General features: G+C 38.9%; 249 protein-coding genes, 5 tRNA genes and 1 riboswitch (2 of these 255 running past the window's edge). Of the genes, 218 read left to right on the top strand and 36 right to left on the bottom strand.

Annotation, left to right across the window (positions count from 1 at the left end; genetic code table 11):
- Positions 1–1055 carry the 5' portion of a replication-associated recombination protein A gene (locus ACH0CI_RS01405; protein ID WP_028411685.1) on the bottom strand. It extends 223 nt beyond the left edge of the window, so the window shows 1055 of its 1278 coding nt (coding positions 1–1055); its start codon is at positions 1053–1055; its stop codon lies off the left edge, out of view.
- Positions 1056–1281: 226 nt separating this feature from the next.
- Between ACH0CI_RS01405 and cymR the strand changes: the two genes are divergently transcribed.
- The 22 genes from cymR (at position 1282) to ACH0CI_RS01515 (ending at position 22438) form a co-directional block, all read left to right on the top strand.
- Positions 1282–1698 (top strand): cysteine metabolism transcriptional regulator CymR, encoded by a 417-nt coding sequence (cymR, locus tag ACH0CI_RS01410; RefSeq protein ID WP_013059297.1) that lies wholly within the window; start codon positions 1282–1284, stop codon positions 1696–1698.
- 23 nt (positions 1699–1721) lie between these two features.
- Entirely contained in the window at positions 1722–2864 is a 1143-nt protein-coding gene (locus tag ACH0CI_RS01415) for a cysteine desulfurase family protein (protein ID WP_028411684.1), read from the top strand.
- 106 nt (positions 2865–2970) lie between these two features.
- Positions 2971–4083, top strand: coding sequence for a tRNA 2-thiouridine(34) synthase MnmA (gene mnmA / locus ACH0CI_RS01420; protein WP_028411683.1), 1113 nt, complete (start codon positions 2971–2973; stop codon positions 4081–4083).
- Positions 4084–4240: 157 nt separating this feature from the next.
- Positions 4241–4900: a tetratricopeptide repeat protein gene (locus ACH0CI_RS01425; protein ID WP_013085089.1), complete on the top strand. Its 660-nt coding sequence runs from the start codon at positions 4241–4243 to the stop codon at positions 4898–4900.
- A 24-nt stretch (positions 4901–4924) separates the two neighbouring features.
- Entirely contained in the window at positions 4925–7282 is a 2358-nt protein-coding gene (recD2, locus tag ACH0CI_RS01430; RefSeq protein ID WP_406900800.1) for an SF1B family DNA helicase RecD2, read from the top strand.
- 141 nt (positions 7283–7423) lie between these two features.
- Positions 7424–7615, top strand: coding sequence for a hypothetical protein (locus ACH0CI_RS01435; RefSeq protein WP_013059292.1), 192 nt, complete (start codon positions 7424–7426; stop codon positions 7613–7615).
- Between the two features lie 25 nt (positions 7616–7640).
- A complete protein-coding gene (locus ACH0CI_RS01440; RefSeq protein ID WP_013059291.1) occupies positions 7641–7775 on the top strand; it encodes a YrzQ family protein in 135 nt (44 codons plus the stop codon).
- A 113-nt stretch (positions 7776–7888) separates the two neighbouring features.
- On the top strand, positions 7889–8950 hold the full coding sequence (locus ACH0CI_RS01445; RefSeq protein ID WP_048019728.1) for an AI-2E family transporter: 1062 nt from the start codon (positions 7889–7891) through the stop codon (positions 8948–8950).
- 63 nt (positions 8951–9013) lie between these two features.
- Positions 9014–9148 carry a hypothetical protein gene (locus tag ACH0CI_RS01450; RefSeq protein ID WP_255219740.1) on the top strand — a complete coding sequence of 45 codons (135 nt, stop codon included), beginning with the start codon at positions 9014–9016 and terminating at the stop codon, positions 9146–9148.
- 190 nt (positions 9149–9338) lie between these two features.
- Positions 9339–11972 (top strand): alanine--tRNA ligase, encoded by a 2634-nt coding sequence (alaS, locus tag ACH0CI_RS01455; RefSeq protein ID WP_033579667.1) that lies wholly within the window; start codon positions 9339–9341, stop codon positions 11970–11972.
- A gap of 84 nt (positions 11973–12056) precedes the next feature.
- Positions 12057–12326 (top strand): IreB family regulatory phosphoprotein, encoded by a 270-nt coding sequence (locus tag ACH0CI_RS01460; RefSeq protein ID WP_013059287.1) that lies wholly within the window; start codon positions 12057–12059, stop codon positions 12324–12326.
- Positions 12327–12743: a Holliday junction resolvase RuvX gene (ruvX, locus tag ACH0CI_RS01465; RefSeq protein ID WP_013059286.1), complete on the top strand. Its 417-nt coding sequence runs from the start codon at positions 12327–12329 to the stop codon at positions 12741–12743.
- Between the two features lie 154 nt (positions 12744–12897).
- A complete protein-coding gene (locus ACH0CI_RS01470) occupies positions 12898–13182 on the top strand; it encodes a DUF1292 domain-containing protein (protein ID WP_013059285.1) in 285 nt (94 codons plus the stop codon).
- Positions 13183–13594: 412 nt separating this feature from the next.
- Positions 13595–14698 carry an endolytic transglycosylase MltG gene (gene mltG, locus ACH0CI_RS01475; protein WP_335707215.1) on the top strand — a complete coding sequence of 368 codons (1104 nt, stop codon included), beginning with the start codon at positions 13595–13597 and terminating at the stop codon, positions 14696–14698.
- 181 nt (positions 14699–14879) lie between these two features.
- Positions 14880–15536: an O-methyltransferase gene (locus ACH0CI_RS01480; protein ID WP_099331302.1), complete on the top strand. Its 657-nt coding sequence runs from the start codon at positions 14880–14882 to the stop codon at positions 15534–15536.
- On the top strand, positions 15533–16462 hold the full coding sequence (locus ACH0CI_RS01485) for a peptidase U32 family protein (RefSeq protein ID WP_028411677.1): 930 nt from the start codon (positions 15533–15535) through the stop codon (positions 16460–16462). The genes ACH0CI_RS01480 and ACH0CI_RS01485 overlap by 4 nt, the downstream gene beginning before the upstream one ends.
- A 39-nt stretch (positions 16463–16501) precedes the next feature.
- Positions 16502–17764: a peptidase U32 family protein gene (locus tag ACH0CI_RS01490; RefSeq protein WP_028411676.1), complete on the top strand. Its 1263-nt coding sequence runs from the start codon at positions 16502–16504 to the stop codon at positions 17762–17764.
- Between the two features lie 7 nt (positions 17765–17771).
- Positions 17772–18407: a uridine kinase gene (gene udk / locus ACH0CI_RS01495; RefSeq protein WP_071270532.1), complete on the top strand. Its 636-nt coding sequence runs from the start codon at positions 17772–17774 to the stop codon at positions 18405–18407.
- A gap of 218 nt (positions 18408–18625) precedes the next feature.
- Positions 18626–19102, top strand: coding sequence for a transcription elongation factor GreA (gene greA / locus ACH0CI_RS01500; protein ID WP_013059279.1), 477 nt, complete (start codon positions 18626–18628; stop codon positions 19100–19102).
- Between the two features lie 124 nt (positions 19103–19226).
- Positions 19227–19787, top strand: coding sequence for an isochorismatase family protein (locus tag ACH0CI_RS01505; protein WP_372456109.1), 561 nt, complete (start codon positions 19227–19229; stop codon positions 19785–19787).
- 119 nt (positions 19788–19906) lie between these two features.
- Positions 19907–21673, top strand: a complete 1767-nt coding sequence (locus ACH0CI_RS01510) for a peptidoglycan D,D-transpeptidase FtsI family protein (RefSeq protein WP_028411673.1) — start codon at positions 19907–19909, stop codon at positions 21671–21673.
- A 117-nt stretch (positions 21674–21790) separates the two neighbouring features.
- Positions 21791–22438 carry a YrrS family protein gene (locus tag ACH0CI_RS01515; RefSeq protein WP_328170663.1) on the top strand — a complete coding sequence of 216 codons (648 nt, stop codon included), beginning with the start codon at positions 21791–21793 and terminating at the stop codon, positions 22436–22438.
- A 13-nt stretch (positions 22439–22451) separates the two neighbouring features.
- Here the strand turns inward: ACH0CI_RS01515 and ACH0CI_RS01520 are convergent, their stop codons facing one another.
- The gene (locus tag ACH0CI_RS01520; protein ID WP_033579671.1) at positions 22452–22667 is read right to left on the bottom strand and encodes a YrzA family protein; all 216 of its coding nucleotides are present in this window, start codon (positions 22665–22667) and stop codon (positions 22452–22454) included.
- Between the two features lie 138 nt (positions 22668–22805).
- On the opposite strand from ACH0CI_RS01520, the gene ACH0CI_RS01525 reads away from it, so the two are divergent.
- From ACH0CI_RS01525 to ACH0CI_RS01550, 6 genes are all read left to right on the top strand, one after another.
- Complete coding sequence (locus ACH0CI_RS01525) at positions 22806–23447, top strand: class I SAM-dependent methyltransferase (protein WP_013059274.1); 642 nt, start codon at positions 22806–22808, stop codon at positions 23445–23447.
- 17 nt (positions 23448–23464) lie between these two features.
- A complete protein-coding gene (mtnN, locus tag ACH0CI_RS01530; protein ID WP_028411671.1) occupies positions 23465–24160 on the top strand; it encodes a 5'-methylthioadenosine/S-adenosylhomocysteine nucleosidase in 696 nt (231 codons plus the stop codon).
- 143 nt (positions 24161–24303) lie between these two features.
- Complete coding sequence (locus tag ACH0CI_RS01535; protein WP_406900801.1) at positions 24304–25227, top strand: PLP-dependent cysteine synthase family protein; 924 nt, start codon at positions 24304–24306, stop codon at positions 25225–25227.
- Position 25228: 1 nt separating this feature from the next.
- Complete coding sequence (locus ACH0CI_RS01540; RefSeq protein WP_406900802.1) at positions 25229–26362, top strand: bifunctional cystathionine gamma-lyase/homocysteine desulfhydrase; 1134 nt, start codon at positions 25229–25231, stop codon at positions 26360–26362.
- Positions 26363–26443: 81 nt separating this feature from the next.
- Positions 26444–26674, top strand: a complete 231-nt coding sequence (locus tag ACH0CI_RS01545) for a YrhC family protein (RefSeq protein ID WP_028411668.1) — start codon at positions 26444–26446, stop codon at positions 26672–26674.
- Positions 26675–27062: 388 nt separating this feature from the next.
- Positions 27063–27203 (top strand): YrzI family small protein, encoded by a 141-nt coding sequence (locus ACH0CI_RS01550; protein WP_014458165.1) that lies wholly within the window; start codon positions 27063–27065, stop codon positions 27201–27203.
- Between the two features lie 170 nt (positions 27204–27373).
- Here the strand turns inward: ACH0CI_RS01550 and sigK are convergent, their stop codons facing one another.
- A complete protein-coding gene (gene sigK / locus ACH0CI_RS01555) occupies positions 27374–28102 on the bottom strand; it encodes an RNA polymerase sporulation sigma factor SigK (protein ID WP_013059268.1) in 729 nt (242 codons plus the stop codon).
- 216 nt (positions 28103–28318) lie between these two features.
- Between sigK and ACH0CI_RS01560 the strand changes: the two genes are divergently transcribed.
- Positions 28319–28468, top strand: coding sequence for a hypothetical protein (locus ACH0CI_RS01560; RefSeq protein ID WP_014458166.1), 150 nt, complete (start codon positions 28319–28321; stop codon positions 28466–28468).
- Positions 28469–28643: 175 nt separating this feature from the next.
- On the opposite strand, the gene pssA is transcribed toward ACH0CI_RS01560, so the two are convergent.
- The gene (gene pssA / locus ACH0CI_RS01565; protein ID WP_013059266.1) at positions 28644–29183 is read right to left on the bottom strand and encodes a CDP-diacylglycerol--serine O-phosphatidyltransferase; all 540 of its coding nucleotides are present in this window, start codon (positions 29181–29183) and stop codon (positions 28644–28646) included.
- Positions 29184–29297: 114 nt separating this feature from the next.
- On the opposite strand from pssA, the gene ACH0CI_RS01570 reads away from it, so the two are divergent.
- The gene (locus ACH0CI_RS01570; protein ID WP_335707212.1) at positions 29298–30080 is read left to right on the top strand and encodes a phosphatidylserine decarboxylase; all 783 of its coding nucleotides are present in this window, start codon (positions 29298–29300) and stop codon (positions 30078–30080) included.
- A 73-nt stretch (positions 30081–30153) separates the two neighbouring features.
- On the opposite strand, the gene ACH0CI_RS01575 is transcribed toward ACH0CI_RS01570, so the two are convergent.
- On the bottom strand, positions 30154–30294 hold the full coding sequence (locus tag ACH0CI_RS01575; RefSeq protein WP_013059264.1) for a sporulation histidine kinase inhibitor Sda: 141 nt from the start codon (positions 30292–30294) through the stop codon (positions 30154–30156).
- A 549-nt stretch (positions 30295–30843) separates the two neighbouring features.
- Between ACH0CI_RS01575 and ACH0CI_RS01580 the strand changes: the two genes are divergently transcribed.
- The 8 genes from ACH0CI_RS01580 to ACH0CI_RS01615 are packed head-to-tail and all read left to right on the top strand — an operon-like array spanning position 30844 to position 35936.
- Positions 30844–31356 carry a YqeG family HAD IIIA-type phosphatase gene (locus ACH0CI_RS01580; RefSeq protein ID WP_013059263.1) on the top strand — a complete coding sequence of 171 codons (513 nt, stop codon included), beginning with the start codon at positions 30844–30846 and terminating at the stop codon, positions 31354–31356.
- Positions 31357–31359: 3 nt separating this feature from the next.
- On the top strand, positions 31360–32466 hold the full coding sequence (gene yqeH, locus ACH0CI_RS01585) for a ribosome biogenesis GTPase YqeH (protein WP_028411666.1): 1107 nt from the start codon (positions 31360–31362) through the stop codon (positions 32464–32466).
- Between the two features lie 19 nt (positions 32467–32485).
- Positions 32486–33325 (top strand): shikimate dehydrogenase, encoded by an 840-nt coding sequence (gene aroE / locus ACH0CI_RS01590; protein ID WP_099000501.1) that lies wholly within the window; start codon positions 32486–32488, stop codon positions 33323–33325.
- A gap of 18 nt (positions 33326–33343) precedes the next feature.
- Positions 33344–33643, top strand: a complete 300-nt coding sequence (yhbY, locus tag ACH0CI_RS01595) for a ribosome assembly RNA-binding protein YhbY (protein ID WP_013059260.1) — start codon at positions 33344–33346, stop codon at positions 33641–33643.
- Positions 33644–33703: 60 nt separating this feature from the next.
- Positions 33704–34276, top strand: a complete 573-nt coding sequence (locus ACH0CI_RS01600; RefSeq protein ID WP_335707211.1) for a nicotinate-nucleotide adenylyltransferase — start codon at positions 33704–33706, stop codon at positions 34274–34276.
- Entirely contained in the window at positions 34263–34835 is a 573-nt protein-coding gene (gene yqeK / locus ACH0CI_RS01605) for a bis(5'-nucleosyl)-tetraphosphatase (symmetrical) YqeK (RefSeq protein WP_028411664.1), read from the top strand. Before ACH0CI_RS01600 ends, yqeK begins: the two co-directional genes overlap by 14 nt.
- Positions 34828–35181: a ribosome silencing factor gene (gene rsfS, locus ACH0CI_RS01610; protein WP_013085071.1), complete on the top strand. Its 354-nt coding sequence runs from the start codon at positions 34828–34830 to the stop codon at positions 35179–35181. Before yqeK ends, rsfS begins: the two co-directional genes overlap by 8 nt.
- Positions 35178–35936, top strand: coding sequence for a class I SAM-dependent DNA methyltransferase (locus tag ACH0CI_RS01615; RefSeq protein ID WP_028411663.1), 759 nt, complete (start codon positions 35178–35180; stop codon positions 35934–35936). Before rsfS ends, ACH0CI_RS01615 begins: the two co-directional genes overlap by 4 nt.
- Before the next feature lie 40 nt (positions 35937–35976).
- On the opposite strand, the gene comER is transcribed toward ACH0CI_RS01615, so the two are convergent.
- Positions 35977–36807 carry a late competence protein ComER gene (comER, locus tag ACH0CI_RS01620; protein WP_154973095.1) on the bottom strand — a complete coding sequence of 277 codons (831 nt, stop codon included), beginning with the start codon at positions 36805–36807 and terminating at the stop codon, positions 35977–35979.
- Positions 36808–36903: 96 nt separating this feature from the next.
- Here comER and ACH0CI_RS01625 point away from each other — a divergent pair, with 96 nt between their 5' ends.
- The 3 genes from ACH0CI_RS01625 to ACH0CI_RS01635 all read left to right on the top strand — a co-directional run bounded on the left by ACH0CI_RS01625 (position 36904) and on the right by ACH0CI_RS01635 (position 40557).
- A complete protein-coding gene (locus ACH0CI_RS01625) occupies positions 36904–37539 on the top strand; it encodes a helix-hairpin-helix domain-containing protein (protein WP_406900803.1) in 636 nt (211 codons plus the stop codon).
- 90 nt (positions 37540–37629) lie between these two features.
- A complete protein-coding gene (locus ACH0CI_RS01630; RefSeq protein WP_335707209.1) occupies positions 37630–38196 on the top strand; it encodes a ComE operon protein 2 in 567 nt (188 codons plus the stop codon).
- 69 nt (positions 38197–38265) lie between these two features.
- Positions 38266–40557, top strand: coding sequence for a DNA internalization-related competence protein ComEC/Rec2 (locus ACH0CI_RS01635; protein ID WP_406900804.1), 2292 nt, complete (start codon positions 38266–38268; stop codon positions 40555–40557).
- A gap of 57 nt (positions 40558–40614) precedes the next feature.
- On the opposite strand, the gene ACH0CI_RS01640 is transcribed toward ACH0CI_RS01635, so the two are convergent.
- Positions 40615–40749, bottom strand: a complete 135-nt coding sequence (locus ACH0CI_RS01640; RefSeq protein WP_013059251.1) for a YqzM family protein — start codon at positions 40747–40749, stop codon at positions 40615–40617.
- Positions 40750–41076: 327 nt separating this feature from the next.
- Here ACH0CI_RS01640 and holA point away from each other — a divergent pair, with 327 nt between their 5' ends.
- Positions 41077–42093: a DNA polymerase III subunit delta gene (gene holA, locus ACH0CI_RS01645; RefSeq protein WP_099331296.1), complete on the top strand. Its 1017-nt coding sequence runs from the start codon at positions 41077–41079 to the stop codon at positions 42091–42093.
- Between the two features lie 34 nt (positions 42094–42127).
- Here the strand turns inward: holA and rpsT are convergent, their stop codons facing one another.
- Positions 42128–42394, bottom strand: coding sequence for a 30S ribosomal protein S20 (gene rpsT, locus ACH0CI_RS01650; RefSeq protein ID WP_013085065.1), 267 nt, complete (start codon positions 42392–42394; stop codon positions 42128–42130).
- Between the two features lie 256 nt (positions 42395–42650).
- Between rpsT and gpr the strand changes: the two genes are divergently transcribed.
- The 35 genes from gpr (at position 42651) to ACH0CI_RS01825 (ending at position 77059) form a co-directional block, all read left to right on the top strand.
- A complete protein-coding gene (gene gpr / locus ACH0CI_RS01655) occupies positions 42651–43763 on the top strand; it encodes a GPR endopeptidase (protein ID WP_028411658.1) in 1113 nt (370 codons plus the stop codon).
- An 84-nt stretch (positions 43764–43847) separates the two neighbouring features.
- Positions 43848–44183 carry a YqxA family protein gene (locus ACH0CI_RS01660; protein WP_028411657.1) on the top strand — a complete coding sequence of 112 codons (336 nt, stop codon included), beginning with the start codon at positions 43848–43850 and terminating at the stop codon, positions 44181–44183.
- A 128-nt stretch (positions 44184–44311) separates the two neighbouring features.
- Positions 44312–46135 carry a translation elongation factor 4 gene (gene lepA / locus ACH0CI_RS01665; RefSeq protein ID WP_013059246.1) on the top strand — a complete coding sequence of 608 codons (1824 nt, stop codon included), beginning with the start codon at positions 44312–44314 and terminating at the stop codon, positions 46133–46135.
- Positions 46136–46310: 175 nt separating this feature from the next.
- On the top strand, positions 46311–47450 hold the full coding sequence (gene hemW / locus ACH0CI_RS01670) for a radical SAM family heme chaperone HemW (RefSeq protein WP_047749825.1): 1140 nt from the start codon (positions 46311–46313) through the stop codon (positions 47448–47450).
- 91 nt (positions 47451–47541) lie between these two features.
- A complete protein-coding gene (gene hrcA / locus ACH0CI_RS01675; RefSeq protein ID WP_013059244.1) occupies positions 47542–48570 on the top strand; it encodes a heat-inducible transcriptional repressor HrcA in 1029 nt (342 codons plus the stop codon).
- A 105-nt stretch (positions 48571–48675) separates the two neighbouring features.
- Positions 48676–49236, top strand: a complete 561-nt coding sequence (grpE, locus tag ACH0CI_RS01680; protein WP_028411655.1) for a nucleotide exchange factor GrpE — start codon at positions 48676–48678, stop codon at positions 49234–49236.
- A gap of 30 nt (positions 49237–49266) precedes the next feature.
- Entirely contained in the window at positions 49267–51084 is a 1818-nt protein-coding gene (gene dnaK, locus ACH0CI_RS01685) for a molecular chaperone DnaK (RefSeq protein ID WP_014458181.1), read from the top strand.
- Positions 51085–51319: 235 nt separating this feature from the next.
- A complete protein-coding gene (gene dnaJ / locus ACH0CI_RS01690) occupies positions 51320–52450 on the top strand; it encodes a molecular chaperone DnaJ (RefSeq protein ID WP_406900805.1) in 1131 nt (376 codons plus the stop codon).
- A gap of 117 nt (positions 52451–52567) precedes the next feature.
- Complete coding sequence (prmA, locus tag ACH0CI_RS01695; protein ID WP_028411654.1) at positions 52568–53509, top strand: 50S ribosomal protein L11 methyltransferase; 942 nt, start codon at positions 52568–52570, stop codon at positions 53507–53509.
- A 19-nt stretch (positions 53510–53528) separates the two neighbouring features.
- Positions 53529–54281 carry a 16S rRNA (uracil(1498)-N(3))-methyltransferase gene (locus ACH0CI_RS01700; protein ID WP_033579675.1) on the top strand — a complete coding sequence of 251 codons (753 nt, stop codon included), beginning with the start codon at positions 53529–53531 and terminating at the stop codon, positions 54279–54281.
- 5 nt (positions 54282–54286) lie between these two features.
- The gene (mtaB, locus tag ACH0CI_RS01705) at positions 54287–55645 is read left to right on the top strand and encodes a tRNA (N(6)-L-threonylcarbamoyladenosine(37)-C(2))-methylthiotransferase MtaB (RefSeq protein ID WP_049166213.1); all 1359 of its coding nucleotides are present in this window, start codon (positions 54287–54289) and stop codon (positions 55643–55645) included.
- 226 nt (positions 55646–55871) lie between these two features.
- Complete coding sequence (gene rpsU, locus ACH0CI_RS01710; RefSeq protein WP_013059237.1) at positions 55872–56045, top strand: 30S ribosomal protein S21; 174 nt, start codon at positions 55872–55874, stop codon at positions 56043–56045.
- A gap of 15 nt (positions 56046–56060) precedes the next feature.
- Positions 56061–56504 (top strand): GatB/YqeY domain-containing protein, encoded by a 444-nt coding sequence (locus tag ACH0CI_RS01715; protein WP_013059236.1) that lies wholly within the window; start codon positions 56061–56063, stop codon positions 56502–56504.
- 178 nt (positions 56505–56682) lie between these two features.
- Positions 56683–58014, top strand: coding sequence for an NfeD family protein (locus ACH0CI_RS01720; protein WP_406900806.1), 1332 nt, complete (start codon positions 56683–56685; stop codon positions 58012–58014).
- Entirely contained in the window at positions 58014–58997 is a 984-nt protein-coding gene (gene floA, locus ACH0CI_RS01725) for a flotillin-like protein FloA (RefSeq protein ID WP_028411651.1), read from the top strand. The genes ACH0CI_RS01720 and floA overlap by 1 nt, the downstream gene beginning before the upstream one ends.
- A gap of 31 nt (positions 58998–59028) precedes the next feature.
- A complete protein-coding gene (locus tag ACH0CI_RS01730; protein WP_335387944.1) occupies positions 59029–59490 on the top strand; it encodes a hypothetical protein in 462 nt (153 codons plus the stop codon).
- Between the two features lie 59 nt (positions 59491–59549).
- Positions 59550–59834 carry a sporulation protein YqfC gene (yqfC, locus tag ACH0CI_RS01735; protein ID WP_013059232.1) on the top strand — a complete coding sequence of 95 codons (285 nt, stop codon included), beginning with the start codon at positions 59550–59552 and terminating at the stop codon, positions 59832–59834.
- Positions 59835–59850: 16 nt separating this feature from the next.
- Entirely contained in the window at positions 59851–61038 is a 1188-nt protein-coding gene (gene yqfD / locus ACH0CI_RS01740; protein ID WP_028411649.1) for a sporulation protein YqfD, read from the top strand.
- A gap of 3 nt (positions 61039–61041) precedes the next feature.
- The gene (locus ACH0CI_RS01745; protein ID WP_406900807.1) at positions 61042–62016 is read left to right on the top strand and encodes a PhoH family protein; all 975 of its coding nucleotides are present in this window, start codon (positions 61042–61044) and stop codon (positions 62014–62016) included.
- A gap of 62 nt (positions 62017–62078) precedes the next feature.
- On the top strand, positions 62079–64187 hold the full coding sequence (locus ACH0CI_RS01750) for an HD family phosphohydrolase (RefSeq protein WP_186808524.1): 2109 nt from the start codon (positions 62079–62081) through the stop codon (positions 64185–64187).
- The gene (ybeY, locus tag ACH0CI_RS01755) at positions 64184–64654 is read left to right on the top strand and encodes an rRNA maturation RNase YbeY (RefSeq protein WP_028411646.1); all 471 of its coding nucleotides are present in this window, start codon (positions 64184–64186) and stop codon (positions 64652–64654) included. Before ACH0CI_RS01750 ends, ybeY begins: the two co-directional genes overlap by 4 nt.
- The gene (locus tag ACH0CI_RS01760; protein ID WP_016765589.1) at positions 64638–65009 is read left to right on the top strand and encodes a diacylglycerol kinase family protein; all 372 of its coding nucleotides are present in this window, start codon (positions 64638–64640) and stop codon (positions 65007–65009) included. Before ybeY ends, ACH0CI_RS01760 begins: the two co-directional genes overlap by 17 nt.
- A gap of 91 nt (positions 65010–65100) precedes the next feature.
- The gene (locus ACH0CI_RS01765; RefSeq protein WP_028411644.1) at positions 65101–65499 is read left to right on the top strand and encodes a cytidine deaminase; all 399 of its coding nucleotides are present in this window, start codon (positions 65101–65103) and stop codon (positions 65497–65499) included.
- Positions 65492–66397 carry a GTPase Era gene (gene era, locus ACH0CI_RS01770; protein ID WP_013059225.1) on the top strand — a complete coding sequence of 302 codons (906 nt, stop codon included), beginning with the start codon at positions 65492–65494 and terminating at the stop codon, positions 66395–66397. The genes ACH0CI_RS01765 and era overlap by 8 nt, the downstream gene beginning before the upstream one ends.
- A gap of 155 nt (positions 66398–66552) precedes the next feature.
- Positions 66553–66696, top strand: coding sequence for a YqzL family protein (locus ACH0CI_RS01775; RefSeq protein WP_014458193.1), 144 nt, complete (start codon positions 66553–66555; stop codon positions 66694–66696).
- 27 nt (positions 66697–66723) lie between these two features.
- Entirely contained in the window at positions 66724–67488 is a 765-nt protein-coding gene (recO, locus tag ACH0CI_RS01780) for a DNA repair protein RecO (protein WP_406900808.1), read from the top strand.
- Positions 67489–67746: 258 nt separating this feature from the next.
- Positions 67747–68385: a transcriptional regulator CcpN gene (ccpN, locus tag ACH0CI_RS01785; protein ID WP_025750542.1), complete on the top strand. Its 639-nt coding sequence runs from the start codon at positions 67747–67749 to the stop codon at positions 68383–68385.
- A gap of 33 nt (positions 68386–68418) precedes the next feature.
- Complete coding sequence (locus ACH0CI_RS01790; RefSeq protein WP_014458195.1) at positions 68419–69222, top strand: pyruvate, water dikinase regulatory protein; 804 nt, start codon at positions 68419–68421, stop codon at positions 69220–69222.
- A 311-nt stretch (positions 69223–69533) separates the two neighbouring features.
- Positions 69534–70004 (top strand): YaiI/YqxD family protein, encoded by a 471-nt coding sequence (locus ACH0CI_RS01795; protein WP_028411643.1) that lies wholly within the window; start codon positions 69534–69536, stop codon positions 70002–70004.
- 41 nt (positions 70005–70045) lie between these two features.
- Positions 70046–71854 (top strand): DNA primase, encoded by a 1809-nt coding sequence (dnaG, locus tag ACH0CI_RS01800; RefSeq protein WP_016765586.1) that lies wholly within the window; start codon positions 70046–70048, stop codon positions 71852–71854.
- Between the two features lie 65 nt (positions 71855–71919).
- Entirely contained in the window at positions 71920–73053 is a 1134-nt protein-coding gene (gene rpoD / locus ACH0CI_RS01805) for an RNA polymerase sigma factor RpoD (RefSeq protein ID WP_013059219.1), read from the top strand.
- Positions 73054–73436: 383 nt separating this feature from the next.
- On the top strand, positions 73437–74576 hold the full coding sequence (locus ACH0CI_RS01810; RefSeq protein WP_028411642.1) for an acyl-CoA dehydrogenase family protein: 1140 nt from the start codon (positions 73437–73439) through the stop codon (positions 74574–74576).
- Between the two features lie 131 nt (positions 74577–74707).
- Positions 74708–75067 (top strand): cytochrome c550, encoded by a 360-nt coding sequence (gene cccA, locus ACH0CI_RS01815; protein ID WP_048019742.1) that lies wholly within the window; start codon positions 74708–74710, stop codon positions 75065–75067.
- 169 nt (positions 75068–75236) lie between these two features.
- Complete coding sequence (locus tag ACH0CI_RS01820; RefSeq protein ID WP_028411640.1) at positions 75237–75941, top strand: tRNA (adenine(22)-N(1))-methyltransferase; 705 nt, start codon at positions 75237–75239, stop codon at positions 75939–75941.
- The gene (locus ACH0CI_RS01825; protein WP_406900809.1) at positions 75938–77059 is read left to right on the top strand and encodes a Nif3-like dinuclear metal center hexameric protein; all 1122 of its coding nucleotides are present in this window, start codon (positions 75938–75940) and stop codon (positions 77057–77059) included. The genes ACH0CI_RS01820 and ACH0CI_RS01825 overlap by 4 nt, the downstream gene beginning before the upstream one ends.
- 43 nt (positions 77060–77102) lie before the next feature.
- On the opposite strand, the gene ACH0CI_RS01830 is transcribed toward ACH0CI_RS01825, so the two are convergent.
- Positions 77103–78053 (bottom strand): 4-hydroxy-3-methylbut-2-enyl diphosphate reductase, encoded by a 951-nt coding sequence (locus ACH0CI_RS01830; RefSeq protein ID WP_028411638.1) that lies wholly within the window; start codon positions 78051–78053, stop codon positions 77103–77105.
- A gap of 128 nt (positions 78054–78181) precedes the next feature.
- Positions 78182–78886: a YqfQ family protein gene (locus ACH0CI_RS01835; RefSeq protein WP_028411637.1), complete on the bottom strand. Its 705-nt coding sequence runs from the start codon at positions 78884–78886 to the stop codon at positions 78182–78184.
- Positions 78887–79071: 185 nt separating this feature from the next.
- Here ACH0CI_RS01835 and ACH0CI_RS01840 point away from each other — a divergent pair, with 185 nt between their 5' ends.
- Together ACH0CI_RS01840 and ACH0CI_RS01845 are read left to right on the top strand one after the other, a co-directional pair.
- Positions 79072–80391 carry a DEAD/DEAH box helicase gene (locus tag ACH0CI_RS01840; protein ID WP_013059212.1) on the top strand — a complete coding sequence of 440 codons (1320 nt, stop codon included), beginning with the start codon at positions 79072–79074 and terminating at the stop codon, positions 80389–80391.
- Between the two features lie 28 nt (positions 80392–80419).
- Positions 80420–81307 (top strand): deoxyribonuclease IV, encoded by an 888-nt coding sequence (locus ACH0CI_RS01845; protein WP_028411635.1) that lies wholly within the window; start codon positions 80420–80422, stop codon positions 81305–81307.
- Between the two features lie 49 nt (positions 81308–81356).
- Here the strand turns inward: ACH0CI_RS01845 and ACH0CI_RS01850 are convergent, their stop codons facing one another.
- A complete protein-coding gene (locus ACH0CI_RS01850) occupies positions 81357–81608 on the bottom strand; it encodes a DUF2624 domain-containing protein (RefSeq protein ID WP_013059210.1) in 252 nt (83 codons plus the stop codon).
- 273 nt (positions 81609–81881) lie between these two features.
- Here ACH0CI_RS01850 and ACH0CI_RS01855 point away from each other — a divergent pair, with 273 nt between their 5' ends.
- The 3 genes from ACH0CI_RS01855 to ACH0CI_RS01865 are packed head-to-tail and all read left to right on the top strand — an operon-like array spanning position 81882 to position 83910.
- Positions 81882–82661, top strand: a complete 780-nt coding sequence (locus ACH0CI_RS01855; protein WP_406900810.1) for a metal ABC transporter ATP-binding protein — start codon at positions 81882–81884, stop codon at positions 82659–82661.
- On the top strand, positions 82658–83500 hold the full coding sequence (locus ACH0CI_RS01860; RefSeq protein WP_028411633.1) for a metal ABC transporter permease: 843 nt from the start codon (positions 82658–82660) through the stop codon (positions 83498–83500). The genes ACH0CI_RS01855 and ACH0CI_RS01860 overlap by 4 nt, the downstream gene beginning before the upstream one ends.
- On the top strand, positions 83497–83910 hold the full coding sequence (locus tag ACH0CI_RS01865; protein ID WP_013059207.1) for a Fur family transcriptional regulator: 414 nt from the start codon (positions 83497–83499) through the stop codon (positions 83908–83910). Before ACH0CI_RS01860 ends, ACH0CI_RS01865 begins: the two co-directional genes overlap by 4 nt.
- Before the next feature lie 30 nt (positions 83911–83940).
- Here the strand turns inward: ACH0CI_RS01865 and ACH0CI_RS01870 are convergent, their stop codons facing one another.
- Positions 83941–84516, bottom strand: coding sequence for a 5' nucleotidase, NT5C type (locus ACH0CI_RS01870; RefSeq protein ID WP_034271152.1), 576 nt, complete (start codon positions 84514–84516; stop codon positions 83941–83943).
- A 259-nt stretch (positions 84517–84775) separates the two neighbouring features.
- Here ACH0CI_RS01870 and ACH0CI_RS01875 point away from each other — a divergent pair, with 259 nt between their 5' ends.
- Positions 84776–85141 carry a DUF4190 domain-containing protein gene (locus ACH0CI_RS01875; protein ID WP_406900811.1) on the top strand — a complete coding sequence of 122 codons (366 nt, stop codon included), beginning with the start codon at positions 84776–84778 and terminating at the stop codon, positions 85139–85141.
- A gap of 36 nt (positions 85142–85177) precedes the next feature.
- Here ACH0CI_RS01875 and ispG read toward each other — a convergent pair whose 3' ends face one another.
- Together ispG and ACH0CI_RS01885 are read right to left on the bottom strand one after the other, a co-directional pair.
- Positions 85178–86281, bottom strand: coding sequence for a flavodoxin-dependent (E)-4-hydroxy-3-methylbut-2-enyl-diphosphate synthase (ispG, locus tag ACH0CI_RS01880; RefSeq protein ID WP_201763664.1), 1104 nt, complete (start codon positions 86279–86281; stop codon positions 85178–85180).
- 151 nt (positions 86282–86432) lie between these two features.
- Entirely contained in the window at positions 86433–86765 is a 333-nt protein-coding gene (locus ACH0CI_RS01885) for a hypothetical protein (protein ID WP_028411630.1), read from the bottom strand.
- A 76-nt stretch (positions 86766–86841) separates the two neighbouring features.
- Here ACH0CI_RS01885 and ACH0CI_RS01890 point away from each other — a divergent pair, with 76 nt between their 5' ends.
- Positions 86842–88053 carry an MFS transporter gene (locus tag ACH0CI_RS01890; RefSeq protein WP_335387940.1) on the top strand — a complete coding sequence of 404 codons (1212 nt, stop codon included), beginning with the start codon at positions 86842–86844 and terminating at the stop codon, positions 88051–88053.
- A gap of 151 nt (positions 88054–88204) precedes the next feature.
- Here the strand turns inward: ACH0CI_RS01890 and ACH0CI_RS01895 are convergent, their stop codons facing one another.
- Positions 88205–88987, bottom strand: a complete 783-nt coding sequence (locus ACH0CI_RS01895) for a DUF1189 domain-containing protein (RefSeq protein WP_406900812.1) — start codon at positions 88985–88987, stop codon at positions 88205–88207.
- A gap of 343 nt (positions 88988–89330) precedes the next feature.
- On the opposite strand from ACH0CI_RS01895, the gene ACH0CI_RS01900 reads away from it, so the two are divergent.
- The 22 genes from ACH0CI_RS01900 (at position 89331) to ACH0CI_RS02005 (ending at position 108526) form a co-directional block, all read left to right on the top strand.
- On the top strand, positions 89331–89816 hold the full coding sequence (locus tag ACH0CI_RS01900; protein ID WP_028411626.1) for a DUF456 domain-containing protein: 486 nt from the start codon (positions 89331–89333) through the stop codon (positions 89814–89816).
- Between the two features lie 62 nt (positions 89817–89878).
- Positions 89879–89953 (top strand) — tRNA-Asn (locus tag ACH0CI_RS01905).
- A 1-nt stretch (position 89954) separates the two neighbouring features.
- A tRNA-Met gene (locus tag ACH0CI_RS01910) sits at positions 89955–90028 on the top strand.
- A 40-nt stretch (positions 90029–90068) separates the two neighbouring features.
- A tRNA-Asn gene (locus tag ACH0CI_RS01915) sits at positions 90069–90143 on the top strand.
- A 3-nt stretch (positions 90144–90146) separates the two neighbouring features.
- Positions 90147–90223: transfer RNA gene (locus tag ACH0CI_RS01920), tRNA-Ile, on the top strand.
- 11 nt (positions 90224–90234) lie between these two features.
- A tRNA-Ser gene (locus tag ACH0CI_RS01925) sits at positions 90235–90327 on the top strand.
- Between the two features lie 197 nt (positions 90328–90524).
- A complete protein-coding gene (sodA, locus tag ACH0CI_RS01930) occupies positions 90525–91133 on the top strand; it encodes a superoxide dismutase SodA (protein ID WP_335387934.1) in 609 nt (202 codons plus the stop codon).
- Positions 91134–91262: 129 nt separating this feature from the next.
- Positions 91263–92540, top strand: a complete 1278-nt coding sequence (locus ACH0CI_RS01935) for an MFS transporter (RefSeq protein WP_335387932.1) — start codon at positions 91263–91265, stop codon at positions 92538–92540.
- Between the two features lie 161 nt (positions 92541–92701).
- The gene (locus ACH0CI_RS01940) at positions 92702–94879 is read left to right on the top strand and encodes a peptidoglycan D,D-transpeptidase FtsI family protein (protein ID WP_406900813.1); all 2178 of its coding nucleotides are present in this window, start codon (positions 92702–92704) and stop codon (positions 94877–94879) included.
- A 644-nt stretch (positions 94880–95523) separates the two neighbouring features.
- Positions 95524–96321, top strand: coding sequence for a phosphate ABC transporter ATP-binding protein PstB (gene pstB, locus ACH0CI_RS01945; RefSeq protein WP_370506071.1), 798 nt, complete (start codon positions 95524–95526; stop codon positions 96319–96321).
- A gap of 22 nt (positions 96322–96343) precedes the next feature.
- A complete protein-coding gene (gene phoU, locus ACH0CI_RS01950; RefSeq protein ID WP_013059193.1) occupies positions 96344–97003 on the top strand; it encodes a phosphate signaling complex protein PhoU in 660 nt (219 codons plus the stop codon).
- A 394-nt stretch (positions 97004–97397) separates the two neighbouring features.
- A complete protein-coding gene (locus tag ACH0CI_RS01955; protein ID WP_406900814.1) occupies positions 97398–97892 on the top strand; it encodes a DUF4912 domain-containing protein in 495 nt (164 codons plus the stop codon).
- Positions 97885–100203: a glycosyltransferase gene (locus ACH0CI_RS01960; protein ID WP_406900815.1), complete on the top strand. Its 2319-nt coding sequence runs from the start codon at positions 97885–97887 to the stop codon at positions 100201–100203. The genes ACH0CI_RS01955 and ACH0CI_RS01960 overlap by 8 nt, the downstream gene beginning before the upstream one ends.
- Positions 100200–102479 carry a sugar phosphate nucleotidyltransferase gene (locus ACH0CI_RS01965; RefSeq protein WP_406900816.1) on the top strand — a complete coding sequence of 760 codons (2280 nt, stop codon included), beginning with the start codon at positions 100200–100202 and terminating at the stop codon, positions 102477–102479. The genes ACH0CI_RS01960 and ACH0CI_RS01965 overlap by 4 nt, the downstream gene beginning before the upstream one ends.
- A gap of 242 nt (positions 102480–102721) precedes the next feature.
- Positions 102722–102871 carry a 50S ribosomal protein L33 gene (gene rpmG, locus ACH0CI_RS01970; protein ID WP_013059189.1) on the top strand — a complete coding sequence of 50 codons (150 nt, stop codon included), beginning with the start codon at positions 102722–102724 and terminating at the stop codon, positions 102869–102871.
- 48 nt (positions 102872–102919) lie between these two features.
- Positions 102920–103486, top strand: coding sequence for a 5-formyltetrahydrofolate cyclo-ligase (locus ACH0CI_RS01975; protein ID WP_406900817.1), 567 nt, complete (start codon positions 102920–102922; stop codon positions 103484–103486).
- Positions 103473–104270: a DUF92 domain-containing protein gene (locus tag ACH0CI_RS01980; RefSeq protein ID WP_047749836.1), complete on the top strand. Its 798-nt coding sequence runs from the start codon at positions 103473–103475 to the stop codon at positions 104268–104270. Before ACH0CI_RS01975 ends, ACH0CI_RS01980 begins: the two co-directional genes overlap by 14 nt.
- A 51-nt stretch (positions 104271–104321) precedes the next feature.
- Positions 104322–104498 (top strand): hypothetical protein, encoded by a 177-nt coding sequence (locus ACH0CI_RS01985; protein WP_013059186.1) that lies wholly within the window; start codon positions 104322–104324, stop codon positions 104496–104498.
- Between the two features lie 134 nt (positions 104499–104632).
- On the top strand, positions 104633–106153 hold the full coding sequence (locus tag ACH0CI_RS01990) for a rhomboid family protein (protein WP_028411618.1): 1521 nt from the start codon (positions 104633–104635) through the stop codon (positions 106151–106153).
- Between the two features lie 181 nt (positions 106154–106334).
- Positions 106335–106541, top strand: a complete 207-nt coding sequence (locus tag ACH0CI_RS01995; protein WP_028411617.1) for a YqgQ family protein — start codon at positions 106335–106337, stop codon at positions 106539–106541.
- A gap of 2 nt (positions 106542–106543) precedes the next feature.
- On the top strand, positions 106544–107512 hold the full coding sequence (locus ACH0CI_RS02000) for an ROK family glucokinase (protein WP_013059183.1): 969 nt from the start codon (positions 106544–106546) through the stop codon (positions 107510–107512).
- A 111-nt stretch (positions 107513–107623) separates the two neighbouring features.
- Positions 107624–108526, top strand: coding sequence for a M14 family metallopeptidase (locus ACH0CI_RS02005; protein ID WP_406900818.1), 903 nt, complete (start codon positions 107624–107626; stop codon positions 108524–108526).
- 35 nt (positions 108527–108561) lie between these two features.
- Here the strand turns inward: ACH0CI_RS02005 and ACH0CI_RS02010 are convergent, their stop codons facing one another.
- The gene (locus ACH0CI_RS02010; protein WP_028411614.1) at positions 108562–108738 is read right to left on the bottom strand and encodes a DUF2759 domain-containing protein; all 177 of its coding nucleotides are present in this window, start codon (positions 108736–108738) and stop codon (positions 108562–108564) included.
- Positions 108739–108947: 209 nt separating this feature from the next.
- Here ACH0CI_RS02010 and ACH0CI_RS02015 point away from each other — a divergent pair, with 209 nt between their 5' ends.
- On the top strand, positions 108948–109580 hold the full coding sequence (locus ACH0CI_RS02015; RefSeq protein ID WP_028411613.1) for an MBL fold metallo-hydrolase: 633 nt from the start codon (positions 108948–108950) through the stop codon (positions 109578–109580).
- A gap of 37 nt (positions 109581–109617) precedes the next feature.
- Here ACH0CI_RS02015 and ACH0CI_RS02020 read toward each other — a convergent pair whose 3' ends face one another.
- The gene (locus tag ACH0CI_RS02020; protein WP_013059179.1) at positions 109618–109854 is read right to left on the bottom strand and encodes a DUF2626 domain-containing protein; all 237 of its coding nucleotides are present in this window, start codon (positions 109852–109854) and stop codon (positions 109618–109620) included.
- Between the two features lie 261 nt (positions 109855–110115).
- Here ACH0CI_RS02020 and ACH0CI_RS02025 point away from each other — a divergent pair, with 261 nt between their 5' ends.
- From ACH0CI_RS02025 to ACH0CI_RS02065, 9 genes are all read left to right on the top strand, one after another.
- The gene (locus ACH0CI_RS02025) at positions 110116–110499 is read left to right on the top strand and encodes a Spx/MgsR family RNA polymerase-binding regulatory protein (RefSeq protein WP_028411612.1); all 384 of its coding nucleotides are present in this window, start codon (positions 110116–110118) and stop codon (positions 110497–110499) included.
- Positions 110500–110768: 269 nt separating this feature from the next.
- Complete coding sequence (comGA, locus tag ACH0CI_RS02030; protein ID WP_406900819.1) at positions 110769–111821, top strand: competence type IV pilus ATPase ComGA; 1053 nt, start codon at positions 110769–110771, stop codon at positions 111819–111821.
- A complete protein-coding gene (gene comGB, locus ACH0CI_RS02035; protein ID WP_335387921.1) occupies positions 111812–112858 on the top strand; it encodes a competence type IV pilus assembly protein ComGB in 1047 nt (348 codons plus the stop codon). Before comGA ends, comGB begins: the two co-directional genes overlap by 10 nt.
- Before the next feature lie 14 nt (positions 112859–112872).
- Entirely contained in the window at positions 112873–113184 is a 312-nt protein-coding gene (gene comGC / locus ACH0CI_RS02040; RefSeq protein ID WP_016765560.1) for a competence type IV pilus major pilin ComGC, read from the top strand.
- A complete protein-coding gene (gene comGD / locus ACH0CI_RS02045; protein ID WP_016765559.1) occupies positions 113171–113608 on the top strand; it encodes a competence type IV pilus minor pilin ComGD in 438 nt (145 codons plus the stop codon). Before comGC ends, comGD begins: the two co-directional genes overlap by 14 nt.
- The gene (locus ACH0CI_RS02050) at positions 113592–113930 is read left to right on the top strand and encodes a prepilin-type N-terminal cleavage/methylation domain-containing protein (protein WP_335387919.1); all 339 of its coding nucleotides are present in this window, start codon (positions 113592–113594) and stop codon (positions 113928–113930) included. The genes comGD and ACH0CI_RS02050 overlap by 17 nt, the downstream gene beginning before the upstream one ends.
- Entirely contained in the window at positions 113927–114364 is a 438-nt protein-coding gene (gene comGF / locus ACH0CI_RS02055; protein ID WP_335387918.1) for a competence type IV pilus minor pilin ComGF, read from the top strand. Before ACH0CI_RS02050 ends, comGF begins: the two co-directional genes overlap by 4 nt.
- The gene (gene comGG, locus ACH0CI_RS02060; RefSeq protein WP_335387916.1) at positions 114354–114728 is read left to right on the top strand and encodes a competence type IV pilus minor pilin ComGG; all 375 of its coding nucleotides are present in this window, start codon (positions 114354–114356) and stop codon (positions 114726–114728) included. Before comGF ends, comGG begins: the two co-directional genes overlap by 11 nt.
- A gap of 43 nt (positions 114729–114771) precedes the next feature.
- The gene (locus tag ACH0CI_RS02065; protein ID WP_013059170.1) at positions 114772–114957 is read left to right on the top strand and encodes a YqzE family protein; all 186 of its coding nucleotides are present in this window, start codon (positions 114772–114774) and stop codon (positions 114955–114957) included.
- A 23-nt stretch (positions 114958–114980) separates the two neighbouring features.
- On the opposite strand, the gene ACH0CI_RS02070 is transcribed toward ACH0CI_RS02065, so the two are convergent.
- A complete protein-coding gene (locus ACH0CI_RS02070; RefSeq protein ID WP_406900820.1) occupies positions 114981–115805 on the bottom strand; it encodes a YqhG family protein in 825 nt (274 codons plus the stop codon).
- Positions 115792–117465 carry a DEAD/DEAH box helicase gene (locus ACH0CI_RS02075; RefSeq protein ID WP_033579702.1) on the bottom strand — a complete coding sequence of 558 codons (1674 nt, stop codon included), beginning with the start codon at positions 117463–117465 and terminating at the stop codon, positions 115792–115794. The genes ACH0CI_RS02070 and ACH0CI_RS02075 overlap by 14 nt, the downstream gene beginning before the upstream one ends.
- A 180-nt stretch (positions 117466–117645) precedes the next feature.
- Positions 117646–117738, top strand: a riboswitch (glycine riboswitch).
- 212 nt (positions 117739–117950) lie between these two features.
- Here ACH0CI_RS02075 and gcvT point away from each other — a divergent pair.
- Genes gcvT through gcvPB form a run of 3 tightly spaced genes read left to right on the top strand, consistent with a single transcriptional unit; the run spans position 117951 to position 121889 of the window.
- Positions 117951–119051, top strand: a complete 1101-nt coding sequence (gcvT, locus tag ACH0CI_RS02080) for a glycine cleavage system aminomethyltransferase GcvT (RefSeq protein WP_098112942.1) — start codon at positions 117951–117953, stop codon at positions 119049–119051.
- Positions 119052–119071: 20 nt separating this feature from the next.
- Positions 119072–120418, top strand: a complete 1347-nt coding sequence (gene gcvPA, locus ACH0CI_RS02085) for an aminomethyl-transferring glycine dehydrogenase subunit GcvPA (protein WP_335387912.1) — start codon at positions 119072–119074, stop codon at positions 120416–120418.
- Positions 120411–121889 carry an aminomethyl-transferring glycine dehydrogenase subunit GcvPB gene (gcvPB, locus tag ACH0CI_RS02090; protein ID WP_335387910.1) on the top strand — a complete coding sequence of 493 codons (1479 nt, stop codon included), beginning with the start codon at positions 120411–120413 and terminating at the stop codon, positions 121887–121889. The genes gcvPA and gcvPB overlap by 8 nt, the downstream gene beginning before the upstream one ends.
- A 45-nt stretch (positions 121890–121934) precedes the next feature.
- On the opposite strand, the gene ACH0CI_RS02095 is transcribed toward gcvPB, so the two are convergent.
- Positions 121935–122318: a rhodanese-like domain-containing protein gene (locus tag ACH0CI_RS02095; protein ID WP_098112941.1), complete on the bottom strand. Its 384-nt coding sequence runs from the start codon at positions 122316–122318 to the stop codon at positions 121935–121937.
- 230 nt (positions 122319–122548) lie between these two features.
- Between ACH0CI_RS02095 and ACH0CI_RS02100 the strand changes: the two genes are divergently transcribed.
- From ACH0CI_RS02100 to ACH0CI_RS02115, 4 genes are all read left to right on the top strand, one after another.
- Positions 122549–123382 (top strand): lipoate--protein ligase family protein, encoded by an 834-nt coding sequence (locus ACH0CI_RS02100; protein WP_013085005.1) that lies wholly within the window; start codon positions 122549–122551, stop codon positions 123380–123382.
- 312 nt (positions 123383–123694) lie between these two features.
- Entirely contained in the window at positions 123695–126253 is a 2559-nt protein-coding gene (locus ACH0CI_RS02105; RefSeq protein ID WP_406900821.1) for a vitamin B12-dependent ribonucleotide reductase, read from the top strand.
- Between the two features lie 285 nt (positions 126254–126538).
- Entirely contained in the window at positions 126539–126970 is a 432-nt protein-coding gene (gene mntR / locus ACH0CI_RS02110) for a transcriptional regulator MntR (RefSeq protein WP_013085004.1), read from the top strand.
- Positions 126971–127072: 102 nt separating this feature from the next.
- A complete protein-coding gene (locus tag ACH0CI_RS02115; RefSeq protein ID WP_028411603.1) occupies positions 127073–127954 on the top strand; it encodes a patatin-like phospholipase family protein in 882 nt (293 codons plus the stop codon).
- A gap of 30 nt (positions 127955–127984) precedes the next feature.
- Here ACH0CI_RS02115 and ACH0CI_RS02120 read toward each other — a convergent pair whose 3' ends face one another.
- Both ACH0CI_RS02120 and ACH0CI_RS02125 read right to left on the bottom strand, forming a co-directional pair.
- Positions 127985–128383 carry an SA1362 family protein gene (locus tag ACH0CI_RS02120; RefSeq protein ID WP_013059160.1) on the bottom strand — a complete coding sequence of 133 codons (399 nt, stop codon included), beginning with the start codon at positions 128381–128383 and terminating at the stop codon, positions 127985–127987.
- 48 nt (positions 128384–128431) lie between these two features.
- Positions 128432–129388 carry a DUF1385 domain-containing protein gene (locus tag ACH0CI_RS02125; protein ID WP_014458240.1) on the bottom strand — a complete coding sequence of 319 codons (957 nt, stop codon included), beginning with the start codon at positions 129386–129388 and terminating at the stop codon, positions 128432–128434.
- Between the two features lie 313 nt (positions 129389–129701).
- On the opposite strand from ACH0CI_RS02125, the gene ACH0CI_RS02130 reads away from it, so the two are divergent.
- The 26 genes from ACH0CI_RS02130 to spo0A all read left to right on the top strand — a co-directional run bounded on the left by ACH0CI_RS02130 (position 129702) and on the right by spo0A (position 151876).
- On the top strand, positions 129702–130238 hold the full coding sequence (locus ACH0CI_RS02130; RefSeq protein WP_028411601.1) for a YqhR family membrane protein: 537 nt from the start codon (positions 129702–129704) through the stop codon (positions 130236–130238).
- A 121-nt stretch (positions 130239–130359) separates the two neighbouring features.
- Positions 130360–130797, top strand: coding sequence for a type II 3-dehydroquinate dehydratase (gene aroQ / locus ACH0CI_RS02135; protein ID WP_335387908.1), 438 nt, complete (start codon positions 130360–130362; stop codon positions 130795–130797).
- A 1-nt stretch (position 130798) separates the two neighbouring features.
- A complete protein-coding gene (locus ACH0CI_RS02140; protein ID WP_335387905.1) occupies positions 130799–131857 on the top strand; it encodes a M24 family metallopeptidase in 1059 nt (352 codons plus the stop codon).
- A 19-nt stretch (positions 131858–131876) separates the two neighbouring features.
- Positions 131877–132434, top strand: coding sequence for an elongation factor P (gene efp, locus ACH0CI_RS02145; protein ID WP_013059155.1), 558 nt, complete (start codon positions 131877–131879; stop codon positions 132432–132434).
- A gap of 138 nt (positions 132435–132572) precedes the next feature.
- Positions 132573–132854, top strand: coding sequence for a YqhV family protein (locus ACH0CI_RS02150; RefSeq protein WP_013059154.1), 282 nt, complete (start codon positions 132573–132575; stop codon positions 132852–132854).
- A 65-nt stretch (positions 132855–132919) separates the two neighbouring features.
- Positions 132920–133867: a stage III sporulation protein AA gene (spoIIIAA, locus tag ACH0CI_RS02155; protein ID WP_060746984.1), complete on the top strand. Its 948-nt coding sequence runs from the start codon at positions 132920–132922 to the stop codon at positions 133865–133867.
- 6 nt (positions 133868–133873) lie between these two features.
- The gene (spoIIIAB, locus tag ACH0CI_RS02160) at positions 133874–134386 is read left to right on the top strand and encodes a stage III sporulation protein SpoIIIAB (protein ID WP_028410656.1); all 513 of its coding nucleotides are present in this window, start codon (positions 133874–133876) and stop codon (positions 134384–134386) included.
- A gap of 19 nt (positions 134387–134405) precedes the next feature.
- Positions 134406–134612 carry a stage III sporulation protein AC gene (gene spoIIIAC, locus ACH0CI_RS02165; RefSeq protein WP_013059151.1) on the top strand — a complete coding sequence of 69 codons (207 nt, stop codon included), beginning with the start codon at positions 134406–134408 and terminating at the stop codon, positions 134610–134612.
- A gap of 20 nt (positions 134613–134632) precedes the next feature.
- The gene (gene spoIIIAD / locus ACH0CI_RS02170) at positions 134633–135016 is read left to right on the top strand and encodes a stage III sporulation protein AD (protein ID WP_013059150.1); all 384 of its coding nucleotides are present in this window, start codon (positions 134633–134635) and stop codon (positions 135014–135016) included.
- Between the two features lie 24 nt (positions 135017–135040).
- Positions 135041–136225, top strand: coding sequence for a stage III sporulation protein AE (spoIIIAE, locus tag ACH0CI_RS02175; protein WP_013059149.1), 1185 nt, complete (start codon positions 135041–135043; stop codon positions 136223–136225).
- Positions 136222–136851 (top strand): stage III sporulation protein AF, encoded by a 630-nt coding sequence (gene spoIIIAF / locus ACH0CI_RS02180; RefSeq protein WP_231504554.1) that lies wholly within the window; start codon positions 136222–136224, stop codon positions 136849–136851. Before spoIIIAE ends, spoIIIAF begins: the two co-directional genes overlap by 4 nt.
- The gene (gene spoIIIAG, locus ACH0CI_RS02185) at positions 136848–137510 is read left to right on the top strand and encodes a stage III sporulation protein AG (protein WP_406900822.1); all 663 of its coding nucleotides are present in this window, start codon (positions 136848–136850) and stop codon (positions 137508–137510) included. The genes spoIIIAF and spoIIIAG overlap by 4 nt, the downstream gene beginning before the upstream one ends.
- Before the next feature lie 7 nt (positions 137511–137517).
- Positions 137518–138168: a SpoIIIAH-like family protein gene (locus ACH0CI_RS02190; protein ID WP_272766929.1), complete on the top strand. Its 651-nt coding sequence runs from the start codon at positions 137518–137520 to the stop codon at positions 138166–138168.
- Between the two features lie 352 nt (positions 138169–138520).
- On the top strand, positions 138521–139027 hold the full coding sequence (accB, locus tag ACH0CI_RS02195; RefSeq protein WP_028410660.1) for an acetyl-CoA carboxylase biotin carboxyl carrier protein: 507 nt from the start codon (positions 138521–138523) through the stop codon (positions 139025–139027).
- Positions 139028–139039: 12 nt separating this feature from the next.
- Positions 139040–140392 (top strand): acetyl-CoA carboxylase biotin carboxylase subunit, encoded by a 1353-nt coding sequence (gene accC, locus ACH0CI_RS02200; RefSeq protein ID WP_013084993.1) that lies wholly within the window; start codon positions 139040–139042, stop codon positions 140390–140392.
- Positions 140393–140421: 29 nt separating this feature from the next.
- Positions 140422–140823 (top strand): Asp23/Gls24 family envelope stress response protein, encoded by a 402-nt coding sequence (locus tag ACH0CI_RS02205; RefSeq protein WP_013059143.1) that lies wholly within the window; start codon positions 140422–140424, stop codon positions 140821–140823.
- 221 nt (positions 140824–141044) lie between these two features.
- Positions 141045–141437 (top strand): transcription antitermination factor NusB, encoded by a 393-nt coding sequence (gene nusB, locus ACH0CI_RS02210; protein WP_406900823.1) that lies wholly within the window; start codon positions 141045–141047, stop codon positions 141435–141437.
- Positions 141438–141521: 84 nt separating this feature from the next.
- Positions 141522–142862, top strand: a complete 1341-nt coding sequence (gene xseA / locus ACH0CI_RS02215) for an exodeoxyribonuclease VII large subunit (protein ID WP_060746986.1) — start codon at positions 141522–141524, stop codon at positions 142860–142862.
- 3 nt (positions 142863–142865) lie between these two features.
- A complete protein-coding gene (locus ACH0CI_RS02220) occupies positions 142866–143099 on the top strand; it encodes an exodeoxyribonuclease VII small subunit (protein WP_013059140.1) in 234 nt (77 codons plus the stop codon).
- On the top strand, positions 143099–143995 hold the full coding sequence (locus ACH0CI_RS02225) for a polyprenyl synthetase family protein (RefSeq protein WP_013059139.1): 897 nt from the start codon (positions 143099–143101) through the stop codon (positions 143993–143995). The genes ACH0CI_RS02220 and ACH0CI_RS02225 overlap by 1 nt, the downstream gene beginning before the upstream one ends.
- Positions 143996–144315: 320 nt before the next feature.
- Positions 144316–146217: a 1-deoxy-D-xylulose-5-phosphate synthase gene (gene dxs / locus ACH0CI_RS02230; protein ID WP_028410662.1), complete on the top strand. Its 1902-nt coding sequence runs from the start codon at positions 144316–144318 to the stop codon at positions 146215–146217.
- On the top strand, positions 146214–147041 hold the full coding sequence (locus ACH0CI_RS02235) for a TlyA family RNA methyltransferase (RefSeq protein WP_014458249.1): 828 nt from the start codon (positions 146214–146216) through the stop codon (positions 147039–147041). The genes dxs and ACH0CI_RS02235 overlap by 4 nt, the downstream gene beginning before the upstream one ends.
- Before the next feature lie 161 nt (positions 147042–147202).
- Entirely contained in the window at positions 147203–147652 is a 450-nt protein-coding gene (gene ahrC, locus ACH0CI_RS02240) for a transcriptional regulator AhrC/ArgR (RefSeq protein ID WP_013059136.1), read from the top strand.
- A gap of 16 nt (positions 147653–147668) precedes the next feature.
- Positions 147669–149396, top strand: coding sequence for a DNA repair protein RecN (recN, locus tag ACH0CI_RS02245; protein ID WP_028410663.1), 1728 nt, complete (start codon positions 147669–147671; stop codon positions 149394–149396).
- 183 nt (positions 149397–149579) lie between these two features.
- A complete protein-coding gene (gene spoIVB / locus ACH0CI_RS02250) occupies positions 149580–150860 on the top strand; it encodes a SpoIVB peptidase (protein WP_016765539.1) in 1281 nt (426 codons plus the stop codon).
- Positions 150861–151087: 227 nt separating this feature from the next.
- Complete coding sequence (gene spo0A, locus ACH0CI_RS02255) at positions 151088–151876, top strand: sporulation transcription factor Spo0A (RefSeq protein WP_013084985.1); 789 nt, start codon at positions 151088–151090, stop codon at positions 151874–151876.
- A 370-nt stretch (positions 151877–152246) separates the two neighbouring features.
- On the opposite strand, the gene ACH0CI_RS02260 is transcribed toward spo0A, so the two are convergent.
- Positions 152247–153578, bottom strand: coding sequence for a peptide MFS transporter (locus ACH0CI_RS02260; protein WP_033579713.1), 1332 nt, complete (start codon positions 153576–153578; stop codon positions 152247–152249).
- A 313-nt stretch (positions 153579–153891) separates the two neighbouring features.
- Positions 153892–154044, bottom strand: coding sequence for a YycC family protein (locus tag ACH0CI_RS02265; RefSeq protein WP_064504589.1), 153 nt, complete (start codon positions 154042–154044; stop codon positions 153892–153894).
- Between the two features lie 124 nt (positions 154045–154168).
- Here ACH0CI_RS02265 and ACH0CI_RS02270 point away from each other — a divergent pair, with 124 nt between their 5' ends.
- Positions 154169–154897, top strand: a complete 729-nt coding sequence (locus ACH0CI_RS02270; protein ID WP_335706865.1) for a glycerophosphodiester phosphodiesterase — start codon at positions 154169–154171, stop codon at positions 154895–154897.
- A 12-nt stretch (positions 154898–154909) separates the two neighbouring features.
- Here the strand turns inward: ACH0CI_RS02270 and ACH0CI_RS02275 are convergent, their stop codons facing one another.
- On the bottom strand, positions 154910–155161 hold the full coding sequence (locus tag ACH0CI_RS02275) for a DUF2627 domain-containing protein (RefSeq protein WP_028411584.1): 252 nt from the start codon (positions 155159–155161) through the stop codon (positions 154910–154912).
- Between the two features lie 176 nt (positions 155162–155337).
- Here ACH0CI_RS02275 and ACH0CI_RS02280 point away from each other — a divergent pair, with 176 nt between their 5' ends.
- The 17 genes from ACH0CI_RS02280 to ACH0CI_RS02360 all read left to right on the top strand — a co-directional run bounded on the left by ACH0CI_RS02280 (position 155338) and on the right by ACH0CI_RS02360 (position 175789).
- Positions 155338–157407, top strand: coding sequence for a sigma 54-interacting transcriptional regulator (locus ACH0CI_RS02280; RefSeq protein ID WP_335706866.1), 2070 nt, complete (start codon positions 155338–155340; stop codon positions 157405–157407).
- Positions 157408–157646: 239 nt separating this feature from the next.
- Positions 157647–158558: a phosphate butyryltransferase gene (gene yqiS, locus ACH0CI_RS02285; RefSeq protein ID WP_028411582.1), complete on the top strand. Its 912-nt coding sequence runs from the start codon at positions 157647–157649 to the stop codon at positions 158556–158558.
- A 12-nt stretch (positions 158559–158570) separates the two neighbouring features.
- Positions 158571–159674 carry a branched-chain amino acid dehydrogenase gene (bcd, locus tag ACH0CI_RS02290; protein WP_013059125.1) on the top strand — a complete coding sequence of 368 codons (1104 nt, stop codon included), beginning with the start codon at positions 158571–158573 and terminating at the stop codon, positions 159672–159674.
- Between the two features lie 96 nt (positions 159675–159770).
- On the top strand, positions 159771–160850 hold the full coding sequence (gene buk, locus ACH0CI_RS02295) for a butyrate kinase (protein WP_406901369.1): 1080 nt from the start codon (positions 159771–159773) through the stop codon (positions 160848–160850).
- Positions 160851–160878: 28 nt separating this feature from the next.
- Positions 160879–162300, top strand: coding sequence for a dihydrolipoyl dehydrogenase (gene lpdA / locus ACH0CI_RS02300; protein ID WP_406900824.1), 1422 nt, complete (start codon positions 160879–160881; stop codon positions 162298–162300).
- 20 nt (positions 162301–162320) lie between these two features.
- The gene (locus ACH0CI_RS02305) at positions 162321–163313 is read left to right on the top strand and encodes a thiamine pyrophosphate-dependent dehydrogenase E1 component subunit alpha (protein ID WP_014458261.1); all 993 of its coding nucleotides are present in this window, start codon (positions 162321–162323) and stop codon (positions 163311–163313) included.
- 12 nt (positions 163314–163325) lie between these two features.
- The gene (locus ACH0CI_RS02310) at positions 163326–164309 is read left to right on the top strand and encodes an alpha-ketoacid dehydrogenase subunit beta (RefSeq protein ID WP_406900825.1); all 984 of its coding nucleotides are present in this window, start codon (positions 163326–163328) and stop codon (positions 164307–164309) included.
- Positions 164310–164324: 15 nt separating this feature from the next.
- The gene (locus tag ACH0CI_RS02315; protein WP_049166191.1) at positions 164325–165584 is read left to right on the top strand and encodes a dihydrolipoamide acetyltransferase family protein; all 1260 of its coding nucleotides are present in this window, start codon (positions 164325–164327) and stop codon (positions 165582–165584) included.
- Between the two features lie 157 nt (positions 165585–165741).
- Positions 165742–167778 carry an acyl-CoA mutase large subunit family protein gene (locus ACH0CI_RS02320; protein ID WP_406900826.1) on the top strand — a complete coding sequence of 679 codons (2037 nt, stop codon included), beginning with the start codon at positions 165742–165744 and terminating at the stop codon, positions 167776–167778.
- On the top strand, positions 167771–169921 hold the full coding sequence (gene scpA, locus ACH0CI_RS02325; RefSeq protein WP_406900827.1) for a methylmalonyl-CoA mutase: 2151 nt from the start codon (positions 167771–167773) through the stop codon (positions 169919–169921). The genes ACH0CI_RS02320 and scpA overlap by 8 nt, the downstream gene beginning before the upstream one ends.
- 16 nt (positions 169922–169937) lie before the next feature.
- The gene (gene meaB / locus ACH0CI_RS02330; protein ID WP_033579718.1) at positions 169938–170933 is read left to right on the top strand and encodes a methylmalonyl Co-A mutase-associated GTPase MeaB; all 996 of its coding nucleotides are present in this window, start codon (positions 169938–169940) and stop codon (positions 170931–170933) included.
- A gap of 193 nt (positions 170934–171126) precedes the next feature.
- Entirely contained in the window at positions 171127–171564 is a 438-nt protein-coding gene (locus tag ACH0CI_RS02335; protein ID WP_028411575.1) for a BrxA/BrxB family bacilliredoxin, read from the top strand.
- A 281-nt stretch (positions 171565–171845) separates the two neighbouring features.
- A complete protein-coding gene (locus tag ACH0CI_RS02340) occupies positions 171846–172649 on the top strand; it encodes a transporter substrate-binding domain-containing protein (RefSeq protein ID WP_026106695.1) in 804 nt (267 codons plus the stop codon).
- A 31-nt stretch (positions 172650–172680) separates the two neighbouring features.
- The gene (locus ACH0CI_RS02345; RefSeq protein ID WP_013059114.1) at positions 172681–173340 is read left to right on the top strand and encodes an amino acid ABC transporter permease; all 660 of its coding nucleotides are present in this window, start codon (positions 172681–172683) and stop codon (positions 173338–173340) included.
- Complete coding sequence (locus tag ACH0CI_RS02350; protein ID WP_028411574.1) at positions 173333–174055, top strand: amino acid ABC transporter ATP-binding protein; 723 nt, start codon at positions 173333–173335, stop codon at positions 174053–174055. The genes ACH0CI_RS02345 and ACH0CI_RS02350 overlap by 8 nt, the downstream gene beginning before the upstream one ends.
- Positions 174056–174215: 160 nt before the next feature.
- On the top strand, positions 174216–175166 hold the full coding sequence (locus ACH0CI_RS02355) for an aromatic acid exporter family protein (RefSeq protein ID WP_335388336.1): 951 nt from the start codon (positions 174216–174218) through the stop codon (positions 175164–175166).
- A 98-nt stretch (positions 175167–175264) separates the two neighbouring features.
- A complete protein-coding gene (locus ACH0CI_RS02360) occupies positions 175265–175789 on the top strand; it encodes a L,D-transpeptidase (protein ID WP_335388338.1) in 525 nt (174 codons plus the stop codon).
- Positions 175790–175864: 75 nt separating this feature from the next.
- On the opposite strand, the gene prli42 is transcribed toward ACH0CI_RS02360, so the two are convergent.
- Positions 175865–175960 (bottom strand): stressosome-associated protein Prli42, encoded by a 96-nt coding sequence (gene prli42 / locus ACH0CI_RS02365; RefSeq protein ID WP_149917156.1) that lies wholly within the window; start codon positions 175958–175960, stop codon positions 175865–175867.
- A gap of 149 nt (positions 175961–176109) precedes the next feature.
- On the opposite strand from prli42, the gene mce reads away from it, so the two are divergent.
- From mce to rnz, 12 genes are all read left to right on the top strand, one after another.
- A complete protein-coding gene (gene mce, locus ACH0CI_RS02370; RefSeq protein WP_406900828.1) occupies positions 176110–176535 on the top strand; it encodes a methylmalonyl-CoA epimerase in 426 nt (141 codons plus the stop codon).
- Positions 176528–178078, top strand: coding sequence for an acyl-CoA carboxylase subunit beta (locus tag ACH0CI_RS02375; protein WP_033579719.1), 1551 nt, complete (start codon positions 176528–176530; stop codon positions 178076–178078). Before mce ends, ACH0CI_RS02375 begins: the two co-directional genes overlap by 8 nt.
- 25 nt (positions 178079–178103) lie before the next feature.
- The gene (locus ACH0CI_RS02380) at positions 178104–179222 is read left to right on the top strand and encodes a tripeptidase T (RefSeq protein ID WP_013084962.1); all 1119 of its coding nucleotides are present in this window, start codon (positions 178104–178106) and stop codon (positions 179220–179222) included.
- Between the two features lie 224 nt (positions 179223–179446).
- Positions 179447–180808, top strand: a complete 1362-nt coding sequence (locus tag ACH0CI_RS02385; protein ID WP_406900829.1) for an NAD(P)-dependent oxidoreductase — start codon at positions 179447–179449, stop codon at positions 180806–180808.
- A 21-nt stretch (positions 180809–180829) separates the two neighbouring features.
- Entirely contained in the window at positions 180830–182110 is a 1281-nt protein-coding gene (gene preA, locus ACH0CI_RS02390; RefSeq protein ID WP_028411570.1) for an NAD-dependent dihydropyrimidine dehydrogenase subunit PreA, read from the top strand.
- A gap of 19 nt (positions 182111–182129) precedes the next feature.
- A complete protein-coding gene (gene hydA, locus ACH0CI_RS02395; RefSeq protein WP_406900830.1) occupies positions 182130–183548 on the top strand; it encodes a dihydropyrimidinase in 1419 nt (472 codons plus the stop codon).
- 33 nt (positions 183549–183581) lie between these two features.
- Entirely contained in the window at positions 183582–183794 is a 213-nt protein-coding gene (locus ACH0CI_RS02400; protein WP_028411568.1) for a hypothetical protein, read from the top strand.
- 395 nt (positions 183795–184189) lie between these two features.
- A complete protein-coding gene (locus ACH0CI_RS02405) occupies positions 184190–184381 on the top strand; it encodes a hypothetical protein (RefSeq protein ID WP_013059103.1) in 192 nt (63 codons plus the stop codon).
- A 139-nt stretch (positions 184382–184520) separates the two neighbouring features.
- Positions 184521–186152: a PucR family transcriptional regulator gene (locus tag ACH0CI_RS02410; RefSeq protein WP_098112926.1), complete on the top strand. Its 1632-nt coding sequence runs from the start codon at positions 184521–184523 to the stop codon at positions 186150–186152.
- Between the two features lie 207 nt (positions 186153–186359).
- Positions 186360–187829, top strand: coding sequence for a CoA-acylating methylmalonate-semialdehyde dehydrogenase (locus ACH0CI_RS02415; RefSeq protein WP_028411566.1), 1470 nt, complete (start codon positions 186360–186362; stop codon positions 187827–187829).
- A gap of 93 nt (positions 187830–187922) precedes the next feature.
- Positions 187923–189281, top strand: coding sequence for an aspartate aminotransferase family protein (locus tag ACH0CI_RS02420; RefSeq protein ID WP_028411565.1), 1359 nt, complete (start codon positions 187923–187925; stop codon positions 189279–189281).
- Positions 189282–189349: 68 nt separating this feature from the next.
- The gene (gene rnz / locus ACH0CI_RS02425; protein ID WP_335388344.1) at positions 189350–190279 is read left to right on the top strand and encodes a ribonuclease Z; all 930 of its coding nucleotides are present in this window, start codon (positions 189350–189352) and stop codon (positions 190277–190279) included.
- Positions 190280–190307: 28 nt separating this feature from the next.
- Here rnz and namA read toward each other — a convergent pair whose 3' ends face one another.
- Positions 190308–191324, bottom strand: a complete 1017-nt coding sequence (namA, locus tag ACH0CI_RS02430) for an NADPH dehydrogenase NamA (protein ID WP_406900831.1) — start codon at positions 191322–191324, stop codon at positions 190308–190310.
- Between the two features lie 137 nt (positions 191325–191461).
- Positions 191462–192310: a pyrroline-5-carboxylate reductase ProI gene (gene proI / locus ACH0CI_RS02435; protein ID WP_034270974.1), complete on the bottom strand. Its 849-nt coding sequence runs from the start codon at positions 192308–192310 to the stop codon at positions 191462–191464.
- A 268-nt stretch (positions 192311–192578) separates the two neighbouring features.
- Here proI and ACH0CI_RS02440 point away from each other — a divergent pair, with 268 nt between their 5' ends.
- Together ACH0CI_RS02440 and ACH0CI_RS02445 are read left to right on the top strand one after the other, a co-directional pair.
- Positions 192579–193535, top strand: a complete 957-nt coding sequence (locus ACH0CI_RS02440) for an MBL fold metallo-hydrolase (protein WP_028411561.1) — start codon at positions 192579–192581, stop codon at positions 193533–193535.
- Positions 193536–193558: 23 nt separating this feature from the next.
- On the top strand, positions 193559–194353 hold the full coding sequence (locus ACH0CI_RS02445) for an SDR family NAD(P)-dependent oxidoreductase (RefSeq protein ID WP_034270970.1): 795 nt from the start codon (positions 193559–193561) through the stop codon (positions 194351–194353).
- A 73-nt stretch (positions 194354–194426) separates the two neighbouring features.
- Here ACH0CI_RS02445 and ACH0CI_RS02450 read toward each other — a convergent pair whose 3' ends face one another.
- Positions 194427–194642: a CDGSH iron-sulfur domain-containing protein gene (locus ACH0CI_RS02450; protein WP_028410691.1), complete on the bottom strand. Its 216-nt coding sequence runs from the start codon at positions 194640–194642 to the stop codon at positions 194427–194429.
- Positions 194643–194772: 130 nt separating this feature from the next.
- Between ACH0CI_RS02450 and ACH0CI_RS02455 the strand changes: the two genes are divergently transcribed.
- Positions 194773–195111 (top strand): iron-sulfur cluster biosynthesis family protein, encoded by a 339-nt coding sequence (locus ACH0CI_RS02455; protein WP_028411559.1) that lies wholly within the window; start codon positions 194773–194775, stop codon positions 195109–195111.
- Here ACH0CI_RS02455 and ACH0CI_RS02460 read toward each other — a convergent pair.
- Together ACH0CI_RS02460 and ACH0CI_RS02465 are read right to left on the bottom strand one after the other, a co-directional pair.
- Positions 195108–196019: an alpha/beta hydrolase gene (locus ACH0CI_RS02460; RefSeq protein ID WP_033579727.1), complete on the bottom strand. Its 912-nt coding sequence runs from the start codon at positions 196017–196019 to the stop codon at positions 195108–195110. The two genes, ACH0CI_RS02455 and ACH0CI_RS02460, sit on opposite strands and share 4 nt — an antisense overlap.
- 68 nt (positions 196020–196087) lie before the next feature.
- Positions 196088–196984, bottom strand: coding sequence for a hydroxymethylglutaryl-CoA lyase (locus ACH0CI_RS02465; protein WP_335388348.1), 897 nt, complete (start codon positions 196982–196984; stop codon positions 196088–196090).
- A gap of 177 nt (positions 196985–197161) precedes the next feature.
- On the opposite strand from ACH0CI_RS02465, the gene ACH0CI_RS02470 reads away from it, so the two are divergent.
- The 4 genes from ACH0CI_RS02470 to ACH0CI_RS02485 all read left to right on the top strand — a co-directional run bounded on the left by ACH0CI_RS02470 (position 197162) and on the right by ACH0CI_RS02485 (position 200279).
- Positions 197162–198349, top strand: a complete 1188-nt coding sequence (locus ACH0CI_RS02470) for an acetyl-CoA C-acetyltransferase (RefSeq protein ID WP_028411556.1) — start codon at positions 197162–197164, stop codon at positions 198347–198349.
- A gap of 238 nt (positions 198350–198587) precedes the next feature.
- On the top strand, positions 198588–199277 hold the full coding sequence (locus tag ACH0CI_RS02475; RefSeq protein WP_028411555.1) for a CoA transferase subunit A: 690 nt from the start codon (positions 198588–198590) through the stop codon (positions 199275–199277).
- Positions 199278–199297: 20 nt separating this feature from the next.
- A complete protein-coding gene (locus ACH0CI_RS02480; protein WP_406900833.1) occupies positions 199298–199966 on the top strand; it encodes a 3-oxoacid CoA-transferase subunit B in 669 nt (222 codons plus the stop codon).
- A gap of 64 nt (positions 199967–200030) precedes the next feature.
- Entirely contained in the window at positions 200031–200279 is a 249-nt protein-coding gene (locus tag ACH0CI_RS02485; protein WP_033579729.1) for a YqkE family protein, read from the top strand.
- A 27-nt stretch (positions 200280–200306) separates the two neighbouring features.
- Here ACH0CI_RS02485 and ACH0CI_RS02490 read toward each other — a convergent pair whose 3' ends face one another.
- Positions 200307–201224 (bottom strand): aldo/keto reductase, encoded by a 918-nt coding sequence (locus ACH0CI_RS02490; protein WP_335707644.1) that lies wholly within the window; start codon positions 201222–201224, stop codon positions 200307–200309.
- Between the two features lie 93 nt (positions 201225–201317).
- Positions 201318–201485, bottom strand: coding sequence for a Z-ring formation inhibitor MciZ (mciZ, locus tag ACH0CI_RS02495; RefSeq protein WP_033579730.1), 168 nt, complete (start codon positions 201483–201485; stop codon positions 201318–201320).
- A gap of 71 nt (positions 201486–201556) precedes the next feature.
- On the opposite strand from mciZ, the gene ACH0CI_RS02500 reads away from it, so the two are divergent.
- From ACH0CI_RS02500 to lysA, 19 genes are all read left to right on the top strand, one after another.
- Positions 201557–202108, top strand: coding sequence for an NUDIX hydrolase (locus ACH0CI_RS02500; RefSeq protein ID WP_028411551.1), 552 nt, complete (start codon positions 201557–201559; stop codon positions 202106–202108).
- A 534-nt stretch (positions 202109–202642) separates the two neighbouring features.
- A complete protein-coding gene (gene spoIIM, locus ACH0CI_RS02505) occupies positions 202643–203287 on the top strand; it encodes a stage II sporulation protein M (protein ID WP_335707643.1) in 645 nt (214 codons plus the stop codon).
- A 112-nt stretch (positions 203288–203399) separates the two neighbouring features.
- Entirely contained in the window at positions 203400–203852 is a 453-nt protein-coding gene (fur, locus tag ACH0CI_RS02510; RefSeq protein ID WP_013059082.1) for a ferric iron uptake transcriptional regulator, read from the top strand.
- Positions 203853–204047: 195 nt separating this feature from the next.
- The gene (locus tag ACH0CI_RS02515) at positions 204048–204275 is read left to right on the top strand and encodes a YqzK family protein (RefSeq protein WP_013059081.1); all 228 of its coding nucleotides are present in this window, start codon (positions 204048–204050) and stop codon (positions 204273–204275) included.
- Positions 204276–204281: 6 nt separating this feature from the next.
- Positions 204282–205175 (top strand): site-specific tyrosine recombinase XerD, encoded by an 894-nt coding sequence (xerD, locus tag ACH0CI_RS02520; protein ID WP_028411550.1) that lies wholly within the window; start codon positions 204282–204284, stop codon positions 205173–205175.
- Positions 205176–205372: 197 nt separating this feature from the next.
- The gene (gene deoB / locus ACH0CI_RS02525; RefSeq protein WP_406900835.1) at positions 205373–206554 is read left to right on the top strand and encodes a phosphopentomutase; all 1182 of its coding nucleotides are present in this window, start codon (positions 205373–205375) and stop codon (positions 206552–206554) included.
- A gap of 16 nt (positions 206555–206570) precedes the next feature.
- Entirely contained in the window at positions 206571–207401 is an 831-nt protein-coding gene (locus ACH0CI_RS02530) for a purine-nucleoside phosphorylase (RefSeq protein ID WP_028411548.1), read from the top strand.
- A gap of 116 nt (positions 207402–207517) precedes the next feature.
- The gene (locus ACH0CI_RS02535) at positions 207518–208684 is read left to right on the top strand and encodes a D-alanyl-D-alanine carboxypeptidase family protein (RefSeq protein ID WP_033579732.1); all 1167 of its coding nucleotides are present in this window, start codon (positions 207518–207520) and stop codon (positions 208682–208684) included.
- Between the two features lie 102 nt (positions 208685–208786).
- Positions 208787–209137 carry an anti-sigma F factor antagonist gene (gene spoIIAA, locus ACH0CI_RS02540; RefSeq protein ID WP_014458299.1) on the top strand — a complete coding sequence of 117 codons (351 nt, stop codon included), beginning with the start codon at positions 208787–208789 and terminating at the stop codon, positions 209135–209137.
- Positions 209137–209580, top strand: a complete 444-nt coding sequence (gene spoIIAB, locus ACH0CI_RS02545) for an anti-sigma F factor (RefSeq protein WP_013084935.1) — start codon at positions 209137–209139, stop codon at positions 209578–209580. The genes spoIIAA and spoIIAB overlap by 1 nt, the downstream gene beginning before the upstream one ends.
- A gap of 12 nt (positions 209581–209592) precedes the next feature.
- Complete coding sequence (gene sigF / locus ACH0CI_RS02550; RefSeq protein WP_013059074.1) at positions 209593–210354, top strand: RNA polymerase sporulation sigma factor SigF; 762 nt, start codon at positions 209593–209595, stop codon at positions 210352–210354.
- Between the two features lie 161 nt (positions 210355–210515).
- Positions 210516–211136 (top strand): stage V sporulation protein AA, encoded by a 621-nt coding sequence (locus ACH0CI_RS02555; RefSeq protein WP_028411546.1) that lies wholly within the window; start codon positions 210516–210518, stop codon positions 211134–211136.
- On the top strand, positions 211126–211548 hold the full coding sequence (locus ACH0CI_RS02560) for a stage V sporulation protein AB (RefSeq protein ID WP_406900837.1): 423 nt from the start codon (positions 211126–211128) through the stop codon (positions 211546–211548). Before ACH0CI_RS02555 ends, ACH0CI_RS02560 begins: the two co-directional genes overlap by 11 nt.
- An 18-nt stretch (positions 211549–211566) precedes the next feature.
- Entirely contained in the window at positions 211567–212028 is a 462-nt protein-coding gene (gene spoVAC, locus ACH0CI_RS02565; protein ID WP_028411545.1) for a stage V sporulation protein AC, read from the top strand.
- A gap of 13 nt (positions 212029–212041) precedes the next feature.
- A complete protein-coding gene (gene spoVAD, locus ACH0CI_RS02570; RefSeq protein WP_406900838.1) occupies positions 212042–213073 on the top strand; it encodes a stage V sporulation protein AD in 1032 nt (343 codons plus the stop codon).
- The gene (gene spoVAE / locus ACH0CI_RS02575) at positions 213061–213411 is read left to right on the top strand and encodes a stage V sporulation protein AE (RefSeq protein WP_013059069.1); all 351 of its coding nucleotides are present in this window, start codon (positions 213061–213063) and stop codon (positions 213409–213411) included. The genes spoVAD and spoVAE overlap by 13 nt, the downstream gene beginning before the upstream one ends.
- 6 nt (positions 213412–213417) lie before the next feature.
- Positions 213418–213984 carry a stage V sporulation protein SpoVABEA gene (spoVAEA, locus tag ACH0CI_RS02580; protein WP_047749863.1) on the top strand — a complete coding sequence of 189 codons (567 nt, stop codon included), beginning with the start codon at positions 213418–213420 and terminating at the stop codon, positions 213982–213984.
- Entirely contained in the window at positions 213977–215458 is a 1482-nt protein-coding gene (locus ACH0CI_RS02585) for a spore germination protein (protein WP_045292948.1), read from the top strand. The genes spoVAEA and ACH0CI_RS02585 overlap by 8 nt, the downstream gene beginning before the upstream one ends.
- A gap of 138 nt (positions 215459–215596) precedes the next feature.
- Positions 215597–216916, top strand: coding sequence for a diaminopimelate decarboxylase (gene lysA, locus ACH0CI_RS02590; RefSeq protein ID WP_335707641.1), 1320 nt, complete (start codon positions 215597–215599; stop codon positions 216914–216916).
- A 47-nt stretch (positions 216917–216963) separates the two neighbouring features.
- Here lysA and ACH0CI_RS02595 read toward each other — a convergent pair whose 3' ends face one another.
- A complete protein-coding gene (locus tag ACH0CI_RS02595; RefSeq protein ID WP_014458307.1) occupies positions 216964–217839 on the bottom strand; it encodes a DUF1002 domain-containing protein in 876 nt (291 codons plus the stop codon).
- Between the two features lie 389 nt (positions 217840–218228).
- Between ACH0CI_RS02595 and ACH0CI_RS02600 the strand changes: the two genes are divergently transcribed.
- On the top strand, positions 218229–218663 hold the full coding sequence (locus ACH0CI_RS02600; protein ID WP_013059064.1) for a peptidylprolyl isomerase: 435 nt from the start codon (positions 218229–218231) through the stop codon (positions 218661–218663).
- Between the two features lie 244 nt (positions 218664–218907).
- Entirely contained in the window at positions 218908–219261 is a 354-nt protein-coding gene (locus tag ACH0CI_RS02605) for a GNAT family N-acetyltransferase (protein ID WP_013059063.1), read from the top strand.
- Between the two features lie 75 nt (positions 219262–219336).
- On the opposite strand, the gene ACH0CI_RS02610 is transcribed toward ACH0CI_RS02605, so the two are convergent.
- Positions 219337–219858: a DUF309 domain-containing protein gene (locus tag ACH0CI_RS02610; protein ID WP_014458309.1), complete on the bottom strand. Its 522-nt coding sequence runs from the start codon at positions 219856–219858 to the stop codon at positions 219337–219339.
- Between the two features lie 132 nt (positions 219859–219990).
- Complete coding sequence (locus ACH0CI_RS02615) at positions 219991–220089, bottom strand: YjcZ family sporulation protein (RefSeq protein ID WP_170836726.1); 99 nt, start codon at positions 220087–220089, stop codon at positions 219991–219993.
- A 198-nt stretch (positions 220090–220287) separates the two neighbouring features.
- Between ACH0CI_RS02615 and ACH0CI_RS02620 the strand changes: the two genes are divergently transcribed.
- The 11 genes from ACH0CI_RS02620 to ACH0CI_RS02670 all read left to right on the top strand — a co-directional run.
- Positions 220288–221043 carry a segregation/condensation protein A gene (locus ACH0CI_RS02620; RefSeq protein WP_013059060.1) on the top strand — a complete coding sequence of 252 codons (756 nt, stop codon included), beginning with the start codon at positions 220288–220290 and terminating at the stop codon, positions 221041–221043.
- Positions 221040–221612 (top strand): SMC-Scp complex subunit ScpB, encoded by a 573-nt coding sequence (scpB, locus tag ACH0CI_RS02625; protein ID WP_033579736.1) that lies wholly within the window; start codon positions 221040–221042, stop codon positions 221610–221612. The genes ACH0CI_RS02620 and scpB overlap by 4 nt, the downstream gene beginning before the upstream one ends.
- A gap of 117 nt (positions 221613–221729) precedes the next feature.
- Positions 221730–222878 carry a D-alanyl-D-alanine carboxypeptidase family protein gene (locus ACH0CI_RS02630; protein WP_033579737.1) on the top strand — a complete coding sequence of 383 codons (1149 nt, stop codon included), beginning with the start codon at positions 221730–221732 and terminating at the stop codon, positions 222876–222878.
- Positions 222871–223470, top strand: a complete 600-nt coding sequence (locus ACH0CI_RS02635; RefSeq protein WP_013059057.1) for a nucleoside recognition domain-containing protein — start codon at positions 222871–222873, stop codon at positions 223468–223470. The genes ACH0CI_RS02630 and ACH0CI_RS02635 overlap by 8 nt, the downstream gene beginning before the upstream one ends.
- Positions 223467–224000, top strand: a complete 534-nt coding sequence (locus ACH0CI_RS02640; RefSeq protein WP_013084923.1) for a spore maturation protein — start codon at positions 223467–223469, stop codon at positions 223998–224000. Before ACH0CI_RS02635 ends, ACH0CI_RS02640 begins: the two co-directional genes overlap by 4 nt.
- 86 nt (positions 224001–224086) lie before the next feature.
- Positions 224087–224812: a pseudouridine synthase gene (locus tag ACH0CI_RS02645; RefSeq protein ID WP_028411537.1), complete on the top strand. Its 726-nt coding sequence runs from the start codon at positions 224087–224089 to the stop codon at positions 224810–224812.
- Positions 224813–225009: 197 nt separating this feature from the next.
- On the top strand, positions 225010–225531 hold the full coding sequence (gene resA / locus ACH0CI_RS02650) for a thiol-disulfide oxidoreductase ResA (protein WP_274862980.1): 522 nt from the start codon (positions 225010–225012) through the stop codon (positions 225529–225531).
- A 12-nt stretch (positions 225532–225543) separates the two neighbouring features.
- Entirely contained in the window at positions 225544–227166 is a 1623-nt protein-coding gene (gene resB, locus ACH0CI_RS02655; RefSeq protein ID WP_335707636.1) for a cytochrome c biogenesis protein ResB, read from the top strand.
- A gap of 11 nt (positions 227167–227177) precedes the next feature.
- Positions 227178–228356, top strand: coding sequence for a c-type cytochrome biogenesis protein CcsB (ccsB, locus tag ACH0CI_RS02660; protein ID WP_335707635.1), 1179 nt, complete (start codon positions 227178–227180; stop codon positions 228354–228356).
- A gap of 327 nt (positions 228357–228683) precedes the next feature.
- Positions 228684–229400, top strand: a complete 717-nt coding sequence (locus tag ACH0CI_RS02665) for a response regulator transcription factor (protein ID WP_013059051.1) — start codon at positions 228684–228686, stop codon at positions 229398–229400.
- Positions 229400–230031, top strand: partial view of an ATP-binding protein gene (locus ACH0CI_RS02670; protein WP_335707634.1) — the 5' portion only. The gene runs 1141 nt beyond the window's last position; only the first 632 of its 1773 coding nucleotides appear in the window; it begins with the start codon at positions 229400–229402; its stop codon lies off the right edge, out of view. The genes ACH0CI_RS02665 and ACH0CI_RS02670 overlap by 1 nt, the downstream gene beginning before the upstream one ends.

Consider the following 230031-nt stretch of genomic DNA (forward strand, 5'->3'; position numbering starts at 1 on the left):
ACGTCGCCGGACAACCCTTTTTTAATATCACTTATCGCTTCATCTAATGCTTTGTAAGCAGCGTTGGACTTCGGTGATAGGCAAAGCTCAATAACGGCGTTTGCAAGCGGGATACGTGCTTCTGGAAGTCCTAATCGCTCAGTTGCTTGAATAGCTGCTAGTGTCCTCATGCCGGCATCCGGATCAGCTAGTCCAATGTCTTCATAGGCAATGACTAAAAGGCGACGATTGATGCTGATCAAGTCTCCTGCTTCAATTAGCCGTCCCAAATAATGAAGAGCGGCATTTACGTCGCTGCCGCGAATCGATTTTTGAAAAGCCGATAATACATCATAGTGAGCGTCACCATTTTTATCATGTGAAAAATACTTTTGCTGCAGACATTCTTCTGCCGTTTGTAAGGTAATAACGATTTTACCATCGCTTTCACTTGTTGATAAAACAGCTAGTTCCAGAGCATTCAAAGCCGAGCGCACGTCACCGTTACAGCTGTTGGCAAAGTGGTTCATGGCGTCATCTTCTACGGCAATTTTTCTATCTCCAAATCCATTGGATGAGTCGTTGAGTGCTCTTGTTAGCGCCATTTTGATATCATCTGGCGTAAGAGATTTTAATTCGAAGATTTGGCATCTGCTTCGAATAGCAGGATTAATCGCGTGATAAGGATTGCTTGTTGTCGCTCCGATTAGAATGATCATGCCGTTTTCTAAATAAGGAAGCAAAAAGTCTTGCTTGGCTTTGTCAAGGCGATGAACTTCATCTAGCAGAAGAATTACTTTGCCTGACATTTTGGCTTCTTCGGCGACAATTTCCATATCTTTTTTATTGTTTACAACGGCATTTAACTGACGAAACGCCGTGTTGGTTGTTTTTGCAATAGCTGTGGCAATTGTTGTTTTCCCGACGCCTGGAGGCCCATATAAAATCATCGAGCTTAAGTGATTTGCTTTTACCATTCGATAAATCATTTTATCTTTGCCAACTAAATGCTGCTGCCCGATAACGTCATCTAAATGAGTCGGACGCATTCGAAATGCGAGAGGTTTTGTAGACATGTTTTTCTCCTTTCTTTTCTTTCACTGTATCACAAGAGGTGAATAGGTGGTGGAAATTTATCTTATAGGCATAGTATGTTATAATATCAACAGTTACATTTTCAAGAAACGCGTATAGAGAAGTTCATATAGCTTAGTAAAAAACGACTCATCACAGCATTCAGTGACAACGTGAGGGTCTTATTTTTTTCATAAATAAAAAAAGTGTATTGAAGGAGTGTATCGTATGAAAATTTCAACAAAAGGACGCTACGGTTTAACGATTATGATTGAGCTTGCGAAGCGCTTTGGAGAAGGTCCTATCTCGCTTAAAACTATTGCTCAAACGCATGATTTATCTGAACATTATTTAGAGCAGCTTATTTCACCGCTGCGTAACGCTGGGCTTGTAAAAAGCGTGCGCGGAGCTTATGGAGGTTACATCTTGGCACATGAACCTGCTAACATTACTTCTGGCGATATTATTTCCGTTTTAGAAGGTCCTATTAGTCCTGTAGAAGGAATTGAAGATGAAGAGCCTGCAAAACGCGAGCTGTGGATTCGTATTCGAGATGCAGTTAAAGAAGTGCTAGATAGTACAACGCTTGAAGATTTAGCAAATCATTCTGATGATGATCAAGCGTCTTATATGTTTTATATTTAATAATGAGCTAGGAGGCGTTTATTTTGGAACGTATTTATGTTGATCATGCAGCAACGTCTCCAATACATCCAGCAGTCGTTGAGAAAATGACGACTTTTATGCATGAGTACTTTGGAAATCCGTCTAGTATTCATCACTACGGGCGGGAAAGTCGACGCTATTTAGACGAAGCTCGCCAAACGATTGCAGCAAGTATTGGAGCACACGAAAATGAACTGATTTTTACAAGTGGTGGGACAGAAGCAGATAATATGGCACTGATCGGAGTCGCTCTTGCAAACCGCCATAAAGGAAATCATATTATTACCACGCAAATTGAACACCACGCTGTGCTTCATACGTGTGAATATTTAGAAACACAGGGCTTTGAAGTGACTTACCTACCAGTTAATGAGTACGGACAAGTATCTGTGGATGAAATAAAATCAGCCCTAACGGATCAAACAATTCTTGTGTCGGTGATGTTTGGAAATAATGAAGTAGGTGCTATTCAGCCAATTGGAGAAATTGGCGTTCTATTAAAAGAGCATGGAGCATATTTCCACACGGATGCAGTGCAAGCTTATGGATTAATTCCGTTAAATGTGCAACAATTAGGTGTCGATCTTTTATCCGTTTCGGCTCATAAAATTAACGGACCAAAAGGGATGGGCTTTTTATATGCAGCTGCTCACGTTTCACTGTCTCCTTTGCTATTTGGAGGAGAACAAGAGCGCAAACGACGAGCTGGAACTGAGAACATGACAAGTATCGTCGGGTTTGAAGAAGCTGTGAAAATTTCGCAACAAACGCTGCAAACACGTGCAGATGAATATAGAAGATACAAAGAAATAATGGTAGCTGTGTTGAAAGAAGAAGGTATTTCATTTGAAATTAACGGACATCTTGAAAATGCTCTGCCACATGTGTTAAATTTATCATTTCCAAAAACAAATGTTGAATCGATGCTCGTAAATTTAGACTTAGCAGGAATTGCGGCATCGAGCGGTTCAGCTTGCACAGCGGGAGCAATCGATCCTTCTCATGTGCTTGTTGCTATGTTTGGAAAAGGGTCTGAGCGTTTAACAACTTCTATTCGATTTAGCTTTGGCCTAGGAAACTCTGCTGAGCAAATTGAAAAAACCGCACGTCAAACAGCAAACATCGTTAAGCGACTAACGATGTAAATAGCAGCCATCAGTAGGGTCTTCATCCCTCACTGATGGTTTGTGTCGTTTCTTTCGCTTTTTAGCGAACAATTTAATTAAAATGAAGAAAACGGAGGTGGCGAAGTTGACAAAATCACCTAAAGATACACGTGTAGTAGTCGGAATGAGCGGAGGCGTTGATTCATCTGTAGCAGCTCTTTTATTAAAACAACAAGGATACGATGTGATCGGAATCTTTATGAAAAACTGGGACGATACGGATGAAAACGGCGTTTGTACTGCGACTGAAGATTATAACGATGTTATTCGCGTATGTAATCAAATTGGTATTCCCTACTATGCAGTCAACTTTGAGAAACAATATTGGGATAAAGTATTTACCTACTTTTTAGATGAATATAAAGCAGGTCGTACACCGAATCCTGATGTAATGTGTAATAAAGAAATTAAATTCAAAGCCTTTTTGGAGCATGCAATGACGCTAGGAGCAGACTATCTAGCGACAGGACATTATGCACGCGTTGCGTATCGTGACGGGGAGTATAAAATGCTTCGAGGCGTAGATGGAAATAAAGATCAAACGTATTTCTTAAATCAATTAGGACAAGATCAGCTTTCAAAAGTAATGTTCCCAATTGGAGAAATCGAGAAATCAAAAGTGCGTGAAATTGCAAAAGAAGCAGGCCTTGCTACAGCAACGAAAAAAGACAGCACAGGTATTTGCTTTATTGGTGAACGCAACTTCAAAGAATTTTTAAGTCAGTATCTTCCTGCTCAGCCAGGTGTGATGCAAACGCTTGACGGCGAAGTGAAAGGCAAGCATGATGGCCTTATGTACTACACGATTGGTCAACGCCATGGTTTGGGTATCGGAGGCAGCGGCGAACCTTGGTTTGTAGTTGGAAAAGATTTAGAAAAAAACGTTTTATACGTCGATCAAGGCTTTCACAATGAGCTGCTTTATTCTACATCTCTTACAGCAACAAATGTCAGCTGGGTAAGCGACCGTGACTGGTCGTCACCAATGACGTGCACAGCAAAATTCCGCTATCGTCAAACCGATTCAGCAGTAACCGTTGAAAAAGTCGATGATGATACAATTAAAGTTATTTTTGCTGAACCCGTGCGGGCAATTACGCCAGGTCAAGCAGTTGTGTTTTACAAAGATGACGAATGTCTTGGCGGAGCAACTATTGACAAAGTATTTCAAGAAGAAGAGCAAATTTGGTACGTATAATTTATATAAGCAAGAACGAAAAACCTCAGCTGTATATAGCTGAGGTTTTTCTATGATATACTTTACTTATTGGGTAAACTAATAACTTACATATTCTAGATTTTCATGATGTGAAAATCTTTTAAATCATAACTAAAACAGTGGAGTGAACGAAAAAATGACAGATAAAAATCAGCTAGGAATTCAGTATATGCAGGAAGGGAAATTTGAAGAGGCTGCTAAAACATTTTCAGAAGCAATTGAAGATAATCCAAAAGATCCAATTGTGTATGTGAATTTTGGTAATTTGTTAGCGGCTGTTAGTGAGATGGATCGTGCTTTGAAATTTTATGAACGTGCGATTGAATTAGATGAAGAAACGGCAACAGCGTATTACGGAGCAGGAAATATTTATTTTAATGCAGAGCAGCTTGAGCAGGCAAAGCACTACTTTGATTTAGCAATCAAAAAAGGCTTAGATTCATCCGATGCCTACTTTATGCTTGGTTTAACGCTGTTTCATATGGAAGAAATTCGTTTTGCGATGCCTTATCTGCAGCGAGCGGTAGAACTAAACGAACATGATGTAGAAGCAAAATTTCAGTATGGTCTTTGTTTAGCACAGCTCGAAATGGTAGATGAAGCGATTGCTGAATTTCTTAAGGTAGTAAATCAAGAGCCAGAACATGCCGATGCTTTCTATAATTTGGGCGTAGCGTATGCCATGAAAGATGATAAGGACAAAGCAATTGAGATGTTAGATGAAGCTTTAAACGTGCAGCCAGATCACGTAATGGCAGCAAATGCTAAACAAGTTCTGTCTACATTAGAACATTAAGAAAGCGGGTAAAGGAAGGATAACATGAACGAAGAACTAGTGAACCCTTCACAGCCAGAACGTCATTATATAAGCGGCACGTCAATTGTAACGGTTTTTCATAACGAAGAAAACTTATATAACGTTACGCGGATACGGATCAAAAAAACAAATTTAGAGATTGAAGATAAAGAAACGGTCGTTACAGGCTATTTTCCTAAGCTTAATGAAGATGAAGTATACACATTTTACGGGGACTTCAAAGAGCATCCAAAGTTTGGTCTGCAATTTCATGTTGAGCAGTTTAAAAAAGAGCTTCCGCAATCAAGGCAAGGGGTTGTTCAGTACCTATCAAGCGATTTATTTCATGGAATCGGTAAAAAAACCGCTGAAAATATTGTGGACGCCCTAGGAGAACGCGCTATTTTTCGTATTTTGCAAAATGAGTCCGTGCTAAAAGAGGTTCCGAGGCTTTCAGCCGACAAGGCAGAGGCTTTAGTAACGCAGCTTCGTGAACATCAAGGGTTAGAAGAAGTAATGGTAAAGCTGACAGACCTCGGGTTTGGACCGCAGCTTTCGATGAAGATTTTCCAAGCGTACAAACAAGAAGCGCTTGAAATTGTTCAAAATAATCCTTATCAGCTCGTAGAAGATATTCAAGGTATTGGTTTTAGCAGGGCCGATGAACTTGGAAAGAGGCTTGGTATGGCAACCAACCATCCTGATCGTTTGCGTGCAGGTATTTTATACGTCATTGAGCAAGAATGTAATCAAATGGGACATGTATACGTCACGGCAGATCAGCTGTATGGAAAAACAGCAGAGCTTCTTCGAAAAAGCAGGCATGAGAACCTGTCTGAAATGGATCTTACAAGAGAAGTGGACGCATTAAAAGCAGACAAAAAGCTTATCATTCAAGACGAAAAAATTTATTTTCCCCCCCTTTTCTATGCTGAAAAAGGGCTGGTTAAAGCTATTCAAAAAATTATGGCCCAAACGCAATACGAAGAGCAGTTTCCAGAATCAGAATTTTTACTAGCTTTAGGTGAACTAGAAGAGCGATTAGACGTGCAATATGCATCGTCTCAGCGCAAGGGCATACAAACTGCTTTAATGTCTCCAATGCTTCTTTTAACAGGTGGACCAGGTACAGGGAAAACAACGGTTATTAAAGGAATAGTCGAACTCTATGCAGAACTTCACGGATGTTCGTTAAATCCAGGGGATTATAAAAAAGATGAAGCTTTTCCTGTTTTACTTGTGGCACCTACTGGACGCGCTGCTAAACGAATGAGCGAAGCGACCGGACTTCCGGCAGTTACAATTCACAGATTATTAAAATGGAACGGACAAGAAGGATTTGACCATAATGAGGAGAATCCAATTGACGGAAAATTATTGATTGTGGATGAAGTATCGATGGTAGATTTGTGGCTTGCTCATCAGCTGTTTAAGTCTCTTCCTGCTAATTTACAGGTTATTTTAGTTGGAGACGAAGACCAGCTTCCTTCAGTAGGTCCGGGACAGGTGTTAAAAGATTTACTGAGTTCAGAAGTAGTTCCTACCGTCCGTCTGACAGATGTATACCGGCAAGCGGAAGGGTCGTCGATTATTGATTTGGCTCATGAAATAAAAAAAGGAAAGCTTCCGGAAGACTTATCGAGGCAGCAAGGAGATCGTTCCTTTATTCGCTGTCAAGGACAGCACATCACGAATGTCGTGCAACAAGTTTGCGGGAATGCGTTAAAAAAAGGCTATACGGCTAAAGATATTCAAGTTCTAGCTCCTATGTATAAAGGTCCTGCAGGGATTGATAAACTGAATGAAGTTCTTCAGGAATTATTTAACCCGGCTTCTGAGCAAAGAAGAGAGCTTAAGCACGGAGATATTACGTACCGAGTCGGAGATAAAGTGCTGCAGCTTGTAAATCAGCCGGATAGCAACGTATTTAACGGAGATATGGGAGAAATCGTCTCAGTTTTCTTTGCCAAAGAAAATACGGAAAAACAGGATATGCTGGTTATTTCATATGAAGGAAACGAAGTAACTTATACAAAGCAAGACTTTAATCAAATAACTCATGCATACTGCTGTTCCATTCATAAATCGCAGGGAAGTGAATTTCCCATTGTTGTGCTTCCAATTGTCAAAAGCTATTACCGGATGCTGCGACGAAATTTACTTTATACCGCCGTTACGCGAAGTAAACAGTTTTTAATTTTATGCGGCGAAGACGAAGCGTTTCAGCTTGGAGTCAGCCGGAATGAAGACAGCGTTCGACAAACGAATTTACAGCCCCTGCTTCGAGAAAGCTTGGATAACGACATAGAAGATCCCGAAATTCCATTTATGAAAGATGCAAATATTGGGATGGAAAACGTTACGCCGTATGATTTCATGTAACCTTTCGTATGCTAACAAAGAGTTAAATAAACTCCTTTGTTGCCATCCTTCTTTGCTAATTGTCAGAAAATAAAGTATGGGCGTGAAAAAAAGTGGACATAATGCGTTTATATAAGTAGAACGTATAAAGAGGTGTCGACTTTGTTTAAATGTCCAAACTGTAAAAGTATTGACGTTGGCAAAATTGGTGTAAATCAGTATTACTGCTGGAATTGTTTTATTGAAATGACTATTTCAAAAGGACAAATTAATACTCACCAAGTAGAAGAAGATGGAACATTGAGCTCGCTTGATGATTTGTTCTCAGATGACGAGCGCACAATCAATTTCTAATTCTTTTTTACCGGGAGGAAGAGCAATGGGCAGAATCATTCCGTCAGTAGTCGCTTTCGGTCTTGGAGCTTATGCATTTAAAATGGCAGATGATCGAGAGATGTTTACAAAAAGAAATATGAAAAAAATGCGTAAACGTATGATGAAAGCTATTCACTAATAAAAAAGCACTATTGCACTGAGCTGCAATAGTGCTTTTTTGCAGGCAGAAGATACAACTGCATGTATAAACTCCTTTCTTTATCAAAAAATAGAAGAGAGGAGGAGTTTACGTTGAAAGATAGTTCATTCAAATGGTTCTATAGATTCGGACTGCTGTTATTAGCCCTGCTGTGCATATTAGTCTTTTTTAAAGTCCAGTTTTTATGGCTGCCTGTTATTTACATGTTTTTAAAAGCACTGCTGCCTTTTTTTATTGCAGCATTCATTACATATTTGCTTCATCCGCTTATTGAAAAAACGCATGATAAAGGCGTGCCTCGTCCTCTAGCTATTTTACTGATCTACATTATCTTTTTTGGAGGAATCGGGTTCGGAGCCTATAAGTCGTATCCTATTTTTGTGGAACAAGTAAAAGATTTAAATGAACAGCTGCCTCATTTTACGAATACATATAGACATTGGGTAGAATCGATTCATGATCGTACAACTTCACTTCCAAACGGTGTACATGAGAAAATTGAAGGCAGCATTGATGATGTAGAGGCTACGCTCAACGTGTGGCTTACAAAAGTGGCGGAAGGATTAAAATCACTGATTACCTCTTTTTTGATTTTAATCATTATTCCATTTATTGTTTTTTATATGCTGAAGGATTTTTCCTCTATTAAGAAAGCAACAGCTTATGTCACACCTAAAAAGTGGCACAAACCAGGCGAACGTTTTTTATCGGATGTGAATGAATCGCTTGGCAATTATATTAGAGGACAATTTTTTGTTTGTCTCATTATTGGTGTGATTGCTACAGCAGCACTTTGGTTCTTTCATGTACCTTATGCACTTCTTTTAGGCTTTATTATTGGCGTAACGAATATCATTCCGTATTTTGGCCCGATTATTGGTGCGGTTCCAGCAGCTATTATTGCAGCAACTATCTCGATAAAGTTGGTTATTACCATTGTCATTATTATCTTTGTGCTGCAGTTTCTAGAAGGAAATGTGCTGTCTCCGCTTATCGTAGGAAAGAGCCTTCATATTCATCCTTTGTTTATCATGCTTGCGCTCCTTTTAGGAGGAGAGTTTGGAGGAGTATTGGGTCTCATTTTGGCTGTGCCAATTTTAGCAGTCGTTAAAATATCTATTTTGCATATCCGCTCTTATACGCTCAAACATTGACAAAGAGCGGTTAATTTGTCATAATATCGCCATAAGAAAACGCTACATATTTTGAACACAATGATGGATCGAGTACGTTGCACACTGGTTTTTAGAGAAGGGCTTCCTTGGCTGAAAGAAGCGCTAAACAAAGAGCAGCTGAACGCTAGTCCAGAGTGCAGGCTAAAACCTGCCGTGTCAGCAACGTTAACGCTATGAAGGTGATAAATGCTTTTGGCATTTATAATCAGGGTGGTACCGCGAGTTCAACTCTCGTCCCTGCTACAGGGATGAGAGTTTTTTTGTGTGCAAATAACTAGCAATTACTTTTGGACACAGGGAAAATAGATGCTTTTATGTCATCATTTTTTTGTCTATAAATAAGAAGAGTATTAAAGGAGGACCAATCATGAAAAAACTGACGTCAGCACAAGTTCGTCAAATGTATTTAGATTTCTTTAAAGAAAAAGGCCATGATGTAGAACCAAGCGCATCTTTAGTTCCGCATGAAGATCCATCTTTATTATGGATTAACAGTGGAGTAGCTACATTAAAAAAATATTTTGATGGTCGTGTTATTCCTCAAAATCCGCGTATTTGTAACGCACAAAAATCTATTCGTACAAACGATATCGAAAACGTAGGTAAAACGGCTCGCCATCATACGTTTTTTGAAATGCTTGGTAACTTCTCTATCGGTGATTATTTCAAAGAAGAAGCAATCCAATGGGCATGGGAATTCTTAACGAGCGATAAATGGATTGGATTCGACGCAGATAAGCTATCTGTAACAGTTCACCCTGAAGATGAAGAAGCATTTAAGATCTGGAATGAAAAAATGGGCGTGCCTAAAGAGCGTATCATTCGTTTAGAAGGTAACTTCTGGGATATTGGAGAAGGTCCGAGTGGTCCAAATACAGAGATCTTTTATGATCGCGGAGAAGCATACGGAAATGACCTAACTGATCCCGAATTATATCCAGGTGGAGAAAATGAGCGTTATTTAGAAATTTGGAACCTTGTATTTTCTCAGTTTAATCATAATCCTGATAATACGTACACGCCGCTTCCAAAGAAAAATATTGATACAGGAATGGGCTTAGAGCGTATGGTTTCTGTTATTCAAGATGTGCAAACAAACTTTGATACAGATTTGTTTATGCCAATTATTGAAGCAACAGAAAATATTTCAGGCGCTAAATATCGTACAAATGATGAGCAAGATACGGCATTTAAAGTCATTGCTGACCACATTCGTACGGTAACATTTGCTGTAGGTGATGGTGCTCTTCCTTCAAATGAAGGCCGCGGGTATGTACTCCGTCGTTTGTTACGCCGAGCAGTTCGCTATGCTAAGAAGTTAAACATTAATCGTCCGTTCATGTACGACCTAGTGCCGGTAGTAGGTGAAATCATGGTTGATTTCTATCCGGAAGTAAAGGAAAAAACGGATTTTATCCAGCGCGTAGTCAAAAATGAAGAAGAGCGTTTTCACGAAACGTTAAATGACGGACTAGCTATCTTGGCAACTGTTATTAAAAAAGAAAAAGCGCAAAACAGTGATACGGTACAAGGCGAAGATGTTTTCCGTCTATATGATACGTATGGCTTCCCTGTTGAATTAACGGAAGAATACGCAGAAGATGAGAACATGAAAATCGATCATGCAGGTTTTGAACGTGAAATGGAAGCACAGCGTGAGCGTGCGCGTGCTGCTCGTCAAGATTCTAGTTCTATGCAAGTTCAAGGCGGCGTACTTGGTGAAGTAACGGTTGCAAGTGAGTTTGTGGGCTATGATAAAAATGAAGTAGAAACAGTTGTTGAAGCAATTATTGTAGACGGTGAGCTTGTTGACCGTGCTGAAGCTGGAACAGAAGCGCAAGTCATCTTAAGCCACACGCCATTCTACGCAGAAAGCGGCGGTCAAATTGCGGACCAAGGTACGATCCAAAGTGCTTCAGGAAAAGCGGAAGTAAAAGACGTTCAAAAAGCGCCAAATGGTCAAAATGTCCAAACGGTATCTGTAACAAGCGGTGAGCTTGTAAAAGGTGAAACATACATGGCAACGCTTGATGAAGAAAACCGCAGTGCAATTGTGAAAAACCATACGGCAACGCATTTATTGCATCAAGCATTAAAAGATACGTTAGGAACGCATGTTAATCAAGCGGGTTCTTTAGTAACAGCGGATCGCTTGCGCTTTGACTTCTCTCACTTTGGTCAAGTGACACAAGAAGAGATTGAGAAAATTGAACAAATCGTTAATGAAAAGATTTGGGACAGCATCTCTGTACAAATTGAAAACAAAGCAATTGACGAAGCAAAAGCGATGGGTGCAATGGCACTATTTGGTGAGAAATACGGAGATATCGTGCGCGTAGTACAAGTAGGCGACTACAGCTTAGAATTATGTGGTGGATGTCACGTGCCAAATACATCTGTTATCGGTTTATTTAAAATTGTATCAGAATCTGGAATCGGTGCAGGTACTCGACGTATTGAAGCTGTAACTGGAAAAGCTGCCTATCAGTTAATGAATGATCAAGTAGGTTTACTAAAAGAAGCTGCGGCAAAAGTAAAATCCAACCCGCGCGATTTAGTAGGGCGCGTTGAAGGATTACTAGAAGAAATTCGTAATCTTCAGCGTGAAAATGATTCACTATCTACAAAGCTTGGCAATATTGAAGCTGGCAATCTTGTTGACCGCGTACAAAACATTAATGGTGTAAATGTCCTAGCAGCAAAAGTGAATGCAACGGATATGAATAACCTTCGTGCAATGGTTGATGATTTAAAACAAAAATTAGAATCTGCTGTGATCGTATTAGCTTCTCCACAAGGTGAAAAGGTAAATATTATTGCAGGTGTAACAAAAGATTTAATTGCTAAAGGCCATCATGCTGGCAAACTTGTTAAAGAAGTAGCAACGATTTGCGGCGGAGGCGGAGGCGGACGCCCTGACATGGCGCAAGCTGGAGGAAAAGACGCTAGCCAAATTGAAAAAGCACTTGGCACTGTAGAAGAATGGGTTAAATCCGTTTAATTCTCCTCTTTCTTGGTGTACAATATAAATAAGACTTAGCATAGTGCACAATGTGTTCACAAATTAAGAGAGTGAGGTGGGACCGTGAGTTCATTTGATAAAACCATGCAATTTAATTTTCAAGATGAGCCAGCTGAAACAAACGTACATGAAGTATTGTTTACGGTTTATGACGCACTGCAAGAAAAAGGCTACAACCCGATTAACCAAATCGTTGGGTATTTGTTATCAGGAGACCCTGCTTACATTCCTCGTCATAACGATGCGAGAAACACAATTCGCCAGTTAGAGCGAGACGAGCTCATTGAAGAACTTGTTAAATCTTATTTACAACAGCATCGAAAGGATTCATAAATGCGCGTATTAGGATTAGATGTAGGAACCAAAACAATTGGTGTGGCAGTTAGTGATGAAATGGGATGGACAGCGCAAGGAATTGAAACAATTAAAATTGCAGATGAGCAGATGGAGCAATCATATCCTCGTTTACAGCAGTTAATTGACGAATATTCCGTAGAGAAAATCGTAGTGGGTCTTCCTAAAAATATGAATGGTACGATTGGCCCTCGAGGCGAAGCGTGCATCGAGTTTGCTGACAACGTCAAAGAAAAACTTAACATTGAAACGATGATGTGGGACGAGCGCTTGTCAACGATGGCAGCAGAGCGAGTACTGCTGTCTGCCGACGTAAGCCGCAAGAAACGCAAAAAAGTAATCGATAAAATGGCAGCTGTTATGATTCTTCAAGGATACTTAGACAGCAAGCAATAAGAAAAGCAGCAGGCTTTGCTTAAGCTGACAAGTTATAACTTTCCCTTTTACATATTCTTTCGTACGTAAAAGGGAAGTGAAATAACTGAACAGCTTGCTTTTCGCTGAAGAAAAAGTTAAGCTAAGAGCTTACAATATAAAATGAGGTGCAAACATGAGCGTAGAAGAAAATAAAATTACAATCGTCGATGAGAATGGAAATGAGCAGCTATGCGAAATTTTATTCACATTTGATTCTGATCAATATAACAAATCATATGTAATTTACTATCCAATCGGAGCAGACCAAGATGATGAAGAAGAAATTGAAATTCATGCATCTGCTTTCACACCAAGTGAAGACGGTCAAGACGGCGAGCTTCAACCGATTGAAACAGAAGAAGAGTGGGACATGGTTGAGGAAATGGTTAACACATTCCTTGACGAAGAAGGCGAATAATTATAGTGAAAAAGCTGATGACAATCGTTATCAGCTTTTTTTTACATAGCGGCCGCTCTTTTTAGATATAAAAAGGTTTTTCCTTGCATTCTTAGGGGAGATTGTATGATAATGACGAAAAATGAGATAAATTGTAGTATAATAATTCCTGCGTGTGAGAGTGCATTTTAATAAAAGAATTCATTGTTTGAACGGATGAAACTAGACTTTGGGCAGACAATAACATAAATCATGGAAAAAATTTAGGAGAGGCGATAGTTTAAGGAAGCGATACCATCTCACACCTATAGGAGATACGAATGAATCGCAATCTCATATATCCTCTCTGTTCATACTTACAAAAAATCAAGAAGAAAAGAGGTGAAACTGGTTGTATCTTCTTTTACAGAAGTAGATTTAACCAGGAAGCTGCTTGTCGCAACAAACATTTTTACCACCTAATCGTTCAAGGAAAAAACGAGTTATTTTTATTACAATTATCGTACTTCTTTTACTTGTTGGCGGTGCATTTTTCTATGCTCAATCCCGCTTAACACCCGTGGATCGAAACAGCAATAAAAAAGTAAATGTGACCATTCCACAAGGTTCTTCTGTTCAATCGATTGGGACGGTATTGAAAAAAGAAGATTTAATTAAAAGTAAAAGTGCCTTTCGCTATTACGTAAAATTAACCCATGTATCTGGATTTCAAGCTGGAACGTATTTATTTTCTCCTTCCATGAGCTTAGGGGAAATGGTTGAAAAAATGGAAAAAGGCGAGGTTTCAAAACAACCTGATATTCGTGTCACCATTCCAGAAGGACGCCAGCTTGTCGAAATTGCTGATATCATTGCTAAAAATACAAAGTTTACAAAAGACGAAGTCATGAAAAAGCTAGACGATAAGGCATTCATCAATAAAATGAAAGAAAAGTATCCAGATTTAGTAACGGATGAAGTGATGCAAAAAGATATTAAACATCCGCTAGAAGGTTATTTATATCCCGTTACGTATGATTTTTATGATAAAAATGTGTCGTTAGATGAAATATTGGATAAAATGGTAGGGAAAACAAATAATGTATTAGGTCAGTACAGTAGGCAAATGGAAAAGAAAAAATTCAGTGCACATAAATTGTTAACCATGTCTTCTCTAATTGAAGAGGAAGCGACTGCGAAAGTCGACCGAGAAAAAATTGCCAGCGTCTTTTATAATCGCCTTGAAAAAAACATGCCTCTTCAAACGGATCCAACCGTATTATATGCCTTAGGAGAGCATAAAGACCGGGTGTTCTATAAGCATTTAGAAGTGGACTCTCCTTACAATACGTATAAAGTAAAGGGGTTGCCTCCAGGACCAATTGCCAGCTCTGGATTGATGTCAATCAAAGCTGCGTTACATCCAGCCAATACAGATTATTTATACTTCTTGGCTACACCTGAAGGAAAAGTTATTTTTACCAAAACGTTAGAAGAACATAACAAAGAAAAAGCCAAGCATATTACAGGTAAAGAAAAGCAAAATACCGAAAAATAATTGGAAATTTAAAATTGGGGAATCGCGATACTTCGCATTCCCCATCTTTTATGTTAAAATATATCGGGTTTACGTAAAAACGAAAAAAACTTATAATAGACTAGTTGTCTTACTATTTTGCAGTAATGAAACGTTATGAAAACATAATGTAAAATGTACTTCTGAGAACGGAGGAAGTGTTTTGCTTTTACAAAACGTAGAGCAGTATGTGGAAAAGCTTATTCCTAAGCGCCAGGAGCTTATTGAAGAAATGGAAGCTTATGCAAAAGAACATCACGTTCCGATTATGGAACTGATTGGTGTTGAAACGCTATTGCAAATTCTTCGTCTTCATCAGCCAAAACATATATTAGAAATTGGAACAGCGATTGCATATTCGTCTATTCGAATCACCCATGCGCTTCCAGAGGCACGAGTGGTTACGGTAGAACGAAATGAAGAGCGTTACCAAAAAGCGCAAGAGTTTATTGAACGGGCGGGAAAACAAGATAAAATTGTGTCGTTGTTTGGAGATGCACTTGAGCTTAGAGATGAAATTGAACGTCATGGTCCTTATGATGCAGTCTTTATCGATGCAGCTAAAGGTCAGTATCAGCGTTTTTTCGAACATTATGAGCCGATGCTATCTTCTAAAGGAATGATTATTTCGGATAACGTACTATTTAAAGGTCACGTAGCGACCGATTTGGCGGAAGTAGAAACACGTCGACGCCGCAGCTTAATTAAAAAAATTCAGGCATACAATACGTGGCTGATGAATCATCCCGATTATTATACAACTATTCTCCCTATTGGAGACGGAATCGCGATTAGTATTAAAAGAGGTGACCAAGAATGAAAAAACCAGAACTATTAGTGACACCAACTGCAGTTTCGGAAATCGAATCATTACTACAAGCTGGAGCAACAGCTATTATGGTTGGTGAACAGCGCTACGGTTTGCGTTTAGCAGGTGAATTCAAACGTGAAGATATCGTAGAAGCTGTAAATATTGCTCATCAGCATGATGCAAAAGTCTACGTAGCGATGAACGGATTATTTCACAATGATAAAATCGCCGAATTAAATGAATATATTTTATTTTTAAAAGAAGCAAGCGTGGATGCGATTGTATTTGGAGATCCGGCTGTATTAATGGCAGTGCGTGAAACAGCTCCAGAAATGAAGATGCACTGGAGTACTGAAACAACGGGAACAAACTGGTATTCATGTAACTACTGGGGCCGCAAAGGAGCTAAGCGTGCAGTTCTTGCTCGTGAGCTAAGCATGGATAGCATCATTGATATCAAAGAAAAAGCCGAAGTAGAAATTGAAGTTCAGGTGCATGGCATGACGTGTATGTTCCAATCGAAACGTTCACTTCTTGGCAACTACTTTGAGTATCAAGGAAAAGTCATGGAAATTGAAAATCGTAAAGTAGAAAAAGATATGTTTTTACTTGATAATGAGCGAAACAATAAGTATCCAATTTTCGAAGATGAAAATGGAACGCACATTATGAGTCCAAATGATATGTGCATTATCGATGAGCTTTCCGAAATGATTGACGCTGAAGTAGATGTATTTAAAATTGACGGCGTATTAAAGTCACCGCAATATATTTTAGAAGTAACAAAAAAATATCGTCAAGCGATTGATTTATGTGTAGATGACCGTGAAGAATACGAAAACGTTAAAGACGATTTGTTAGAAGAAATTGAAAGCTTGCAGCCAATTAACCGCCCGTTAGACACAGGGTTTTTCTTTAAAGAAACGGTATATTAAAAAGCATGCAAAGAAAGATAAACAAAGGAGGTACAAACGATGGCTGTTCAAATCGATACTGTAGTAGAAGGTAAACGAGTTATTACTAAAAAGCCTGAGTTGTTAGCTCCAGCCGGTAACCTTGAAAAATTAAAAGTTGCCGTACACTATGGAGCAGATGCTGTGTTTATCGGAGGAAAAGAGTTTGGCCTTCGTTCAAATGCAGATAACTTTACATTTGAAGAAATGGCAGAAGGTGTTCAGTTTGCAAACAAATACGGCGCACGTATTTATGTTACAACAAACATTTTTGCTCACAATGAAAATATGGACGGACTTGAAGATTATTTAATGGGATTAGAGCGCGCTGGCGTTTCTGGAATCATCGTAGCTGATCCGTTAATTATCGAAACCTGTCGACGCGTTGCACCTAAGCTTGAAGTACACTTAAGTACGCAGCAATCACTTTCAAACTGGAAAGCCGTTCAATTCTGGAAAGAAGAAGGATTAGAACGTGTTGTACTTGCTCGTGAAACGGGTGCTGAAGAAATGCGCGAAATGAAAGAAAAAGTGGATATTGAAATTGAAGCTTTTATTCACGGAGCGATGTGTATTGCTTATTCAGGCCGCTGCGTGCTAAGTAACCACATGACAGCGCGTGATTCAAACCGCGGAGGCTGCTGTCAATCATGCCGTTGGGACTATGATTTATTTAAAGTAGAAGACGGTAAAACGGAAACGCCTTTATTTGATGAGCAAGACGATCCGTTTGCAATGAGTCCAAAAGATTTAAATTTAATTCAATCTATCCCTCAAATGATTGAGCTGGGTATTGATAGCTTGAAAATTGAAGGACGTATGAAGTCGATCCACTATATTGCAACAGTGGTGAGCGTATATCGCAAAGTGATTGACGCATACTGTGCAGATCCTGAGAATTTTGTGATTCAAAAAGAATGGCTTGATGAGCTAGACAAATGTGCGAACCGCGATACGGCTCCCGCCTTTTTTGAAGGGGTTCCTGGAGTGGATGAACAAATGTTTGGCGTACACGGCAAGAAAACAAAATTTGATTTTGCTGGTTTAGTATTGAATTATGATGAAGAAACAAGCATCGTGACATTGCAACAGCGTAACTATTTTAAACCGGGAGAAGAAGTGGAATTTTTTGGTCCGGAAATTAAAAACTTTACGCAAAAAATAGATAAAATTTGGGACGAAGATGGCAATGAACTAGATGCTGCGCGTCATCCGCTGCAAATTGTGAAATTTAAAGTGGACCAACCTCTATTTTCATATAACATGATGCGAAAGGGGATTTAAATATAAAATGGGGAAAAAGCCCGTTGTAATCGGTATCGCTGGTGGATCCGGTTCTGGTAAAACAACTGTAACCAAAGCTATTTATGAGTATTTTAAAGGGCATTCTATTATGCTTCTTGAGCAAGACTATTATTATAAAGATCAAAGCGATGTACCGTTTGAACAGCGTTTGCAAACAAATTACGATCATCCTCTAGCATTTGATAATGATTTGCTGATTGAACACTTGCAAAACTTATTAAATTATGAGAGCATTGACAAACCGGTATATGATTACGCAATTCATACGCGCTCTGAGAAGGTCATTACAGAAGAACCAAAAGATGTTATTATCTTAGAAGGTATTCTTGTACTAGAAGATCAGCGATTGCGTAATTTAATGGATATCAAGCTATATGTAGATACAGATGCGGATCTTCGTATCATTCGTCGTATGCTTCGTGATATTAAAGAACGAGAGCGTACGCTTGAGTCAGTTGTTGATCAATACGTATCTGTCGTTCGCCCGATGCATAATCAGTTTGTTGAACCGACAAAACGTTATGCAGATATTATCATTCCTGAAGGCGGTCAAAATCACGTAGCGATTGACTTGATGGTCACTAAAATTCAAACAATTCTTGAACAAAATGCCATTTTATAATAACATAGCATAGATGCAGGAATTTTTTTGAAGACAATGCAGACATATTCTGCTAACTAAACACAAACATTATAAAGAATAGAGAAACGAGCAGCTTCTATTTTGAAGCTGTCATTTCTCTATTAACTGATTTTTCCACAGAGTGGAAAATTTTTTGTACATACAGAAATCGACTGTATACACTAGAGATTTTGAGTTCAAGAAGGAGTGAAGGGATTATGGCACAAGAAAAAGTATTTCCAATGACAGAAGAAGGAAAGCTAAAGCTAGAGCAAGAGCTAGAATATTTAAAAACAGTAAAACGTAAAGAAGTTGTAGAGCGTATCAAGATCGCCCGCAGTTTTGGAGATTTATCGGAGAACTCTGAGTACGATTCTGCAAAAGACGAGCAGGCTTTCGTGGAAGGACGTATTACAACGCTTGAGAATATGATTCGCAATGCGAAAATTATTGAAGAAGATGTAGAAAATTCTTCTATCGTATCATTAGGTAAATCTGTAACATTTGTAGAGTTGCCAGATGGTGACGAAGAAACGTATACAATTGTAGGTAGTGCAGAAGCAGATCCATTTGAAGGGAAAATTTCAAATGATTCACCAATTGCTAAAAGTCTAATGGGCAAACAAATTGGAGATCAAGTAACTGTTCAAACTCCTGGTGGAGATATGTCAGTGAAAATTGTATCTGTTAAGTAAAACATATGGTTGGAAGCGTTCTACTGAATGCTCGTAAGTAAAAAAGCTGACACGCGTCAGCTTTTTTTATATGATTTAAAAAAACGGAGAGAATAGAAAAGATATGTAGGAAAGGAAAGGAAAGATGAAGATGAAAGATATCGATTTTACTAAAACAGCGCTTGTTTTAATTGATTTACAAAAAGGGATTGTTCCAATTGGAGGAGACGAAATCGTAGAAAAATCTGTTCAGCTTGTGAATCGTTTCCGCGAACAAAATGGATTTATTAGCTTTGTACGAGTAGATTTTCAAGATGGAAAAGATGCGTTGACGCCAGAAACGGATCAAAAGCCATCTGCTCCTCAAGAAAGACCTGCAGACTGGGCAGAATTCGATCCAAGACTTAATGTTCAAGAGACTGATTACATTGTGACAAAACGTCAGTGGGGAGCCTTTTTTGGGACAGATTTAGACCTTCAGCTTCGCCGAAGAGGAATTGATACAATTGTCCTTTGCGGAATTGCAACAAATATTGGTGTGGAAAGCACAGCTCGTGAAGCATTTCAGTATGGATATAACCAAATTTTTATCACGGATGCCATGGCGACATTTACAAAAGAAGAGCATGAAGCCACTCTTTCTTACATCTTTCCGAAAATAGGAAAGCTACGAACAACTCAACAATTTTTAACGGAAAATGAATAATAAAAACTTGCTGAATCAGCAAGTTTTTTTATGGAATGAAAAAAAGAATGAATATTTCTTAAGATAATGGTTTTAAAAGTAATGGCAACGTCGACACTTGTAAAGAGTGAGGTGTAGTCATGAAAATAATTCACAAGCGAATTTATATTACTCTTATTTTTATTTTATTATTAATTAGTGGACTGGGAGCACGGCTTGTTCAACTCCAGCTTGTCAGCACAGAATCTTTTACTGATAAAAATATTAACTTAATTGAAGGAAGCGTAAAACAGCGTACGCAGGAAATGGTGGTAGACGACGGGCGAGGGAAATTTGAAGATAAAAATGGACAGTCTTTAACATCTATCACGCATAATCGCTTAGTCCTGTTTCCATTTTTAGAAAAAATGAAGTGGCCCGTTCAGCAAGTAAGCGAAATTGTGGGAATGCAACCACAGGAATTAACGAACAGACTAGCGAATGCTAAAACACCGGTTGTTATTACAAAAGAATTATCCCATGCACAAGTCGAAAAAATAAATGCATTAAAGGTACCTGGCGTGTTTGGAATTCCTCTAAAAGATGAGCGTCCAGTTCCTCTTGCTGAACATTTAATCGGACTAGAAGCACAAAGCAAACAAATAATTGAAGAGAAGTACAGTGATAAATTGAAAAATGGAGCTATTAAATCAACTACGCCTGTAGGTATCTCAGGGATGCAGAGGGCTTTTGACGAGTTTTTGCTGCCTGAACAAGAGTCTAAGCTCCTTTATCATGTTGATCGACTAGGTGGGCCTATGTTTGGCATCGATGTAAAATATACGGGCACAGCTAACCCTTATTATCCAGTCAGTGTGCGTACGACGCTTGATTTGTCTGCTCAGGAGCTAGTGGAGAATACATTGAATCATTATAAGTTAAAAGACGGAGGAGCCGTCTTAATTGATATAAAAAACAATAAAGTAATTGCGATGGCCAGCAGGCCTTCAATTAATAAGAAAGATCCATTTAAAAAGCAAAACGGTTCAGACAGCGTAGAAAATCGTTTGCTGACGCCGCAAACTCCTGGATCTATATTTAAAACCGTAACAGCAGCTGCAGCGCTTGAACAAAATAAAATTCAGCCTTCTTTTACCTATAACTGCGATAAAAGTATTTATGGCAATAATGTAGAAGAAGATCATCAAAAAGGGCAGCTGACGTTTGAAGAAAGCTTTGCGCAAAGTTGTAATGCAACGTTTGCCCAGCTAGCAAAAGAAATGATAATATCTAATCCGGATATCATTGAACAATATGCTGATAAGTTAGGGCTTCTTCAGCCTGTAGGATGGACGGGTGATGTGTTTCACTTTGAACATTTTAAGCAGTTTTTAGGAGAAAAATCGGGAAGAGTTTGGACAAATGATAGAGAAAAAAAAGTACCAAATGCTGTAGCGCAAACAGCAATTGGACAGCTTGACGTAAAAGTGACTCCGCTTGCAGTAGCAAATATGATGGCGACAATTGCACGGGGAGGAGAAAAGAAGCAGGTAAAAGCGGTAGATGCACTGGACTATAAAAACAATACGTCACTGTATACGTTTAAAGAGCATGAGCTAAAAGGAGATACGATTAATGAAGCCACAGCTGCTTCTATGCAGCAGCTTTTAAAAGGCGTCGTACAGAGCGAAAAAGGAACAGGAAGAAGATTTCAAACGCTTCCTTATGAAGTGGCAGGAAAGTCAGGAACTGCTGAAATCAATGTGAAGGCCGATATCGTCAATAAATGGTTTGCGGGTTACTTTCCGGCAGATGATCCAAAATACGCAATGGTAGTAGTGGATTTAAATACAAAAAGTGCGATATCTCCCACAAACAGCGTATTTTATGATATTGTTAAAGGGATGTATGACTTAAATACACGTTAAAACAAGAAGAATTTGTAAAAAATATTACAAATATACTTCAAATAAATTTTGATGCTTCATGTATAAGAAAACACATGTTAGAATAAAGCATTATAAAAGTTGGAGGAAATTGTAGCAATGAATAACAATCGTTCTTCAAGACACGAAAACAAAGAAAAAAAAGTAAACCGATTATATAATCTGTTAATTGCTGTCGTAGCGGTTTTAATTGTATTTGTCGGTGGTACGATGATTCTTGGAAACAAGGATAAATCGGATAACCAAGCGGAAACAACTCAAAACAATCCGCAAACAAATGACCAAAAAACGGACAAGACGGCTAAAAAAGACGATGATTCTTCGAAAGATGATCAAGCAACAGAGGATCAAGCAACGGACGATCAAAGCTCTGAAGATGATCAAGCAACAGATGAAGAATCAAACGACTCAGATTCACAGGCTGAAGTAGAGAAAAATCCAGAGCCTGGCGTGGCAGAACGCAAGGTAGATCCTTCATGGGATTCAGTAGGTACATCACAAGATGCTCCTGCAGCAACATATAAAAAAGGATCAACGGATTGGAACGAAATGCTAAAAGCTGTAGGCGAAGGGTCAGGCATTAGCCCAAGCAATATGACCGTATGGCGTCTAGGTAATAACGGTGGCGTAGGTAAAGCCGTAGCTACGGTTAGTCCTAAAGGCAACTCATCAACAAAATACCGCGTTCAAATTGAATGGGTAGATGGAGAAGGCTGGAAGCCCGCAGTAGTGGATAAGCTTCAATAAAAAAAGCAGCGCGCTAGCGCTGCTTTTTTATTTTGAAATGAACAACTGCAGAGTACAGTTTTTTACCTTGTTCATAGTCCACAGACATTTGATGAGATACGCTATGTACCTCAAGTAAAATCGCCTTATTTTGATCAATTTTTTCAGCAATTTGTTTTTCAAGCATTTTAACATCAGGCGCTTCAAAAAATTCTATTTTATCTTCAATCATTTCAAATTCAAAATTCATCTTACGGCCTCCTTACCTCATTACTATAGTATAGCAAATAGAAAGTTAAAAGCTTAAAATATTTGTAAATGAAGAACAAACGATGACTAAAAACATACTATATCCATAAGAATTATTAGTTATGAGGAGGCGTTTTTTATGGGGCTAGAGTTTTTAGATATCTTTGAAAAGTGGGCGAATGAGTATGATGCATCGGTAAGCGGGAAAGATGAACAGTATAGAGAAGTGTTTCGCAATTATAATGAAATCTTAGAATATGTAGCAGACCGTTCAATAGGGCATGTGATAGAATTTGGAACAGGCACTGGAAACTTAACAAAAAAACTTTTAGAAAAAGAACTTACGGTAGTAGGAATTGAGCCGTCAGTGCCAATGAGACAATTGGCACACCAGAAATTAGGAGCAGATGTTTTAGTCACACCGGGAGACTTTTTACAGTTTGATACATCGTTGTTTCCAGCAGAGAGCTTAGTTAGTACGTATGCATTTCATCATTTAACAGATAAAGAAAAAGAAGAAGCTGTGATAAACTATGGAAAGTTACTTCAAACCGGTGGTAAAATAGTGTTTGCCGATACAATGTTTGAAACAGCGGATTCATTTGCTGATACCATTGTTCAGGCAAAACAAAAAGGGTATACGCAACTAGCAGAAGATCTAGAGAGGGAATACTATACAACGATCCCTGTCTTAAAGCAAATCTTTGAAAGCAATGGTTTTCACATAACCTTTACACAATTTAATCACTTTGTGTGGGTATTGGAGGCAACGAAACAATAGTAGAAAGAGGTTTTAAAATGAAAGTAGCAATCATTGGAGCAATGGAAGAAGAAGTGACGATTTTACGCGATAAAATTGAGAATCGTCAAGAAACAGTAATCGCAGGATGTGAATACTCAACAGGAACAATCAGCGGCGTGGAGGTTGTATTATTAAAATCAGGTATTGGAAAAGTAAATGCGGCGTTATCTACAGCCATCTTACTAGAGAAGTTCAAACCTGATTACGTTATTAACACAGGATCAGCAGGCGGTTTCCATCCAGAGTTAAACGTAGGGGACGCGGTTATTTCAACAGAAGTTCGTCATCATGATGTAGATGTAACGGTATTCAACTATGAATACGGTCAAGTGCCAAACTTGCCTGCAGCTTTTAAAGCAGATGAAAAACTAGTTCGCCTTGCTGAAGAAAGCGCTCTTGAAGTAACGGATATGAAAATTGTAAAAGGATTAATTGCTACAGGAGATTCGTTCATGAACGATCCTGTGCGCGTAGAGTTTGTTCGCTCTAAGTTTCCAGACCTTTATGCAGCTGAAATGGAAGCAGCGGCTGTTGCTCAAGTATGCTATCAATTTGGCGTACCGTTTGTTATTCTTCGTGCTCTTTCTGACATCGCCGGCAAAGAATCAAATGTTTCTTTTGAGCAATTTTTAGAAAAAGCAGCTGTTAATTCAACGAAATTAGTATTGAATTTTATCACAAAATTAAAATAAGCTGTTCATAAAATATAGAGTTTGTTTTCGTCTACACTCTGCATCGTTTGTCATAACATGGGGTGTAGACTATATTTTTATCTTAATTCCTACTTTATTTATAGGTTAAGTTATATTATTTCGATAGCGAGGTGTTCAAGATTATGAAGGTAGTCAAAAACGTTCATGAATTGATTGGAAACACACCTATGATTGAGATTAAACAATTTGATTTACCTAGGGAAATCAGGATATTTGCCAAGCTGGAATATGTTAATCCAGGAGGAAGTGTAAAAGATCGTTTAGGAAAAGAACTGCTGCAAGAAGCTCTTGGCTCTGGAAGACTGAAGCGAGGCGGAACGCTGGTTGAGCCTACTGCTGGGAATACGGGGATCGGGCTGGCTTTAGCTGCTCTTCAGTACGAAATAAACGTCATACTATGTGTTCCAGAAAAATTCAGTATTGAAAAACAGCAGCTTATGAAGGCTTTGGGGGCAACGGTGGTTCAAACGCCTACTGAAGCTGGTATGAAAGGTGCTATAAACAAAGCTCAAGAGCTGCTGCGTGAAATCCCTGGTTCTTATTGTCCTCAACAGTTTGCTAATCCGGCCAACCCTATGACTTATTATAAAACCTTAGGGCCAGAAATATATGAACAGCTTGATGGAAAAGTTGACGTGTTTGTAGCTGGAGCAGGTACAGGGGGGACATTTATGGGTACAGCGAAATTTTTGAAAGAAAAAAATCCTTCTCTAAAAACAGTCATCGTGGAGCCAGAAGGTTCAATTTTAAACGGGGGGAAATCCGGTCCTCACTTAACTGAAGGAATTGGAATGGAGTTCATCCCTGATTATATGGAGCGGTCTTATTTTAATGCTATTCATACTGTTGAAGATGTTTATGCTTTTCAAAGAGTGAAAGAGCTGGCTTTAAAAGAGGGGTTACTAGTAGGTAGCTCTTCAGGAGCAGCCTTTGAAGCAGCCCTGATCGAAGCAAAAAATGCAGAAAAAGGGGCTCATATCGTCACGATTTTTCCGGATAGCAGTGAACGGTACTTAAGTAAAAATATTTACAGTGGAGGAAGATAAGATGAAACGTAAAACACAGTTGATTCATGGTGGAATTGTTGGCGATGAACAGACGGGTGCTGTCTCTGTTCCTATTTATCAAGTGAGTACTTATAAACAAGAGGGAGCGGGAAAACATACGGGATATGAGTATTCGAGAACCGGTAACCCTACACGTCATGCCCTAGAAGAACTTATCAAAGAAATTGAAGGAGGATATGCTGGGTTTGCGTTTGGATCTGGTATGGCCGCTACTACTGCCGTGTTCATGCTGTTTAACAGCGGAGATCATGTGTTAATTACAGATGACGTATACGGAGGAACGTATCGAGTGATCACAAAGGTACTAAGCCGTATCGGCATTGAGGCTACTTTTATTGATACAAGCGATATCCAAAATATCGAGAAAGAAATTCTCCCTAACACAAAAGCCATTTTTATTGAAACTCCAACGAATCCTCTTCTAAAAATTACTGACTTGCAGCATGCTTCTTCAGTAGCTAAACAACACCATTTACTTACCATCGTTGACAACACATTCAGTACGCCGTATTGGCAAAATCCTATCGAAAAAGGCGCAGATATTGTTCTGCACAGTGCAACTAAGTATTTAGGGGGACACAGTGACGTTGTAGCAGGGCTAGCAGTGGTGAATTCACCTAAATTAGCTGAAGACCTTCATTTTATCCAAAATGCGACTGGAGGCATTTTAGGACCTCAGGATTCTTGGCTTTTAATGAGAGGGATTAAAACATTAGGAATACGAATGGAAGAACACGAATTCAACACGGGGAAAATAGTAGAATTTTTACTTGCCCATCCTGCTGTGGCAAAAGTATATTATCCAGGATTAAAAACCCACCCAAACCACCTCATTGCTAAAAAGCAAGCAAGAGGTTTTGGGGGAATGGTTTCGTTTGATGTGGGAAGCGAAGAGAAAGCGGAAGAAGTACTGAGCAAAGTGAAGTATTTTACATTAGCAGAAAGTTTAGGAGCCATCGAAAGCCTCATTTCCATTCCTTCTAAAATGACTCATGCTTCTATACCGAGCGACCGACGTAAAGAGCTAGGAATTACAGATGGATTAATTCGTATTTCTGTAGGTCTTGAAGATGTAGAAGATTTAATTGAAGACTTAGAAAGAGCATTGGAATAAAGGTGGTAAAAATAGGATTTTTATAGACCTATAGATCTATGATAGAGTAGAGTTATAACATTCTACTGAGAAGGTGATTGTATGAAAGCTCAACACATCAAAGCAAAAATTGAAGATTACAGCCGCTTTATTTACGTCCTTCTAGCCGTAAGTACATTCTTGTATATTGGTGTTATGATTGGCCAAGGTGAAAAAAGTGATATGCAGCTTGGAATAATGGAAGCGATCGTTATTCTTTTTACCGCCCTTGCTTTTTATTTTAGTTATCAAACTAAAAAACTAAAAAAAGAATTAATGAAAGAAAAAGAATAATAGATACAAAAAGGCGATGATCCATCGTCTTTTTTTATGAGGGTTAAAAAAATAAAAAAATTCCCTATTTTTCAAAAAAACAGTTTACTTTTTATAAGTTCGTGGATATAATTACCATTGTAAGGAAAATACTTTATTAAAAGGAGGTCGAGTCATATGTTAAGACGTTTATCAGGTATGGATCATTCAGTTTGGGCTATGTTCAAAAATCGTCTATATATGTATACTATTCGGCCGTGTTCCTGTATCAAGTAACTTTCTTACCTTGATCGTTAAAACACGTTAATTCACCACAGGTGCGAATAGTAGCCCTGTGGTTTTTATTGTCTTTCAGCCACAGGATGCTTATGCATAACTGTGGTTTTTTTTGTATAAGGAGGTGATTGGAATGACACTGAATATTTTCTTTTTAACTATTACCATAAAGTCCCGTCAATACTCAGAGGAAGAAATTAAGCATGAACAGTATGTAAGACAATTAGAAGAAGAAATAAAAGACCGCAAGTATGAATTTTATCGTCATTTCTAATTTAAATAGTGGAAAGGAGTGGATGAATGATGATTAATCAAAAAGGATATATCGTTGTATGGCTGCTTGTGGAGAAAGATTCCACCTAAATGACTAGTAGGGGGAGTAATGATGTGTTTGCTGCGGATTATCATTTGGAAATTATTTTAAAAAAAGAGCGGAAAGAAGGATTAATTCTCCTTCTTTCCGCTCTTTTTTTTCTCTTTTTCGGCTCTGTAAAATTCGTGAAACATTTTCATCAGCGCTCGCTTTTCAATTCGCGAAACATAACTTCTTGAAATATTTAACTCCTTTGCAATTTCTCGCTGGGTTTTTTCATCCTGCAAATCCAAACCGAAGCGGCCAACAATTACTTCTTTTTCTCGATCATCGAGGATATCGATGTATTCTTTTATTTTTTCTAATTCCATATTTAGTTGAATCATATCAATTACATCGTCTGATTCTGATTTTAATACATCAATCAAACTGATTTCATTTCCTTCTTTATCCTGGCCAATTGGATCATGCAGCGACACATCTTTTTTTGTTTTTTTGAGCGCTCGCAAGTGCATCAATATTTCATTTTCAATACAGCGTGCGGCATAAGTAGCTAATTTTGTTCCTTTTCCTTGCGAATAACTTTCGATTGCTTTAATTAAACCGATTGTCCCAATTGAAATTAAATCTTCCGCATCCTCTCCCGTGTTTTCAAACTTTTTAACAATATGCGCAACGAGTCGGAGATTGTGTTCAATAAGAAGGTTTCGCGCTTCTTGATCTCCTTGTTCCATTAAAGATAAATATCTCTTTTCTTCAGCAGCAGACAAGGGTTGAGGAAACGCATTGTTTTTTACGTAGGAAACAAGGAAAACCAATTCTTTAAAGAAATAGCCTAGTGCGGTAAATAATGCAGACATCTCTTCACCTCCATAAGGGGATATCAACCTGTGAGAGACTAACATTACACTATATGTAAAAAGAAGGATGTCTTTGCCTGTACGTTTAAAATTCCCCCCAGGGACAAGAGAGTTTGAAAAAGTCCACAGATTTTTCTTTAGAGATAGTTACCAGCCTATACAGAGAAAAAGTATGTACATACGCTAGTAGTAGTTCATAGTGTAAGGAGGGAGAGTATGTACGGTTACGGAGGCTGCTGTTATCCTAATTATCCAGCTTACCCATGCGGAGGAGGGTTCGGCTGGGGACTTGGATTGTTGATTGTTCTATTTGTTCTGTTATTAATTTTCGGAAGCTTCTATTGGTTTTTTAGCTGCTGGTGTTAAAAAAAACTCATGCATGTGCATGAGTTTTTTTAGATGACATATCCTACCGAATAGAACCATTCATTTTTAAGAATTCTTAAGGAATTTTCGCTTTGTTTCTTAAAGAAGATGATTTATTCTATAATTAAGAAAAGAAGCAAGATGATAATATTCCTTTGTAAAAGTAAATGGAGCTCTATACTTTTTTTAGCTTGAACGTACTAATCATCAAGCAAGCGAGTACGATAATTAAAAACATATAAAAGTGTGAAGGCAAATAAGGGACGCCCAAGTAGCTAAGAGTTAATAAACAACCTGCTGCGGTAATAGGGAGCCCTGTAAAATACCCAGTATTTTCTGTGATGTTAAAGCGGGCAAGACGAAGTGCTCCGCAAGCAATGTAACAGATGGTAACAATTGAACCTGCAGCACCAAAGTGAGATAAAATACTTTGATAAAGTAGTAGAGCTGGAGCGATGCCAAATGATATAATATCGCACATGGAGTCCAGTTGTTTTCCAAGTTCAGATTCAATTTGCAGCTTTCTGGCTACCATGCCGTCGAATCGGTCTGCTAACGCTGCTAAAAAAATTAGTAATAAACTTAAGTTCAATTCATTTTTCATGACAAATAAAATAGCAAAGCTTCCTAAACTTAAATTAACAATCGTTAAGGAGTTTGCCGCTTGGGATCTCAGCTTTTTAATTGTATGATCTAGATAGTCTAATAAAAACAATTTCCTCACTCCTTTAAAGGATGGAATGAACTAAAGGTAAAAATAATGGTAATTTCATTGTAGACGCAAACCTTATTCTAGTAAAGAACTATTCAGTATGTGGAGGTAAAATTATTGTTGCAGCACCTGTATCGAACGTTTATTGAGCTTACGAATCACCAGGGATCATCGAAGCTCATTCGAAAATTCACTTTCTCTAAATGGAGTCGGTTTATTATACCCTCCTATACAAAAGTTTTTAAAGTAAATAAAGAAGAAATGGACAAGCCTCTGCATCATTATCAAAACTTACACGAGCTATTTATTCGTCGTTTGAAGCCTTCTGCCCGTCCGGTCGATCAGCAGAAAGACAGCGTTGTCAGTCCTGTAGATGCAAAGATAGAAGCATATGGAGTCATTACGCCTCAAAAAGAAATGATTGTAAAAAACAAACCTTATTCTATACAGGAAATGGTTTCAAATGATCTCATTCTTGAAAAATATATAGAAGGACAGTTTATCATCCTCTATCTTAGTCCAAAAGACTATCATCGCATTCACAGTCCTCTTAAAGCACAAGTAGGGAATACGTGGACCGTTGGACAAAAGTCTTATCCAGTAAATTCATTAGGAATCAAGTATGGGAAAGAACCGCTTGTGAAAAATTTCCGGAAGCTCACGGAGTTAACATTTGAAAATGGTCACATGCTGATGGTAAAAGTAGGAGCCATGTTTATAAACAGCATTGAAGCGGTTTCTAAAAAAGAAGTAGTCGAAAAAGGGGAAGAAATGGCTTACTTCACGTTTGGCTCGACTGTCATTTTATTATTTGAGAAGAACTTAATCACTTTTGATTCTAACGTCCACTCAGGTTCTTACGTAAAATGTGGAGAACCAATTGCTCATTTGAAAAAATAGAGCCTATATAATAAAAGAGTAGATAGATAAATGAAGATGCAGCTTTCTTTTATTAAGAAGGCTCTTTTATTCGTTAAGAAGGAATTTGTATGCTAATCTTTAATGATCTTCTTTCAATTTCCTCTTCAATTAATTTTATAAAATCAGGGCTTAATTGCAGTTCGGTTGCTTTGCTGTATGACTCAATAAGCAGCTCATCTGATAATTTTCTCATAAGATTGCCGCCACCTCCTACTAAAATAAATATCCTAAAAAGTTATATTTAAATGCTAATAAATTCCTTATTTATAATCTAACATGAATCAAATAAAGGAACAATCGTTCTGTTATCCACAGCTTTCGGTGGATAAAATGTGGGTATGTTGTTTATAATTACCATTAATTGCTGAACTATAACAGAGGATAATGTGTATAACCTTATCCACATAGTTGGGGTTATCATTTTTTGTCGAAAACTTTTAACAGAATTTGTTTACCACTTACCCTATTTGATAAGTAATAAACGTTTTCTGCACTATTTTTTATTTTAAGTTTGCAGTGGGTAAATATATCGTAAGCTCACGAACAAATGGAGGTTTACTGCCTTTTGTCAATAACTTTCTGTATAAAGTTAAAGCATTCACAAGGCATATCCTTTATACTAAGAAAAGACCTGTTTTTGAAGAGAATAAAATTTTAGGTTGGAAAATAACAAGAAGTCGTTATAATGATAGACGGCGTTAATTTTAGTATGTAACTATATATTCGAGGTGCATGATACGTGTTGAAACTTTTTTTACCAAATGAACATGTGAAAAACGTGTTTCAAATTAAGCCAGACGATTTGAAAGAGCGCGGGATAAAAGGAATTATTACCGACTTAGATAACACGTTGGTGGAATGGGATCGCCCTGATGCCACTCCGGAATTAATTGAGTGGTTTCAGTTAATGAAAGATAGTGGAATTAAAATTACGATTGTATCGAATAATGTGGAGAAACGAGTCAAGCTGTTTTCAGATCCAGTTGGACTTCCATTTGTATATAAAGCACGCAAACCGATGCGTAAAGCATTTAGAAGAGCTCTTCGTGATATGGAGCTGCAAAAAGATGAGGTTGTGGTCATTGGCGACCAGCTTTTAACGGATGTATTAGGAGGAAATCGCCTAGGCGTATATACGGTTTTGGTTGTACCAGTTGCGCAAACAGATGGATTTGTAACGAAATTTAACCGTAAAATGGAACGAAGAATTTTAGGTTGGATGAAACGAAAAGGTATGATTAACTGGGAGGATTAAAACGTGAGTGAAGAAAAAATACAGTGCGTAGGATGCGGAGTGGAGATTCAAACAGAACGACCGAATGAACTTGGCTACGCTCCAAAATCAGCATTAGAAAAAGAAGCTATTATTTGCCAGCGATGCTTTCGCTTGAAGCATTATAATGAAGTACAAGATGTTTCCTTAACAGACGATGATTTTTTAAAAATCTTAAATGGAATTGGTCAAACGGACGGTTTGGTTGTAAAAGTTGTAGATATCTTTGACTTTAACGGCAGCTGGTTACCTGGTTTGCATCGATTTGTTGGAAATAATAAGGTTCTTTTAGTGGGAAATAAAGCAGATTTATTGCCCAAGTCTATAAAGAAAAATAAACTAATTCATTGGATGAAGCGAGAAGCGAAAGAGCTTGGCCTAAAATCAGTGGATGTGTTCCTCATGAGCGCGCAAAAAGGACAAGGAATTCGAGAAATTGCCGAAGCCATTGAACATTATCGCGAAGGTAAAGATGTATATGTTGTTGGATGTACAAACGTTGGTAAATCGACATTTATTAATGCCATTATTAAAGAAGTAACGGGAGAAAAAGATATTATTACTACGTCTCAATATCCGGGCACAACGCTTGATATGATTGATATCCCGCTTGATAACGGCGCGTCTTTATATGATACGCCTGGCATTATTAATCATCATCAAATGGCTCACTATGTAGATAAACGAGACTTAAAGTTAATTTCTCCTAAAAAAGAAATAAAGCCGAAGGTTTATCAGCTAAACGAAGGGCAAACGTTATACTTTGGAGGACTGGCGCGCTTAGATTATGTACAGGGAGGCCGCAAGTCGTTAACATGTTATGTATCGAATGATTTGCATATCCATCGTACAAAGCTTGAAAAAGCAGATGAGTTGTATGAAAAGCAAGCAGGTGAACTGCTTCAGCCGCCGCGCCCAGAGCAAATGAGTGAGTTTCCTGAACTTGTTGCACATGAATTTACAATCAAAAATGAAAAGACGGATATTGTTTTTTCAGGGCTTGGCTGGGTGACGGTTAATGAGTCAGGTTCAAAAGTTGTGGCGCATGCACCAAAAGGAGTCGGCGTATTTGTGCGCGATTCTTTAATTTAAACAAAAAGGGGAAAAAATCTTGAGTACATTATATGGGCTAGTTGGTTATCCGCTTGGGCATTCACTATCGCCATTGATGCAAAATGATGCCTTTAAACGTCTGAACATGGATGCGCATTATGAGGCTTTTCCAATTGAACCTGTTCATTTTGAGTCAGCTATTGGAGAGCTAAAAGATAAAAACATTCAAGGATTTAATGTCACGATTCCGTATAAAGTTGATATTATGAATCATTTGGATGAAGTCGATTCATTAGCAAAGGCAATTGGCGCTGTAAATACAGTTGTTAATCAAGATGGCCGTTATATTGGATACAATACCGACGGAGAGGGGTATGTGACTTCTTTACTCAAAGCAGTAGAAGGCGGCTTATCCCAAAAAAGAATTTTAATTATTGGAGCTGGAGGAGCTGCGAAAGCTATTTTTTATACAATTGCAGCTCAGCACGCTCCCGATGTAATTGCGATATGCAATCGTACCGTCGAAAAAGCAGCTGTACTAGCTAACGAGCTGCCTTTTTCGACGAAAACGGCGGCGATGTCTATTTCTGATGCGGAAAAACAACTAGATACATTCGATATTATTATTAATACCACTTCGGTGGGGATGTATCCTAACGTTGATGAGCTGCCTTTAGCACTTACTTTATTGCAAAAAGAAGCGGTAGTCAGCGATATTATTTACAACCCTTTAAAAACAAAGCTTTTGAAAGAGGCTGAAGCAAAAGGGGCAGGCACTCATAACGGTGTTGGTATGTTTGTACTGCAAGGTGCACTTGCATTTGAAAAATGGACGAAGGTCCGTCCTGACGAAGAGGCAATGGAACACATTGTTCTTTCAACACTAACTAAGAGATAAGATACAACGGAGGTTTTTATGTTAACAGGCAAACAAAAACGTTTTTTACGTTCAAAAGCACATCATTTAAATCCAATTTTCCAAGTAGGAAAAGGTGGAGTCAATGAAAATATGATTGGTCAAATTGCTGATGCATTAGAAGCAAGAGAATTATTAAAAGTAAGCATTCTGCAAAACTGTGACGAAGATCGTGACACGGTTGCTGCTCGATTAACAAAAGGAACAAAAGCAGAGCTTGTACAAGTAATTGGAAATACAATTGTGTTATATAAAGAATCACGTGAAAATAAGCAGTTAATGCTTCCAAAAGTGAAATGAAATAGAGCGGGGAAACCCGCTCTATTTAAAAATGAAGTAAATTAAAGGAGTCGGGGATTGTTGAAGAGTATTGGAATTTTAGGTGGAACGTTCAATCCGCCTCATTTGGGGCATTTAATGATGGCAAATGAGGTTTTGCATGCCTTGAAATTAGATGAGATATGGTTCATGCCGTCATATATTCCACCTCATAAAACAATCAAAGAGCCTATTGAGCCATATCATCGTTTACAAATGCTAGAGCTAGCTATTGAAGAACATGATCAATTCACCCTGCAGCCGATTGAGTTTGAGCGCAAAGAGCCTTCATATACATATGATACGATGAGAATACTAACAGAGAAATATCCAACGTATCAGTTTCATTTCATCATTGGTGCTGATATGGTAGAATATTTGCCGAAGTGGTATGAAATTGATGAATTAGTCAATTTGGTTACATTTGTAGGTGTAAAGCGCCCGGGGTATACCATTACGTCCCCTTACCCGATAAAAGAAGTAGAAGTTCCGCAGTTTGATGTCTCCTCTTCCTTTATTCGCGAACGAGTAGTAAAGAAAGAAACCATTCGTTATTTTATACCTGCTGGTGTCAAACAATATATCGAGGAGAATCAATTATATGAATCGAACTGAGGCATTAGAAATCGTAAAGAAACAGTTAACAGAACGTCGTTATATTCATACTGTCGGGGTAATGGAAACAGCAATTGAATTAGCTAAACGTTTTGAAGCAGACGAAAAAAAAGCAGAACTGGCAGCTATTTTTCATGACTATGCCAAGTTTCGTCCAAAGGAAGAGATGAAGCAAATTATTATTGATCAAAACATGAACCCTTCTTTATTGGAATACAATACCGAATTATGGCATGCTCCAGTAGGCGCGTTTTTAGTGAGAAATGAAGTAGGGATTACGGATAAGGAAGTATTGGATGCAATTGCGTACCATACATCTGGAAGACCTGGCATGACGTTACTTGAAAAAATTGTGTACGTTGCTGATTATATTGAACCTGGAAGGAGATTTCCAGGTGTTGATGAAGTGCGGGAGTTAGCTAAAACCGACTTAAATGCAGCACTTATTCAATCATTAAAGAATACTATTTCTTTTTTAATGACCAAACATCAGGCCGTTTATCCCGATACGATGATGACATATAATGATTTAATCTTAGGAGGTCAAACACATGACTGAACGTGAATTGCTATCTCTTGTTGTAGAAGCAGCCGATGATAAAAAAGCAATCGATATCGTAGCGTTAAATATGGAAGGAATCTCACTTGTGGCAGATTATTTTGTTATTTGTCACGGTAACTCAGATAAACAAGTGCAGGCAATTGCTCGTGAAATTAAAGAAAAAGCACACGAACAAGGCATTTCTGTGAAGCGTTTAGAAGGGTTTGAGCAGGCTAAGTGGGTGCTTGTTGATCTTGGAGATGTTGTGGTTCACATTTTCCATAAAGATGAGCGCGGATATTATAACTTAGAACGCTTATGGGGAGATGCACCATTTGTAAGTTCAGAAGAGCTACAGCTATGAGCAGGTACGGAGAATTTGCCTACGTATATGATCAGCTAATGGCAGACGTTCCGTATGACGATTGGGCTGAATTTTTTAATCAGCAGGTGGCAAAAGCAAAAACAAAGCCTAACAGTATATTAGACCTTGCCTGCGGCACGGGAGAACTCTCCGTTCGATTTGCAAAAGAAGGTTTCTCCGTAGTCGGCGTTGATTTGTCTGATGATATGCTTATGGTAGCTCAAGAGAAGGCAGCAGAAGCAGGGGTAACGCTATCTCTTTTTCAGCAAAACATGGCGGAACTTGAGTTATTGAAAGAGTTTGATTGTGTAGTAATCTTTTGTGATTCTTTGAACTATTTGCAAAGTGATAAAGAAGTTCAAGAAACCATTCAACGTGTATATAAACACTTAAAACCAGGTGGGCTCTTCATATTTGATGTTCATTCAGTGCACAAGATGAAGGACGTATTTGGAAATCAATCTTTTTCTTATGTAGATGAAGACGTGTCATATATTTGGAACTGCACCTATGACGATACAGACATGCGTGTAGAGCATGATATTACGTTTTTTGCTTATGATGAAGAAATCGATGCATATCATCGCTTTGATGAGGTGCATGCTCAGCGCACTTGGTCGATTGACCATTATCAATCATGGTTGAGCCAAGCTGGTTTTATAAATATAGAAGTAAGTGCAGATTTCAAAATGAGTAAGCCTACTTCAAACAGTGAGCGCATCTTTTTCTCTGCGCAAAAAAAAGAAGCCGAGTAGAGGCTTCTTTTTTTGTTTCAAAGCAGGATTTCTACAGAAATTATGGAATAAGACTATCAAACTGATTGTGAACAAGCTCAATGTCTTCGTCAAATTTTTCGTGTGTTTTTTGAAATACGTGCACAAACATCTCTCCGAGTTCAGCTTCTAAAACTTTAATACCTTCTCCGGTTACACCGCCTTTTACGCATACTTTATCCTGCAAGGTAGGAAGCGTAAATATTTCTTTTTCCAACAGTTTTCCCATTCCAATAATCATATCGCTGGCCATGACGGTAGCTTCTTCTTCAGAAATATTTGTTTCTTGAACTGCTGCATCAATAAAGCGTTGAAGCAAAAAGCTGAAGAATGCAGGACCGCAGCTTACGATATCGGATGATACGCGGGTAATCGTTTGATCAATAGCCACAGGCTTTGACATAGATGAAAATAATTCATGTAAATAATTTTGGTAAAAAGGCGTACATCTTTCTCCAAACGTGAAAAGAGAAACACCTGCTAATGCCCGATTCGTAATGCTAGGGATAATTCTAGCTGCTTGACTCGGAATGAGGCGTTCGATTTGTTCTACGCTAATTGGACTCGTAATGGATACAATGCAGTGATCTTTCGTCAGCAGTGGTTCTAATTGTATTAAAAGGGGGTGAATATCCAATGGCTTAACACAAATAAAAATGACTTTGGATGCGTGAACAACTTCTTCAGCTGTATCAGCAACATGAATTTTCTTATGCTGCTGTTGAATCTCTTTGGCCCTTTTTTTTGTACGATTCATAATAGTAATTTTAGAAGGACGTACGGCTTTTGATTCAATAAACGCATCAATTAATATTTTCCCCATGTTTCCTGTTCCGATAAACCCTATGTTCACTGATTCATTCCCTCCTTCAAAAGCCTTTTCTTCTAAACACTATGAAGACGTAATTGAATTTATGACGTTACTTCAAAATTCAAAGGAGTGTACAAGTTGACTTTTTCAAAAAAACAATGGCTAATTGGGTGTATTTGCTTAGCAGTTGGGTTGGCTTTTTATATCTATCGAACAGGAGGAGAGAAACCGGAAAGTTCTCTTCAAACCTCAGATATAATCAAGGCAGAATCTTCTGGTACAAAAAAAGAAGGAGAGTCGTCTAATCAAGTAATTTCAAGCCAAGATTCCCCGTTTGTGATGGTGGATATTAAAGGAGCTGTTCAGAAGCCTGGTGTATACCAGCTTCCGAAAGATGCAAGGGTAAAAGATGCTCTAGCACAAGCCGGAGGCGCTACGAAAGAAGCGGACTTAAGACAGCTCAATTTAGCTAGCAAGCTACAAGATGAAATGGCTGTGTATATTCCAGCTGCTGGAGAAGAAATCCCCCCTTCATCTCCAGTTTCTTCAATTTCTTCCTCAGGAACTTCAAATGATCAGCCCCTTGTTAATATCAATACAGCGAACACTGATGAACTGCAAACGTTAAATGGCATTGGACCTTCAAAAGCCAGTGCCATCGTTTCATATCGAGAGGAAAATGGCTTGTTTCAAACAGTAGAGGATTTGGGACAAGTATCAGGTATTGGCGAGAAGTCGCTAGAAAAAATTAAAGCTCAAATTACGGTACAGTAGAGACTTATTGACGAAAAAGGAAAAAAAACGCTACACTATGAAAGAGAAAAGTATCATTATTCAGTTTTAAATAAAAAGGCAGGGAATGAGATGAACCGGATTTCATGGGATCAATATTTTATGGCACAAAGCCATTTGCTAGCTTTAAGAAGCACTTGTGAACGTCTGGCTGTTGGAGCTACAGTGGTGCGTGATAAACGTATTATAGCTGGAGGATACAACGGTTCGATCAGCGGAGGCGTGCATTGTGCTGACGAAGGCTGCTATGTAATTGATGGCCACTGCGTAAGAACTGTTCATGCAGAAGTGAATGCACTCTTGCAGTGTGCTAAGTTTGGTGTGAAGACAGAAGATGCGGAAGTATACGTCACGCATTTTCCTTGTTTAAACTGCTGTAAAGCTCTTATTCAAGCGGGAATTAAAACAGTATATTATGCTAATGATTACAAAAATCATCCGTATGCTGTTGAGTTATTTGAACAGGCGGGAGTGAAAACAGCAAAAGTTGAACTTGATGAAGCAATCATTGACTTAAAAAGTAAAGAGAAGCTTCAATTTGTAACGGATGTTCTCACTCGTTTAGAAAAAAGCGGAGCTGACGAAGCAGAAGTGATGAATTTACAGCGTGAAGCTCTCGCTTTGTTTACGGCAAATTAAAGGTAAAAGAGGTTTTTTACTTGGTAACAGTAAGAAGCCTCTTTCTTTTAAGGAAGAAAGGAGCTAAAAGTGAAAGGATATTATATTTACTGTGCTTTTAGCATGATGCTAGCCTTATATGTATATGATAATCATTCCGCTGTAAGCCTGTTTTTGCTAATCGTGCTTTTCATTTTTCAATGGCTACAATGTCCGAGGAAAGTGGTTATTGCTTCTGCACTGTTGAGCGTTTTGTGCGTCTACCTATTAGCTGAGGCAAATAACCATAACAAAACGGTTCTTTTAGCTGAATCTTCTACTTTTACAGGCGAAATTTCATCTGTTCCGCATAGTGACGGCGACAAGCTTACTTTTAAGTTTACGGTTCAAAATGAAGAAGTCATGGCTTTTTATAAACTAAAAACGCTGGAAGAGAAACAGCAGCTCGAAAAGCTAACGATTCATCAAGTTTGTCAACTAGCAGGGCAATTAACTTCTCCTTCATCTGCTCGTAACCTTCATGCATTTGATTATCAGCAATATTTATACCATCAGTCTATTCATTGGCAGCTTAACGTCAAGAGACTTGATTTGGCAAAATGCCAGCTCCCCACCTTAACTCCACTTACGTACCTTACCTTTATTCGTCAAAAAGGAATTAATTATATTCAACAAAACATGTCGGATCCAGGCGCTGGATTTATGCAGGCACTAATTTACGGCGAGCGTACTGGGATCGAAGAAGAGAGTATCAAGCGCTATCAGCAATTTGGTTTAATACACTTGCTTGCCATATCAGGTCTTCATGTTGGACTGCTGACAGCGATGTGTTTTTATTTGCTCATTCGGATTGGAATAACGCGCGAGCGAGCCATTACGCTTTTACTTTTGCTTCTTCCTGTATACATGGTTTTGGCCGGTGGCAGCGCTTCAGTTGTCCGAGCTGTTTTTATGAGTATGCTGATGCTTATATCGATAAAAATACAAAGAAAAATTCTTTTGGTTGATAGCATCAGCCTTGCTTTTATGAGCATGCTGCTTTTCAAACCGTACTATTTATTTGATGTAGGATTTCAGCTTTCTTTTGCCGTTAGTTTTGCCTTGATTTTATCGAGTCAGACAATTTTACCTCGTTTTCATTCTTCTTTCAGCCAGCTCATGGCTGTTTCAGCGATTGCACAAGTCAGTTCACTTCCTTTATTGTTGTACTATTTTTATGGAGTATCTCTCCTCAGTTTGCCATTAAATATGGTTTTTGTACCGTTGTTTTCTCTTGTTGTATTACCTCTTTGTTTGCTCATTCTTTTTGTTCGTATCATCTTGCCGGGATTGAGTGAATTGCTGGAGCAAATTCTTCATGTTCTTTTACTTGCTTGTGAAAAATTGCTTGATTTTTTTGAGTGGATTCCCGCTGATTTCGTAACGGGAAAACCCCACATTTTGCTGTTTTTGGGCATGTACCTATGCATTTATGCTTTATTTGTGGCGGTCGAAGAAGGGAAATTTTTCGTTCGCTATATGTTTCTTCTCGCGGCATTGTTAGCCGCACAATGTATGTATCCTTATTTGAATCCAAAAGGAACGGTCACAATGGTCGATGTAGGACAAGGAGACTGCTTTATCATTGAGCTTCCTTATCGAAAAGGCGTGTATATGATCGATACCGGAGGAACCGTTTCATTTCCAAAAGAACCATGGCAAAAACGCCGTTCTTCTTTTGACGTGGGAGAAGACGTACTTGTTCCCTTTTTGCATTCAAAAGGAATGACAAAGGTAGATAAAATGATTATTACACACGGCGATTATGATCACGCAGGGGCGGCACAGCATTTATTTTCACAAGTGGCTGTCGGAGAGCTGGTGCTTGGGAAAAAAGCCGAATTAAATGACGTAGAGACTGGCTTGGTGATCGCTGCTCAAAAACAAAGCGTGCCTGTTCAAATTGTTCAACAAGGAGATAGCTGGCAAGAAGGAGGTGTCTTATTTCAGGTTATTTCTCCCATAGGTTTCGAAGAAACGAGCAACAACGGCTCAATTGTAATAGACGCTAAGTTAGGAAATTTAAGATGGCTATTCACCGGAGATTTAGAAAAGGAAGGAGAACAAAGAATATTGAAAGACTTTCCCAACCTTAAAGCAGATGTATTAAAAGTGGGTCATCATGGCAGTAAAACCTCAACTTCAGAAGAGTTTGTTCAACATTTAAACCCTAAAGTAGCGCTTGTTTCAGCGGGGCAAAAAAATCGTTATGGTCATCCTCATCAAGAAATATTAGAGCTTCTGAAAAGCTACGGGGTGTATATTTACCGAACGGATGAAGATGGTGGGGTAATGTATGAATTTACAAAAAAGTCAGGAACGTTTTCGCAGCAACTTCCATAGTCTATAGTAAGAAAAACGAACTGAAAAAGACTGCTAAGAAGCAGCCTTGAAGCAATTTTACGAACCCAAGTAGTGAATCACAGTTGCAATAACAAATAAGGCAGTGAAAAAGCCAAATGAAACACCAAATCCTACGGCAGAATCGACAGCGTCGTTGCGTTTACTTTGGACACTTTCTTCAAATTGGTTCATTAACACCCCTCCTGTTTACAGTATAATCTAACTTTTTTTAAAAATCTAGACAATTTAAAAGCGTTTTCGCAAACTGACAACAGTTAACAACTATACTTTATGAGCATGAGGAGAAAATAGAGATAAGGGTTTAATCATTAACAAATAAGTAACCTAGGGCTTATATTGTTGATGTTTATCATAAACTGAGGAATTGTCGTTTTAAGACAATTCCTTTTGTATTGTTGCCAAAAACTCATAACACCTTTACGATAGAAATTGTATTTTGTTTATCAGTAACTATACATAATCAATATAGATGAATAAAAAAAGAGGAGCGTATATACGTTGGCAGTTGATAGCTTAAAAAGTATTACCAAAAATAATATCGCCCCCGTTTATTTAATACACGGGGTTAATGCATTTATGAGTAAAAAGATTAGAGATAAAATCGTCGACTATACGTTGAATGAAGAAGATAAAGAATTTAACTTGTCCCTATACGATTTAGAAGAGACATCGATTGATCAAGTTCTAGAAGATGCTGAAACGCTTCCTTTTTTAGGAGACAAGCGTGTAGTGGTTGCGAAAAATGCAGCATTTTTAACGGCTGAAAAATCAAAAGATAAAGTTGAGCATGATCTGGCAAAACTTCAGCAATATGTCGAACAGCCCCCGTCTTTTTCAACATTAATTCTTCTAGCCCCTTATGAAAAGCTGGATGAAAGAAAAAAAATAACAAAATTATTAAAAAAACAAGCAGCTTACATCGAAGCGAACGAATTTGGTGAAAAAGAAATGAAGCAGTGGATTCATAATTTGCTTTCAAAAGATGGAGTGAATATGGATGAAGATGCTGAAACGCTGCTTATTCAGCTTGTGGGGCTTAATGTAACGCTCGTGACAAATGAAATTGAAAAAATGGTGTTATACGTTGGACAAGGAGGAGTCATTACAAAAGAAGTGGTGCTTAAGCTTGTGGCAAAAACGCTTGAACAAAACGTATTTACGCTTATTGATGCTGTTATTCAGCGAAAGGTTTCTATCGCTTTAAATATGTATCAGGATTTGCTGCGTAACAACGAAGAGCCTATTAAAATTTTATCTTTGTTAGCGACGCAGTTTCGTTTAATTTATCATACGAAGCAGCTGTCTAGTCAAGGGTACGGTCAGCAGCAAATTGCTCAAACGATTAAGGTTCATCCGTTTCGTGTGAAAATCGCTTTGCAGCAGAGCAGAAGTTTTGAGGAACAGCAGCTTAAAGGAATTTTAAAGGATTTAGCAGAGGCAGATTATGAAATGAAGACGGGAAAAATGGATAAAGCGCTTATTTTACAGCTGTTTTTATTAAAAAGAGCGCAATAAAAAAACGATCCTAATGGGATCGTTTTTGTCTCAATTATGCAGATAAACCGTTAAGTTTTACTGCTAAGCGAGATTTTTGACGAGCTGCAGCATTTTTGTGGATAAGACCAGATTGTGCGGCTTTGTCTAATTTTTTAGAAGCAACAGCAAATGCTGCTTTTGCGTTATCTACATCGTTGTTTTCAACTAAAGCTTCAAAGTTTTTGATTGCAGTACGCATAGCTGATTTAGCTTGAATGTTATGAGCACGGCGAGCTTCAGTAGTTTTTACACGTTTGATAGCTGATTTAATGTTTGGCATCCGTTTCACCTCCCGAAATGATAACAATCGAGATTATATAGAACTCGACATTCTTCACAATAAGAACAAAAGATATTTTATCAAACACAAGGACAGAATGCAATAGCCTTGACAAGGAATTTTATATGACAGACCTCTCTTTAAAAGCTTGTAGCTGATATTGTGCCCTTCCTTCTACTTTTCATTTCTTAAATGCATGAATCTGCCAGTCCTCGGTGACAATAATTTCAACAAAGATTGTCTAGGAGGTTAAGAAATGGAAAAAGAACTTGATTTAAGTCAATATAGCGTGCGCACGGATTTAGCTGTCGAAGCAAAAGACATAGCGTTAGAAAATCAGCCTAAACCGAATAACCAGTCAGAAATCAACGGCGTAATTGTAAAAGAAAAAGAAGAACAAGGTGTCAAAATTTCAATGGTAGAAATTACGGAAGAGGGCGCAGAAGCAATCGGTAAGAAAAAAGGCCGATATGTAACCCTTGAATCGGTAGGCATTCGCGAGCAGGATACTGAAAAGCAAGAGGCTATGGAAGAAGTATTTGCTAAAGAGCTGAATTTTTTTATTAAAAGCCTCAACATTCCAGATGATGCTAGCTGTCTTGTAGTAGGTCTTGGAAACTTAAGTGTGACACCAGATGCGCTTGGACCAAAGGCAGTAGATAATCTGTTGATTACAAGACATTTGTTTGAGTTACAGCCTGAAAGCGTGCAAGATGGCTTTAGACCCGTTAGCGCCATTGTTCCGGGAGTAATGGGAATGACGGGTATTGAGACAAGTGATATTATCTTTGGCGTTGTAAAGAAAGTGAATCCAGATTTTATTATTGCAATCGATGCGCTGGCCGCTCGTTCGATTGAACGGGTAAATGCTACCATTCAAATTTCAGATTCAGGTATTCATCCTGGGTCTGGGGTTGGAAACAAGCGCAAAGAAATCAGTTATGAAACACTTGGCATTCCAGTTATTGCAATAGGTATTCCAACGGTGGTGGATGCTGTGTCCATTACAAGCGATACAATTGACTTTATCTTAAAACATTTCGGCCGAGAAATGAAAGAGCAGGGAAAGCCGTCTAAGTCGCTGCTTCCGTCCGGTATGACGTTTGGAGAAAAAAAGAAGCTCACGGAGGATGATTTACCCAATGAAGAGCAGCGTCAAACGTACCTCGGTATGATTGGCACTCTTCCCGATGAAGAAAAAAGACGTCTTATTCATGAAGTGCTTGCACCTTTAGGTCATAATTTGATGGTTACGCCAAAAGAAGTGGATATGTTTATTGAAGATATGGCTAATGTAGTTGCAGGAGGACTTAACGCTGCTTTGCATCATGAAGTGGACCAAGAGAACTTTGGGGCATATACTCATTAATACGCTTTTAGATGAATGAGTTCTTCAGAATATAGTCATAATGGTTAGTACTACAGAAGATAAAGAAGTAAGGGGCCTAATAATATGATTAAATTTACTTTAAAATCAGTAGTGCTAACTATTTTTTTACTGTTCGTCGTATTTTTAGGAATGCAGACGGCTCAGCAAGGGCTGATTAAAATGAAGGGATATAATGATCCTTCGATTGAACATGTTATTAATGTGTCTAAAACGTCAGATGGTCAGGTGGAAGCTGCTGTTTTAGGTTCAAAAAAAGTTGTGAACATTGATGAAAAACAGCAGCTTTTAGAAAAACGAAAGGCTTTTAACTTTTTCTCCTCGCTAGGTCAAAGTCTAGCGGAAGGCGTGAAAAGTACAATAGGAAAAGCTTTTAAGGCTATCCATCATCTTCTTAATTAAAAGCAGAATCTCTTTCTGCTTTTTTGTATGGAAAAATCCCCAATGGAATGCTTATTGAATGTTGACGAATGTGTTGTTATAATTTAGTTTAGTGTATTTTGCCGATTTTCAGTAGGAGTGAAAAAAATATGGATAGAGAAGCAAGATTGAAACGACAATCGAAAATCAGAAACTTTTCGATTATTGCTCATATAGACCACGGTAAGTCAACATTAGCAGACCGTATTTTAGAAAAAACAAATGCGTTAACACAGCGAGAAATGAAAGCTCAGCTTTTAGATTCGATGGATTTAGAACGTGAACGTGGAATTACCATTAAATTAAATGCTGTGCAGCTTCAATACAAAGCAAAAGATGGAGAAGAGTATACTTTTCATCTAATTGACACACCGGGACACGTCGATTTTACATATGAAGTGTCGCGAAGTTTAGCCGCGTGTGAAGGTGCTATTCTAGTAGTAGATGCAGCTCAAGGTATTGAAGCTCAAACACTAGCAAACGTATATTTAGCGCTTGATAACAACCTTGAAATTTTACCTGTCATTAATAAGATTGACCTGCCGAGCGCAGAGCCAGAGCGAGTGCGCCAAGAGGTTGAAGACGTAATTGGATTAGATGCGTCGGAAGCTGTATTAGCTTCAGCTAAAGCAGGAATTGGAATCGAAGAAATTTTAGAACAAATTGTTGAAAAAGTTCCTGCTCCTGAAGGGGATCCAGATGCACCGCTTCAAGCGTTAATCTTTGATTCATTTTATGATGCATACCGAGGTGTAGTTGCATCTATTCGTATCGTACAGGGACGAGTAAAAGTAGGCGACAAAATTAAAATGATGGCAACAGGAAAAGAGTTTGAGGTAACGGAGCTAGGTGTGTTAACGCCAAAAGCCGTTGCTAAAGATGAACTTTCTGTTGGCGACGTAGGGTTTTTAACAGCAGCTATTAAAAATGTTGGAGATACGCGAGTAGGGGACACGATTACTCTTGCCAAAAACGGAGCAAGTGAACCTCTTCCTGGCTATCGTCGTCTGAATCCAATGGTATACTGCGGACTGTATCCGATTGATACAGCGAAGTATAACGATCTTCGTGAAGCACTAGAAAAGTTAGAGCTAAATGACTCTGCACTTCAGTTTGAGCCAGAGACGTCTCAGGCCTTAGGGTTTGGTTTCCGATGTGGATTCTTAGGACTGCTTCACATGGAGATTATCCAAGAGCGTATTGAGCGTGAATTTAAAATTGATTTAATTACAACAGCTCCAAGCGTTATTTATGACGTATATTTAACAGACGAGACTCATCTGTCTGTAGATAACCCTTCTAATATGCCGGACCCACAAAAGATTGAACGCGTGGAAGAACCGTATGTGAAGGCCACAATGATGGTACCAAACGATTATGTTGGTGCTGTGATGGAGCTTTGTCAGAAGAAGCGAGGCAACTTTATTGATATGCAGTACTTGGATGCTAATCGCGTGAGTATTGTATACGAAATTCCGCTGGCTGAAATTGTATATGATTTCTTTGATCAACTAAAATCAAATACAAAAGGCTACGCGTCGTTTGACTACGAGCTTATCGGATATCAGCCTTCGAAGCTTGTGAAGATGGATATTCTCTTAAACGGTGAAACGGTCGATGCGCTGTCCTTTATCGTTCACAGAGATTCAGCTTATGATCGTGGTAAAGTCATTGTAGAAAAGCTTAAAGAGCTTATTCCACGTCAACAGTTCGAAGTGCCGATTCAAGCGGCAATCGGTCAAAAAATTGTGGCGCGTTCAACAATTAAAGCCATTCGCAAAAACGTTTTAGCAAAATGTTACGGAGGAGATATCTCTCGTAAACGTAAACTTCTTGAAAAACAAAAAGAAGGTAAAAAACGTATGAAGCAGGTCGGTTCTGTTGAAGTACCGCAGGAAGCATTCATGGCTGTGCTTCGCATGGACGAAGATTAATAGCTGAAATTCTATTATTTAACATGTCAAATTAGTTTTGAAAATGAAGCGAATCTGATACGATAGTAAAGAGTTTTGAGCGCTGTAAATAAGTGTGAACGAACATAGATAAAAATACCGCAGAGAGACTCTGCGGTATTTTTATCATTTATAAATGTGATTGAGGTGAAAGTCCATGGTGAAGGCAGCATATCTGCATATCCCGTTTTGTCATCATATTTGTCACTATTGTGACTTTAATAAAGTGTTTTTCAAAAATCAGCCCGTTATGCCGTATTTGGAAAGCATGCGAGAAGAAATGAAACAAACAGTCGAACGTTATCCAACGACCAATTTGAACACGATATTCGTTGGGGGTGGAACGCCCACAGCCTTAGATGAACAGCAGCTGGAGTATTTTTTAGAATCCATTCGTATGTATCTTCCTTATGATGAGAAAGGTGAGTTTACATTTGAAGCGAATCCGAATGAATTGACAAAAGAAAAGCTTCAGCTTCTCCATGACTATGGCGTGAATCGTTTAAGTATTGGTGTACAAACGTTTAATGAAAGGTTATTGGAGAAAATTGGACGTGTGCATTCAAATAGGCAGGTATTTGATTGTATTGAGCAAGCGAGAAAGATTGGAATGTCGAATATAAGCTTAGACTTAATTTATAGCTTGCCGGAACAAACGGTAGCTGATTTTTCTTCTACGCTTCAAACCGCTTTTTCATTAGAGGTAGAGCATATGTCTGCCTATTCGTTAATTATTGAACCTAAAACGGTATTTTATAATTTAATGAATAAAGGGAAGCTGCCGCTGCCTGCTCAAGAAGAAGAGGCAGCTATGTATGAGCTGCTTATGAAAGAAATGGACAAACAAGGTTTTCATCAATATGAAATCAGTAATTTCGCAAAGTCAGGCTACGAGAGTATTCATAATCTAACATATTGGAACAACGACGATTATTACGGAATTGGTGCAGGCGCACATAGCTATATTGACGGAATAAGACGAGCAAATATTGGACCATTAAAAAAGTACATTGATTCAGTCGAGCAAAAAGGAAATGCATATCTTAATGAAGTGAGCGTGACCGAGGCTGAAAAAATGGAAGAAGAAATGTTTTTGGGTCTTCGTAAAACGAAAGGAGTCTCAAAAGAGGAGTTTAAGCAAAAATTCAATCGAGAATTAAAAGATGTATTTGGAGAACCTATTCAAGAATACAAAGAGAAAGGACTTTTGGGTGAAGACAATAGCTCCGTCTTTTTAACACACAATGGTCGATTTTTGGGGAATGAAGTTTTTCAAGCCTTTATTGGGATAATCTAATACCAAATCGTTGACATCGCTATAGTGATTTGGTAATTTATTATTAGATTTAGCACTCAGAGTTTTAGAGTGCTAACAGAGGTGATGAAGCGTGCTTACTGATCGACAGTTATTAATTTTACAAGTCATTATTGATGATTTCATTCGATCTGCGCAGCCGGTAGGCTCTCGAACATTATCTAAGAAAGAAGAGTTTAATTTTAGTTCGGCTACGATTCGTAATGAGATGTCAGACCTAGAAGAACTTGGATTTATTGAAAAAACTCATACTTCTTCAGGGCGCGTTCCGTCTGAGAAAGGCTATCGTTATTATGTTGATCACCTAGTGTCCCCGCAGCACTTGAAAGCAAGCGATGTTTCTACAGTACGTTCGGTATTTGCTGAGCGCATTGTAGAACTGGAGCAGCTCGTTCAAAAATCAGCGCAAATTTTATCTGATTTAACGAGTTTAACGTCCATTGTGCTAGGGCCAAAAGCGGTCAGCCATAAGTTAAAACAGCTGCAGATTTTACCTTTAACGGCTCAGTCAGCTGTTGCCATTATTGTGACTGATACAGGACACGTTGAAAGTCGGACGATTACGTTACCGAGCAGTATTCAACCTTCTGATATTGAAAAGATGGTTAACATTTTGAACGAAAAGCTCATCGGCGTTCGCATTACTGATTTACATGATAAAATGTACAAAGAAGTAGCGACGCTCTTAAAAAGCCACATTCAAGGGTATGAGCAGACGATGGATATACTCAATGATGCATTAAAGCTCAACATGAATGGCAAATTAGTAGTTGGCGGCAAAACGAATATGTTTGCTCAGCCGGAATTTCATGATCTTAATAAAATTCGCGGGCTGTTCAACATTATTGAACATGAACAGCAGTTTTATAAGCTGCTAAGCCCAAATGAGGCTGGCATACACGTGAAAATTGGTCATGAAAATAAGTTGAATGAAATGGTAGGCTGCAGCTTAATTACAGCTAGTTATTCTTTTGGTCACGAACAGCTCGGCACAATTGCTATACTGGGACCGACCCGCATGGAATATGCGCGTGTGATTAGTTTGCTTACACTGCTATCATCAGATATGTCTCAAGTGTTAACAAACTTGTATAAAGAATAAAGGAATCGGGTGGAATATATTACTTCCATCCTTTCCCTGTGATAAAATAAAAATCGTTGTTTAAAATGTGAAAATGTGTGTAAACATTTAAGGGAGGTGAATGAATTGTCAAACGAAAAGCAAGTAGAAGAACAAAACGAAGAAGTGGTTGAAGAAGTTCAAACAGAAGCTGCTGAAGCAACTGAAGCTGAAGCGTCTGAGGAAGTAAACCCTCTTCAACAAGAAAATGATCAATTAAAGCAACAGCTTGAAGAAGAAGAGAATCGCTACTTACGTCTACAAGCTGATTTCGATAATTTCCGTCGTCGTTCACGTCTCGATGCAGAAGCTGCTCAAAAATACCGTGCTCAATCATTGGTTGCGGATATTTTACCAGCACTTGATAACTTTGAACGTGCATTACAAGTTAACACAGCGGACGAACAAACTAAATCTGTGCTACAAGGTGTAGAAATGGTATACCGTCAATTGGTGGAGGCACTTCAAAAAGAAGGTGTTGAAGCAATTGAGTCAGTTGGGAAAACATTTGATCCATACGAGCATCAAGCAGTGATGCAAGTAGAAGACGATGAATACGAACCGAACACGGTAGTAGAAGAGCTTCAAAAAGGTTACAAATTAAAAGATAAAATCATCCGCCCTGCGATGGTTAAAGTGAATCAATAACACTACATATTATGAAGGAGGTCATTGTCAATGAGTAAGATCATTGGTATCGATTTAGGTACAACTAACTCTTGTGTCGCTGTATTAGAAGGCGGCGAACCAAAAGTAATTCCAAACCCAGAAGGAAACCGTACAACGCCATCAGTTGTGGCATTCAAAAACGGTGAGCGTCAAGTTGGGGAAGTAGCGAAACGTCAAGCTATCACAAACCCTAACACAATTATTTCAGTTAAACGTCATATGGGTACAGACCATAAGGTGGAAGCTGAAGGCAAGCAATACACGCCTCAAGAAATGTCAGCTATCATTCTTCAACATTTAAAAGGTTATGCTGAAGAGTATTTAGGTGAGCCTGTAACAAAAGCTGTTATCACAGTTCCTGCTTACTTTAATGATGCTGAGCGTCAAGCAACAAAAGATGCTGGTAAAATTGCTGGTTTAGAAGTAGAGCGTATTATTAACGAGCCTACTGCAGCAGCGCTTGCATACGGATTAGAAAAAACAGATGAAGATCAAACAGTTTTAGTTTATGACCTTGGTGGCGGTACGTTTGACGTATCTATTCTAGAACTTGGCGACGGCGTGTTTGAAGTTCGCGCAACTGCAGGTGACAATCGCCTTGGTGGTGACGACTTTGACCAAGTAATCATCGACTATTTAGTAGCTGAATTCAAAAAAGAAAACGGCGTTGATTTAAGCAAAGATAAAATGGCGCTTCAACGTTTAAAAGATGCGGCTGAAAAAGCGAAAAAAGATTTATCAGGCGTAACATCTACACAAATTTCTTTACCATTTATCACTGCTGGAGAAGCTGGTCCTCTTCACTTAGAAGTATCTTTATCACGTGCTAAATTTGACGAGTTATCAGCAGGTCTTGTTGAACGTACAATGGCCCCTGTGCGTCAAGCTTTAAAAGATGCAGGTCTTTCTGCAAGCGAACTTGATAAAGTAATCTTAGTTGGTGGTTCAACTCGTATCCCAGCGGTACAAGATGCAATCAAAAAAGAAACTGGTCAAGATCCTCATAAAGGTGTAAACCCTGATGAAGTAGTTGCACTTGGTGCAGCAATTCAAGGTGGCGTATTAACTGGTGATGTAAAAGACGTTGTATTACTAGACGTAACGCCTTTATCACTAGGTATCGAAACAATGGGTGGCGTATTTACAAAGCTAATTGAGCGTAATACGACAATTCCAACAAGTAAATCACAAGTATTCTCAACGGCTGCAGATAGCCAAACGGCTGTAGATATTCACGTTCTTCAAGGTGAGCGTCCAATGTCTGCAGACAATAAAACGCTAGGACGTTTCCAATTAACAGACATTCCTCCTGCACCACGCGGAGTACCTCAAATCGAAGTATCATTCGATATTGATAAGAACGGTATCGTAAACGTTCGTGCAAAAGATTTAGGTACAAACAAAGAGCAGGCGATTACAATTAAATCTTCAACTGGTTTATCAGATGACGAAATCGAACGCATGGTAAAAGAGGCGGAAGAAAACGCAGATGCTGATAAGCAACGTAAAGAAGAAGTGGAACTACGCAACGAAGCAGATCAACTAGTGTTTACAACTGAAAAAACATTAAAAGATCTTGAAGGAAAAGTAGAAGAAGCTGAAGTAACAAAAGCTAACGAAGCAAAAGATGCTTTAAAAGCTGCGATTGAAAAGAATGACCTTGAAGAAATCAAAGCGAAAAAAGATGAACTTCAAGAAATCGTTCAAGCGTTAACTGTAAAATTGTATGAGCAAGCTCAACAAGCTCAGCAAGCAGGTGAACAAGGCGCTCAAAATGATGATGTTGTAGATGCAGAGTTTGAAGAAGTAAACGACGACAAAAAATAATGCATCTTGACGACTAACGTGAATGACGCCATGGTGCGATTCACATCTTTTTAAAAAGTCAAAGTCAAGCTTATTTCTTGGCTTTGACTTTTTTAACGTGGAAAAGCGAAAGGGGAAGTTTTTCTCTTGGCTCTCTGCGTGCACGTGAGCAATAGAAAGTAACTTTTATGTTGCTATGGAATTATTAATAATGATACAATTACGTTTATGTGAAACGATTCGGGAGTGAGTATTGATGAGTAAGCGAGATTACTATGAAGTACTCGGTATCAGTAAGAGCGCTACAAAAGATGAAATAAAAAAAGCATACCGCAAGCTTTCTAAACAATATCATCCAGATATTAATAAAGCGGAAGATGCTGCTGACAAATTTAAAGAAGTAAAAGAAGCATATGAAGTATTGAGTAATGACCAAAAAAAAGCACAATACGATCAATTTGGTCATACTGATCCAAATCAAGGCTTTGGCGGCTTTGGTGGAGGCGGCTCAGACTTTGGCGGCTTCGGCTTTGAAGATATTTTCAGCTCGATCTTTGGTGGTGGTGGTCGCAGACGTGACCCTAATGCTCCGAGACAAGGTGCCGATTTACAATACACGATGACACTTTCTTTTGAAGAAGCTGTTTTCGGAAAAGAAACAACAATTGAAATTCCACGTGAAGAAACGTGTGAAACATGTCACGGTTCAGGTGCAAAACCTGGAACAAAAGTTGATACATGTTCGCACTGTAATGGTTCAGGTCAGTTAAACGTTGAACAAAACACGCCGTTTGGTCGCGTGGTAAATCGACGTGCGTGTCATCATTGTAATGGTACGGGAAAAATCATTAAAGACAAATGTGCAACGTGCCACGGTGACGGTAAAGTAACAAAACGACGTAAAATTAATGTTAAAATTCCAGCTGGTGTAGATGATGGTCAACAGCTGCGCGTTAGTGCTCAAGGAGAACCAGGGGTAAATGGTGGTCCTCCGGGAGATTTATACGTAGTGTTCCACGTGCGCACTCATGAATTCTTTGAACGTGATGGAGACGATATCTACTGCGAAATGCCTTTAACGTTTGCTCAGGCAGCACTAGGTGATGAAGTAGAAGTACCAACTCTACACGGCAAGGTGAAGCTGAAGATTCCTGCTGGTACACAAACGGGGACGAAATTCCGTTTAAAAGGAAAAGGTGTGGCAAACGTACGAGGGTATGGTCAAGGAGATCAGCATATTCACGTTCGCGTTGTAACGCCAACAAAAATATCAGAAAAACAAAAACAATTATTGCGTGAGTTCGCTGAACTGAGCGGTCAAGAAGCCGTTGATGAGCAGCATGATTCCTTTTTTGCAAAAGTAAAACGAGCAATTAAAGGAGAATAATTGTCTTTCATAATAAACAGAGACAGGTTGGTAAAGGTACTTTGCCAACCTGTCATCTGTCATGTTCATATTTAAAATCCTATATTACTGAAGGCAGAAAGGATGAAGTTGGTAGCAATGAAATGGTCTGAAATTTGTATTCATACAGCGCAAGAAGCAATTGAACCCATCTCTCATATTTTACATGAATCAGGAGCTAGCGGGGTAGTCATTGAAGATCCTGCTGATTTAGTGAAGGACAGAGATACAACTTTTGGTGAAATCTATGATTTAAACGTAGAAGACTACCCAGAGGAAGGTGTAGTGATTAAAGCATACCTTCCAGTTAACAGCTTTTTAGCAGAAACTGTGGATGGTATCAAAAAAGAAATTAATGGACTGCTTGTTTACGACTTTGATTTAGGAGCTAACAAAGTTACGATCAGTGAAGTGAACGAAGAAGAGTGGGCCACTGCTTGGAAAAAATATTACCACCCTGTGAAAATTTCAGAGCGTTTTACGATTGTACCAACTTGGGAAAACTATGAAAAAGTAAGCACAGATGAATTGATTATCGAGCTTGATCCCGGAATGGCTTTTGGTACAGGTACGCATCCAACGACGGTTATGTCTCTTCAAGCATTGGAAAGAACAGTGAAAGCAGGAGATACCGTTATTGACGTGGGTACAGGATCAGGAGTGCTAAGTATTGGCGCAGCCCTGTTAGGAGCAAGTAATGTACAAGCTCTAGATCTTGATGAAGTAGCCGTACGTTCTGCCCGCGAAAATATTGAACTGAATCAAGTTGGAAATATCGTAACAGTAGGTCAAAACAACTTATTGCAAGGCATAGAAGGGCCGGTTGACATTGTTGTGGCGAATATTCTAGCTGAGGTAATCGTTCGTTTTGTAGACGATGCTGCAAAGGTATTAAAGCCAGGAGGCATGTTCATTACATCAGGTATTATTAGTGCGAAAAAAGAAGATGTCAAAAAAGCGTTAACGGGAGCGGGCTTTGTTATTCAAGAAGTAACGCTTATGGAAGACTGGGTAGCAATTATTGCGCAAAAACAAGCTTAACAAGTGAGAAGGTGTCAAGATGCAACGTTATTTTCTGCCAAATGATCAATTTCAAGAGCAAAGTGTCACAGTGATACAAGATGATGCCCATCATATCTCACGCGTCATGAGAATGAATGAAGGATCACAGTTTATTGCCTGTAATGAACAGGGGCAAGCTGCTTTGTGTGAAATTGAAAATATTTCCGCTAACGAAGTGAAAGCATCTATTATAGAATGGATAAGCGAAGAAAAAGAGCTTCCAGTCCATGTTACAATTGTGAACGGTCTGCCTAAAGGGGATAAGCTCGAGCTTATTATCCAAAAAGGGACAGAACTTGGAGCGTATAGGTTTATCCCTTTTATTGCGGCTCGTTCAGTTGTTAAATGGGATGATAAAAAGAGTCAAAAAAAAGTAGATCGCTGGAACAAGATTGCTAAAGAGGCTGCAGAACAATCTCATCGTACGATTGTACCAGCAGTAGAAGCCCCAATTTCTTTTAAGAAACTAGTAGAAATTAGCGGTGACTATACTCATAAAGTTGTAGCCTATGAAGAAAGAGCAAAGCAAGGAGAAACATCTCATCTGCATGCTGTTCTTTCAGCTTTAAAACCCGGCAATTCCGTGCTTGTGGTTGTAGGCCCCGAGGGTGGTTTGACCGAGCAGGAAGTAGAAGTATTAGAAGAAAATGAATTTACAATAAGCGGATTTGGTCCGCGGATTTTACGAGCAGAAACAGCTCCATTATATGCGCTGTCTGCTATATCTTATCAAACTGAGTTAATGAGGTGACGATTATGTCAACAGTTGCTTTTCACACGCTAGGGTGTAAAGTAAATCACTATGAAACAGAAGCAATTTGGCAATTGTTCAAAGGCCAAGGCTATGAGCGTGTTGAATATGAACAAACTGCCGATGTATATGTAATTAATACATGTACGGTAACAAATACAGGAGATAAAAAGAGCCGTCAAGTTATTCGCAGAGCTGTGCGAAAAAATCCAGATGCGGTTATTTGTGTAACTGGATGTTATGCTCAAACTTCGCCAGCTGAAATTATGGCCATTCCTGGTGTTGATATCGTAGTAGGTACACAAGATCGTGTTAAGATGCTTGAGTATATTGAACAATTTAAAAAAGAGCGTCAGCCGATTAACGGTGTAGGAAACATTATGAAAACACGCGTATATGAAGAGCTAGATGTACCGGCATTTACAGACCGTACGCGTGCTTCGTTAAAAATTCAAGAAGGCTGTAACAACTTCTGTACATTCTGTATTATTCCATGGGCACGCGGTTTAATGCGATCTCGTGATCCTAAAGAAGTAGTAGCACAAGCACAGCAGCTAGTGGATGCAGGCTATAAAGAAATCGTGTTAACAGGTATTCACACTGGCGGATACGGAGAAGACATGAAAGATTACAATCTTGCCCAGCTTCTTCGTGATTTAGAGTCTCAAGTAAAAGGATTAAAACGCATTCGTATTTCATCAATTGAAGCAAGTCAAATTACGGACGAAGTGATAGAGGTACTAGATCAGTCAGAAATGGTTGTACGTCATTTGCATATCCCTCTTCAATCAGGTTCAAATACGGTATTGAAGCGCATGCGTCGTAAGTATACAATGGAGTTCTTTGGCGAGCGCTTAAACCGTCTGAAAGAAGCTCTTCCTGGATTAGCGATTACATCAGATGTGATTGTCGGGTTCCCAGGTGAGACAGAAGAAGAGTTTATGGAGACGTATAACTTTATTAAAGAGCACGGTTTTTCAGAGCTTCACGTATTCCCGTATTCTAAACGTACAGGTACGCCAGCAGCTCGTATGACCGACCAGATTGATGAAGAAGTAAAAAATCAACGTGTGCACCGTTTAATCGAACTTTCAAACCAATTGGCAAAAGAATATGCTTCAACGTTTGAAGGAGAAGTACTGGAAGTAATTCCGGAAGAAAAATATAAAGAAGATCCTGAAAGTGGTTTATATGTAGGATATACTGATAACTACTTAAAGGTTGTGTTTAAAGCGTCTGAAGAAATGGTTGGAAAGCTTGTAAAAGTGAAAATTTCAAAAGCTGGATATCCTTATAATGAAGGTGAGTTTGTTCGCGTGCTAGATGAGGTTCATCTTCAAGATCAGGTGAAAATGAGCTCATAACACTTATTGGAAAGCTGCGTGTTTGCGCAGCTTTTTTCATACGTATAAAACAGCTGAGCGAGTAATGTTTTATCAAGAAAGTTCATAAAATAAAGGGGGAATAACTGCATTACTTTATGTAAAGCGGTTGACCTTAAGGAATCATTATATTATAATTGCAAAAGACATGTCTAACATGTCATTTCATTATGATGTTAGTGGTTTTGTTCGGAGGGAGGGAATTAGAATGTCAAGAACAGTTGTTCGTAAAAACGAATCGCTTGAAGATGCTCTTCGTCGCTTCAAACGTTCAGTTTCAAAAACTGGTACGTTACAAGAAGCAAGAAAGCGCGAATTCTATGAAAAGCCTAGCGTAAAGCGTAAGAAGAAATCTGAAGCTGCTAGAAAACGCAAGTTCTAATAAGAGGGTGGATTTATGAGTCTTCTCGAGCGTTTAAATAGTGATATGAAACAAGCGATGAAAAACAAAGAGAAAGAGAAGCTTGGGGTCATTCGTATGGTCAAAGCATCTCTTCAAAACGAAGCCATTAAGTTAGGCACTGACCTAACTGAAGCAGACGAGTTGACGGTTATTTCTCGCGAATTCAAACAACGTAAAGACTCCCTCCATGAATTTGAGAAAGCAGGTCGTCAAGATCTTGTTGATAAAATTCATTCTGAATTAGCGGTTTTAGAAGTTTACGCTCCTAAACAGCTAACTGAAGAAGAGTTATCTGAAATTATTAAAACGACGATTGAAGAAACGCAGTCTTCCTCTAAAGCTGATATGGGGAAAGTTATGGGAGCGCTTATGCCGAAAGTAAAAGGCAAAGCGGATGGCTCTCTTGTTAATAAGCTTGTCCTTCAACACTTATCATAAAAAACACCTTACCTTGTGTAAGGTGTTTTTTATATAGATAATATCCGAACGTATGTTTTGTTTCTCTAGTGCAAAGAATAAAATAGATAAATTTTAAAAAATTTGAAACTATTGTTAAAGTTATTCGTATACACAGATACATACTCATACTATCTATGGAAGGAGGGAAGTGTATTCGGTGAAAACCTTATTTTCTTTCGTGTGCTTTCTTATTTTAGCCACTGGGTTATTCCCCACTATTAGCACCGCTGACGTGAAGCGTGTACACATTATTCCTGTCAATAAAACGGTAGAAAATGGACTGCTTTCTTTTTTAAACAGATCCATTGAAGATGCGGAAAATGACGGTGCAGATTTGATTATATTGGACATAGATACTCCTGGAGGAACTGTAGATGCAGCTTCTGAAATAGCTAAAAGCTTAACCTCAACACCTATTCCTACCGCTGCTTTTGTCGACAAAAAAGCATTATCGGCCGGAGCGTATATTGCACTTAACGCCGATCAAATTTATATGACACCCGGTTCTACAATGGGATCGGCAGCTGTGATTGACCAACAGGGAAATGCAGCAGGAAAAAAAGCTCAGTCCTACTGGTTATCGGCTATGAAGAGCGCAGCAGAACAAAATAACCGAAACCCTAAATATGCAGAAGCGATGGCAAACACAAAGATGGTCATACCTGAGCTCAACTTAAAAGGAAACGAATTGTTGACGCTAACTCCGAAGCAAGCCGAGCAAGTTCGTTATTCAGAAGGAACTGTAAAAAATTTAGATAATCTCCTGAGCGTGCTTGGCTATGAAGATGCTAAACTGACGTATGCAAAAATGAGTGTAAGTGAACAAATTGCTCGTTTTCTTACCCATCCGCTTGTTGTTCCCATTTTATTATCTATTGGTGCTTTAGGAATTGTAATTGAATTGTTTACGCCTTCATTCGGTATTGCGGGCTCCATTGGAGTAGCTTCACTTCTTTTATTTTTCTATGGTCATATGGTAGCAGGATTAGCAGGAATGGAAGCCCTCGTTTTATTTATAGCAGGAATTATACTGCTTCTATTAGAGATTGTAGTGCCAGGCGGCGTTTTAGGGCTGCTAGGGCTTGGAGCTATCATTTTAAGTTTTTTTATGTCAACAGATAATAATGTCGAAATGGGAATTTCTCTTGTAATTGCAATAGTGGTGGCACTGGGAGGTGCGTTTGTGATGATGAAATTTTTTAAAAGAAAGCTTACACCTTTCAAAAAAATGGTGCTTAATGATTCACTTAATACCGAATCTGGTTATGTATCGAATCAAAATCGGTATGAATTAATAGGAAAACAAGGTAAAACAACAACACCGCTGCGTCCTTCAGGCACCGTGCTCATCGATGAAGAGTATGTGGATGTAGTCACTGAAGGCGGATATTTAGACAAAGATGTGTTAGTAAATATTATAAAAGTAGAGGGATCAAGGGTTGTGGTGCGGAAGCTCACAGAGCCTTTGAAAAAGGAGGACCTTAATTAATGGAAGCAGGTAGCGTATTGTTTTTTGTAGTTATTGGCCTAGCAATTATTGCTTTAGCTGTTTTTTTCACTTTTGTACCGATTATGTTATGGATCTCAGCATTAGCAGCAGGCGTTCGTATTAGTATTTTCACACTGGTCGGAATGAGACTTCGTCGAGTGATACCATCTCGCGTTGTGAACCCGTTAATTAAAGCAAGTAAAGCCGGTTTAGGTATTACCATTAATCAATTAGAAAGCCACTATTTAGCAGGCGGTAACGTGGACCGCGTGGTAAATGCGTTGATTGCAGCGCACCGAGCAAATATTGAGTTAACATTTGAGCGCGGAGCAGCTATCGACTTAGCGGGCCGTGATGTGCTAGAAGCTGTACAAATGAGCGTTAATCCAAAAGTTATTGAAACACCTTTTATTGCAGGGGTGGCTATGGATGGAATCGAAGTCAAAGCAAAAGCCCGAATTACCGTTCGTGCAAACATTGATCGACTAGTAGGGGGAGCTGGAGAAGAAACGATTATTGCCCGTGTTGGCGAGGGGATTGTTTCTACAATCGGTTCACAAAAAGATCACAAAAAAGTATTGGAAAACCCTGATATGATCTCTCAAACGGTTTTAGGAAAAGGGTTGGATTCCGGAACAGCGTTTGAAATCTTATCCATTGATATTGCTGATATCGACATTGGTAAAAATATTGGGGCAGTTCTTCAAACAGACCAAGCAGAAGCAGATAAAAATATTGCCCAAGCAAAAGCCGAAGAACGTCGTGCTATGGCCGTTGCTCAAGAACAAGAAATGCGTGCAAAAGTAGAAGAAATGCGTGCAAAAGTAGTAGAAGCAGAAGCAGAAGTACCATTAGCGATGGCAGAAGCACTGCGCTCTGGCAATATTGGCGTCATGGATTATATGAATATTCAAAACTTGACTGCTGATACGGATATGCGTGATTCAATTGGAAAAATGTCTAAAGAAGACGATGAGAAATAATGAATCAGTTTAACAAGGAGGTTTTCTCCTAATGAATATCGTTGAAACGCTTATTAAACTAATTATTAATAATGCTTTCATTTTTGTCATCATTGGAGGGATTATTTTTAACGTTGTGCAGCGTTTTATGGCTCAGTCAAAAGAGGAAGAACAGCAGCGTTCTAAAAGAGCTCCTATGCCTCCTGTAAACAATCCTTCAAGGCGGGAAAGACCTAGATATCGCCCTGTCAAAGAAGAGCCAAAAACAGCTCGTATGGAGCCAGAAATCGCTCCTTCAGCAGAAACAAATCCTTTGCAAGAAAAACTGGAAGAGCTAAAAAACCGTTCGTATCATGAACCTTCCATTCAAAAGAAAACCGCAGTTGAAAAACCAAAAATAACTGATGAGAAAAACGTTTTTAAGCCCATTTCTCGTAAAGAAGCTGTTCAAGGAGTGATATGGTCCGAAATTCTAGGGCCGCCAAAATCGAAACAACGTAAATATAAACGATAAATAGATGTGATACATTAACCCCCTTTCTCATAAACATGAGATGAAAGGGGGTTCTTTTTATGAGCAAAAAGTGGAGACACCAAATGAAAAGATGGATGACAAAAACAATGGAACTACCCGCTGATGTATTAATGGATCTTCCCCGTATTACGTTAGTTGGACAAATACACATTTATATTGAAAATCATAAAGGTTTATTAGCCTTTTCTGATACTGAAATACGCGTGTTACTAAAACAGGGACAAATGTTAATTCGAGGTGAAGGACTGGTCATTAAAGTAATACTGCCGGAAGAACTGGTTTTAGAAGGTAAAATCAATCAAGTTCTTTATTTAGAACAATAACACAAGGAGGAAAAAAATGAAGAATGGATGGACAAACTTTGTTATTGGTACCGTACGTATTCGAATTGTTGGAAAAGGAATTGAACGTTTCTTAAATAATTGTGTGAGACAACAGATTATGATCTCGAATGTCCATAAAGTTGACGGTCAGCTAGCTACAGCAACGATATTATTGAAAGATGTAAAGAAAATTCGTATACTAATTCGCAACGCAGACTGTAAAATTTATTTTATAAGAGGCCGAGGTTTTCCTTTTTTAACAAAACGAGTGATTAAAAATAGTGGATTTGCTTTAGGTTTTCTTTCTTTTTTTATTATTCTTGGTTTGCTTTCCAACATGGTGTGGAAAGTGGAAATTAGCGGTGCAGAACCACAAACAGAACATCAAATGACGAAGCAGCTGGCCAAAATAGGTGTAAAAAGAGGAGAGTTTCAATTTCTGTTAGAGAGTCCTGAAAAAATTCAGCGCTATTTAACGGATAATATGAACAATATTACCTGGGTGGGAGTAGAAGTGCGCGGCACTTCTTATCACTTCCAAGTGGTTGAAAAAAATGAGCCCAAGCCTCAGCAAAAAACACCTTACCAACATTTAATTGCTAAAAAGAAAGCTATTATTACGAATTTGTTTGTCGAAAAAGGACAACCTTTAGTCAAGGTTAATGATTTTGTCAACGAAGGCGAGGTCTTAGTTTCCGGTATTATTGGAAACGAAAAAAATAAAAAAGTAGTAGCTGCTAAAGGAAAAGTCTACGGTGAAACATGGTATAAGTCTGAGGTGGAAGTGCCTTTAAAAACTGATTTTCAAGTATTAACGGGTAATGGATATACGAAGCACTATTTAGATTTTCAAGCTTTTAAAATGCCTCTTTGGGCTTTTAACAAAGAGAAATATGGCTCAAAGGTGACAGAAAAAGTGGAGCATCCACTCTATTTTTTTAAATGGAAATTACCTCTGTCGTATGAGAAAGTTGCTGTACGAGAAGAACAGAATTCGCAGCGCGTCTATTCTAAACAAGAGGCGGTGGAAAAAGCTTTGGAAATCGGTCGAAAAAAATTACTATCAACTTTAGGTGAGGATGCTAAAATAAAAGGTGAAAAAGTTTTGCACCAAGAACAGGACAATGGTAAAGTTAGATTATCAATACATTACCAAGTTATAGAAAATATTGCGAACACTCAACCAATTATTCAAGGAGATTGATGAATGTCAGAACAGCTAGTAACAATTAACGTACAACTTGATGATTCAAACGAAGCCATTTCATTATTTGGCGTACAAGATGCGAATTTAAAGCGAATTGAAGAAGAAATGCAGGTCTCGATCATTTCAAGAGGTGAGACGGTTGTAGTCTCCGGAAGTACAGAAAATGTTCAGCTAGTGGAAGAAATGCTTAAAAAGTTACTGAACATTATCCGCAAAAATATTTCCATATCTGAACGAGATGTTGTGTATGCGATTCAATTAGCTAAGAAAAATTCTCTCGAGTTTTTTGAAGATGTATATGAAGAAGAGATTGGTAAAAACGTAAAAGGTAAGACTATTCGTGTTAAGACATTAGGACAAAGTCACTACATTTCTGCTATTAAGAAAAATGATTTGGTATTTGGAATTGGGCCTGCTGGTACCGGTAAAACGTATTTAGCCGTTGTCATGGCCGTTAATGCTCTTAAAAATGGTCACGTACAGCGTATTATTTTAACACGTCCTGCTGTTGAAGCAGGTGAAAGTCTTGGCTTCTTGCCAGGAGATTTGAAAGAAAAAGTAGATCCGTACTTGCGGCCTCTGTACGATGCATTACATGATGTATTAGGAACAGAACATACGCAACGCCTAATCGAACGCGGAGTTATTGAAATAGCACCCCTTGCTTACATGCGAGGTCGTACACTAGATGATGCGTTTGTTATCTTAGACGAAGCACAAAACACCACGATGGCGCAAATGAAGATGTTTTTAACACGACTAGGATTTGGGTCTAAAATGGTGATTACAGGAGATATTTCACAAATTGATTTACCAAAAGGAGCTCAGTCTGGTCTAGCGGCTATCTCGAAAATCCTGACCAATGTTAAAGGTATTTCGTTTGTTCATCTAGAACAGTCAGATGTTGTGCGCCATCCACTTGTGGGACGCATCATTCAAGCGTACGAACAAGCTGACCAAAAGACCCTTTCTTAATAGGGTCTATTTTTTGTAAAGGGGGTACGTTTGTGTCAACGTTTCGGATAATCAAGCAAACAATGGCACAGATCGAGCGATTACGGTTAATTCAAATTGGGTTATATGCCTTGTTAGGTATAATGATGTTTGCGTCTATGTATAGCAATGTAAAGCCGCAGGAATTAGATCTCAGACTATTGTCTATTTCCCCGCAAACCATTTACTCACCCGTTACCATTGAAGATAAAGAGAGCACAGAGAAAAAACGGGCAGAGGCAGAACAAGCCGTTGAAGATGTGTATACACAAAAAACAGAATACGCACAGAACCAAGTCGATCTTGTTGCATCTATTTTTGATGCGATGATGGAAGTTAATACAGAATATGAAAAAGAAGATCATGAAGATGACAGTATCGATGCCGTATTAAAAACCAAACAAAAAATGCTAGAGGACAAGCTTCCTGAAGACATTCAAAAAAACTTGCCAAAGGATACCATCAAGCAGCTGCTTCAGTCTTCTAACAGTGATTTATCGATTGCGAAAGACGCTGTAGTTACAGCCGTTCATCATGTGATGAAAGATCAAGTGAAGATTAGCGATGTAGAAGAGAAAAAAGACCAGGTAGAAGGTCAGCTTGTTTACACCAATGTCAGCAACTCTCTAAAGGATTCAATGAATGCAATTGCTAAATTCGCTATCATTCCAAATGTGATTTATGATCCCCAAAAAACAGCTGAAAACCGTCAAGCAGCTGTGGAAAAAGTGGAGCCTGTTCGAATTAAACAAGGCCAGATTATTGTAGAAGAAAATCAGCTTATTAATCCTGATATATATCGTCAGCTCCAGCTCGCGGGATTGTTGAATAATAAAGGATCTATTCAGCCTTTTGCGGGATTAGCTTTGCTGATTGTGATGATGATAGCGGGCCTCATTTACTATTTGCGTGAATTTCACACCAAGACATATCAGCCCTTGTTGTTGTATGTATTGGTAGCAACCATTACGATTGGCCTCATGAAAATCTTAAGTGTGTTTCAGCAAATTGATTTATCGGAAATTGGTTTCTTAGCTCCTGTTGCAGTGGGAGGTTTGCTGATTCGAATTTTAATGGATGAACGCATTGCTATTTTATCAAGTATTGTATTTGCTATTTGTGGAAGCATTATTTTTAATGGTGAATTGACAACCTCGTTTAATATGAACATTGGGATTTACTTTTTAATTAGCAATATTGCTGCTATTTTATTTTTAAGCAGGCAGCACAGGCGTTCACGGATTTTGCAGGCAGGTCTATTTGTGGCTATGGTAAACGTAATTATTAGCTTTGCTATTATTTTTATTAAAAATGGCCAAATTGGTACTGTAGAGCTTGGCTATTACAGCATGATGTCAATTGCATCTGGTGTTATTGCTTCCGTTTTAGCTATAGGTTTGCTTCCGTTTTTTGAAAGTGGATTTGGCATTTTATCTACGATGAAGCTGATTGAATTATCGAGTCCTAATCATCCGCTATTACGTAAAATCTTAACCGAAACACCGGGAACGTATCATCACAGTGTAATGGTGGCAAACTTATCTGAAGCGGCGTGCGAAACGATAGGAGCTAACGGTTTATTAGCGAGAGTGGGGGCTTATTACCACGATATTGGTAAAACGAAGCGACCGCAGTATTTTATTGAAAATCAAATGAATATTACCAATCCGCATGATAAACTAAGTCCGAAGACTAGTAAAAATATTATAATCGCACATGCTACAGATGGAGCGACCATTTTGCGAAATCACAAGTTTCCAAAAGAGATTGTAGATATTGCAGAGCAGCATCACGGAACGACCCTGCTTAAGTTTTTCTATCATAAGGCACTTGAACAAACAGAAGAAAAAATTGATGAAAAAGAATATCGCTATCCTGGACCAAAACCTCAGTCAAAAGAAGCAGCGGTTATTTGCATAGCTGATAGTGTAGAAGCAGCCGTAAGGTCAATGTCCAATCCAACTCCGGAAAAGATTGAGAACTTGGTGCGAAATATTATTAAAGATCGCCTGCAGGATGAGCAGCTTAGCGAGTGTAACGTAACGCTCAAAGAGCTAGAGTTAATTCGCCAAGCACTATGTGAAACTTTAAATGGGATTTTTCATTCCCGAATTGAATATCCAGAGATAAAAAAAGAGAAGGTGAAGGTATGAGTTTAGTTATTGATTTTATTGATGAAACAAACGAAGTGAGTAAAGAGCAGCAAAAAGAGCTTGAGAAGCTGCTTGAAGCCGCTGCTATATATGAAAATCTTCAAGAGGATGCAGAAGTATCCGTTACATTTGTGGATAATGATCGCATTCAAGAAATCAATCATCAATACCGCCATAAAAATCAGCCAACGGATGTAATATCGTTTGCGCTAGAAGAAATGGGCGAAGATGAAATGCAAATTATCGGAGATGAGATGCCAAGAGTCCTAGGGGACATTGTCATTTCGATTCCAAAAGCTCATGAGCAAGCAGAAGAATACAACCACTCGTTTATGAGGGAGCTAGGCTTCTTAACGGTTCACGGTTTCTTGCACTTGCTTGGGTATGACCATGAAACATCAGAAGATGAAAAAGAGATGTTTACACGTCAAAAAGATATTTTAGAACAATATGGACTCTCGCGATAAAAAAGGGATAGCTAAAGTTGTCAGTAGCTTTGGTTATGCGATAGAAGGGTTTCTCTATGTTTGTAAAACACAGAGAAATATGCAAATTCACGTAGCAGCTTCTTTCATCGTCCTTCTCTTAGGCGCTGTGCTGTCAATTACAGCTGGTGAATGGACGGTTGTGCTGCTTCTGATTGCAGGCATGTTCAGCTTAGAGTTAATGAATACAGCGGTTGAAAAAGTTGTTGATTTAGTTTCTCCTGAATATCACATACTAGCAAAACACGCAAAAGATGCAGCCGCAGCCGCGGTGTTGGTCTATGCGTGTTTTGCTGTCCTTATAGGAGGAATTATTTTCTTAAAGTATTTGTTTTAAAAAGGATTCTTTTTGGTTCTTTACACCCCCGTGGTATAATAAAAAAGGACAAGTTAAAAGACATGTAGAAGCGCAAAAGGAGAGCGGATAAATGGATAAGACCGGACTGATTGATGAGGCGAAAAAAGCTCGTGAAATGGCTTATGTACCGTATTCGAAATTTAAAGTTGGTGCAGCTTTATTGACGAAAGATGGAAAGGTTTATCGCGGCTGCAATATTGAAAATGCAGCTTATAGCATGTGCAATTGTGCTGAGCGTACGGCTTTATTTAAAGCCTATTCAGAAGGAGATAAAGAGTATAAAGCACTTGTTGTAGTAGCTGATACTGATCGTCCTGTTTCTCCGTGTGGAGCATGCAGACAAGTAATCTCTGAGCTTTGTCCAAAAGAAATGAAAGTTATATTAACCAATTTAAAAAATGACATACAAGAACTAACTGTGGAAGAATTACTTCCAGGAGCATTTTCATCGGAGGATTTACATGAGTAATAATGAATTTAAGTCAGGTTTTGTTTCAATTATTGGAAGACCAAACGTAGGGAAATCAACTTTTTTGAACCGAGTAATTGGTCAAAAGATTGCGATTATGAGTGACAAACCGCAAACAACTAGAAATAAAATTCAGGGTGTGTACACGGAAGATCAGGCGCAAATTGTGTTTATTGATACACCAGGAATTCACAAACCAAAGCATAAATTAGGCGACTTTATGATGAAGGTAGCGCAAAATACGCTTAAAGAAGTAGATTTAATTTTATTTATGATTAACGCAACAGAGGGCTTAGGTCGAGGCGATGAATTTATTATCGAGCGTTTAAAAGATACAAAAACGCCTGTTTTCCTTGTGATTAATAAAATTGATGAAATTCATCCAGACGAATTGTTTTCAATTATCACGAATTATAAAGACTTATATCCTTTCGCTGAAATTGTGCCAATTTCAGCTTTACAAGGAAATAACGTGGAGCGTTTGCTTGATCAAATCAAGCAGAGATTGCCGGAAGGTCCGCAGTATTACCCGGCAGATCAGGTAACAGATCACCCAGAGCGCTTTATTATTACGGAATTAATTCGTGAAAAAGTACTGCATGCAACGAGGGAAGAAATACCTCATTCTATTGCCGTTGTGATGGATTCTATGCAAAGACGAGATAATGGCGCTGTTTACGTCGGGGCTACAATTATCGTCGAAAGAGATTCACAAAAAGGCATCGTAATTGGAAAGCAAGGAAAGATGTTAAAAGAGGTAGGAAGAAAAGCAAGAGCAGACATTGAAGCCCTTTTAGGTTCAAAAGTATTTTTAGAACTATGGGTAAAAGTACAAAAAGATTGGCGAAACCGAGCGTCGCATCTCCGTGACTTCGGATTTAGAGAAGACGAATATTAATCATTTGAGTTCTTGTTTGCGTCGATTTATACCCCTTCATAAAAGAAGGTAATTTGTAAAAAATTGTGTTACATGATTTTACGTCGGAAGGCTATTCTAAACATAAGGAATTGAAATATGTATCTGATCTTTATGGTTAGAAAGGTGGGAGTTCTATGTTGAATTTTACTTGGAACATTTTTTCACAAACAGGTAGCATTGATACTTATCTCATTTTTAAGGAACTTGAAAATGAAGTGAAAGAAAGACCCGAAACATATGAGGACAACAGCGAAAGTCTCAATTCTCCCTTGTCTTAGCCTTCTGTAAGATGGCGGTGATGATGATTGTTTAAAAAGTGTGAAGGAATTGTCATTCGAACGAATGATTACGGTGAATCAAATAAAATTGTCACCATTTATTCACGTGAACTCGGAAAAGTGGGTCTCATGGCAAGAGGGGCAAAAAAGCCCAGTAGTCGCTTAGCTTCCGTCACACAATTATTTACGTATGGATACTTTTTTATACAAGCAGGTTCAGGAATGGGTACTCTCCATCAAGGAGAAGTTATCTCATCTATGAGAAGCATACGCGAAGATATCTTCACAACAGCGTATGCTTCTTATATTCTTGAATTAACAGATAAAGCTACTGAGAACAATAAACCAAATCCATTTCTATTTGAACTGCTGCACCAAACCATTCATTATATGAACGAAGAGTATGATGCAGAGATCTTAACATTTATTTATGAAATGAAAATGTTAAACGTTCTAGGTCTTCATCCTACATTAAATGAATGTGCAGTCTGCCATCAAGGTGAAGGAACCTTTCAGTTTTCCATTCGAGAAGGAGGGTTTATTTGTCATCGATGCTTAGAAAAAGATCCTTATCATTTGAAAATTAGTCCGATGACGGTTAAACTATTAAGGCTATTTTATTACATTGATTTAAAGCGGTTAGGTTCTATTTCTGTTAAGCCCGAAACAAAAAAACAACTAAAATTTGTAATTGATCAATATTACGAAGAATATTCGGGATTGTTTTTAAAAACAAAGCGGTTTTTGAATCAGATGGAGTCTTTAAAACACTCGCTCTCTGATGAGAAATAGAAAAGATAATCAGTGATATGCAAGGAATTGCTGTCGCTAGGGTGCCTCGTAGTATGTAGGGGACACCCTTTTTACTGTGGAGCAAAGGGGTAGTTTCACTTATTGTAAGCGTAATGTCTGCTTTTTTTGAGAAGCCGTGGTAAAATAAACGGCATTCTAAAAAGATAAAATGCTAAAATTAATAAGTTATAGCTTTTACTTTTGCTTAAAAAGTATATAATGTTTTATAAATAGTATGTCACATTTAATGATTAGGTGGTGAGTACAATCGAACTGAACAAACGACAAGAACAAATTTTACAAATTGTGAAAGATGAAGGCCCTATTACAGGCGAACATATTGCAGATCAGCTTAGCCTTACGCGTGCAACGCTAAGACCCGACCTTGCTATTTTAACAATGGCCGGCTATTTAGAAGCGCGACCCCGCGTAGGTTACTTTTACACAGGTAAAACAGGAGCACAGCTTCTTACAGATAAAATAAAAAAAATACAGGTGCAAGAATATCAGTCTATCCCGGTAGTCGTGAACGAAAATGTGTCGGTATATGATGCTATTTGTACAATGTTTCTAGAAGACGTGGGGACCCTTTTTGTAGTGGATGAGAAATCTCAGCTAGTGGGAGTACTGTCGCGTAAAGATTTATTGCGCGCGAGTATCGGAAAGCAAGAGCTAACATCTATTCCTGTTCATATTATCATGACGAGAATGCCCAACATTACATATTGCTATCGCGAAGATTTGTTGATTGATATTGCTAAGATCTTAATTGAAAAACAGATTGATGCTATGCCCGTTATTAAAGAGGGAGACGGCAATTTTGAAGTGGTGGGACGCATTACCAAAACAAATATTACAAAATTACTAGTAGCATTAGCAAATGATGAAGTATTATAAGTGAAAAAGGATTAAAAAGGGGATGCACAAAATATGAACAACCCATGTCTTTATGTCATTTCGGATTCTGTAGGTGAGACAGCTGAACTAGTTGTAAAGGCTGCCTCTAGTCAGTTCAATATGACAGACTTTGTAATTAAAAGAGTACCTTATGTAGAGGACATCGCAACACTTTCAGAAGTGGTTTCAGTAGCAAAGTTGAACAACGCTATTATTGGCTTTACGCTAGTAAAGCCCGAAATGAGAGAATTTTTAATTCAAGAAGCGTCCAAAAACGGGGTAGAGGTATTTGATATTATTGGACCTTTAATTGATAAAATTCAATCTTCTTATCAACTTTCTCCTCGCTATGAGCCTGGAATGGCTAGAAAGTTAGACGAAGATTATTTTAAGAAAGTAGAAGCGATTGAATTTGCAGTGAAATATGATGATGGGCGTGATCCGAGAGGAATTCTTAGAGCGGATATCGTATTAATCGGTGTATCAAGAACGTCTAAAACGCCTCTTTCTCAATTTTTAGCACACAAGCGTTTGAAAGTAGCCAATGTTCCGATTGTACCTGAAGTAGATCCACCAGAAGAGCTGTTTCACGTATCACCTGAGAAGTGTATAGGGCTTACTATCAGTCCCGAAAAATTAAACGATATTCGTAAAGAGCGTTTAAAGTCTCTTGGTCTAAACGATAAAGCAATTTATGCTAATATTGGTCGTATTAAAGAAGAACTTGAATTTTTCCAAGGGATTGTAGATAAGATTGGCTGTGAAGTGGTTGACGTATCCAACAGGGCCGTAGAAGAAACAGCTGGTATCATTCTCAATACCATCAAAAAGAAATAAACGATGAATCTCCTCCGTGCGTGACATAAAGGAGATTGCTTTCTTATGTTTGTATGCTGTAAGCCTAAGAAAATATACCAAAGATGAATGTGACAGAACTTTTAAAAACAAGTGACTTTGGTATAGAAAATATAGGTTGTTTATATTATAATAAAAAATTGTGATAAAAAAGAATAGTTTTAGGTTTAGACTTTGTTAAGAACGAATAAACTATTTATATAAAAGTCAAGTCAAAATCGAAAAAAGTATTCGACAAATGCCATCTACAGGAAATAACAATTTGTTAGAAGGAATCTCTGGAGGGATGTAGAATACAGAGTTATAGCAAAAGAAAAAGTAAAGTTTTTGTCGATGCTGATGCATGTCCTGTCAAAGCAGAAATCGTTGAACTTACACATACATATGACATCGAGCTTGTGTTTGTTGCTTCCTATGCTCACATGCAAACAAATCCTACACCAGGAAAATGGGTCTATGTAGATGCAGAAAAGGAAGCCGCAGATTTATATATTTTAAATCACGCAGCCAAGCAGGATATTGTCGTAACTCAAGATACTGGCTTAGCAAGCATGTTAGTAAGTCGAGGGGTTTACGCACTGTCTCCTCGTGGAAAGTACTATAATGACGACGAAATGAATACGGTGCTTTTCTTTCGCTATGTTTCTGCAAAAGAGCGACGGTCAGGGCGTCATACTAAAGGCCCAAAGGCATTTAGTGAAGAAGATCGCCAGCATTTCATTCAAGCTTTTGAAAAAATGTTGTCGAAACTTGCAGGAATTTAGCACTTAGTGAAGAATATTATATGAAATACGGAGCTGTTACTATGGCAAATCGAATTCCTGATGAAGTAATCGACCGTATTCGGCATTCAGTAGATATTGTCGACGTCATAAGCGATTATGTACAACTAAAAAAACAAGGGCGCAATTATTTTGGACTCTGTCCGTTTCATGGGGAAAGCACACCATCTTTTTCAGTATCGCCTGATAAACAAATTTATCATTGCTTTGGATGCGGTGCAGGAGGGAATTCATTTTCATTCATAATGGAATTAGAAGGACTGTCCTTCACGGAAGCAGCTCAGCAGCTTGCTGAAAAAGGAGACATTCCTTTTGAACATGAGATACATCCTCATGAAGAAGATAATCAAAAGCCTAGCAATAAAATGATTGAAGCACACGAGCTTTTAAAGAAATTTTACCATCATTTATTGGTAAATACAAAAGAAGGCCAAGATGCTTATGATTATTTAATAAATCGAGGGTTTTCACGAGAAATTATCGATGAATTTGAGATAGGTTTTGCTTTAGATTCGTGGGAATTTGTAAGTAAGTTCTTAACAAAACGTGGGTTTAATCCGCAAGAGATGGAACATGCAGGTTTAATCATTAAACGCAACCAAGATGAAACGTACTTTGATCGTTTTCGCGATCGAATTATGTTTCCTATTGCTGACTTGCAAGGCAAAACAATTGCATTTTCAGGGCGCCTGCTAAAAGAGATAAAAGGGCAGCCTAAATATTTAAACAGTCCCGAAACTTCTATTTTTAACAAAAGTCGCACACTCTACAACTTTCACCGCGCTAAAAAACATATACGCAAAAATCAGCAGGTTATTTTATTTGAAGGATTTGCAGATGTTATTTCAGCTGTTAAAGCGGGGTGCCCAAACGCAATTGCAACAATGGGAACTGCCTTAACAGAAGAACAAGCCAAAATTATTCGCCGAAATGTAGAGTCCGTTATCATTTGCTATGATGCAGATTCTGCTGGAATTGAAGCAGCGCACAAAGCAACTGCTATCTTAACAAATGTGGGTTGTACCGTTAAGATTGCTGTGATGCCGGATGGTTATGACCCGGATGATTATATTAAAGAATACGGGGCAGAGAAGTTTCAAAATGATGTTATTAATAGCAGCTTGACCTTTATGGCATTTCAAATGAGGTATCTCCGCCGAAAACGAAATCTACAAAATGAATCTGAACGTATGCAATACATTGAAGACGTTTTGAAAGAAATAAGCCTCCTTACAAAAGCTGTAGAGCGAGATCATTATTTACGCCAATTGGCACAAGAGTTTTCCATTTCATTAGATGCGCTTAAAGAACAGCAGTATCAAGTGTATCGAACGGAAAAAAAGAAAAAGGATAATGATTCTCCAAATCGAAATAATATAAATAGACAACCAGTCGTAAAGAGAAGCTTATTACCGGCTTATCAAAATGCAGAACGTTTTTTGATTGCTCATATGTTGAAAGATAAGGATGTAGCATTTAGAATTCAAGACCGACTTCAAGGTCAGTTCAATGTCGAAGAACATCGTGCGCTTGTTCTATATTTGTATGCCTATTACGAGGAAGGACACGAGCCTAATCCGAGCGGATTTATTGAGCGGTTGCCTGAATCTTCGTTGTCTAGTCTAGCTTCAGAATTGGCGATGATGTCAATCAATGATGAATTGTCGGAGCAAGCTTTGAATGATTATATCCAAACGATATTGATTTATCCACAAAGGGTAGCGATAGAAAAAAAAGAAGCAGAAAAGCAAGAAGCAGAGCGTCAAAAAGATTATTTAAAAGCTGCGACAATAGCAATGGAAATTTTACAGTTGAAAAAAACGTTAAAATAAACGATGTTGCGTATTAGTCCCACTTTTAGAAGGTTTTCCTTAAAATTTTGGAAGGAGGGGATCTGATGGCTGAAAAATCAGCTCAATCAAAACAACTTGATTCAGATTTAACAATTGAACAAGTAAAAGATCAATTGACCGAAATCGGAAAAAAACGTGGTGTGCTAACATACGAAGAAATTGCAGAGCGTATGGCGAACTTCGAAATTGAATCCGATCAAATGGATGAATATTATGAATACCTTGGAGAACAAGGTGTTGAAGTAATGAGTGAATCTGAAGCAAATGATGACGATGCCGATCCCGATATTCAAGAACTGTCAAAAGAAGAAGAGTTTGATTTAAATGATTTAAGTGTACCTCCTGGTGTGAAAATTAATGATCCAGTTCGTATGTACTTAAAAGAAATCGGACGCGTTGACTTGTTGTCGGCAGAGGAAGAAATCAATTTAGCAAAACGTATTGAAGAAGGCGATGAAGAAGCGAAACGTCGTCTTGCTGAAGCAAACTTACGTCTTGTTGTAAGTATCGCTAAACGCTATGTTGGACGCGGTATGCTGTTTCTTGATTTAATTCAAGAAGGAAACATGGGTCTTATTAAAGCGGTAGAAAAATTTGATTATCGCAAAGGTTATAAATTCAGTACGTATGCGACATGGTGGATTCGTCAAGCTATTACTCGTGCGATTGCTGACCAAGCAAGAACGATTCGTATCCCTGTTCATATGGTTGAAACGATTAACAAACTAATTCGTGTTCAACGTCAGCTTCTACAGGATTTAGGTCGCGAACCATCTCCTGAAGAAATTGCAGAAGATATGGACTTAACACCAGAAAAAGTTCGTGAAATCTTAAAAATTGCTCAAGAGCCGGTTTCTCTTGAAACGCCAATTGGTGAGGAAGATGATTCTCATTTAGGTGACTTCATTGAAGACCAGGATGCAACATCACCTTCTGAACATGCTGCATATGAATTATTAAAAGAGCAGTTAGAAGACGTCCTTGATACGTTAACAGATCGCGAAGAAAATGTTCTTAGACTCCGCTTTGGTCTGGACGATGGACGTACGCGTACGCTTGAAGAAGTAGGAAAAGTATTTGGCGTAACGCGTGAGCGTATTCGTCAAATTGAAGCTAAAGCGCTTCGCAAGCTTCGTCACCCTAGCCGAAGCAAACGTTTAAAAGATTTCTTAGAATAGATAAAAGCGTAAATAGCGCTTATGAGATAGCTTCTTTCCCTGCGGAAAGAGGCTGTCTGTTTTTTATGGAATAAATTTCATGAAAACGCATTTTAAAGAAGTATATTGATTTTTTTACCAACTTTTCTTCTTTCATATATTTTACTGAATTGTCCTTCGTTTTGCAAATGCTCCTTTATATTCTTTTGTTGTAGAAGCGTAAGCTGTTCAAATTTCATTTAAACATCCGAAAAAAATGGAATCGCTCTCATTTTATTCTTGCATCGATGAATACTCCTCTATTATAACATGAAAAAATTAAAACGTTTTAAAAGTTGAGAAAATTTACAAAAATGAATTATAATTAGATAATGTAAGCGTATACATTTTTAGGGGGAATAAAAATGAATTATGAATTAACCAATGAACAAAAGATGATTCAACGGACGCTGAGAGAGTTTTCAGAAGCTGAAGTAGCACCAAATGCATTAGAGCGCGATCGAAGTAAGCAATTTCCGCTTGATGTTTTTAAAAAGTTAAGTGAGCTTGGTGTAATGGGCCTTCCTTTTCCTGAAGAGTATGGAGGCGGAGGCGCAGATACGGTTAGTTTTGCTATTGTCGTAGAGGAGTTAAGTAAAGCTTGTGGCTCTACAGGAATTACATACTCAGCTCATGTTTCGCTCGGGGGGGCACCTATTTATTTATTCGGAACAAAGGAGCAAAAAGAACAGTACCTACCTGCTTTATGCTCCGGGGAATCTTTTGGAGCGTTTGGTTTAACCGAACCTAACGCAGGAAGTGACGCGGGGGGAACGGAGACCGAAGCAGTGTTGAAGGATGGAACATTTAGGATTAATGGAAGTAAATGCTACATTACGAATGCCAGCTATGCAAAGTTTTTAGCTTTAACAGCTGTTACAAACCGTACAGAAGGTAAAAAAGAAATTTCAGCTATTATCGTGCCTACAGAAGCTCGAGGTTTTACTGTAATAGACAATTACGAGAAAATGGGTCTACATGCTTCAAATACAACTGAACTCGTTTTAGAGGATGTTGAAGTGCCTGAAGAGAATTTACTCGGTGTAAGAGGAGAAGGATTCAAACAATTTCTAATGACGCTTGACGGGGGAAGAATTGGAATTGGGGCAATGGCCGTTGGAATCGCTCAAGCGGCTTATGAAAAAGCACTGTCATATGCGCAGGAAAGAAAGCAGTTTGGGAAAGCTATTTCATCGTTTCAAGCGATTCAGTTTAAATTAGCTGATATGGCCATGAAAATTGAGTTAGCAAGAAATATGGTGTATAAAGCAGCGTGGTTAAAAGACCAAGGAAAGCCATTTACGAAAGAAGCAGCTATGTGTAAACTGTATGCTTCTGAAATTTGTATGGAAGTAGCCAGTCAAGCTGTGCAGATTCATGGAGGATACGGCTACATGAAAGAGTATCACGTGGAGCGGTATTTACGGGATGCCAAGCTTTTAGAAATTGGAGAAGGAACTTCGGAAATTCAGCGCTCTGTTATTGCAAGGCAAATTGGCTGTTAAGATAAGTAATAAGAAATTAGTTAATTATGTAAATAAAACCCTTTCACTTATGAGCATTTTCAAGTAAAATAAAAGTGCTTATACTATTTTGTTATTTCTAGGGATGGGAATACATAAAGGGGGTATAGTGAGTGAAGCGAAATCCGCTAATACCATTTTTATTAATTGCGGTAATTGGGATTGCTTTAATGTTAACGCTTTCGTTCAACGGATTGAACAACGCAAAAGAAATCGCGGCTGAAAAAGAAGGCGGTGGCGCGGAACAGCAGGCTTCAGCTAAACCAGAAGAAATTTATCAAAAAACTTGTATTGGTTGTCACGGTGATCAGTATCAAGGTGGAGTAGGTCCTTCGTTAAAAGGAATTGGGAAAAAAGTTTCTCAAGAAGAAATTGCAAATATTGTTGTAAACGGTAAAGGAAACATGCCGGCCGGGCTGGTTCCTCCGGAAAAAGCGAAGGAAATGGCTAAATGGGTATCCGAAATTAAATAGAGTTCAGAAACATGATTTTCTGGAAAGCCGCTCATTTATAAAGCAGGCTTTTTTTTTATGATTTTTTTATACGCATTCAGCTAGAAGGAAAACATGAAGAGAAATAGGAATCATGCAGCTATCTATGTTAAAATAATGAACAGTAATCACATAGAGAATAGGTGACAAAATGAATGAATTAAACTTATCAACAAGACTTGAAGAAGTAGTAAAGTCGATTCCTTTGGGAGCAAAGATAGCAGACATTGGCTCAGATCATGCGTATTTGCCATGTTTTGCTTATTTAAATGGATATATTAGCGGCGCTGTAGCAGGTGAAATTACAGAAGGTCCCCTGCAATCGGCTATTCAGCAGGTGAAAAAAACAAGCTTAACGGATGTTATTGATGTTCGAAAAGGAAACGGCCTAGAAGTAATATCACCGAATGAAGTAGACTGTATTACAATCTGCGGAATGGGCGGAACGCTTATTACGATGATTTTAGAAGAAGGAAAGGCAAAATTAGAAGGAGTAAAAAGACTTGTGCTTCAGCCGAATATTGGTTCACATCATATTCGCAGCTGGCTGATTCAACACAACTGGGAAATCATTGATGAAAAAATCATCGAAGAAGACGGTCGTATGTATGAAGTCATCGTCGCTGAACCTGGAAACCCTTTAGCTCCGTATAACGGGGAAGTGGAAGCCGGTGTGTTAATGGGCCCTATTTTAAAAGAAAAGCGCTCTTCTGCTTTTATGACAAAGTGGACGCATGAACTAAATCATCTTAAACAAATTGTCAGTCAAATGGAACAGGCTCAGTCAGAGGAAAGCAAAGCAAAACTTCAAAAACTTACCCAAGACATCTCATTAATTGAGGAGGCGTTAAAATGAGTAAAATCCCTAACGGATTTCAAGTAATTGAGGCGTTTGAATCATTTTCTCCCAAGCATTTAGCGGTTGAAGGAGATAAAATTGGTTTACAGATTGGAACGTTAAACAAGCCTGTAAAAAAAGTAATGGTAACGTTAGATGTTCTTGAAACGGTCGTAGACGAAGCAATTGAAAAACAAGTGGATTTAATTATTGCTCATCATCCTCCTATTTTTAGACCTCTAAAACAAGTGGTTACAGATCGTCCTGAAGGACGTATTTTAGAGAAATGCATTAAGCATGATATTGCCGTATATGCTGCTCATACAAACTTAGATATAGCTAAAGGCGGAGTAAATGACTTGTTAGCCGAAGCGTTGGGGCTACAAGAGACAAAAGTGCTGGTTCCGACAACGTCGATTCAATTGAAAAAGCTAGCTGTATTTGTTCCTTCAAATGACGCTGAAGCAGTGCGCACAGCTATTTGTGATGCGGGAGCTGGACATGTTGGCCTTTACAGCGACTGTACGTTTTCAACAGAAGGCGAAGGCACATTTAAACCTTCTTTAGAAGCCAATCCATACATTGGCTCAAAAGGAGAGCTAGAACGTGTCAATGAAACAAAAGTTGAAACTATTTTTGAAGCGGGTCAACAAAATAAAATTATTCGTGCCATGCTCAGTGCTCATCCTTACGAAGAAGTAGCCTATGACATTTATCCAGTGGAACAAACGGGCGAAACGCTTGGACTTGGACGAATTGGTAAGTTAAAAGAAGAGATGACGTTAAAACAGTTTGCCGATCACGTTAAACAAGCATTGGATGTAGATGGTGTCAGAGTAGTAGGGTCTATGGATGCCACTGTGAAAAAAGTAGCTGTTCTTGGCGGAGACGGAAACAAATATATTACAAACGCAAAATTTAGCGGAGCAGATGCCTATGTAACAGGTGATTTGTATTTCCACGTTGCGCATGATGCAATGGCAATGGGATTAAACGTTGTAGATCCTGGTCATCATGTTGAAAAAGTCATGAGACAAGGTGTAACACGCGTATTAAACAGTCTTTTTGAAACGAAAAACTTTGAGTGTGAAGTATTTGATTCAAAAGTAGACACAAACCCATTTACGTTTATGTAACAAAGAAGGTGTTGACGAATGTCAACACCTTCTTTTGCGTCTATTAAGACGATTTTTTTGTTCGAACTTTTGGTAAAATTTTCGAAAGAGGCACACTTTTTTCACGTGTCCATGTTGTTTCATCTTCCGGATCGAACTGATCTAGAAAATTGATGACCTCTTTTGTGATTGGAGTAGGGGTAGATGCGCCTGCCGTAACAGCTACGGTTTTCGCGTTCATCAGCCATTCGATCTGAAGCTCTGAGATGTCACCGATGCGATATGCCTCAGTGCCGGCAATCTCCATTGATACTTGAGCTAAACGGTTTGAATTGTTACTTTTAGGATCTCCTACTACGATTGTAACATCTGCTTCACCTGCTTGCTCAGCTACAGCTTCTTGGCGAACTTGTGTAGCTAAACAAATTTCCTTGTGAACTTCAGCGTGCGGATATTTTTCTTTTACTTTTTCCATGACATCTGCAACGTCCCACTGACTCATTGTTGTCTGATTGGTTACAATGACTTTTTCACGTTGAATATTTAAATGGGCTACGTCTTCTGCTTTTTCAATTAAATGAACGATATCTGGTGCGATGCCAAGTGCACCTTCTGGCTCAGGATGATTTCTTTTTCCGATATAAATAACGTCATAACCTTCTTTTTCTTTTTGGCGAATAAGGTCGTGGGTTTTTGTAACATCCGGACATGTAGCATCGATTGTTGTTAAACCTTTTTCTTTTGCTCGTTCTTTTACTTCTGGAGATACTCCGTGCGCCGTAAAAATAACGGTTCCTTCATTTATTTGGTCTAAGATTTCTAGGCGATTAGCACCGTCCAGTGTGATAATGCCGTCCTCTTCAAACGCATCTGTAACGTGTTTATTATGAACAATCATTCCTAAGATATAGATTGGTCGAGGCAATGATTTATCTAAAGCGGCGTTTCGTGCAATGACCATTGCGTCCACTACACCATAACAATAGCCGCGCGGTGCGATTTTAATAACTTTCATTTCAATTTCCTCCTCATCATAATCCTGACGAGCAATTCAACTCGCTTCTATTATATAAAAGAGAAAGGAAGAATACAAAGATATTCTTTTTTTACTTACTGTCTTTACTTACGGAACTAGCAGATTTATCAAATATAAAGTTTTGGTTTAGACACTCGATCTCTAGAGGAAAGTTCAATTTCTTCTTCGAAGAAATCCAGCTCATCATCAGATGAATCCGTGCTTTCTGCGCCTGTTGACAAAACCTTACTGTCTTTGCTTTCATCAGTTTCAGCAACCTCTGTTCCTTCTGCTTCGAGTACTTCATCTGTATCGTCACTTGAGCGCAGGGCCTGATAGATTTTCCATAGAGAAGGAGCATTTTTGACAAGAGGTCCGTATTGTTGAATCATAGGTCCCATCGTTTCCGCAGCTTTTAATACTCGCTGAACATTTCCCATCATGGAGCTTAAGTTAGCAGGGTTCGTTAAACCTTGCAAACCTCCAAGCAGGGAAGAAGAGTTGGTCGCTCCTGCAGCACCTTGGGCTCCTGAAAGGCCTGAAAACAAAGAACCTCGAGGAGCAGCAGCTGCTGCTTGTTGAAAGGGGATGTTTCTATTCCCGCCTCTTCGGAATAGGCGAGTTAAGAAGTTACCTCCTCCACGGTTCAGGCCTTGCTGATTCGGGTAAAATGATTGTTGAGCATTTGTTTGCTGGGCAAAGTTACGAAACTGCTGTAATGGATTAAATTGGCCAAAGTTACCAGGTTGTTGCCCAAAACCGTTTTGCGGTGGCATTCCTGGCATCATTCTTCTTTGCATACCGGGTGGAAATGGTGGTCTTCGCTGTAGCAAAGGACGCACCTCCTTTAGTAAAGTAGATTTTCTTTTACTATCGTATGCAACTCGCGATAAAATGTTTTTGAAACAGGTAATAAGTTTTAGTAATATGAATGAGAAGTAGTCACAGAAGGAAAAATCGATTATAATCATATATTGTGCCTTAAAAGATGAACGTGAATGTAAAAAAGGAGACTATTATGGAAAAAACAAACTTTGAACGTTTTGAGTTTCAACCATTTTTAATAGAAGCAATTAAACAATTAGGTTTTTATCAGCCTACAGAGATTCAAGAGCGCTTAATTCCTTCCGTTTTAAAAGGGGAAAGTGTAATTGGTCAGTCACAAACAGGGACGGGCAAAACACACGCTTATTTATTGCCTTTACTTGAAAAGGTAGATCCTAAAAAAGAAGAAGTACAAGTTGTAATTACCGCTCCAACTCGTGAGCTTGCTTCTCAAATTTATCAAGAAGTCTTAAAGCTAACAAAACACAGTGCTGAAGGAGAAGAAATTTCAGCAAAATGTTTTATCGGCGGTACAGATAAGCAGCGTACAATCGACAAATTAAAGAAACAGCCTCAAGTGGTTGTAGGAACACCGGCTCGTTTGTTTGATTTAGTAAATGAAAAAGCGTTAGTTGTGTATACAACTAAGGCGTTAGTAGTAGACGAAGCTGATTTAATGCTTGACATGGGATTCTTAGAAGATGTGGACCGTTTGGCAAGCAACATGCCTGAAAAATTACAGATGCTTGTTTTTTCAGCAACGATTCCTGAAAAATTAAAGCCATTCTTAAAAAAATACATGGAAAATCCAAAATTTACGCATGTTTCGCCGAAGCAAGCAGCAGCGGCTAAATTAGAGCATGTATTAGTTCCACTACGTCATCGTAACAAGTTTAAGCTGCTGCACGATATGCTTATTTCGTATAATCCTTATTTAGCTATCGTCTTTACAAATACAAAGAAAATGGCGGACGAAGTAGCAGATGACCTACTGTCTAAAGGCTTAAAAGTAGGAAGAATTCACGGAGACTTATCTCCTCGTGACCGTAAGAAAATGATGAAGCAAATTAATAATTTAGAATTTCAATACGTAGTAGCGACAGATTTAGCAGCTCGAGGTATTGATATTGAAGGGATTTCACACGTTATTAACTTTGAGCTTCCTTCAGATCTAGATTTCTACATTCACCGCGTAGGCCGTACAGCTCGTGCTGGTCATTCTGGAATTGCTGCTACAATCTTCGATGTGGAAGATGAAGATGCAGTAAATAAGCTAGAGAAAATGGGAATCGAGTTTGTAAACAAAGATCTTCAAAAGCAAGAATGGGTTTCTATTGATGACCGTAACCGCCGTAAAAAGCGTGTGAAGAAAGCGGATGAAGTGGGAGAAGAGGCACATCGCTTTATTCAAAAGCCTAAGAAAGTAAAGCCTGGCTATAAGAAAAAACGTGCTCGTGAAATTACAAAGTACGTGCAAAAGAAAAAGCGTAGTGAAAGACGCAACAATCGTTAATCGCAATAGGTTAGAGGTGTAAAAAAGAATGTTGAAAATTGGTTCTCACGTATCGATGAGCGGCAAAAAGATGCTTTTAGGGGCAAGTGAAGAGGCAGCTTCTTATGGAGCAAATACGTTTATGATCTATACAGGCGCTCCACAAAATACTCGTCGCAAAAAGATTGAAGAGCTTAATATTGAAGCTGGTCTTTTGCATATGAAAGAGCATGGAATGAAAGATATTGTTGTACATGCTCCTTATATCATTAATTTAGGGAATACAACAAAGCCCGAAACATTTGAGCTTGGAGTAGATTTCTTAACGTCTGAAATTCAGCGCACCCATGCTCTTGGCGCAAAGCAAATTGTTCTTCATCCAGGGGCTCATGTGGGGGCCGGAGCAGATGCTGGTATTCAGCAAATTATCAACGGTCTAAACGAAGTGTTGACAGCTGATCAAGAAGTTCAAATTGCGCTTGAGACAATGGCTGGAAAAGGAACAGAGTGTGGAAGAAGCTTTGAAGAAATCGCCCAAATTATTGATGGTGTGACGCACAATGAAAAGCTCTCTGTTTGTTTTGACACATGTCACGTACATGATGCTGGTTACGATATCGTTCAAGACTTTGACGGTGTATTAAATGAATTTGACAAAACCGTAGGAATACAGCGAATTAAAGTGCTTCACATCAATGATAGTAAAAATGTATGTGGTGCTCGAAAAGACCGTCATGAAAACATTGGGTTTGGTGAAATCGGATTTGGTGCACTGAATTATATTGTTCATCACCCAGCGTTTAAAGAAGTTCCTAAAATTCTAGAAACTCCTTATGTAGGAGAAGATAAGAAAAATAAAAAAGCGCCATATCAATTGGAAATTGATATGATTCGTGCACAAAGCTTTGATTCAGAATTAAAACAAAAGCTTATGTAATTTCATATGTGATTGAAAGAGGTCATGTCTACAGACATGACCTCTTCTTTTACATTAACTGCTGAAATAATTCGTTCACGCGTCTGGCAGTTTCACGATCTGTTACTTGAGCAATTTGTTTGATTAAATTTCGGCGCTCTTCAAGGTTATAAATATTTACGGGCTGCTGTCTAATGACAGATACAAGGGTGTGTGCCTGCTGATCTGTAATGGGGATGTTGTATTGTTTGCTATACTTTAAAAGCTCTTTCGGGGTAATATTGTTTACTTTCTTATTGACAATCTGCTGTACAATTTTCATATGATTACCTCCTCGTCATATACAGTTTATGAATAAAAAAGAAAGATGTGACTATATTGTGTAATAAAACAATATTTTGAGTCGGATAAACTTACGGAGGCAAGAAAACGAAAGAGTGAAACGGCTTAGTTTACAAATAAAAGACAATCCTGTATACTACATTAATGACTAAATCGTAATGATTCTGAGAAAGTAAATGGGTAACGGAGTATACGATAGAAACCGTGCCCTCTTTTGTATGGAGAAATATAAAAAAAGAATGGTGAGGCGCATATGAATACACCTGATATCATTGAAATTGATCATTTATCATTTCAATATGATGGAGTGAATGTATTAGAAGATATAAGTTTTTCAATTCCAAAAGGAGCTTTTTTGGGGCTCGTTGGTCCAAATGGTTCTGGGAAATCAACGCTAATCAAATGTTTGCTTGGTTTGCAAAAACCATCTCAAGGTTCAATTCGTTTATTTGGAAAAGATCAGAGAAGGTTTAAAGAACGAAGTAAAATTGGATATGTATCGCAAAAAGCGAATAGTTTCAACAGCGGCTTTCCTGCTACCGTTTTTGAAGTGGTTTCCACGGGCCTTACTTCAAAACTAGGTTTGTTTCGATTTATGAATGCTTCTCATAAACAAAAGGTAAAAGAAGCGATAGAAGCAGTGGGGATGAGCGAATTTTTGAATCGAAACATAGGAGAGCTATCCGGTGGTCAGCAGCAGCGAATTTTTATTGCACGCGCGCTTGTAAGTGAGCCCGAGCTGTTAATTTTAGATGAGCCTACGGTCGGAGTGGATGCACAAAATGTATACACTTTTTATGAGCTTCTTGAAAAGTTAAATAAAGAAAAAGGAATTACGCTTGTGCTTGTTACTCACGATATTGGAACTGTCTCGGAAAAAGTAACCCACGTTGCTTGTTTAAATAAATTTTTACACTTTCATGGGAATGCCAAAGAATTCGAACAGCTTTGTGAACATGACGTATCTATGTTTTATGGTCATAATGTTCATGTGTTAACCCATGATCATCATCATGGAGGGCAGCACGTATGATAAGCAGTTTATTTCAATTTGAGTTTTTGCGAAATGCATTTTTAACAGGTATGATTATTGGCGTCTTAGCTCCTTTATTGGGCACGTTCATCGTAGTAAGACGTCTTTCTTTAATTGCAGACGCGTTAAGTCACGTGACGCTAGCCGGAATTTCTGCGAGCTTGCTTCTTAGTCAGAAAATAGGGTTTATGCAAGGAGTGAACCCCGTCTATTTAGGAATGGTGTCTTCCGTTACAGGGGCTCTTTTTATCGAGAAGCTTCGAGGGGTCTACAAGCACTATCAAGAGCTGGCCATTCCGATTATTTTATCGGGCGGAATTGGTATTAGTGCAATTTGTATCTCGCTGGCAGACGGTTTTAATAATGATTTAATGAATTATTTGTTTGGAAGCGTGAGTGCAGTTAGTCGTTCGGATCTTTGGACAGTTGTTGTCATAGCCGTATTTGTAATAGCTATTGTCTTTTTCTTATATAAAGAATTATTTATTTTATCTTTTGACGAGGAGCATGCTTCTGCTTCTGGAATTAAATCGAAGTGGATGCACTTTTTATTTATCGTGATGGTTGCTCTTGTCATTGCTGTATCGATGCGTATCGTCGGTATTCTATTGGTGTCATCGCTTATGACTCTTCCTGTAGCAGCAAGCATTCGCTTAGCTAGAGGCTTTAAACAAACGATTCTGCTTTCGGTGATTTTTGGTGAAATATCTGTTTTAGGCGGATTATTTTCAGCGTACTACTTGGATTTAGCACCAGGCGGTACAATTGTTGTCATTGCTGTTGTTATTTTAATCATATCTATTATGATTAATAAAGGACGGAAGGGGAAACAAAAATGAATTTAACTGAAGCCATTCATTTATTAAAAGATCAAGGATATAAACATACAGGAAAACGTGAAGAAATGCTTGCCTTGTTTTCAAAATCAAATAAGTACTTAACGGCAAAAGATGTATTAGAATATATGAAGCCTGATTATCCTGGTCTAAGTTTTGATACAATCTACCGTAATTTATCATTATTTGTGGAGTTAGGCGTACTTGAAATGACGGAGCTTTCGAGCGAAAAGCACTTTCGATTTAAATGTGCAACTGCTCATCATCATCACCACTTCATTTGTTTAGATTGTGGAAAAACAAAAGAAATTGAAGCTTGTCCGATGGAGTATGTAGACGAGGATTTGCGAGGGTATAATATTACAGGCCATAAATTCGAAATTTACGGTCAATGTATAGAATGTAATCAATAAAAAAGAGAGGGTGCTATGCACCTCTCTTTTTTATTTTTGCTGTTCTTTTAACCAGTCGGCTACCCACTGATCTGCTTCTAGCCAGTTATATACGCGAACCACTCCTTTTGGAACAGGTAAGCGATTATAAGGAGTATCAAATAAGATAACGGGAATATTGCATTCTTCACTGATTTCACAAGCATTATCATGTTTGTCTTCAAAAAAGATATCAACATCGTATCGTTTTGCTGTCTCAACTTTAAAATGAGAGCCGACTAACTCAATGTGATGAAACGATAGCTCATTTTTTTGAAACCATTCTTCCGTGACGTCCAATAGCTGATCGTGCCTTGCACTAATAAAGAATAATTCGTGCTTTTGATGCCACTTTTGCAAAACCGCTTTTGCATCGTCTGCAAGTGGAGAGGTTTCGTAAATAGAGCGTTCATTTGCTTTAAACCATTTCCCGAGTTCTGCAGGTGATACATTTACAAAAGGGCTGAAATCATATTCTGTAATATCTTCAAGTGTTAAATTTAAGTTAAAGGCTTTATTTAAATGAGGAACAAAAGTTTCAGGAGAGGTAACAGTTCCATCAATGTCAATTCCAAACTTTTTTGTCAACTACGTGCACTCCTTTAATACGTTTATTCTACTTAGGTGCTTGATTATTCTTGTCTAGTGTAACATAAAGCCTAAAGAGAAACAGTAATACTTTTTATACTCCTTAAGAAAAAAGATAAGGATGATTATACGGTGTGGGAATCGTGCAGATATCTATCTTTGCAAGAAAATGAGCAGCTGTATAAGATTAACACTTATAATTTTTTCTCGCATTCAGATACTATAAATGCTCCTTATTTACGAAAGCGAGGGATTAAGCATGGAGAATGAAGAACAAAGGCGTAGAAAAGATGTATATGAAGCTGATTTCATGGAAGAAACTGCAGCTGAAGTGGGCGTTCCTTACCGAGTAGCAGAGCCACATGCAGAGCGTGAAGTTATAGATATTGACCGCAATCGCAATCATGAAGTCGCTGGACGAGGAGAAGGAACGGGATACGGTCGTTTCGCACTCGTGCTTTCGATTCTTTCACTATTCTTTTTACCAATTATTCTTGGTGCCGCTGGGATTATTCTAGGGTTTATCGCACGCAGAAAAGGAGCACTTACGCTAGGAGCATGGGCAATAGGGATCGGAGTTGTATCGATTATTGTCGGTACGTTTATATTACCGTTCTTTTCATAAAAAAAGCGAGGCGCATATGCGCCTCGCTTTTTTTGGTTATGATTTAGCCGCAGCTTTTTCAGCTTCTTGCTTTGCGTGATATTCAGCAGCGATTTTATCAATTTCTTTTTTCAGTTCCTCAACCATTGTTTCTTCAGGAACTTTGCGTACGATTTCACCTTTGCGGAATAGAAGACCTTCACCGCGTGCTCCTGCAATCCCGATATCAGCTTCACGAGCTTCACCAGGGCCGTTTACTGCGCAGCCAAGTACCGCTACTTTAATCGGTGCTTTTACAGTTGAAATATACTCTTCCACTTCATTAGCAATGCTAATTAAATCAATTTCAATACGTCCGCAAGTTGGGCAAGAAATAAGCGTTGCAGCATTGGAAGCTAAACCGAATGATTTTAGCAACTCGCGTGCAACTTTTACTTCTTCTACAGGATCCGCACTTAAAGAAATACGTAATGTATTTCCGATTCCTTTAGACAAAATAGCGCCAAGACCTGCTGCACTTTTTACAGTTCCTGCAAATAATGTACCCGATTCTGTAATTCCTAAGTGAAGAGGGTAGTCAAATGCTTGAGCAGCTTTTTCATAAGCTTCAATTGCCAAGTTAACATCGGATGCTTTCATTGAAACGATGATGTCATGGAAATCAAGGTCTTCTAAAATTTTAATGTGATGAAGTGCACTTTCTACCATGCCATCTGCTGTCGGATAGCCGTATTTATCTAAAATACGTTTTTCAAGTGAACCAGCGTTAACTCCAATACGAATTGGAATATTTTTAGCTTTTGCAGCATTTACAACAGCTTCCACTTTTTCACGGCGTCCAATATTACCTGGGTTGATACGGATTTTATCCGCTCCGCCTTCGATTGCTTTTAACGCTAAGCGATAGTCAAAATGAATATCTACAACTAATGGAATGTTAATGCGTTTTTTAATTTCAGGGATCGCATCTGCTGCGCGCTCGTCTGGACAAGCAACACGAACAACTTGGCATCCTGCTTCTTCTAAACGTTTAATTTCTGCAACCGTTGCTTCAACATCATGTGTTTTAGTGGTTGTCATACTTTGAATAACTAATTCGTTACTGCCCCCAATTGTTAAATCTCCAACTTTAACGGGACGTGTTTTTGTACGATGTATAATTTCACTCACGTGATAATCTCTCCTTCAAAATGAAATCAAGAATTTGAATTCATTAATAGAATAACTCTTTATGAACAAAATAACTAGTAGAAAGTACTACCTTAGCTATTTTAACAATGACTATCCCATCTTGACAAGAAGAATGCTGTCATTACTTGTAAATAGGGAACTTATACGTTTTTCCAATTTGAATATCTTCAGGCGCTGTACCGTTATTTAACTTCTTAAAGTCTTTAATCATTTGGTTCATAGAAACCGGTATCGATTTTTTTGTAAGCTCTTCAATGACGGACAAAACTGTATCGCCTGGCTTAATTTTTATTTTTGTATAGGTGGAAGAAGAGCTGGCGGCTTTTGTTTCTGCAGGCTGCGCTTTGCTGACTTGAACTGCTTCAGTCGCAGTAGGAATGGTCCCGTATTTAATGTCGTAGTGACAAATATATCCGATAAAAGCGAAAGCGGCTAATGCACATAGCTTTTTCATTATGCTCCTCCTTCATTCTTTTGCTTATGTGTAAAGCCTATGCTTGTCTTACTTAAATATGATTGGAGAACGAAATTTGAAAGAAAAATTAATGATTGTTTCATTAGGCTTATTGCCTTTAATCATGGTGCTGGGAAATTCCATGCTCATTCCTCTGCTGCCAAGCATTCAAAAGTCACTTCACTTAAGTGGAGTCCAAACCAGTTTGATACTGAGTGTATTTTCGATTCCGGCTGCATTGTGTATTCCTGCGGTAGGAATTTTATCAGATCGATATGGACGTAAAAAATTAATTATGTATTCCCTCATCGTGATGATAATCGGTAGCCTTGTCGCTGCTAGTAGCGCTTTGGTCTCTTCTGGAAGCTTTGCTGTGTTGATGGCTGGAAGAGTGATTCAAGGGATTGGCGCTGCTGGTACTACAACGTTGGCAATGGCATTAACTGGAGATGTATTTACAGGGGAAAAAAGAGCAAAAGTCCTTGGGATTTTAGAAGTATATAATGGAGCTGGAAAAGTGGTTGCACCTATAATTGGAGCAACGGCGGCACTCGTCGTATGGTATGCCGCATTTTTGGTCTATCCTTTAGCTGCAGGTGCTGCTTTAGTAGGTATAGCCATGTATGTGAGAGAAGCGAAAACAGGTTCAGATTCAGTATCTGTTGGAGAGTATTTAAAGAGAGCCATTGGGATTGTCTATGATAAAAGAAAATCGCTTTTTCCTTTATTCTTTGTCGGGGGACTGGGGTTGTTTTTATTATTTGGCATTTTATATTACTTATCTTTTTTAATAGAGGAAACGTATCATATAGACGGTTTTTTCAAAGGAACCGCTTTTTTATTTCCTCTTGGCGCGATGACGTTCGTTTCTTATTGGACCGGTCAGCGAATCAAAACAGATGTAGTGCTCATGAAAAAATTGATGATAGTAGGAATAATTCTTTTATTCGTAATGTTTGGAGTATTAACGGTGATTTATACGCTTCCCGTGCTGATGTTTTGTTTGACAGTCGCCTTTGGCGGCTTAGGATTTGTTCTTCCTTGTATTAATATGATGATTACTTCAGCGGTTTCAGACGAAGAAAGAGGATTTATTGTATCCATTTATGGAACGGTGAGATTTTTAGGAGTAGCGTTGGGACCCGTTGTTTTTGAAGTGTGGATGCATACTGAAAGGCTGATGTTTATTTATAGCTTTAGTTTGCTCGCAGCAGGAGGTTTGTGGGTTTTGTATCAGTTGAAGATTCTTTCTTCTGCAATGGGGAGAAGAAAAGTTGTACAGAAATAAAGAGGCTGGGACAAAAGTATGTTAGTTGAAGAAGCTCCCAACAAATTTGATTCTTGATCAAGAATTAAATTCGTTCGGAGCTTTTCATTGGCAGGGTAAACATAGATTTTATGTATGTAGGTGCTTCTAGCGGTTGATTGGATTCATTTCGTTATGTTTCAATCGCTTTATTAGGTTTTACCTTTTTTCTCATAGGAACCCTTGTGACGAGCAATAAGTAAATGAAGAACGTTCCTATCCAGTAAAGAGAGCTATGTGTTGCTAGAGACAAAGAAAAAGCTTCCAAAAGCGTATAAAGCAGCGTGAAGGCTACCGTACTATAAGCGCTCAGTGCCCATAGCTGTTTGAAAAGAAGCTGCTTCTTAGTGATGAGTCCAATCAGTTTTCCAAGATAAGCAAGGCAGGTAATAGAAAGGAAGTTTAGTCCAGATGTTAATACGTACAGTAAAAGCATAGCGATAGGGACAAGTATGTATAAAGACGACTTTTGTTCGTGCAATAAGTTTAACAGTTCATTTTTATCTTTATGATGCCAATTTAATAAATCATATGAATACGTTTGTGTTTGTGAATTAGTTGTGATGTAAATTCCGTCTTTTAGAAAGCCAATCGCATGAGCAGGAGAATGAAACCGTTCAATAGAATGTGAGGGGTCTAAGATAAAAGCGGTACCGTTTACTTTTTTTGTGAAAGGTTGGCTTGACGTAAGCTGTGAATTTGAAATAGAAAAAGAAGAAACAGATTTCGGGAGATCTGTAGTCGCGGTATGATAGCCGTTTACAATCGTCAAAGTCATAAAGAAAAATGTAGGCAGCAAAGAAATGAATGTTAAAAACAGCACAAAGCCAATTGTTTTATTCGTATGCTCAAAGCGAAGCGACCTTATTTTTTTGAAGGAAGTAAAACTCCATGCTATCTTTTTCAGCATGCTCATTGTAAAGCCTCCTATTATTGAAAATTCTGATTATACCTTATTTTATAGCGGAAATTTAAGGTTTACAATAGATTTTAGAAAACGTTACCAATTAAAATGGTGCGATGGAGCGTTTTGTCAAAAGCATTTCTTTATATGTACAGATTTTGCTGTCATTGTTTTTGGGGGTTATTACGGGCAGTTTGAGGACTGTGCTGTTAATAGTACAGTGGTACACTCGAAAATCGTTATCTGAAGATATATTCGAAAGTAAAATAAAGGAAGGTCTCGTGGTGCAAGGTCTTTCTTTATAGGAGTGGTTATTGTATGATAAATAGTAATAATAAAAAGGATAGGTGCGGGCATGGCTATTTTATGTTGGGCATTAGTTATCATTAGCTTTGTTGTATCGTTTGTTGGGTTGGTTTATCCCATCATCCCAAGCGTGCTATTTGTAGCGCTAGGATTTGTCATATACGGTTTATTTTATGATTTTAGCTCCTATAGCTGGTTATTTTGGGTGATACAAGGATTGTTAGTTGTCGCACTTTTTTTAGCAGACTATATCGCTAATATTATTGGTGTGAAAAAATTCGGAGGCACTAAAGCAGGCGTTTGGGGAAGTACAGTTGGATTGCTTGTGGGCCCGTTTGTTATTCCGGGATTTGGAATTATTTTAGGGCCATTTATCGGAGCGATTGTAGGAGAACTGATTGTCCATCGGACCACAATTAGCAACGCAGTAAAAATTGGAGTAGGTTCGGTTATTGGCTTTTTTAGTGGCGCTATCTCGAAAGGATTTATTCAACTGTTGATGATTGCCTATTTTTTATACGCTGTTTTAAAATAATATATTGACTTTAGGCCAGAAACATGTTAAATTTTTAATGTCGCTAGTAAATGTTATATTGTTCCACAGTAGCTCAGTGGTAGAGCTATCGGCTGTTAACCGATCGGTCGTAGGTTCGAGTCCTACCTGTGGAGCCATGGCGGTGTAGCTCAGCTGGCTAGAGCGTACGGTTCATACCCGTGAGGTCGGGGGTTCGATCCCCTCCGCCGCTATTTTCCAATTTACGTTTGTGACATACATAATTCATATTGTTCCACAGTAGCTCAGTGGTAGAGCTATCGGCTGTTAACCGATCGGTCGTAGGTTCGAGTCCTACCTGTGGAGCCACGTGGACCCTTAGCTCAGCTGGTTAGAGCAGACGGCTCATAACCGTCCGGTCGCAGGTTCGAGTCCTGCAGGGTCCACCATTTATAGGGTTGGAGGAATACCCAAGTCCGGCTGAAGGGATCGGTCTTGAAAACCGACAGGGGTGTTAAAGCCCGCGGGGGTTCGAATCCCTCTTCCTCCGCCATACTATTGTCTATTCAAAGCTTCTTTTGAGAAAAAGAAGCTTTTTTTATGTTTAAAAGAATAGCGAATGGGAATTAGGTAAATATAAATCATGGATTAGGTACTTTTTATTTGAAAGAGTAGGGTAAATTTGCTAATCTAAACGTATATGGTGCTTTTGCGCCAAAATGCTTACATATTTTGAAGGAGGAATTATTCATGGCTTACAAATTACCAGAACTACCTTATGCATACGATGCACTGGAACCACATATCGACAAAGAAACAATGAATATTCACCACACAAAACATCACAACACATATGTTACAAACCTAAACGCTGCTGTTGAAGGCAAAGCGGATTTAGAAAGCAAAAGTATTGAAGAGTTAATTTCAAACTTAGATGCTGTTCCTGAAGATATCCGTACAGCAGTACGCAATAACGGTGGCGGTCATGCGAACCACTCATTATTTTGGACAATCCTTTGCCCTAACGGCGGCGGTGCTCCAACTGGTGAATTAGCAGACGCTATCGCTAGCAAATTCGGCAGCTTTGATCAATTCAAAGAAGAATTTGCAAATGCAGCTAAAACTCGCTTCGGTTCTGGCTGGGCTTGGTTAGTTGTAAACAACGGCGAATTAGAAGTAACAAGCACACCAAACCAAGATAGCCCATTAATGGAAGGCAAAACGCCAATTCTTGGTCTAGACGTTTGGGAGCACGCTTACTACTTAAATTATCAAAACCGCCGTCCAGATTACATTTCAGCATTCTTTAATGTTGTAAAATGGGACGAAGTTACTAAGCGTTACGACGCTGCAAAATAAGCTGAAGATGTATTTAAGAGCCAGTAAAGTAATTATTACCTTTACTGGCTTTTTTGTTTTCCAATTCTTTTACATATCTCCTTTTCTTTTTCACACACTAGGTGTAGAAGAGAAAAGGAGTTTTTTGATATGCCTTTATTAAAAAAAGTAGTTGGAGATGTAGAAGTTAGTAAAGATTTACTTTTGCTTTTAATTATAGGCGGTCTTTATGCCTTGGCTATTTCAATTTCCAATTCGTTTGTTAACATTTATCTGTGGAAACAATCAGGCGAATTTTCGGATCTCGCTATTTATAATTTAGCGGTAGTGGTGCTTCAGCCGCTTACGTTTATTTTAGCAGGTAAATGGGCCAAACGAATTGACCGGGTTGTGGTTTTAAGGTTAGGCGTATCTTTTTTAGCTGTTTTTTATATCGCTGTATTAGTCTGTGGAGCTAACGCAGCCGAGTATTTAGTATTGCTTGGTGGACTGCTGGGTATAGGATATGGCTTTTATTGGCTAGCTTTTAATGTGCTAACTTTTGAAATTACAGAACCTGATACAAGAGACTTTTTTAACGGATTTTTAGGGATCTTAAACTCTTTTGCAGGGATGATTGGTCCTTTAGGAGCGGGCTTTGTTATTTCCGCTTTGTATGAATCACTTGGGTATAAAATTGTGTTTGGTGTATCTCTGCTATTGTTTGTCGGTGCCGTTGTGCTTAGTTTTTTTATTACAAGACGCGCAGCTGAAGGAGTATACAAATTTAAAGAAGTGTGGGCTGAACGAAAAGTCAACAAAGACTGGAATCGAGTATTACAGGCTCATTTCTTTCAAGGATTGCGTGAAGGTACGTTCATTTTTGTCGTATCTGTCATGGTATTTATTACGACGGGAAGTGAATTAGCTTTAGGAACTTATGGACTGGTGAATTCAGCGGTGGCGTTTGTAGGATACTATGTAGCCTCAAGATTTATTAAGCAAAAAAATCGCCTTCGATTTATTTTCACCGGGGGCCTCCTTCTCTATGGAGCAGTCTTTTTGCTTATCTTTAACTTATCGTATCCAAAGTTAATTATATATGCTGTTTGTATTGCTATTGCCTATCCTATTTTGTTGGTTCCATTCATTTCTCTAACGTACGATGTGATTGGACGAGCAAAGGACGTTGTTTCAAAAAGAATCGAATACATTGTTGTCAGAGAAGTATTTCTGAATATTGGGCGCGTTGTTTCCATATCTTTATTTTTAATAGCCGTACTATTTTTTGATGAAGCAAAAAGTATTCCCATTTTATTAGCTATTGTTGGAGCAGGGCATACGATCATTTATTTTTGTGTAAGACATATCTCACAGCCTCTGCACAAAAAAGAAACGACTGTTACTCCTCCAGTATTAAATGAAGGAGACGGAGAGTCTCCAGCTTAGAGTATTATTAGCTCCTTCATTTGTACTATGGAAAATGCCTCGCTTTTCTTTTAGAATAAATACGTTGTGTAAATAGGCACCTGCCAGGTGTCTATTTATTTGCTAAATGTCTGATTTTATGGTGTTATGGTATATATGTTTTATAAAGTGTAGGTGTTGGTATGAAAAAGAAAAAAAGAAGAAAAAGTCACGTGCCTTTTCGTGTGAACTTACTTTTCTTGACCGTATTTGCCCTATTTTCCGTATTAATTTTGCGGTTGGGACTTGTTCAAATTGTGTACGGTGAGAATTACGAACGAGAAGTCGAAAAAACACAGGACGTTACAGTCAGTACGCCTGTTCCTCGAGGGAAAATGTACGATCGGTATAACCGCGTAATTGTAGATAATACCTCTTTAAATACGATTACATATACTCGTTTTCAAGGAAATACAGCTGAAGAAAGGCTGCGCATCGCTAAGAAGTTAGCCACTATGATCGATGTTCCTTACACCACAAATGTGATTGATATTCCAGAAAATAGAAAGAATAAAGATGTTAAAAACGTGGTAAAAATTACAGAACGCGACATGAAGGATTATTGGATTATGCTTCACCCTAAAGAAGCGGAGCAGAAAATTACGAAAGCTGATCGCAAAAAAGTTCAAGATGGTGAAATGACTGATGACGAACTGTATCAACGTCAGTTAGACCGCATTTCTAAAAAAGATTTAGAAAGTTTAAAGAGTGATTTAGAAGTTCTAGCTATTAAGCGCCAAATGGAGGCAGGTTATTCTAACACCCCGCAAGTTGTTAAAAGCGGTGTGACAAATGAAGAGTATGCCGTTGTAAGTGAGCATTTAGATGAACTTCCGGGTGTTGATACAACAACGTATTGGGATCGCTCATACCCAGAAAACAGCACTCTCCGTACTTTGCTTGGAAATGTATCCTCTGCCAACGAGGGTCTGCCCAAAGATAAAGTACAGTATTACTTATCAAGAGGCTATAGTCGAAATGACCAAGTTGGGACGAGCTATTTAGAGAAGCAATACGAAGCTCAGCTCAGCGGTCAAAAAGAAAAAGTCCAGTATGTAACAGATGATAAAGGAAATCTCCTTGATACAATTCAAGTGTCGAAAGGCGAACGCGGCAGTGATTTAGTTTTAACTATTGATATGGAGCTTCAAAAAGCGGTAGAAAAACAAATTACGGACCAGCTTTTAGCCAAAAAGAAAATGAAAGGAACGCAGTTTTTAGACCGTGCTTTTGTGATTATGATGGATCCTCACACAGGAGAAATCTTAACAATGGCAGGTAAAAAATACACCATTGATAAGAAGACTGGGGTACCTAAAATAGAAGATTTTGCATTAGGGAATATTTCAACATCTTATACAATGGGCTCTGTTGTAAAAGGGGCAACGGTTCTAGCTGGCTTAGATTCAGGAGCTATTAAGCCAAACACAGTGTTCGTTGATGAACCGTTAAAAATTAAAGGAACACCAATTAAGAAATCAGCTGAGGCTGAGGGGTTAGGACCCTTAACGTATTCATCCGCGTTAAAATATTCATCCAACGTATTTATGTTTAAAACGATAATGGCGATGGCTGGATTACAGTACCACAAGAACATGACTTTACCGATTAAACCTGACACATTCAGCGAACTGCGTTCGTACTACAGTCAGTTCGGCTTAGGCGTATCAACAGGCATAAACCTCGATAACGAATCAACAGGTGTACAAGGCGGAAGCAATGTTCCAGGTACAGCACTTGATTTAGGAATTGGCCAGTATGATACGTACACGCCGCTGCAGCTTGTTCAATACACTTCTGCAATAGCTAATGGAGGGTATCGCATCAAGCCGCAGCTAGTAAAAGAAATCCGAAAGCCAACGATAAAGACCGATGAAATTGGTGGTACGCAGCATTCATTTGAACCTGATGTGTTAAATCGTATCACGATGAAAGAAGAATACATTAAAGATGTTCAAAATGGCTTTAAACGGGTTACGCAGGAACAAGGCGGTACAGGGTACGCAGCTTTCCATACAGCGAACTATAATCCTGCTGGTAAATCTGGAACGGCACAAGCCTATGAGAAAAACCCAAGCGGAGGGGATCCAATTAAAGTTAATAATTCAAACTTTGTGGCCTTTGCTCCGGCAAATGATCCTGAAATTGCAGTAGCTGTCGTGGTACCATCGGCATTTGTGCCAAGTGCACCAAATACCATTACAAAAGAGCTTGCTCGTTCTGCGCTCGATACGTATTTTGATTTAAAGAAAAAAGGTGAACAAGAAGTAAAAGATCAAGAAGAGAATCAACAGGCTGTCATTGCAAACGACGCCAATTAAAGAGGTTGGGAAAAAGCATATTAGTTGAAGTAAGATCCGAACAACGTTGATTAAGAATCAACACTGTTCGGATTTTTTTATTGAGAGGGTGAACGTAGATTTCATGTAAGTAGGTGCTTTAAGCGGTTGATTGGAGGGCAGGGCGAAGACTTCTGCCGGAAAAGCGGAAGAAGTGAGACCCCGCAGGGGCGGAAGCGACAACGAGGCTCACCGGCCGCCTGCTTGAACGGAAATCAACAGTGGTGTCAGAAGTGATTCGTACTGGCTTATTTATCTAATTTACTTATCTTTATATCAAATTAATTTAGTTGTGTCTCAACCTCTTCTTTTTTTGTTAGAAATCTTTACATATATGGTTTTTTATTGAATTTAAGGGTCGTAAGAACTAGTTTTTTACCTAAAAAACACGCAGATAGGCCTTCGTTTACAAAAGCTTTACATTGAGTTAAAACACAATTAATAGTCGGCTATTATTCTGTAAGTGTAAGGATTAATAGAAATGATCAAAGTAAGGGGAAGCGTTCGGCTTCTCGTATGTATTTACACTAATAGTAAACAATAGATATTAAATAGACATAGAGAGACTTTTATTGTGCTCAAAACGGTTAAAGACGATGAAGGAGGATTATCTAATGGCAATAACAATGGAATTGACTAACAAAGAAAAAGTAAATACTCCGCAAACAAAAGAAATTGTATATAAAACAAAAGGTTTGAATTTATGGTATGGCAACACACATGCCTTAAAAAATATTGATTTAGACATTCATGCTAACGAAGTTACCGCGATCATCGGTCCATCGGGCTGCGGAAAATCAACATATATTAAAACGTTAAATCGTATGGTAGAAATGACGCCAATTGTCCGTACCTCAGGTGAAATTGAGTATAGAGGAAAAAATATTTTTGATAAATCGTACCATGTGGAAGAGCTGCGCACGCAAGTAGGAATGGTTTTCCAAAAACCAAATCCGTTCCCAAAATCTATTTATGATAATATCGCGTACGGTCCAAGAATTCATGGCGTCCGCAACAAGAAAAAACTAGATGAAATTGTTGAAAAAAGTTTACGAGGAGCAGCTATTTGGGACGAAGTTAAAGATCGTTTGAATCAAAATGCGAATGGGTTGTCAGGTGGACAACAGCAGCGTATCTGTATTGCACGCTGCTTGGCTATTGAACCCGACGTTATTTTAATGGATGAGCCTACTTCTGCACTCGATCCAATTTCGACATTAAAAGTAGAAGAGTTAGTACAAGAATTAAAGAAAGACTTCAGCATTATTATTGTTACACATAATATGCAGCAAGCGGCACGTATTTCAGATAAAACAGCATTTTTCTTAAATGGAGAAGTGGTAGAGTACGCAGAAACAGATAAAATCTTCTCAATGCCATCTGATAAACGCACAGAAGATTATATTACAGGTCGTTTCGGTTAAGACATACAAGGAGATGGGATGAGTGGTTGTACGCGAAAAGTTTCATGGTGATTTAAAGATATTACGTGAAAAATTATTAGAAATAGGGCGCTTAACGCATGAGGCGTTATCAAAATCAATTGAAGCGTTGCAAACAAGTAACGTTGAGCTGGCGCTAGAAATTATCGATGGTGATTCATACGTGGATGACTTAGAAGAAGAAATTAATGACCTAGCTATCTTACTGATTGCAAAGCAGCAGCCCGTGGCTATTGATTTAAGACGTATTATTGTGGCAATTAAAATTGCTTCGGATGTTGAGCGTATGGCAGATTTTGCCGTTAATGTAGCAAAATCAGCTATACGAATTGGAAACGAAGAATTAATTAAGCCGTTAGAACATGTAAAGAAAATGCACGATATTTCGATTGAAATGCTGAGCCTTTCGTTAAAAGCTTATCACGAAGAAGATCTGGTGTTGGCTAAAAAAGTAGCGGAAATGGACGATCAAGTGGATGAGCTTTACGGAATAACAATTAAAGAACTTTTAAGTCTTGCTAAAGAAAAGCAGGAGGCTATGAACCAAATTACACAGCTTTTATTTGTAGCCCGTTATTTAGAGCGTATGGCTGATCATACCACTAACGTAGCAGAAAGCGTATTTTACCTTGTAAAAGGCAAACGCTACGATTTAAATGAATAGTGGAAAAAGAGGCTGGGAAAAAAGTGTTTTAGTTGAAGGAAGATCCGAACGATGAATCGTTCGGATTTTTTTCATTGTATCGAGAAACGTAGGTTTAATGTAGCTGCTTCTAGCTGTTAATGAGAGGGAAGGGCAAAGAACTCCTGCAGGAAAAGCGGAAGCGACGAGGAGGCTCATCGCCGCCCTCGGAAAGCGACATTTTGCACGGAAATCAACAGCGGTGTAACAAACGATTCATACGGGCTCATGCATCCAATTTGCTGGGCTGGATTTTTTAACACAAATCGACAAATTGCGTTTATTGTGGCAACTTTTTCTGAATGGTAAGATGTTAATAAGTTTATACGGCATTTATATGTAGAAAAAACAATCTAAGAAACGAAGTGATAAAACAGTGGCTCCTAATCTTATTCAAAACTTAAATGTGTGTATAGCTACTCAGCTTGACTCATCTCGTATTTATGTTCACTGGTCGTTTTCAGAGCATATTCGAGAGATGGTAGAAAGTATGTTTTCGACACGATGGGAAGAATTGAATCTAGCTATGTGTACGTATGATATAACAGGCCTTCATTTTAACGGCCATGAATCAAACCGCTATTATATGAAGGGTCTTACCGCTCATCAAGACTTCATGTTTATGAATAGCTTGGAAAGTGAGCGCACGTATGTAATAGATATTGGTATTCAAGATAAAGAAGGAAGTTTTTTTTCCCTTCTTCGTTCGAATCCGGTTTATTTGATGAAAGAACAGCATGAACAAGTGAATGTAACGTCGTTGAGCTGGATGTACGAACCTGTAAAAGTTCACCAAGGTGTTCAAAATGAATTTAGCACATATTCCTTATATTCAAATGACTTGGAGCAGGTGAAGAAGCAATATGAATAGTGATGACTGTATTCTTTTAACTTATATGCATTATCCGTTGCTACATGTACTTCAAGCAGAGAGTGAGTATCCGCTGTTTGAACAAGTAACGAACGAATTCATCCCTTTTTTAGATCAAATTGAGTCTGAAAAATTGATAGGTGCAACAGCTGCGATGTCTTGTGTATTTTTGAACGTATTAAACGACGAGGAGTTTAATACTCGTTACGCTCAGTATTTACACCAGTTTTCAAGCCGGCAGCATCAGAGAGCACTCACTTTTTTAAAAAAGTGGGACGGGAGCTTGTTCTCAGCCTGCAAATATTTCTTTCAGCATGACATGATGGAATGTATTCCTACTACCGTAACGAACGCGTTCGTTTCCATCCTTAAAACAGAACAAACGTTAAATCTCCAAATTACAGAAGCAATACGTGTTTTTCAACAGTTTTTTGAAAAAAAGCCCGTCGGTTTTTTTATACAGCAAGGAGAGTATACTCATCAAGTAGATATGCTCCTGAAATCTCATGAAATGCGCTATACCTTTGTGAAGTCATCAACAGATGAACTAAAAAAGTCCCCTGCTGGTATTATCTTGTTTCCATATCCTAAGCAAGGAAAACAAGTTGAGGAAGGAACAATGAATAAAGCGAGCGCTGTTTTGGATTTGAAAGCGAAGGACACGCTTGGCTTTCAGCGAATGCAAGCAGCAAGTGGTACATTTCAATACCCTTTAGATTACGCGAGGGATATAGAGTTTTATCCAAATGAAACTCTTGCACTCTATGGTGCAACAAAAAGCGCCGAATTTGTCAGTGAGAACAATGAATTGTTTATTTCAACCGTACAGAAGTCAGAGGCGATGCTAGGTGTGATCGATTTTAAACATCCTAGCGTGGTGAATGCCATCTACCGACAGTGGCTCCTTTTAAGTAGCAGCGATTGGCTTTATACTTTTGAAAAAGTCAGAGGTGAATACGAAAGGCAAATAAAGCTGTTTGATTTTCTCTGTCACGAAGAGAATCCAAGGATGGATAGTGAAAACAGTTTTCTTTCAGGAAGTTCTTTTTTATACCCTGTAAAAGAGATAGAGCCGTCGGCTTTATCAGTAAATCAATATAAAGGCGGTCTCTCCATTTTAATGCTTGCATGGGAATTCCCTCCTCTAGTTATCGGAGGACTTGCACGACATGTATTTGATTTATCCAGAGCGTTAGCTAGAGCGGGCCATCACGTTAGTGTATTAACGACGTATGTAGAGGGGCTGCCGGAATATGAACGTTTATACCGTGTTCACGTTTACAGAGTTAAAAGCCTGCAGCCTCATCATCCGGATTTTTTGACATGGGTAAACAGTTTGAACGTGGCTATGGCTCTTAGAGGACTGCAGTTAGGCTACAAGCTGTCTTTTGACGTTATTCATGCTCATGACTGGCTTGTTGCATCCGCAGCAAAATGTTTAGCAGATAAAACGGATAGACCGCTCATTACGACCATTCATGCGACAGAACATGGGCGCAATAATGGTATTCATAATGACATGCAGCAGAAAATTCACTTGCAAGAAGAGGAGCTGATTCGACAATCAAGCTCAATCATTGTCTGCAGCGACTATATGAAGAAAGAATTAATCACTTTATTTCACGTAGAACAAGATAAAATTGCTGTATTTCCAAATGGAATTGACAAGCAGCTGGTAGTCGACGCAGTAAATGAGCGGTTAAAAGAAAGTTTACAAAAGAAATATAATTTTAGAAAGGCCCCTATTATTTTTTCAATTGGACGAATTGTATATGAAAAAGGATTTCAGCTATTTATTGAAGCAGCGGAACTATTTAAGAAAAAACAAATAGATGTTCAATTCGTTGTGGCGGGAAAAGGGCCTTTACTTCATGAGTTTCGAACGCAGGTAAGTGAAAAGCAATTGGACAAATACGTGTATTTTATTGGGTACATTACCGATAACGAACGAAATCAGCTTCTGCAAGCTTGTAAAATGGTTGTTTTTCCAAGTCTATATGAACCTTTTGGAATTGTAGCTTTAGAGGGTATGGTAGCCAAGAAGCCAACCATCGTTGCCGATACAGGAGGTCTAAGCGATATTGTTTCACATTTCGACACGGGCCTGACGTTTGCCCGAGGAGATACGCTCGAATTAATCAACTGTATTGAATTTTTGTTAAAAAATGAAAAAACAGCTGCGAAAATCAGCGAAAATGGGTATAGAAAAGCAACAACTATGTTTAGCTGGGAAAAAATCGCTATCGATACAAGTAAGCTGTTTCAACATCACATTTGCCAGGATAAAAAAAGGAGGGAGGCAAAAAATTGAAAGCCATTATACTTGCTGGCGGTAAAGGAACAAGACTGCAGCCTTTGACCTATACGATTCCAAAGCCTATGCTGCCGCTTTACGATAAACCTGTGATGGAATATAGCATTGAACTGCTTAAGAAACATGGAATTACAGAGATTGGGATTACGCTGCAGTATAGGCATGAACAAATTATTGAATACTTTGGGGATGGCTCTCAGTGGGGAGTGACGCTTACTTATTTTATCGAAAAAGAGCCTCTTGGAACAGCGGGCGGAATTAAGCGAGCAGAGGCTTTTATTGAGGAAGACTGTATTATTATTAGTGGAGATGCCTTAACAGAAATTAATCTTCAAGACGTTATTCATTTTCATTATGAACAAAAAAGCGAAATGACCATTGTTACAAAAGAAGTAAACGACGTGCGGGGTTATGGAGTGGTGACGATAGATGAAGGGAATCGAGTCACGGGATTTGTAGAGAAACCGACCTACGAACAGGCCAATAGCCGATTGATTAATACGGGAGTGTATGTGATCAAAAAATCCGTTCTTGATTACGTGAATTCTTATGGTCCTACAGATTTTAGCTTTGACATTATCCCGCTTCTTTTGGAATATAATCATACTGTGTGCAGTTTTGTAACAGAGGATTATTGGATTGATATTGGGCAAATCCACCATTATCGTCAAGCACACTATGATCTATGGAGCAAGTGGTTTGGCAATAGACAGGAAAGTATTGTCTCAGATGACGCGCTTATAGAAGAAGGGGTGACTGTTTACGATCCGGTTTACGTAGGAGAAAATGTGGTGATTAGAAAAGGTGCTTCAATTGGTCCTTACACGATTATCGGAACCAATAGTATCATAGAAGCACATGCTGCAATCGATAAAACGATTTTGCTTCAAAACGTAACGGTGGGGGCAGAATCGTTTTTATACAACGCTACGATAGGTCCGTATGTAAATGTTCAAGCAATGACTACGTATGTCCAAGATACAGTAGCTGAAAATCAAGTGCTACCTCAACTTTCTGTAAAACCAGATGTTTCTATCTTCAAAAACGGTCGCCTGTATGTACATTCATCTGTTGATCGAGAAAGACTATACAATGCGTTATTACTTGTATGCAAACATCAAGGATCGTTCTGTCTAGCAAGCGATGATGAAGGAGAAGCTATTCAACTTCGTAAAGAATGCTTTTCTTTTTTACGGAGTAATCATTCGGCTGTGTATGATATTAAAAAAGAAGCCCTTCCGGTATTTCGATATTATATGATGACTTCACAAGCGAGCATTGGTATTTACATTGGTGTGGATAGCAAAAACAGCGGTCTGTTTTTAGAAATATATGATAATAAAGGACAATTAGTTAATCAGCTTATTGAAAAAAAGATTGAGCGGATGTATCTTCAAGCTAAAAAAGCAAACATAACGACTTCTGTTTCACTTAAAGAAACAAGCATAGGAAATATCAGGGAAGAATATTGTGATGCTTTAGTAAAATCAATTAATCAGCATGTTTTATTAGAAGACAGTACGCGGATTGGTGTGATTTGTTCACCGTTTATACAGGAAGTTGTCGAATTATTATGTAAGCGTCTTCGTGTTCATGTGTTATTTTTAAACAAGTGGGAGAAAACAGAAGAAACCAAACGAATAATTAAACGAAATAAGCTGTCTTTTTGTATTCAGATTAAAGAAGATGGAGAAACATTTGCTCTATATGATGAAAAAGGCTGCAGCGTAAATGACTCAGAAATTATGTCGCTTTATATTTATAGCGTATACATGACAAAAAAAGTAGCATTCGTTCCTATTCCTATACACTATTCATCCACATTAGAAACATTTGCTCAATCTCTCAATCAATCATTTATGAGGACAAAAGCAAAAAAACGTGATTTGCTTAGTCTTTTGGGGCCTGTTCAATTTCAGTTAGATGCCATGTACGCTTTATGTCAGCTGATCGAATTAATTATGGTGCAGCAGCGGAAAATTTCTGAAATGATTCAATATGTTCCCCACGCTTATATGAACTGGCGCTATATTTCATGTCCGATAGAAATTCAAGAACAAGTGATGAAGAAGTTATTAGAAGAAGCAATCGGTAAACAAGTGTATGTCATTGATGGTTTAAAAATTTACCATGATCCTCATGAATGGACGCTTATTTTGCCCGATGGTCACTTGCCTGTATTAAATATTTATTCAGAGGCGTTAAACACTCAGACTGCCAAGAAGCTGTCGGCATATTTTGTAGAAAAAATACAAGAATATCAAAGAGTGTAAATAATGGATTTTATTTAAAAGAAAGGAAATACGCCTCTCATAAAAAGAGTTCCGCCTATTTTAAGAAACTTCATCTATATATAAGGCGTAGCAGAGAAGGAGCTCAGGACTCTAAGAGGAAAGAAAAAGTGAAGAAATGAAATTAAATGACTTTCTTCAAAAAAACAGACTGGCATTTCCTTTCGAAAAATGATATTATATTAAAGTCTGATTTATGTTTATAATGTTTGGAGGGAAAATAGATGCGCGTAAACGTTACATTAGCTTGCACTGAAACTGGTGACCGTAATTACATTACAACTAAAAACAAGCGTAATAACCCAGATCGTCTTGAGTTAAAAAAATACAGCCCAAGACTTAAAAAAGTTACACTTCATCGTGAAACAAAGTAAGCAGTAGGAGTACAATCCTGCTGTTTTTTTTATAGGGGGGGAATTAAAATGAAATCTCATCTGCGCAAAGAGATGAAGCGCGTTCTTAATTTAATTTCTGAAGAGCAGCACGAGGCACATTCAACAAGCATAGCAAATGCACTGTATGAAACTTGTTTATGGAAAGAGGCTAGAGTCATTGCAGCTACGGTTTCAAGAAATAAAGAAGTTAATACGAAAGTCATCATTGAACGCGCTTGGAAAGATGGAAAAAAAGTAGCTGTTCCAAAATGCAACCCCACAACATCTCAAATGGTTTTCTACGAGATTACGAATTTTTCACAGCTTGAAACAGTGTACTACGGGTTAGCCGAACCAATTGTTGAAGAAACGGTTCACGTTTCAAAATCTTCAATTGATTTAATCCTTGTGCCTGGCGTGGTATATAGCAAGAATGGATATCGTATCGGCTATGGAGGCGGCTATTACGATCGTTATTTAACAGATTATACCGGACAGAAGCTAAGCCTTGCGTTTGATTGTCAAGTCGTTTCAGAGGTTCCATATGAATCTCATGATATTCCCGTTGAATATATTTTGACAGAGAAGGAGCTTATTTGCTGTGAATCCGTTTGATGCTGTCATGATAATCGTGATATTACTCATGGCAGGAGCGGGCTACATAGCAAAAGCACTGACAGTATCGGGAGCCTGCATGTCTTTCATCGTAGGAGCGAGCGTTTACATCGGTTTTTCGCTTCAAGGTTTTTTACTCTTACTCTTATTTTTTAGCACTTCTACGTTGTGTAGTAAGTATAAAAAAGAAAAAAAACGCGCATTAGAAGAAAAGCTAGAGAAGCACGACAGGCGAGATTACATTCAAGTCCTTGCTAATGGAGGTGTAGCTGCTGCTTGCGGTTTGTTATATGCTGCAACAGCTTTGCCTGTTTACATGTGGATGTTTATGATTAGTATCTCAGCTGCTAATGCTGACACATGGGCATCTGAAATAGGGTCTCTTAGTAAGAAGCCGCCGTTTTACATTTGGACGTTAAAGAGAGTAGAAGCGGGTACTTCAGGAGCCGTTTCACTTTTAGGTACAGCAGCCGGAGCAGCCGGAGCTTTTCTTATTGCTGCCGCTTGTTATTTTGCTTTTCCATCCGTATCGCTGAGTAGTATATTGCTAGTTGGGTGCTTTGGTTTTATTGGAAACGCTATAGACACTCTTCTTGGAGCAAGCGTGCAAGTTCGCTTTCGCTGTCAAAGCTGCGGTATTGAAACGGAACGGAAAGATCATTGCGGCAAGCCAACCGTAAAAGAAAAAGGAATAACGTTCTTTAACAATGATGTCGTGAATCTTGCCGCTATTTTGCTTGCTGCTTTTACAGGCGGAATCCTTATCCTGCTTTTACCTATATAAGAGCATAAAATGTTCGTCATAGGAGCAAAGTAAACGTAAGGAGGCTTGAAAATGAGACATATTGTATTAGTACTTACGCTTTTAGTTGTTGGAACGCTGGGCTACCAAATGAGATACCGTGTTTTAAATTCGCTGTTTGGAAATTCATTTATCCGCAGCCTAGCTGTTCGTTCATTTTTTAATTTGCCGTTTGTTCGGGATCGTTTAATGAAGCAGGTCTTCCGCTAAGAGCGAAAGATACATAAAAAACACCTTACAGACATGTAAGGTGTTTTTTCGTAGAAAAAGAAAAAGGGAAAATCGTTGCTTTTTTCCTGGCTTTCTGCCATCTTTACATATAGAGAGTGTGAGGAGGTGACTATTTGTCTAGGCAAGATTTTTATTATTTGCAGGTGGCACAGCAATTGCTTGGCCATTCTTCATATGAGCTGATTTCGATGAAAGCTGATGCTTCAGAGCTATGGTTTCAATCTCACTATCGCAAAGATAAGTCAATAATCCGCATAGTCCGCCGTAATTTCAAATCAGTCGTTGAGCAGCAAAAAGATGTATTGTATGCATTACAAAGAGCTGAGAATGTGCGAAAGCAGAGCGGTAAATCAACGCTTACTCTTAACACAATTTACTTTGCTGATTTTGATCCTTTTTATACAGAGCAGTCCTTAGAAAGTGCGCCGAGTCCCTCTAAAGTGAATAGTTATGTTGAACAACTAACGGCAGAGAAAGCAAGCGCTTATGAACCTCTATTCGAACGGCTGGGTCTTACATTAGAAAGCGCAGACAATTTCTCTTCCGAAGAAGAAGCTCAGCGGATAGAACAGTGGAAACATAAAATTGTGCTTTTTGTGCAGAAAAAACAAAGCGAAGAACAGCAAATAGCTGGATACGGAAAGCCTATTTTTACATATATATTTTTAGCGATGCAAATCTTAATGTTTCTATTTCTGGAGTGGAAAAGCAGTACGCAAAATACGCTCACTCTGATTCAATACGGAGCTAAATATAACCCTTTAATTATAGAAGGCGAATGGTGGCGTTTTTTTACACCTATAATTTTGCATATAGGACTTCTGCATTTGCTTATGAATAGTGTAGCCCTGTATTATTTAGGAACGCTTGTAGAGAGGATATATGGCAGCGGGCGTTTTGTCTTTATTTATATATTTGCCGGGTTTGCAGGATCTCTAGGAAGTTTTATATGGAATACGTCTATTTCCGCAGGAGCCTCAGGGGCCATTTTCGGTTGCTTTGGAGCTTTACTGTTTTTAGCAAGAACAAATCCACGCTTCTTTTTTCGAACAATGGGATCGAGTTTCATTGTCATCATTGTGATTAACTTGATTTTTGGATTTGTTGCGCCGAACGTCGATAATGCAGGGCATATTGGCGGTTTGGTTGGCGGATTTTTAGCTGCAAGCATCGTCAGTTTACCGAAACAAAAAAAGCTGTATATTCAGATTCCGGCTTTCATTTGCACGCTTTTATTAGTAGGAAGTCTGCTTTTTTATGGATATCATGAGCGTTCTGTTTATCAAGATGAGCCATATGCACTCAGCGTAGCGGCTACGTATCTTCAGCAGAAGCAGTATGAAGAAGCAAAAGACGCCATCAAGCTTTTTATTGAAAAAGGGACAAGCAATAGTGACATATATTTTATCAGTGCTAGCGCAGAACTTTATCTTGAAAATTATAAAGAAGCTAAACAGCAATTGAATCAGGCTGTAAAGTATGATTCAACTTTTCATGAGGCGTATTACTATTTAGCTTTGGTGAATATAAAACTGAATGATATTTCAGCGGCCACACAAAATATCGACAAAGCAATTGCGCTTGAACCACAAAGTAAAAAATATGAAAAGCTGAAGCAACAGCTAGAAAATTAAAACTGTTGAATGACGAATTTAATATTTTATACTTTACTATTGTGAGAACGTTTACTAGAATATTAATATGTAGACCTAGCAGTGGGCGTTAAATACGGCCGCTGTTTATGACTGAATGACTGTTGAGTTATTTCAAAATAAATGAATCATATCACCTAGAAAATAGGATAAAGGTGACAGAATGAATACGTTATATGATGTACAACAATTATTAAAGTCCTTCGGCATTTTTATATACGTAGGCGATCGTACTGCTGATTTAGAGCTGATGGAAGCGGAAGTAAAAGAATTATATCAGTCTAATTTGATTGATGTACGTGATTACCAAATGGCAATTCTTTTGCTTCGTCGAGAGTTAAAACAACAAAAAGAGAAAAAGGATGAATGAACATGGATGACAAATGGTTAGTTGGAGTTGATTTAGGCGGTACAACAATAAAAATGGCCTTTATTAATCATTATGGAGAAATCATTCACAAGTGGGAAATTAATACGGATGTGAGCGAGCAAGGCCGTAAAATTCCAACAGATATTGCAAAAGCAATTGATAAAAAGTTAAACGATCTTGGAGAAGTAAAATCAAGGTTGGTAGGAATTGGTATTGGTGCACCGGGGCCTGTCAACTTTGCAAACGGTTCGATTGAAGTAGCTGTCAATTTAGGTTGGGAAAAATTCCCTATCAAAGATATCTTGGAAGTAGAAACTTCTCTTCCTGTTGTAGTAGACAATGATGCAAACATTGCAGCCATTGGAGAAATGTGGAAAGGTGCTGGAGACGGAGCAAAAGATTTGCTGTGCGTTACGCTTGGTACAGGTGTTGGCGGCGGTGTCATTGCCAACGGTGAAATTGTACAAGGCGTAAATGGAGCAGCTGGTGAGATTGGCCACATCACATCTATTCCTGAAGGCGGTGCACCGTGTAACTGCGGCAAAACCGGCTGTTTGGAAACAATTGCTTCAGCAACGGGGATTGTACGTTTAACGATGGAAGAGTTAACGGAAACGGACAAACCAAGTGAGCTTCGCACAGTGTTAGAACAAAACGGACAAGTTACATCTAAAGATGTATTTGATGCAGCTCGTTCAAAAGACGAGTTAGCTATGCATGTTGTAGATAAAGTTGCCTTTCATTTAGGCCTAGCGCTAGCAAACTCTGCTAATGCATTAAACCCTGAGAAAATCGTTCTAGGTGGCGGTGTGTCTCGTGCAGGCGAGGTATTACTTGCACCGGTAAGAGACTATTTCAAACGTTTTGCATTTCCTCGCGTAGCGCAAGGTGCTGAACTAGCAATCGCTACTTTAGGAAATGATGCGGGAATTATTGGAGGAGCTTGGTTAGTTAAATCTTATTTTGAATAATAAGCATGAATCTAACTGAGATAAAAAAGCGCTTTGACATTTAGTCAAAGCGCTTTTTTATCATGCATCTTTTCAATCTTTACATATACATAGTGTAAAGGAGTGAAGATTATGCGAATTATAGATATCCAAAAGCCTTACGATTACAAGCGAACCATAAAAGACATACAAACACTTTTGACTTATTATCCCTATGGTTCTCTTGAATGGATAGGGTGCAGCGTGCTTGGAAAGCCGATTCCTCATATTTTAATTGGAAACGGAAAGAGAAAGGTTCATATCAATGCGTCGTTTCATGCTAATGAATGGATTACGACAAATGTTCTTCTACAGTTTATGGAAGATTATTTAGCTGCTCTTCATTATGATCAGGCGTTGAACGGGCAAGATTCAAGAGCTCTTTTTAATCAAATTACGCTTTCTGCAGTTCCAATTGTTAACCCAGACGGAGTAGATCTGGTCTTAAAAGGTCCTGGTGTAGGCGAACCTTATGCGTCTTTTCTTTCTAAAATAGGGAGAGATTTTCCGGATTTTCAAAGCTGGAAAGCAAATATCCGAGGGGTGGACTTAAACAATCAGTTTCCGGCTTATTGGGAAATCGAAAAAAAGCGTAAAGAACCTAAAGCGCCGCATTATCGAGATTTTCCAGGCTATGAATCTCTCTCTGAACCTGAAGCTCAGGCAATGGTAAAACTCGTTGAGCGTCATGATTTTGATTGTGTGATTGCTTTACATACCCAAGGAGAAGAATTTTATTGGGGGTATATGAATGAAGAGCCTGAGGAAGCAGAGGAAATAGCAAGCTATTTTGAAAGGGTAAGCGGTTATAAAGCTATCAAAACGATTGATAGTCACGCGGGATTTAAGGATTGGTTTATTTTAGAAAAGAAAAAGCTGGGGTTCACCCTAGAATTGGGAAAAGGGATTAATCCGCTGCCTTTATCTCAAATATCGCGCGTATATAATCCGACTAAAGCTATTTTAGTTGCGGCAATGGATTATCTGTCTATTTAAAAAGCCACGCAAAGCATATGCTTTGCATGGCTTTTTTAATGATGTACCGCCGGATAGCCGTGATGTATGATGGTCATCACGGTAAACCATCCGAATACACCGAATGTTAGTACCGAAAAACCAATGCCTAATATGTTTTTATTTCTCAAAGATGAAATAGCTGCAAATACGCCTAGCAATGTTGTTAGTGCAAAAATAATCATAAGACCCACTCGAAGAAACCTCCTTTAGGTAACTTAAAATTAAAGCGCTATCATTAGCTTATCCCTTCAATTGTAAAACTTTTCTAACCGTTTGTCGAGATGAAAACCAATCTTTCTTTTGCTTCTTTGGCTTAGAAAGGTCCTTACTTTCATTTATAAGATGATGTGTGTATGATAATGCATATAACGGAAATAAATTTACACAAGGAGGACACATTATGAACTATCATCGTATACCGCTAGGACCTATTCAAACGAATTGTTATGTCGTTGCTAACGAAAAAAAAGAATGTTTAATTTTTGATCCGGGAGCTCAGGGAAAACAGCTCGTTGAATTTCTCGAAAAACAAACGTATAAACCATTAGCTATTTTGCTGACACACGCTCATTTCGATCACATTGGAGGAGTAGATGAGGTGATGAATCACTACTCTATCCCGCTTTATGTACATAAAAACGAAAAAGAATGGCTTCATAATAGTGACTTAAACGGGTCGAAATTTTTTGACCTAGGAGAAATTACAGCTCCAGATGCAACCGATATTATTTCATCAGAAGGCAATTTAACAATCGGTTCATTCCAATTTGAGGTGTATGAAACGCCTGGTCATTCTCCTGGCAGCGTTTCATATTATTTCAAACCGGGTAACTTTGTAGTATCTGGTGACGCGCTTTTTGCAGGCGGCATCGGGCGCACAGATTTACCTGGAGGTAATCAAGCTCAGCTGTTAGAAAGCATCGAATCGAAATTGCTGTCCCTTCCAGAAGATACGCTTGTACTAAGCGGTCACGGACCTGAAACAACTGTGGGACACGAAATGGATCAAAATCCTTTTCTAAATGGGTTTTAAGAATACAAAAAGCGATGGAAGCCCATCGCTTTTCTCTTTACTGTCCTGGTGTCATCATAAAAGTTGACCAGTATGTGAACCCCACAAAAAAGACGGTCAAATATGCTCCAAAAACGTAAATGTACATTCTTTCAGACAGCTTTAAATAACTAAGAATTACAAAAAAGCCTGTTTGAGCTAAAAAGAGTAAAGAAGTCTTATGCATGTGACCGAGGTAAAACATTACAGTGAAAATTGCTGTCCAGAACCCCATTACACGGTACATTCGTTCCACGTCCATTTCCTCCTTTATCAAACTTAGTTAGTGTCATGATGAATGTCATCGCTGTGTAAGCACTAGAAAGCACTTATGAAACTATATCGATACTTTTCCATTATAATACATCCTTTCTTTCCTGAAAACGCTATCTTTTCCTTGAAATACGACAGAAGAAAAAAAGTTATACAAAACGTATGCAAAATACTATACAAAGGTTATACAAAACGTGTACAATGTATATAAACAATCTATAACTAAAAAACGGGAGGGTTTCATATGGAAGAAATTAAATTTTATACGTACCCGAGCTGTACATCATGTCGTAAAACGAAAAAGTGGCTAGTGAAGGAAGATGTAAATTTTAAAGAGCGTCATTTATTTAGAGAAACACCTACTCATAAAGAAATGCTTGAACTTCTTTCTATGACAACAGAAGGGATGGATGAACTTCTTGCTAAAAGAAGTCAGGAATATAAAAAGTTAAATGTTGATGTGGACAGCATGACGTTATCACAAGTAGTCAATCTATTAATTGAACATCCTCGTTTGCTTCGCCGCCCCATTTTAACGGATGGCAAAAAGCTTGTAGTAGGTTATAACGAATCTGCACTTAAAAATTTGGTCAAGAAAAAAACAAGTCTTGCGTCTCTAGTTGTGTAAGCATACATGATGAAGAAGCTCAATTCAGTAAATAACGAATAAAACGACAGCGTAGAGTTTTACATCACGTTGTCTTTTTTTTATGTAATCGTTTAGAGGTGTACAGAAGTTGTACATCGTGTACAAGGACTGAAGCGAAGAAAAGAAGCGTATACGAAAAAAATTATAAAAATGAAAAAAGAAGGAGGAAAATCTCGAAAAAGGTCGAAATTACTGTTTCTAGGTGTTTTAAGAATCATCTTCATTACAAATAAAGGAGTGATCATCGTTTGACCGAAATTGAACAGTTTGCTACTTACGTTATACGAGATGCATGTGAGTGTCGAAGTTCTGATGTGCATATTGTGCCCCGAAAGAAAGATGCTGTGATTCAGCTGCGAATTGACCAGGAGCTTATTTTAAAGAGGGTTATTTCAAAGGAAATGTCTGAACGGCTCATTTCGCATTTTAAATTTTTAGGGGGAATGGATATTGGGGAGCGCAGAAAACCTCAAAATGGTGCATTGACCACTTCCGTTGATCACTATCAAGTAAATTTGCGTTTATCAACTCTTCCTACTTCTCATGATGAAAGTCTTGTTATTCGGCTTTTGCCTCATCAACAATCTACCTCTCTCAAACATTTATCTCTTTTTCCTGAACATACTAAAAAGCTTATTTCTCTCTTGAAATTCTCTCATGGATTAATTATTTTTACCGGTCCTACAGGATCAGGTAAAACCACTACTCTATATACTCTTTTACACGAAGTAAAGCACCTTTTTAATCGAAATGTTATTACACTAGAAGATCCTATTGAAAAACCGAGTGAAACCGTGCTTCAAGTGCAGGTAAATGAACGCGCAGGGATTACGTATACGACTGGTTTAAAAGCTATATTGCGCCATGATCCAGACATTATCATGGTGGGAGAAATAAGAGATAGTGAGACCGCCAAAATTGCTGTGAGAGCAGCGCTTACCGGACACTTGGTTTTGACAACGATGCATACTAAAGATACAAAAGGATCTTTGTACAGGCTGCTTGAGTTTGGCGTTAGCTTTCAAGAAATGGAGCAGACTCTTGTAGCAGTAGCTGCACAGCGTCTTGTAGAAATTCGCTGTCCGGTGTGTTCGGGAAAATGCCACCCTGCTTGTAAAAAAATGAGGAAGCATCGTCAGTCCAGCATATACGAATTGCTTTATGGCAAGGAGCTTAGCGCAGTGATGAGAGAAGTGAAAGGAGAAAATGCGGATTATGATTATAAGACGCTCCGAGATGTTATTCTAAAAGGAATCGCGCTAGGCTATTTATATCCGCATTCGCTAGATGGATGGGGGTAAAGACAAATAGACAAAAAAGGTGGTCTCTGGCTCAGCAAGCAAAAATTCTTAAGCAGGTCTCCAAGCTCTTAGAAAAAGGCTACACTCTTTCTCAAGCTCTTTCATTTTTGACGTTTCAAGTATCTAACAAAGAAAAAACGGATATTGAAAAATGTCTTGAGCAGTTAAAACGAGGAGAATCTTTGCACGATGCTTTTGTTAAACTTCAGTTTCACCGTGATATTTTAAGCTATTTATATTTTGCGGAACAGCATGGAAACCTTCAATTTGCTTTAAAAGAAAGTAGCTCAATGATTGAAGAAAAAGTAAGGCACCGTAAAAAATTTCAAAAGCTTGTTCAATATCCCGTATTGCTGCTTCTGTTTATTCTTTCCATTTTATTTGTTTTAAGTACGGTTTTACTTCCGCAGTTTGAAGCTCTGTACTTATCCTTTGGAAACAAGCAGTCTTCGTTTATCCTCTTATTTATGCAGGCGATGTCGTTCTTTCCTTTTGTGTTACCTGCAGTCATCAGTATGCCAATCATCCTTTATTTGTTTTATGTAATTTACATTAAAAAATTGCCTCCAGTAGTTCAAATGCAGCTTTTTATGAGAGTTCCCATTATCCGAACGTTCACACGGCTATTTAACTCCTACTTTTTTTCTGTTCATATGAGCAATTTATTAAACGGTGGTTTATCTATTTATGAATGTTTTGCTCTTTTTCAAAAGCAGGAGCATCATCCGTTCTTTCAAGTGGAAGCTTTTGCTTTTACAGATCAACTTTCCTCAGGAATGCGATTAGATCATATCGTTTCAGCTAAATCTCATTATGAAAAAGACTTGGCTCATGTTATTGTGCATGGTCAGCAGAACGGTGAGCTTTCTCAAGAGCTGTATGATTACAGTCTATTTATGATGGAAAGAATGGAACAATTTATTTTTCGTATTTTAAAATATGTACAGCCGCTTACATTTTTGTTCATCGGAATTGTCATTCTGCTTATGTATATGTCTGTTATGCTTCCGATGTTAGAAGTGATGTCGAGCTTGTAGAAGGGTGAAAGAATATGATTCTAAAAGGTAATAAAGGGTTTACCCTTATTGAAATGTTAATCGTTATGCTCGTTATTACCGTGCTTTTGCTCATTATGATTCCAAATGTATTAAAGCATAATACGGTTATTAACAACAAAGGCTGCTCAGCTCTTGTCAAAACCGTAGAGGCTGAGGTACAAGTATATGAGCTTGAAAACGGCGAAAAACCAAGTCTAGAAGAGCTTGAAGCAGGAGGCTACTTAAAAGAAGGCACCGTGTGTCCAAATGGTCAAGCTATTCAAATTGACGGTACCGGAAAGGTTACGGCTAGTGGTTCTTCTTAAGCAAAAAGGATTTACCCTCATTGAGATGTTGATGGTTTTATTTATTGTGCAAGTGATGATGTTTTCCATTATCGTAACCATTCGGCCGCTTGTGGAATATTACAAAATCACATTATTCTTGCGACAGCTGCAAAGTGACACGTTTTATGTGCAGCAGACAGCCATGAACCGCGAATCTCCAATTAAAATTAACTTCGCACCGAAGGGAACAGAATATATTGTTTCTGATTCTCGTGCCGTTCTTTATAAGCGCGCCTATGACTCCACCATTCATATCACGTTTGGAAGCGGTAATTCCACGATACAATACAATAAAAATGGAAATATTTCTCAAGCGAAGACCATTTTTATCAGCAGCCAAAAATTTAAATACAAAGTTACTTTTCAAATAGGTAGAGGGCGTTTTTATGTGGACAAGATGTAAGGGTCAGCAGGGCTATACCTTGTTAGAAATGCTTGTGTCATTTAGCATGCTTTTACTCCTAACCGGTACAATTATTCCTTTGTATGTTCAGATGAAAGAAGCAGAAAAGAAGCAATATGTTTCGTATCAAGCCGATGCTATCTTGCACGAAGAGCTATTGAAATATAAATATGAAGCAGGATATAAACGGCGAGAAAAAATCATAAAAGAAAACGTTGTGTTTTATCTGAAATGGAACGGAGAAAGTGCTCAAAAGCTTTGTGTAGAATGGATAGATTCCGCTGATAAAATGAAAAAGAAGTGTGATGTGATGTTGAAGTGAAAAGTGAAAAAGGCTTTACGCTTGTAGAAATGTTAGTCAGTTTTGCTCTTTTTTTGATCATTGTTTCATTTTTCCCCATTATCATTCCGCTAGCTAAGCAAACATATAATCCAGACTTTAGTATGAATGAAATGGAGTGGGAAATTTTTGTGAATCAACTTGCTATGGAATATCGAGAAGCAAAAGAAGTGAGAGTTCATGCGGCTACTCTTACGTTGAAAATGGAAAATAATCAGGTCATCACGTATGAACGATACGAAGACAAGATAAGAAGACGAGTGGATGAAAGCGGTCATGAAGTTGTGCTTCAGCATATTAAGAATATTATGTATGAACAGCAAAAAGAAAGGCTGCTGATTCGTTCAACAGACGGTGTTAACAAAGTTAGAGAAGAAACCATTACGACGTTTTTGATGCTTGCTTATGAAACATAATGAGCAAGGGTTTATTCTCCCGGTTGTGTTGGCGTTTTGTGCGCTTTTTCTTCTGTTAGTAGCTCAGCAAACCACTTATTTTGTGACGAAAAGTTCATTTTATCAAGAAGTAGAGCAGAAAAATCGTCTGCAGCATCTTTTAGAAAACGCGGTTGTACATGTGAAAAAAGAAATAAAAGAACATAGTAAATCTCCATCTGCACCCCTAATATTAGAAACGGGTACGGTTTCATACGAAGTAGTAAGTGAAGATGAACAGATGATTATCCTAAAAATAAAGTGTCAAACACTGCAAGGAAGAGCATTGACAGAAACCGCATATATTCAAAAAAAGGATCAACATATTGTGAGGTGGACGGATTAAGTCTCTTTCTCTCCGGATATAATAGTGCTGAGGAGATGATTATATGAAAACGAATGATTATGTAAAATATATGACTCAGCAATTTGTACAATATATGGATCAGCCAAAAGAAGAGAGGAAAACGAAAAAGATTCAAAAAAAAGAAGAGCGAGCACCTTTTGCAAACAGATGGTTTGGAATGATTCCGCTGTCGTTTATGCTGTGGTACCGAAAGAAAAAAGAAAGATGAGCATATCATATGCTCATCTTTTTTTAACCGGCTTGTGTTTTATTAAATTGACGAGACATGGTTTCAGGCGATATGTAAAATAAGCCACCGTTTATAAACTTGAATAAAATAGTCGGTTCGTACAGCTCTTGAAGCGCTGTTTTTTCGGTCATATATATTTCTGGCAGCTCTTCCGCCGTTTCGTAAAAATGATCAAGAAGCGCTAAGTCTTCATACCATCTTTCCTGCGCTTTTTCAGCCCATTCAGTTGGCTGAGTTTTAACATAGTCAGTCACATATGATGTGAGTCGTGAGATGGCACTTTTCGGTTTAATAAAAGGTGAGAGAGTAAAGCAATAGTCTGAGATTTTAGATGACAAATTTTGATTAATGATTAATTCATGAAATGATTCAACGATTTGTCCATTGATTAAATTAATACCAAGCGACAAAAGCTCATCCTTTTTACGGTCGCATTTGTATGAGACTTTAATATTTAACGCAAGCCAAGGGTGTAAAGGCTGATTTGTTGGCTGAGCTGATGAAACTTGTTCATACAGATGAATAAACCCGCCTAGCTTTTGAGTAGAAGCGAAAATTTGATGCAGCCTAGGTGAGCCAAAATGAATTCGTTCTCCTTGAACAGAATCGTCTTCAAACGCGGGGTCTGTAATGAAAGTGAGTGAAGCAGGATTTGCTTCTCCGCCTGTCTTTTCAACATAATGCCAATAAAATGGACGATTCATCAACTCTTTGTCAAGTTCGATTGTTAATTGAACCGTTAGATAAGATGGTGTTTCTGTGACAATAGAACAATTATTAGCTAGAAAGTAACGCTTTAAAAATTGATGAATATCAGTTTGCTGCATGCTGATCCTCCTCGCTGTCTTCGTATTGAATAATAGACGTCAAGTTCTCCATTTTGATTTTTATTTCTCCTTCACTCCGTGAATGAAATAAAATATCTTGAATATGCTCTTCGATATTTTTTAAATCAAGCTTTGTTAAAATATCATCTAACTCTCCAACAACTCGTTCAAAAAGGTTTATTTTTTCGTATAACAATTTTAAAATATGTTCTTCGACCGTATGTTGAATCGCTAAATTGTAAATGTGAACATCATGCTTTTGACCTAAACGATGTACCCTTCCAATTCGCTGTTCTAGACGCATTGGATTCCACGGTAGATCATAGTTAATAATATGATGACAAAACTGAAGGTTGATTCCTTCTCCGCCCGCTTCAGTGGCAATAAATACTTGCGCGTGGCTTTCAAAAAGCTGCTTCATCCAGTCTTTTTTACCTCGCTTAAATCCTCCTCTAAACGGTACAGAGGTAATTCCATGCTGTTTTAAATACCACTGTAAGTACAGTTGAGTTGCTCTGTACTCAGTGAAAATAATAACTTTGTCATCAATTTTTTGAACGAGCTCCAGAACTTTTTCTGCTTTTGCATTTTGCGGCACTTGCTGAAGTAGTTGCATTAACGGAGTAATCATATGTTCCGTTAATGCGCTGTTTTGATCTTCCTGACGTTCCAGCATGTTTTTTAATGTCATATACACCGCTTCACGGCTGCTGCAGGCCTCTCGCTGCAGGGTTAAAATTGAAAAAGCACTTGAAGGGTGCAGTCCGTTTCCTTTAAAAGACGTAATCGCATCGTATAGCTCGCGTTCTTTCGGTGAAAATTCAACAGGAATGGTTTGAACAATTCGCTTCGTCCATTCGATACCCGTATCATGGCGGCGATTTCGAATCATAACTTTGTTAACAAGCTCTTTTAAGTGCTCATCGTTTTGCAAAGAGCGTTTTTTAGCAGAAAATAATTCTTCGAAATAGTCTTTATTGCCGAGATGGCCAGGCTTTAAAAGAGAGACTAAGTTGAAAATTTCTTCAATTCGATTTTGAATCGGTGTTGCGGTTAGCAACAGACAAAATTTCTTTTTCAGGCTTTGAACAAATTCATAGTTTTTTGTTTTGTTGTTTTTAAGTTTATGAGCTTCATCAATGATGATGAGGTCGTAGTCTTGTTCTAGCACAATTTCTCGATGAGGAGAACGTTTTGCTGTATCAATTGAAGACACAACGATGTCACACTGATCCCACACATATGATTTTCTTTGAGGGACCGCGGGAATATAAAATTTTTGATTCAATTCCATAGCCCACTGTGAAACAAGCGAAGCTGGAACTAAAATGAGAACTTTTTTAACAAGCCCGCGAATCATATATTCCTTCAAAATTAACCCTGCTTCAATCGTTTTCCCTAGTCCTACTTCATCTGCTAAAATGGCTTTCCCATTCATTGTTTCGACTACTTGTTTGGCTACTTCGAGCTGATGAGGAAGCGGCGTTAAATCGGCTAGATGTTTTGGGCTTTGTAGCCCTTCAAATTCTGAGATAAGCGTTTGGTCTTCTATTTCATAGGCAAGTTTATACAAATCCCATGCAGACCAAGGGCCGTCTTGCTCCAATTTAGTTGAGAAGGCTGCTTCCCATGTTTCATCGATGTTTAATTTCACTTTCATGATAAAAATGCTCCTTTGTAAAAAATTTTTATTGAACAAATGATAAGAATCAGGTAGGATAAAAATATATTTAGAAAATTTGAAAAAGAAAATAGATTAGCACTTTACAAATGATTGTGTGAATAAAGATAGATACATCTTTCAGTAGTATGCCCAACTTTACCAACTTTATAGAAGCGAATGACGACACGGGGAGAGACTACTTGAATGTAGCGCCGAAGGAGCAAGCAATAAAATTGTGAATCTCTCAGGCAAAAAGACTCTTGTTTGACGCAGCTCTGGAGAGTGTCTATGCGTTTATAGACCACCCACGAGGCAAACCTATTCGTTTATAGGTAAACTTTCAGGTGAAAAGGACAGAGACTTCCTACTAAATACAGTAGGGGGTTTTCTGTCCTTTTTTGTTTGGATACATAGTGATCCCCACACTATTTGAAAACTCCCCGTTATGAAAAGTTTCACGTGAAAAAGAGGAGGACATAAATATGACAACAGAATTACACAAAACGCCGCTTTATGATACCTATCAAAAATATGGTGCCAAAACAATTGATTTTGGAGGATGGGCTCTTCCCGTTCAATTTTCTTCTATTAAAGAAGAGCATGAAGCTGTACGTACAAAGGCAGGTCTTTTTGATGTCTCTCATATGGGAGAAATTCTTGTGACAGGAGCTGATAGCTTAGCTTTTCTTCAGCATACGATGACAAATGACGTTTCTACCCTTGTAGATGGAAAAGCGCAGTATACGGCTATGTGTTATGAAGACGGAGGCACGGTAGATGATTTGCTGATTTATAAAAAAGCAGATCAAGAGTATTTGCTGGTCGTAAACGCTGCTAATATTCAAAAAGACTATGAGTGGCTTGTGTCTCACAAGCAAGGAGATGTAACGCTCGTTAATCAATCTGATGAAACTGCGCAGCTAGCATTACAAGGTCCTTTAGCAGAAAAAGTTTTACAAACGTTAACGAATGAAAATTTAGCTTCATTAAAGCCATTTACATTTGCTGATGATGTAGAAGTAGCGAATGTAAATGCTCTCGTTTCACGTACTGGATATACCGGAGAAGATGGTTTTGAAATTTATTGTTCTTCAGCTGACGCCTCTCACTTGTGGACGGCTATTTTAGAAGCAGGAAGTGAGGACGGTGTGTTGCCTTGCGGACTAGGAGCTCGCGATACGCTTCGTTTTGAAGCTACTTTGGCTTTATATGGCCAAGAGCTTTCAAAAGATATTACGCCCATTGAAGCTCGAATTGGATTTGCAGTAAAGACGAACAAAGACAGCTTTATTGGAAAAGAAGTGTTAAAAGAACAGCGTGAAAGCGGGGCACCTCGTAAGCTGGTAGGAATTGAAATGATTGATAAAGGTATACCAAGACACGGTTACGAAGTATTTGCAGATGAAGAACAAATTGGATTTGTGACAACAGGTACACAGTCACCGACATTAAAGAAAAACATCGGTTTAGCGCTATTATCAGCAGAGTATACAGAGCTTGGTCAAGAAGTGGAAGTGCAGGTTCGGAAAAAACGCTTAAAAGCAAAAGTGGTTTCAACACCTTTTTATAAACGTTCAAAGTAAGCTTTGGGGAGGAATTTAACATGTTACATCGCTATTTACCAATGACAGAACAAGATCAGCAGCAAATGTTAGCAGCAATTGGTGTTTCATCTGTTGATGATTTATTTTCAGATATTCCGCAGCGCGTTCGTTTTCAAGGAGAATACAATATTAAAAAAGCGGCTTCAGAGCCTCAGCTGTTAAAAGAATTAAATAATATGGCTGCAAAAAATGCTCATTTGAAAGAATATTCTTCTTTTTTAGGAGCGGGAGTTTATGATCATTACATGCCGGTTATTGTTGATCATGTTATTTCTCGTTCGGAATTTTATACGGCCTATACTCCGTATCAGCCAGAAATTTCTCAAGGAGAACTTCAGGCCATCTTTGAATTTCAAACAATGATTTGTGAGTTAACGGGGATGGACGTGGCCAATTCTTCTATGTATGACGGAGGAACTGCTTTAGCAGAAGCCGCTATGCTCAGTGCGGGTCAAACGAAAAAGAAAAAAGTACTTGTCTCTGCGGCCGTTCACCCTGAGTCAAAAGATGTGTTAAAAACGTATGCGAAGGGTCAATACATTGAAGTGGTAGAAATCCCTGCAGCAGACGGCGTAACAGATATGATTGCATTAGAAAAAGAAATGGGAAGTGACGTGGCAGCTGTTATTGTCCAGTATCCAAATTTCTACGGACAAATCGAGCCGTTAAAAGAAATTGAAGAAATTATTCATCAAGAAAAATGTATGTTTGTGGTTTCAAGCAATCCTTTATCATTAGGTTTACTTACGCCTCCTGGAGAATTTGGAGCTGATATTGTCATTGGAGATGCACAGCCATTTGGTATTCCAAGTCAATTTGGAGGCCCGCACTGCGGATACTTTGCAACTACGTCTAAGCTTATGCGAAAAATTCCAGGACGATTAGTAGGGCAAACGGTGGATGAAAACGGTAAGCGAGGGTTTGTTTTAACCCTTCAAGCGCGTGAGCAGCATATACGCCGTGATAAAGCGACGTCTAACATTTGTTCAAATCAAGCGTTAAATGCTTTAGCAGCATCAGTTGCAATGACAGCTTTAGGCAAGCAAGGTGTAAAAGAAATGGCGCTGCAAAACTTATCAAAAACGCATTATGCATATGAAGCGTTAAAGGCAAAAGGGGTAAATGTAGCATTTGAAGGACCGTTTTTTAACGAACTAGTCGTGAAGCTTCCTGTTTCGGTAACAGAAGCAAACAATCATTTATTAGCATCAAAAATAATTGGCGGTTATGATCTTAGCCGTGATAACCAAGCGCTTGAAAATCACATGCTGCTTGCTTTTACAGAACTCCGTACAAAAGAGGAAATTGACCAACTTGTAAATGAATTGGGGGATCTTCATGCTTAATCAAAATCAATCACTTATTTTTGAAAGCAGTAAAGAAGGGCGAATCGGCTATTCATTGCCGGAGTTAGATGTTCCGCAAGTAAATGCTGAAGAGCTGCTTGGAAAAGCGTATGTCCGTACCGAAGCTCCTGAGCTTCCTGAAGTATCAGAACTTGATATTATGCGTCATTACACCGCGCTTTCAAAACGAAATCACGGAGTGGACTCAGGGTTTTATCCGCTTGGTTCATGTACGATGAAATATAATCCAAAAGTGAATGAACAAGCAGCACGCATTGCTGGGTTAGCGCATATTCATCCGCTTCAAGATGAGCAAACGGTTCAAGGTGCTCTCGAACTTTTATATGATTTACAAGAGCATTTAACAGAAATTACGGGAATGGATGAAGTAACACTTCAGCCAGCAGCGGGTGCTCATGGCGAGTGGACTGGGCTTATGATGATTCGTGCCTATCATGAAGCAAATGGTGAGACGCAGCGAACAAAAGTCATTGTTCCAGACTCAGCTCACGGAACGAACCCTGCTTCGGCAACAGTTGCGGGATTTGAAACGGTAACGGTAAAATCAAATGAACATGGTTTAGTGGACTTAGAGGATTTACGCCGCGTAGTGGGAGAAGATACAGCCGCTTTAATGTTAACAAACCCAAATACGCTAGGGTTATTTGAAGAAGATATTTTAGAAATGGCTGAAATTGTTCACGCAGCAGGTGGAAAACTTTATTATGATGGTGCAAATTTAAACGCAGTATTAAGCAAAGCTCGTCCTGGAGATATGGGATTTGACGTTGTTCATTTAAATCTTCATAAAACCTTTACAGGTCCCCATGGAGGCGGCGGTCCTGGTTCTGGTCCGGTAGGGGTAAAAGCAGATTTAATTCCGTATCTGCCTAAACCAGTGCTTGTGAAAAAAGAACAAGGCTATCACTTTGACTATAACCGTCCTCAGTCAATTGGACGCGTAAAGCCGTTTTACGGCAACTTCGGTATCAACGTTCGCGCTTATACGTATATTCGTTCAATGGGTCCAGACGGCTTAAAAGCCGTAACGGAAAACGCTGTGCTAAATGCCAACTATATGATGCGTCGTTTAGCAGAACACTATGAGCTGCCGTTTGACCGTCACTGTAAGCACGAATTTGTTTTATCAGGAAAACGTCAGAAAAAGCTTGGTGTGCGCACATTGGATATCGCGAAACGACTGCTTGATTTTGGCTATCATCCGCCGACTATCTACTTCCCTCTTATCGTAGAAGAGTGCATGATGATCGAACCAACGGAAACGGAGTCGAAAGAAACGCTAGATGCGTTTATCGATGCGATGATTCAAATTGCAAAAGAAGCAGAAGAGACGCCTGAACTCGTACAGGAAGCTCCGCATACAACGGTTGTGAAGCGCCTTGACGAAACGCTAGCAGCGAGAAAACCAGTTCTTCGCTATCAGAAAGAACAGGCTGTTCAAAACGTCTAACAAAAAAACCTCGCCCAAAGGCGAGGTTTTTCTATATACATACCATTATTTTTTCTTTTTTACTTTACCGTTCCACATTTTGAAGCCGCCTTTTAAATCATAGATTTCTTGAACACCGTGGCGACGAAGCATTTGTGCTGCACGTCCTGTGCGCATTCCGCTTTGACAATAGATGTACACAGGCTGATCTGGACGAAATTCTTTAATGCGCATACGGAACTGTGAAAGAGGAATATTTCGTGCGCCTAAAATATGTCCGTTTTCGAATTCATTCGGTTCGCGAATATCAACTAGCTGTGCCTTGCGGTAGCCGCTGCGGAATTCTTCTTCAGTTAACGTTTTCATAATGCGACGTTGGATAAAGAACATAACGACAGAGTATATGATGATTACTCCAAGTAAAATGAGTACTGCTGTAATTGGTGACATGCTGATTCTTCCTTTCTTCGACAAAATCCATACTCTTATTATATAAGTGAATGAAATTAGAAGTAAAGCGATTTTGCCTTGAATCTAGCGGATTTCTTCCCCAAAATGAAAAAACTACCACATTTGAATTCGCAGTTTTATGTTGCTCTTTGCTTTTCCTTAGCTCAATCTTTTGGTAGACTAAAAAACGGATTTATTTTTTATATTACATATAGCTGAGGATGAGGTAGATGAAAGCAAAGTGGAGATTTATTGATTCCAACAACCGTTCGCCTTATTACAATATGGCGTTAGATGAAGCATTATTAGAATGGCATAGTAAAGGAGAAATTCCACCTACGATTCGTTTTTACGGATGGAACCCTCCAACGCTGTCAATCGGTTATTTTCAAAAAGCTGAAAAAGAAATTAACTTTGATAAAGTAAAAGAATTAGGACTAGGCTTTGTGAGACGTCCAACGGGCGGCAGGGGCGTGCTTCATGATGAAGAGCTTACTTACAGCGTCATTGTATCTGAAGAGTATCCTAATATGCCTAAGACAGTTACAGAGGCATATCGCGTGATCTCAGAAGGTTTACTGGAAGGATTTCGTTCGTTAGGGCTCGAGGCTTATTTTGCTATTCCTCGTTCAGAAGAAGAAAAAAATAGCTTAAAAAACCCTCGTTCATCCGTATGTTTTGATGCTCCTTCTTGGTATGAACTTGTTGTAGAGGGCCGCAAAATTGCTGGAAGTGCCCAAACTAGACAAAAAGGAGTTATTCTACAGCACGGCTCTATTCTGTTAGAGATTGATGAAGATAAATTATTCAGCGTGTTTAATTATCCAAATGACCGCGTGAAAGAAAGAATGCAGCGCGCATTTCGTTCTAAAGCGGTAGCCATCAATGCAATTGCGGGCCGCAAAATTTCTATCGAAGAAGCAAAAGAAGCGTTTTATAAAGGATTTGCTTCTGCTCTTGATATCGATTTAGAACCGTATACACTGTCTGAAGAAGAGGAAGCATATGTAGAAGAACTAGCGCGCACAAAGTACGGATCGGATGAATGGAACTTTAAGCGCTAAACGAATGCGGATGGTAAATAGATAAAAGTGCAACTTCTTATAAGTTGCACTTTTTATTGGAATTTTTAGAAACAATGCTTGGCTAATAGAATACATAGGGAAGAAAAGTCAAACACTTTTTTTACGAAAAAAAAAATATTTCACTTGACACCCTTCTATATGTAGATGTTTGGAGGAGTGTAAAATACTATATATTGAATTCGTCCAAGCCGTGTGGTAAGTTATTGATAGTTGATTGAAAAACTCTATTTCCTTTAAAAGGAAATATAGTTAATAAATTTATAGATGTTCGATAGGTAAGGAGTTGTGAGAATGACTGTTTTGTTAAATCAAAAAGTGAATATGAATGTTGAAAAGCTCAATTCAGATATTGAACGCTTTCCGCAAGTACATCCGATTACACCGGATATGAAGTTGACTCATAAAGGTGTTTCAAGATTGGTAATGTTAGACCGCTATGCGTTTAAAGATACGGAAAAATTAACGTTATCAGAAGGAGATTTTGTTGTTCTAACTGTAAAGGAAGACCCAAAATTTCCAGCACGAGGACTTGGCTATGTGGAAAGCATTAATTTTGAGCAAAAAACCGCTGTTGTCAAGGTAGAAGATGAGTTTAGAGGAGCTTTATCACCTGAAGAAGCAGAAAATGGGTTAATTACTCGTTCTTTAGATGTCATTGAAAAACCTCTAGAGGTCTTCTATGAGCAAATTGCAAAACGTAATGCAACAGGCTTAGCTTCTGTGGAAAAAACAGAAGAAAAGCGCAAAGAGTGGTTTGAAAAGTTCTATCAAGAGCTTGTTCAGCTAAACTTTGTACCCGCTGGCCGCGTTCTTTACGGTGCAGGTGCTGACACGGACGTAACGTACTTCAACTGTTACGTAATGCCTTATGTAAAAGATTCACGTGAAGGTATTTCAGAACACCGCAAACAAGTAATGGAAATCATGAGCCGCGGAGGCGGTGTTGGAACGAATGGTTCAACTCTTCGCCCGCGCAACACGCTGGCTCGCGGTGTAAACGGCAAATCATCTGGTTCGGTTTCATGGTTAGATGATATTGCTAAACTGACGCATCTTGTTGAGCAAGGTGGGTCGCGTCGTGGGGCACAAATGATCATGCTTGCCGACTGGCATCCTGACATTGTAGAGTTTATTATTTCTAAAATGCAAAACCCTCGCATTTTACGTTTCTTAATTGAAAACACAAATGACGAAATGATTAAAAAGCACGCTCAAGATAAATTGAAGTTCACGCCGCTAACAGAGTCTGAAGAAGCAATGTACCAAGGAATCATTAACTATAAACAAATTCCTGGTCTTGGTGGATTTAATGAAAAAATCATTAAAGATGCAGAAGAAAAGCTGCAAACAGGCGGAACGTACAGCGTTCATAACTCAGAGTTTTTAACAGGAGCAAACATTTCTGTATGCTTAACAAAAGATTTTATGGATGCTGTTGAAAACGACGGTGAATACGAACTTCGCTTCCCAGACGTAGAAAGCTATTCAAAAGAAGAAATGGCTAACTACAATGAAAACTGGCACGAAGTAGGCGACGTGCGCGAGTGGGTAAAACAAGGAAACAAAGTTCGTACGTACCGAACTATCCGTGCAAAAGAGCTATGGAACTTAATTAATATTTGTGCAACGTACTCAGCTGAACCAGGCATTTTCTTCTTCGACAATGCCAATGACATGACAAATGCTCAAGCATATGGTCAGCACGTTGTTGCAACGAATCCATGTGGTGAACAACCACTTGCACCATTCTCTGTTTGTAACTTAGCTGCTGTTAACTTAGCGCAAATGGCAGATAAAGAAACAAAAACAGTTAACTTTGAAAAGCTACGTCAAACGGTTGAAACGGGCGTTAGAATGCAAGATAACGTTATTGATGCAACTCCTTATTTCTTAGAAGAGAACCAAAAGCAAGCGCTTGGCGAACGCCGCGTTGGTCTTGGTGTAATGGGTCTTCACGATCTTCTTATTTATTGTGAAACAGAATACGGCTCTGACAAAGGCAATGAGTTAGTAGATAAAGTGTTTGAAACAATTGCCACGACGGCTTACCGCGCGTCTGTAGAGCTTGGAAAAGAAAAAGGAAGCTTCCCGTTCTTAGTGGGCGAAACAGATGCTGAAACGGCTTCTTTACGTGAAGCATTCACAAATACAGGCTTCATGAAAAAAATGCCTGAAGATATTCGTGAAAACATTAAAGAGCACGGTATCCGAAACTCTCATTTATTAACAGTAGCGCCAACAGGCAGTACTGGAACGATGGTTGGAGTATCAACGGGTCTTGAACCTTATTTCTCATTCTCATACTTCCGAAGCGGTCGTTTAGGTAAGTTTATTGAAGTGAAAGCTGATATCGTTCAAGAGTATTTAGATCAGCATCCAGAAGCAGATCCAAACAATCTTCCTGAATGGTTCATTTCAGCTATGGAACTTGCACCACAAGCTCACGCGGACGTGCAATGTGTGATTCAGCGCTGGATTGATAGCTCAATTAGTAAAACAGTAAACGCTCCTCGTGGTTACACGGTAGAGCAAGTTCAAAAAGTGTACGAGCGTCTGTATAAAGGCGGAGCAAAAGGCGGTACGGTGTACGTAGACGGAAGCCGTGATGCACAAGTCTTAACGCTAAAAGCAGAAGAAAATACATTTGATGAAGAAATTGAAGCGCCAAAAGAAGAAACAAAACCACACGTTGTGTTAGTTGATACAATTAATGAAATTCGTTCAACTGATGTAACAATCGGTTCTGAAGTAGGTAATACGTGTCCGGTTTGCCGTCAAGGAACGGTAGAGGAAATGGGCGGATGCAACACATGTACAAACTGTGGTGCACAGCTGAAATGCGGCCTTTAATTTTTAATCATGATTGACTAGTAAAAGCTGACTCAAGTGAGTCGGCTTTTATTATGTATGAAAATGGGGCATAAATAAGAAGCGGGAGAGAACGGTTCTTGTATTTGAATAAGCATTGTAGTATGATTTTAATTGAATGTCTTTTATCCAGTTTTATCTTATGACATCGCTTTATTTACACGTTTTTTTCACATAGATTATCAAACATGAACACGATATCACTATAAGAAACAGACATTTATGACTTATTATTAGCAATACATAATATTAATTGGGGGAGATTTCATGCCTACACCGAGTATGGAAGATTATATTGAACAAATATATATGCTAATTGAAGATAAAGGATACGCTCGAGTGTCTGATATTGCTGATGCATTGGCGGTTCACCCCTCATCTGTAACAAAGATGGTTCAAAAACTAGACAAAGATGAGTACTTAATTTATGAAAAATATCGAGGCCTTGTTTTAACAGCTAAGGGACAGAAGATTGGAAAACGTCTTGTTTATCGCCACGAGCTCTTAGAGCAGCTATTGCGAATTATTGGCGTGGATGAGAAGAATATTTATGATGACGTAGAAGGAATTGAACATCATTTAAGCTGGAATTCCATTGATCGAATTGGGGACTTGGTTCAATACTTTGAAGAAAATCATAACCGTATTCAAGATCTTCGCAATGTACAGAAACGAAATGAAGAAGAGCAAAAATTATAAGGAAAAAGCAGCGGCCAATAGCGTCACTGCTTTTTTTCTTTTTATCATAACTTGTTGTTGAGTCGACTACAAATGTAGAGTAGGTAGTTTGGAGGAGAGGCTGTGTACGTCGACGGAGTATTTTCAGGTGGCGGTATTAAAGGGCTTGCACTGATTGGTGCGTTACAAGCTCTAGAAGAAAAAGGCTTTATTTTTCGGCGGTTAGCGGGAACGAGTGCGGGTTCCATTATTTGTGCATTTGTAGCAGCTGGTTATACAAGTGAAGAAATCGTTGAAATGATGAATGAAATTGAGTTATCTTCTTTCCTAGATCAAAGAATGTCCTTTTTACCATCGAGCTTGACAAAATGGCTGTTTTTATATTGGAAAATGGGATTATATAAAGGAGAAAGGCTTGAAAAATGGATTGCTGAGAAGTTGCGGAGCAGAGGAATTCGTACATTTGCTGATTTGCCTGATCAGTCGCTGCGTATTATTGCGTCAGATTTGACCAACAGTACGATGCTTGTTCTTCCAGATGATTTGCCTAAATATCACATTGATCCGAATCGTTTTTCTGTAGCAAGAGCCGTTCGGATGAGCTGCAGCATTCCATATTTTTTTGAGCCGGTTAAATTAAAATCTACTCCAAGCAGTTTAATAGTCGACGGGGGAGTGTTAAGCAACTTTCCAATTTTTTTATTTGATGATGATAAAAGTTTGAAGAAACGACCGGTAATTGGTGTGAAGCTGAGTCCGAAGGACGAAGAGAGAGAACGGAATAAAATTAAAAATGCCGTTGGTTTATTTAGTGCGCTTTTTGAGACGATGAAAGATGCGCACGATGCAAGACATATTTCAAAACGTCACGAAAAAAATATTATCTTTTTACCTGTTAATCAAGTTTTTGCGACAGAATTTACCCTCACAGAAGAACGGAAGGAAGAGCTGATTGCGTTTGGCAAAAAGCGTACAAGGGCATTTTTGAAAAAATGGTGCTATTAAAAAAACAAGGAGGCTTTTCTCCTTGTTTTTTTAAAAGAATGCTCTATTTTTCTTTTTTCCTTTTTTACCTTCGATGACGGTCAAGTGTGAGTTGTTTTTCTTTTTCTTTAGCGGTTTCGTTGATTTGGATACCGGGCGCTTATTTGAGCTTCGGTACGTATGCATATCAACTTTGTTGCTTCCTCGCTCTTTTTCTTTTTGACGCAGTTTCGATTGCTTTACTGCGCGCACATAGCCTCTATCTTGACCTTTTGTCTGAGAAGGGCGGAGAATAAACCGATAAACTAAGTAAAACAAAATGATAAACAGAAAAATATAACCTGCTTGACGTAATAAAACAGCTGGATCTGTAATCAACGTAAATGCAAAGCCAATGACTCCTAACCCGATTAGACCATATACAAGTGGTTTCACGAATGGACGTCTCATTTTGTTCACCTCCTAAAATAGTAAAAAAAGAAAGCAAAACGGTGTGGATTAGACAACTTGTTCGTCAGTGGTAGAAGAAAGTTCATTTTCAACGCGTAAAAGTTCTTTAAATGAAGCAATCGCAACTTCAACTTGATCATCTTTTGGTTCTTTGGTTGTTAAAAGCTGAAGCCATAAACCGGGATAACCTAAAAAGCGAAGAAGAGGGACATGACGAACTTTATTGGTTAACTGTAACACTTCAAATGATAAACCAAGGACAACTGGAATTAATGCAAGGCGATCCACAATTCGTAACCAAAGAGGATCCGTTGGAACTAGTAGGTAGACAAACATTCCTACAACTACGGTAAAGAGGATAAAGCTACTTCCGCAGCGATAATGAAGTCGAGATTGTGCTTGAACGGCTTCTACCGTAAGTTCAGCATTGTTTTCATATGCATTAATGACCTTGTGTTCTGCTCCATGATATTGAAACACCCGTTTAATAAGTGGCGTTTGTGAAATCACATAAATATAGCCAAGGAGCAATAATAGTTTAAATACTCCTTCAATAAAAACTTGAGCTACACTTGAAGTGAAAACAGGACGTGTCAATTGTGCTAAAAACACAGGAATCAATGTAAATAGTACTTTCCCGAAAAGAAAGGATATTACACCAATAGTTGCAACGCCAAATATTAAAGATAGTTTTGATTCTTTTTTCTCTTTTTGTTGTTCTGCTGCTACTTGAGCATCATCTTCTGGATTCACGTCATAGCGTTCAGAGGAAAAGTTCAAGTGCTGCGTACCGTTTGCACTGGCTTCAACAATAGCAGCAATTCCTCGTAAAAAAGGAATTTTTTTTAAAGCAGTGAGTACGGAATTTGATTTTCTTTTTGAATGAAAATAATCAATAGATTGATCTTTGCGGCGAATAGCCGTCACCATCATACGTTTGCCACCGAACATGACACCTTCTATAACGGCTTGACCACCATACGCAGGTTTTTGTAATTTAGACATTTCAGGCACCAACCTAACTTAACTAGACTAGACTTCTTAGTATTTTATATTCTACAGCAAAATCAAATAAACCTCTAGGCGGATGCATGTTATCTAGTTTAGCCAATATTTTTCATCTCCACACCCTTCATATGAATTTTTTTCCTTTCATTTATAAAATTTGTTTATGAAACTCTGTGCGAAGTAGTTTTAAAATGTCTCTGCGATATCAGGCGCCCTTCTTGCGTATAGGAAGAGTAATAAACGTAAAAACTTAGAAATGAGTCGGTAGGAAATGAGAAAAAAGTTCATACTACATCAAGAGGTGATTAATATGTCAGAACCTAAAGAACAGCATGAAAAAAAACAGGATAACCAACCTACGCATAAACAGGAAATATCTTTTTTATTTAAAGCCATCTTTATTTCCTTTTTTGGAGGGGTTTTCTGGAGCTTTATTGGCTATTTAAATTATCTGTTTAGCTTTAGTGTTATCAATCCAAATATGCTTTTAGATCCATGGGCATTAGGTGATTGGAAGGATAAAGGAATAGGTGTTATCGTCAGTATTTTTCTCATAGGGGTATTATCTATTGTTGTCGGGTTGTTATACTACGTCCTATTAAAGAAGTTTAAAACAATTTGGATAGGTTTTGCTTACGGCTTATTATGGTGGGCAATCGTATTCGTTGTTTTGAATCCGCTCTTTCCTAACTTGAAAACAATTGGAGAGCTTCCAGCTAACACAATTATTTCATCCCTCTGTATTTATATTTTATATGGTGTATTCATCGGATATTCCATTTCTTTTGAAGCGGCAGAGCTTCAAACAAAAGATGAATCTACAGATTTTCAAACGGCGAATAAGTAGTGTGAATGTTCCAACGTATGCTAATATATTCTATATAATGATTTAAAAAGAAAAATAAAGTGTAAATTCACACAAGTGAGCTGCATAAAGGGTTCGTAGTAGGGGAGAGTGTTGAAATAAGATGAATAAGATTTTAGTAATAAACGGTCCTAATTTAAACCGTTTAGGCGTACGCGAACCAGCGGTATATGGGACAGATAATCTTCAAAATCTTGAAGAGAAGCTTCAGCGAGCAGGCAGAGACCATGAGGTAGAAGTTGAGTGCGTACAGTCTAATCACGAAGGTGTAATTATCGACTGGATTCACGAAGCAGATGAGAAGTTTGATGGGATTATGATCAATCCTGGTGCTTTTACTCACTACAGTTATGCCATTCGAGATGCGATTGCCAGTATATCTGTTCCTGTTATTGAAGTGCATATTTCGAACGTACATAAGCGTGAAGAGTTTCGCCACCATTCGGTGACGGCACCTGTTACGCATGGTCAAATTGTCGGGTTAGGTTTATACGGATACGAGCTTGCTCTGCAGGCACTTTTACAATTAAGGGGGAAATAAAATGAAAATCGAAAAACTACGCGAACAGTTTTCAAAGTTGAATGTAGACGGTGTTGTCGTTACAAGTGAATATAACAGACGCTATATGACCAATTTTACAGGATCTGCTGGTGTCGTTATCATTTCTGAAGACAAAGCGGCATTTGTAACAGATTTTCGTTATGTTGAACAAGCAACTAGTCAAACAGAAGGTTTTGATATCGTTCAGCACAAGGGTCCTATTGTAGAAGAAGTAGCGAATGTAGTGAAACAATTTGGAATTAAAAAGCTTGGTTTTGAACAGAATTATGTTACATATGGACAGCATCAATTATTTGATAAGCATATCGGAGCGGAACTTGTTCCAATCTCGCACGCAATCGAAAACTTACGCTTGATAAAGAGTGACTCAGAGATTAAGATATTAAAGGAAGCTGCAAAAATAGCAGATGCAGCATATGAACATATTTTAACCTTTGTTCGTCCTGGTTTAACAGAGCTTCAAGTATCGAATGAACTGGAGTTCTTTATGAGAAAACAAGGCGCAACATCTTCATCTTTTGATACAATTGTTGCTTCAGGGCATCGCGGGGCTTTACCGCATGGTGTTGCTTCTGACAAAGTAATTGAAAAAGGCGAACTTGTAACGCTTGATTTTGGCGCATACTATAATGGTTACTGTTCAGATATCACACGAACATTTGCCGTCGGTGAAGTAAGTGATAAGCTAAAAGAAATTTATAATGTCGTACTGCAAGCAGAGCTTAACGGAATGAAAGGTATCAAAGCAGGCATGACGGGTAAAGAAGCAGATGCGCTAACGCGTGATTATATTACAGAACACGGATACGGCCAGTATTTTGGACATTCGACCGGTCACGGCGTAGGGTTAGAAGTACACGAAGGCCCATCGCTTTCTGTGAAATCTACAGATGTACTGCAGCCAGGTATGATTGTAACCGTTGAACCAGGTATTTACATACCAGACTTAGGGGGCGTTCGTATTGAAGATGATACGGTCGTCACAGCAGAAGGTAATGAGGCATTATCGCACTCATCAAAAGAGTTCATTATTTTATAAAATGTAGGAGGATTTCTTCATGATTTCAGTAAATGATTTTCGTACAGGTTTGACAGTAGAAGTAGACGGGGGTATTTGGCGTGTAATGGATTTCCAACACGTAAAGCCTGGTAAAGGCGCTGCATTTGTTCGCTCAAAACTACGTAACCTTCGTACAGGAGCTGTGCAAGAAAAAACGTTCCGTGCAGGTGAAAAAGTAGGAAAAGCACAAATTGATAACCGTAAAATGCAATATCTATATGCAAGCGGCGATCAGCACGTATTCATGGACAACCAGTCTTATGAGCAATTAGAGCTTCCAGCAAGTGCAATTGAATATGAGCTAAAATTCTTAAAAGAGAATATGGAAGTAGCAATTATGATGTACCAAGGTGAGACATTAGGTGTTGAACTTCCAAACACAGTTGAGCTTAAAGTAACAGAAACTGAACCTGGTATTAAAGGTGACACAGCTTCTGGCGGTACAAAACCAGCAACTGTGGAAACTGGCTTAACAGTAAACGTTCCGTTCTTCGTAAACGAAGGCGACGTATTAATTATCAACACAACAGACAGCAGCTACGTATCACGCGCGTAATTGGATCGTGTAAGCAAGCTGCAAACATACAAAAAAGGCAGAGAATCATTCTCTGCCTTTTTTGTATGTTTTTTTGTGCTAACTCTTCCTTATTTTGCATAGGTTGTACTAAACAACGCAGAGATATAGGAGGGGCTTATGAAGCAGTGGTTGGATCATTTAAACGGTACGGTATTAACGATGGCGTGCCTTCGATTTATTTCTTCATTTATTGAGTTTATTGCCGCTATTTTAATTGTCACAAACAATGATGTGAAAAAAGCGTTAATGATTAATGGAATGTTAGCACTTGTTGGTCCGATTGTAATGGTGAGTTCTTTTACCATAGGTTTAGTGTCCGTAGCCGATCAATTATCTTTTGGGAAATTAATCATGATTGTAGTAGGAGTGCTCTTCATTTTAATCGGTGTTTTTAAATAAAAGGTAGGCATAAAATGGTCAAGCTTATAATACATTGAAGTGAGTTCAAATATGAGGGGATGAATATGTTAAACGAAATACTTGCAATCTTTCCGCCTAATTTAAAAAAGACTGTTGAATTTTATGTTACAAACCATTCTCATGTACTAGAAGAAATTCGAGTGCGTATAGGAAGACCTGTCGAATTTACAATCAACAATCAGCCATATTTCGAATCGTATCTTCCAAGTGCAGAAGATGCTTTATTTATCTTAAATAAATTAAGCCAGTTTTCAATTTATATGATTGAAGAAGAATTGAAAAAAGGATATGTCACCATTGAAGGCGGGCACCGGGTTGGGCTAGCGGGAAAAGTTGTAACAGAAAATGGACAGGTTCGTGTGATTCGAGATGTATCATCCTTTAATATCCGGATTGCTAAACAAAAGATTGGTATTTCGAATCAGCTTATTCCTTTTTTATACAATCGCTATTGGCAAAGCACGGTCATTATAGGACCTCCTCAAACAGGAAAAACAACCATGATTCGCGATTTAGCCAGAGTAATAAGTACTGGCATAGAGCGCTCTAAGATTCCTCCGTTTAAAGTGGGAATTGTAGATGAACGATCAGAAATTGCTGGGGCTGTTAAAGGGGTTCCTCAGCATACATTCGGATCTAGAATGGATTTATTAGACAGCTGTCCGAAAGCTGAAGGCATGATGATGATGATTCGCTCCATGAGCCCCGATGTGCTGATCGTGGATGAAGTGGGAAGTGAAGAAGATTGTAAGGCCGTACTTGAAGCGGTTAATGCTGGCGTTCGTGTCATTATGACTGTTCATGGCTATGACATTGACGATTTAATGAAGCGTCCCACTTTGCAAGCTTTAATGAAACTTCACGTATTCAAAAGGTATGTTGTGCTATCGAACAGCCGAGGTCCTGGAACACTTCAGGCTATCTACGATGAGCACTATAATTCCATGAAAACGTCCGTTGAAAAGTCGCTTATTGAAAATAGTAAAGGGTGATGGTGTATGAAACTGTTTGGTGCCATCTTTATCTTATTTGCTTCCACTTACACAGGGTTTGAGTTTGCAAAGCAGCTTAGTGCAAGACCCAGGCAGCTCAGGCAATTAAAAACGGCTCTGAGGTCGTTAGAAGCAGAAATTATGTACAGCAATCGGCCTCTTCAAGAAGTTGCTCATTTGTTATCTCTACAGCTTCCTAATCCTTTGGCTTCTTTATTTAATGAGTTTTCAATGAAATTAAAAGAAGGTACTGAAAGTGTCAAGGAAGCTTGGGAAAAGACGTTGGACCAATTTTGGAAACAAACCGCACTTAAAACGGGAGAACTAGAAATCTTAAAACAATTTGGTGAAACGCTTGGTCAGCATGATCGTTATTCGCAGCAAAAGCATATCTTACTGACGCTGAATCATCTTGAACGCGAAGAACAAGATGCAATTGATAAGCAGAATCGCTATGAAAAAATGGTTAAAAGTTTAGGCTTTCTATCTGGGTTGCTACTGGTCATTCTATTGATGTAGCGATAGAGGAGGATTGAATGTGGGAATTGATATGAACACCATTTTTCAGATTGCTGGGATTGGTATCGTCGTAGCTTTTTTAGTCACCGTACTCGAACAGATGGGAAAAAAAGATTACGCGAACTGGGTTACCCTCATCGGTTTTATTTATATTTTATTTATGGTTGCTTCGATTGTAGAGGACTTATTTCAAAAAATCAAATCGGTTTTTTTATTTCAAGGGTAGAGGGGTGAGTTGCCATTGAAATGCTTCAAATTGTGGGCTTAGGGTTAGTAGCTACGTTTTTGGCTCTTATTTTAAAAGAACATAAATCACCTATTGCTTTTTTACTTGTTGTATTCGTGGGATCCGTGATCTTTCTTTTTTTAATTGATCAAATCTACGAAATTATTAAGATGGTCGAGCGGCTGTCGATTAATGCCCACGTTAACATGATTTATGTGGAAACCATTTTGAAAATTATTGGTATCGCCTATATCGCCGAATTTGGTGCTCAAATTACGAAAGATGCAGGGCAGGGTGCCATTGCTTCTAAAATTGAATTAGGTGGAAAAGTGCTGATTCTCTCCATGGCAATTCCTATTTTAACGGTCATTATTGAAACGATTATTTCAATGCTGCCCAATTAATTTTACTTAATATGAGGTGACGAAATGAAGCGGTGGACGTTTAAAGTGAATATACTCGCTCTTCTTTTGTTCCTCTTTTTTTTCTTTCCAGAAAATGTACAAGCTTCCGAACCCCCGAAGCAGCAAGAACTTGTCAATGAACAAATTGATAAGCTCGGTATCGATGAAGTCAAACAGTTTTGGGACGATATTATTACCCAATACGGCGGCTTTTTACCCGAGAGTCAGAAGGGAAGTTTAGTCGATTTTTTAAAAGGAGAAAAAGAGTTCTCTCTTAAAGAATGGCTAGGAGGTCTTGTAAAGTTTTTATTTCACGAAGTATTAGCGAATGGAAAGCTCCTCGGTACGCTCATTATGCTAACGGTTTTTAGCGTGTTTTTACAAACGCTCCAAAGTGCGTTTAATCAGCAAACCGTAAGTAAAGTAGCGTATGCGCTTGTATATATGGTTTTGATCATCATTGCTCTTAATAGTTTTCAAATTGCTATCTCTTATGCAACGGGAGCGATTGAGACCATGACCAAATTCATTTTAGCTCTGGTGCCGCTGCTGCTTGCCTTAATGGCATCATCAGGAGGAGTTGTATCGGCAGCCTTTTTTCATCCGATGATTTTGTTTTTAATGAACACAAGCGGTTTGCTTATTCAATACGTAGTGATGCCGCTGCTTTTTCTTTCAGCACTGCTTAGCATTGTGAGTACGATTTCAGATGAACATAAGGTTACACAGCTTGCTCAGCTGTTGAGAAATATAAGCATTGGCGTGCTTGGAATATTCCTAACTGTTTTTTTAGGGGTGCTGTCCGTTCAAGGGGCCACCTCAGCTGTTGCCGACGGTATTACAATTCGAACGGCAAAGTTTGTCACAGGAAACTTTATACCTGTTGTAGGACGTGTATTCACAGATGCGGCTGATACAGTCATCAGTGCCTCGCTTCTATTAAAGAATTCAGTAGGGATTGCTGGAGTAGCAGTCTTACTGTTAATCGTCGCGTTTCCGGCTATTAAAGTGTTAACGCTCGCTTTTATCTATAAGCTAGCAGCAGCTCTTCTTCAACCTATTGGAGGAGGACCGGTTATTTCCTGCTTGAGCATTATCAGCAAAAGCGTCATCTATATTTTCGCGGCGCTTGCGGTTGTCTCGCTTATGTTTTTCTTATGTTTAACGGTCATCATTACAGCGAGCAACGTCACAATGATGGTGAGGTGAAGAAATTGCAGGCCTTAACGACGTGGATTACTAATATCGTTCTTTTTATCTTATTAGCTACCATTATTAATTTACTATTGCCCAATTCTAGTTTTCAAAAATATACAAAGCTGGTGGTTGGACTTCTTTTAATGCTGATTATTATTACACCCGTTTTTCAAATTTTCAAAGTGGATGTTAATCAAATGCTGAAATCACTTAGCTTATCATCTATTCGATCCGATCAGCAGGTAGAAAATTCAATAGAAAATCAGAAAAAAGAAATACAAGCTTCACAACGTGCATATATTTTAGAACAAATGGCTGTCCAAATGGAGACAGATGTAAAAGAGGAGTTGATGGATCAGTATGGTGTAGCAATTGATCGAATTCACATTGAAACAAAAAAGCCGAACGACGAACCTACCGCTGATAATATTAAATCGATTTCAGTTGCCGTAAGTAAAAAAGCATCGGATGATTCCGAGGTTGTTTCAGCTGTGAAAGTTATTTCTATTGATACCTCCACACCGATCGAAACAAACAAACCAACAGAATCCAAGAAATTATCCAACTATTTAGCAGCAAAATGGGATGTAAAACAAGGCCAAGTTGTTGTGAATATGGAGGAGGGAGACACGAAATGAGTAAAAAGCCAGAAAAAGGTGACCCATCATTTTTTCAGCGGTTCTTTTCACTTAAACAGTCATCAACTACGAAGAAACCTTCAAAGTTAATGTATATAGGCATTTTACTAGCTGCAGGCGTTATCTTTATGGTATTTAGCAACTCACTCACAACATCTATGAATTCAGGCGGATTACTAAAGAGTGCAAGCAAAGAAACCAGCGCACCACCGGTATCACAGGATGTTCCCGCTTTTAGCTCTAAAAAGACAACAACGATGACAGGTTATGAAGAGCGGTATGAGGAAGAATTGAAAGATATTTTGGATCAAGTTAGAGGCGTAAGTAAGGTAAAAGTAATTGTGAACCTAGATGCAACAGAATCCAAAATATATGAAAAAAACAGCGTCACAAAATCGCAAACGACCAACGAAACGGACCGTGAAGGAGGGACTCGTAAAGTTGAAGATTCCTCAACAGACGAACAGCTGGTCATTGTAAGAAGCGGAGAACAAGAAAAGCCTGTTGTAGTTAAAACCGAAAAACCAAAAGTAAGAGGCGTGTTAGTTGTCGCTAAAGGAGCTGATAATATCGAGGTAAAGAAATCTATTATTGAAGCCGTGACAAGAGCGCTTGATATACCAAGTCATAGAGTAGCAGTATTAGCGAAAAAAGGATGAGGGGGAAATGAATATGTTATTAAAAAAGCAAACGGTTTGGTTATTAACAATGCTAAGTTTAGTGGTTGTGTTATCGGTGTATTATATGACAACGCCAGAAAATCCTCAGAGTAATGTTGCGTTAGTAGACAATGAAAAGCAAAGCGAAAAGCAAGCTGATGACAAGGCTCCTGCAGAAGATACAAAACAACAGACAGATGAGAAATCAGGAACAAAAGAAGATTCAAAAACTGAAGGCTCATCAGAAGATGTAAAGAAGGAAACGGCTAAAAATGCAAAAGAATCAGCGGTTGTATCAAGCACGGACAGCGATGAGCTATTTACGGCGCTTCGTTTGGAATTAAATGATGAAAGAAGTCAATTAAAAGAAGAGTATCAAGAAGTAGCGGCATCAAAAAATGTGACGCCTGCGGAAGTAAGCAAGGCGATGGATAAAATTGATGAATTATCAAAGCTAGGGGAAAAAGAAGCCACGCTGGAAACATTAATTAAAGCAAAAGGATACAGTGACGCGCTAGTAAGAGCAGACGGAAAGCAAGTACAAATTACGGTTAAGACAGAAAAACACTCAAAAACAAAAGCAAATCAAATCATTCAGCTAGTCAAAAAAGAAATGGGTCCAAAAGAAGTAGCGGTAGAGTTTCAGCCAACTAAATAAAGGGAATAAAAGAAGTGTGAAACAGCCGTAAATTGGGGTTGTTTACACTTCTTTTTTTATGAAATGACTAAAATCTAAGCGAGACGGTAAAAATTTTAACATGGCTTTCTTTTTTTACTTCGGTTATAATAGGTTTCATAATCTTATATTAGTACTAGGTGACAAATGTTTTCATACGTATTGTCATCTGTAAAGCTATGTTTCCATTTATAAAACGATAACGCTAAAAAGTTATTATAGAGTAAGTGGAACTTCTTTTTAATGTTTGCCAAACGAATTGAATGGCTGTAGCCATCTATCGTATTATTAACATTGTAGAGAATTCTATTTTCATGAGGTAGGAGTGTTCAATATGTTAAAAATTCAAGAGATCCGTGAGATCATTAAACTAGTTGATCAATCATCAATCGAGGAGTTCACCTATGAGCACGAAGGCTCCAAAATCAAGATGAAGAAAAAAGACGCAATTGTTTCCAAACAAGCGCAGCAAGTAGTGGTTTCGGCACCTGAACAAGTGGCAGCACCTGCACCGCAGGCAGCAGCGGCTCCAGCGCCAGCCCCAGCAGCACAGTCTGCTCAACCAAAAGAAGAACAAGCGGCCCCAGCGGTTGATGAGAGTTTACATAAAATTACATCTCCGATGGTAGGGACATTCTATGCGTCATCATCGCCAGAATCAGATGTATACGTAACTCCTGGAGATAAAGTACAAAAAGATTCGGTTGTATGTATCGTAGAAGCAATGAAATTATTCAATGAAATCGAAGCAGAAGTTAAAGGTGAAATCGTTGACGTATTAGTTGAAAATGGACAACTTGTAGAATACGGTCAACCTCTTTTCTTAGTAAAGCCTGAATAAGGAGCGGTAAATATGATTAAAAAGCTATTAATTGCGAATCGAGGAGAAATTGCGGTTCGAATTATTCGAGCGTGTAAAGAATTAGGTGTAGAATCAGTAGCTGTTCATTCTCAAGCTGATCGTGACTCTTTGCATGTACAATTAGCAGACGAAGCGTATTGTATTGGACCAACGTCATCTAAAGACAGCTATTTAAACTTTACAAACATTATGAGCGTTGCGATGCTAACGGGCTGTGACGCCATTCACCCTGGATACGGCTTTTTAGCTGAAAACGCTGATTTTGCAGAGCTATGCAGAGAGTGTAACGTTACATTTGTAGGACCAAGTCCTGAAGCCATTAACAAAATGGGAACAAAAGACGTAGCGAGAGAAACGATGCGTGAAGCGGGTGTCCCAATTGTTCCTGGTTCAACTGGAATTGTAGAGTCAGTGGAAGACGGTATGTCAATTGCTAATGATATTGGCTATCCTGTTATTATTAAAGCAACGGCAGGAGGCGGAGGAAAAGGAATCCGCGTTGCGAAAAATGAACAAGAGCTTATCAAAGGTATTACAATTACACAGCAAGAAGCTGCTACAGCTTTCGGTAACCCTGGTGTGTACATTGAAAAGTTCATTGAGGATTTCCGTCACGTTGAGATCCAAGTGTTGGCTGATTCTCATGGGAATACTGTACATTTAGGAGAGCGTGATTGCTCGATTCAACGTCGTCTTCAAAAATTAATTGAAGAAACGCCTTCTCCAGCGTTAGACGAAAAAACGCGTGAATTAATGGGCGATGCTGCCGTTAAAGCTGCTCAAGCCGTTAATTACACAGGAGCCGGAACAGTGGAATTCATTTATGATTACCGTGAAAACAAATTTTACTTCATGGAAATGAATACGCGTATCCAAGTAGAACACCCTGTTACAGAGATGGTGACAGGAGTTGATTTAATTAAAGAACAAATCAAAGTGGCAAATGGTGAAACTTTACCGTTTACGCAAGAAGAAGTGACATTTAACGGATGGGCAATTGAGTGCCGAATCAACGCAGAAAACCCAGAGAAAAACTTTATGCCATCACCAGGTACGATTCAAATGTACTTGCCGCCAGGTGGCTACGGAGTGCGCGTAGACTCTGCTGCATACCCGGGCTATGCAATCCCGCCTTACTATGATTCAATGGTGGCTAAATTGATCGTTCATGCGCCAACTCGTGAGGAAGCTATTGAACGAATGAAGCGCGCGTTAGATGAATTTGTTATCGACGGCGTGGCGACCACTATTCCTTTTCACCAAAAACTATTAAATCATGAAAAATTTGTTAGCGGTGAATTCAACACGAAGTTTCTTGAGCTATATGACGTAATGAATTCTTAGTATAATATAAACTATAGGAGGTGCTGTACATGAATGAAAATCATGTATTAGAAATGGAAGAACACCCAAATTCTCTTGGCAAAGTAGAAATTGCTCCTGAGGTTATTGAAGTCATTGCGGGTATTGCTGCTTCTGAAGTAGAAGGCGTTTCTGCAATGAGAGGAAATTTTGCAGCTGGCGTTGTGGAGAAACTAGGAAAGAAAAACCACGGTAAAGGTGTAAAAGTGGACTTAACAGAAAACGGGATAAAAGTAGACGTATTTTGTATGATGAAGTTTGGAGTGTCTATTCCAAACGTAGCGCAACAAGTACAAGATAACATTCGTCAAGCCCTTAAAAATATGACAGCTATTGATCTCGATGAAGTAAACATTCATATCGTAGGGATTCAGTTTGATACGCAAAAAACTGATATTGAAGAAGTTGAATAAAACAAACGTTGACCTAACGGCTGTTGCTAAAATGGAATAACGTATGATTACTTGTTCCTTTTCAACACAAGCTATGGTAAAGTGAAAAAGACTGTCTCGTCATAAAGACGGTCTTTTTCGTGTTCTACAAACTTCGTCTAAGAACAATGAAGTATCGTTTCATAAACTATGCTATTATCTAGGTATACTAGTTGAAGAAGATAAATAAAGGAGCAAAAATAATGAAAAGACATACAGCACGCCAAAAAGCATTACAAGCACTATTTCAGCATGATTTAGGGCAGACCGAGCCAATGGAGGCAATCGGAAATGTTGTACAAAATGAAAAGTATGATCAATTTTTAGAAAGTCTCGTGCTAGGTGTGGTTGAACATCAGCAAGAAATTGATGAACTTTTACGCAATCATTTAGAAAAATGGACGTTAGATCGTGTAGCTACTGTAGACCGCGTTATCCTACGTATTGCCGTATACGAAATGAAGTATGAAGAAGAAATTCCTACGAGCGTTACGTTAAATGAAGCGATTGAATTAGCGAAAACGTTTGGCGATGATCAATCAAGCAAGTTTATCAATGGCGTATTGTCTAAAGTGTTAACAACTTTATCTAAATAAAGGTTCATCTTGCCAAATCAAGTGACCAAAATGCTTCTCTCCTTTATATAAAGGGGAGAGGGTGACTGCAAAGGAGGCAAAACGATGAGTGAAGTGCGTTATCTAACCGTTACGGCTCTTACACGATACATTAAGCGCAAGTTTGATGTAGACCCTCACATGCAAGATGTATGGATTAAAGGAGAAATTTCTAACTTTAAACGTCATAGTCGGGGACATATGTATTTCACCTTGAAAGATCAAAATGCTCGTATCGCAGCCGTTATGTTTGCTGGGCATAACCGGCAGCTTAATTTTCAGCCTGAAGAAGGAATGAATGTACTCATTCGAGCTGAAATTTCGGTTTATGAACCAAGCGGAAACTATCAAATGTACGTAAAAGAAATGCAGCCTGATGGCGTTGGAAACTTATACTTGGCCTACGAACAGCTGAAAAAAAAGCTGGAAAAAGAAGGCTTATTTGATCCTGCTAGGAAACGAAAACTGCCGAAGTATCCAACAACAATAGGTGTTATTACATCTCCAACTGGAGCAGCCGTACGTGATATTATTACGACATTAAAGCGCAGATATAACGCGAACATTATTGTGATGCCCGCTCTTGTTCAAGGAGTGAATGCGGCACCGTCTATCATTAAGGCAATTGAAGAAGCAAACCGTCGTAAAGAAGCAGACGTATTAATTGTTGGCCGCGGTGGTGGGTCAATTGAAGAGCTTTGGGCTTTTAACGAAGAAAGCGTTGCTCGTGCAATTTTCACTTCTACTATTCCTGTTATTTCAGCGGTTGGACATGAAACCGATTTTACAATTGCAGATTTTGTAGCAGATCTTCGCGCTCCTACTCCAACGGGTGCTGCGGAATTGGCTGTGCCTCATATCAGTGAAATTACAGAAAGATTGACTCAGCGAAATATCCGTCTTCTTCGTTCGATGAAAGAAATGCTTCAGTCTAGTAGCCGCAGGCTTGAACGATCCCAAAAATCATATGCTTTTCGTTATCCTCAAAAGTTGGTCGAGCAAAAAGAGCAGCAGTTAGATCAGTTGATGGAGCGTTTTTATCGTGAAGGTAGAAGGTACATTGAAGATAAACGGACGAACTCCGAGCAGCTAACAGCCGCTTTGTTGCGCAATCACCCCCAGCATCAGTTAACGAAAGCAGCGGAGCGTCAACAGCAGCTGACGAAAATGCTGACAAAAGAGATGCAGCAGCTGCTAAAGCAAAAACAGCTTTTATTTGCAACGGCAACGTCAAAATTACATACGCTTAGTCCATTAAAAACAATGGAAAGAGGCTACAGCTTAGTATACGATAAAGAAAAAGAGTTAATTAAATCAACCAAACAAGTATCCAAAGGCGATGTGGTAAACGTTCGTTTGACCGATGGACAGTTGCAGTGTGAAGTTTCGAAAATAGAGGAGCGATGAAAAATGGCGACAAATAAAGAGTATACGTTTGAAGAGGCGATGGAGCAGTTAGAAACCATCGTAAACAAGCTAGAAGAAGGCGACGTGCCTTTAGAAGAAGCAATTCAACAATTCCAAGAAGGAATGACTCTTTCAAAATTCTGTCACGATCGTCTTCAGCATATTGAAAAGCAAATGGAAACTATTTTACGTGAAGACGGAACGCTTGAGCCATTCTCGGTGCAGGAGGAAGAGTGATGGTGAATGAAATGAATTTAAAAGAGTATATTTCTTTTACAAAAGATCGAGTAGAAACACGCTTGCCTGAAGTGGTAAAAGCATTACATGCTCCGGTTAACTTAAAGGAATCCATGCTTTACTCTCTTACGGCAGGAGGAAAGCGACTTCGCCCAGTGCTGTTGTTTGCAACGCTACATGCGTTTGGAAAAGACGAGAGCATGGGATTAGAAACAGCATGTGCAGTGGAAATGATTCATACATATTCTCTCATTCACGATGATTTACCTAGCATGGATGATGACGACTTAAGAAGAGGTAAACCGACGAATCACAAGGTGTACGGCGAAGCAACGGCTATATTAGCTGGAGATGCTCTTTTAACAAATAGCTTTCAGCTCATTTCTGAAGCGGCACATCCTGAGATTACATCACATATGAAGCTTCAGCTCATTACAGAACTGGTAAAAGCAAGCGGAACAGAAGGTATGATCAGCGGACAGGTTGCGGATATGGAAGGCGAAAAAAAGCAGCTCACGCTAGATGAGCTTGAATATATTCACCTTCACAAAACGGGGAAGCTGCTAGGTTTTTGTGTAAAAGCAGGAGCTATTCTTGCAAAAGCTACGCCTCTACAGCAAGAATTATTAGAAGAATTCAGTAAGCATGTAGGGTTAGCGTTTCAAATTCAAGATGATATCTTGGATGTGGAAGGGTCTGAAGAAAAATTAGGAAAGCCAATTGGCAGTGATACAGAAAATGAAAAAACGACATATCCTTCTTTGTTAGGTATGGAAGCGGCCAAAGAAAAGTTACAGTATCATGTTGAACAAGCACTTCTCTCGTTACGTCAAGCTCAAATTAAGCACGGATTACTAGAAGAAATTTGTTTATATATAGCAAAACGTGATAGTTAATGACGAGTTCTGTCAGGTTTTTTGAGTGATACAGTAAAATAAGATTGAGTCCCAATAGGGGCTATGCTATAATGATTTTACTACTGTATAAAAGCGTAGTGCATAGGTTTGAAAGACATATACAATATCTTGGTGGCCGTTATCACATTTGTGTTAGCGGCTATTTTTTCACTGTTTTCCTTTGAATATCACTGGTTTACTGATAGAATATCAAAGGTATTGTAAGTAATAAGGAAATACTAAAAATTGACTATACGTATAAAACAATAGACAATGTATTAAGGTAACTTTATAACAAGTACGAAAGTGAGTGATCCACCTTGGATCTTACAACGATAAAAAATCCTGAGTTTTTAAAGAAAATGTCAGTAACACAATTAGAAGAACTAAGTGAAGAGATTCGTCGTTTTTTAATTACAAAGCTTTCTGCAACTGGTGGTCATATAGGGCCGAATTTGGGGGTTGTTGAGTTAACGCTTGCACTCCATAAAGTGTTCGACAGCCCAAAAGATAAATTTTTATGGGACGTGGGGCATCAGTCGTATGTCCATAAAATTTTAACAGGACGAGCGGGAGAGTTTGATACAATCCGTCAATATAAAGGATTATGCGGTTTTCCAAAGCGTGACGAAAGTGAGCATGATGTATGGGAAACGGGACATAGTTCTACATCTCTTTCAGCCGCAATGGGAATGGCTGCTGCAAGAGATTTACAAAAAACAAAAGCTCATATTGTTCCTATCATTGGGGATGGAGCTTTAACAGGTGGTATGGCTCTTGAAGCGCTTAACCACATCGGGCACGAGCAAACGGATATGACCGTTATTTTAAATGACAATGAAATGTCTATCGCTCCTAACGTGGGTGCTGTACACAGTATTCTAGGACGTTTGCGCACGGCGGGCAAATACAACTGGGTAAAAGATGAGCTTGAAGTCTTGCTGAAAAAAGTGCCTGCAGTAGGCGGGAAGCTTGCAGCAACGGCAGAACGTGTAAAAGATGGCCTAAAGTACATGGTTGTGTCAGGCATGTTCTTTGAAGATCTTGGCTTTACGTATTTAGGCCCGGTTGATGGCCATAGCTATGACGATTTATTGGAAACGTTACAATATGCAAAGAAAACAAAAGGACCGGTACTGATTCACGTTATTACGAAAAAAGGGAAAGGGTACTTGCCAGCGGAAAGCGATAAAAGCGGAGCATGGCATGGTACAGGCCCTTACAAAATTGAGTCTGGTGACTTTATTAAAGACAAAAATGTTCCGATTGCTTGGAGTAAATTAGTAAGTGATACGGTATTGAAGATGGCTAGAGAAGATGATCGCATTGTAGCCGTAACGCCAGCAATGCCTGTAGGTTCAAAACTCGAAGCATTTCAAAAAGAGTTTCCGCATCGCATGTTTGATGTTGGGATTGCAGAGCAGCATGCAACAACAATGGCAGCGGGTCTTGCAACTCAAAATATGAAGCCCTTTTTAGCTATTTATTCTACGTTTTTACAGCGTGCATACGATCAGGTGGTTCATGATATTTGCCGTCAGAAGCTAAATGTATTTATTGGAATTGATCGCGCTGGACTAGTAGGTGCTGATGGTGAAACGCATCAAGGCGTGTTTGATATTGCATTCTTACGTCATTTGCCTAACCTTGTTATTATGATGCCAAAAGACGAGAATGAAGGCCAGCACATGGTTCACACTGCTTTGACTTATGAAGAAGGTCCGATTGCTATGCGCTACGCTAGAGGAAACGGATTAGGTGTTGAACTAGATTCAGAACTGAAAAACATTCCAATCGGTACATGGGACGTATTAAAAGAAGGTTCAGATACAACCATTTTAACGTTTGGTACAACGATTTCAATGGCGATGGATGCAGCAGCAGAACTTGAGAAGCAAGGAATCAGCGTCAAAGTGGTAAATGCTCGTTTTATTAAACCGCTGGATGAAAAAATGCTTCATGAGATTTTCCAAACGAATAAGCCTGTGATTACGGTAGAAGAAGCGGTACTTCAAGGCGGTTTTGGGAGCGCGGTGTTAGAGTTTGCATCAGAGCACGGCTATTATGATACGCGCGTTGAACGTATGGGGATTCCAGATCGCTTTATCGAGCACGGAAGCGTAACAAAACTTTTAGAAGAAATTGGCTTAACCAAAGAAGAGATTATAAATCGAGTTAAAAAACTCGTAACACCAACACAAAAGAGGCTTGAAGTTAAGTGACAAAAAAAGAACGAGTAGATGTATTATTAGTAGAACGAGGTTTGATTGAAACAAGAGAAAAAGCAAAGCGTACAGTAATGGCAGGACTTGTTTATGCGAATGAAGTCCGTTTGGATAAGCCGGGAGAGAAAATTGAACGCGATACGCCGCTGACAATTAAAGGTGCAGTAATGCCTTACGTCAGCAGAGGCGGCTTTAAGCTTGAAAAAGCGATTAAAGAATTTAATGTCCATGTAGCGGATAAAATCATGATTGATATTGGTTCTTCTACTGGAGGCTTTACTGATTGTGCCCTTCAAAATGGAGCGAAGATGTCCTATGCGCTAGACGTAGGCTATAATCAGCTAGCTTGGAAGCTTCGTCAAGATGAACGAGTAGAAGTAATGGAACGAACAAATTTCCGTTACGTGACGCCAGCTGATTTATCAAGAGGCTTGCCTGAATTCGCTTCTATTGATGTATCATTTATTTCCTTAAGACTCATTCTTCCTGTGTTAAAAACACTTCTTGTTCCACACAGCGACGTTGTTGCGCTCGTTAAGCCACAGTTTGAGGCTGGAAGAGAGCAAGTTGGGAAAAAAGGAATCGTGCGTGATTCAAAAGTGCATGAAGAAGTCCTTCAAGGCATGGTGGATTTCTCGCTTCGTCAAGGATACGATGTATATAACATGTCGTATTCACCGATAACGGGAGGAGATGGAAATATCGAATTTCTTCTCCACCTGCGCTGGAAAGGCGAGCGTGAACTTGGTGAAAATCAAGCTCCGCTTACTGTGCATGAAGTAGTCGAAGAAGCACATAAGACGTTAAAAGAGAAAAAGTAATAATGGCCAATGTTAAGCAAAGACTTAGCATTGGCGATTTGATTATGACTCTTTATACAAAAGGTGCATAATCAAGTTGAACACATTATGATACTTAATTAGTGAAAGACTTATAAACAACAAATCAAAAAGAAGATTACATATTAATGTGAGGTGCCAACATGAATAAAGGGCAAAGACATATTAAAATTCGTGATATTATCACGAATAATGATATTGAAACACAGGATGAATTGGTAGATATTTTAAAAAACCAAGGTTTTAATGTAACACAGGCAACAATCTCTCGTGATATTAAAGAATTGCACTTAGTCAAAGTGCCTTTGATGGACGGTCGATACAAATACAGCTTGCCTGCAGATCAGCGTTTTAATCCCTTACAAAAGTTAAAGCGCTCTCTTATGGACGCATTTGTAAAAATTGATTCAGCTGGGCATATGTTGGTGATGAAAACATTACCGGGAAATGCAAATGCGATTGGCGCATTAATTGATCATTTGGACTGGGATGAAATATTAGGAACAATTTGTGGAGACGATACATGTTTGATTATTTGCCGTACTCCTGAAGATACGCAAATTATATCAGACCGATTCTTAGAAATGTTATAAAGGTGAGTGAAGCAGGTTGTTAGCTGAATTATCCATTAAAAACTTTGCGATTATTGATGAACTTTCTGTTTCATTTGAAAAAGGCTTAACGGTATTAACAGGCGAAACAGGAGCGGGGAAATCGATTATTATTGATGCCATTTCATTGTTAGTAGGTGGAAGAGGCTCTTCGGAGTTTGTACGCCACGGAACAGACAGAGCCGAAATTGAAGGACTTTTCTTATTTGATGAAGAACAGCATCCAAGTCATGAAAAAGCTAAACAAGTCGGTTTAGAAGTGGAAGATGGAATGATTGTGCTTCGCCGAGACATTACCACAAATGGGAAAAGTATTTGCCGGATCAACGGTAAGCTTGTAACGTTAGCTATCCTACGTGAAGTCGGACAGACGTTAATTGATATACATGGACAGCACGAGCACCAAGATTTAATGAATCAAGATCGTCACTTAACTCTTCTTGATCAATATGGAGGAGAAAAAGTAGAAGAGGCTTTGACGGAGTATCGAGAGGTATTTTCTAGGTATACATCGCTAAAAAAACAGCTCGATCAATTAACTGAAAATGAACAGCAGATGGCACATCGCCTCGATCTTATTCAATTTCAATTAGATGAAATCAAAGCGGCAAATTTGCAGCTGAACGAAGACGAGGAACTAAATGAAGAGCGTTTGAAGATTTCTAACTTTGAAAAGATCTATACGTCGCTAAACGATGCGTACAATGCGCTGCACGGTGAACACCAAGGTTTAGATTGGGTAGGTGTAGCCATGAATCATACGGAGGATATTTCGTCACTGGAAAAAAACTATGCCGAAATTTCTGAGATCATTTCATCGAGCTTCTACCAGCTAGAAGACGCATCTTATAAAATTCGTCAGCAGCTTGATTTATTAGAATTTGATCCCAAACGCTTAGATTTTATTGAAGCGCGTTTAAATGAAATTAATCACTTAAAGCGTAAATACGGTCAAAGTGTAGATGAAATTCTAGAATATGCAGCGCAAATTGAAGATGAAATTGATCGTATTGAAAATCGAGATACGCATGTGAGCAAGATCAAAGAAGAGTTAAACAGTGTAGCACAGGATTTATTAGTAGAAGCTAATAACGTTTCAGCTATTCGAAAAAAACTTGCTCAAGAGTTAACGGACAGCATCCATCATGAGCTTCAAGAACTGTATATGGCTAAGACCGTATTTCAAATTAAATTCTCTGTTGTAAATGCAGGTAAAAATGATGTTGAAGTAAATGGAGAAAGAATAAAATTCACCAAAGACGGCATTGACAACGTAGAATTTTATATTTCTACCAATCCTGGTGAACCGTTAAAGCCTCTTGCAAAAGTAGCATCAGGAGGAGAACTGTCAAGAATTATGCTGGCGTTAAAAAGCATCTTCTCTAAGCATCAAGGCGTGACGTCCATTATCTTTGATGAAGTTGATACAGGCGTAAGTGGAAGAGTAGCTCAATCGATCGGTGAAAAAATACATGCTATTTCTGTTGATTCACAAGTTCTCTGTATATCTCATCTGCCTCAGGTAGCAGCAATGGCAGATACTCATCTCTTTATTGCTAAAGAGATAAAAGGCGATCGTACAACGACGTCTGTTCTTCCATTAACTGTTGATGAAAAGGTAAAAGAAATTGGTCGAATGATTGCAGGAGCTGAAATTACAAGCTTAACAAAGGAACATGCCAAAGAGCTTTTAGATTTAGCGGATAAGATGAAGCACACCATTTAAAAAAAACACCTTTTAACACGTAACAGTATGTGTTAAAGGTGTTTTTTTATACAAAATGGAGGAACTGAAAATGTTTCCTTGCACTTCTTTTCATTTTTCTCTGAACTTCTGTTATAAATGCGCTCTAAGAAGGCTAAATTAAATGTGTAGCCATTTAGGCGAGGAAGCGAGGAGAGTGAAAACATGCAAAATCGATACAGACATATAATTGGTGCGATTCTCCTTGTTTCGTTCATTTTTGTAGGATTTATTCCAGTTGTGCAACAATATATACACATTCCAAAACAAATCGTCTTATTTGAACAGCAAAAAGAAAAAATTAATACGACATTACCGCTTAGCGTAGAAGCTTCATCACCTGTTTACGATGTAACAAGTAACAAGGCGAAGCTGACCGTAGCAGGCAAACAGGTAGGCAAAGAAGAGTTGATGCTTCATTTGGCCGGTATTCCTGTAAAGCGTGTAGATGTGCAGGTATTATCTGATTTTAAAGTCATTCCAGGTGGACAATCAATCGGTGTGAAATTAAATTCAAAAGGTGTTCTTGTTGTAGGCTATCATCAGGTAGATACAGCAAAAGGTAAAAGATCTCCTGGCGAAATTGCGGGTATTCAAGTTGGAGATATGATTACGAAGATTAATGGTAAAACCATTGAAAAAATGAGTGATATTACACCGTTTATTCAGCAGGCAGGAAAAACGGGTGAACCATTAAATCTGCATATTTTAAGAGAAAAAAAGCAGTTTGATACTAAGCTGTATCCGTTAAAAGATAAGCAAGATTATGCGTACAGAATCGGTTTATACATCCGTGATTCAGCTGCAGGAATTGGCACAATGACTTTTTATGATCCAAAATCTAAAAAATATGGCGCTTTAGGCCACGTTATTTCGGATATGGATACAAAAAAGCCAATCGTAGTAGAAGATGGACAAATTGTCCGTTCGACCGTTACATCAATTGAGAAAGGTTCTAACGGCGTTCCGGGTGAAAAGCTAGCAAGGTTTTCTGAAGATAGACAAATCATTGGAAATATTACACGAAATAGTCCTTTTGGTATTTTTGGAAAATTGTCTTCAACGATGGAAAACGGAATAATGGATAAAGCAATGCCAATTGCCCTATCTCATCAAGTAAAAGAAGGACCGGCTAAAATTCTAACGGTAGTAGATGATGATCAAGTGGAAGAATTTGATATTGAAATTATGAGTACTATACCTCAAAAGTTTCCGGCTACTAAAGGAATGGTTATTAAAATTACAGATCCTAAATTGTTAAAGAAAACAGGTGGAATTGTTCAAGGAATGAGCGGGAGCCCGATTATTCAAAACGGTAAAGTCGTTGGAGCGGTTACCCACGTTTTTGTAAATGATCCTACCTCGGGTTATGGTGTCCATATTGAATGGATGCTTAACGAAGCAGGAATTGATATTTATAAAAATAATCGAAAAAAAGCGAGCTAATGTTGTCATTAGTTCGCTTTTTTTGAAAAAAATTATTGTCGTAAATGTACGAGAAAAACGTCGAAAAACAAAGAAAATAAGAGAAAATCGAATAAATTCCATTTAAAAGACTTTTTTCTAAAAAAATAAAGGAAATAATGTTGCATTGTCGAATTTGTCCTTTAGAATAAAGAATAGAGACACGTAGGAAACGACGTATAACATAAAGGACTGAGGAGGAAGCTGCATTGAAAAAAATTAAAGTATGCTTGGTTGATGATAATCGGGAACTAATTGGTTTGCTTGAAGATTATATTTCAGAGCAAGAAGACATGGAAGTAATCGGAGTAGCTTACAATGGACAAGAGTGTTTATCCATTTTAAAAGATAAAGATCCGGATGTTCTTGTATTAGACATTATTATGCCGCATCTAGATGGATTAGCAGTTTTAGGTCAGTTAAAAGAAATGAAAAAAGAAAATTATCCAAATGTCATCATGCTAACAGCATTTGGGCAAGAAGACGTAACGAAAAAAGCGGTTGATTTAGGAGCTGCTTATTTTATTCTAAAGCCGTTTGATATGGAAAACTTAGTGAATCATATTCGTCAAGTTAGCGGACAAACATCTTCATTTATGCAACGTTCATCTTCTTCCATGCGTTCGCATCGCGACAGCAAACCAGCAAATTTAGATGCAAGCATTACGAGCATCATTCACGAAATTGGTGTACCTGCTCATATTAAAGGCTATTTATATTTGAGAGAAGCCATTTCAATGGTATATAAGGATATTGAGCTGCTTGGGTCGATTACAAAAGTGCTGTATCCTGACATTGCAAAGAAATACAATACAACAGCAAGCCGCGTTGAGCGCGCCATTCGTCATGCCATTGAAGTAGCATGGAGCCGAGGGAACATTGATTCTATTTCTTCATTATTCGGATATACTGTCAGCATGTCAAAAGCAAAGCCGACAAATAGTGAATTTATCGCCATGGTTGCGGATAAATTACGCCTTGAACATAAAGCGAGTTGAAAGGGATAGGACTGCTGGAATTACGGGGTTTTGAGTGAGCTGATACCTTTTGTAATACAGAGTACATGCCGATAAACTTTTGGAATTTACACTAGATATTAAACTGAAAATCAATAAACTTTTTACTGCAGGGCCGATGAATTTTAATCATTCATGGGTCCTTTCATTTTGTTTTAAGAGTTGGAAATAGGGAGGTTAAGGGAATGTACATCTTGTGATCCATAGTAGTGTATTTTATTGAAATAATTTATTTCATTGTTATGAGGGGTTTGTGTTTGAAAGAAGATTTAGAAGATGTGTTAAAAAATTCATCTACATATATGGATAAATAAATGATAAAAAAAGCAGCCTTCAGAAAAGGCTGCTTTTTTTAATCCATTAATTTAGCAATCGGTTTTGAAAGGAACAAAACAATAATTCCAAGTACAATTGTTACAGCTCCGATTAAGCTGAAGATGTCGAAATAACCTAACGACTGTGTATAAGATGCAAGAACACCCGCTAGCTTATTAGCAACAGCAGAGCTTGCCATCCATACGCCCATTAAAAGAGAAGCAAGCTTTAATGGAGCCAGTCTACTTACCATAGACAGCCCTACTGGCGAAATCATAAGCTCAGCTAGCGTGTGCAGGAAGTAAGTGAAAATCATGAACAGGATATTTACTTTTAAAGCTGGGTCATTACCAGTATACATAACGGCTGGAATTAAAATTAAGAATCCTAATCCGACTGTTACAAGTCCCATACCCATTTTTGTTGGTGTTTTAAAATCACCGCGTTTTGAATTTCCTAGCTTGTACCAAACAAGTGACATAATTGGTGCTAAAATCATGATAAACAGTGGATTCAATGATTGGAACCACTCTGTTGGAACCGTAAAACTACCGATTTGACGATCAATTTGATCTTGAGCATATAGCGTTAAAGAACTTCCAGCCTGTTCAAAAGCTGTCCAGAAAGCAATAACAACGAAAGCTAGAATAACGATAGCAACCGTTCTTTTCTTTTCTCGTGCTGTCAGCGGAGCAGTTGATGTTTGAGATGCTGCTGCATGAACTTTTCCTGTAGGCTCTTTCCCAATATCACCTAAATAGCGATTAGCCAGTAGGTTAAATAAAATTTGTCCAACAACCATTCCGATAGCTGCTGTTAAAAATCCGTATTTATAACTCATTAATCCAACAACTAATGGGGCGAAAAATGCACCAAAGTTAATACCCATATAAAAAATGGTAAAAGCACCGTCACGGCGAGGATCATTTTCTGCATAAAGATCTCCGACCAATGTGGAGATATTTGGTTTGAAAAATCCGTTTCCGATAATTAATAAAGCAAGTCCGATATACAAAGCGGCTACGCTTTGATGAATGAAGATGGAAAAATTCCCGAGTGCCATAATCACACCACCGATTGTGATGGCTAGCCTTCTTCCGAGGAAGCGGTCTGTTAAATATCCGCCAATCATCGGCGTAATGTAAACAGCACTAGTGAATGTTCCATATAAGCTCAGTGCAGTTGCTTTATCTACCCCGAGTCCACCTTGAGCAGCGGTAGCAGTTAAATAAAGAACCAGAATGGCTCTCATTCCATAATAACTAAATCTTTCCCATGCCTCAGTCGCGAATAATAAGTACAGTCCAGGAGGGTGTTTTTTCCTAGACTCATTTGGCTGCTGATTTTCGTGTTGTACAGCTGCTTGCATAATGAAGTCCCCCTAAAATTTCTCTCATACTATTTAATTCTTTTATTTGAATTGATCAAAAAATCAGAATATAAGTACTGGAATAAATATAATGTATTTTTATTTTAGTAGAAAAACAATAATTTCGTCAATGAAATTATATGGAAAAATCAAAAAATAATTAAATATACACAAAAAATTATTAAATTACTTATTTAAAAGCATTTTTAAAAATACATTTATATTATTAAATATTCTAATATATGTTATGGAAAATGAAGTAAGAAAGTAATACTATTTTTGGAAACGAAAATTCGAAAGAAAAAAGGATCTGTTATTCAGATCCTTTTTTATCTTCGCCCGCATTTAATTCAGCAAGCTTCTGCAGCAAAATATGCTGAGGCATATGCATCAATTGCTCGAGGGGGATATTTAATTGTTCTGCTAATTTTACGGCTGTATCCGGAGAAATTTGCAGTGGTCTCATACACAACGACCTCCTTTTGCATATAAAGTAATGAAAGTGAAGAAGTATAAACAGTAAATTCGTGCTTTCACTATTAAGTAATGCTAAAGTTAATAATAAGTGATAATAGAGGAGTTGAGCAAGTATGTTTGTAATAGGTCATCGCGGCGCAGCTGGAACGTTTCCTGAAAATACGATGATTTCCTTCAAAGAAGCAGCGAGAGTCGGAGCACACGGAATTGAACTTGATGTGCATATGACAAAGGATGGAGAACTTGCTGTAATTCATGATGAAAAAGTAGATCGAACGACGAATGGAAAAGGGTATGTAAAAGATTTTACGTATCAAGATTTACAAAAATTAGATGCGAGCTATAAGTTCAAAAAAAAGTACGGGATATGTAAAATTCCCATGTTAAATGAAGTAATGGAGTGGGCTTCAAGTGAAGGAATTAGTGTAAATATTGAGTTGAAAAACAATATATTTGACTATCCATACTTAGAAATGAAAGTCTTGGATTTAATTTATTTATACAAGATGAAGGATCGAACGATGATTTCATCTTTTAATCATAACAGCTTAGCCCGAATTGGTTCTTTGGATTCTACGATTGAAACAGCTATTTTATATTCTTATCCGATGTATGAGCCTTGGGTATATGCGCAGCATCTTGGCGCAAAAGCTCTTCACCCTAATCAGCGTACCGTGAATGAAGTAAATGTAGCCGCTTCAAAAGATTGTCAAATTCCAGTGCGACCTTACACAGTAAATGATGTAAAAGTAGCTGAGCAGCTTCGGAAATATGGATGTGAATCCATTATTACTGATTATCCTGAAAAAATGGTGAAGCAATTTGGGGGACGCTTTTCGTAAAAAAACATCGCATTAATGCGATGTTTTTTTATCTTTTTGAAATCTGTTTTGAACTTTGTTTCGCTTGCGGTCTCTGTGCAGAATAAAGCCAGCAACAAATCCAAGGCCGATTACAAATAACAGAAGACCGACTGAAAATTGCAAAAATAAAGAAGGGAACGGGGATTGCAGGATGCCAAAAATCATATCTCTCATAAGTTTAATGCCATATCCAGCGAGTATACCAGGAATAAGTAAGATTAGCAGGGCAATAATTCGAACCATAGCTTCTCCTTTCGCTTCTCTTTTTTAAAAATGAATGCGTTTACATTATAAAACCGTTATACTTGAATCATAAAAGAACTAAATAAATTGTCAAGAGCGTTTCTTTTTTTATATGATAGGTATATGCAATATTTTGCACGGAACATGTACATATTAAGTAGAAAAGGTGAAAAAATATGCAAAATGTGTTGATCGTTGGAGGAGGAAAAGGCGGATTAGCTATTCTGAAAATCTTGTTGGAAACCGAATTTATGAAAGTGATTGGTGTAGTAGACGTACGAGCTGACGCGCCGGCTGTTTTGCATGCGAAAGAACAAGATATTTCAACAGGAATGAATTGGGAGCCTTATATGACAAAGCAGCTCGATGTCATTGTTGAAACAACAGGTAAACAAGGTGTTTTTCAACAATTGCAGAGAAGCAAACCTGCTGATGCACTGGTAGTTCCGGGATTGGTTGCTGAAATTATGGCCAATCTGATGGATGAAAAAGAAGAGTTAATTCAGCGGTTAAAGCAAGAATCGTATAAATATGATCTTATTTTTAACGCGGCTCATGATGCGATGGTCGTGATTGATAGGAATGGATATATTACGCTATTCAATCAAAGTGCCGAGCGTTTGACGAACTTTTCACACAGAGATGTAATTGGTAAGCATCTTCATGAAGTCATTCCAAATAGTAAACTTGTTGATGTTCTTCATACAAAAACCATTGATCAAAATAGTGAATTTGTGTTAGATAGCGGACGGAAGGTCATTACGACTAGAATACCAATACTCGACGAGAATAGAGAGCTGTTTGGTGCCTTTTCGATTTTTAAAGATATTACGGACGTCGTCGGATTGGCAGAAGAAGTTACGAACTTAAAAGAAGTACAAACTATGCTTCAAGCTATTATTCAATCTTCTGAAGAAGCTATTTCGGTTGTCGATGAAGAAGGAAGAGGGATTTTAATTAATCCTGCTTATACGAGAATTACGGGTTTAAAAAAGACGGATATTATTGGTCAGCCCGCGACTGCCGATATCTCTGAAGGAGACAGTATGCACATGAAGGTGCTGCAAACAAGACGTCCTGTTCGAGGTGTAAGAATGAGGCTTGGTCCGAGTAAAAGAGACGTAGTTGTGAATGTTGCCCCCGTTATTGTCGATGGAAAATTAAAAGGCAGCGTTGGAGTTATTCATGATATGTCTGAAATTCAAGAGCTTACAAATGAACTCAAAAGAGCGCGTCAAATTATCCGAACGCTTGAAGCGAAATATTCATTTGCTGATATCATTGGTCAGTCTGAAGAATTTCAGTTAGCAATTGAGCAGGCTAGACTTGCTGCTAAAACACCAGCTACTGTTTTGCTTAGAGGTGAATCTGGGACGGGTAAGGAGCTGTTTGCACATGCGATTCATAATGCGAGCAGCCGAAAGTTTAATAAATTTGTTCGGATCAACTGTGCTGCACTTTCTGAGTCTTTGCTTGAAAGTGAACTTTTTGGGTATGAAGAAGGAGCTTTTTCCGGGGCAAAACGAGGCGGAAAACGAGGTGTTTTTGAAGAAGCCAATAACGGTAGCATCTTTTTGGATGAAATCGGGGAGCTTTCAGCTCACATGCAGGCTAAGCTGCTTCGAGTGCTTCAAGAAAAAGAGCTTATTCGCGTTGGAGGCACGACCCCTATTCCGGTGAATGTTCGCGTGATTGCAGCTACGAATGTGAATTTAGAAAAAGGAATGGCTGATGGAAGCATCAGACAGGACTTGTATTATCGGCTAAACAAAATTCCGATTCACATACCTCCTCTTCGGAAGAGAAAAGAGGATATTGGAGCGCTTGTTACACACTTAATTACAAAAATTAATCAAGATTACGGCCGACATGTTGAAGGGGTAACAGAGCGGGCCTTACAATCATTGAGATCATACGACTGGCCAGGAAACGTTAGAGAGCTTGAAAACATATTAGGAAGAGCTATTATTTATATGCACTATACGGAAACAATGATTGATTCTGTTCATCTCCCTTCACTTGAAGGCAAGGGCAAAAAAGAAAAAAATCAGGCGAATGAAGAGGTAGTATTCGAAGGGAAGACTTTAGCGCACATGATGGAAAATTATGAAGCTGAACTTATTCAAAAAGTGCTGATTGCAAACAAGTATAACCGAACGAAAACAGCAAAACAGCTCAATATTTCCCTGCGTTCTCTGTATTATAAGTTGGAAAAATACAATCTTGCAAATAACAGCATGCAATAAAATGCATGGTGTGCAAGTTATTGCATATAAATAGAGAGGTATTCTTTTTTTTCTGTTTGTCGTTAGAATCAATAAAAAAAATTTTTTGTGCGTAGAAACGGATATAAGCAGCTATATTATGTAATATATGCAGAGTGTGGCACAAATCTTGCATATATTTTAAGTGACTGCATAAACGCGCAGTATGCTCTTTAAAAAGGGGCAAAAGAAAGAATGAAAAAGGAGAGGTCGAACATTCCATGACTCTTGCTACCATCTTATCTCGGGTTGCTAAGCAGTCTTCTTTGACTGTTGCTGTTGCTGCAGCTGAAGACTTAGAAACAATTGAGGCAGTGTATGAAGCTGTGTCAAGGGAAGTTTCTGAATTTATTTTGTTTGGCAACGAAACAACAATTAATGAATTATTCAGGCAGTACCGCCCATCCTTACTCACTCATAAGGCTGTGACGGTCGTACATACGGAGTCCGTTTTAGAAGCGGCTCAATTGGCTGTGCGTTCAGTTCAGCAAGGTCAAGCTCATATCGTAATGAAAGGGAATTTATCCACATCGCTTATTTTAAAAGCTGTGTTAAATAAAGAGCATGGTTTGCGTACGGGAAATGTTTTATCACACGTAGCTGTGTTTGATGTTCCTCACTATGACCGCCCTATTCTTGTAACAGATGCAGCTATGAATATTACGCCATCTCTGGAAGAGAAAGTTCAAATCATTCAAAACGCGGTGAACGTTGCTCACTCGATTGGGATAGAGGTGCCAAAGGTAGCTCCTGTTGCAGCGGTTGAAGTTGTGAACCCTTTGATGCCTGCCACAGTAGAGGCTGCACTTCTTACACAGATGAACCGGAGAGGACAAATTAAAGGCTGCGTTATTGATGGACCTTTAGCACTCGACAATGCCATTAACATAGAAGCAGCCAAGCAAAAAGGCATTCAAAGTGAAGTTGCCGGTCAAGCAGATATATTACTCGTTCCAGCAATTGAAACAGGGAACGTCTTATATAAATCCCTTATTTATTTTGCTAAAGCAAAAGTTGGAGCTATTCTAGCGGGGGCAAAAGCTCCGGTCGTCTTAACATCCAGAGCAGATTCATCAGAAAGTAAATTATACTCACTGGCGCTTGCTATCAGCGTCGCTCAACAGAATTCTTAGGAGGCACTAACAATGAAAATTTTTGACTATATGGAAACATACGATTATGAGCAGTTATTATTTTGCCAAGATAAAGATTCAGGCTTAAAAGCCATTATTGCGATTCATGATACAACAATTGGACCAGCTCTAGGCGGTACGAGAATGTGGACATATGAATCAGAAGAGGCTGCAATTGAAGATGCGCTTCGTTTATCACGCGGAATGACTTATAAAAATGCAGCAGCAGGCTTGAATTTAGGAGGAGGAAAAACGGTTATTATCGGAGATCCTCGCAAAGACAAAAATGAAGCGATGTTCCGTGCATTTGGCCGCTTTATTCAAGGGTTAAATGGTCGATATATTACAGCAGAAGATGTGGGCACAACGGTAGAGGATATGGATATTGTATATGAGGAAACGGATTATGTAACGGGTGTATCTCCTGCCTTCGGTTCATCAGGCAATCCATCACCAGTCACAGCCTACGGCGTATACCGAGGAATTAAAGCAGCAGCAAAAGAAGCATTTGGAACAGATATGCTTGAAGGAAAAGTAGTAGCTGTCCAAGGTGTAGGAAACGTAGCATATAATTTATGCCGCCACCTTCACGAAGAAGGGGCAAAACTTATTGTAACGGATATTAATAAAGAAGCTGTTCAGCGTGCGGTAGAAGAATTTGGTGCGCAAGCAGTAGACCCAAATGATATTTATGGTGTAGAATGTGATATCTATGCTCCTTGTGCACTCGGAGCAACGATTAACGATGAAACGATCCCTCAAATAAAAGCAAAAGTTATTGCAGGGGCAGCTAATAATCAATTGAAAGAAACGCGTCATGGTGATTTAATTCATGAATTAGGCATTGTATATGCACCGGACTATGTTATTAATGCAGGAGGCGTTATTAACGTAGCTGATGAGCTAGTTGGATATAACCGTGAGCGTGCGCTGAAAAAAGTTGAAGGTATTTATGATAATATTGAAAAGGTAGTTGAAATCTCAAAGCGAGATGGCATTCCAACCTATCTAGCAGCAGATCGCTTAGCTGAAGAAAGAATTGAAAAGCTGCGTCGTTCACGCAGTCAATTTTTACAAAATGGACAGCATATTTTAAGTAGACGTCATACGCGCTAATGTTTGAGCTGAAGGCTAGGCAAAAGGAATAAATGAAATCCTTTCGACCTAGCCTTCGTTTATGAGAATGATAAGGTAGGAGGACATGTGTTGGATATGCACGAATATCGAATGCTGATAATAAATCCGGGTTCAACGTCCACAAAAATTGGCGTGTTTCACAACGATAAACCAATTTTTGATCGAACAATCCGCTACGATTCACAGCAAATGAATCAGTTTGAGACGATATATGCACAGTATGAGTTCCGTAAAAATTCGATTTTAGAGGCACTTGATGAAGAAGGGATTAATTTATCTAAATTAAGTGCAGTATGTGGAAGGGGAGGGCTTTTACGCCCGATTGAAGGCGGCACATACGAAGTAAATCAAGCCATGCTCAAAGATTTAAAAGACGGTTATGCCGGCCGTCATGCTTCAAATTTAGGCGGGATTTTAGCGTTTGAGATTGCGTCTGGATTAAATATTCCAGCGTACATTGTTGATCCGGTTGTGGTAGATGAGCTAAGTGACATCGCTCGTATCTCTGGAACTCCTTTTATAGAAAGGAAAAGCATCTTTCACGCGCTGAATCAAAAATCGGTTGCTCGAAAAGTGGCTAAAGAAATGAATAGCACATATGAACAAATGAACGTTATTGTTACCCATATGGGTGGAGGCGTTACAGTTGGAGTTCACAAGTGCGGAAAAGTGATTGATGTGAACAATGGCCTGCACGGCGACGGTCCTTTTAGTCCAGAGCGCGCTGGCGGTGTACCGGTTGGTGAATTAGTTCGTCTTTGCTTTTCAGGTCAGTATTACCGCGAGGAGATTATGAAAATGCTTGTAGGAAAAGGCGGGCTTGTCGGTTATTTGGGCACATCTGACGTGCAGAAAGTCGAAGTGCTAGTGAAAAATGGAAACGAAAAAGCTAAGCTTATCTACGAAGCAATGGCTTATCAAATTTCGAAGGAAATTGGAGCTGCCAGTACGGTATTGCATGGAAAAGTAGATGCCATTATTCTAACGGGAGGCATTGCTTATTCAAAAGCGTTTGTTGAGCTGATTATTAATCATGTAAAGTGGATTGCAGATGTCATTGTTTATCCTGGAGAAAATGAGCTTCAAGCGCTAGCTGAAGGGGCTCTCCGAGTGCTTGCAGGTGAAGAAGAAGTAAAGGAATATAAAGGCGCTTAATAGCGTTTGCAGAAAGGTGTGAAGCAGTGTGGCAAAAGAATATGATTTGGTCATTCTCGGCGGTGGAACCGGAGGGTACGTAGCAGCTATTCGTGCCTCTCAGTTAGGTCTATCGGTAGCTGTTGTGGAAAAAAATAAGTTAGGCGGCACATGCCTGCACGCAGGGTGTATCCCAAGCAAAGCTTTACTAAGAAGTGCAGAAGTCTATCAAACGGCTAAGAAAAGCAGTGAATTTGGCGTAGAAACGTCCAATGTACTATTGAACTATGCTCGTGTACAAGAACGAAAGTCGGAAATTGTTTCACAGTTACATAATGGTGTCAAACAGCTAATGAAAAAAGGTAAAATTGACGTATATGAAGGAATTGGACGTATTTTAGGACCTTCTATTTTTTCTCCTATGCCAGGTACCATCTCCGTTGAATTAAAAAGCGGTGAAGAAAACGAAATGCTTATTCCAAAGAATGTAATTGTCGCAACAGGGTCTCGTCCTAGAACATTACCTGGTTTAACAATTGACGGAGAGAAAGTAATCACTTCAGATGAAGCATTAAAGATGGAAACACTTCCTGCTTCTATTATTATTGTGGGAGGCGGCGTCATTGGAATTGAATGGGCGTCAATGCTCACAGATTTTGATGTTGATGTAACGGTTGTTGAATACAGCGATCGCATTTTACCAACAGAAGATCAAGATATCTCCCGTGAAATGACGAAGCTTTTAAAAGCAAAAGGAGTTACCATTATTACTTCTGCTAAAGTAATGGCTGATACACTGTCTATTGATGGTAAGGTTAAAATTTCGGCTCAAGTAGGAGACGATATGCAAGAATATGAAGCAGAAAAGCTGCTTGTATCTGTAGGGCGTCAAGCGAATGTTGAAGGAATTGGTCTCGAGAATACCGATATTGTAGTAGAAAACGGTGTGATTGCCACAAATGATTTTTATCAAACGAAAGAATCTCATATCTACGCAATTGGAGATGTGATTGGCGGACTGCAGCTTGCACATGTAGCTTCTCACGAAGGAATCGTAGCTGTTGAGCATTTACATGGTGACAAGCCTTTGAAGATTGATTACACAACAATTTCTAAATGCGTATACAGCAGCCCGGAGGCAGCAAGTGTAGGATTAACAGAACAAGAAGCAAAACAGCAAGGATTTCAGCTGAAGGTTGGAAAGTTTCCGTTTAAGGCCGTTGGAAAAGCTCTTGTATATGGAGAGGCAGAGGGATTTGTTAAAATTATTGCCGATGCCGACACAAATGATGTTCTTGGTGTGCATATGATTGGACCTCACGTGACGGATATGATTTCTGAAGCGGGTCTTGCAAAGGTATTGGATGCTACACCATGGGAAATTGCTCATACCATTCATCCTCATCCTAGCCTTTCAGAAGCGATGGGAGAAGCTTCATTAGCTGTAGATGGAAAAGCGATTCATTTTTGATGATTAAAGGAGGTTTAAACATGACAAAAAACCGTCATGAATCATTAGGATTAACTGATGAACAAGTACTTGAAATGTACCGCACTATGCTGCTTGCACGAAAAATTGATGAGCGTATGTGGCTATTAAACCGTGCAGGGAAGGTGCCTTTTGTTATTTCATGTCAAGGTCAAGAAGCCGCTCAGGTTGGCGCAGCTTTTGCCTTAAACAGAGAGAATGATTACATATTACCTTATTACCGCGATCTGGGTGTTGTGCTGGCATTTGGAATGACTGCGCGCGATTTAATGCTTTCTGGGTTTGCTAAAGCAGAAGATCCAAACTCAGGAGGTCGTCAAATGCCAGGTCACTTTGGCCATAAGGAAAAGCGAATTGTAACAGGATCTTCTCCAGTTACAACACAGGTGCCTCATGCAGTAGGAATCGCTTTAGCAGGACGATTGGAGAAAAAAGACTTAGTAACGTTTGTTACGTTTGGAGAAGGATCTTCTAACCAAGGAGACTTCCACGAAGGCGCGAACTTTGCAGGTGTTCATAAGCTTCCTGTTATCTTTATGTGTGAAAATAACAAGTATGCGATTTCTGTTCCGGTTGAAAAGCAGCTAGGGTGCGCAAAAGTATCTGATCGTGCGATTGGATATGGTATGCCAGGCTACACAATTGATGGAAACGACGTCCTTGAAGTATATCGAGTGGTAAAAGAAGCAAGAGATCGTGCATCCAGAGGAGAAGGGCCTACTCTTATTGAAACTGTTTCAGAGCGTTTGACTGCCCATTCAAGTGATGACGATGATCGTGCATATCGCGGAGCAGAAGAATTGTCTGAAGCTAAAAAGAGTGATCCGCTTGCGTACTTTGCGGCTTATTTAAAAGAGGTTAACGTGTTAACCGATGAACGAGAAAAACAAATGCTTGATGATATTATGAATATCGTTAATGATGCAACAGATTATGCTGAAAACGCTCCTTATGCAGAAGCGGAATCGGCTTTAAAATACGTGTACGGTGAGTAAGGAGGAGAATATATGCCGGTTATTTCATATATTGATGCAGTAACAATGGCCATTCGTGAAGAAATGGAAAGAGATTCCCGCGTGTTTGTATTAGGAGAAGACGTAGGAAAAAAAGGCGGCGTATTTAAAGCAACCAACGGACTGTACGAACAGTTCGGGGAAGAAAGAGTTATTGACACACCTCTTGCAGAATCTGCTATTGCAGGCGTAGGAATCGGAGCGGCAATGTACGGCATGCGTCCGATTGCGGAAATGCAATTTGCTGATTTTATTATGCCTGCAGTCAATCAAATCGTGTCAGAAGCAGCGAAAATTCGCTATCGTTCTAATAATGATTGGAGTTGTCCAATTACAATTCGTGCTCCTTACGGCGGCGGAGTTCACGGTGCTCTTTATCATTCTCAATCTGTTGAAGCACTCTTTGCCAATACGCCAGGGTTAAAGATTGTGATGCCTTCTACGCCTTATGATGTAAAAGGATTATTAAAAGCAGCTATTCGTGATGATGACCCAGTTCTTTTCTTTGAGCATAAGCGTGCGTACCGTTTGATTAAAGGAGAAGTCCCTGAAGATGATTATGTACTGCCGATTGGCAAAGCAGATGTAAAGAAAGAAGGAGACGACATCACGGTTATTACATATGGTCTTTGTGTACACTTTGCTCTTCAAGCTGCTGAAAAGCTAGAAGCAGACGGTATTTCAGCACACATCTTAGATTTAAGAACGGTCTATCCACTTGATAAAGAAGCTATTATAGAAGCAGCATCTAAAACAGGTAAGGTCCTGCTTTTAACGGAAGACAACAAAGAAGGCAGCATTATGAGCGAAGTAGCAGCTATTATTGCTGAACACTGCTTATTTGATTTAGATGCGCCAATTCAGCGCCTTGCTGGCCCCGATGTTCCAGCTATGCCGTATGCACCAACAATGGAAAAATATTTTATGGTGAATCCAGATAAAGTAGAAAAAGCAATGAGAGAATTAGCTCAATTTTAAAAGGAGTTGTATCAATTGGCTATTGAAAAAATTACGATGCCGCAGCTCGGTGAAAGTGTAACAGAGGGTACAATTAGCAAATGGCTCGTTTCTGTTGGAGATCACGTAAATAAGTACGATCCGTTAGCTGAAGTCATGACGGATAAAGTAAATGCTGAAGTGCCTTCTTCTTTTAGTGGAACAATTAAAGAGTTAATTGCAGGTGAAGATGATACTTTACCCGTGGGAGAAGTGATTTGTTTAATTGAAGTAGAAGGAACTGTACCTCAAAAAGAACAGAAAACGTCTGATAAGACTGTAGAAGAATCAGCGCCAAAAACAGCGGACAGTCAATCTAATAAAAGCCGATACTCTCCAGCTGTTATGCGTCTGTCACAAGAACATAATATTAATTTAGATACCGTGACAGGAACAGGAGCGGGCGGCCGCATTACGAGAAAAGATATTTTAGCTGTTATCGAAAAAGGCGGAGCTTCTGAAGTGAAAGAAACACCTGCATCAACAGTTCAGCCAGAAGCACCCGTAGCGGCAGCTGCTCCGAAAACGAAGCAACCCGCGCCGGTTGTGTCTGCAGCCGGAGATCAAGAAATCCCTGTTTCAGGCGTGCGTAAAGCTATTGCAGCAAATATGCTTCGCAGTAAACACGAAATTCCGCATGCATGGACAATGGTTGAAGTTGATGTAACGAACTTAGTTTCTTATCGTGATGCATTAAAGACGGAGTTCAAACAAAAAGAAGGTTTTAACTTAACTTATTTTGCGTTCTTCGTAAAAGCAGTGGCTCAGGCTTTAAAAGAATTCCCTCAAATGAATTCAATGTGGGCAGGAGACCGTATTGTTCAGAAAAAAGATATTAATGTATCTATTGCTGTTGCAACAGACGATGCTTTATTTGTGCCGGTTATTAAACAAGCCGATGAAAAGACAATCAAAGGCATTGCGCGTGAAATTACAGAGCTTGCGCAAAAAGTTCGTACGGGTTCATTGAAGTCTGAAGACATGCAGGGCGGAACGTTTACTGTTAACAACACAGGCTCATTTGGTTCCGTGCAATCAATGGGGATTATTAATTACCCGCAAGCGGCTATTTTACAAGTAGAATCTATTGTAAAACGTCCGGTTATTATTGATAACATGATTGCTGTTCGAGATATGGTTAACTTATGTTTATCACTTGATCACCGCGTGTTGGACGGCTTGGTGTGCGGCAGGTTCTTGGCAAGAGTTAAAGAGATTTTAGAATCTACGTCTAAAGAGAATACGTCCGTCTATTAAAAAAAGCAAATGGAGCTTTCTCCATTTGCTTTTTTATTTTGAAGCAATGATTGAACAATTTGTAAAAGATGTATTAAAATAAAAGAAGAATCATCAAACTTCAAAGTGTAATCATCTAGGTCTAGCAGGCAGCTATTAACTGTAAAGGGGCATGGAAATGAAAACAAATACATTATCATTTCATGAATTTACACGTACACCTAAAGAAGATTGGGCACAGGAAGTTAGCAAAAACACCGCGCTCCGCTCAAAAGAAACGTTAGAAAACATCTTTTTGAAACCGCTTTATTTTGAAAGTGATACGGCACATTTAGACTACTTGCAGCAGAGTCCGGCGGGAATAGATTGTTTAAGAGGAGCCGGTAAAGAATCATACATACTAGGGGAATGGGAAATCACCCAAAAAATCGACTTACCTTCTATTAAAGAAAGCAATAAACTTCTTTTACACAGTTTGAGAAACGGACAAAATACGGCCGCTTTTACGTGCAGTGAAGCAATGAGGCAAGGAAAAGACGTTGATGAAGCAACTGAAGCTGAAGTAGCCTCAGGCGCTACAATTTCTACTTTAGAGGATGTTGCTCATTTGTTTCAGCATGTAGCTCTTGAAGCTGTGCCTTTATTTTTAAATACGGGATGTACATCCGTTCCACTTCTTTCGTTTCTAAAAGCATACTGTGTTGATCATAACTTTGATATGAGACAGCTAACAGGTACGGTTGGAATGGATCCGCTCGGCACTCTTGCTGAATACGGGAGAGTTCCACTTTCTACTCGAGATTTATACGATCATTTAGCTTACGCAACGCGTTTGGCTCACAGTAATGTTCCAGAGCTCAAAACGATCATTGTATCAAGCATTCCTTACCATAACAGCGGTGCAAACGCTGTTCAAGAACTAGCTTATATGCTTGCTACAGGAGTGCAGTATATTGATGAATGCATGAAACGCGGTCTGTCCTTACATCAAGTTTTACCTCACATGACCTTTTCTTTTTCAGTTAGCTCACATTTATTTATGGAAATATCAAAACTTCGTGCTTTTCGCATGCTTTGGGCAAATGTGGTTCGTGCTTTTGATGACACGGCCGTTTCAGTGCCGTTTATTCATACGGAAACGTCACGTCTTACACAGTCTAAAGAAGATATGTATACAAATGCATTAAGGAGCACGGTTCAAGCGTTTGCTTCTATTGTAGGAGGAGCGGATAGTCTGCATATTGAACCATATGATTCCGTTACATCCTCATCTTCTCAGTTCGCTCATCGCCTTTCCCGTAATACTCACTTAATTTTGCAGCACGAAACACATATATCAAAAGTAGTGGATCCTGCCGGAGGCTCTTGGTACGTTGAAGCTTACACACATGAATTAATGACAAAAGCTTGGGAGTTATTTGGCAACATTGAAGACCACGGCGGAATGGAAGAAGCTTTAAAACAAGGGCGAATTCAAGATGAAGTTGAACAAATGAGAGTAAAAAGACAAGGAGATATAGAGTGCCGAATTGAGCGCTTGATCGGAGTCACACACTATGCTCCTAAGCAACACGCTGCATCTGAAGAGATAAAAAGCACTCTGTCTAAAAAAGAAGAAAGAAAAATGAATAAATACAGTGACCAGAACACTTCGGGATTTTCATCAAATCTTTCGCTAGAGGACTATACAAAGCTAGCATCTAAAGGGGTAACAGCAGGGTGGATGCTAAAACAAATGGCGAAGCAGTCACAGCCAGACAGTGTTGTGCCGCTCACTAAGTGGAGAGCAGCAGAGAAGTTTGAAAAAATACGGGTTTATACAAAGGGAATGAGCATTGGCATTATGGAGCTCGCCGATCCTAGCAGCCATAAAAAAGCTGAGATTGCCCGGTCTTTATTTGAAAGCGCAGGCTTTGCGTGTGAAACAATTAAAAACATAGATTCCTATGTCGAGATAGCAGATTGGATGAATGAACAAAAGCACGAAGCATATGTAATCTGTGGAAGTGATGAACTCGTGGAAAAGCTCTTAACAAAAGCGATGACTTATTTTGAGGAAGATTCCGTTTATGTGTACGTAGTAGGGGAAGAACACGTATCACGCAAAACGCAGTGGCAGCAAAAAGGTGTAATGAGCGTCATACATCCTAAGACAAATGTTATTCAATGCGTTAAGAAGTTATTATGTGCTTTGGAGGTAGAAGTTCATGTATAAAAAGCCTTCTTTTTCTAATATTCCATTATCATTTTCAAAGCAGCAAAGGGAAGATGACGTGACTCAAAGTTCATTCACTGCTTTTCAAACAAATGAACAAATTGAATTAAAATCATTATATACAAAAAAAGACAGAGATGACCTCGACTTTATTCACTTTGCACCTGGTATTCCACCGTTTGTGAGAGGACCGTATGCAACGATGTATGTGAATAGGCCTTGGACGATTAGACAGTATGCAGGATACTCAACGGCGGAGGAAAGCAATGCCTTTTACCGCCGAAACCTAGCTGCTGGACAGAAAGGGCTGTCTGTTGCTTTTGACCTAGCTACCCACCGCGGCTATGACTCTGATCATCCAAGAGTTGTTGGAGATGTAGGGAAAGCAGGAGTGGCAATTGATTCAATGATTGATATGAAGCAGCTGTTTGAAGGGATTCCGCTTGATCAAATGTCCGTGTCGATGACGATGAACGGGGCGGTTCTTCCTATTTTAGCTTTCTACATCGTAACAGCTGAAGAACAAGGAGTAAAAAAAGAAAAGCTGGCTGGAACGATTCAAAACGATATTTTAAAAGAATATATGGTGCGCAATACGTATATTTATCCTCCTGAAATGTCCATGCGAATCATTGCGGATATTTTTAAATATACAGCGGAGCATATGCCGAAATTTAACAGTATTAGTATATCAGGCTATCATATGCAAGAAGCAGGCGCTCCAGCAGACTTAGAGCTTGCTTATACGCTTGCAGATGGACTTGAATATGTACGAACCGGCTTGAAAGCAGGAATTTCAATTGACGCGTTTGCACCGAGACTATCCTTTTTCTGGGCAATTGGAATGAACTACTTTATGGAAGTAGCGAAAATGAGAGCGGGGAGGCTGCTGTGGGCAAAACTCATGAAACAGTTTGAGCCGGACAACCCTAAATCACTCGCTCTTAGAACGCATTCTCAAACGTCCGGATGGAGCTTAACCGAGCAGGATCCATTTAATAATGTTATTAGAACATGCGTCGAAGCTCTGGCTGCAGTGTCAGGACATACGCAATCGCTTCATACAAACGCACTGGATGAAGCGATTGCTCTTCCGACTGATTTTTCAGCTAGAATTGCTCGAAATACGCAGCTTTATTTGCAAAATGAAACGGAGATTTGTTCCGTCATTGACCCTTGGGGAGGCTCTTATTATGTGGAATCATTAACGAATGAATTAATGATAAAAGCGTGGAAGCACCTTGAAGAAATAGAGCAGCTCGGCGGAATGACAAAAGCAATAGAAGCAGGCGTACCTAAAATGAAGATAGAAGAAGCTGCTGCGCGCAGACAAGCAAGAATAGACTCGCAGGTAGAAATTATTGTAGGTGTGAATCAGTTTCAGCCGGAGCAAGAAGAACCGCTTGATATTCTTGATATTGATAACACAGCAGTTCGAATGAAGCAGCTGGAAAAGCTAAAGAAAATACGCAGTGAACGTAACGAACAAGCGGTACTCGAAGCGCTTAATCGACTGACCACTTGTGCTAAAACAGGCGAAGGGAATCTCCTTGCTTTTGCGGTTGAAGCTGCAAGAACTAGAGCTACACTAGGTGAAATTTCAGAAGCCATTGAGAAAGTGGCTGGAAGACATCAGGCTACTTCTAAGTCAGTCAGCGGGGTATACAGTGCGGAGTTTGCGCATCGAGATCAAATCGAAGAAGTTCGAAAGCTCACGGCTGAATTTTTAGAGGAAGAAGGAAGACGCCCAAGGATTTTAGTGGCGAAAATGGGGCAAGACGGTCATGACAGAGGATCAAAAGTGATTTCAACAGCCTTTGCTGACCTTGGATTTGATGTGGATATTGGCCCTTTATTTCAAACGCCTGAAGAGACAGCAAGGCAAGCTGTAGAAAACGACGTACATGTGATTGGCATAAGCTCTTTGGCAGCCGGGCATAAAACGTTACTGCCGCAGCTTGTTGATGAGTTAAAGAAATTAGAGCGCGACGATATCGTTGTTATTGTCGGAGGCGTTATTCCTAAACAAGACTACTCATTTCTTTTAGAGCACGGCGCTTCTGCAATCTTTGGACCTGGAACAGTAATCCCAAAAGCGGCCGTTTCCGTCTTACATGAAATAAAGAAACGGTTAGAAGAATAGTTGGTGAAGACAATTGGTGAAATTAAAAACGGTACAAGATTATAAACAAGGGCTGCTTGAAGGGAAAAGAACAGCGTTAGCTCAAGCCATTACTTTAATTGAAAGTAAAGCGCCGAAGCATAAAGCAATAGCACAACAGCTGATTAAAGAAATCTATCCCCATACGGGGCATTCAGTGCGCATTGGTTTTACTGGCGTACCAGGAGCAGGAAAAAGTACGCTGATTGACAAATTTGGATCGTATCTATGCAAAAATGGCCATTCCGTTGCAGTTTTAGCAGTCGATCCAAGCAGTACCTTGTCTGGAGGAAGTATTTTAGGAGATAAAACCAGAATGGAGCTGCTTGCCAAACAAGAGAACGCTTTTGTCCGTCCTTCACCTTCTCAAGGAACGCTTGGAGGTGTTCATCTTAAAACGAGAGAAGCCATTTTTCTTTGTGAAGCGGCTGGGTATAACATCATATTTGTCGAAACGATGGGTGTTGGCCAAGGTGAAATGATTGTAAAAGAGATGGTAGACTTCTTTGTTTTGCTTGCTTTAACCGGAGCAGGAGATGATTTGCAAGGAATTAAAAAAGGGCTGCTTGAATGGGTTAATTTAATTTGTGTAAATAAAGCAGACGGGGATAACCGGCTAAAAGCAGAAGTGACTGCAAAAGAATACAAAAGTGTCATCGGTTTTCTTCACGGTCATTCCGGAGGGTGGAAACCACAGGTCATCACAACTTCTGCTTATGAAGAAGCGTCGTTTCAACATTTATGGCAGATAATTTGTGACTATAAGGAATGGATGAATAAAAAAGATCTGTTTTATGCAGTAAGACAAAAGCAAATGAAGGCATGGTTACAAGCAAGTGTTAATGAATATTTACAAGAATCATTTTATGAACATCCTTTAGTTAAGCAAACATTAGGGGATGTTGAAAAACAAATGATGACCGGAGATGCCACAATGGCTGAAGCTCTCCAACACTTGATTAAAATCTATCAGCAGGCGATGAAAGAAATGTAAAAAAGGATCCTGCATTTTATGCGGATCCTTCTACACTAGGGAGTTAAGAGTATGGTTTTCTAGCTGTAAAAACAGTATCACCATTTCTTTTCTTGTTTAATCTTGATTACCAAGAAAAAATGAGTCAAAGCAATCGCCTTTTTAGTTTTCGTTTGCTATGATAAAGGATAGATAGCAAAAGGGAGGTATGAAAATGAATATCGATTTTAACTTGTTTATGAACGACGTTGTTCGTCAGGCCCGTAAAGAAATTACAGCTGCTGGTTATACAGAATTAACGACGGCTGAAGCGGTAGATGAAACGTTTAAACAGCCTGGCACAACGCTTGTAATGGTGAATTCAGTTTGCGGTTGTGCAGGAGGTATTGCAAGACCTGCTGCAGCGCACGCTGTACATTATGATAAACGTCCAACAAACTTGGTTACAGTATTTGCTGGGCAAGATAAAGAAGCAACTGCGCGTGCACGCGAATACTTTGAAGGTTATCCACCTTCATCTCCATCTTTCGCTTTATTAAAAGACGGAAAAATTATCACAATGGTAGAGCGTCACGAAATTGAAGGCCATGAGCCAATGTCAGTTGTGATGAAGCTGCAAGAAGCGTTCGAACAGAACTGTGAAGAAGTGTAAGAGAGAAGCCGTTTTGAACGGCTTCTTTTTTTATGCATTTTTTTACCCGTCTGTATGCAGGCTTTCTAATGAGTGGAAAATGTTGAGAAAAGGTATTTTCAAATAGTGAAACTTATATTTAAAAAAGATATTGCATATTTATAATGTTGTGTTAAAATACATTTATATGAATATATATTTAAATTTCGACATTTACTTGCAATAGTAAAAAACTTATTTCATAATATTATTAATTTTTAAAAAATAATGTAAGGAATAAACTAGGGGGAACGAAGATGAAATTGAAAAAGTGGTTATCGGTAACGGCAATTGGTCTCTTAACAGCAGGCGTTTTAGCTGCATGCGGAGCAGGAGAAGGAACGTCTAATGGCGGAGCAAGCAGCGACGACAAAGATAAAAAAGTACTTGTAATGGGAACATCAGCAGATTACCCACCCTTTGAATATATTGATACGGCAAAAGGTGATAGTGAAGCAATCGGATTTGACGTAGATTTAGCAAAAACAATCGGTAAAAAGTTAGGCTATGACGTGCAGGTAAAGGATATGGAATTTGGCGGATTAATTCCAGCTTTACAATCTAATAAAGTCGATTTAGTTTTAGCCGGTATGACGCCAACTGAAAAGCGTAAAAAGAACGTGGACTTCTCAGACGTATACTATGAAGCAAAAAACATGATTGTATCGAAGAAAGATGCGCCAATTAAAAACGCAGAAGAACTAAAAGGAAAAACAGTCGGTGTACAAACTTCTTCTATTCAAGCAGACGAAGCAAAAGAAATTGCAAAAGAAGTTGACGGAGTAAATGTAACAACGCGTGACCGTATTCCAGAACTAATTCAAGAAATGAAATCAAATCGTATCGATGCAGCGATTATTGAAGATACAGTAGCTAAAGGGTATGTGAACAAAGACAAAAGCTTGCAAATGTCTGATACAGGACGTCCCGATTCAAGTAAAGGATCAGCAATCGCATTTCCTAAAGACAGCAAGCTAACGAATGACTTTAACCGTGAATTAAAGAAAATGAAAGAAAACGGTGAATTGGATAAATTAATCGTTAAGTGGTTTGACGACCAAAAATAAGAATGATAGTTAGAGAGGAATGGAACTAGGCATGAATTTGGATTTTTCGCAAATCGTGCCTTCTATGCCTTATATTTTAAAAGGGATAGGGGTAACGATACAGATAGTCCTAGCTTCAGCAATTTTAGGGTTTGTGCTGGGAGTTATTTTATCTTTATGTAAAATCAGCCGCAATAAACCTCTTCAATGGTTTGCGGATGCATATACGTCTGTGTTTCGCGGAACACCGCTTGTACTGCAATTATTATTAATATACTTTGGATTACCTCAGCTGCTCGGGTTTGATATTGCCCCGTTTCCAGCAGCCGTTGCTGCGTTCGGGCTAAACTCTGCAGCATATATATCTGAAATTATTCGCGCTGGTATTTTAGCTGTTGATAAAGGACAGCGTGAAGCGGCATTAGCGTTAGGAATTCCTTATCGCCGCATGATGGGACAAATTATTTTGCCACAGGCACTTAAAAATATTTTACCTGCTTTAATGAATGAGTTCATTACATTAACAAAGGAATCAGCTATCGTTACAGTTATTGGAGCACTCGACATTATGCGACGTGCTTACATTGTAGGGGGAGAAAAATTCGCCTACCTTGAACCGTTAATTTTTGCAGGGTTGATTTATTATGTAATGGTAATGGGCTTAACGCTCCTTGGTAAAGCAGTCGAGAGGAGAATGAGAAAAGGTGATTAACGTTGAAAATTTACACAAATCATTTGGTAAGAATGACGTTTTAAAAGGTATTTCAACTACGATTAAGGAAAAAGAAGTCGTAGCTGTTATTGGCCCTTCTGGTTCTGGTAAATCTACTTTTTTACGCTGTATGAACCTGCTTGAAGAACCGACGAGCGGATTAGTTTCCATTAACGGTCAAGTGATTACAGATAAAAAAACAAACATTATGCGTGTGCGTGAAAATGTAGGAATGGTATTTCAGCATTTTCACTTGTTTCCACATATGACAGTGCTTGAAAATTTGACGTATGCTCCGATGACGGTAAAAGGCGTGTCAAGAGAAACGGCTGTTGCTAAAGGCAAAGAATTACTCCAAAAAGTTGGACTTGCTCAAAAAGCCAACGAGTTTCCAAGTCGCTTATCGGGCGGTCAAAAGCAGCGTGTAGCTATTGCAAGAGCATTGGCAATGGAGCCGAAAGTAATGCTGTTTGACGAACCAACATCAGCATTGGATCCAGAGATGGTAAAAGAAGTGCTAGATGTAATGAAGTCGCTAACAGAAACAGGAATGACGATGGTCATTGTAACGCATGAAATGGGATTTGCACGAGAAGTAGCGGATCGTGTGCTGTTTTTAGACGGCGGTGTGCTTGTTGAAGATGCGCCTCCGGCCGAATTTTTCTCAGCCCCTAAAAGCAAGCGTGCTAAAGATTTCTTAGAAAAGATTTTATAATAAAAAAAGTGCAGGAAGAGTACGATCTTTTCTGCACTTTTTTTATTGAAATTTATAAAGTACAGCAAGATTTAAGGTTGTGTTATTTTTCTATTCGTGTTAATAAAGAATAGAGTATTTTATCACACTAAAAAGAAACCAACATGTAGGAGTCTAGAAAATGAAATTTAAAATTGGGTACCGGACAATTAAAACAGCCGTCGGTACATCACTGGCTATTATTATAGCTCAGTTCTTTCACCTCGAGTTTTTTGTATCAGCTGGAATTATCACCATTTTGTGCATTCAAAATTCAAAGAAAAAATCGCTGCGAAGCGCAAGCGATCGTTTTATTGCTTGTTCTTTATCCATTCTGTTTTCGTTTATATTCTTTGAAGGGATTGCTTATCATCCACTTGTTATAGGACTGATGCTGCTTTTGTTTATTCCGGTTACGGTTATATTCAAAGTTAATGCAGGCATTGTTACAAGCTCCGTTATTTTGCTTCATATTTACTCCAAAGGCAATATGACGTGGGGAATCGTCTTTAATGAACTTGGCTTAATTGTAATTGGGATAGGGGTTGCCCTGCTTGTGAATTTATATATGCCAAGTTTAGATCAAGAGCTTCGCACGTATCAGCAAGAAATTGAAGAAAATTTCCGATCGATGTTAAAGGAAATTGCCCTGTATCTCAGAACCAATGACAGCAGCTGGGACGGTAAGGAAATTGCAGATACGGTAAAAATTTTAGAAAAAGCAAAAAGCCTTGCGTTTCGTGATGTAGAAAATCATTTTGTGCGTGGGGAAAATTATTATTACCGCTATTTTAAAATTCGTGAAAAACAGCTTGAAATTATTGAGCGTACGCTTCCTCTCATTACCGCTATTGATTTGGTGGTCGAACAGCGCTACATGATTGCCGATTTCATTGAAGAATTAAGTCTATCCATCCACCCCGGTAATACAGCAAAATTATTTTTAGCCAAACTTCAGCATTTACGAGAAGCGTTTGCAGAGATGCCGCTTCCCAAAACGCGGGAAGAGTTTGAAGCGCGTGCCGATTTACTGCACGTAGTCAAAGAAATTGAACAATATTTGGTTATTAAACAAACCTTAAAAATATGTTAAACAGCATGCATGTTGTGTATCTTGCTTACGAACACTAAATAAGACAAGAGATGTCTCTCTTGTCTTTTACTTAGGACTAACGTAAGGTGGTGGATTACGTGCATGTGTTTGCTTTTATCTTTTTACTACTATCTCCGGTTTGGCCATTAGGAGAAAATCCGTTACCAAATGATCCTTATATTATTATTAATAAACAAAGCAATGAGCTTGCTTATATTCAAAATAAAGAAATTAAACAAATTATTAAAGTAGCAACGGGGAAAACAGTTAATCTGACGCCCGAAGGAGAGTTCACGGTAACAGTAAAAGCTGTTAATCCTTATTATCGGAGAAGTAACATTGAAGGAGGCGCTCCTCAAAATCCTCTAGGTGTAAGGTGGATTGGGTTTGATGCAAGAGAGACTGACGGACGTATTTATGGCATTCACGGTACAAATCAGCCGGATTCCATCGGTAAATATGTATCGAATGGCTGTATTCGCGTAGAAAATCGTGAAGTAAGCCATTTATATGATCAAGTCCCGTTAGGTACAAAAGTATGGATTGTATCTACAGATCAATCTTTTGAAGAGTTAGCCGCTCAAAAAGGCATTGTGAATATACAGCAAAAGACTGGTGACTAGTCACCAGTCTTTTTTATATGTTTGCATTGCACAAAGAAACAGCAGTGCATCTATGTTTTTAGTCATCAGTCTCGATTAAAACCACATCGCAAGTCCCGCTAGAAGCGTAGATATTAACATGACAAGAAGCATTAAAAACACAATGGTTTTTTGGATTTTCTTATTAGACATACAACCAAAGTCCTCCTACACGTTTTTTTCTTATTTTACATGTCTTCCGCTGCTTAGACAAGCAACTTTCTGTACATACGCGAGCAGGAGATTTCTTTTGTTTTCAAGAATATGTGTAAATGAAAACGCTTTTTTAAAGAGGTGAGAAAGTGATAAAAGGAATTGATCACATAGGAGTAGCTGTAAAATCAATTGAAGGCAGCCTCCCTTTTTACGAAAAGGTATTAGGACTGTCTCTATTGAAAGTAGAAAAAGTAGAAGAACAAGGAGTAAAAGTGGCTTTTATTCAGTGCGGCAACGTAAAAATTGAATTATTAGAGCCGCTCTTTGAAGACAGTGCAGTCGGTGCGTTCATTAAAAAGAGAGGTGAAGGTCTTCACCATGTTTCTTTAGGTGTACGTACGATTGAAGAACGGATTAACGAGTTAAAGGAAAAAGGTGTACAAATGATTGACGATGTTCCGCGAAAAGGCGCAGGGGAAGCATCCATTGCTTTTTTGCATCCTAAGTCAGCAAACGGTGTTCTTTATGAGCTCTGTGAAAAAACACTAGAGGAGGAGAAGAAGCATGGTTGACATTTATGATAAATTAAATGAATTGTACGATAAGCGCCGGAAAATCGAGTTAGGCGGTGGAGACGAAAAAATTGAAAAACAGCACCATAAAGGGAAGCTAACGGCACGTGAACGAATTGAAATTCTTTTGGATGAACATACATTTGTCGAGTTAAATCCGTTTATTGAGCATCGGTGTGCTGACTTCAGTATGAATAATCAAGTAGGACCAGGAGACGGGGTAGTAACAGGCTACGGCAAGATAAACGGTCGCTCAGTCTATTTGTTTTCGCAAGATTTTACGGTATTTGGAGGCGCGTTAGGTGAGATGCATGCTAAAAAAATTGCGCACGTAATGGATTTAGCGGCTAAAACAGGCGTGCCGTTTATTGGTTTAAATGATTCAGGCGGGGCTCGTATTCAAGAGGGCGTCATGTCTCTTGATGGATACGGTCATATTTTTTATCGAAACGCCATTTATTCAGGTGTTATGCCTCAAATATCTGTTATTATGGGTCCTTGTGCAGGCGGAGCCGTGTACTCACCGGCGATTACGGACTTTGTTTTTATGGTAGAAGAAACAAGTCAAATGTTCATTACCGGACCAAAAGTAATTGAAACCGTAACGGGAGAAAGCATTTCCTCTGAAAATCTTGGAGGAGCAGCTGTTCATAACGAAATTAGCGGTAACGCCCATTTCAGAGGTTCAACAGAACAAGAGGTACTAGAACAAGTACGAACGCTCTTAAGCTATCTTCCGCAGTCTAGTCAAGAGCAGCCTCCTTTAGCTTCAGAGGCACAGAGTGATCATTACCGTCCGGATTTATTAGACGTTGTCCCGTTTGATGCCGTGCGTCCTTACGATGTGCGTCAAGTCATTCACCAAGTAGTGGACGAGCACTCCTTTTTTGAAGTGCAAAAAGACTTTGCCAGAAATATTGTCATTGGTTTTGCCCGCATAGATGGAAAAGTTGTCGGACTTGTGTGTAACCAGCCTAAAGTAATGGCAGGCAGTTTAGATATTAACTCCTCAGATAAAGCAGCAAGGTTTATTCGGTTTTGCGATTCATTTAATATCCCACTTATTACATTTGAAGATGTTACAGGTTTTTTCCCAGGTATCAAGCAGGAACATGGCGGAATTATACGACATGGTGCTAAAATTTTATATGCATACTCCGAAGCTACCGTTCCGAAAATCACGGTGATCTTGCGAAAGGCGTACGGAGGTGCGTATGTAGCTTTAAATAGTAAATCGATTGGAGCCGACCTTGTGTATTCGTGGCCGAATGCAGAAATTGCTGTTATGGGTCCTCAAGGTGCTGCAAATATTATCTTTGCAAACGACATTCGAGGTAGCGAAAACCCAGATGAAACAAGACACGAAAAAATTGAGCAGTATCGCGAGAAATTTGCTAATCCTTACGTAGCGGCAAGCGCTGGAATGGTCGATGATGTGATTGATCCTCGGGAAACACGAATAAAATTAATACAAGCGCTTGAAATGTTGCACAATAAAAAGGAAGAGCGTCCAGCAAAGAAACATGGTAACATACCATTGTAGGTTATTTTTGGAGGGATTACATATTATGATTAATGAACAACGAATCGTTGATTTATTTATTGAATTAGTACAAGTAGACTCAGAAACAAAGCATGAAGAAAAAATCGCTGTTGTACTAAAAGAAAAATTTACGGCATTAGGCGTCGAAGTAGTAGAAGATGATGCCAAAGAAAAAACAGGCCACGGAGCCAACAACTTAATCTGCACACTGCCAGCTACAAAAGAAGGCGTAGACACAATCTACTTTACTTCTCATATGGATACAGTCGTACCTGGAAATGGTATTAAACCATCTATTGAAGATGGCTATATTAAAAGTGACGGCACGACAATTCTTGGAGCGGATGATAAAGCAGGCTTAGCAGCAATGCTAGAAGCAATCACCGTATTAAAAGAAGAAAACATCGCGCACGGTAAAATTGAATTTATTATTACAGTAGGAGAAGAATCTGGCTTAGTGGGTGCTAAAGCTCTTGATTCTAGTCTCGTAACGGCAAAATTCGGCTATGCTTTAGATAGCGATGGCAAAGTGGGAGACATTATTGTTGCTGCGCCGACGCAAGCAAAAGTAAATGCAACAATTTATGGAAAAACAGCTCATGCGGGTGTAGCTCCTGAACGAGGCGTTTCTGCTATTACGATTGCTTCAAGAGCCATTTCTAAAATGCCGCTTGGACGTATTGATGAAGAGACTACAGCGAATATTGGACGTTTTGAAGGTGGAACGCAAACGAATATCGTGTGTGACCGCGTCGATATTTTAGCAGAAGCTCGTTCATTAATTCCAGAAAAAATGGAAGCACAAGTAGCGAAAATGAAAGAAGCGTTTGAAACAGCTGCACAAGAAATGGGCGGACGTGCAGAAGTTGATATTAAAGTGATGTATCCAGGCTTTAAATTTGGCGATGGAGATCATGTTGTCGAAGTTGCTAAAAAAGCCGTGGCTAATATCGATCGTCCTTCACGCCTGCTTCAAAGCGGAGGCGGAAGCGATGCAAATGTAATCGCAGGCTTTGATATCCCAACAGTAAATTTAGCAGTTGGTTATGAAGACATTCATACAACCAATGAAAAAATTCCGGTAGAAGAACTGGTGAAGACATCTGAACTAGTAGTGTCGATTATTAAAGAAGTAGCAAAATAATAGTTGCAGCCTTGCTTTTATATAAAAGCAAGGCTTTTTACATAGTGAATAGTAAATAGTCTGAATTTTTTAACATAATGTATAATGAAGAAAAGACGGTCGTTTTGTACAATAAAGTTAGTAATACATTTTACAAAGTAGAAGTTGAAAATAACGTATATAAAAAATATGTAAGCGCTTTCAATTTAAGTTTTATCAACAGATATTCTTGGGAGGTTGATGCAATGCGATCACCGGAAAGTTTGCAGTCCATCATTCAAAACTTTAATGAAGTAGAAAAAGGGTTGTCCAATAGAGAAGCAGTCGAAGAATCTAATCGATGTTTGTACTGTTATGATGCACCCTGTATTCAGGCATGCCCTACAGGAATTGACATCCCGACGTTTATTAAAAAAATTGCATCGGGCAATTTAAAGGGCTCTGCCGAAACGATTATGTCTTCGAATCCAGTAGGAGCAAGCTGTTCGAGAGTCTGTCCAACCGATGAACTATGTGAAGGAGCGTGTGTGCTAAACCATTCAACCAAACCAATTATGATTGGAGATTTGCAGCGCTACGCAACGGATTGGGCTATTCAAAATGAACAGGTGCTGTTTGAAAAAGGAAAAGCCAATGGCAAAAAGGTAGCGATTGTTGGGGGAGGTCCGGCTGGTCTCTCTGCAGCAAGAGAACTGGCCCGATTTGGGTACGAGGTAACCATTTTTGAAGCGGAAAAACAAGCAGGAGGGTTAAATACATATGGAATCGTGTCGTTTCGTCTTCCTCAAGCGATTTCATTCTGGGAAGTTGAACAAGTAAAAAGCTTAGATGTAAAAATTAAAACAAATGTAAGAATTGGAGAAGATATTCTTCCAAGCGAATTACTGCAGTCATATGACGCGGTTGTATTAGCTATTGGTATGAGTAAGGTGCCTTCTCTACATGTTGAAGGTGAAGAGCTAGACGGTGTGTATGATGCGATTGATTTTGTGAAAAAAACGAAGTCAGAAGCGCTATCAACAGAATTTGTTGGTAAGCGTGTAGCCGTCATTGGAGCGGGAAATACTGCGATTGATGGTGCTACATGTTCCGTGCGCTTGGGAGCTGAAAATGTTCAAATTTTATACCGTCGTACACGAGAAGAAATGACGGCTTATGATTTTGAATTTGAATTTGCGAAACAAGATGGTGTTGAATTCCGCTGGTTAACGGCTCCTATACGAATTATTGGAGATGAAAATGGTAAGGTGAGCGGGATTGAATGTGTAAAAATGACCCTAACAGATCCAGATGCAGACGGCCGCAGGAAGCCTGTTCCTGTTGAAGGTTCAACGTTTACGATTCCAGTCGATGCTGTTGTTAAAGCAATTGGTCAAGAACGTTACCTGTCTTTGATTCAACAATTCCAGCTGAACCATGAAGACGGAGTTGTCTTAATAAATCAAGAGACGTTCCAAACATCAAATCCAAAAGTATTTGCTTGCGGAGACGTCATTTTTGGTAAAGGGCAAGGAGAAGCAATGGTTGTGACCGCTGCTCAGCAAGGAAAACAAACGGCGTTAAATATTCATATGCAGTTATCAAAAGAAACAATGGAAACAGCTTAAAATCAGGAGGAGGAGAAATCTATGGCAGATTTAACAACAAATTTAGCAGGTATTCAATCACCAAATCCGTTTTGGCTGGCATCCGCACCGCCAACCAATTCAGGTTATCAAGTGCAGCGTGCATTTGAAGCAGGATGGGGAGGCGCAGTTTGGAAAACGCTTGGTGATCCGATTTTAAATGTTTCCTCTCGATTTGCTGCCGTTGGCTTCAACGGTCAGCGCGTAGCCGGCTTTAACAATATTGAGCTAATCACCGATCGTCCGCTTGAAGTTAATTTGAAGGAAATCTATGAAACGAAAAAGAAGTTTCCTAACCACGCAATTATTGCCTCTCTTATGGTAGAGCCTCAGCAAGAAAAATGGCATGAGATTGTCAAAAAAGTAGAAGATGTAGGAGTAGATGGATTAGAGCTGAACTTTGGCTGTCCGCATGGAATGGCAGAACGAGGGATGGGTGCTGCCTCTGGGCAAGTCCCTGATTTAGTTGAAAAACAAACGTATTGGGCCAAAGAAGTAGCCCAAACGCCGGTCATTGTTAAGCTAACCCCAAATATCACAGATATTACCGTTACAGCAGAAGCAGCGGTTCGAGGTGGTGCCGACGCTGTTAGTATGATTAACACCATTAATAGTTTAGCAGGAGTAGACATTCATTCATGGAATACAATTCCACACGTAGCGGGAAAAGGCGCTCACGGAGGCTATTGCGGCCCGGCTGTTAAGCCGATTGCATTAAACATGGTTGCTGAATGTGCAAGAAGTCCGTTTATTAACGTTCCAATATCTGGTATGGGAGGCGTTTCGAACTGGCAAGAAGCAGTGGAATTTATGCTCATGGGTGCTACAGGTGTGCAAGTATGTACAGCTGCTATGCATCACGGATTCCGCATTGTAGAGGATATGATTCAAGGTCTCAACTATTACTTGGATGAAAGAGGAATCGAAAAAGTAAGCGATATTGTAGGGAAAGCCGTTTCAAAATATTCCGACTGGGGCAACTTAGATCTCAATTATAAAGTAGTGGCTCGCATCGACCCTGATACGTGTATTAACTGCAATAAGTGTCATATTTCTTGTGAAGATACTTCTCACCAATGTATTGATATGTTGAAAGATCCTTCAGGGAAACCTTATTTAAAAGTACGAGAAGAAGATTGTGTAGGCTGTAATTTATGTTCGATTGTATGTCCTGTGGACGGAGCTATATCCATGGTTGAATTACCAAATGAACAACCGCCAATGACGTGGAATGAACGCCAAGCTGCTTTACAAGCGACGGCTGCACAGCGATTGGACGTATAAATACAAAGGGGATGAAGAAATGAAGAAAATCGTTAAAAATGGTGTCATAGTCACAGCAACAGATACGTATAAAGCCGATATTTTAATTGAAAATGGAGTGATTTCGGCAATTGGCTCAGCTTTTGAAGAACAGGGATGCGAAGTGATTGATGCAAAAGGCAACTATGTATTCCCAGGAGGCATCGATCCCCATACTCATTTAGATATGCCGTTTGGAGGGACCGTTACAAAAGACGACTTTGAAACAGGTACAAGAGCAGCAGCTTTTGGAGGTACGACAACTGTTATTGATTTTTGCTTAACCAATAAAGGCGAACCGCTCCAAAAAGCGATCGGCACATGGCATGAAAAATCAAAAGGAAAAGCGGCTATCGATTACAGCTTTCATCTAATGATTGGAGAAATCACGGAAGATGTATTAAATGAGCTTCCTACGATTATTGAAAAAGAAGGAATTACTTCTTTTAAAGTGTTCATGGCCTATAAAAATGTTTTTCAAGCAGACGATGCTACCCTTTACCAAACGCTAGTGCAAGCTAAAAAACTAGGGGCGCTTGTGATGGTACATGCTGAAAATGGAGATGTTATTGAGTATTTAACGGCAAAAGCGCTGGAGCAAGGACAAACTGATCCTATCTATCATGCCCTCACTCGTCCTCCGGAAATAGAAGGAGAAGCTACGGGAAGAGCCGCAGTGCTAACCGAGCTTGCTGACTCACAGCTCTATGTTGTTCACGTATCTTGCGCTGAAGCGGTTAAAAAGATTGCTGAAGCAAGGGAAAAAGGCGTAAATATCTGGGGCGAAACGTGTCCGCAGTATTTGACGCTTGACCAAACCTATTTAGAGAAACCGGATTTTGAAGGAGCAAAATACGTATGGTCGCCGCCTTTACGTGAAAAATGGAACCAAGATGTTTTGTGGAATGCCCTGCGTAATGGCGACTTGCAAACGATTGGATCAGATCAGTGCTCGTTTGATTTTAACGGTCAAAAAGATCTAGGAAAAGGAGATTTTACAAAGATTCCAAACGGAGGACCTATTATCGAGGATCGCATGAGCCTTTTATTTTCAGAAGGAGTAGTGAAAAACCGAATTAATATCAATCAGTTTGTGGATATAACATCAACAAAAATCGCGAAGCTGTTCGGACTGTATCCGAAAAAAGGAACGATAGCAGTTGGTGCAGACGCGGATCTGCTTATATTTGACCCTTCTGTTGAACGTGCGATTTCAGCTAAAACGCATCATATGGCAGTTGATTATAGCGCATTTGAGGGAATGAAAGTTACAGGTGAGCCGGTTTCAGTGCTTTGCCGAGGAGAATTTGTCTTAAAAGATAAGCAGTTTGTCGGTCAAAAAGGCTATGGACAGTATACAAAAAGAGCAAAGTTTAATGAGTTAAACACGGCTAACGAAGCTGAAAAATTAACGTTATAAAAACAGATGCCAAAATAGATTGGAGGCAGGGGAATGTCAAGTTACCATGAATATATGGCAGAGCGGGAAAAGATTGATTTTTTGCTGCAAAAAGGATTTAAAATAACGGCTGTAACAGAGAATCTAAGCGGGGCGTTTGTGACGTTTGAACGCATCGAAAAGAATCAAACCGAACAAGAAACGCTTCATATATTGACGGCGGATGCTAGAAAGTATTTTTCATCTTTACTGATTCAACAAGTATAAAAACGAAGGCTGAGACAAAATTATTTTAGCTGAAGGAAGATCCGAACGATGAATCGTTCGGATTTTTTTATTGGTAGGGTGAACGTAGGTTTCACGTATGCAGGTGCTCCTAGATGTTGATGGAAGTAATTTAGTTATGTCTCAATCCCTTTCTTTGTTTACTAAGACCTATAAGTTTTTTACTATATTGGCTGACAAAAGTGATCCGTTTTTGTGTTTTTTTCGTTTTGGATGTGAAACAAAATAACTAGATATTATCCATTGACTGTATTACAGTTGTTACATTTCGTTTACATCGAAAGAGAAAAGGTTTAGTTATCTAGTAAATTGTAGTAAATATTATAGTAGAACGTTTTCACAATAAATCTATTAAATATAAAAAGGGTGTGACACGGATGGATCAAGCTACGCAGTGTATGACACAAGAAGAAACAAAAATTATTGATAAATTAAAAATGGAAATGTTAAATGCAGTGTCACTACAAGATTTGCGTTTTTATAAAAAAGAAATTCACCGAATTAAAGAACAAGCGGTTAAGCGCCACGGTTTTTTTAATAAATTACAGCAAACGGCTCAGAAGCTGTAACGATCCATTATCGTTACAGCTTTTTTCGTTTCTTTTATTAAATATTTTATTTCTTCTAAATATTTAATATAATGTAAGAAGATATAGCTTTTGTTCTACACATATGCGAAATACGCGTTAATGATCCAGGAGACATGATGTGAAATTCGCTAGGGGCGGTGTTGACTTGAAATCATATTTAACAGTAACAGAGATTTTAACAAGGAAACATTTTGTAAACTGTGAAGTAATAGCTGGAGAGAAAGGGCTTACTAATTCTGTGAAGTGGGTGCACGTGATGGAAGTGACGCGCATTAATGAGCTGCTAAAAGGAAACGAGCTCATTTTATCAACAGGGGTAGGCTGGGGAGAAGATCCTCAATCTTGTTTATCATTTCTTCAGCAATTAATTTCTTGTAAGGCATCAGGACTGTGTATTGAACTTGGCACTTATACTTCTAAGATTCCGCAAATTGTCATTGATAAAGCGAACGAATGTGATTTTCCGATTATTTTATTTCATGAAGAAGTTCCGTTCGTTGAAATTACGCAAGATGTTCACTCACTTTTAATTAATCAGCATTATCAAATGATTTCCGATTTAGAACAGTATTCTCATCGGCTAAATCAGCTGCTGTTAACAGTTAATGACCCGGCCGTTATCTTACAGTGTTTATATGAATCTACGGGGCTTCTTGTCGGCCTTAAAGTTTCAAATGAATTACTTACCTTTGCTCCGGAAATGGACTTACTCAAACAGCAGCTTCTACTTCATTATATAAGCAGGGAAAATGAGAGTCCGCATTTTACTGAGCAGCCTATTCATTTATTAGGACAAGATTATGCTCAGCTGTATGTCGCCTCTATAAATGAAGCGTTAACAGAACTTGAAGTGCTCACCGTTGACCGGACGGCAACTGCACTTGCTCAGCATTTTTTGAAGGACTTGTATGTCGAAGAGAAAAAAAGAGTAGATGAAACTGAATGGATGACGAAATGGATGAACGGAGAGCTAACTCTTGAACAAATAAAAGATTCTATGCACGAGGTGTGTTCAGATTCTCCTATTCGCGGGGGTATCGTTGTTTGCTGTAAGTGGCAAAGACGGGAAAAGTTTGATCGAACGTATTTTAAGCTGATCTTACGAAGCATCTTTGAACAAGAAGGCTTTCACTTATTAGTCTCCGAGCGAAATCGCGAAGTGTTATTTATTCTTTTGAACAAACGAATGGTTAGCACGTGGAGAGAGAGATTAGAAAGCAGCCTTCACCGCTGGATGAATCAATACGAATCGGATGAAAACTCAAAGCGGAACGCTATTAGCTTTATCGGAATTGGCCAATACTGTGAACAGCTTGACTGTATGCATAAAAGCTATGAAACGGCTAAAGAAACAATTTCGATTCAAGAAATGCTGCAAAAACAAACCATTATTCATTTTTATGATGATTTGCATATGTACCGAATTATTTCGCTTTTACATCAGCATGAAGACTTACAGGAAGTGGTGTTTGAATATCTGCAGCCCGTTATTACATATGATGAAACGTACAATGCAAAACTCATGGAAACATTAAAAATTTATTTAGCATGCAACGGATCTAAACAAGAGACGGCTAAGCGTTTATACATTGTGAGGCAAACGCTGTATCACCGCATTGAAAAACTAGAAAAGCTGCTGGGTGAAGATTTTATGGAGCCGGAAAAACGATTGGCGATTGAATTTATGATTATGGCATACGAATATTTGTTTATGATGAAAAAGTCGCGTGCGGAATTTATAAACGGATAAGTAAGCAGCTGGAAACAGCTGTTTTTTTATGTTGAGGATGATTTTACTATATGTTCATTTTAGTTCATGCTTTCTCCGAGTTCACTGCGCAAAATGTGAAACGAGAATCTAGAGTTGTTTCACATTTTGTCTAATGCAACCACCATTTATTTATTCAATAATAAAGGTAGATTTGTCATTTCTTATTTTTTGAGGAGGCCAAGCGATATGTCAGTTGTGAATAATGATACGCAAGTTTTAAAAAATTACGTGGGCGGAAAATGGGTTGATACGGCAGGGCAAAAATTTGGAGAGGTAATTAATCCATCGACGGGCGAAGTAATTGCAAAAGTACCGCTTTCTACAAAAGAAGACGTAGCCAATGCGGTGGAAACAGCGCAAAAAACATTTGAAACATGGCGTAACGTTCCTGCTCCAAAACGAGCAAGATTAATGTTTGCGTTTCAGCATTTACTAGTTAAGCATCACGAAGAGTTAGCGAAATTAGTTGTACAAGAAAACGGCAAGGCTTTTAAAGAAGCTTACGGTGAAGTACAGCGCGGTATTGAATGCGTGGAGTTTGCTGCGGGTGCTCCTACTTTATTAATGGGAGAATCATTAAATAACATAGCGGAAGAAATTGATTCTGAAATGTTCCGTTTTCCACTGGGTGTCGTTGGAGGCATCACACCTTTTAATTTTCCGATGATGGTACCTCTTTGGATGTTCCCTCTTGCCATTGTATGTGGAAATACGTTTGTATTAAAACCGTCTGAGCGAACGCCGCTTTTAGCAACGCGACTTGCTGAACTTTTTACAGAAGCAGGAGCACCGGATGGATTATTAAATATTGTACACGGTGCACATGATGTCGTGAATGGATTAATAGAGCACGAAAAAGTTAAAGCGATTTCATTCGTCGGATCGCAGCCGGTAGCAAAGTATGTTTATGAACAAGCTGCAGCTCAAGGGAAACGAGTTCAGGCTTTATCCGGAGCTAAAAATCATCATGTTGTGATGCCAGACTGCGATATGGATAAAGCGGTATCCCATATTATCAGCTCGGCTTATGGGAGTGCCGGCCAGCGATGCATGGCTTGCAGCGCCGTGGTCGTAGTTGGTGAAAAAGGAGATGAATTCGTCGCAAAATTAAAGCAAAAAGCAGATGAATTAATTATGGGAAGCGGATTTGATGATGAAGTGCTTCTAACGCCCGTGATTCGAAAAGAGCACCGTGATAAGGTGCTGGATTATATTGAACTTGGCATGAAAGAAGGGGCGGAACTCATTCGTGACGGACGTAAAGAAATGGATGAACATGCAGAAGGAAATTTCTTAGGAGCAACCATTTTTGACCGCGTAACTCCTGATATGACCATTGCTAAAGAAGAGATTTTTGCACCTGTACTAAGCTTGCTTCGCGCTGACACATTAGATGAAGCACTTCGCTATATGGAAAAATCTCGTTTTGGAAATGGAGCAACGATTTATACAAAAGATGCAAAAGCGGTGCGTCAATTTAGAGAAGAAGCAGATGCGGGTATGCTCGGCATTAACGTAGGAGTACCTGCTACGATGGCCTTCTTCCCATTCTCCGGCTGGAAAGACTCTTTTTACGGAGATTTGCATGTAAACGGCAAAGACGGTTTGAACTTCTTTACACGTAAAAAGATGGTTACATCACGCTTTGACTTTTAACATATAGATGAATATAGCAAGTGGCTTCGGCATTTTGTCGAAGTCTTTTCATACAGAAAAAAATACCGCGCTAGCGATTTGGGAGTGGATAAGATGGTACAGGTCAGTCAAAATGAAAAAGATCTGCGTGCAAAAGATGAGCAGTATGTATGGCATGGAATGAAACCATACAGTCCGGATGCAACGATGGTAGCTACAAAAGCAAAAGGTGCTTGGATTACAGATGAACAAGGAAATCGCTATTTAGATGCAATGGCAGGGCTTTGGTGTGTAAATACCGGGTATGGACGGGATGAGTTAGCGCTCGCAGCCTATGAGCAGCTAAAAGAACTGGCTTATTTTCCGCTCACTCAATCTCACGTACCTGCTATCAAACTAGCAGAGAAGCTAAATGAAATGCTAGGTGATGATTATGTTATCTTCTTTTCAAATAGCGGATCTGAAGCAAATGAAACGGCTTTTAAAATTGTGCGTCAATACCATCAGCAAAAAGGAGAGCATTCTCGCTACAAATTTATTTCGCGTTACCGAGGGTATCACGGAAATTCAATGGGCGCACTAGCAGCAACGGGCCAAGCTCAGCGTAAATATAAATATGAACCGCTTGCTCCTGGCTTTATTCACGTTGCGCCGCCTGATTCATACCGAGGGCAAGATGACTACCATGCGCCAAAAGAAGAGCTTCAATCTGTAAAAGATATTGACAATGTCATGACGTGGGAGCTAAGCGAAACGATTGCCGCTGTTATTATGGAGCCAATTATTACAGGTGGAGGAATTCTTTTACCGCCTCAAAATTATATGAAAGGCGTAAAAGAAACGTGTGAAAAACACGGTGCACTTCTAATTGTAGATGAAGTTATTTGCGGCTTTGGACGTACAGGAGAAGCCTTTGGTTTTATGAACTACGATGTAAAACCAGATATCATTACCATGGCAAAAGGAATTACAAGCGCATATCTTCCGCTCTCGGCAACTGCTGTTAAAAAAGAAATTTATGAAGCGTTCAAAGATAGCGATCAGTACGAGTATTTTCGCCATGTTAATACATTTGGAGGAAGTCCGGCTGCGTGTGCACTGGCATTAAAGAATTTAGAAATTATGGAAAGAGAAAATCTGTTTGATCGTTCTAAACAGCTCGGAGCTTACGTATTAAGTGAGCTAACGCCGCTTATCGATAGCCACCCATACGTCGGAGACGTAAGAGGTAAAGGGCTTTTAATCGGAATTGAACTTGTAGCTGATAAACAAACGAAGGAACCGTTAGACGTTAATCTTGTAAATGAAGTGATTGCTAAATGCAAAAGCAAAGGAGTCATTATTGGGAAAAATGGAGCAACGGTAGCCGGCTATAATAATGTTCTCACCCTTTCACCGCCGCTCAACATTGAGGAAAGTGATATTGAGCTGTTATTAGCTACTATTACGTATGCGCTTGACAGCATCAAATAGGTAAGTTTGCAAAAAGCCTGTATAATATACTTACAGGCTTTTTGTGCGTGTAAAGGAGGAAGTAGAAAATGGAATTGTTATTTTTAGGAACGGGTGCAGGAGTACCAGCAAAACAGCGGAATGTTTCATCTCTTGCGCTCGAACTTTTGCAAGAAAGAGGGGCGGTGTGGCTTTTTGATTGCGGAGAAGCAACGCAGCATCAAATTTTACATACAACCGTTAAACCGAGACGAATTGAGAAAATTTTTATTACGCACCTTCACGGTGATCATATTTACGGATTGCCCGGACTCCTTGGAAGCCGTTCGTTTCAAGGCGGAGAATCGCTGCTTACTGTATACGGGCCGAAAGGAATTAAAGAATTTATTGAAGTCACGCTTGCTGTAAGTCAAACGCATCTGCAATATTCTCTAGAGGTTGTTGAAATAGAAGAGGAAAGTGAAAGTGGAACGATTTTTGAAGATGAAACTTTTTCAGTGGAGTTTGGCAAACTTGAACATGGCATTTTATCTTATGGATATCGCGTTGTCGAAAAAGATTTGCCAGGGTCACTGGACGTTCAGCGTTTAAGAGAAATGAATATTCCCCCAGGGCCTCATTATCAGCAGTTAAAAGAAGGGAAAGAAGTAGTATTAAAAGATGGGCGTCTAATCAATGGACAAGAGTTTGTAGGAGAACCTAAAAAAGGGAAGGTCATCACGGTTTTAGGAGATACAAGAAGGTGCACGCAAAGTGTTCAGCTTGCTATGCATGCGAATGTGTTAATCCATGAAGCTACGTTTGCAGCGGGAGACGAGGAGCTTGCTTACAACTATTTTCATTCTACTGCAAAAGAAGCCGCTGAAATTGCTAAAACAGCATCGGCCGAGCGTCTTATTTTATCTCATATCAGTTCGCGTTACCAAGGAGACGCAGTCAGCCAGTTAGCAGAAGGAGCAAAAGAAATTTTTCCGAATACCGATATAGCAGAAGACTTAAAAAGGTTTACGATTTCATAAAAAAAGACGAGGATATCCTCGTCTTTTTTTACCATCCGCGTTCGTACTGAACGGGTGCTGAAAGTGTTTCATTTAATTCTTTTGCCGCCGTGCGCGGGAAGTACGGATCGCGCAGAAGTTCGCGCGCAACAAAAATTAAATCAGCGCGTTCGCTTTGTAAAACCTCTTCAGCTTGTCGTCCAGTTGTAATTAATCCAACTGCGCCTGTATCAATATTTGCCTGCTGCTTAATTTTATCTGCAAACGGAACTTGATAGCCAGGGTATACGTTAATTGGAGCATGTACAAGAGCACCAGAACTAACGTCAATTAAGTCGACGCCTTGTTCTTTCATCCATTTTGCAAATACAACGTGATCATCGACTGTTAATCCGCCTTCTGTATAGTCAGAAGCAGAAACACGGACAAATAAAGGACCGTCCCACTCTGTTTTCACAGCGTCAATAATTTCCTTTAAGAAACGATAGCGGTTTTCTGCGCTGCCGCCATATTCGTCGCTGCGTTTATTGCTTAGCGGTGATAGGAATTGATGTACTAAATAACCGTGTGCCGCGTGAAGCTCGATAATATCAAATTCAGCTTCCTTTGAGCGTCGAGCGCTTTCTTTAAAGGCAGAAATCGTTTCATGAATTTGTTCTGTGGTCATTTCCACAGGTTTTTTACTTTTATCATCAAAAGCAATCGCAGAAGGAGCATAAATATCGCCTTCAACAGTTGCTTTACGTCCTGCGTGTGCAAGTTGAATGGCCGTTTTTGCACCGCTTTCTTTTAGCTGTGTCACAAGTTTTGTTAATCCATCTCTTTGCTCATCATTCCAAATCCCTAAGTCTTGAGCTGAAATACGACCTTGTGGGACGACAGCTGAGGCTTCAACCATAATGAGACCTACTTGTCCAACCGCGCGAGTTGTGTAGTGAACCATATGAAAGTCGGTTACTACTCCGTCTTCTTTTTCGCATGAATACATGCACATTGGTGACATTACAATTCGGTTTTTTAATGTTACGTCTTTCACTGTATAAGGTGAAAATAGTTTTGTTGTCATTCGGTTTAACCTCCAATTATTTCGATACTCTAAACAAAAGTTATTATATCACCGCATTGAAATATCTTTCACATAATCTGCTTATCCATTTTTAATCATAAAAAAACCTCTTTCTTTTTTTAGAAAGAGGTGAACCTTTACGAACGTTTACTCGAGATTTTTTCGTCAATCGTATCTCCTAAATATTTAGAGCGAATGGTAGCTTGTTCAATACACTGCATCATCGCTTCTTGGAAGTTATGAGAAATAAGCTGTTCGATTCCTGCTTCTGTTGTACCGCCAGGACTCATAACTTCTTTTCGAAGTACGGCCGGTGTTTTAGGTGACTGTTTCAGCATTTCTGCAGCACCGATAAGCGTTTGAAGAATTAGTTCATTTGACACTGACGTATCCAAGCCTTGTTTTTCAGCTGCTTTTTCCATTGCTTCTACTAGATAATAGACATACGCTGGGCCGCTTCCAGATAGTCCTGTTACAGCGTGAAGCTGCTCTTCCTCTACAGTTGTAACCGTACCAATCGTTTCAAATAAAGCAGTAGTAACGTTCATATGCTCCGCTGTAGCAAACTTCCCGGGTGCAATGGCTGTAGCCGATAATCCAATAGAAGCAGATGTATTTGGCATAGCTCTTACAACCGCTACTTCTTGGTCAAACAAGTTTACAATTGTGGCAGTCGATACACCCGCTAAAACAGAGAGAACGAGGTGATGGGGACGAATATAGGACTTAATCGTATTGATGCTTTCGGCTACGTCTTTTGGTTTAATAGCAAGCACGACGATATCGCTTTTTTCTATTAACAAGGCATGATTACGTGTAATGTTAATTCCATAGGCGTTTCGAAGTTCGTGAAGTCTTTTATCGCTGCTATGATTTGTTACGGTGATTTGATTGGGGCGAAGCTTTTTATCTGACAGCAGCCCTGAGATCATGGCTTCAGCCATTGATCCAGCTCCAATAAAGGCGATGTTTAAATCCGTTTTCATTAAAATTTCCTCCAGTCATTTGCTATCCAATGAAAACAGATACTGAAATTTCAGTATCTGTTAAAGGTTTGTGTTTGTGTATCTCTTCTTTATAAAATGCATAGTTATCTAAAGATATGAATAAAACTTCACTATATTTCTGTCATTATGCAATGAAAAAGAGAGGGATGTCAATGTAATTTTCAGAAAACGAAAGCAATTGTATAAATAAGGGGAAAAATCGTGTAAACTTAAAAGAAAATGCGATGGTAAAGGAGCAAAAATACAGATGAATGAGCAATTGTATAAAATTGTGCTGCCTACTCCTTTTGCGGTAGGAGATGTGAATGTTTTTGTTATAAAAGGTCAGACCGTTACGCTAATCGATGCTGGTATTAAAACGGAGGCAGCGTGGTCTGTATTTAAAGAAAAGCTTAATGAAATAGGATTAAAACCAGATGATATTAAACAAGTTGTCCTAACTCATCACCATCCTGATCACGTAGGAATGCTTGATTTTTTTGATAAAGATATTGCCATAGTCGGTCATGCGAAAAATCAGCCTTGGATCTCTCAGAATCCGGATTTTTTTGAGTGGTACGATGCGTTTTTTGAAGATCACTTTATGAAAGCGGGCGTAGATGAAAGATTTCGCCCCTATTTAAAACGTTTAAAAGCATCAATGAAGTATTCATGTCACCGTTCTCTTACGACTTCTGTGCAGGAAGGAGATTACATTCCGGGCCTAGAGAGTTGGAAAGTGCTTGAAGTGCCCGGTCATGCTCAAAGCCATATTGCATTATACAATGAAAAAACAGCGGTTATGATTGGAGGAGATTTGCTGTTAAAGCATATTTCATCTAATCCGCTTATTGAACCTCCTATGAAACCAAGCGGCGAGCGGCCTAAAACGCTTCTTCAATATAATCATTCGTTAAGACGTCTGCTTGACTTAGAGATAAGCTGTATCTATACAGGTCATGGAGATGAAGTATTACATGTCCGTGAACTTGTACAAGAGAGGTTACAAAAGCAAAGCGACCGAGCGGATAAAGTGCTTAGCATGATAAAAGAACGCCCTCAAACAGCGTTTGATATTTGCAAACAGCTATTTCCTACTATTTATGAAAAAGAACTAGGGCTAACTCTTTCTGAAACAATTGGTCAGCTCGATTTTTTAGAAGATGCAAATAAAATCAGTACACATGAAAAGGAAAGTACGCTTATTTATTCTGTGTGCTCTTAACTTACAAAAAAGGTGTGTTATATTTGAAATCCTCGTTAAAGAACCAACATGTCGTGATTACAGGCGCTTCAGGAGGTCTTGGAGAACATTTAGCTTATGAAGTGGCCAAAAGAGGGGGCGTCCCCGTTTTACTTGCACGTACAGAAGAAAAGCTGCAGCGAGTAGCTGAGCAAATTAATCAAAAGTATGGGATTACCTCTTACATATATAAAGCTGACGTAGCGAACGTAGAGGAAGTCAAAAGTGTTGTTCAGAAAATGATAAGTGAAATTAAGCGTGTTGATGTGCTGATTAATAATGCAGGCTTTGGTGTATTTGAAGAAGTGAAAGAAGCATCCATTTCGACAATTGCATCAATGTTTCAAGTCAATGTTATTGGATTAATTGCATGTACACAAGAAATTTTAGCTTATATGCTAAAAGAAAACAAAGGACATATTATTAACATTGCTTCTCAAGCAGGCAAACTGGCAACGCCTAAATCCAGTGGCTATTCAGCTTCTAAACATGCCGTGCTAGGGTTTACCAACAGCCTGCGAATGGAATTAGCAAAAACGGATATCTATGTAACCGCAGTGAATCCAGGTCCTATTCAAACCAACTTTTTTTCAATAGCGGATCAGTCAGGAAACTATGAAAAAAGTGTAGAAAAGTTTATGTTAACACCTCAATACGTAGCTGAAAAAACGGTCAATATTATTGGGAAACCAAAACGAGAAGTCAACTTGCCTAAGTGGATGAACATGGGTTCGAAGGTGTATCAGCTTGCCCCGGGGCTCGTAGAAAAATTGGCAGGGGATGCGTTTAATAGAAAATAACCTGTGCTTTAATCACAGGTTATCAATGTTTTTCGTTAATGCTTTCGTTCAGTAAAGCTGTATTTCTATGAATCTACTGCTCATCTAAAACTTTTGCAGCGCGCACACAAGAGTCGAATTTTCCTTTATGATTTCCGTCGCAAAAGGGCATCTTTTGCGACTGGCCACATCGGCATAGTGAAAATGTGGGCTTTGTTTCAAATTTATTGCCGTCTGCATCAATTAATTCAACGTCTCCAGTGACACGGAAAGAACCGTTATCCATTACTTTAATTTGTACTTTTGACATAGAAAAACCTCCTTTTTGTACACACCTATATGAAGCGCCAGAGTTTAATGAAAGCAAGATGTGTATTATACTCATTATATAAGCAATTTTCGTTTGTTTATACAATTAGTTTAAAAGGAGTTAAAGGAAAATGAATATTACCTTTACAGATAAAGCAATAACAAAAATACAAGAAAAGTACGGAAAAGATTCTTCACTATATTTAAAATTGAAATACGATACGGATGGATGCGGCTGTGTGGTGAGCGGTGTAACGACGCTATGGATTGTTGATGAAAAAGAGAGCGATGATGTGACCATCGAGACGAATTTTGTTCCCGTTCTTGTCGAAAAAACAAAGCAAGTATTTCTAGATGATAATATGACGGTTGACTACAATGAAAGTGCATATGCGTTTATGCTAAAATGTCCTTCTCAAATTTTAAATCCGCGCATGTCATTCATCGATAAAACAAAAGAAGCGCTTTAATGCGCTTCTTTTTGTATTTTTTCTAAAAATGATTCAATAACTTGTTCATATTCCCCTGGATTATCAGCATACGAGCGGGCATGAGTGCCTACAGGTGCCAAATACATCCGTTTTGCACCCATTTTTTTGGCATGCAGCTGCTCCGTCATTTTAGGAAGAATATAGTCATCTTCTTTACTATGGATAAACAGAACAGGATGTTTTATTTGATCTACGACTGAAATGGGGGATACGTCTTTAAATGAATAGCCTTCTCGCCATTTTAAAATAATATTGGCTGCTGGCATCACAAGCTGTTTGGGCAGATGGAAATCTTGTTTTAAGCGATAGGCAAGAAGTTCTTCCAAGTCTGAAAAAGGGCAGTCGACAATATAAAAATCAGCTCCGTCTTCCATTCCAGCATATAAAAGAGTGGTCGCAGCTCCCATAGACTCCCCGTGAATCCCAAGGGAAATAGTTGAACCGAATTGTTCTTTTACCCAGTGAACAACAGATTGAAGGTCCAGCTTTTCATAATAGCCGTAGCTCGTTGTTTTCCCTTCAGACTTGCCGTGACGGCGATGATCATAAAGAACGACGTTCCATCCAAGCTTCAGAAAAAGCCGAGCATATTTCATAGAATTCAGTGAATGAACTGTGACTCCATGCGAAAGAATCATAAATCGGTTGTGATCGTGTTGTTTAATAACGGTCCCAGCTATGTTATAGCCTAGAGAAGAAGGAAGTACAAATGCTTCTTTAGGAAGAGTGCTATAGACTTTCTCATCATAAAAGCCATCTTCCGTATCGCGGTCAATAATAACTTTGTCGGTCTTTTTACGGATGTACATCATTTGATTTGTAAAAAAGATGCCAAGAGCGGCAAATGCTCCGAGAACGCTTCCTACTAATAATAGCCATTTTTTCATGATTAGCGGCTCCTTTTGTTAATATAGCTATTAGTTATTATAGCATCGCTCTCATAAAAACCTAATTTTTAACGCTGTGCAAATAAAGAGTATTGCTTGCTTTCAATCGGTCTTGAAATGTAAGGAGCGATAAAATCGACCGCTTCGAGCAGCTTTTCTTCATCAATAGAAGTGGAAATACCCATTTCATGAAGCATAAAGACAAGATCTTCCGTAGCTACGTTTCCCGTTGCTCCCTTAGCAAATGGACATCCTCCTAGCCCGCCAGCGGATGAATCGAACCTGTTAATACCGGCTTGCAGAGCTGCATAGATATTTGCAATAGCCAATCCTCTCGTATCGTGAAAGTGCGCAGCAAGTAGCGTGTGGGAAAAACTTTGTTTTAATTTCGAGAAAAGTGAAAATACATCTTTAGGATTTGCCATGCCAATTGTATCGGCAACGCTTAGCTCATCTACTCCAGCTTCCACAAAGCTTTCGCAAAGGCTCAGCACGTCACGTTCATTTATTTTTCCTTCATATGGGCAATAAAAGGCGGTGGAAATGCAGGTGCGAATAAAACATTCTTGCTGCTTAAGCTGCTGAATGAGAGGAAGCAGCGTTTGGATAGCCTCTTCCGTGTTTTTGTTAATATTTTTTTGATTAAAAGTATCGCTTACGCCAATAAAAAGCGCAACCGAGCGGCAATCAGCTTGCAGTGCCTTTTCCAAGCCTTTTTGATTCGGCACCAGTACAATGTTTCGGCATGTATCAGGCTGGAATATAGGTGCAATAGTAGAAGCATCTTTCATTTGAGGAACCCATTTTGGAGAAACAAAGGATGTAATTTCGATTTCAGATAGTCCAGCTTCTTTTAATTTTTTGATAAAATTAATTTTTTTATCAGTTGGAACAAAATTTTTTTCATTTTGAAGTCCATCTCGTGGACCAACTTCTATAATTGTTACTTTTTCAGGAAACCCCATAAACCGCTCTCCTCCCACAATGTAAACGCTTACTAATATTTATTTTAATTCTAAAAAATTAAAATTCAATAAAAATTATAAATTTTTACAAAAAAAGAGGAATTTCGCAAGCGATGTCGAAATTAATACAAGTGACAGTTAATCACAGTAATCAAACAGTAAGGAGAGGTTTTCGACATGGGTCAAACAGAAGTAGTCATTGTAAGCGCTGTACGTACAGCAATCGGCAGCTTTGGGGGAAGCTTACAAAATGTATCCGCAACAACTTTAGGTGGTACTGTAATTAAAGAAGCTTTAAACAAAGCAGGGGTATCAGCAAACGAAGTAGATGAAGTTATTATGGGAAATGTCTTACAAGCAGGTTTAGGACAAAATCCAGCACGACAAGCAACTTTAGCAGCAGGGTTACCTGAAACTGTTTCAGCATTAACCATCAATAAAGTATGCGGATCAGGACTAAAAGCAGTACATCTCGCTACACAGGCGATTCTTGCTGGGGATGCTGATGTGATTGTTGCTGGTGGAATGGAAAACATGAGCCAAGCACCATACCTATTAAAAAATGCACGCAACGGGTTTAAAATGGGCGATCAAAAAGTAGTCGACAGCATGATCCAAGATGGACTATGGTGTGCATTTAACGACTACCATATGGGCGTTACAGCTGAAAACCTGTGTGATAAATATGAAATTACTCGCGACGAACAAGATGCATTTGCAGCTTCAAGTCAGCAAAAAGCAGAAGCAGCTATTCAATCTGGCCGTTTCGCAGATGAAATTGTGCCAGTAGAAGTGCCTGGAAGAAAAGGCCAAGTAACAATTTTTGAACAAGATGAGTTCCCACGCGCAGGCACAACGGCTGAAAGTCTAGGAAAGCTACGTCCAGCTTTCAAAAAAGACGGTTCAGTAACAGCTGGTAATGCATCTGGTATCAATGACGGTGCAGCTGCAGTAGTGGTAATGAGCCGTAAAAAAGCAGACGAGTTAGGCCTAACACCATTAGTGTCTATTAAAGCTAATGCAACTGCTGGAGTAGACCCAAGCATTATGGGAATCGGTCCTGTAAGCGCAGTGAAAAAGGCGCTTGAAAGAGCTGCTGTTTCATTAGAAGACGTTCAACTAGTAGAAGCAAACGAAGCATTCGCTGCACAGTCAATCGCTGTGGATCGTGAACTTCAATTTAACCATGATATTTTAAATGTAAACGGTGGAGCAATTGCGCTTGGACATCCTATTGGTGCAAGTGGTACACGTGTCCTGGTTTCACTTATTCATGAAATGCAAAAACGCGACGCAAAACTTGGTTTAGCAACGTTATGTATTGGCGGAGGCCAAGGTGTTGCAACAATCGTTGAACGTCCTTAATTTTTGATATAGCTTTAATAAACATTAAAGCTATATCACAACGCCACAGATTCCAAACATACTGCTTTGGAACTCGTGGCGTTTTTGTTTTTCTTTGAATTTTGTCTACTAATATAACTTTTTTGACAAAAAAATGATTAAATTATAATTTTTAGTTATATATATATTTAAAAAGAAATAAAAATCTTTTATAATAGATTAGAAAGCGTTTTCAAAAATAACGAAGGGGTGGTTATGTATGAAACAAGTACATACGTCGTTTAAAGAAGCGGTGAAAGATATTCACGACGGTGCTACGATGATGGTCGGTGGTTTTGGTTTATGTGGAATTCCGGAGAATTTGATTTTAGCGTTAGTTGAAACAGGGGTAAAAGATTTAACCGTAATTTCAAATAACTGCGGCGTAGACGACTGGGGACTTGGACTGCTTCTGAAAAACAAACAAATTAAAAAGATGATTGGCTCTTACGTGGGAGAAAATAAAGAGTTTGAAAGACAAGTACTGTCAGGAGAAATTGAAGTAGAATTGCTACCTCAAGGCACGCTAGCTGAAAAGATTCGCGCCGGCGGAGCGGGCATACCTGCATTTTATACACCAGCGGGAGTGGGAACACCCATTGCTGAAGGAAAAGAAGTTCGTGTGTTTGATGGGAAAGAATATTTACTAGAAGAGGCGTTAAAAGCTGATTTTAGTTTGGTTAGAGCTTGGAAAGCCGATCATATGGGGAATTTAGTGTATAACAAGACAGCGCGCAATTTCAGCCCAATGATTGCAGCAGCAGGAAAAGTGACGATAGCAGAAGTAGAGGAACTTCATCCAACAGGTTCACTTGATCCAAATATTATCCACACACCTAGTGTATATGTTCAATCGTTAATTATTGGTGAACAAGAAAAACGTATTGAGCGTTTAACCGTTCAAAAATAACAAAAGGGGAGAGATTTTTCATGATTGAAAACGGCGTGAACGTGAGAGAGCGAATTGCAAAACGTGCTGAAAAAGAAATTTTGGACGGATTTTATGTAAACCTTGGAATTGGTATTCCAACGCTTGTGGCTAATCATATCTCAGATAATAAAACGGTTGTGCTTCAGTCCGAAAACGGTTTGTTAGGCATTGGACCATATCCGAAAGAAGGAGAAGTAGATCCTGATTTAATTAATGCAGGCAAAGAAACCGTAACGGCGACAAAAGGGGCTTCTTACTTCGACAGTGCTGAATCGTTTGGCATGATTCGCGGAGGGCATATTAATATTGCGATTTTAGGAGGCATGGAAGTCTCAAAAACTGGTGACTTAGCTAACTGGATGATTCCTGGAAAAATGATTAAAGGAATGGGCGGTGCAATGGATTTAGTTCATGGAGCGCAGCGCATCATTGTTATTATGGAACATGTGACGAGAAAAGACCAACCTAAAATCTTAAATGAGTGCACCCTCCCTCTGACAGGAAAAGGGGTAGTAGATCGTATTATTACAGATCGAGCGGTCATTGACATTACGGCAGAAGGCCTAAAACTTGTCGAAGTAGCGAAAGGCTATAAGGTAGAAGATATTCAACAGTCTACAGAGCCAACTTTAATCATTGATGAACATGTAAAACTAGATGCATTTTGATTTTTGGTAACAAAAGCAAGAATATGATACAATATCTCTCAATTAAAGTAGCGGGGGAATTGTGATGGCTAAAAAAAAGCAAAAACAATCAGCACAAAAACAAAATGATCAGCTCAGTATCAAAGATCAGCTAAATGATAGCTTATTAAAACAGCTTCAGGCTAAAAAACAGGCGCTTTCTTTAAAAGAAGAAGAGCAGAAAGAAACAGAACGTAAAGAAGCTGCTCGAATTCGAAAAGAAAAAGAAAAAAATAAATCGTTTGAAGAGCTGTTAAATGAAAGTGATATGAACTGGTCCGAATTTAAAAAATAAAAGCGCCGGTAAAGGCGCTTTTATTTTTTAACGGTGAGCTTCGTATTGATTTGCTTTAAAGATTGATTGCAGCTTGCTAATTTCAGTAGGCTGAAGCGGGGAAGCCTCGACAGCTTTGACGTTTTCACGAAGCTGTGAAGAAGAGCTTGCTCCTGCTACAACCGAGGCTACCGTAGGATTAGCTAAACAGTATTGAAGTGCCGTTGAGTTTAGAGAGTGAGTTGGTCGTACGTGACGAAATTCTTCTATCGTTTTTGCTAATTCCGTACCGCTATAATCTAAGTAGCCCTTGCCCTCGAATGCAGCAAGTTTTTGCTCTCCTTTTTCGGTTAGCAGCCCTTTGGCTACTGGACCTCTCGCTACAACGCTAATGCCGTTGTCATGTAAAAGAGGAAGTGAACTTTCTTCAGGGCGTCTGTCTAACAAGCTGTATTGCATCATGACGCTAACAATAGAAGAATTTTGCACGTACTCTCGAATCACATTTGGGCGGATAGATGAAATGCCATAGTAGCGAATGACGCCTTCTTGTTTTAATTCTTCAAATGCTTCAATCGTTTCTTCAATATTGTCTTCAACAGTCCCTCCGTGCAGTTGATATAAATCGATGTGATCTGTTTGAAGACGGCGCAGGCTTTCTTTTACTTCTTCTTTTATGTAAGCTTTAGACGGATCCCATGTCCAGCTGTCTTTTGCATCATTCCAGCGATTCCCCACTTTTGTGGCTAAAATAATATCATTTCTGCGTTTTTTTAGGGCTTGTCCCACAAACTCCTCGTTTAAGCCAAAGTCATATAAATCTGCTGTATCAAAATAATTAATGCCATATTCCAGAGCTTCATCAATCATATTGACAGCGTGTTTCTGTTCCGTGCCAAGAGACATGCATCCTAAACCTAATGTACTGACCAGCAAATCTGAAGTACCTAAGCGTCTTTTTTCCATATATGCCACTCCTTATTTTTTACTTGTTTCTATCTATTGTAGCGCTATGATAGAGAGAAACTCAAATAAGAAGATTAAAAAACTGCAGCACAATTAGTGTCTGCAGTCTGCTTGTTGTTTGTAAGAATTAAAATTTTGAGAGATAGCGTTCGTCCACTCATCAACATACTGAAATTGTTCGCCGTATTCTTTTAACTTTTGCTTAATTTCCCATGCTTTACCGACTAAAATGATTTGCTTCTCGTGAACATAAACTTTCATTTTTTCTACCTCCCAAGATTCGTATGATAGAATATATGTAAGAGTCAAAAAAATAGAACGAGGTGGAGAAAATGGATCATTTAACAGAAAAAATGCGGTCTTCTGAAAAGCTGTTTGGAGGCAGAGTAATTGATTTGTACTTAGAAGAAGTAGAGCTTCCGAACGGAAAAACGAGTACAAGAGAAGTAGTTAAGCATCCTGGAGCTGTCGCTGTCATTGCGTTAACAAGCGATCATAAAATGGTTATGGTCAAACAGTATCGCAGACCGATGGATCGTATTTTAGTGGAAATTCCAGCCGGCAAGCTGGAAAAAGGAGAAGAGCCGATTGTAACGGCAAAACGTGAGTTAGAAGAAGAAACGGGCTATACAACAGATTCCCTTAGCCATATTATTTCTTTTTACACATCGCCAGGTTTTGCAGATGAGTTGGTTCACGTTTATTTAGCAGAAGATTTAAAAGTGATGACCACCAAAGCGGAATTGGACGAAGATGAATTTGTTGAAGTGATGGAAGTTACTGTAGATGAGGCCCTTACTCTTATTCAAAACAAAGAAATTTACGATGCAAAAACAGCATATGCTGTGCAGTACTTACAGTTAAAAAGCGGATTAGGAGAGTAAGAGAGTTTTTTCTTTTACATACGTACGGCAATCTAGCAATTTAGAGGTTTACATTGAAACGTCATTTGATGTGAGAAAAAACAGGCATGCGCGTATCTCTAGCTTAAAAAATGTGTGACAACCATATATTAGTTGAAGAAAAATCCGAACGATAAATAGAGATTCTTGATTTAGAATCAAATTCGTTCGGATTTTTTTTAAGTTAATGGTGAACGTAGCTTTCATTTATGTAGTTGGTTCTAGCGGTTGATTGGAGGTCAAGGCGAAGACTCCTGCGGGAAAAGCGGAATAGGTGAGACCCCGCAGGAGCGTACGCGACGAGGAGGCTCACCGGCCGCCCGCGGAAAGCGAAGCCTTGCATGAAAATCAACAGCGGTATCACAAGCTATCCATACTATCTCATTTGTTCTTATTTAGATTAGATTAATTTCATTATGTCTTAATCTCTTTTTTATGTGATAGATTTAAAAGATTCTTGGCATAGTTTTTGTACTCTATCATACACTCTATTAAGCGATTAATAGGAGGAAGACGATGAGAAAAAAACAATTGCCATTATCGTATGCAAGACATTTTCAAGAAAACAGTTCTATTTATTTATTTGTAACCGTGCTGTTTTTAATGGGAATCATTTTTGGGGCTATTGTTGTAAATAGTTTGACGCTTGATCAAAAAGAAGACCTGTACTTCTATTTAAACCGGTTTTTCGGACAGGTAAAGAGTGGGGAAGTAGCAAGCAACGTTGAAATGTTTCAGCAAAGTTTTTTTCACAATGTTAAATACTTAGGGCTCATTTGGATACTAGGAATTGCTATTATTGGTTTGCCTGTAGTGTTAATTCTGCTGTTTTTAAAAGGAATGGTGATTGGTTTTACCGTAGGCTTTTTAGTCAATCAAATGGGACTCTCTGGGTTTGCGCTATCTTTTGTATCTGTTATGCCGCAAAATATCTTTCTCATACCGGCATTTCTGATTCTGTCTGCAGCTTCAGTTGCCTTTTCTTTGAAGCTCGTGCGGCAGCAGTTTTTTAAAAAAGCAGCGGAGCCTATTTCTGCATCCTTTTTACGCTATAGCGGCACGATGATTGCAATGATATGCTTGGTTGCCTGTGCAGCTACAGTTGAAGCTTATGTATCACCTACTTTAATGAAAAGTGTAATGGCTCTATTAAATAAGTAAGAATAAGTATTAAATAAAAAGAATTCTTTTTTCTTATTAAGAATAACTTTATTTTGACACCCTCGACACATCTGATATAATGGATTAGTGAATGGCGAGGGAGGGAATAATTATGGAAAGTCGAATTGAGCGAATTAAGCAGCAGTTGCACTCAGCTAGCTATAAATTGACACCTCAACGTGAGGCGACTGTAAGAGTACTTCTTGAACATGAAGAGGATCATTTAAGTGCCGAAGATGTATATCTCCTCGTCAAGGAAAAGTCTCCGGAAATTGGATTGGCAACTGTTTATCGTACGTTAGAATTGTTAACTGAACTTAAAATTGTTGATAAAATAAACTTTGGCGATGGCGTTTCTCGCTACGATTTAAGACAAGAAGGAGCCGCACACTTTCATCATCACCTTGTGTGTATGGAATGTGGATCTGTGGACGAAATTCAAGAAGATTTGCTTGAAGACGTTGAAGAAATTGTGGAAAAGCAATGGAATTTTAAAATTAAAGATCACCGCTTGACATTTCATGGCATTTGCCATCGCTGTCAGGATAAAGAAGACAAGCAGTAAAAGCCTTTTCCATAATGGAGAAGGTTTTTTGTTGTACATAAATAGAAAAAATAAAGAGGTTACAAGCTATATGGTTTTATAGAAAGGAAGGAAATGACAAGGAGAGAACTCAGCGTATAAAGGCAAGAAACATGTATAAAACCTGTCCCAATTGGCATATCTTCTAATAGAATCAAAAATTGGAGGAATTGTTTCATGAAATCATGGGCTGAAATGGTATATAATACATGTAAAGTATTTATCTTATTTACCGGGTTTACTCTTTTGTTTTATTTTGGAATGATATGGGTATCTCAAGAGTATCAAAATTATAAACGTTATGATGAGCCGTCGGGTTCAGCAGTTAAGGTCATGCAAGCAAGTGTGAACAAAGATCAGACGTGGCTGGAGCGTTTATTTATGTTTTATCAAAACGGGGAGTAGAGGCTATTGAATGATCAAATTCAAGATTTTATTCATTATTTAGTAGTAGAGCGGGGACTGGCGAAAAATACGATTGATTCGTATGAACGAGATTTAAAAAAGTATGCTCAATATTTAGAGCATGTAGAGCAGCTGAAATCATTTAATGAAGTAACAAGACTCCACATCGTTAATTTTCTGAAATATTTAAGTGATCAGCAAAAATCATCTAAAACGATTGCGAGACATGTAGCTTCAACTAGATCTTTTCATCAATTCTTACTAAGGGAAAAAGCAGCGGATACAGATCCATCCGTTCATATTGATACTCCGCAGCTTGAGCGCAAGCTGCCAAAAGTGCTAAATGCAGAGGAAGTAGAGGCGCTGTTAAATGTGTTTGATACTTCGACGCCTTTTGGCATACGAGACAAAGCGATGCTTGAATTGCTTTATGCTACTGGAATTCGTGTATCTGAACTCGTTAACTTAAATATTGATGATGCACATTTGACGATGGGATTTATTCGGTGTATCGGAAAAGGGAATAAAGAAAGAATTGTCCCCATCGGAAGGTTGGCAACAGAGGCGATTGAAGAGTACTTACAGCATGGCCGGAGTATTTTAACAAAGCAAAAGGAACAGGACAAAGCACTTTTTGTTAATCATCATGGAAGGCGCTTGACAAGGCAGGGGTTTTGGAAAATATTAAAAAAGTTAGCTTCTGAAGCAAAAATTGAAAAAGAATTAACTCCACATACGTTACGGCATTCGTTTGCTACTCATTTGTTAGAGAACGGCGCGGATTTGAGAGCCGTTCAAGAAATGCTCGGGCATGCGGATATTTCGACCACTCAAATTTATACACATGTCACAAAAGCTCGTTTAAAAGATGTATACAATCAGTTTCACCCGCGAGCGTAGGAAGATCCCAATGTCCAGTAAGTTCATAGACATTGGTTTTTTTGATTGAAAACACTTTCATTCCTGTGTACAAAAAAATAAAAAGCGTCTATACTAATAGAGAGGTCAGACTTCTGACCAATAAGAGAAGATGGTTAAATTATTTCCAAACGGGAATTTTATAGAGAATAAATAAATTGATATTTGGAGGGAATAAAATGGCGCATACATATAAACGCGTATTTTTAGTTGTAATGGATTCAGTAGGTATCGGTGAATCACCGGATGCTGAAAAATACAATGATAAAGGTGCCGATACGTTTGGTCATATTGCAGAGCACTGCAACGGTCTTCATATGCCTAATATGGCTAAGCTTGGTCTAAGCAATATCCGTGAAATTAAAGGAATTGATAAAGCCGAAAAACCGTTGGCTTACTATACAAAGATGCAGGAAGCTTCTGCCGGAAAAGATACAATGACAGGTCATTGGGAAATTATGGGGCTTAATATTGATACGCCTTTTAATGTGTTTCCAGACGGATTTCCAGAAGAGCTGATTTCACAATTAGAAGAAAAAACAGGCCGTAAAATTATTGGGAACAAACCAGCATCTGGTACAGAAATTTTAGATGAGTTAGGAAAGCAGCATATGGAAACAGGTGACTTAATCGTCTATACATCAGCGGATTCTGTTTTGCAAATTGCTGCTCATGAAGAAATTGTTCCAATTAATGAATTGTACAAAATTTGTGAGATTGCTCGTGAATTAACGCTTGATGATCCATATATGATTGGACGTGTTATTGCTCGCCCGTTTTTAGGTGAACCAGGTAACTTCACTCGTACATCCAATCGTCATGACTATGCATTAAAGCCTTTTGGACGTACAGTAATGAATGAATTAAAAGACAATGACATCGATGTTATTGCTATCGGTAAAATTTCTGATATTTACGACGGAGAAGGGGTCACAAAATCTCTTCGTACCAAGTCGAATATGGACGGCATGGATAAGCTAGTTGATACATTAAACATGGACTTCACAGGCTTAAGCTTCTTAAATTTAGTTGATTTTGATGCTCTCTATGGCCATCGCCGCGATCCACAAGGATATGGGCAAGCGCTTGAAGAATATGATGCACGCTTGGAAGAAGTATTTGATTTATTAAAAGAAGATGATTTATTGATTATTACAGCGGATCATGGAAATGACCCTGTTCATCATGGGACAGACCATACGCGTGAATACGTTCCGCTTCTTGTGTACAATAAAGGCATGAAAGAAGGAAAAGAACTTTCTATTCGTCAAACGTTTGCGGATATTGGCGCAACGGTAGCAGAAAATTTTGGCGTAGCAATGCCTAAGCATGGAAAAAGTTTTTTACAAGAGCTGAATTAAGCAGGGGGAATGGAGTATGAAAAAAGAATATATCGAAAAAGCAGCAGCATATATTAAAAATCAATCAGCTGTTACACCAACCATTGGTCTTATTTTAGGTTCTGGACTAGGGGTATTAGCTGACGAAATTGAAGGCGCGGTAAAAATTCCGTACAACGACATTCCTGAGTTCCCGGTTTCAACAGTTGAAGGTCACGCTGGTCAATTAGTCATTGGCACCATTCATGACGTACCGGTTGTAGCTATGCAAGGACGTTTTCACTTTTATGAAGGGTACGCCCTTGATAAAGTAACATTTCCAGTGCGCGTAATGAAAGAAATCGGTGTAGAAACGTTGATTGTAACGAATGCAGCAGGCGGAGTAAACGAATCCTTTAATCCAGGAGACTTAATGATTATTTCTGATCATATTAATAACTTTGGAACGAACCCTTTGATTGGACCTAATGACTCTGATTTTGGCGTAAGATTCCCGGATATGTCAACTGCTTACTGCAAGGACCTTCGTCAATTAGCGAAGAAAGTAGGAGCTGATTTAAATATCGCCTTACAAGAAGGTGTATATGTAGGAAATACAGGTCCAACATATGAAACGCCTGCTGAAGTACGCATGCTTCGCATTATCGGGGGAGACGCGGTCGGTATGTCTACAGTACCAGAAGTTATTGTAGCACGCCATGCAGGTATGAAAGTACTGGGTATTTCTTGTATTTCTAATATGGCAGCTGGTATTTTAGATCAGCCCTTAAATCATGAAGAAGTGATTGAAACGACTGAAAAAGTAAAACAGCAGTTTTTATCGCTTGTAAAAGAAGTAGTAAAGCAACTTCCAGCTGATCAAAAATAAGAAGAAAATATGACTTCAAGCATCGAGAATTTCTCGATGCTTTTTTTATTTCGTTTAGTATAAATCGATTATACCTTGGAAAAAATAGGTTGTATAAAGAATGGAGGTTTGTGGAGATGAAGCGAACTATTGTAAAGTTACTCGTTGTCATATTTTTATTTCCACTTATGACGCAACCTGTTTTAGCCGCAGAAAAAAAGAGTTCTGAGCTTGCTGACAGTGCTAGGTCAGCTATTTTAATTGAACGGGATACAGGAAAAATTCTATACGAAAAAAATAGTAATCAAGAACTTCCCCCTGCCAGTATGACTAAAATTATGACAATGATTTTAATTATGGAGGCTTTGGATAAAGGGAAAATTACCTTAAAAGATAAAGTGCGAGCAAGTGAATATGCCGCTTCAATGGGAGGCTCACAAATCTTTTTAGAGCCCGGAGAAGAAATGACGGTAAATGATTTGCTAAAAGGGATTGCGATAGGTTCTGGTAACGATGCTTCTATGGCAATGGCTGAATATTTAGCTGGATCAGAAGAAAAATTTGTAGCAAAGATGAACCAAAAAGCGAAAGAGCTTGGTTTGACTCATACAAAATTTCAAAATCCGACAGGCCTGCCTGTAGAAAATCACTATAGTACAGCTCATGATATGGCCATGATGGGCAGAGAGCTACTAAAGTATGAAAAAATTATTAACTATACAAGTAAATACGAAGCTTATTTACGCACGGATACAGATAAGAAGTTTTGGTTAGTAAATACGAATCGCTTAGTGAAGTTTTATCCCGGGGTTGATGGACTCAAAACGGGATTTACAGGTCAAGCTAAGTATTGCCTGACAGCTACCGCTAAAAAGGGAAATATGCGTGTGTTAGCGGTTGTATTCGGTGCAAGCACGCCAAAAGATCGCAATAATCAAGTAACCAAAATGTTAGACTACGCATTCAGTCAATATACAACGAAGCCTTTATACAAAAAAGGAGACGTTATTGCCAAGATAGATGTAAACAAGGGTAGTGAAGATCAGGTAACAGCCGTTACGTCAGAGCCTATTTCTGTTTTATTGAAAAAAGGAAATGCAGCCAAAGATGTTAAAACAGAAGTGAAAATGAACGAGAAGTTAAATGCGCCTATTCAAAAAGGCGACAAAATTGGAACGTTGACCATTAAGAAGGATAACAAAGTAATGAGTTCTTCACCGCTTCTTGCAAAAGAAGATATCGATGCTGCTTCTTGGTGGAAGCTATTTAAACGTACGTTCTCTATTTTCTCTCAAACATCTTAAACAGCTAAATGTGACGAAATAGAACTAGTTTTGTCGGTGAGAAGGATTCTATTCTGTTGGCAGCGAAAGATTGACTATAAGATTTCCGAGGAGGTTTGTATAGTGAGTCTTTCAATTGAATTGGAATTCAAACAAGATGTCTTGTTGGTTCGATTAACAGGAGAATTAGATCATCATACGGCTGAAGAGCTAAGAAGCAAAATCACCCAAGCGATAGAGAAGGAATCTATCAGCCATTTGATTTTAAATTTACAGCATTTAACCTTTATGGACAGCTCTGGGTTGGGGGTTATTTTAGGGAGATACAAACAAGTTCATAATAACGGTGGGGAAATGGTTGTATGCGCTATTTCTCCCGCTGTAGAACGTTTGTTTAATATGTCAGGCTTATTTAAAATTATTCGTTTTGAACCTAATGAAGAAAACGCGCTTCAAAAATTGGGGGTGGCATAATGAAAAATCAAATGAACCTCCAATTTTCCGCGCTTAGTCAAAATGAATCGTTTGCCCGCGTCACGGTAGCATCATTTATTACGCAGTTAGATCCAACAATGGATGAGTTAACAGAAATTAAAACAGTCGTATCTGAAGCAGTAACAAATGCTATTATTCACGGCTACGAAAGCAATCCGGATGGTGTGGTATATATTTCTGTGACGCTTCATGAAGACGGTGTAGTCGAGCTGATGATTCGTGATGAAGGAATTGGTATTGATAATGTGGATGAAGCCAAGCAGCCTTTATACACAACGAAACCAGATCTAGAACGTTCTGGAATGGGTTTCACCATAATGGAAAACTTTATGGACGAAATTCGAGTAGAGTCTACTGTATTAGAAGGTACGACCTTATATTTAAAAAAGCACTTAACAAATAGTAAAGCGCTATGTAATTAAGGAGACTTGCCAATGGATGTGGAGGTCAAAAAAAATAAAAACGAACCGTATTTAAAGGATCATGAAGTTAAAGACCTCATCAAGCGCAGTCAGCAAGGTGATCAAATTGCACGAGATACAATCGTCCAAAAAAATATGCGGCTCGTTTGGTCGGTTGTTCAACGTTTTATTAACCGTGGTTATGAGCCCGATGATTTATTTCAAATTGGATGTATAGGACTATTAAAGTCCGTTGATAAATTTGACCTATCGTATGATGTTAAATTTTCAACATATGCTGTTCCGATGATTATTGGTGAAATTCAGCGGTTTATTCGTGATGATGGCACGGTAAAGGTTAGCCGTTCTCTGAAAGAAATGAGCAATAAAATACGTAAAGCAAAAGATGAGCTTTCCAAATTGCTTGGACGCGTCCCTACAGTCGCTGAGGTTGCAGAACATTTGGATCTCACTCCTGAAGAAGTAGTGCTGGCTCAAGAAGCTAATCGTGCTCCTTCGTCTATTCACGAGACCGTCTATGAAAATGATGGAGATCCAATTACCCTTCTTGACCAAATTGCTGATCATACGGAAGCGAAGTGGTTTGATAAAATTGCATTAAAAGAAGCAATTGAAGAACTTGATGAGCGTGAAAAGCTCATTGTCTATTTGAGGTATTACAAAGATCAAACTCAGTCCGAAGTGGCTGCAAGGCTGGGAATTTCTCAGGTGCAGGTATCGAGGCTTGAGAAGAAAATCTTAAAACAAATGAAGCTGCATATGAATGACACGTAATACTTAAGAAGCAATCCGTTTTGCTATTCAAAGAAGAATAGTGAAACGGATTGCTTTTTTTATTTGGTAATTAATGGTCTGTTCAGAAACGTGAATTAGAAAATTTAAGAAAATCCATACTACACGTACAGGGAGATAATGAATCGTAAGGTGTGATATGAATGGAAAACGTTCTTTATCTTAAAATGAGGCATCGTATTCAAGTAAAACCTGATGAAGCTGTAAATATTGGACAATTAGCAATGGTTATAGCAGGAGATTCTGTTCAAAAGCAAATTGAAAAGCTAATTGTCTATCAAGTAAGTATGAGTGATCGAAATATTATCATTGTTGATTTAATGAAGGTAATTGAAAAAGTTGCCTCTCAGTATCCGCACTTAGACATTCAGACGATTGGACCCGCTCAAACAATTGTAGAGGTCGTGTATAAAAAGAGACAATATTCCTTTTTGTTTTTTCTAGCTGTTTGGTTTCTTCTCTTCATCGGAGCTGCTTTAGCAATTATGAACTTTCACGAAGATGTGAGTATGAGACAAGTACATCAAAAATTGTTCTATATGCTGACCGGTCTGAGAGATAAGCAGCCTTTGCTGATTCAAGTACCTTACTCTATCGGTTTAGGGTTGGGAATGATTCTGTTTTTTAACCACGTCTTTAGAAAACGAATTAATGAAGAGCCTAGTCCTCTCGAAGTCGAAATGTTTAATTACCAGCAAGACTTAGATCAATACGTCATTATGCACGAGAATAAAGAAAGTATGAAAAAAATTGATGATCATTAACATTGTGATGACCATTCTAATTGGACTTGCGGGAGGATTGGCTGCAGGTGCTGGATTTGTAGCATTTTTAACGGTGCTGGGCATTATTCCGCGTTTGATGCAGCTGACCAAAACCATGAAATACATTCAAGCATATGAGTGGGGAGTCGTAGGTGGTGCCGTTACAGGCGGTTGGTGCAGTCTTCATCAATACACGTGGCAGTTTCCTGCGGTGCTTATTATGATCATAGGTCTAACGAGCGGTATTTTTATTGGGATGCTGGCAGCAGCGTTAACAGAAGTGCTTAATGTATTGCCGACGTTAACGAAACGAATAGGAATGGAAGGCAAGCTTATTTTATTGTTAATGGCCATTGTACTAGGCAAAGTATGCGGGTCATTATTTCATTGGATTTATTTTGTTAATCAATAAGAAAAGGATGTATGTAACATGGCAAATAATCAAAAATTAAAAGATAACTATCAAGAAAGCATTAAACCATTTCAGCCTAAACCTTCATATGTGGCAAATTGCCTAAAGGCCTTTTTGGTAGGGGGAATCATTTGTACATTAGGACAGGCAATTCAAAATTTCTATATTGCATTTTTTGACTTTAATGAAAAAAATGCAGGTAATCCTACCGTCGCAACCCTTATTTTAATATCTGCGCTCTTAACCGGGTTTGGGATATATGATCGTATTGGTCAATTCGCAGGTGCAGGTTCAGCCGTTCCTGTTACGGGTTTTGCCAATTCCATGACGAGTGCAGCGCTTGAACATCGAAGTGAAGGAATTGTTCTCGGCGTTGCGACCAACATGTTCAAGCTGGCTGGAAACGTCATTGTATTTGGAACGGTTTCGGCTTACGTTGTAGGAATCATTCGCTACCTTTTTAAAACTTATTTGCTATGAAAAGAGGGGGATTATGAGAAAAACTGGAAAGCAAACGTGGGTTTATGAAAATCCTATTTACATTAATGCTACAGGAACAGCAGTAGGGCCAAAAGAAGCAGATGGACCGTTGGGAGAAACATTTGATATTACACATAAAGATTTGCACTGTGAAGAAGACAACTGGGAGTTAGCTGAAAGAAGACTGATGACGGAGTCCATTGACTCCTGCTTGCAAAAAATAAATTTATCCTATGAAGACATTGATTTGTTTTTGGCTGGAGATTTATTAAATCAAAACGTAACGGCTAATTTTGTAGCTCGACATAACCAAATTCCATTTCTATGCATGTTTGGCGCTTGCTCCACATCAATGGAAACGCTGGCAACAGGGGCAGCTCTTGTGGATGCGGGATTTGCTAATCGTGTTATTGCATCAGCGAGCAGTCATAACGCAACCGCTGAGCGCCAATTTCGAAATCCTACCGAGTACGGAGGACAAAAACCAGATACGGCAACGGCAACTATTACGGGAGCAGGGGCAGCGCTGGTCTCGAAAGAAAAAGGTATTGTGCGTCTCACGTCTGCAACGATTGGGCGTGTAATGGATTATGGGATTAAAAACGCAAACGATATGGGTTCTGCTATGGCACCAGCTGCTGCAGATACCATTCAAAGGCATTTGGAAGACTTAAACGTCGCGCCAAGCGAGTATGATCTTATTTTAACAGGAGATTTATCTGGTGTAGGCAGTCCAATTTTAAAACAGCTGCTCAAGGACGAAGGCTACGATATATCAACCAATCATAATGATTGCGGATTGATGGTATATCGCCCCGACCAAAATGTATTTGCAGGAGGAAGCGGCTGCGGCTGCTCGGCTATTGTCACGTATGGTCATATTTTAAATAAATTAAAATCGGGAAACTTAAAGAAAGTGTTTATGGTGGCAACAGGAGCTCTTTTAAGTCCAACGATGATTCAGCAAAAAGAGTCAATTCCAACAATTGCTCATGGCGTCGTCTTAGAACATATTGGGGAGGGGGATGATCAATGGAGTATGTAATAGCTTTTGCTGTAGGAGGAATCATTTGCGTTATTGGGCAGCTGCTGCTGGATCTTGCTAAACTTACTCCAGCGCATGTTATGAGTTCGTTTGTAGTTGCGGGAGCGATTTTAGATGGATTTGGTCTTTATGATAAGTTGATTGAATTTGCTGGCGCCGGAGCGACGGTTCCAATTACAAGCTTTGGTCATTCCTTGCTGCACGGAGCGATGAAGCAAGCAGATGACCATGGATTTATCGGGATTGGGATTGGGATTTTTGAACTTACCTCCGCTGGAATTTCAGCAGCTATTTTATTTGCTTTTATTATCGCGTTAATCTTTAAACCGAAAGGATAAAAGATTATGAAAAAAAGAAGGATCATTATTGTAACCGATGGCGATGAATATGCGCGCAAAGCAATTGAGCATGTAGCTAAATCGGTTGGTGGCAGATGCATTTCGAGGTCATATGGAAACCCTACTACGTTAACAGGTAGTCAAACGGTAGATTTAATTCTTCAAGCACCATATGATCCCGTCTTTGTGATGTTCGACGATAGCGGTTTCTTAGAGGAAGGACCTGGGGAAATTGCTTTGCTCCATGTAGCAAAGCATCCTCAAGTAGAAGTTCTTGGAGTGATCGCTGTTGCGTCACGTACTCATCAAAGCGAATGGACAAGAGTGGATGTAACCATCGATCGTTTTGGAGAAATATCGCATTACGGCGTGGATAAAAGCGGAATTCAAGAGTTAGAAGTCGGACGAATTAATGGAGATACAGTTTACTGCTTGGATCAGCTCGATGTTCCCTTAGTCGTAGGAATAGGGGATATCGGCAAAATGGCTAGGATGGATGATGTTAAACTGGGATGTCCTATTACAGAAAAAGCAGCAAGACTTATTTTAGAAAGGAGCGGTTCGTTTGGATAAGCTAGCAGAGCAGAAAACAGCTATTTTTTCGAAAGTACAAAAAAACGATCAGTGGTTCAAAGAAAACGCTAGTATGAATACAAGCTTTGATGTGGGCGTGCGTAAACTACTTATTCTGGATCGAGAAGTTCATGTTTACTATGTAACAGGACTGTGCGATAGTTCATTTATTATTGAAATTACAAAAGTGCTCGTTCAAATTAATGATAATGAAGTTGAACGAGCAAAGCTAAAGGATATTGTTGAAAACCGTCTTATTCATCAGCAAGTCAAGCCTTTAAAGACGCTGGATGATGGAATGGTGTCGGTTTTATCAGGACTGCTATTCGTTTTAATTGACGGTGAAGAAGTTGGCTTTGAAGTCGATGTGCGTACATATCCTGGCAGATCCCCTGAAGAAGCGGATACAGAGAAAGTGATTCGCGGAGCACGAGATGGATACACTGAAAACATCATTATCAATACAGCGTTAACAAGAAGACGAATTCGTGACGGAAGATTTCGTTTTGAAATTATGAAGGTAGGCGAACGATCAAAACTGGACGTAGCGATTGGGTACATAAATGGCGTAGCTGATCCAGGGCTGGTTAAACTGATAAAAGATGAACTGGAAGCAATTGATATAGATGGTTTGCCGATGGCTGACAAATCAATTGAAGAGTTTTTAGTCAAACAAGGAATTAATCCTTTTCCAATGGTACGCTATACAGAACGTCCGGACACAGCAGCAGCTCATGTACTGGAAGGGCATGTGATCATTATTACCGATACGTCTCCAAGCGTTATTATTACGCCAACTACGCTGTTTCATCACGTGCAGCATGCGGAAGAATACAGGCAGGCTCCTTCTGTCGGTACGTTTATCCGCTGGATACGGTTTTTAGGAATTCTTGCTTCTCTTTTTTTATTACCGTTATGGCTGTTATTTGTACTTGAGCCAGACTTGCTGCCGTCAAAATTGCAGTTTATTGGACCAAACGAAGCAACAAATATTCCAACTGTTGTTCAAATTTTCCTAGCTGATTTTGGGATTGAATTTCTGAGGATGGCGGCCATTCATACGCCGACGCCGCTTGCCACGGCGATGGGCTTGATTGCCGCTGCGCTTATTGGGCAAATTGCTATTGATGTAGGTCTTTTTGTTCCCGAGGTTATTTTGTATGTGGCTATTGCAGCAATTGGTTCATTCGCGACGCCAAGCTATGAGTTAGCGGTAGCAAATAAAATGCTGCGATTGTTTCTGTTAATTTTCGTGGCGGCCTTTCATACTCCAGGGTTTCTTATTGCGACAACGTGTATCATTCTCTACATGGCGCGACTAAAATCATTAAATACGCCTTATTTGTGGCCGTTTCTTCCATTTAATCCGCAGGCTTTGTGGCAGATTCTCATCCGCACACCGGTTCCTGGAGCGAATCCGCGACCTAGTATTGTGCATCCGCAGGATAAAGACCGCCAGCCTGCAAAACCTTAAACAAAATATGTGGTTGAAACCTGTATGAAGATGTGATAGATTTGTTTTAAATATGGAAAATAATAAATATTTAGACAGTTAGCAGCGAATTGCCGTTAACTGTCTTTTTTACACTATACACAGGAACGGGGTCTAAACATGTTTTTACACGGAACAAGTCGCATAAATAAGCAGGGGCATCTTGAAATTGGTGGAGTTGATACGGTTGAATTAGCATCAAATTTTGGGACACCCCTTTACGTATATGACGTGGCTTTAATTCGGCAGCGTGCTAGAGGATTTAAAGAAACATTTGAAAAGCATGGGGTAAAAGCACAGGTCGCTTATGCAAGCAAAGCTTTTTCGACAATTGCAATGGTCCAAGTCGTTCATGAAGAAGGTCTTTCGTTAGACGTTGTTTCGGGGGGAGAACTGTATACGGCTTTAGCAGCTGACTTTCCAAAAGAACGAATTCATTTTCACGGAAACAATAAAAGCCGAGCAGAACTAGAAATGGCCGTCAAAGAAGATGTAGGATGCATTGTAGTTGATAATTTTTATGAAATTGCATTGCTTGAGGAAATAACGGAACAGTATCAAAAAAAGATGCCTGTTCTTCTCAGATTAACACCTGGAATTGAAGCTCATACACATGATTATATCTTGACAGGGCAAGAAGACTCGAAGTTTGGATTTGATCTTCAAAACGGTCAAGCAGACGAAGCTGTGCGTCTTGTGCAAAATAGCAAGGGGATAGAACTTTTAGGTATTCACTGTCATATAGGATCGCAAATTTTTGAAACAACGGGATTTATTATGGCGACTCAAAAGCTTTTTGCAAAAATGAAAGAGTGGAAACAACGTATAAAATTTGTTCCGCAAGTATTAAATTTAGGCGGGGGTTTTGGCATTCGTTATACGGAAGAAGATCAGCCTATCCCTGTTTCTCAGTATGTGGAAGTTATTATAGAAGAGGTCAAAAAGCAGTCCAAACAGTTAGAAGTAGAAATTCCTGAAATTTGGATTGAGCCCGGGCGCTCTCTTGTAGGAGATGCTGGAACGACCCTGTATTCAATCGGTTCTCGTAAACACGTACCGAATGTACGTGAATATGTAGCGATTGATGGAGGCATGAACGACAATATTCGTCCCGCACTGTATCAAGCGAAATATGAAGCGGTCATTGCCAATCGAATGAATGATGAGAGTGATGAGCTCGTATCCATCGCAGGTAAGTGCTGCGAATCGGGGGATATGCTGATGTGGGATGTACATCTTCCAAAAGCAAACCCAGATGATTTATTAGCGATGTTTTGTACAGGCGCATACGGTTATTCTATGGCAAGTCACTATAACCGTTTGCCAAAGCCAGCTGTCGTGTTCGTAGAAGATGGAGAAGCACAGCTAGTCGTAAAACGCGAAACGTATGAAGACATTGTAAAAAATGACGTGAAATACAAAGTGACGGTAAAAAAGTAACGAGTGATTAACGTAAAAAAAGAGCCTCTTGTTCAAGAGGCTCTTTTTTATGAGAATAACGATTTAATAGCATCAATAATATCAACAAAGAATTGCTTTAATTTATCAAGAAATGATTGGCCTTCTTCTGACTGAAGAAATGTTGTTACTTTTTCCTTTGTCGCAGAAAGCTGGTCTTTTACTTGGTTCCAATCGATGTTCATATCTTTTAACCGATTGAAAAAGTCAACCAGTGTATTAAGCTCTGAATCTGTTAATTTAATACCTAAATCATCAGCCACGCGCTGAATTAACGTGCGTAAATCGTCCTTTGTTTGAGGATTTTCTTTAGCAATTTCTTCTTTAATCGTTGCCATAAACTGAGCTGCTTTTTCTTTACCGATTTTTTCACCAAGTTCAGATGTTTGGACCATCTCTTCGTTGGCTGCTTTTTTTACTTCTTCTGGGATTTTTTGATCTGTTTGAACTTCATATGCTTTCATAATACCTGTTAAAGCGGCTGTACCAGATACTTCAAATGGAGCAGTAATCTGGATTTTTGCATCTTTAACGCCGGCGGTCATTAAAGCATTAATATACATGTCATCTGTAATACCATTAATATTTTGAGTTGATACGCTTAAACCAGAATCTTTTGAGCCAAGGGTAATACTAGAAGATGAAATAGCACGAGATCCAATAGTAGCCTTTGGAATAAAGTCACCTAAATATTCATGCTCTTCTTGGTTTGTCACGGTTACTGTTTGAGCATTGCTTGGTGCATCAAGGTCATTTAATACCTGTTGCTTCTGAGAGCTGGTTAAGTCCTGGCCTAATGTAATAATCACATCGCCCGGAGCAGCATCTGCAAAACTTTTTAAGGGTGCGGTTAGGAATAGAAGAAGACCTAATGTCACCATCATTGCTTTTATCGTTAATTTCAAACCTTTTTCCTCCTTTAATCCCATACTTGCCCTATTATAATACGGGCAGGTCTGAAGTAACAGAGTCAATTCATCATTTTCCCATAAATCAGTCTAGAGGCGTAGATTTCTATATAAAATGAAATCTATGTATCTCCATCACTGTATTAGACGGATGATACTATAAAAAGTTTCATCTCACAACTACTATTTTTTATTTAGAGCCCTACGAGAAGAAAGTGAAAAAGTGCATTCATTGAATTCATGAGCTTGTTTGTAGTAGAATAGAGTGAGTTTATAAATGTAAGTGTTCTGCCTCTAGGTGGCATTTACAACTTTTACGTTTTGCCGCTTTGACGGGGAAGATAGAGCCTGTAGCGGTACTAATACATATATTGGAGGTCATTTATATGAAAAAAGCAAGTATTTTAATGGAAAATGGTGAAAAAATTCTAATCGATTTATTTCCGAACGAAGCACCAGGAACAGTAGAAAACTTTGAAAAATTAGCTAATGAAGGATTCTACAACGGCGTAACGTTCCACCGCGTTATCCCTGGATTTGTTTCTCAAGGAGGAGACCCAACTGGTACAGGTGCTGGCGGCCCTGGCTATTCAATTAAATGTGAAACAGAAGGAAACCCTCACAAACACGAAGCGGGTTCTCTATCAATGGCGCATGCTGGTAAAGACACAGGCGGCAGTCAGTTCTTTCTTGTTCATGAGCCACAGCCTCATTTGAACGGTGTTCACACTGTATTTGGAAAAGTAACAGAAGGACTTGATACAGTGTTGAAAATGAAAAATGGCGACGTAATGAAAGAAGTAAAAGTCTGGGAAGAATAAGAGCATACTGCTATAAATGGATATCAGCTAATAAAACGTCATAACAACCTTTTACAGGGGGTTACGGCGTTTTTTCTTCGCGCAACAGCTCAAAAAGCGTAATAGATTAGGTTTCTCATACACGCGTGACATATGACAAGCTTTTGTGTAATATTGCTATTTACTTATAAATTTTGTATGATAAAAGCAGTAAAAAACGCAGCGCATTAATTTGTAGGAAAGTTTGAGGACGAGGGAGAATCGTATGCTTATTCGCTATAAACGAAACTATGAAAAAATTGCCATGGGTCTTCTATCGTTTGTACCTACGGAAAAAGATTTAAAAAAACTTCAACAAACGATGAAAGAATATGAGCAAAACGAACATTGGCAGCTGTATCTTTGGAAGCAAGAAGAAGATATTATTGGAATTGTTGGCATTTCCATGCTCGATAAAAGTTTGATTGAGGTTCAACACGTCAGTGTAAACCCTTCACACCGCCAACAGGGCATTGGCAAAAAAATGATTAAAGCTCTTAAAGAAATGTATACGACTGCACAAATTAAGCCGAGTGAAATCATCGCTCCTTTTTATGAAAAGTGTCAGGCGGATGAATAAAGAAAAGCATGATTAGTTGAGGTGCGAAAGCGTCTTTCACATCTTAGTCATCATAAAACAACAGGTAGCTTCTAGCTACCTGTTGTTTTGTTTTGCCAATAAGTTCGCTTGTCTTTCCGCAATCACATCTGAACGATCTCGCGTGCTGTGACGATGAACAATCGCATCATTTTGCAGATTAGAAGCTGATAACCAGACAAGCTGTTTATCAGTGCTTCTTTGTTTGCAAGCTCGTAATAATGCTGGATCTTCAATAGGTAAGTTAATGCTTTTATATGGCTGATAGGTATCGATTAAAGCTAATTGTTTGCGAAGAAGTTTAAGCAGTGAAGGATAATTAAGTCCAAGCTGTGCAATATTTTCTTCTTCCTTCGTTAAAATTGCCAGCGCCTTTTGCATCGTTCTTTTGGCTCCCGCGAAATTTTGACGTCGATGATGATAGAGTGAAACAGCAATTTGAATAAGGCCAACCCAAATAATATTGCGGTGTCCTCTTTCGTCTTTTTTCCAGTGTTCTTCTAGCAGTTCATGGCATTCAAAGTAATCCCGGTCGCCATGAAAATGAACTAAATAATCAATATAGGCTTGTGAATACAATCTTGTTCCCTCCTGGTAAGACTCTATATGTAGTGTATCACAAAAATTAGCTATTCATCAGCGCTGTGCCTTTAAAGAGACAAACGTGCTCAAGGTATGGCGAACACGTTTGTTTTTATTCAATATGTGTGGTTAGAAGCGTAAGCAAGAACAACCAACAATAATTAATAAAATAAACAGTACAACAATTAAAGCGAAACCGCTACCGTATCCACAAGATTTTTCACCCATGCGAGTTCCTCCTTCAGCCATTTGAAAATGTTATTACCTTGATATCATATGTATGTTTAAACTTTTTGTATGGGCAAATGACCTATTTTTACGTTAATTTGTATTGGACATGTGTCTATAATCCTCTATACTAATGATAGTAACGTTATATAAAGCAGCAGAAATGATAAGCAATTGAAAAGTGTTGGTGAGATAAAAGTGGAGTACAGTGTAAAAGTAGATGCGTTTGAAGGACCTTTAGATCTTCTTCTGCATTTGATTAACCGATTTGAAATTGATATTTACGATATCCCAGTAGCGACAATTACTGAGCAATATATGATGTTTATACATACAATGAATGAGCTTCAGCTAGACGTTGCCAGTGAGTATCTAGTCATGGCAGCAACTTTGCTTCAAATTAAAAGTAAAATGCTTCTGCCTACGTATGAAGAAGATATGGATGAAATTGAAATGGTCGATGAAGAAGATCCGCGTGAAGAATTGATGCAGCGCTTAATTGAATATCGAAAGTTTAAAGAAGCGGCAGTAGAGCTTCAAAAGCTGGAAGAAGACCAAAGTCATGTGTATACAAAACCTCCAAGTAATGTGCAAATAAATGCAGAAGAACGTACGCAGCCTCAGGACGAAGGGTTGGATATATCACTGTATGATATGCTAAGTGCTTTTCAAAAGTTAATGAAACGAAAGCAAAACAAAAAGCCTATGCAGACGAAAATAGCAAGACAAGATATTCCAATTGACAAGCGCATGAGTGAAATTGTGAATGAATTAAAAGCCTTTAAAGGGAAAAAAAGTTTTTATCAGCTGTTTCCTTATCAAGAGCGTGATCATATTGTTGTAACGTTTTTAGCTGTGCTGGAATTAATGAAAGAAAATGAAATCGTTGTGGAACAGCAGCACAATCTAGACGAGCTTTATGTATCGTATCGAGAAAGGAATGAAGAGGAATGACAACGAATAATTTACAGGCTATTATTGAGAGCTTACTTTTTGTTTCTGGTGATGAAGGTCTGTCTATTAGCCGGTTAGCTGAGATTATAGAAAAGCCTCATGAAGACATTCAAGGTGCTTTGGAAAGCTTAGAGCAAGAGTGTAAGTCCAGAGGAGTTACACTTGTTGAAATAGGCGGGGCCTATCAGCTTGTTACAAAAAAAGAGCATGCACCATATATTGAGAAGCTCGTAGAAGCTCCTGCTAATCAATCATTGTCACAAGCAGCGCTTGAAACGTTAGCTATTGTAGCGTATAAGCAGCCAATTACAAGAGCTGAAATCGAAGAGATTCGCGGAGTGAAAACGGAAAGACCTCTTCAAACTTTAATTGGAAAGGTTCTGTTAAAAGAAGTGGGACGAGCGGAAGGCGCAGGGCGTGCCATCTTATACGGAACGACAAAAGAATTTTTAGGCTATTTTGGACTTAAAAGTATCGAAGAGCTGCCGCCGCTTCCAGAAGATTTGTTACAAGAAGGAACCGATCAAGAGGCAGATTTATTTTTTCAATCGTTTCAAGAAATGAAGTGAAACCGTAAAAGAACATAGAGTTTTTCTATGTTCTTTTTTGTATGGACAAATCTTTTCATTCATAACCAAAAAAGACGAGCATAAACTTGTACAAACAGGTAGAGGGACGGGGATGACATGAAAAGAAGCAAAAAAAGTATCATCTATCTATTTATTGTATTGCTATGTCTCAGCGGTTGGCCTTCCGTATCATCTGCAGCAGGGAGTGTAAGTGCTCATAGTGCTATTTTGATGGAACAGAAGTCAGGAAGAGTGTTATACGCTAAAAATGCAGATCAAGTTAGCCGAATTGCTAGCATCACAAAAATTATGACAGCAATACTGGCGATTGAATCTGGCAAAATAAATAAAAAAGTTACCGTTAGCCACAACGCAGTTGGCGTTGAAGGTTCTTCTGTGTATTTAGTTGAAGGTGAAAAAATAAAATTAAAAGATTTAGTGTATGGCTTGATGCTTCGCTCAGGTAATGATGCTGCTGTAGCTATCGCAGAAGCCGTTGGAGGAAGCGAAGATGGATTTGTTTATTTGATGAATAAAAAAGCAGAAGAAATTGGCATGACGAATACAACATTTCAAAATCCGCATGGATTAGACGATCATGAAAATCATCGCTCAACAGCGCACGATATGGCTCTGCTTATGCGCTATGCAATGAATAATAAAATTTTCAAAGAGATTTCAGGAACAAAAGTCTATCGAATGAAGCACCCTGAAGAGAAATGGGATCGAGTGTGGAAAAACAAAAATAAACTGCTGACAACACTATATGCATACTGTACTGGCGGAAAAACAGGATATACAAAATTAGCAAAACGAACGCTTGTGACAACTGCTACAAAAGATGGAATGGATTTAATCGCCGTAACGATTAATGCGCCAGATGATTGGAACGATCACATTTCCATGTATGAAAATGCATTTGATAAATATGATATGACCAGTTTAGCTGCAAAAGGCGAATTGGCAGATATAAAAGATTCTTTCTATAAAGATCAGTTGTATATTAAACGAAATGTCGTCTATCCTCTTACAAAGAAAGAACAGAGCTCTGTAGAAGTGAAAACAACGTTAATTCAGCCTAAAAAGCAGTGGGAAGAAACAGGGAAAGTTCCCAATGTTGTAGGGAAGCTCGATATTTATAGAAGTGGAGAAACGATTGACAGTGTTCCTATTTATTTCGAAAAGCAGGCCGAGCAGCAAGAAGGTTTCTTTAATCGAGTGAAGCGATTAATGTTTATTCAGTCTGGAGCCAAAACAGATGGTTAATATTATTTGGATGCTGCTGACCATTATCGGAATTGTTTTTGCAATTATAAATGGGAAAATTGGTGATGTAAACAAAGCAATTTTTCAAGGAGCAGGCGAAGCGGTGACCATCAGCATTGGATTAATCAGCGTGCTGGTCTTTTGGTTAGGTATGATGAATATTGCTCAAAGTGCAGGGCTTCTCGACAAGTTAGCGAAACTATTTCGACCCATTATTACTAGACTTTTCCCTGATGTTCCAAAAGATCATCCGGCCTTAGGATACATATTGTCCAATATGATGGCGAATATGTTTGGGCTGGGAAATGCGGCAACTCCTCTTGGTATTAAAGCGATGGAGCAGCTTAAAAAACTGAACGGCGACAGAGACGAAGCAAGCCGTTCTATGATCACACTTTTAGCACTTAACACAACCAGTTTAACGCTTATACCGACCACAGTTATTGCCATTCGAATTACGTATAACTCGGCTAATCCTACTGAAATTGTGGGTACTACGCTTTTAGCAACTGTTGTAGCTACGATAGGAGCTATCATCATCGATCGCTTCTTTTATTATCGACGTACGCGAAAAGGAGGAAAACGAAAATGACGATGCTTAATCAAGTATCATTGATGTTTATTCCTCTTATCGTAGGCTGTATTTTACTTTATGGAACCTACAAAAAAATTCCTACGTATGAAAAGTTTGTAGAGGGAGGGAAAGACGGATTACAAATTGCTTTTTCCATCATTCCTTACTTAGTCGGCATGTTAGTGAGCATCTCTATTTTTCGAGCTTCAGGAGCCCTTGATTTTTTCTTATCTGTTTTAAAACCTATGCTGCAAGCAGTCGGCGTTCCGGCTGAAATTGTACCTTTAGCTCTTATTAAACCGATATCTGGAACGGCTGCACTTGGTATCACAACGGATCTAATTTCTACATATGGACCTGATTCTTTTATCGGTCGTTTGGCATCGACCATGCAGGGAAGTACAGATACCACGTTTTATATTTTAACGGTTTATTTCGGAGCAGTAGGTATTAAAAAAATGGGAGATGCGCTGAAGGTTGGTTTACTGGCGGATTTGGTAGGGATTATTGCATCAGTTGTGATCGTAATCCTTGTATTTGGCAGGTAAGAAATCGAAAATTCTACCTCTGTGTGGCAAATAGACTTGTGTATTACTTCGTAAACAAGTAAGATGTTACAAGAGGTGAAGTGTTAATGGAACGATTACAAAAAGTGATTGCTCACGCAGGTGTAGCATCAAGACGTAAAGCTGAAGAATTAATCGGCCAAGGCCGAGTGAAAGTAAATGGAAAAGTTGTAAAAGAATTGGGCACGAAAGTAGGTCCTAACGATAAAATTGAAGTAGACGAAGTGCCGGTAGAAAGCGAAGCGCCCGTTTATTTTATGTTATACAAACCAAGAGGCGTGATTTCAGCTGCTAACGACGACAAAGGAAGAAAAACAGTCGTTGACTTCTTTCCGCATGTAGAAGAAAGAATTTACCCGATTGGACGTCTGGACTATGATACGTCGGGTCTACTTCTTTTAACAAATGATGGTGAATTTGCTAATCAGCTAATGCACCCGAAATTTGAAGTGGATAAAGTGTATGTGGCTAAAATTAAAGGAATCCCAAGTCGTGAAAGCATCAGACAGCTGCAGCGCGGAGTGATGCTTGAAGACGGAAAAACAGCACCAGCTCGTGCAAAAGTTCTTTCCATTGATAAAAGCAAGCAGACGGCGATCGTAGAACTGACGATTCACGAAGGGAAAAATCGTCAAGTACGTCGCATGTTCGATGCAATCGGACATTCTGTATTAAAGTTAAAACGTGAGCGCTACGGACCTTTAGACTTACGCGGATTAAATGCAGGAGAAGCACGCGAGCTTACGGCTCATGAAGTCAAACAATTATATTCAATGTCTCAAACAGGTAAGTAATTTTCACTTACCTGTTTTTTTTATGAAAAATGTCGTGAATTAGAAAATCAAGCAAGGTTTTTTGAAAAAATGTCGAACTTGTAGAATGAGAGGAAGACTTCACAGAAACGTCGAAATATTATCGGAAAGCCACTACCAAAAAAATGATATAATGGTAGAAAAAAGCGTATTGAAAGCGGTTAAAAGGAGTTCGTGCTATGAAAAAAAAGCGCTTGATTATTCGAACAGTTATATTAGCAGTTTTACTGTGCGCGGTTGGATATACCCTTTATGCTCAATTTTTTGCTGATAAACAAAAGGTATCGGTAGGAGATGAGGCACCTGACTTTATATTAAGAGATATTAATGGAGAAACTCATCAGCTATCAGATTACAAAGGCAAAGGAGTTTTTTTGAATTTTTGGGGAACATGGTGCAAGCCCTGTAAACAAGAGATGCCGGCGATGGAAAAGCAGTATGCAGCATATAAAAAGCAAGGCGTTGAAATTTTAGCTGTTAACGTTGCAGAAACGAATATAGCGGTAGAGCAGTTTGCTAAACAGTATGGGCTATCTTTTCCAATTTTGTTGGATAAAGATTCACAAGTGTTGGGTGCGTATGGGATAGATCCTCTTCCGACTACGTTTTTAATTGATAAAAACGGAAAGATTGTAGACAGCTTTATTGGCGGATTAGAAGAATCTAAAATAAAAGAATATATGGAAGAAATTAAACCATAGGGAGTGTTGACAATGAAACACGTAAAATGTGAATGTGGACACGTTAACCCGCATGGTACGATTTTGTGTGAAGCCTGTGGTAAACCAATTGCAGAAGAAACAACTGAAAAATTAGTAGATATGCGTTATGAAGGAAGCGCAAGGCGATCGCAAACGTACAATAAAACAGTTATCGATAAAATATGGAATTTTTTCTCTTCTGTAAAGGTAGGCATTTGGATCATTATTGTGACGCTTGTTGCGTCTGCAGTCGGAACCATTTATCCTCAAGAAGCTTACATACCTCCTAATGTGACAGCAGGTGAGTATTATCAAAAGGAATATGGATGGACAGGAGAGCTTTATTATAAGTTAGGTTTTCATCATCTCTATGAATCGTGGTGGTACTTGCTTTTAATTGCTGCTTTAGGAATGTCGTTAGTCATTTGCAGTTTAGATCGAGTAGTGCCTTTGTATCGAGCTCTAAAAAAGCAGAGTGTAACAAAACATCCAAACTTCTTAAAGAGACAGCGTTTATACAGCACTTCATCATCGTGGACGGATCAAGATTATGAACATGTAAAAAGCATGCTGAAAAAAAGAAGATACTCTATTCGCGAAGAAAAGGGCAATCTGCTGGCTGAAAAAGGACGCTTCTCAAGATGGGGTCCATACGTTAATCATATCGGTCTCATTATCTTTTTACTAGGTGCTATGCTTAGATTTGTACCAGGTATGTATATAGATGAAGTTCTTTGGATCCGTGAAGGTGAAACAAAAGTTATTCCTGGGACGAACGGAGAGTATTTTTTGAAAAACCATCGTTTTACTGTGGAAACGTATGATAAAGATAGCGAAAGCGCCGTGTTTCAAGAAGCAATTGATCGTGCAGGGAATAATAAAGTAGCCAAAAAATATGAAGCGGATGTTAGTCTGTATAAGCGCGAAGGAAAGCTTATACCGGGAGCAGAACCAAAGCTAAAGAAAATAAAAGATTCAGAGATTCGTGTGAATCAGCCGCTTAAGTTTGAAGGATATGCCATGTACCAAGTGGACTTCAAGTTAAATGAGTTTAGCTCTATGTCTTTCCATTTAACAGATAAAAATGCAAATAAAAACGTTGGTTCACTTACAGTAGATTTACATAATCCAAAAGCAACATATGATTTAAAAAACGGATATAAAGTCAAGCTCATGAGCTACTTTCCAGACTTTTTCTTTGATGATGAAGGAAACCCAAATACAAAAACAAGAGTGCCTAACAACCCGGCTTTTGTATTTAAAATGATTACGCCTCAGCATAAAAAAGGCGAAGTTGCTTTTGTTGGAATTAGAGAGAACTTGGAACCGCTAGGAAATAACGATTATAAAATGACCTTTGCTGGTGTGGAAACGAAAAATGTAACGGGATTAACCGTTCGCAGAGACTATACGCTTTGGTTTTTAGGGATTGGCGGAGCCATCTTTATGATTGGTGTGATTCAAGGGATGTATTGGAATCATCGCCGCATGTGGATTCAAAAAGTCAATAATGAGATATGGTTGGCCGCACATACAAATAAAAACTGGTATGGTCTTAAAAAAGAATTAAATGGTTTATTAGAATCCACATCCCTCACACAGCTGAAGGACCAAAATGATAAAGAAACAAAATAGGAGGAAAAAGCATGGATTACGCGAGTATAAGTAGTAATTTACTGTATGTGGCGTTTATTGCTTATTTAGTTGCAACCTTTTTTTTCGGAGGAGCTATTCGAGATAAGCGAGCAGCTCAAAAGAAAACAAAGTGGGCAACGTTTGGAATTGCGGTTACCATCATCGGTTTTATTGCACAGATTGGCTATTTCATTACAAGGTGGATTGCATCAGGCCACGCTCCTGTTAGTAATTTATTTGAATTTACGACGTTTTTTGGCATGATGCTTGTTGGCGCATTTATTGTTATTTACTTTATTTATCGTCTTAGCATGCTTGGACTTTTTGCCTTGCCGGTGGCTCTTTTAATCATTGCTTATGCAAGCATGTTTCCAACTGAAATTACGCCGCTGATACCAGCTCTTCAGACGAATTGGCTGCATATTCACGTTACAACGGCAGCTACGGGTGAAGCCGTGCTTTCCATTAGCTTTGTTGCAGGATTGATTTATTTAATCAAAACAATTGACCAATCCAAGCGAAATAAAAAAGCATTCTGGCTGGAATTCATCCTGTATACGCTTATTAGTACGCTTGGGTTTGTAGCGGTGACGCTGGCTTTTAATGCGGCTCACTACGAGACATCATTTAATTGGGTTAATAAAAGTGGCGAACAAGAGCAAGTCGTATATCATATGGTTCCGCTAGTGGGGCCTCATCAAAGTGAGTGGACAGACGGGAACGACATACAGCCGCTTGTTGATATGCCGGCTATTATCAATGCTAAAAAATTAAATACGGTTATTTGGTCGTTAGCCGGTGGGTTTGTCTTATATTGGCTGATTCGTCTTATTTTACGGAAGCGAATTGGAGCCGCACTGCAGCCGCTTGTGAAGCAGGTAAACAGCGACTTGCTTGATGAAGTAAGCTACAGAGCGGTGGCGATTGGATTTCCTATTTTTACATTAGGAGCACTTATTTTCGCTATGATTTGGGCTCAGATGGCCTGGACGCGCTTTTGGGGATGGGACCCCAAAGAGGTGTGGGCGCTGATCACCTTTTTATTTTATGCCGCTTTTCTTCATCTTCGGCTGTCTAAAGGATGGCACGGTGAAAAATCAGCTTGGCTGGCAGTTGGCGGATTTGCCATCATCATGTTCAACTTAGTGGCCGTGAACCTAGTTATTGCAGGTTTACATTCATATGCGTAACCTTTAAAAATAGAATAGAGGCTGAAATAAAGATATTTTAGTTGAAGAAGATCCGAACGATGAGTTGAGATTCTTGATGGAGAATCACATTCGTTCGGATTTTTTATTTGCATGGTGAACGGAGGCTTCATATATGTAGTTGCTTCTAGCTCCTGTATTTTATTTGTCCATCTGTAGATTGGATGGATTTCGATATGTCTCAACCTCTTTTTTGAGGAAAAAAGCTATTTTTCATAAAGGTGTTCACGAATTGTCACATTGTTTGGGTAACATAAGTAGAACTCGCCGGTTTTTTTTTGTACACTAAGACTAGGAGGTTGAAAATACATGCAAAACGAACAAAGATTACTGCTAGTAGACGATGAAGATCGCATTAGACGATTGTTAAAAATGTACTTAGAAAAAGAAGGATACATCATTGAAGAAGCAGCCGACGGGCATGAAGCAATCGAAAAAGCGTTACACATAGATTATGATTTGATTGTATTAGATTTAATGATGCCTGGCATAGACGGTATTGAGGTCTGTAAACAAATTCGCGAGAAAAAAGCAACTCCTATTATCATGCTTACAGCTAAAGGTGAAGAAGTAAACAGAGTCCAAGGGTTTGAAGTAGGTACAGATGATTACATCGTTAAGCCGTTTAGCCCAAGAGAAGTGGTTCTTCGCGTAAAAGCACTGCTTCGACGTTCTTCTCAAGCAACGTTTATTCAGCCAGAAACGAGCGTGAAAAACCTTATTGTCTTTGATCACTTAACGATTGATAATGATGCACATCGCGTTACAGCAGACGGAAAAGAAGTTAACTTAACTCCAAAAGAATATGAATTATTATGCTACCTTGCAAAAACGCCAGATAAAGTATACGACAGAGAGCAGCTGCTGCGTGAAGTGTGGCATTATGATTTCTTTGGAGATCTTCGTACGGTAGATACGCACGTCAAGCGTTTGCGTGAAAAGTTAAATCGCGTATCGTCACAAGCGGCGAAAATGATCGTAACCGTTTGGGGAGTAGGGTATAAATTTGAGGTTGAAAATAACTGATGTTTTGGAGAAGTGTAGTTGGTAAACTATGGTTTACTATCCTATTGCTCGTTACGCTTGTTTTATTTATTTTGACCATTTTACTGCTTCAGTTTTTTGAAAATTATCATGTTGTAGACGCAGAAAACCGTTTAACTAAAACGGCTGCTAAAATCTCTACCATTGTGCAGGAAACAGAGGATGAAAAGCTAGGACTATCCATTGCTCGTGAACTTGCAGATCAAGCAAGTGTAGTTATTGTTCAGGATAAAGATTTCTATTGGCATTCCACACATCCTGATAAAGAAAATAAGAAAGCTATTTCGGCCATTGTTAAACAAAACGATCAGCTAAATCAAGTGGTTGAAAAAGGTAAAGTAATACGGGAAAAAATGTACATGACCACAAAGAAAGACACGAGTGATGAGCCTTTAATGTTTGTTGTCGGTGTACCTTTAATGAAAGATAATAAACCGACAGGCGGCGTTTATCTGTATCAATCTCTTTCTGAAATTGAAGAGCCCGCTCAATATACGACTAAGTTCATTTTATTGGCTGCAGGTATTGCTATTATTTTAACTACTATCTTTGCTTTTTTCTTATCCACTCGAATTACAGCACCTCTTAGAAAAATGAGGCAGGCGGCATTTGA

The sequence above is a fragment of the Priestia sp. 179-F W1.4 NHS genome (assembly GCF_045369295.1).
Taxonomy (GTDB): domain Bacteria; phylum Bacillota; class Bacilli; order Bacillales; family Bacillaceae_H; genus Priestia; species Priestia zanthoxyli.

What these genes read in the sequence shown, in the direction of transcription:
- cymR (WP_013059297.1), top strand. Translation starts at nt 1,282, where the DNA reads ATGAAAATTTCAACAAAAGGACGCTACGGTTTAACGATTATGATTGAG.
- ACH0CI_RS01425 (WP_013085089.1), top strand. Translation starts at nt 4,241, where the DNA reads ATGACAGATAAAAATCAGCTAGGAATTCAGTATATGCAGGAAGGGAAA.
- recD2 (WP_406900800.1), top strand. Translation starts at nt 4,925, where the DNA reads ATGAACGAAGAACTAGTGAACCCTTCACAGCCAGAACGTCATTATATA.
- ACH0CI_RS01440 (WP_013059291.1), top strand. Translation starts at nt 7,641, where the DNA reads ATGGGCAGAATCATTCCGTCAGTAGTCGCTTTCGGTCTTGGAGCTTAT.
- ACH0CI_RS01450 (WP_255219740.1), top strand. Translation starts at nt 9,014, where the DNA reads ATGGATCGAGTACGTTGCACACTGGTTTTTAGAGAAGGGCTTCCTTGG.
- alaS (WP_033579667.1), top strand. Translation starts at nt 9,339, where the DNA reads ATGAAAAAACTGACGTCAGCACAAGTTCGTCAAATGTATTTAGATTTC.
- ruvX (WP_013059286.1), top strand. Translation starts at nt 12,327, where the DNA reads ATGCGCGTATTAGGATTAGATGTAGGAACCAAAACAATTGGTGTGGCA.
- ACH0CI_RS01470 (WP_013059285.1), top strand. Translation starts at nt 12,898, where the DNA reads ATGAGCGTAGAAGAAAATAAAATTACAATCGTCGATGAGAATGGAAAT.
- ACH0CI_RS01485 (WP_028411677.1), top strand. Translation starts at nt 15,533, where the DNA reads ATGAAAAAACCAGAACTATTAGTGACACCAACTGCAGTTTCGGAAATC.
- ACH0CI_RS01490 (WP_028411676.1), top strand. Translation starts at nt 16,502, where the DNA reads ATGGCTGTTCAAATCGATACTGTAGTAGAAGGTAAACGAGTTATTACT.
- udk (WP_071270532.1), top strand. Translation starts at nt 17,772, where the DNA reads ATGGGGAAAAAGCCCGTTGTAATCGGTATCGCTGGTGGATCCGGTTCT.
- greA (WP_013059279.1), top strand. Translation starts at nt 18,626, where the DNA reads ATGGCACAAGAAAAAGTATTTCCAATGACAGAAGAAGGAAAGCTAAAG.
- ACH0CI_RS01505 (WP_372456109.1), top strand. Translation starts at nt 19,227, where the DNA reads ATGAAGATGAAAGATATCGATTTTACTAAAACAGCGCTTGTTTTAATT.
- ACH0CI_RS01510 (WP_028411673.1), top strand. Translation starts at nt 19,907, where the DNA reads ATGAAAATAATTCACAAGCGAATTTATATTACTCTTATTTTTATTTTA.
- ACH0CI_RS01515 (WP_328170663.1), top strand. Translation starts at nt 21,791, where the DNA reads ATGAATAACAATCGTTCTTCAAGACACGAAAACAAAGAAAAAAAAGTA.
- ACH0CI_RS01520 (WP_033579671.1), bottom strand. Translation starts at nt 22,667, where the DNA reads ATGAATTTTGAATTTGAAATGATTGAAGATAAAATAGAATTTTTTGAA.
- ACH0CI_RS01525 (WP_013059274.1), top strand. Translation starts at nt 22,806, where the DNA reads ATGGGGCTAGAGTTTTTAGATATCTTTGAAAAGTGGGCGAATGAGTAT.
- mtnN (WP_028411671.1), top strand. Translation starts at nt 23,465, where the DNA reads ATGAAAGTAGCAATCATTGGAGCAATGGAAGAAGAAGTGACGATTTTA.
- ACH0CI_RS01535 (WP_406900801.1), top strand. Translation starts at nt 24,304, where the DNA reads ATGAAGGTAGTCAAAAACGTTCATGAATTGATTGGAAACACACCTATG.
- ACH0CI_RS01540 (WP_406900802.1), top strand. Translation starts at nt 25,229, where the DNA reads ATGAAACGTAAAACACAGTTGATTCATGGTGGAATTGTTGGCGATGAA.
- ACH0CI_RS01545 (WP_028411668.1), top strand. Translation starts at nt 26,444, where the DNA reads ATGAAAGCTCAACACATCAAAGCAAAAATTGAAGATTACAGCCGCTTT.
- ACH0CI_RS01550 (WP_014458165.1), top strand. Translation starts at nt 27,063, where the DNA reads ATGACACTGAATATTTTCTTTTTAACTATTACCATAAAGTCCCGTCAA.
- sigK (WP_013059268.1), bottom strand. Translation starts at nt 28,102, where the DNA reads ATGTCTGCATTATTTACCGCACTAGGCTATTTCTTTAAAGAATTGGTT.
- ACH0CI_RS01560 (WP_014458166.1), top strand. Translation starts at nt 28,319, where the DNA reads ATGTACGGTTACGGAGGCTGCTGTTATCCTAATTATCCAGCTTACCCA.
- ACH0CI_RS01575 (WP_013059264.1), bottom strand. Translation starts at nt 30,294, where the DNA reads ATGAGAAAATTATCAGATGAGCTGCTTATTGAGTCATACAGCAAAGCA.
- yhbY (WP_013059260.1), top strand. Translation starts at nt 33,344, where the DNA reads ATGTTAACAGGCAAACAAAAACGTTTTTTACGTTCAAAAGCACATCAT.
- yqeK (WP_028411664.1), top strand. Translation starts at nt 34,263, where the DNA reads ATGAATCGAACTGAGGCATTAGAAATCGTAAAGAAACAGTTAACAGAA.
- rsfS (WP_013085071.1), top strand. Translation starts at nt 34,828, where the DNA reads ATGACTGAACGTGAATTGCTATCTCTTGTTGTAGAAGCAGCCGATGAT.
- ACH0CI_RS01615 (WP_028411663.1), top strand. Translation starts at nt 35,178, where the DNA reads ATGAGCAGGTACGGAGAATTTGCCTACGTATATGATCAGCTAATGGCA.
- ACH0CI_RS01630 (WP_335707209.1), top strand. Translation starts at nt 37,630, where the DNA reads ATGAACCGGATTTCATGGGATCAATATTTTATGGCACAAAGCCATTTG.
- ACH0CI_RS01640 (WP_013059251.1), bottom strand. Translation starts at nt 40,749, where the DNA reads ATGAACCAATTTGAAGAAAGTGTCCAAAGTAAACGCAACGACGCTGTC.
- rpsT (WP_013085065.1), bottom strand. Translation starts at nt 42,394, where the DNA reads ATGCCAAACATTAAATCAGCTATCAAACGTGTAAAAACTACTGAAGCT.
- gpr (WP_028411658.1), top strand. Translation starts at nt 42,651, where the DNA reads ATGGAAAAAGAACTTGATTTAAGTCAATATAGCGTGCGCACGGATTTA.
- ACH0CI_RS01660 (WP_028411657.1), top strand. Translation starts at nt 43,848, where the DNA reads ATGATTAAATTTACTTTAAAATCAGTAGTGCTAACTATTTTTTTACTG.
- lepA (WP_013059246.1), top strand. Translation starts at nt 44,312, where the DNA reads ATGGATAGAGAAGCAAGATTGAAACGACAATCGAAAATCAGAAACTTT.
- hemW (WP_047749825.1), top strand. Translation starts at nt 46,311, where the DNA reads ATGGTGAAGGCAGCATATCTGCATATCCCGTTTTGTCATCATATTTGT.
- dnaK (WP_014458181.1), top strand. Translation starts at nt 49,267, where the DNA reads ATGAGTAAGATCATTGGTATCGATTTAGGTACAACTAACTCTTGTGTC.
- dnaJ (WP_406900805.1), top strand. Translation starts at nt 51,320, where the DNA reads ATGAGTAAGCGAGATTACTATGAAGTACTCGGTATCAGTAAGAGCGCT.
- prmA (WP_028411654.1), top strand. Translation starts at nt 52,568, where the DNA reads ATGAAATGGTCTGAAATTTGTATTCATACAGCGCAAGAAGCAATTGAA.
- ACH0CI_RS01700 (WP_033579675.1), top strand. Translation starts at nt 53,529, where the DNA reads ATGCAACGTTATTTTCTGCCAAATGATCAATTTCAAGAGCAAAGTGTC.
- mtaB (WP_049166213.1), top strand. Translation starts at nt 54,287, where the DNA reads ATGTCAACAGTTGCTTTTCACACGCTAGGGTGTAAAGTAAATCACTAT.
- rpsU (WP_013059237.1), top strand. Translation starts at nt 55,872, where the DNA reads ATGTCAAGAACAGTTGTTCGTAAAAACGAATCGCTTGAAGATGCTCTT.
- ACH0CI_RS01715 (WP_013059236.1), top strand. Translation starts at nt 56,061, where the DNA reads ATGAGTCTTCTCGAGCGTTTAAATAGTGATATGAAACAAGCGATGAAA.
- floA (WP_028411651.1), top strand. Translation starts at nt 58,014, where the DNA reads ATGGAAGCAGGTAGCGTATTGTTTTTTGTAGTTATTGGCCTAGCAATT.
- ACH0CI_RS01730 (WP_335387944.1), top strand. Translation starts at nt 59,029, where the DNA reads ATGAATATCGTTGAAACGCTTATTAAACTAATTATTAATAATGCTTTC.
- yqfC (WP_013059232.1), top strand. Translation starts at nt 59,550, where the DNA reads ATGAGCAAAAAGTGGAGACACCAAATGAAAAGATGGATGACAAAAACA.
- yqfD (WP_028411649.1), top strand. Translation starts at nt 59,851, where the DNA reads ATGAAGAATGGATGGACAAACTTTGTTATTGGTACCGTACGTATTCGA.
- ACH0CI_RS01745 (WP_406900807.1), top strand. Translation starts at nt 61,042, where the DNA reads ATGTCAGAACAGCTAGTAACAATTAACGTACAACTTGATGATTCAAAC.
- ACH0CI_RS01750 (WP_186808524.1), top strand. Translation starts at nt 62,079, where the DNA reads ATGGCACAGATCGAGCGATTACGGTTAATTCAAATTGGGTTATATGCC.
- ybeY (WP_028411646.1), top strand. Translation starts at nt 64,184, where the DNA reads ATGAGTTTAGTTATTGATTTTATTGATGAAACAAACGAAGTGAGTAAA.
- ACH0CI_RS01760 (WP_016765589.1), top strand. Translation starts at nt 64,638, where the DNA reads ATGGACTCTCGCGATAAAAAAGGGATAGCTAAAGTTGTCAGTAGCTTT.
- ACH0CI_RS01765 (WP_028411644.1), top strand. Translation starts at nt 65,101, where the DNA reads ATGGATAAGACCGGACTGATTGATGAGGCGAAAAAAGCTCGTGAAATG.
- era (WP_013059225.1), top strand. Translation starts at nt 65,492, where the DNA reads ATGAGTAATAATGAATTTAAGTCAGGTTTTGTTTCAATTATTGGAAGA.
- ACH0CI_RS01775 (WP_014458193.1), top strand. Translation starts at nt 66,553, where the DNA reads ATGTTGAATTTTACTTGGAACATTTTTTCACAAACAGGTAGCATTGAT.
- ACH0CI_RS01790 (WP_014458195.1), top strand. Translation starts at nt 68,419, where the DNA reads ATGAACAACCCATGTCTTTATGTCATTTCGGATTCTGTAGGTGAGACA.
- dnaG (WP_016765586.1), top strand. Translation starts at nt 70,046, where the DNA reads ATGGCAAATCGAATTCCTGATGAAGTAATCGACCGTATTCGGCATTCA.
- rpoD (WP_013059219.1), top strand. Translation starts at nt 71,920, where the DNA reads ATGGCTGAAAAATCAGCTCAATCAAAACAACTTGATTCAGATTTAACA.
- ACH0CI_RS01810 (WP_028411642.1), top strand. Translation starts at nt 73,437, where the DNA reads ATGAATTATGAATTAACCAATGAACAAAAGATGATTCAACGGACGCTG.
- ACH0CI_RS01820 (WP_028411640.1), top strand. Translation starts at nt 75,237, where the DNA reads ATGAATGAATTAAACTTATCAACAAGACTTGAAGAAGTAGTAAAGTCG.
- ACH0CI_RS01825 (WP_406900809.1), top strand. Translation starts at nt 75,938, where the DNA reads ATGAGTAAAATCCCTAACGGATTTCAAGTAATTGAGGCGTTTGAATCA.
- ACH0CI_RS01830 (WP_028411638.1), bottom strand. Translation starts at nt 78,053, where the DNA reads ATGAAAGTTATTAAAATCGCACCGCGCGGCTATTGTTATGGTGTAGTG.
- ACH0CI_RS01840 (WP_013059212.1), top strand. Translation starts at nt 79,072, where the DNA reads ATGGAAAAAACAAACTTTGAACGTTTTGAGTTTCAACCATTTTTAATA.
- ACH0CI_RS01845 (WP_028411635.1), top strand. Translation starts at nt 80,420, where the DNA reads ATGTTGAAAATTGGTTCTCACGTATCGATGAGCGGCAAAAAGATGCTT.
- ACH0CI_RS01850 (WP_013059210.1), bottom strand. Translation starts at nt 81,608, where the DNA reads ATGAAAATTGTACAGCAGATTGTCAATAAGAAAGTAAACAATATTACC.
- ACH0CI_RS01855 (WP_406900810.1), top strand. Translation starts at nt 81,882, where the DNA reads ATGAATACACCTGATATCATTGAAATTGATCATTTATCATTTCAATAT.
- ACH0CI_RS01860 (WP_028411633.1), top strand. Translation starts at nt 82,658, where the DNA reads ATGATAAGCAGTTTATTTCAATTTGAGTTTTTGCGAAATGCATTTTTA.
- ACH0CI_RS01865 (WP_013059207.1), top strand. Translation starts at nt 83,497, where the DNA reads ATGAATTTAACTGAAGCCATTCATTTATTAAAAGATCAAGGATATAAA.
- ACH0CI_RS01875 (WP_406900811.1), top strand. Translation starts at nt 84,776, where the DNA reads ATGGAGAATGAAGAACAAAGGCGTAGAAAAGATGTATATGAAGCTGAT.
- ACH0CI_RS01885 (WP_028411630.1), bottom strand. Translation starts at nt 86,765, where the DNA reads ATGAAAAAGCTATGTGCATTAGCCGCTTTCGCTTTTATCGGATATATT.
- ACH0CI_RS01895 (WP_406900812.1), bottom strand. Translation starts at nt 88,987, where the DNA reads ATGAGCATGCTGAAAAAGATAGCATGGAGTTTTACTTCCTTCAAAAAA.
- ACH0CI_RS01900 (WP_028411626.1), top strand. Translation starts at nt 89,331, where the DNA reads ATGGCTATTTTATGTTGGGCATTAGTTATCATTAGCTTTGTTGTATCG.
- sodA (WP_335387934.1), top strand. Translation starts at nt 90,525, where the DNA reads ATGGCTTACAAATTACCAGAACTACCTTATGCATACGATGCACTGGAA.
- ACH0CI_RS01935 (WP_335387932.1), top strand. Translation starts at nt 91,263, where the DNA reads ATGCCTTTATTAAAAAAAGTAGTTGGAGATGTAGAAGTTAGTAAAGAT.
- ACH0CI_RS01940 (WP_406900813.1), top strand. Translation starts at nt 92,702, where the DNA reads ATGAAAAAGAAAAAAAGAAGAAAAAGTCACGTGCCTTTTCGTGTGAAC.
- pstB (WP_370506071.1), top strand. Translation starts at nt 95,524, where the DNA reads ATGGAATTGACTAACAAAGAAAAAGTAAATACTCCGCAAACAAAAGAA.
- ACH0CI_RS01960 (WP_406900815.1), top strand. Translation starts at nt 97,885, where the DNA reads ATGAATAGTGATGACTGTATTCTTTTAACTTATATGCATTATCCGTTG.
- rpmG (WP_013059189.1), top strand. Translation starts at nt 102,722, where the DNA reads ATGCGCGTAAACGTTACATTAGCTTGCACTGAAACTGGTGACCGTAAT.
- ACH0CI_RS01975 (WP_406900817.1), top strand. Translation starts at nt 102,920, where the DNA reads ATGAAATCTCATCTGCGCAAAGAGATGAAGCGCGTTCTTAATTTAATT.
- ACH0CI_RS01985 (WP_013059186.1), top strand. Translation starts at nt 104,322, where the DNA reads ATGAGACATATTGTATTAGTACTTACGCTTTTAGTTGTTGGAACGCTG.
- ACH0CI_RS01995 (WP_028411617.1), top strand. Translation starts at nt 106,335, where the DNA reads ATGAATACGTTATATGATGTACAACAATTATTAAAGTCCTTCGGCATT.
- ACH0CI_RS02000 (WP_013059183.1), top strand. Translation starts at nt 106,544, where the DNA reads ATGGATGACAAATGGTTAGTTGGAGTTGATTTAGGCGGTACAACAATA.
- ACH0CI_RS02005 (WP_406900818.1), top strand. Translation starts at nt 107,624, where the DNA reads ATGCGAATTATAGATATCCAAAAGCCTTACGATTACAAGCGAACCATA.
- ACH0CI_RS02015 (WP_028411613.1), top strand. Translation starts at nt 108,948, where the DNA reads ATGAACTATCATCGTATACCGCTAGGACCTATTCAAACGAATTGTTAT.
- ACH0CI_RS02025 (WP_028411612.1), top strand. Translation starts at nt 110,116, where the DNA reads ATGGAAGAAATTAAATTTTATACGTACCCGAGCTGTACATCATGTCGT.
- comGB (WP_335387921.1), top strand. Translation starts at nt 111,812, where the DNA reads ATGGGGGTAAAGACAAATAGACAAAAAAGGTGGTCTCTGGCTCAGCAA.
- comGC (WP_016765560.1), top strand. Translation starts at nt 112,873, where the DNA reads ATGATTCTAAAAGGTAATAAAGGGTTTACCCTTATTGAAATGTTAATC.
- ACH0CI_RS02050 (WP_335387919.1), top strand. Translation starts at nt 113,592, where the DNA reads ATGTGGACAAGATGTAAGGGTCAGCAGGGCTATACCTTGTTAGAAATG.
- comGG (WP_335387916.1), top strand. Translation starts at nt 114,354, where the DNA reads ATGAAACATAATGAGCAAGGGTTTATTCTCCCGGTTGTGTTGGCGTTT.
- ACH0CI_RS02065 (WP_013059170.1), top strand. Translation starts at nt 114,772, where the DNA reads ATGAAAACGAATGATTATGTAAAATATATGACTCAGCAATTTGTACAA.
- ACH0CI_RS02070 (WP_406900820.1), bottom strand. Translation starts at nt 115,805, where the DNA reads ATGCAGCAAACTGATATTCATCAATTTTTAAAGCGTTACTTTCTAGCT.
- ACH0CI_RS02075 (WP_033579702.1), bottom strand. Translation starts at nt 117,465, where the DNA reads ATGAAAGTGAAATTAAACATCGATGAAACATGGGAAGCAGCCTTCTCA.
- gcvT (WP_098112942.1), top strand. Translation starts at nt 117,951, where the DNA reads ATGACAACAGAATTACACAAAACGCCGCTTTATGATACCTATCAAAAA.
- gcvPA (WP_335387912.1), top strand. Translation starts at nt 119,072, where the DNA reads ATGTTACATCGCTATTTACCAATGACAGAACAAGATCAGCAGCAAATG.
- gcvPB (WP_335387910.1), top strand. Translation starts at nt 120,411, where the DNA reads ATGCTTAATCAAAATCAATCACTTATTTTTGAAAGCAGTAAAGAAGGG.
- ACH0CI_RS02095 (WP_098112941.1), bottom strand. Translation starts at nt 122,318, where the DNA reads ATGTCACCAATTACAGCAGTACTCATTTTACTTGGAGTAATCATCATA.
- ACH0CI_RS02100 (WP_013085005.1), top strand. Translation starts at nt 122,549, where the DNA reads ATGAAAGCAAAGTGGAGATTTATTGATTCCAACAACCGTTCGCCTTAT.
- ACH0CI_RS02105 (WP_406900821.1), top strand. Translation starts at nt 123,695, where the DNA reads ATGACTGTTTTGTTAAATCAAAAAGTGAATATGAATGTTGAAAAGCTC.
- mntR (WP_013085004.1), top strand. Translation starts at nt 126,539, where the DNA reads ATGCCTACACCGAGTATGGAAGATTATATTGAACAAATATATATGCTA.
- ACH0CI_RS02120 (WP_013059160.1), bottom strand. Translation starts at nt 128,383, where the DNA reads ATGAGACGTCCATTCGTGAAACCACTTGTATATGGTCTAATCGGGTTA.
- ACH0CI_RS02125 (WP_014458240.1), bottom strand. Translation starts at nt 129,388, where the DNA reads ATGTCTAAATTACAAAAACCTGCGTATGGTGGTCAAGCCGTTATAGAA.
- ACH0CI_RS02130 (WP_028411601.1), top strand. Translation starts at nt 129,702, where the DNA reads ATGTCAGAACCTAAAGAACAGCATGAAAAAAAACAGGATAACCAACCT.
- aroQ (WP_335387908.1), top strand. Translation starts at nt 130,360, where the DNA reads ATGAATAAGATTTTAGTAATAAACGGTCCTAATTTAAACCGTTTAGGC.
- ACH0CI_RS02140 (WP_335387905.1), top strand. Translation starts at nt 130,799, where the DNA reads ATGAAAATCGAAAAACTACGCGAACAGTTTTCAAAGTTGAATGTAGAC.
- efp (WP_013059155.1), top strand. Translation starts at nt 131,877, where the DNA reads ATGATTTCAGTAAATGATTTTCGTACAGGTTTGACAGTAGAAGTAGAC.
- ACH0CI_RS02150 (WP_013059154.1), top strand. Translation starts at nt 132,573, where the DNA reads ATGAAGCAGTGGTTGGATCATTTAAACGGTACGGTATTAACGATGGCG.
- spoIIIAA (WP_060746984.1), top strand. Translation starts at nt 132,920, where the DNA reads ATGTTAAACGAAATACTTGCAATCTTTCCGCCTAATTTAAAAAAGACT.
- spoIIIAB (WP_028410656.1), top strand. Translation starts at nt 133,874, where the DNA reads ATGAAACTGTTTGGTGCCATCTTTATCTTATTTGCTTCCACTTACACA.
- spoIIIAD (WP_013059150.1), top strand. Translation starts at nt 134,633, where the DNA reads ATGCTTCAAATTGTGGGCTTAGGGTTAGTAGCTACGTTTTTGGCTCTT.
- spoIIIAE (WP_013059149.1), top strand. Translation starts at nt 135,041, where the DNA reads ATGAAGCGGTGGACGTTTAAAGTGAATATACTCGCTCTTCTTTTGTTC.
- spoIIIAG (WP_406900822.1), top strand. Translation starts at nt 136,848, where the DNA reads ATGAGTAAAAAGCCAGAAAAAGGTGACCCATCATTTTTTCAGCGGTTC.
- ACH0CI_RS02190 (WP_272766929.1), top strand. Translation starts at nt 137,518, where the DNA reads ATGAATATGTTATTAAAAAAGCAAACGGTTTGGTTATTAACAATGCTA.
- accB (WP_028410660.1), top strand. Translation starts at nt 138,521, where the DNA reads ATGTTAAAAATTCAAGAGATCCGTGAGATCATTAAACTAGTTGATCAA.
- accC (WP_013084993.1), top strand. Translation starts at nt 139,040, where the DNA reads ATGATTAAAAAGCTATTAATTGCGAATCGAGGAGAAATTGCGGTTCGA.
- ACH0CI_RS02205 (WP_013059143.1), top strand. Translation starts at nt 140,422, where the DNA reads ATGAATGAAAATCATGTATTAGAAATGGAAGAACACCCAAATTCTCTT.
- nusB (WP_406900823.1), top strand. Translation starts at nt 141,045, where the DNA reads ATGAAAAGACATACAGCACGCCAAAAAGCATTACAAGCACTATTTCAG.
- xseA (WP_060746986.1), top strand. Translation starts at nt 141,522, where the DNA reads ATGAGTGAAGTGCGTTATCTAACCGTTACGGCTCTTACACGATACATT.
- ACH0CI_RS02220 (WP_013059140.1), top strand. Translation starts at nt 142,866, where the DNA reads ATGGCGACAAATAAAGAGTATACGTTTGAAGAGGCGATGGAGCAGTTA.
- ACH0CI_RS02225 (WP_013059139.1), top strand. Translation starts at nt 143,099, where the DNA reads ATGGTGAATGAAATGAATTTAAAAGAGTATATTTCTTTTACAAAAGAT.
- ahrC (WP_013059136.1), top strand. Translation starts at nt 147,203, where the DNA reads ATGAATAAAGGGCAAAGACATATTAAAATTCGTGATATTATCACGAAT.
- spoIVB (WP_016765539.1), top strand. Translation starts at nt 149,580, where the DNA reads ATGCAAAATCGATACAGACATATAATTGGTGCGATTCTCCTTGTTTCG.
- ACH0CI_RS02260 (WP_033579713.1), bottom strand. Translation starts at nt 153,578, where the DNA reads ATGCAAGCAGCTGTACAACACGAAAATCAGCAGCCAAATGAGTCTAGG.
- ACH0CI_RS02265 (WP_064504589.1), bottom strand. Translation starts at nt 154,044, where the DNA reads ATGAGACCACTGCAAATTTCTCCGGATACAGCCGTAAAATTAGCAGAA.
- ACH0CI_RS02270 (WP_335706865.1), top strand. Translation starts at nt 154,169, where the DNA reads ATGTTTGTAATAGGTCATCGCGGCGCAGCTGGAACGTTTCCTGAAAAT.
- ACH0CI_RS02275 (WP_028411584.1), bottom strand. Translation starts at nt 155,161, where the DNA reads ATGGTTCGAATTATTGCCCTGCTAATCTTACTTATTCCTGGTATACTC.
- ACH0CI_RS02280 (WP_335706866.1), top strand. Translation starts at nt 155,338, where the DNA reads ATGCAAAATGTGTTGATCGTTGGAGGAGGAAAAGGCGGATTAGCTATT.
- yqiS (WP_028411582.1), top strand. Translation starts at nt 157,647, where the DNA reads ATGACTCTTGCTACCATCTTATCTCGGGTTGCTAAGCAGTCTTCTTTG.
- bcd (WP_013059125.1), top strand. Translation starts at nt 158,571, where the DNA reads ATGAAAATTTTTGACTATATGGAAACATACGATTATGAGCAGTTATTA.
- buk (WP_406901369.1), top strand. Translation starts at nt 159,771, where the DNA reads ATGCACGAATATCGAATGCTGATAATAAATCCGGGTTCAACGTCCACA.
- ACH0CI_RS02305 (WP_014458261.1), top strand. Translation starts at nt 162,321, where the DNA reads ATGACAAAAAACCGTCATGAATCATTAGGATTAACTGATGAACAAGTA.
- ACH0CI_RS02310 (WP_406900825.1), top strand. Translation starts at nt 163,326, where the DNA reads ATGCCGGTTATTTCATATATTGATGCAGTAACAATGGCCATTCGTGAA.
- ACH0CI_RS02320 (WP_406900826.1), top strand. Translation starts at nt 165,742, where the DNA reads ATGAAAACAAATACATTATCATTTCATGAATTTACACGTACACCTAAA.
- scpA (WP_406900827.1), top strand. Translation starts at nt 167,771, where the DNA reads ATGTATAAAAAGCCTTCTTTTTCTAATATTCCATTATCATTTTCAAAG.
- ACH0CI_RS02335 (WP_028411575.1), top strand. Translation starts at nt 171,127, where the DNA reads ATGAATATCGATTTTAACTTGTTTATGAACGACGTTGTTCGTCAGGCC.
- ACH0CI_RS02345 (WP_013059114.1), top strand. Translation starts at nt 172,681, where the DNA reads ATGAATTTGGATTTTTCGCAAATCGTGCCTTCTATGCCTTATATTTTA.
- ACH0CI_RS02355 (WP_335388336.1), top strand. Translation starts at nt 174,216, where the DNA reads ATGAAATTTAAAATTGGGTACCGGACAATTAAAACAGCCGTCGGTACA.
- prli42 (WP_149917156.1), bottom strand. Translation starts at nt 175,960, where the DNA reads ATGTCTAATAAGAAAATCCAAAAAACCATTGTGTTTTTAATGCTTCTT.
- ACH0CI_RS02375 (WP_033579719.1), top strand. Translation starts at nt 176,528, where the DNA reads ATGGTTGACATTTATGATAAATTAAATGAATTGTACGATAAGCGCCGG.
- ACH0CI_RS02380 (WP_013084962.1), top strand. Translation starts at nt 178,104, where the DNA reads ATGATTAATGAACAACGAATCGTTGATTTATTTATTGAATTAGTACAA.
- ACH0CI_RS02385 (WP_406900829.1), top strand. Translation starts at nt 179,447, where the DNA reads ATGCGATCACCGGAAAGTTTGCAGTCCATCATTCAAAACTTTAATGAA.
- preA (WP_028411570.1), top strand. Translation starts at nt 180,830, where the DNA reads ATGGCAGATTTAACAACAAATTTAGCAGGTATTCAATCACCAAATCCG.
- hydA (WP_406900830.1), top strand. Translation starts at nt 182,130, where the DNA reads ATGAAGAAAATCGTTAAAAATGGTGTCATAGTCACAGCAACAGATACG.
- ACH0CI_RS02400 (WP_028411568.1), top strand. Translation starts at nt 183,582, where the DNA reads ATGTCAAGTTACCATGAATATATGGCAGAGCGGGAAAAGATTGATTTT.
- ACH0CI_RS02405 (WP_013059103.1), top strand. Translation starts at nt 184,190, where the DNA reads ATGGATCAAGCTACGCAGTGTATGACACAAGAAGAAACAAAAATTATT.
- ACH0CI_RS02415 (WP_028411566.1), top strand. Translation starts at nt 186,360, where the DNA reads ATGTCAGTTGTGAATAATGATACGCAAGTTTTAAAAAATTACGTGGGC.
- ACH0CI_RS02420 (WP_028411565.1), top strand. Translation starts at nt 187,923, where the DNA reads ATGGTACAGGTCAGTCAAAATGAAAAAGATCTGCGTGCAAAAGATGAG.
- rnz (WP_335388344.1), top strand. Translation starts at nt 189,350, where the DNA reads ATGGAATTGTTATTTTTAGGAACGGGTGCAGGAGTACCAGCAAAACAG.
- namA (WP_406900831.1), bottom strand. Translation starts at nt 191,324, where the DNA reads ATGACAACAAAACTATTTTCACCTTATACAGTGAAAGACGTAACATTA.
- proI (WP_034270974.1), bottom strand. Translation starts at nt 192,310, where the DNA reads ATGAAAACGGATTTAAACATCGCCTTTATTGGAGCTGGATCAATGGCT.
- ACH0CI_RS02440 (WP_028411561.1), top strand. Translation starts at nt 192,579, where the DNA reads ATGAATGAGCAATTGTATAAAATTGTGCTGCCTACTCCTTTTGCGGTA.
- ACH0CI_RS02450 (WP_028410691.1), bottom strand. Translation starts at nt 194,642, where the DNA reads ATGTCAAAAGTACAAATTAAAGTAATGGATAACGGTTCTTTCCGTGTC.
- ACH0CI_RS02455 (WP_028411559.1), top strand. Translation starts at nt 194,773, where the DNA reads ATGAATATTACCTTTACAGATAAAGCAATAACAAAAATACAAGAAAAG.
- ACH0CI_RS02460 (WP_033579727.1), bottom strand. Translation starts at nt 196,019, where the DNA reads ATGAAAAAATGGCTATTATTAGTAGGAAGCGTTCTCGGAGCATTTGCC.
- ACH0CI_RS02465 (WP_335388348.1), bottom strand. Translation starts at nt 196,984, where the DNA reads ATGGGGTTTCCTGAAAAAGTAACAATTATAGAAGTTGGTCCACGAGAT.
- ACH0CI_RS02470 (WP_028411556.1), top strand. Translation starts at nt 197,162, where the DNA reads ATGGGTCAAACAGAAGTAGTCATTGTAAGCGCTGTACGTACAGCAATC.
- ACH0CI_RS02475 (WP_028411555.1), top strand. Translation starts at nt 198,588, where the DNA reads ATGAAACAAGTACATACGTCGTTTAAAGAAGCGGTGAAAGATATTCAC.
- ACH0CI_RS02480 (WP_406900833.1), top strand. Translation starts at nt 199,298, where the DNA reads ATGATTGAAAACGGCGTGAACGTGAGAGAGCGAATTGCAAAACGTGCT.
- ACH0CI_RS02485 (WP_033579729.1), top strand. Translation starts at nt 200,031, where the DNA reads ATGGCTAAAAAAAAGCAAAAACAATCAGCACAAAAACAAAATGATCAG.
- ACH0CI_RS02490 (WP_335707644.1), bottom strand. Translation starts at nt 201,224, where the DNA reads ATGGAAAAAAGACGCTTAGGTACTTCAGATTTGCTGGTCAGTACATTA.
- mciZ (WP_033579730.1), bottom strand. Translation starts at nt 201,485, where the DNA reads ATGAAAGTTTATGTTCACGAGAAGCAAATCATTTTAGTCGGTAAAGCA.
- ACH0CI_RS02500 (WP_028411551.1), top strand. Translation starts at nt 201,557, where the DNA reads ATGGATCATTTAACAGAAAAAATGCGGTCTTCTGAAAAGCTGTTTGGA.
- spoIIM (WP_335707643.1), top strand. Translation starts at nt 202,643, where the DNA reads ATGAGAAAAAAACAATTGCCATTATCGTATGCAAGACATTTTCAAGAA.
- fur (WP_013059082.1), top strand. Translation starts at nt 203,400, where the DNA reads ATGGAAAGTCGAATTGAGCGAATTAAGCAGCAGTTGCACTCAGCTAGC.
- ACH0CI_RS02515 (WP_013059081.1), top strand. Translation starts at nt 204,048, where the DNA reads ATGAAATCATGGGCTGAAATGGTATATAATACATGTAAAGTATTTATC.
- deoB (WP_406900835.1), top strand. Translation starts at nt 205,373, where the DNA reads ATGGCGCATACATATAAACGCGTATTTTTAGTTGTAATGGATTCAGTA.
- ACH0CI_RS02530 (WP_028411548.1), top strand. Translation starts at nt 206,571, where the DNA reads ATGAAAAAAGAATATATCGAAAAAGCAGCAGCATATATTAAAAATCAA.
- ACH0CI_RS02535 (WP_033579732.1), top strand. Translation starts at nt 207,518, where the DNA reads ATGAAGCGAACTATTGTAAAGTTACTCGTTGTCATATTTTTATTTCCA.
- spoIIAB (WP_013084935.1), top strand. Translation starts at nt 209,137, where the DNA reads ATGAAAAATCAAATGAACCTCCAATTTTCCGCGCTTAGTCAAAATGAA.
- sigF (WP_013059074.1), top strand. Translation starts at nt 209,593, where the DNA reads ATGGATGTGGAGGTCAAAAAAAATAAAAACGAACCGTATTTAAAGGAT.
- ACH0CI_RS02555 (WP_028411546.1), top strand. Translation starts at nt 210,516, where the DNA reads ATGGAAAACGTTCTTTATCTTAAAATGAGGCATCGTATTCAAGTAAAA.
- ACH0CI_RS02560 (WP_406900837.1), top strand. Translation starts at nt 211,126, where the DNA reads ATGATCATTAACATTGTGATGACCATTCTAATTGGACTTGCGGGAGGA.
- spoVAC (WP_028411545.1), top strand. Translation starts at nt 211,567, where the DNA reads ATGGCAAATAATCAAAAATTAAAAGATAACTATCAAGAAAGCATTAAA.
- spoVAD (WP_406900838.1), top strand. Translation starts at nt 212,042, where the DNA reads ATGAGAAAAACTGGAAAGCAAACGTGGGTTTATGAAAATCCTATTTAC.
- spoVAE (WP_013059069.1), top strand. Translation starts at nt 213,061, where the DNA reads ATGGAGTATGTAATAGCTTTTGCTGTAGGAGGAATCATTTGCGTTATT.
- spoVAEA (WP_047749863.1), top strand. Translation starts at nt 213,418, where the DNA reads ATGAAAAAAAGAAGGATCATTATTGTAACCGATGGCGATGAATATGCG.
- lysA (WP_335707641.1), top strand. Translation starts at nt 215,597, where the DNA reads ATGTTTTTACACGGAACAAGTCGCATAAATAAGCAGGGGCATCTTGAA.
- ACH0CI_RS02600 (WP_013059064.1), top strand. Translation starts at nt 218,229, where the DNA reads ATGAAAAAAGCAAGTATTTTAATGGAAAATGGTGAAAAAATTCTAATC.
- ACH0CI_RS02605 (WP_013059063.1), top strand. Translation starts at nt 218,908, where the DNA reads ATGCTTATTCGCTATAAACGAAACTATGAAAAAATTGCCATGGGTCTT.
- ACH0CI_RS02615 (WP_170836726.1), bottom strand. Translation starts at nt 220,089, where the DNA reads ATGGGTGAAAAATCTTGTGGATACGGTAGCGGTTTCGCTTTAATTGTT.
- scpB (WP_033579736.1), top strand. Translation starts at nt 221,040, where the DNA reads ATGACAACGAATAATTTACAGGCTATTATTGAGAGCTTACTTTTTGTT.
- ACH0CI_RS02630 (WP_033579737.1), top strand. Translation starts at nt 221,730, where the DNA reads ATGAAAAGAAGCAAAAAAAGTATCATCTATCTATTTATTGTATTGCTA.
- ACH0CI_RS02635 (WP_013059057.1), top strand. Translation starts at nt 222,871, where the DNA reads ATGGTTAATATTATTTGGATGCTGCTGACCATTATCGGAATTGTTTTT.
- ACH0CI_RS02640 (WP_013084923.1), top strand. Translation starts at nt 223,467, where the DNA reads ATGACGATGCTTAATCAAGTATCATTGATGTTTATTCCTCTTATCGTA.
- ACH0CI_RS02645 (WP_028411537.1), top strand. Translation starts at nt 224,087, where the DNA reads ATGGAACGATTACAAAAAGTGATTGCTCACGCAGGTGTAGCATCAAGA.
- resA (WP_274862980.1), top strand. Translation starts at nt 225,010, where the DNA reads ATGAAAAAAAAGCGCTTGATTATTCGAACAGTTATATTAGCAGTTTTA.
- resB (WP_335707636.1), top strand. Translation starts at nt 225,544, where the DNA reads ATGAAACACGTAAAATGTGAATGTGGACACGTTAACCCGCATGGTACG.
- ccsB (WP_335707635.1), top strand. Translation starts at nt 227,178, where the DNA reads ATGGATTACGCGAGTATAAGTAGTAATTTACTGTATGTGGCGTTTATT.
- ACH0CI_RS02665 (WP_013059051.1), top strand. Translation starts at nt 228,684, where the DNA reads ATGCAAAACGAACAAAGATTACTGCTAGTAGACGATGAAGATCGCATT.